Below are 230,686 nucleotides of genomic sequence, written 5' to 3'. Positions count from 1 at the left end.
TCTTAAAAATAATATCTTCTAATTTTCCTTCAACTTTAATATTACCAACATAACAATAAAAGTATGTACCTTTAATAAGTTTTCTTTGTAGAGTTTTAGAAGGTATGAAAATAACAACCATGTCTCTTATAATTGTATAAAATAATAAAAAAATGGCCCTAATAAGCCCACCGTATTCATCAATAAATGCTTTTGTAAGATCGCCTGAGTGCTGTTCAACTTTAGTTTTAGTCTTTTCGAATACCGTTAAATAATTAACTCTACCTTTTAATAAACAATAATATTTAGCCATTAACTTCCCTAAATCCATCTAGTTAATTGTTCCATACTCCATACAGTGTATGATTATTTATATGAGTTATATTACTATATTATTTGCTATCTTATCACTTAAAGCGAAATAAAATAATTTTATAAATTATACAATTAGGTAGTTTATTGAGGAAGAAAAGAGATAAGTAAGTTAATACAACTTTGACCCCAGTAGGAATCGAACCTACAACTAGCCCTTAGGAGGGGCTTGTTATATCCATTTAACTATGAGGTCATCAAGGCTATTTATTCTAATAAATTTATCAAGGCAATATCAATCAAATAATGAAAAATTTTCTATTTCAAGCAAACATGATACAATCGCTGCATCCAACACTTTATCATTTGTATTCGGTAGCATTATGAGAAAAAAAATTATAGGTATGATGTTCTCGGTTTTAGCGTTGACAGGTTGTGCGACCTATCAGGCTGAAACAAATAGTTATAGTGACCCATTATCGGGTTTTAATAAAACAATGTTTAATGTTAACTACTATGCGCTTGATCCTTATATTTTGCGCCCAGCTGCCGTAGCGTGGAAAGATTATGTTCCAACACCAGTACGTAAAGGAGTAGTTAATTTTTCTTCTAACCTTTCTGAACCTGCATCGATGGTAAATAGTGCTTTACAAGGTGAAGGACATGAAGCAGGTAAACATTTAGCAAGGTTCTTTATTAACACTGTTTTTGGTGTTGCCGGTTTATTTGATGTTGCAAGTGTGGCAGACCCTCAATTGCAAAAAGGTTCTAAACGTGGTTTTGGTGACACATTAGGCCATTACGATGTCCCTTATGGCCCTTATGTTGTATTACCTTTCTATGGTTCAGCAACACTTCGTCAAGAAGGTGGTAATCTGGTTGATACTTTATATCCACCACTTGTTTGGATAGATTGGCAATGGGCACTGGTTCGCGGTGTATTTGATGGCATTGAAGCTCGAGCTGTGGCCATTGAGTATGAAGATTTAATTAAAAATAGTGATGATCCATACAACTTTATGCGTAATGCTTACTTCCAGCGCAATGATTTTAATGCTTCTGGCGGTAAAGTTGATGAACAAAAAGAACAACAACGTCAACAAAGCATTAATGGCATTCTTGATGAAATTGATGCCCAATAAATAGTAAGATTTATTAATAATTAACGCCGATTTATTCGGCGTTTTTTATTTGCCTTGCATTTCGGGTAAATGGTGCCAGAACCGTCTAGGCATATTTTGCCTTTGTAATCTTGGATTAATTCGTTCTTTTATGGTTAAGGCCTGACAATAACGATTCCACATGGTTTGAAACAATTTTTCATCATCAGTTAGATAATCTTGGTTAATTTGCTTATTAACGATCAGAGGATCGTTATCGTTTAACCAGATTTGCTCAATCTTATCTAAATCATAAAAATAACCATATTGGCGTTTTTCATCATAAATTGCCCATTTTTGATCAGCATAACGATCTTTAAAAAATCGTGTGGTTAACGGTAAAGCGTTATATATAGGCTCTATAACCGCAAAGTAAATTTTGTCATTATTATCACAACTGTTTGCTGGATTTTGGATACTATTGAAGCGAACAAATTGCTGAATATGATGTTTTTCTTTATTTACCTTTTTAGCTATATCATAAACAGCTAACACATCCGCATCAGCAAAATCAGTTTCAATCGAATTGGTTGACTTGAATACTTTACAAATATAGCGAAAGATAATTAAATCACTTTCAGGTAATTCTGATAGCCAAGTAAACAAGAGTTGATTTAGCGCAATCTGTGATAATTTTTTTTGCAGTGCAGTATAAACACGCTCATATTTACTGTTGCGATACTCAACTTGATGAAAATCAGTAACCAAAAGTGGCACATCTTCTCCCTCAGCTAATAAACATTCAGGCATTTTTTTTAGTTTAAATGCATCAAACACCGCACACATTAGTCCTTCGAAAGACTTATCATAATAGAACGCCAGCATAAATTACCATCCCATAACTAGTTGCTGTGGAAGGGCTTGTTGTTTTACTTCAAGACGAGGCAAATCTTGTAAACTAAGACGGATATATTCGGCGGATGAATCAAGTACTTTAAATGTATTCATTTCATGGCAAATAATAAAAAACTGCGCTCGTTTTAGCACCACACCAATACGTTTGAGCGCCTCTTTATTTAGTTTTCGATGTCGCCTTGCCATAACAATTAATTTTGCTGATTTAACGCCAATTCCTGGCACCCGTAGAATTTTTTGATAACTATCCCGATTGATATCAACCGGAAAAAATTGTGGATTACGAATCGCCCAAGATAATTTGGGATCGACAGTCAAATCAAGATCTGGATGTTCATCATTTACAATTTCATCGACACTAAAATCATAAAAACGAAGTAACCAATCGGCCTGATATAAACGATTTTCTCGCACTCTTGGTACTTCTTGCAAAACAGGTAATCGCTTATCATAACTATTCACAGGAATAAATCCCGAATAATAAACCCGTTTCATACTTGGTCGCTTATATAGTTTGGCGGTGAGCTGTAAGATTTGATTATCAGTTTCATCTGTCGCGCCAATAATCACCTGAGTACTTTGCCCAGCAGGGACAAATTTGGGTGTTGATTTAATTTTTTTACGATCTTCAATATTTTCTAGCAAATTTTGCTGAATATGTCGCATTGGTTGATAAATGGTTTGATGATCTTTATCTGGTGCCAATAATTTTAAATTACGCTCGGTAGGGATCTCTAAATTGACACTCATTCGATCAACGAGTAAACCTGCTTCACGAATTAATTCATTACTTGCACCTGGAATCGCCTTCATATGAATATAACCATTAAAGTTATATTCTTGCCGTAATATTTTGACCACCCGAATCATTTTTTCCATCGTGTGATCAGCACTACGTACAATACCCGAGCTTAAAAACAGCCCTTCAATATAATTGCGACGATAAAATTCAATCGTCAGTTCCGCTAACTCTTTTGGTGTAAATCCTGCACGAGGAATATCATTACTCTGGCGATTGATACAATAAGCACAGTCAAACATGCAATAATTCGTTAACATGATTTTCAACAGTGAAACACAGCGACCATCAGCAGTAAATGAATGGCAAATACCACAGCGAGAAGCACTACCAATACCTTTATTTTTATTACTGCGTGAAGTACCACTAGAGGCACATGAAATGTCATATTTTGCAGATTCGGCTAAAATCTCAAGCTTTGAGATCATTTTTTCTTGAATCATAATTATCACCAATAACTGTATATATTTACAGTATTATAATTATTTTATTGCCGTTAGCAAGTTAATAATCAGATCGAATTTAAAAATTTTTGTTCAATAAACTTGCGATTAAGACTGATTTAATCAAAATTTCATTAATAGAATGTAAATATATTCATATTGATTGATTTATTGACCGGTTATCCCAATTTTATTTATTAACTTAACAAATAAAATCAATCTGGGGGTATTGTTCAGCTTACAAGTGTACGCTATAATCAGACCAATTTTTCATATGAAGCCAGTTAACTTAGGAGTAGAGCATTAGATGAAACGTGTAGTAATTACAGGATTAGGTATTCTTTCAAGCATTGGGAATAATACCAAAGAAGTTTTAGAATCGTTAAGAGTAGGCCGAAGTGGTATTACTTTTTCGCAAGAAATGAAAGATAGCGGAATGCGTAGTCATGTTTGTGGTAATGTCAAATTAGATACAACTGGATTAATCGATCGAAAAGTCGTCCGTTTTATGAACGATGCTTCTATTTATGGATATCTTGCGCTACAACAAGCAATCGAAGATGCAAAATTAACCCCAGAGCAAGTATCTAATCCACGCACAGGTCTTATCGCTGGTTATGGTGGCTCAACCAAAACTCAATATAATGTTGTTGCCGGCATGAAAGAAAAAGGTTTAAGAGGTGTTGGGCCTTATGCAGTAACAAAATCTATGTCATCGGCAATTTCTGCATGTTTAGCGACACCATTTAAAATTAAAGGAGTTAGCTACTCAATGACTTCAGCTTGTGCAACATCAGTACACTGTATTGGCCATGCAGCTGAACTTATTCAACTTGGTAAACAAGATATCGTGTTTGCTGGTGGTGGTGAAGAACTATGTTGGGAAATGTCATGCGAATTTGATGCTATGGGTGCATTATCAACTAAATATAACGACACACCAGAAAAAGCATCACGTGCTTATGATAAAAACCGTGATGGTTTTGTAATCGCAGGCGGTGCCGGAATGGTAGTAGTTGAAGAACTTGAGCATGCTCTTGCCCGTGGTGCACATATCTATGGTGAACTCGTTGGTTATGGGGCAACATCTGATGGTTATGACATGGTTGCGCCATCTGGTGAAGGGGCAATGCGTTGTATGCAGCTTGCTATTCAAGATCTTGATGGACCAGTTGATTATATCAATACTCATGGTACCTCAACTCCAGTTGGTGATGTCAAAGAATTATGGGCAATCAAACAAGTATTTGGTGATAACATCCCTGCTATCTCTTCAACTAAATCCATGACTGGTCACTCATTAAGTGCTACCGGAGCACAAGAATTGATTTATTCATTACTTATGCTTGAACACGGCTTTATTACACCAAGTATCAATATTGACGAACTTGCAGATGAAGCAGTAGGCATGAACATTATTACCGAGCCAACTGAACGTGAATTAACCACAGTAATGTCTAATAGTTTTGGTTTCGGCGGTACTAATGCGTCAATTGTCATGAAAAAATACCAAGCATAATTGTAAAATTATCTAACCAATAATAAAAAACCGTTCCTAACTAGAACGGTTTTTCTATTTGACAACGCTATAACTAATTTGGATTTTTAGCTTTTTAAAAAATTTTTCCTAATCTTTTTAGAAATAATTAATATTTTAATCTAGCTATACGGCAGTGAACAAGATTGTAAAGTATCTTGAATTTCTTCAATCTTTCTAAACTACCTATACGGCAGTGAACTTAATCTATGAACGAACATTGATAGAGGATGATTTCTAAACTGCCTATACGGCAGTGAACCGTTTGCCCTCTTTGCGAGGGCTTTTTTACAATTTCTAAACTGCCTATACGGCAGTGAACTAGAATCCCATATACTATAAATGTTGTTGGCAAAAAGGCAAAGTCTATTTTTGCCAGTAAAAACCCTTTTTTTAGGCTATTTCTTAACATATTGATTTTTTAGAGATTTTATTTTAAGTAAAAAAAGGGTTAATAAAGGGGGGTCTTTAGATTTCAAAAAACCCGTTCCTCAAATTTTTTATAATCGACCTTTATTATTTACTCTATGGTCAATCATTTCTTCATAATGAAATATATTATTAAATTAATTTACCTAGAAATCTCAATTAATTAATCGTATGCTTTTTTAGAATAATTGAATACTTTGCTCTTTTATCCAATAAGCAAAAAACAACTATCTTTTTGAATAAAAAATCTTTATAAAATATCGACTAAATATTAAAGAAAACAACAAATTCATCCCAGAAAAACTGTACAAAAAGTAAGAAGAATAAAATTGGATTTTATTTTTCAAATTCAGATGTGTAGGCATATAAAGCATTAATATTATAAAAACAACAATAGTGCTTATCAAAGCACTTAAAAAAATTGTTCCAAGAAGAGTTAATATTAATTTTTTAAATTTAACTTGTGAATCAAATTCTCCAAAACAATTTATAAGAATTATATTGAAAAGCTTATATAAAATTCCCCATCCTAAAAAGGTTAACAATACAAATAGTAGCATTACGGTAATACTTGAATCAAATAATTCGTTGATTGCATAAACATTTAGCAAAATAGTTTTAAGTGAAATATAAGACAAGAAAAAGCTATATATTTGAATGTGAATTCTTTTTATTACTATAGAATTAAACTCGATTACTGAAGAATAAAAAGGTATTATTTTAAATAATATAATTAAAATAATTAATATTGATATTATATCAAACCATTCTAAAAATCTAAGACATAAGGGAATATAATCATGATCGAAAAAACGAAAAATTATATTGCTTAAAATATAGTGTTCTAATATATAAAAAACATATCTAATTAAGGTATAAACGGTAATTAATAAACATATTCTTACCAAATTTTTTGACAAGTCATATATACGATATTTTTGAAAAAAATACAAAGCAATCATATAAACTAACAAATAATAAGTTAAACTTCCCAATGTTATATGATAGACAAAAATATTATCATATCTATAACGTATAGTAATGTTGGCAAAATCGAAAAAATTAATCATTGGAACTATCAACCAAATGAAATAACAAGCAAAAGTAAAAAATAAAGGCAGTTTAAAGTAAGACTGATTTTGATTATCCATTATATCCCTATATTATATCCTAATTATGATCTGACAAAATCATAACTACGTTTAACAATAGTTGCAAAGAACCATTTAAAAAAATTTCAATTAGTTAAATACTAGGTATTATATTGGTTTTTTATCTTTTTTATGCAATATATTAATAAAAAACCAATACTCTAATAACTGTTAAAATACATCAAAAACTAACAGTGACTATAACTTGCGTTTATTATATTTTAGGATTAACACAATTAACACTTAAGGTGTAACACAAGCAGCACGAATTTTCCACAAAATAGATTGAAGTATATCGATATCTCCTTCAGGATCATATAAAAGTGGTCTTCCTTCATCCTTAGGTCGCGCAGTATTTGTTGCTACATTATTCGTCCAATAATCATATTCGTTCCAGTCTGTACTTCTATAAGATTGGCAACTAGCGTCACTACCATCCTCACTCATAGGCATACATCCCCATTCATTGGCAATTCCACCAATCCATTTTCCATTCTCCTGATAACTTAATTGTCGACGAGCATACATTCTATACTCATTAATATTGGTAAAATCATTCACATCTGGCAATCGATAACCACTACCTAAACTTTTACAATAATCCCTTGCCTTAGATTGATAACTTAACATTTCTTCATTTTCATCAGATGATGGAAATCCATGTTCCTTATTAAAAAAAATCTCAGGATTAGCAATAAACCAACGCATTAATTTAAATTCGTAAATTAGCGTACTTTTATTACTATCAGCATATAATCTGAAAGTCATAGGTCTAAAACTCTTATCCGCTGAATTATAGCGTGGACCAACTAATGTTACTTTTATAGCTGGTTCAGCCAATCCATATGGACTGGGTCCATGCTCACCATGCTCCCATTCAGTGGTTTTACTTACACTTAATGATAAACTAACATTTCCCCCCTCTATAGATTGTATAGTACTGCCATTGGCAGCTAATACCGCTTCAGGTGTTATACCGCCAAATAGTAAATAAAAATACAATCCATGTGACCCGGTCGTTGGAAAGTTATTTTTAGTTATTGAAGTTTCACCTTGATAATTACCACTATTGGTTGCTCGTAATACCTTAATACCTTTACTTGGATACCCTCGATAAACACCATAATCATGGTCACTCTCGATTTGTGCGGCATCCCATAAAATGCCATCTATCTCATAATCACGACCAGCTAAACTAGCGTTATCAGGATACAAATTTGGCTGGGCATAACACACTTTTGGATCTAATTTTGGCGTTAAATAATAACTATGTGAACCACCTTTAAAACGATTAGTATTAGGCTCACCATAAGGTGTAGTTAACTCACTATCACTAGCGCTAATGGTTATTTTATGTACCCCATCACATAAATCTGGAATGGTATCAGGATGACTTTTCACCTTCGATGTAATATCTATAAATGCGTTTTTAGCATTAATATCTGCTACGGCAGGATTACGGGCTTCCCATTTTATCTTAATGTCACCTGTTGCGGTTGCGGTAATAAGGTCACTATCATCAAATCCATCACCATCATCATCAGCAAAATAATTATACGGTGTAGCAAGTAAATCAGTCATATTTATGACAGGAAACTGATTATTGCCTGATATAGGTAATGGAACAATCGTTTGTACACTGGCATAAGTATTGTTCTTATCAGGTAACTCGATCGGATTGGATATACTTGATACATCATTTTGCGGGGTTATCACAGTACCATTAGGTAATTTAATTGCCAGTAGCTCTTCTGTACTCGTTATTTTACTAACACCATCATCTAGCGTTAAATATGGTGCACTACCTTTTATACTTTCTGTGGTAAATGAACTTAACGCGTATACAGGGCTAAATATAGTTGAAAAAGCCATAGAACATAAACACATCTTTTTCAAGAATTTCACTATTGTTTGGCAAAATGAGGATGAATATTTAAGTAGTGTTTTATTAAACGTTGAATTTCGCTTTATTGGCTGATTAATGAATAATTGCTGTATTGAAGGGCCGTGACTCAATATATTTTTTTTACTGGTCAATGTTGTATTAACAATTAATTTAGAAATAGCGCCTAAATAAGGGTATCTCAACATGCTCTTAATCCTTTAATTTATAATTTTTATCTAAAAATATGCAATCCTTGCAGAAAAAAGTATAGATATATTAGGTAATTATAGCAAATTCAGATTGGTAAATAATTGTTAAGACTTTTGTCATACCTACAAGGTAGTGAACGCTGTACAGTTGCCATTTTGACGTCTTTAGCATTTCTAAACTACCTACACGGTAGTGAACCCCATGGCGTGCCCTCAATTCGTCGACTTGTTTTTCTAAACTACCTACACGGTAGTGAACAAAAACCTCCAATTGTTCCTCCTGAGAGTAACTTTCTAAACTACCTACACGGTAGTGAACATACCCCAACAGACACAGCTGTCTCGCCTGCTCTTTCTAAACTACCTACACGGTAGTGAACTGTTGAACTTTGACGAGACCACATATTCTCAGTTTCTAAACTACCTACACGGTAGTGAACATCTGGCGCCAACAGAACCTCTTGCAACCATTTTTCTAAACTACCTACACGGTAGTGAACACCACGTTAAATTGTGTGTTGTCGCCCGCTGTTTTCTAAACTACCTACACGGTAGTGAACAGTCATCTCGATTTTGATATTCTGTTAACTCATTTCTAAACTACCTACACGGTAGTGAACTAGAACACAACATACTATAAATGCAGTTGGCAAAAAGACAAAGCGTAATTTTACTATTAAAAACCCTTTTTTTGAGTAACTTCTTAATGTTTTGATTTTTAATTATTTTATTTTAAGTCAAAAAAAAGGGTTAGAAATGGGTACAAATTTAAGTTTCAAAAAACCCCTTTCCTCAACTTTTTTGTTCTTTTAATTTCGGACGTTTTGTTGTTTGGTAGCTAGTTCTATATGGCGTTTACGTCCGAGTAAAGAGGGTTTGCGCGAACCCTCTTTACCAACTCTCGCGGCGACTACGCAAATGGTCACTGCGTGACTGCCTTCCGCCTTCGTTCGCTCTCAACGCACCGGCTGTGATTTGTTCCTGACAAAACACAGCCTTGCCAAACAACCCTGTTTGCCATGCTAACCTCACTCAGTTGTCAGCACATTGCTCATGTCGCTAAATGAAGCACTCCAATCTGATTTTCTAGAAATAAACTTTTATATTTAGAGCTAACTTATTTTAGTTTTAAAGCCAATTTCAGTGAAATTGTGGCTAGATTTAGGCTTTTAAAAACCCTCTCCTCAACTTTTTTGTTTTTTTAGTTTCGGACGTTTTGTTGTTTGGTGATTAGTTCTATACGGTGATTACGTTCGAGTAAAGAGGGTTTGTGCGAACCCTCTTTACCAACTCTCGCAGCGACTACGCAAATGGTCACTGCGTGACTGCCTTCCGCCTTCGTTCGCTGTTAACGCACCGGCTGTGATTTGTTCCTGACAAAACACAGCCTTGCCAAACATCCCTGTTTGCCATGCTAACCTCACTCAGTTGTCAGCACATTGCTAATGTCGCTTAGATGAAGTATTCCAGTCTGATTTGCTAGAAATAAACTTTTACATTTAGAGCGAACTGATTTTAGTTTTAAAGCCAATTTCAGTGAAATTGTGGCTAGATTTAGGCTTTAAAAAACCCTCTCCTCAACTTTTTTGTTTTTTTAGTTTCGGACGTTTGCTGTTTTGCGGTTGTTTCTATACGGCGATTACGTCCGAGTAAAGAGGGTTTGTGCGAACCTTCTTTACCAACTCCCGCGGCGACCACGCAAGTGGTCACTGCATGACTGCCTTCCGTCTTCGTTCGCTTTTAACGCACCGGCTGTGATTTGTTCCTGACAAAACACAGCCTTGCCAAACATCCCTGTTTGCCATGCTAACCTCTCTCAGTTGTCAGCACATTGCTCATGTCGCGAAATGAAATACTCCAATCTGATTTGCCAGAAATAAACTTTTATATTTAGAGCGAACTGATTTTAGTTTTAAAGCCAATTTCAGTGAAATTGTGGCTAGATTTAGGCTTTAAAAAACCCCGTTCCTCAACTTTTTTGTTATTTTAGTTTCGGACGTTTTGTTGTTTAGTGATTAGTTCTATATGGTGATTACGCCCGAGTAAAGAGCATTTGAGCGAACTCTCTTTACCAACTCTCGCGGCGACTACGCAAATGGTCACTGCGTGACTGCCTTCCGCCATCGTTCGCTCTTAACTCACCGGCTGTGATTTGTTCCTGACAAAACACAGCCTTGCCAAACATCCCTGTTTGCCATGCTAACCTCTCTCAGTTGTCAGCACATTGCTCATGTCGCGAAATGAAATACTCCAATCTGATTTGCCAGAAATAAACTTTTATATTTAGAGCGAACTGATTTTAGTTTTAAAGCCAATTTCAGTGAAATTGTGGCTAGATTTAGGCTTTAAAAAACCCCGTTCCTCAACTTTTTTGTTATTTTAGTTTCGGACGTTTTGTTGTTTAGTGATTAGTTCTATATGGTGATTACGCCCGAGTAAAGAGCATTTGAGCGAACTCTCTTTACCAACTCTCGCGGCGACTACGCAAATGGTCACTGCGTGACTGCCTTCCGCCATCGTTCGCTCTTAACTCACCGGCTGTGATTTGTTCCTGACAAAACACAGCCTTGCCAAACATCCCTGTTTGCCATGCTAACCTCTCTCAGTTGTCAGCACATTGCTCATGTCGCTAAATGAAGCACTCCAATCTGATTTTCTAGAAATAAACTTTTATATTTAGAGCGAACTGATTTTAGTTTTAAAGCCAATTTCAGTGAAATTGTGGCTAGATTTAGGCTTTAAAAAACCCCGTTCCTCAACTTTTTTTAGAATAAACTATTTTCTCAATGTAAAAAAATACTCAAACTTAGTTTGAGTATTTTTATGATTTGTTAGATCAAAAATCTATTTCTATGCTTAAATATTCATTTTTTTGATGAAAAAAGTCAAAATTGCCGAGCTAATTAGCGCTATTACCATAAATATAAAAGCATGATTATAACCACCGTTAGCGTTATCGATTAAGAATCCAATAATAAATGGAGATAATACCCCTGCAACTTGACCTCCAAAATTAACAATGCTTGAAGCTTTACCCATAATCACCGGAGGGATCATATGCATTAACATTCCCCAGAAGATCGCAAAAGCAATAAACATAAATAGTGCTGATAGACATTGGAAAATAATAGCCGCTTGCAGATTATCAACTTGGAACATAAAGAAGAGAAATATGCCAGATATAAAAGCAGTTAAGCCATAAACATATTTTAATTTATGTTCAAATTTATCAGCAAAATATCCACCTACTAATGTGCCTAATGCACCAAATAGGAAAGGAATTGCCGCCAAAATCCCTGTTTTTGAAAGGGATAATCCTCTTGCTTCGAGTAAATAACTTGGTAACCAAGTTGTGAAGCCCCAAAATGTGATATCAAACAAAAACCAGATAAGCGATAACTTCCATAGTATGGGCATCTTCAATACGTTTATTAACGAATATGAGCTGTTATCTACTACTGAATTATTGTTATCTTGGCTATTGCTAACTTCCAACTCTTGCAATTCATTAGCATCAAGCAAACTATTTTCTGTCGGATTGTTGCGGATAAATTTATAAATAAATAATCCTAATATGAATCCAGGAATACTTAATATAATAAATACATCACGCCAACCCAACCATTCAATTATAGCCACAGCAACAATAACTGAAATTGCTGGCCCTAAAGTATTAACTGATGATTGAATTGCTGTTGCTCTGCCTCGTTCTTTAGCAGGAAAATAAGTTGCAATTGTTTTCCAAGATGATGCAGGGAAACATCCTTCACCGGCACCAAATAAAAATCGAGTCAATAACATCAGAGGTAATACATAAATTAATCCAGTAAACAGAGTAAATATTGACCACCATACAATAGCAAAAGCCATCACTTTACGAGGACCAAATTTATCTGATAAATATCCCCCTGGAATTTGAAATAACGCATAACCAACAAAGAAAGCACTGATAATCGAACCTTGTACTGTTTTGTCGATACCGAGATCTTGACCTATAAAGGGTAGCGATACATTCATTACCATTCGGTCAAGAAATGAGAGTAACCAACCTGACCATAAAAGTAATAGTATTGTATATCGTCCTTTCCATTTTTTTTGTTTATATCCAGAGTTAGGAATTTTATTGTGTAACTGATTCATTAAATTTCCTTTTGTTTAAATAGTGTTATCTTGATTAACTTGAAACAAAAGTTAATATTTGTAGCAATAGTAATCTATTGTTGATTTTTATCATTTAATCAATAGATTACTATTTATTAATTTAAATCAAACGCTCAATATCCAATGGATATAATTTATTTCACTTAAGTGAATTTTTTATAATTATCAAATATCTACTACTTATTTATTGTAGACATTCCAAGCGGCTTCTAGACCAGCTCCTTGGGTTGTTTTAAAGCCAACACGATTTAATACTGCTTCAAACGCAGTAAGGGTTTGCATTACACAAGATTTTCTTGCATTGTATCCCATAGTACCGATACGCCATACATTACCTTTAAGTGGACCAAAAGAGGCGCCAATTTCAATACCAAAATCATTGAGCATTAAATTGCGAACTTCAAGATCATTAATATGATCAGGTCGTACAACACCAACAACATTATTCATCTTATGAGATAAATCACCAAATAAGTTCAGACCCATTGCTTGTAAACCAGCAACCATCGCTGCACCATTGATACGGTGACGCTCAATAACATTATCTAAACCTTCTTGTAACACGATTCGAGCACATTCTCGTGCAGCATAAAGCATTGATGTGGCTTCGGTGTGATGATTAATACGCTCAGATCCCCAGTAACGAATAATCATATCGATATCGAAATAGTTAGAATAGATCATCTCATCATTGCCACTGGTGTCATTATCAGATCTTATACCTAATTCAACACATTTACGTGCTTGGATAATTTCGACCATTTTCGGACTTAATGTGAGAGGAGCAACACCTGGAGGCCCACTTAAACATTTTTGTAAACTGACTGAAACACCATCAAGTTGCCATTTATCAACTTCAAGCGGGTTACCAACAATTGAAGCTGTAGCATCAACATAAGATAATACGCCATGTCGACGGCAAATTTCACCAATATTATCTAATGGTTGTAACAATGTTGTTGAAGTATCACCCTGAACACAAAGCAATAATTTTGGTTTAACTTTTTTAATCGCATCTTCGATAACATTAGGATCAAAAACTTCACCCCATGGCACTTCAATAGTATGAACATCAGCACGACAACGATGAGCAATTTCACATAGTAATAAGCCAAAGCGACCAAACACGGGTATTAAGACTTTATCACCAGGTTTAATCGTTGATACTAATACTGCTTCAATACCAGCCCTTGCTGTTCCATCGATAACAAAAGTTTGTTCATTTTTGGTTTTGAAAATATCCCGATAAAGTGACATGGTTTGATTCATATAATCAGTCATAATCGGGTCAAATTGACCAATTAAAGGGGCAGCCATCGCTCTAGTTACACGAGGATCTGCATTAATTGGACCGGGACCCATTAATAGCCGTGAAGGCGGATTAATTTGATCATATTTATTTAGATCTAACATTATTTTTTCCTTTATTAATATCGAGTTAATTAGTTAATGATCACACTAATTGGTAATTCATCTTCTTTTATCTATATTTTTTAAAAAATTATTGGCAATGGGATGATGAAATCTAAATAGATTTACAATTTCATTCATCACTTTACCCATATGCGTTTTTTTCCATGCTAAGGACAATGGCGATGGTTTACGTTCATTAATAACTCGGCAAGCAATCAATTCACCTGAATCCAAATAAGATTGACAGATTGATTTTGGCAAGAAACCGATCCCGAGTCCCCTTAAGTGGCAAGCCAACTTGGTTGAAATATTGGGAACAATAATCTCTGATTGACTCGGTAATAACCATGCCACTCGTTTATTCATATGAACAGATGTATCTTCAACATTAATTGCTGGGTATTTGCGTAATGTTTCATTCGATAACGCCCCCTCAATTTGAGAAATAGGATGATGTTTTGCCGCAACGAATACCCAACTAACTTCACCAAGCGGAAGTATATTTATCATAGTATCAAGCGATTCAGAACCTGTTGCTCCGATGGCTAAATGGCATTCACCATGCAATAACGAGTCCCATACCCCCATATACACTTGTCGATTCACATTAAAATGGGTAAAAGGAAATTTTTCTTTCAGAAAAGCCAATAAATCGGCAACAGCTTCAACATCATACAATAAATTATTGATAGTAATGTTAATTTTACGTTCAACACCATCACGGATTTGTTGAAGCTCATCGGGCATAGTCGATAACCAAAGCAACCATTGGCTACACTGTTCATAAAGGTGTTGCCCTGCTAATGTAAGTGTCACGGTTCGAGTGGTTCGTTCAAAAAGTTGGGTATTGAGATCGGCTTCCAATGATTTAATGCGATAACTAATTGCGGCAGGTGTTTTGTAAAGTAGTTTTGCGGCTTTTGAAAAGCTATTACTTTCTACTACTTTGATAAAGGTTCGCATGGTTTCTGTATCTAACATGATTTAATCCCTTAAAACAAAACGATCAATACCTAACCATATACCAAGTAAAAGATCTGATCCAGAGGTGTGGCCATAATTCATTAAGTTTTTTATCGATGAATGATGATAGTGACCTTTTACAAATGAGTTAATGACTTGTAATACCAGTAACGAAAATTTGCTTTGTAATGCATAATTTAAGAAGGCAACACTAACTGTTGTAGTTAATAAATCTAATGATAACTTTGCAAAGGCTGTTTTAAATCGTTGCATTCGATCTACAAAACAAGGATCACTTGAGGTGACAGCTAAAATACCAACAATAATGTCATCAAAGCTTGGTGTTAAACCGGGACCTAAACCAATAAATGGCGAGATATCATCAACATTGCCTTCCATTAAATTCATCATAATATTGCATAACTGATTTAATTGCTGTGGATAATGACCATTTACATTATTGCTTAATTGGCCAAATAATCCCGTAGGATTGTGAATTTGCTTTAACTGATTAGCAACTTGCAATTTACTCATGTTATTTAGTGAATACTTTTTTGAATTAAGTTGGCAAATATGTGTATCAAAGGAAATGAGAAACGTGCCGATTTGTAAATCACCTGTCGACAATTGATAAAGCGATATCTTATTATTATCCAATAATAGCGACATAAGGAAATCAAAATCAGACGATTTAAACACGACACCCATTGGTGATAAACCACTGTTAAAGCGATGTAATGTGATTAATTGCCGATTTGCTGTGATTAAATTAATGGTATGTTGATAACAGCTAAATAGCGATAATTCGCCCTCTTTTATTGGAATATCGGCACTAATTAATAATGGTTTGATGATATGCGATGATTGAGCTATAAATAGACCACGCTGTTGACAATAATCAACAACATTTGTACTTAACTGAGATCGGTTAATCGGTTTATTTAAGCATTCATCATCTGCATATATCAATTTCATAATCTACACTTCTAATTTTTCAGCTAATGCTTCGAGTGCTTTTTCAAAACATGCTAATGGAGCTCTTACCGTTCCTGCACCAATTTGGCCCACACCTGCTTGTTTATGAGCTATACCAGTATTAATTAATGGTGTAATACCGGTTTCGACCACTAAGCGAAGATCTAAACCTAAACAACAGCCTTGGAAATTCCAAGTTGGAATTTGGAATAGCATATTATGTTCTAAATAAATTTCACTCATCTCTTCTGATACTTCATAAGCAACATCTGTGCCTCCTGCACCAACAAAACGAGTTACGCCTGGTGCGGCAACCATGGCGGCGCCACCAATACCAAAGGTTTCAGTGATAGCACTATCACCAATATCTGGGTTAGCATCTTGTTGGGAATACCCAGTAAAGAAAAGACCTTGAGGGGTATTAACGGGTGCAGTAAACCACTGATCACCAAGTCCACTGACTTTAATTCCAAACTCTTTGCCATTACGAGTCATTGCAGTAACAATGGTACCTTCTTTGATTTGCGCTGCACTATCCATAATGGACTTACAAAATGCCATAGCAACATTTAAAAAGAACTGATCTGTCACACTTAAAAAGCTGAAGATTTTTTCCATTTCTGCTTTACTACGGTCAAGTAAAATTAATTTTGGTGAAAGCGTTCGTAACAACAATGCTGAAGCAGCAATATTACGTTGATGGAATTCATCACCCATGGTTATGGCTTGCGCCATAAGAGCCGTTAAATCGATACCATTATCAAATAGTTTTAATGCTTCATTTAATGCTGGCCCTAATGACTCTTTCATCCAACGATGACGGTCTAAAACTTCTTGTCCATAAGCACCAAAACGCATTACTTTACCAATGCCCTCATTTAAATTGCAGTAAGCTCGATTACCATGAGTAACATTTTCAACAACAATCATTGGCATATTGGCTGAGGTTATCCCCCCCATTGGACCAACGGCATTGACTGAGTGACATGGAATAAATTCTACTTGTCCAGATTCTAACAGATGCAAAGCTTGCTTTTCATCTTGTGCCCAACCTTCAAACAAGCATGCACCAATACAGGCACCTTGCATTGGTCCAGTCATATCATGCCAAACAATTGGAGGACCAGCATGTAATAATTTTTTACCTTGCGCCAATGTTGGTACGGCTTCTTTAGCAGCAATAACACCGACCCAATGTGGTCTAGCCGCTTTAATTCGTTCAATAATTTTTTGGTTTGCTTCATTTATTGCGGTACTTAACATATCAAAACCTCTTAATTTAATTTTTGCAAAATAGCCGCTAATCTTTTATTGCCGCCGGCTATTGGCGCCCATTGATAATGCACAACAGGAATATTCGATACCTGAAGATCTTCAGCAAAACCTCTTAAACCAGCATTAATAACACTAATATGACTTAATAAAGGATAAGGTTTAACTAAATTGGCAGATTTATTTGTTGTAATGAGTTTTTTAGCTAGCAAGATAGCTTCGGGTAAATTATTCATCACAACAATATTTGCTGATTTTAATGCTTCAATTTGCTTACTACGGCACTGAGGATCTTGTTCAGAACCAGTCACAGTTGCGATAGCAATTAATGGATGATTATCATCACGTTTAGCGCAAGCTTTTTGATAACCAGAAATCACTGATTCGGCAGGATCAGCATTTGCACCATAACCGATTACTAAATCAATAAGTAATACACCAACATCAGGTTTATTGCCGAGTTGAGCGATTTCATCTTCGCGGATTGAAGGATCGATCATCGGATGAGGTTTACCTACTGTATAGAAATCATCACCTAAATCGATAATTTTATGTCCATTTTGCTCTAACATAACCCCTTTATCATGATGATGACTTGTTGTTAGATTCAGTTCCTCTGCCAACAGCATTGCTGCTTCTGAGGCTAACGTTCCGCCAGTATACAATCCTGTAATAGTTTTGTTAGCTAAATTAGGTAAATTACTTGCTATTGCTTCGACTGGGCTTAATAAACAGGCTAATCGAGCAGCTTCATCTAATGTTCTGGCAAAATAGATATTATCATCTTTAGGTTTATCAATTTTAGAGCCCAAAAATAGTGCTACTACAGGTTTATCAATTAACTTCATAGCCGAAATAACTTTTTCCCTGACACTTTCCGCAGGCGGTTTCGAGATAAAGGTAATAACTTGAGTTTCGGAATCAGCCGCTAACATTTTTAAGGCAGTGAGTGCACTAATTCCTCCAACTTCTAGGGATAAATCACGTCCTCCAAGACCAATAGCTTGGGTAATTCCCTGATTTAATAAAGCGATTTGCGAAACCACCTCTTGAATACCGGTGCCAGATGCACCGATTACCCCAATGTTTCCTTTTGGAATAACATTGGAAAACGCCAATGGAGCACCAGCAATAAATGCAGTCCCACAATCTGGCCCCATGACAATTAAATCTTTTTCAGCTGCTTTTGTTTTTAAACGGATTTCATCTTCAATTGATACATTATCAGAAAAGATCATAACGTTTTTATTATCATCTAAAGCACGATCGGCTAACTCGGCAGCATATTCACCCGCTATCGAGATTAAAACCAAATTGGCATCAGCTAATTTTTTTGTCGCACTGGCTAGGCGTCTTGCTTTGAGCAGCTTTGCGCCACCTTGCTGAGCTTGAGCTATATTTTTTAAGGCATCTTCAAGTTGTTGACTGATTAACTCGACAACATCGGCAGAATCGTCGTTAGTTTTAATCGCCACACAAATATCATTTGGTGTAGCATCATTAAAATGATCACTCCAAAAACCAGTTGCGGTTAATAAAGACTTATTGGCAGGAGTACCCATCATGACAGATACTTCATCAACCTCATCAAGATTACTGAGTTTTTTGGATATCAACATCAAACTAACGGAATCTTGAAAGCTTCCCTTTTTTATAAAAGATTGAATCATGAAAACAGGCCTCTCAAATATGATAAATGCTGTTAATTTTGAACCTCATTAAGCTCATTATAAAAATTTAACAATGAGATTGTATTTATATATTACGGAAAAAATCAGTAATAAGCAGTTTATACATCACAAAACAATTACAATAACAAAAATATAATATTATTTAAAATCAGTATTATAAAAGATTATTAAAAAATTTTTTATAATAGTAACTAATTAATTTAATTAAATTTCACAAACATAAAAAAGCTAGTTTGATCACATTATTATTTGCTATTAATAGTATGGTAAACAAATATAAAAAAACGTTTAAAATGCTCCTGAGTATCGAAACAATACGATATGTGTAGTTAATATTAATCATGATTGATGTTAATAATGGATGGCGAGTTTTAAAAAATAGGTAAATATTAATGAATATTTTATATGATGATGTTGCTGATGCAGTTAAATGGATATCCAGTTTTGGTAGTTTAGAACAAGGTGGCACAACACGATTACTTTATACTACCGAGTGGCTGGCGGCCCAAAATGCGCTTAAAGAAAAACTTACGCAAATCGGCATGGATACCTATTTTGATGATGTAGGGAACTTATATGGCCGATTTGAAGGTAGCAAATACAAAGAACAGGTGATTATGTCTGGCTCCCATGTTGATACGGTCGTAAATGGCGGAAAACTTGACGGACAATTAGGCATTATTGCAGCTATGCTTGCCATGAAATATTTAAAAGAAAACTATGGCCAACCATTACGCAGTTTAGAACTTATCTCAATGGCCGAAGAAGAAGGTAGCCGTTTTCCTTATGTCTTTTGGGGAAGTAAAAACGTCTTTGCCATAGCGAACAATGACGATGTAGCCACAATTCAAGATAATAATGGAATCAAGTTTGTTGATGCTATGAGCAGCTGTGGTTTTAAATTTAACAGCCAAAAAGCACGAACTGATATCAAAGCCTTTTTAGAACTTCATATCGAACAAGGTGGTGTGCTTGAAAGAGAACAAAAAAGCATTGGTGTTGTTACCAGCATCGTAGGCCAACGCCGTTATAATGTTCGCCTAGTTGGTGAAGCCAATCATGCAGGCACCACACCAATGAGTTACCGTAAAGATGCTATCTATGCCTTTAGCCGAATTTGCCACGAATCTATCAATAAAGCGATCAAGATAGGCGATCCATTAGTATTAACCTTTGGTCATGTTGATCCTAAACCCAATGTAGTTAATGTGGTGCCTGGTGAAGTGATGTTTACGATAGACTGTCGTCATACTGATCAAGCTGAACTTAAAAAATTCACTGAAGAATTGGAAGCCGATATGCTCGGTATCGCTAAACAACTCGGTCTTGAGATCGAAATAAATCGTTGGATGGATGAAGTGCCAATCCCAATGGATGATCAATTAATCAAAATGTTGAAAGATATCTGTCAACAAGAAAACCTTAGCTATCGTGTTATGCACAGCGGTGCTGGTCACGACTCACAGATTTTTGCACCACGAGTACCTACCGCCATGTTATTTGTTCCAAGTATCAAAGGTATAAGCCACAATCCAGCAGAAGATACTAAAACTGAAGACTTAGTCGAAGGCATAAAAGCATTAACCTATGCGCTTTACCAATTGGCTTATCAGGAATAATAAGGAAGTAAAATGACAACAATAGAAACAAAAGGTGGCATTCAGTACTGGCATAAAATCGTTGCTTTATTATTCCTTGGTTGGTTAGTAATGTGGATATATCGCCCTGTTTTAGCGGCGCTTTTTCCGGAAATTCAACAAACTGTAGGTCCACAATCAAATACTGAACTAGGTTTAATTGCTAGTTGTTACTTTTTTTCTTATACCCTGATGCAAATCCCAGCAGGGATCTTAGTCGATAAATATGGTAAAAAAGCCGTGGTTATACCAGGCTTTATTTTGTTCACTATTGCAGCGGTAATAATTGGTAATGCTCATTCGATGATGATGATTTATATCGGCAGCTTACTTGCTGGTTTAGGTTGTGGTTCTTATTATGGTTCTGCATGGTCACTATCAGCAGAAAATATTCCTGCTGAACATCGTAGCTTTGCCTCGGCAATTATCAATACTGGTGCAGCATTAGGTATGGGGATTTGTTTACTATCCACCAGCTTTTTAGTTAAATCATTAGATATGCCATGGCAATATATGCTCTTCATTATTGCAGCATTAACTCTCGCTTTAATAGCTGGATTTGCCATAATCATTAAAGAGCCATCGATTAAAACAGTTATAGCACGCAACAAACAGCAAAAACATAAAACCGTAACCGAAACGACAACAAAACAAAAACACAGCTTTTTTACAAGCCCAATGGTTGCTTGTTATATCATGTACTTTGCCACTTGTTATGGCTATTACATGGTAGTAAGTTGGTTACCCAACTTTCTTGAAACTGAACGGGGTTTTTCCGGCGGTAGTGTTGGTTCAGCATCCTCATTGGTTGCCTTTGCTGCTATTCCTGGTGCATTAGTTATCAGCAAAATTTCTGATAAATTTAGATCTAAACGACTGATGTTTATTATCGTATTAGAGCTGCTTTCAGCGTTAACACTGTTAATGGCAGTCCAATCAGCTACCATCACATTGTTGCTAATCGGCTTAATCTTATATGGATTGTTTGGCAAATTTGTAGTTGAACCGATTTTAATTTCTCACGTTGCTGACATTGCCCCAAAAAACAGTTATGGCACTGCATTTGGTGTATTTAACTTTTTTGGTATGAGTTCATCCGTTATTGCACCACCGTTGACAGGCTTACTAGCGGATATAACCGGTACCAAAATTACTGGTTTTTACGTTGCTATAGCAATACTAATCATTGCAACGGCGTTATTCTTTTTAATTAATTTGCGTAAACATATAACTTACTGATTGCGCAAAATGTCGACTATTTATCGATCTATAGCCCGAGTAAATGGTCGACCAATTAAAAATTAGTACACCAAGTTATGCTTTTAGGTTCACGCTCGTTGCACCTAAAAACCATAGCAGACCGAACATTATATGTTCCAAGGAGATCATTATGGGATATATCAATAATAATACCGGTTACCCAAAAGACCTATTAGCATCACGCGCAGTTATCAAACGTCAAAACTTCGCTTTAATTCCTCCAGATGGTTTAGTTAAAAATATTATTCCTGGTTTTGAAAATTGTGACATAACTATCTTAGCTACCCCTAAATTAGGCGCTTCGTTTGTTGATTATCTGGTTACCATGTATCAAGGTGGTCATAACTTACAAGGATTTGGTGATGATGGTATTGAGGTATTTGCTTATGTGATTGAAGGTGAAGTCAAGGTTAAAGCAAATGAACAATCATATGATCTCCATGCTGGCGGATATATCTATTGCCCTGCTGGCGTTAAACTTTACTTACAAAATTTAGTTTCTTCATCACGCTTATTTTTATATAAGCGTCGCTACAATCCTATTTTAGGTTACCAAACACGAGTTATTGTCAATCATGTTGAGCAATTAGAACGTGTTAATTATGAAAATATGAATAACGTATTTATTCAAGACCTACTGCCTAAAGAGCTCGGTTTTGATATGAACTTTCACATTCTCACCTTTTTACCCGGTGCCAGCCATGGCTATATTGAGACTCATGTACAAGAGCATGGCGCCTACCTACTCAACGGTGAAGGAATGTACCTACTTGATAATCAATGGATTCCAGTAAAAAAGGATGATTATATCTTTATGGGTGCTTATGCATTGCAAGCTTGTTATGCGGTAGGCCAACAACCTTTGAGTTATATCTATTCCAAAGATTGTCATCGCGATGTAAATATCTAAACAATAAACTATATTAGCTAAATATCTCAAAGGACAGCATATGGAACTGATAGTTATTGCACTAGGTGGTAATGCAATTTCAAAACGAAACGAATTACTTTCTATTGATAACCAATATCAAAATATCAACAGCACCACCAAATTTATTGCAAAATTAGCCAATAAATATCGACTGGTAATTGTCCATGGCAATGGCCCCCAAGTAGGACTACTTGCCTTACAAAATGCCAGTTATCCAAGCGTGCCAGCCTATCCTCTCGATGTCCTAGTTGCACAAACCCAAGGCATGTTAGGTTATATGATACAACGCAGCTTACAACAATATGAAAATATCAACCAAGTCGCCTGCGTATTAACCCAAGTTGAGGTCGACAATAACGATCCGTCATTTAAAGATCCAACCAAATATATTGGTCCTGTATATAAACCAGAAGAACAACAGAATCTACAAAATCAATATGGTTGGCAATTCAAGCAAGATGGTAAATATGTTCGTCGAGTTGTGGCATCGCCAAAACCGAAAAAAATAATCGAGCTTGATACTATTAAAGAATTGCTAAGCCAGAATACTATCGTTATCTGTAACGGTGGTGGTGGTATACCTGTAATAAAAGATAATACTGGTTATAAAGGTGTTGAAGCTGTCATTGACAAAGATCATAGTGCCGCACAGCTCGCTATTGAATTAAAAGCTGACCATCTAATGATATTAACCGATACAGATGCAGTGTATGAAAATTGGGGTACGCCACAACAAAAAGCTTTAGGGAAAGTCGATACCAAACGTTTACAACCAATGGCTATTGATGATGGCGCCATGGGACCAAAAATAAAATCAGTGATTGAATTTGTTGAGCAAACAGGTAACACCGCTTATATCGGTAACTTAACTGATATTGAATCGCTATTAGCAAAAACCAAAGGTACCATTATCAGCCAATAGCACCTATAAAACTCAGCAGTAACGGATAGATACATTGGACAGGAGTTTAATATGAGATTAGACAGACAAACACTACATAACTTGATTGCCAAAAAGTTACATAAAGCTGGATTAACTCAAGAGCATGCCGATATCGCCGCAGATACACTGGCATTTGCCGATGCCAGAGGTATTCACTCACACGGTGCCGTACGAGTTGAATATTACGCTGAACGGATTGCCAAAGGTGGCATGACTCCTTATCCTAATGTCACCTATAAGGAGACAGGCCCATCGTCAGCAATCTTAGATTTTGATAATGGTTGTGGATTAGTTGCTGCAAAGGTCGGTATGGATAAAGCGATAGCAATGGCGAAGAAAAATGGTGTTGCAGTAGTAGGGATTCGTCGAATGTCACACAGTGGTTCACTGTGCTATTTTACCGAGATGGCTGCCAAACAAAACTTAGTCGCCATATCCATGTGCCAATCTGATCCAATGGCTGTCCCATATGGCGGCGCTGAAGAATTTTTTGGTACCAATCCTATTGCATTTGCTGCTCCCACCAATGACGAGCGAATTGTCTCATTCGATATGGCAACCACTGTTCAAGCTTGGGGAAAAGTATTATATGCTAGATCCAAAGGTGCCCAAATTCCAGCTACATGGGCGGTTGATGAATTAGGTGAGCCAACTACTGATCCTTATAAAGTAAATGCTCTATTACCGATTGCCGGTGCTAAAGGTTATGGATTAATGATGATGGTTGATGTACTTTCTGGCATATTGCTTGGCTTACCATTTGGTAAAAATGTTTCATCCATGTATGCTGATTTATCCAAAGGGCGTGACCTTGGCCATCTGCATATTGTTATCAATCCTGAATATTTTATTGGCCTTGATATATTTAAACAAAGTATGTCTGCTATGCTTGACCAACTAAAACAAACTAAACCAGCCAAAGGTAATAGTGAAGTCTTCTTCCCGGGAGAACGAAGCAGAAAACGTGAAGCCGATTATCAAAAAAATGGTATAGAAATTGTCGATGATATTTATAACTATTTAATTAGCGATGATATTCACTATAATCGATATGATCATAAAAATAAATTTGCGGAATAGTATCGAGGTTTAAAAACCCCTCTCCTCAAATTTTTTATTCGGTGAGTTTCGGACGTTTTGTTGTTTGGTGGCTATTTCTAAATGGCAATTACGTCCGAGTAAAGAGGGTTTACGCAACTATTCTTTACCAACTCTCGCAGCGACCACGCAAGTGGTCACGATGTGACTGCTTTCCGCCTGCATTCGCTATTAACGCACCGGGGGTGATTTGTTCCTGACAAAACACAGCCTTGCCAAACATCCTTGTTTGCCATGCTAACCTCTCTCAGTTGTCAGCACTTTGCTAATATCTCTTAAATAAAACTCACCAAACTTACTTTGCAAGCAATAAACTATTATTATTCGAACTAGCTAATTTGTTGATCACTTTAAGAGTTAATTGGCTAGATTTTGGCTTTAAAACCCCGCTCCTCAAATTTTTTTATTCGCTGAGTTTCGGACGTTTTGTTGTTTGGTAGCTAGTTCTATACGGCGATTACGTCCGAGCAAAGCGGGTTGGCGCAACCCGCTTTACCATCTCCCGCGGCGACCTCGCAAGTGGTCACGATGTGACTGCCTTCCGCCTTCGTTCGCTCTTAACGCTCCTTGCCAAACATCCCTGTTTGCCATGCTAACCTCTCTCAGTTGTCAGCACATTGCTAAGGTCGCTAAATAAAACACACCAAACTGATTGGCAAACAATAAACTTTTATGTTTAGTGTGAGCTGATTTTATAACTAAATGATCCTGACACTAATTATCAGCAATAGTTAAAAAAGATAATTAGATTGTAAAAACATCATAAATAGTTATTAGTAAAAATGTGTTTTATAAGTAATTGAGATAGTTTTTGATCTTTAATCTAAGCAGTTAACTAAACTTGCATATTTCTGCTTTCTAGTTTAATTTAACAACACAAATTTTTTTATATTTCGAGACTAAACATGACAATATCATTTAAAGAGCAGCAACAACGAATCAATTTTGTTAAACAATTTTTTGCCGAGCAATTAGCAAATAATCTATCATTAATTGAAGTTCAAGCACCAATATTGAGTCAAATTGGTGATGGCGTTCAAGATAATTTGTCAGGTACCGAAAAAGCCGTTCAAGTTAATATTAAAAGTATTCCTAATGCACAATTCGAAGTTGTTCATTCACTAGCTAAATGGAAACGTAAAACGTTAAGTCAGCACAATTTTCCTGTTGGTGAAGGCATTTATACGAATATGAAGGCTCTGCGCCCAGATGAAGATAAACTTTCGCCTATTCACTCTGTTTATGTTGATCAATGGGATTGGGAAAAAGTGATTCGTCCCGAAGATCGCAATTTAGCTTATTTAAAACAAACGGTTGAAAAAATTTATAGTGCAATTAAAGCGACTGAAAAAGCAGTCTCTGAAAAATATCATCTATCACGTTTTTTACCCGAAACAATTACCTTTATGGATAGTGAACAACTGTTAAAACGTTATCCAAATTTATCACCGAAAGAGCGTGAAAATGCAATTACCAAAGAGTTAGGCGCCGTATTTTTAATTGGTATTGGTGGTGAATTATCAAATAACGAAAAACATGATGTACGTGCTCCTGATTATGATGATTGGAGTAGTGATAATGAAATGGGTTCAAAAGGCTTAAATGGTGACATTTTAGTTTGGAATCCTGTTTTAAATAGTGGTTTTGAAATCTCGTCTATGGGAATCCGTGTCGATCCAGAAACCTTAAAACGACAATTAAAACTGACGAATAATGAAGATCGCCTCCAATATGCGTGGCATAAAGCATTAGCTAATGGTGATTTTTTACAAACAATTGGTGGTGGAATTGGCCAATCACGATTAACCATGTTACTTTTACAGCAACAACATATTGGCCAAGTACAAGCAAGCGTTTGGGACGATGCCACCAAACGAGATTATTCAAAACTACTTTAGTTTAAACATTGTTTAAATTCAGCATACTTTACCCAGAGTGGTAAAGTATGTTTGTTATTTAAAAACTTTTATCTAATCCCATTTGCCAGAAACCAGTTTCAAGTTTAGTTGCTTGCCTGAATAATTTTGTTAAATGTTCAATGCGACTAGCATCTAAATTTACTAAGCGCTGATCAATCCACGCAATTTCATTTTGCATTGTTTGTTGGAATTCCTTACTTGCATACATGTTAACCCAACTGTTATATCTATTGTTGTTAGCATCATACCAATGTTGTTTGGTTAGCCAATCAGCAATCATACCGTAACCAATTAAACAAGGCACTAATACAATATGCAAATCTAATATATCCCCATGTAATCCGACATCCAATACATAACCCGTATATTCACTATTTGCTTTGGCTTCAGTTAATAGGTTAAGTTCGTTCTCAGTTATTTGCCACTTTTTACAATATTCAATATGTAAGTCTAGTTCAACTTCAACAATTGCTTTCAAGCTATTTAAAGATTGTTTGATTTCAATCAGATCATGACTTTTATACACTGCTAATCCCCATGCTCGGGAAAAATTGATAAGGAAAAGATAATCTTGTTTTAAGTAGTGTTGAAAGCAGGCAATATCTAATGTACCTTTACCTAATTGTTGAATAAACTCATGTTGAATATAGTTATCCCAATCACTTTGGCATGATTGAATAAGTGAATAAAATGATGACATGATGACTCCTTTTTATAAAAATTAGTAATTAAGGAGTACAACAGACTTGCAGAAAAGCGTGTTTTATACTCCCTTCGTCGGTACTAACCGAATCAGGTTCAACGGGTATAATCTCAGCCTAAGGCACCCCGGATAAATACAGATGAATAATAGCTCAGAAAATAACTAACAATTTTTGTAAAAATAATAGTTTATTAACCGTTACTATTTATTCAAATGTTCTTCATTAACTAACCGATAGATCTTCTATAACTGTAGCTAATAATCAGTAATTATTCTGTCTTCGAGTCAATTTGCTGATTATCTTCTGAAGATGGCGCTACTATTTCTTGTTGAGAAGATTTCTCTAATTCAGCTTTTTCGGCTTGCTGATTAGAATTTGAAGGTTCTTGTTGTTTTGCTTCAGTTGTTACTGAATTATCTTGTGAACGAACATATACTATCTTTTGTTGACCTCGGTCACACGATCCGACAATTTTACCAGCAACGCCTTGCTCAGCTTGTTCTGATGGAACTAAATTTAATTGAAAACTGTTTTCATCAACACCATTGTTTTTGATTTTCTCAGCGATACTGGCACTAATTTCTTCACAATTAGAGGCAGCGGCAACCATTGGAAGACCTAACAATAAAACGACGACTAACTTTTTCATACCCTTTCCTATAAATTATAAATAATAAGTCTTGTTGCATTGTAAAACGATTGATAAAACTGTCCATATCGTTATAAGCAATATGATAAATAAATTTTATCAGTTTATTAATGAAGTTAGCGCAAGATTTTAATCGATTAATCTTGCTTATGCTGGCTTTCAAGTACTTTCAATTTATCTAAAACCCAACAGCGAATATCGGCTAGTTCAGTTTCAGACAATCGATTAACAAAATCTCTTTTTTCATGAAGTTGTTTACGATCTTCATCAGTCAAAACAACCCCTTTTAAATTTAATAATACTTCTTTACGGTACATAGAATAGATAAAATCTTTTATCAAATCGTCAGAAAGATTAATGTTAGTCATTTTGATTTCCTTATTTTATATCTTTAACGCTCATACGATTAAGTCGACATCTAAATTAATAACATCACCACTCAATATAAAAGAGTATTAAAAAATAAACTCTGTTTAATAAACAGCCGGATCTCCAATATAATCGAATCGCAAATAGATGACAATGATTGAATCAAATAACACAAACAAAACTTTTTCATTTATTCAAAACTAACTTGTGAATTATTCACTTAATTATTTGATAAGTATTTAACAAACCTGTTGATAACTCTATAACAAATTGATATTTATGAATTTAATTTCAAGGTTAAAATTTAATCTGCAATATAAAAACCTATTTTTGAAAATAAATACTCTATATTTGTCAACAGAAATCATCTAATAATTTGATAAAATTTTGATAAAAAAATACAGCATAAGGTTTAAATTATGCTGTATTGAAATAATACAAAGAAGTATAACAATATATTTACAATGCCGTAAAAAACGCAATTAAACCAAACAAAACACCAGGGGAATTAGCTATAGCAATCGGCCAATCTTTTTTAGGTTGTAATAATCCATAACAAACCCATAATGAACAGTTAATTGCTGCTGCTAATGGTTGAGTTGGATTGGTTTTAAAACCATGAAGATTGTCGATAATTTGTGGGATATATGACACATACATGCCTAATGATGCAATCGTTGCAACGACGCCTAAATAATGGAAAGCTTTAGGGGAAAGATTCAAGATCAACCTACCTGCTTAAATGTGAATGGAGAAATTAATCTATCATAGATAATCAGCGAATTAAACCTTGTGCTACCTAGCTTTTAGACAATTTTATGTAAATAAAATGATAAAAAATAACTGGCAAAATTAGTAATATTTTGAAAATAAAAAATAAAAAATTTACTTTGATTTGCCAAATTGCTTTGCTGAATTTTTTTGCTTTTATATTACCGTTAAGCTTAAGAAGCAATGTACAAAAACTGATTACGACATTAGCAGTATTAACAACTGAGTAAGGTTAGCATGACAAACATGGATGTTTGACAAGGCTGTGTTTTGTCAGGAATAAATAACAGTACAGCAGGAAATTTGCGCCTAAAACAGGGAAATGACGATAAATAGTCACTTATCTAGAGGTATTTAGGTCTAAATATAAACCCAAATGCCTCAAAAAAGCGCGGTTAGGAATTTAGTCTAAGTAAAGCTTTACCGTACAAAGGCCACAATAAAAATCAAAGTGTTTTATACATATGGTAATTTATCAGTACCTGATTTTTTCTGTATATTTTATTAGCTCGCTTTATTATAAAACCCCATTTTTGGAAAATTGGCATGGCCACTTTTGATGCATCTACACTTAATTGTGAAAAATTTTTCTGGTGGGCCAAATCAAGCACATGGTTATAGAGTTTTCTAGCTACGCCTCGTTTTTGAAAGTCAGGATGCACGTAAAAACAGTCTATGTAACCATCATCTTTAAGTTCAATAAATCCCGCAAGGCGTGAGCCAAAGATAGCTATCCAAGGCTGAGTGTTATCTAAACGTTTTAGCCACATCTGATAATCTGGTGGTGTTGGGCACCATGCTTCTTGCTCTGCTTTGCTATAAATATCGGTATCAATAGCATGAATAGTCGAATGAAACAAATCGCATATTTCAATGGCATAGAGTGAAGAGTATGCTTTTATTTCAATTTTAGATGTAGAATTATCCAATGTGTTTCCTATTTTCATTATGATTTACTTCAACAACTTCATTATCGCCAACATTGACAAGACTGGCTGTAGTTGGTAAAGAGGGTTTGCGCAAACCCTCTTTGCTCGGACGTAATCGCCATACAGAACTAGTCATAAAATAATAAAACGTCCGCAACTAAAACAACTAAGGTGGTTAATTAGTTATAAAAGACGAGTTTGTTTGGTCTCTTTGCCAAGCAATAATATTGCTAAAATAGCAACCAGAATTGATAAACTAAATAGCGCAAATATCATGCTTACACCAACTTGGTTAGCCATTAAGAATCCAACCATTAATGGACCTAATATGCCACCAATTCGACCAATAGATGCAGCCATACCAGCACCGGTAGCACGAATATTGGTGCTATATTGTTCGGGTGTATAAGCATACATTGCTCCCCATGCTCCTAAATTGAAAAATGATAATAATGCTCCACTGATAAGCAATTGGTTAATTGAGTCAGCAATACCAAATAAATAAGCACTGATTAAAGTACCCAATAAATATGCTATTAATACCCATTTACGCCCTACTCGTTCAATCAACCACGCAACTGTGAAATAGCCAGGTAATTGGGCTAAGGTCATCATGAGAATATAACCAAAGCTTTTTACCATATCAAAGCCTTTAAGCATCATTACGCTTGGTAACCATAAGAACATGCCATAGTATGAAAATACTACACAAAACCATACTATCCATAACATTATCGTTTGACGTCGGAATGAGTTTGATAATAGTGATTGTATTTTTTTGATAACTGGCTCTGTTTGAGCATGGCTATTTTGATGTTGATACGATTGTGAGTCCGGTAAATTAAAGCGTAAGTAAAGCGCGTAAAAAGCTGGTATTGCACATAATATCATTGCGCCACGCCAACCAACTGCAGGCAGAGGAATTAGAAAATAAGCAATTAGCGCAGCTAAAATCCAACCTACAGCCCAAAAGCTTTCAAGTAATACCACAATGCGCCCGCGTACTTCAGGCTCAACACTTTCACTAACTAGCGTCGATGCAACAGGTAATTCACCACCTAGCCCCATACCAATGAAGAATCGTAAAACGAATAAACTACCTAATCCCCAAGCAAAAGCACTTAAGCCACTGGCAATACTAAACATTAATAAAGTGAATAGAAAAGCTGATTTGCGACCTTTTTTATCAGCATAAATACCAAATAAAAAGGCACCAACAGCCATACCAATTGAATTAACACTGCCAATCCAACCAAGTTGTGATGGTGTTAATCCCCAATCTTGCTTTAAAGCAGCTAATATAAAAGATAATAATCCAACATCCATTGCATCAAAAAGCCAGCCAGTGCCGGCAATAAGCAATAATTTATTGGTAGATAATAATGCGGTTTTAGAACTTTCCATAATCAATAATTTAACGCAGATTTTAGTATGTGTGATCAAAGCAAATTTTTTTCAAAATGTCCATAACTTAATCGGATAGAACCCACATTATCGCCAAAGTCAGTACCTTGCGAAACAATAATATGTTTTGACAACAATTGATTTAATATTGTCAGTTCTTGTGCAGCATTATTAACTGGTAAATGAGCATATAAATGAAAACCTCCGGTTGGGACTCGGTAAATAACATCGCCATTAAAATAATCATCAAGCCAATCCATCAATTGATTAGCTTTATTCTGCAATTGTTGGCGGAGCCATTTTTGATGTGTTTGATAATGGTGACTTAAATATTCCTCAGCTAATAGTTGCGGTAAAATACTTAAGCCAGAGTCAATATGATGCCGGATATTGGCTAATTTTTCGATAATTTCACTTGGTGCTATCATCCAACCAATACGTATATTACGGCCGATATATTTGGATAAAGATCCTAAATAGACCACTTGATTACTTACATCAAATTTTTTAATCGGTAAAATATTGGTCTTTTCATCAAAAGCTAATCCACTATAGGCATCATCTTCAACAATACCAATACATTGTTTTCGACAAAATGCCAGTACCTGCTTCTTGCGCTGATTACTCATCACACAACCAATTGGATTTTGAAAGATAGGATTTAGAAATAACCATTTTATTTGTCGCTCTAAGGTAACTTTTTGTAAACTCTCTAAAGTAATACCCTCTTCATCACATTCAATACCGTATAAACGCAATCCTGCAGCTTGAAATAATGGTAATGAATAAAAATATGATGGTGATTCAATACCTATCGCATCGCCAGGTTTTAATAATCCTTGGGTAATCAAAAAAAGAGATTGTTGAGTGCCTGAGGTAATAAGAATTTGTTCGGTATCAACCACCATAGCAAATTGTTTCTTCATATAATGCGCAATTTGCTGCTTAAGCGAAGGAAGCCCTAATTGCAACATGTCGCTTTTCTTTTCGTAAGCAACCATTTCATGGGAAGTAATATTTGGTAATATTAATTTTGGGATCATATTAGTGGGCAAGTCACCATTAGCTAAATCACAAATATGATCCATTTGATGCCGAACCTGTGTCACTTTTTGGTGATATACATTTTGACGATGATGATAAAAATTGGCTGGCAATCGCCAATTAATAGTCGAATAAGCTTGCAGCCCCCACTTTTGTTCATTAACAAAAGTCCCACAGCCCTGCTTTCGCACTAATATACCTCGTTCAGTCAAAATATCTAGCGCATGCACAATAGTTGAACGGTTAACTTGTAGATCTTTGGCTAAATTACGCTCAGATGGTAATCGTTCACCGGCTATTAATACTCCTTGTTCGATATAGTTCTCAATCAATTGCGTGACTTTTTTAAATAATGCGCCATTAAAAAGGCTCAATTTTTGTTTATTCCACATCTTTTATTTTTTAAGTTTTCTAGAACTTATTACCTTAAAAGCAAAATTGGATGGGTTAATTATAGTCCAATTGGCTGTTTATTGCAGTGATTTAATTTTGAATAATAGTCCTGACATTAGACAACTAACATTAATTAATCAGGAGTAGCAATGAAACAACATACCGGTACACAAACTGTAAAACGTGGAATGGCACAAATGCAAAAAGGCGGCGTGATAATGGATGTCGTCAATGCCGAACAAGCAAAAATCGCTGAACAAGCTGGTGCCGTAGCTGTTATGGCTTTAGAACGTGTTCCTTCCGATATTCGTGCTGCTGGTGGCGTCGCAAGAATGGCCGATCCGACCATTGTTGAAGAAGTAATGAAAGCAGTAACGATTCCTGTTATGGCTAAAGCAAGAATTGGCCATATTGTTGAAGCACGTATTTTAGAATCAATGGGTGTGGATTATATTGATGAAAGCGAAGTGCTGACTCCAGCTGATGAACAATATCACTTATTGAAAGATGAATTCACTGTGCCTTTTGTCTGTGGCTGTCGAGATTTGGGAGAAGCATTACGCCGAATTGGTGAAGGTGCATCTATGTTACGAACCAAAGGTGAGCCAGGAACAGGCAACATTGTTGAAGCAGTTAGACACATGCGTCGTGTCAATGAACAAATTCGTTTAGTCGTTGGCAAATCTAAGGATGAACTTATGACATTTGCTAAAGAAATTGGCGCACCATATGAATTAGTATTACAAATTAAACAACTTGGTAAATTACCTGTCGTTAACTTTGCTGCCGGTGGTGTAGCCACGCCAGCTGATGCTGCATTAATGATGCAACTTGGTGCTGATGGTGTATTTGTCGGTTCAGGTATTTTTAAATCACAAAATCCAGAAAAATTTGCCAAAGCGATTGTTCAAGCAACAACTTATTTTGATGATTATCCAAGATTAGCTGAATTATCCAAAGGATTGGGTGAAGCAATGAAAGGGATCGAAATCAGTAAATTAACTGAATCAGAAAGAATGCAAGATCGAGGCTGGTAATGACAACAATTGCCAACGTAAAAGCTAATAAAATCATTGGGGTGCTTAATTTACAAGGTGCCGTAACCGAACATTTAAACATGCTTGCTAGCATTGATTTTGTGAGTCCTATTGCAGTTAAAAAAAACGAACAATTGCTTCAACTTGATGGCTTAATTATTCCGGGAGGAGAATCAACAGCAATAAGTCGTTTAATTAGACAAAATGATTTATTTGAACCAATCCAAGCGTTTGCTAAACAAGGTAAAGGTATTTTTGGCACCTGCGCTGGATTAGTACTTTGTGGCACTGAAACGAGTCATAATGAGGTTGAACAACTGGGACTAATAGATATTATTGTTGAAAGAAATGGCTTTGGGCGGCAAATAAATAGCTTCGAAACACTGTTAGATATTGCACCTATCGGTCAGCAAATTCCAGCGGTATTTATTCGTGCCCCCTATATTGCCAAAGCAGGTAAACAAGTAAAACAACTCGCTTTTGTTGATAATCATTGTGTAATGGCGGAGCAAGATAATATTTTGGTATGTTCATTCCACCCAGAACTAACTACTGATAACCGCATAATGCGCTATTTTGTTGAAAAATGTTAATGCTTAAAATATAGTCCATTTTTAAACTATAAAAATGGCAAATTTTAGTAATATTTGATTATTGGCACTAATTATTAGTGCCATTTTTTTGTCTTAAAAACCCCGTTCCTCAAATTTTTTATTCGGTGAATTTCGGACGTTTTGTTGTTTGGTAGCTAGTTCTATATGGCGATTACGTCCGAGTAAAGAGGGTTTGCGCGAACCCTCTTTACCAACTCTCGCGGCGACCACGCAAGTGGTCACGATGTGACTGCCTTCCACCTTCGTTCGCTGTTAACGCACCGGCTGTGATTTCTTCCTGACAAAACACAGCCTTGCCAAACATCCCTGTTTGCCATGCTAACCTCTCTCAGTTGTCAGCACATTGCTCATGTCGCGAAATGAAATACTCCAATCTGATTTGCTAGAAATAAACTTTTATATTCAGAGCTAACTGATTTTAGTTTTATAACCAATGTCAGTGAAATTGTGGCTAGATTTAGGCTTTAAAAACCCCGTTCCTCAAATTTTTGTGCTTTTGTTGAATTATGCTGATCATTTAGCTATCTATAGCTTATTTTAAATTTGCATGTAAAATGCGGTAATAATACGACTATAAATAATACAAGGAAATTAATCATGATGACAGGTAACTGCTTATGTGGCGAAATTGTCTATCAACTAAATAGTGATATCAAAGCGATTGTTTTTTGTCACTGTTCACGTTGTCGCAAACAAACCGGTTCAGCGTTTAATTCTGCCACACTCATTAACAAGGAAGATTTAACTTTTATCAAAGGGGAAGAAAATATAAAAGTTTTTTCTAACTTAGGTGTCAACCGTCATTTTTGTGGTAATTGTGGTTCACATCTATTTTCTAGTCGAGATAATGACGATAGTACTTACCGATTACGTATTGGGTTGATTAATGAACCAATTAATGCTGAAAAGCGTATACACATTTATACTGGTTCAAAAGCCAATTGGGATACTATTTGTGATGGTGATGCTGAATATGAGGAAAATATCCCATCCAAGTTGTGATAACTCATTTTTGATTTAAGTTATTAGTGGGTTTTAGTTTGTGATTAGATAATGATTATGCTAAAACCTAACATACCATTTATCAAATTAATGATTTTTCAGATCTTCGTCTCGTTGCCAATAGCTTTTGTGCGCAAAACCAATTAGATTATTGGTCATCTTAATTTCTTGCAATCGTAGTGACCAAATCGGTGCTTTCATAACTCTTGCAAAAGGAAAGGCGGAATAATAAAGCTTATAAGCATTGCTAGCTTCATTATCAATGAGTTGTTCAGCTATAGCGCTAAATTGAATACCTTGAATTTTAGTTATCGATTTTGGATTAATACTTATAGTACCAGCAACATTTGGATTCTGTAGCATTGCTTGTGCATGCTTAGTTTTCAATTCCGATAAGAAATATAAACACCAATTCTCTTTGTCAAATACATAGAAGACATTACATGCCCATGGCTGGCTTTTAGCTAATATCACACATAAATTTAATACATGTTGTTGCTGGATAAATTGCGCTATTTTAAACTCGTTTGTCTTCATGATATTACTGCTTATTCAGGCTTTTGATTAAGATTCCTATCTTCACCCCAGCGAGGTAAACAAGGTACATCAATATCAAACAGATCGAGCGCTCTAGCAACACTATGAGTAATAATATCATCAACACTTTCAATGTGTTGATATAGGGCAGGAACAGGTGGAAAAATAATCCCCCCCATTAAAGTCACCGCCTCCATGTTTTTAATATGACCTAAATGTAATGGCGCTTCTCGCGTCATTAACACTAATCGACGACGCTCTTTCAATACCACATCTGCTGCTCGAGTAAGTAAATTATCTGACAAACTATTCGCTATAGCTGAAAGTGTTCGCATTGAACATGGTGCAATTAACATTCCCATTGTTTTAAATGAGCCACTCGCTATCGCTGCACCAATATTATCGATCGCATATACAACATCAGCTAACCCTTGCAATTGCGTTAATTGTGATTTCGAATGCTCATAATGACCGGTAATTTTTGCCGCTTTTGAGATCACTAAATGTGTCTGAATATCCATTGGTTTTAATAGTTCTAAAGCTTTGATACCATAAGCAAAGCCTGAAGCACCACTTATTCCAATTACTATCCTTTTCGCAGCCATATTTATTCCTGTTATTTAATTGAATCCGAAAATTTGTTGATTAGTGTAGCTTAGAATAACATATTATAGATAATAATATTTTGAATCGGCAGGATGATTAAAACTTTCTTTGAACAGGAAAAGATACCGCCAACAAAATTGTTAGCGGTATTTGCGAATGACTTATTCTTTTGCCATAGGTTCTTCAACTACTTTGGTCTGTTTGTTTCCTTGAATAGCCTTTATTTTAGCATCATAGTTTGCCACTTCTTCTTTATTTGACAATAGGCTATAAGTTAAAATAAATTCTGTACTTTTGCCCGCACCCAATTGAGGCACACGTTTTTGCTCACGCTCAATTGTAACTGGATAAGCAAAACTTGTTCCTGGTTCAATACCAGTCACATAACCTTGTTTAAGCGTATCAGTATTTTTCCATAATGTCAGTACAGGTAATTGTTGAGTATTAAAAGCAATTCCAACCCCTTTATCACTTGCATTATTCGTCAACATAACTTGAGTCTGATTATTTGCATCTGAATAAGGGAAAATGTTATAAACCATTTCATCAAAGCCTTTGGTTGGCCCTTGATAAGTTTGCCAATTTTTCAAACCAGTTGCTGCATATTCATTGAAAGGTGAAATTTCTTTAACTGGTGCAACAAATTTAGCCCCTTGTTCTAAAATTGGCGTACCGAAATTACTGTGATAAATAATTTGATAATCACGATCATAATCACTTAAATTAGTCAGGATATCATGTACGGTAAATTCTTTGCTGCCAGGAACATGTCGGATAGCAACCCAAGTTTCAAAATTGCTCTTCTTAAAAGTATTTTCTTTGATTAATCCCCTTATAGTAATCGTAAAAGGAGCTTGATCTTCAACCTCAACAAATAATTTTGACACAGGAGTATTTTGTGCACGACCATGAAGTGTATACATCATACCATCAGCTTGCACAGCATGCCCTGTCCATTCGAAACCACAACGAACCATCATTTCGTTAAAGCCATCTAGCCAACCTGCACCACCACGACTTTCTAAATTCATATATTTAGGATTAACAATCTCTTTAACTGGAGAGTCCCAACCTAAGCGAATCCCATTACCTTCAACGTTTACGATACCTAAACCACGAGTTGGGCTTAAATTAATTGTTAAGCCTTCACTCTTAATCGTTAATAGTTCAGATCCCTCTTGCTTACCACCTTTGAGAATTACATTTTCAATAGTAAAAGAAGGTGCATCTGGACTAATATTTTTGTTTGATATTTGCCAATCACCTTTTTGAATTACTCTATCTCCATCGGTAATTACATAATCTTTTGCACTGGCGGAAGATGAAACTAAACCTAGTAAAATAGCTAATGATGTATTTTTAATTTTCATGAGATTAATTCCTTATAATAATTTAATATTTTTGCACATCAAAATATGAGCATTATTTTCTGATGGTAGAATATTTATCCAAATGCACAAGTAAATTTAATGATTTGGTCTTACCTGTCCAGCTTTCCAGTGTTTTCGACAAACTGAATGATACTCGCTATCACCAAGATGTATCGAATTTCCAAATTTCACTATTTGTCCATTTTCTCCCTCTAAAAGGATCATGGTGGCTTTTTTACCACACCAGCAAACCGTTTTAAGTTCTCTATAATTATCAGCAATTTCTAATAGGGTTTTCGAACCTTCAAATAAATGCCCCATGTAATCTGTTTTTAAACCAAAAAACATCATAGGAACACCGTATTCATCACAAACATCAGATAATTTCCAGATGGTATTAGATGATAAGAACTGACTTTCATCAATTAAAATACAAGCGTAATTATTTTGTTTGATGTGCTCAATTATGCCATCCACTGTACTATCGTCAAGTTGTAATGCTTTTTTACGTAAGCCAAGCCGAGATACAATTTCAACAGCGGAATCTCGAGTATCAACCGAAGATTTAAGCAATAATGTTTGCATATTATTACTTAAGTAGTTATGGTCGATTTGGAGTAATTCGGTAGATTTTCCAGCGTTCATTACGCCATAAATATAATAAATTTTCGACAAAATTAGCGTCTCAAAAAGTTAAATATTTATTCCCTGTGTTAGGAAATAAAAGGTAAGTTATACAACTTACCCTTTAGATTAATTAATACTATTTTGCTTTACCTTGGTTCGCTACCGCTGCTTGTTTAGCGGCGATTTCATCAGCATTACCTAAGTAGTAGTGTTTAACAACTTTCATGTTGTCATCAAATTCATAAACTAGTGGCACACCAGTTGGGATATTTAGATCGATAATATCATCATCACTGATGTTATCTAAATGCTTAACTAGCGCACGAAGTGAGTTACCGTGAGCAGCAATAATTACACGTTCACCTTTAGCAACACGTGGAGCAATAGTTGATTCCCAATAAGGAAGAACACGTTTAATCGTTAAAGCTAAACTTTCAGTTAAAGGTAATTCAGATTCTGGTAATTTGCTATAACGTGAGTCATGCCCAGGGAAACGCTCATCAGATTTTTCAAGTGCTGGAGGAGTAATCGCAAAACCACGACGCCATAATTTAACTTGCTCATCACCATATTTAGCAGCAGTTTCAGCTTTATTTAGACCTTGTAGTGCACCATAATGGCGTTCATTTAATTTCCAGCTTTTTTCAACCGGTAACCATGCTTGATCAACTGCATCTAAAACGTGCCATAATGTGTGAATTGCACGTTTTAAAACAGAAGTATAAGCATAATCAAATTCGAAACCTTCTTGTTTTAATAATTGACCCGCTTCTGCTGCTTCTTTGTTACCTTTGTCAGATAAATCAACATCAGTCCAACCACAAAAACGGTTTTCTTGATTCCAAACGCTTTCTCCGTGACGAATAAGAACTAATTTTTTTACTGCCATGAATATAACTCCTTAAGTTACGTAAAATAAAATGGTTAAATCAAATTGGTTTGCAATAAAACACCTGATTAATTGGTCATAAGCCTCTATATTAATATAAAATACCGATTATTTTGTCGGTAAGTATTTTAACGGATCGACTGATTGTGCTTTATAACGAATTTCAAAATGTAATCTTACTGATGAAGTTCCTGTAGCCCCCATGGTAGCAATTTGTTCACCAGCACGAACATTTTGTTGTTCTTTAACTAAAATGGTTTGGTTATGTGCATACGCTGTTAAATAGTCATCGTTATGTTTTATAATAATTAAATTACCATAACCTGGTAATGCATTACCTGAATAAACCACTCGGCCATTAGCCGCAGCAACGACTTTAGCACCTAAATTACCTGAGATATCAATTCCTTTGCTAGCATTAGAAAATTTTTCAATAATTTTACCTTGTGCAGGCCATTGCCATACAATATTAGCTACGTTAGATGTAGTTGGTAGTTTAGTTGGCACTGCAGTATCAACTGGTTCAGTTACCGTTTCCGTAGTTTGAATCGTATTGGTTGGTTTATTTTTACCAGAAGTTGTAGTTGTAGTTGTTGTAACTGTCGTTACAACCGGTTTAGTTTTAGTCGTGGTATTGGTTACTGAACCGTTATTGTTATTATTTGTTGTGACAACAGGCATAGTAGAGGTGGTTTTTTTAGTTTCAACCACTGTTGTACCACCACTAACATCCAATACTTGCCCCACATTTACAGCAAATGGTTCTTTAATGTTATTTTTGGCTGCCAATGCTCTATAATCATTACCTGTTACCCAAGCGATATAAAAAAGTGTATCACCTCGTTTAACTGTATAAGTATCACCTTGATAACCACCTTTAGGTATATCATTGTAGTCACGATTATAAACAATACGTTCATTGGAGGTAACAACACTTTGGCTATCTCTAGTGCTATTGTTATTGGCTGTAACTGGCGAGCGAGATGTTGTTGGTGTTGATGATGAATAAATTTGTGACGAAGAACGAGTCCCAGTAGAAATATTCGCCGGTGGTTTTGAATATACCGACGAAGTAGAACAACTGGAAGAGTCAGAAATATCTTCAATTTGAGCTGGATTAGTTTGTGTACATGCGGCGATCATCAAACTTAAACAACTTAATGTGAGAATTTTTTTCACAATAACACCTTTCATTAATTTATATTATATTATTTTGTTATGCACATTTTAACTTTTTTACAACAAAAAGCTATTATATTAATTACTTGTAAAGTAAATCAATAAAATCACTGGCAAAAATGTACAATTCTTGATTTAAAAGTTATTAATACATCTCATTTGATGGCTAATTGTTCACAGAATATATAAATAATTTCCGCATTCTAAATAAACTACTAACTATAGAACGAAAAAATATCATCAGTACAAAAAAGCACTCAAGCCATATTTTTATCCAATAGTTATTAAAACTAATTTCACGGTAATGAGTATATACAATAAAACAAGGTTTGGTATAGTATATTTAATGCCTTACCATAAAATTTACAGTGATCAAAATAGAATGACTTTATATATTGTTGCAACACCCATCGGTAATTTAGATGATATTACACTAAGAGCCATTAATACACTTAAAAGTGTTGATCTTATTGCGGCTGAAGACACTAGACATAGTGGACTACTATTACAACACCTAGGTATTAAAGCTAAACTTTTTGCTTTACACGATCACAATGAACAAGAAAAAGCACAAGTTTTGATCGAAAAACTAAAATCAGGTTTATCAATTGCATTAATTTCAGATGCAGGCACACCGCTAATTAATGATCCTGGTTATCACCTAGTGAAAGCCTGTCGAGAAAATAATATTAATGTGGTACCAATTCCGGGCGCTTGTGCGGCTATTGCCGCATTATCGGTTGCTGGATTACCTTCTGACAAATTCAGTTATGAAGGTTTTTTACCGGCAAAAACCAAAGCTCGTCAAGATTATCTAACTACTTTATGCGAAGAGAGTCGAACAATGATTTTTTATGAATCAACTCATCGACTGTTAGAAACCCTAAATGATATGCAAACAATTTGGGGGTGCGATAAACATATTGTTTTAGCAAAAGAACTCACTAAAACATGGGAAACGATTGTCAACTATCCAGTAAATGAGTTAATTGACTGGTTACAAGAAGATAGTAATCGCCAAAAAGGCGAATTTGTTCTAATTGTTGAAGGACATAGCAAAACTGATAATGCTATTGATGCCAAAGTCATGACTACCTTAAAGTTATTAGTTAAAGAGTTACCATTGAAAAAAGCAGCGGCAATTACCGCAGAGATGTATGGGCTGAAGAAAAATCAATTATATCAGATCGGTTTATCACTGGAAAATTAATCAAAAAGGTAATTAATAGTTAATTATGATGATAGGAACAACAATTTTTAGTTCCTAAACTTAATACCCTAGTTTTGCTCAATATTTTATATCAGTATCAACATTAGCATAATTAGCCTAATTTAGTATATAATTGCTGCCTATTTTTAAGATTTTTATAATACAAGGTAATAAACAGTATGGGATTTAAATGTGGAATTGTCGGACTACCTAATGTAGGTAAATCAACGCTTTTTAATGCACTAACCAAAGCAGGAATCGAAGCTGCTAACTTTCCGTTTTGTACGATTGAACCGAATACAGGTGTAGTGCCAATGCCAGATCCGCGTTTAGATCAACTTGCGGAAATTGTTAAACCACAGCGAACCTTACCTACTACAATGGAATTTGTTGATATTGCTGGATTAGTTAAAGGTGCATCGAAAGGTGAAGGCCTCGGTAATCAATTTTTAGCCAATATTCGTGAAACAGAAGCGATTGGCCACGTTGTTCGTTGTTTCGAAAATGAAAATATCGTTCATGTTGCAGGTAAAATCGATCCGGCTGAAGATATTGAAATCATTAATACTGAACTTGCGTTAGCTGATCTTGAGGCTTGCGAAAGAGCCATTACCCGTTTACAAAAACGTGCTAAAGGTGGTGATAAAGACGCAAAGTACGAACTTGAAATCTTAGATAAATGTTTACCTCATCTTGAACAAGGCAAAAAACTATTATTACTCGATTTTAGTAAAGAAGAATTAGATGCAATTAAATATTTAAGCTTTTTAACCCTAAAACCAACAATGTATATTGCTAATGTTAATGAAGATGGTTTTGAAAACAACCCATATTTAGAAAAAGTCAAAGCTATTGCGGAGCAAGAAAAAGCCGTCGTTGTACCTGTCTGTGCTGCTATTGAAGCTGAATTAGCTGAACTTGATGACGCTGATCGCGATGAATTTATGCAAGACCTTGGTTTAACTGAACCTGGCTTAAATAGAGTAATTCGCGCAGGTTATAGTTTACTTAATCTGCAAACTTACTTTACTGCTGGTGTTAAAGAAGTTCGGGCATGGACAATTTCTGTTGGAGATACTGCGCCACAAGCTGCCGGTAAAATTCATACCGATTTTGAAAAAGGCTTTATTCGAGCACAAACCATTGCTTTTGATGACTTCATTAAATATGGTGGTGAACAAGGCGCTAAAGAAGCAGGCAAAATGCGCTCTGAAGGGAAAGATTATATCGTACAAGATGGTGATATTATGAATTTCTTATTTAATGTTTAATCTTTGTTGATGCCGTATATTGCGGCATCATTATCATATATTTATATAACTCAATAGATTATCTGCTATCAATTAACTACTTGTCTAACACCACGGAAAATCGATTATAAGGAGCTTCATATATGTTATTAACCTTTGAACAAGCCAAAAAAAATATACTTGAAGCAACATATAATCATAAACCGTTAATGGAAAAAGTTGCATTATTTGATGCCTTAGATCGAATCACTGCTGAACCGGTTATTTCGCCAATTAATGTACCTAGCTTTAATAATTCGGCGATGGATGGCTATGCTGTAAGATTATCTGATATCAATCAATCAAGGTTATTACCGTTAGCAGGAGTAATTTACGCAGGTGACGATATTTCATCACTAAATTGGCCTAAAGGTAGTTGCTTACGAATTATGACTGGTGCACCAGTTCCTAACGAAGCTAGTGCAGTTGTAATGCAAGAAGAGACAGAACAAACTGAATCAGGAATTAAATTTTTACATGAGATAAAACCAGCTAGTAATATTCGTTATATAGGTGAAGATGCTAAACAAGGTGCGGTTATTGTCGAAAAAGGTACTCGATTAACTATTCCGACCTTATCTAGTTTAGCAACACTTGGTATTGCTGAGTTAACAGTATATCGAAGGTTAAAAGTTGCAATATTTTCCACCGGTAATGAATTAACTGAGATTGGCAGCCCATTAGCAAATAATAGTGCAATTTATGATAGTAACCGATTTACCCTCAAATTATTATTAAATAAATTAAATTGTGAAATTATTGATTTAGGGATTATTGTCGATGATCCGAGCAAAATTATGCAAACACTCGAAACCGCATCTAAACAAGCTGATTTAGTGATTAGTAGTGGCGGTGTTTCAGTCGGGGATGCTGATTATACTAAAATGGCACTAGAGGAACTGGGTAAAGTTAACTTCTGGAAAATTGCCATAAAACCAGGAAAACCGTTTGCCTTTGGCAATATAGGTAATGCGTTATTTTGCGGATTGCCGGGTAATCCTGTTTCAACTCTCGTCACTTTTTATCAATTGGTTCAGCCATTAATTTTAGCGCTTGCTGGACAAAATTTAACAGAAGTTGCGTTATCACTTAAAGCAAAAACAGCAACAAATCTGAAAAAAAGTATCGGTAGATTGGATTTTCAACGAGGTGTATTGCAAATTTCAGCTAATGGCGAGTTAGAGGTTGTCTCAACTGGTCAACAAGGCTCCCATCTCACGCAATCGTTTAATCATGCTAATTGCTTTATCTTACTTGAAAAAGATAGAGGCAATGTAACCAAAGGTGAGATAGTAACTGTTGAGCTGTTTAATACACTATTAAAATAGTGCAACTAATATCGCTCCAGCAGCTATCATGGCAACGCCTATAGCCGAAAGGAATGAAATTTTTTCGCCAAATATGATGGCTGCAAAAATAACCGCAAAAACGACACTAAGTTTATCAATGGGGGCGACTTGCGATACTTTCCCTTCTTTTATTGCCATAAAGTAAAATAACCACGATAACGCCCCAGCAACGCCACTCAATGCAATAATAAGCAGTGCTTTTTTATCATTAAAAAAAGTATTAATTAAATTCAGTTTTCCCTGTACAACAACAACACCAACTAAAAATACTGCCATCACTATAGATCTAATTGCTGTCGCAGTATTAGCATCAAGATGTTGTAAACCAATTTTACCGAGAATTGCTACGCAAGCCGCAGTAATCGCCGATAATAATGCATAAATAAGCCAAGCACTCATTAAATTAATACCTATCAATTTGGAATAAATATTGTTGATTATTAGAATTTCTTTGACATTGCTCTGATTTATTCATTACACCACGGCAATCTTCGAGAACGCCATGAGCTTTTGACCAATGATATTGTTTACCTTCATCATTTTTGCCACCGCAAGCAGTTAAACCTAAACTAAGCGTTAAACAAGTCAATGCAATAATTACTGATTTCATCATATTTCCCTCTCAGATATCAAAATGTAGTTTAAATTATTATTGCTAATTATTTTAGTTCATTATTGCGCTGATTGATAGCTAAGCTATCACCTATTTTTAATATATAAAAAGCTCTATCTTTTTTTAATGAATTTAATAATGTTGGTGGTTCATCTAATGGCTCATCAGCCAATTCAAAAGCCCCCCAGTGGATCGCAATGGCTGATTGGCAATTTAATTCATCATAAAGTTGTACAGCTTGTTGTGGTTCTATATGCTGCGATTGCATAAACCAACGTGGTGCATAAGCACCAATTGGTATCAAAGCAAGGTCTATTTGCTTAAATCTATCAGCTATTTTCTTTAAGCTTGCGCAATAACCTGTATCCCCCATAAAGTAGACCGTTTTAGTTGATAATGGTTTATCAATACTTGTCTGCATAACCCATCCACACCATAATGCTTTATTTACATCAAATACACCTCGATTACTCCAATGTTTTGCTGGCGTAGCAGTAAACGTAATTCCATTAACATTGGTCGATTGCCACCAATCTAACTCAATAACTTGCTTGGCCCCCCATTTTAATAGTTTTCTTTTAAGTCCCAAAGGCACCAGAATAGTAAGTTGTGGAAACTGAGTTATAAGTAGGCGGATACTATTAAAATCAAGATGATCATAATGACTATGAGATATTACCACCACATTAATTGACGGTAATTTATCAATGGTAATTGCTGGTTTTGTTCGTCGTTTCGGCCCAATAAATTGAACAGGCGAAACTCGATTAGAAAAAACTGGGTCGGTTAATATCCATTGTTCATTAAGCTTTATCAAGGTAGTAGAATGTCCGATCCACCAAACTCTATCACCGCTTAAGCTAATATCAATTGAGCTAACCCAATTTTGGATGAATGCTTGATATCCGCCTTTCGGCGGTAACACTTTACGCTGCAGTCGCCAACGCAAAGCATCAGTTAATTTAATTGAAAAAGGTTCAGTATTATCAAAACCTTTCTTTTTATGATGTGACTGATCACATATTATTTTGTTCGCTTTACTCATTAAGGGATATCTAGTTGTAGTTATTTAGCGCTGCGTTCTATTAATACCGCAACGTTACCAGCATTAGCAATGGCATCAGGTTTTGACACTTTTATTTTCAACCATTGTACCGAGAATTGCTCAATGACTAACATTGCGACACGTTCAGCTACAGTTTCAATCAACTCAAATTTATTTCTTTCAATAAACGACGTTATTGATTGCGACACAACAAAATAGTCTAAACAAAACTTCACATCATCACTTTGCCCAGCAGGTTGATTATCCCATGCCATTTCAAGATCAAGAACTAACTTTTGTTTAATCGTTTTTTCCCAATCATAAACACCAATTGTGGTATAAGCCGTTAGTGATTCAATGAATACTCTATCTTTAATTGTTAAGGTCATATTCTATTCCAAATATAGATATTGTTTAAAATAGAGATTACCGAATCTTAATAAATTACGCTATAATTTATTTTAAATAACAGTAAATAATAGTTTATATGACGCGAATTTTTCAGCCTTACACAATCAATCAAAATAGTTTGATCACTTTGGATGATAATGCTTTTAATCACCTTATTCGAGTATTAAGAATGAAAACGGGGGAATCAATTACTCTTTTTGATGGTTCCAACCAAATTACGCCTGCCGTAATACATGAAGTTAATAAAAAAACGGTTATTGTTAAAACAGCAAACAGTATGTTAGATAATCGAGAATCACCATTGAACATTCATTTAGGACAAGTGATTTCTCGGGGTGATAAAATGGAGTTTACTATTCAAAAATCGGTAGAATTAGGTGTTAATACCATTACTCCCCTACTTTCAGAACGTTGTGGCGTCAAACTCGATCAAGAAAGACTCGAAAAGAAAGTTCAGCAATGGCAAAAAATTGTTATTTCGGCTTGTGAACAATGTGGACGAAATATCATCCCAAGCATCAATCCAGTAATGAAATTAGAAAATTGGTGTGCAAATTTAACCGATAGTTTAAAACTTAACTTACACCCTAAAGCCGAACAAGGAATAAATCAATTACCGAATGATAACAAAAATATTAGTTTATTAATTGGGCCGGAAGGCGGTCTATCTAATGAAGAAATTAGCATGACTCATCAATATCAATTTACTGATATTTTGCTTGGACCGAGAGTATTACGTACTGAAACAGCGGCGTTAACTGCAATAACAGCCCTTCAAGTTCGTTTAGGTGATTTAGGTTAGTCGCAAGAAATAAATAAGTTAACAAATGATTGCTTTGCTTATTAATCGGTAACGGGTATGATAGTTGAAAACTTGATTATTATTGCTAATACCTCTTTCTACCTTGATTTTATATAAATTATTAAATAGGTAGAGCAGCATGCAAATCATCAACACCGAATTCAGTAAAATCAAATATAATCAGTAAGGAGTTACCATGATCAAACTTGGTATTGTTATGGACCCCATTAGCCATATCAAATTAAAAAAAGATACTAGTTTTGCGATGCTACTTGAAGCACAAAAACGCGGCTATCAACTTTATTATATGGAAATGAATGATCTGTTTTTACGCAATGGAGAAGCTAGTGCAACAACACGTACAGTAACAGTTCATAACAATAGTGAGCATTGGTTTGATTTTGGAGACGAACAGACTATAGCATTAAGTGAACTTGATGTAATATTAATGCGCAAAGATCCGCCTTTTGATACTGAATTTATCTATGCAACCTATATATTAGAGCGTGCAGAAGAGAAAGGAGTATTGGTAGTAAACAAACCCCAAAGTCTGCGTGATTGTAACGAAAAATTATTTACGTCTTGGTTTGCTAATTTTACACCTGAAACCCTAGTTACTCGCCAGACATCACAAATTAAGGCTTTTCATCAACAATATCATGATATCATTTTAAAACCACTAGATGGCATGGGTGGTTCGTCAATTTTTAGAGTAAAACAAGATGATCCCAATGTTTCGGTGATTATTGAAACGCTTACTGAACATAATACCCGTTATTGCATGGCGCAAACATTTATTCCTGCAATCAAAGATGGAGATAAACGGGTTTTAGTTGTCGACGGTGTACCCGTGCCTTACTGCTTAGCAAGAATCCCACAGAAAGGGGAAACACGAGGAAACTTAGCAGCTGGTGGACATGGTGAAGTCAGACCATTAAGTGATAGTGATTCGCAAATCGCTAACAGTATCGGCCCAGTTTTAAAACAAAAAGGACTACTATTTGTGGGACTTGATATTATTGGTGACAAACTAACCGAAATTAACGTTACTAGCCCGACTTGTGTTCGAGAAATTGAAGCTGCTAACCCAGATTTATCAATCACTGGTTTATTAATGGATGCTATTGAATCAAGATTAAATATAAAGAGTTAAAAATGATTAGAGAATATCAAACAAAAGATTTAGATGCCATAATGACAATTTGGCTTCAAGGTAATGAACAAGCACATAATTTTATCGATCCTGAGTTTTTTAAACAAAACTTTGAATTAGTGAAGATGTTGATCCCAATGTCAACCATATATGTTCAAGACATCAACGGCGTTATTGTTGGTTTTATTGGCCTAACTGAAAATTATATCTCAGGTTTATATGTTGAAAAAAATTCTCGTCACCAAGGTACGGGGTCAGCATTAGTTGAAAAGGCCAAACAACGTCATAACGAATTAATGGTACATGTTTACAAACAAAATAGTGATGCAATTAACTTTTATTTATCACAAAATTTTGAAATTGTTGGTGAATCAATTAATGAAGAAACCAATCATCCTGAAATATTAATGCGCTGTAATGTTGAACATAAAGTCAAAATAGGTAAATGTGCATTATAAATTTAACGACAATGTGAGCATATGAATTTAAAAAATCATTTTATTATAGCCATGCCTACTGTTAATGACTCAATTTTTAGTCGTTCAGTAATATATATTTGTGAACATAATCGTGATGGTGCAATGGGGATTATTATTAATAAACCCATTGTTGATCTCAACGTAGAAACGGTATTATCCCGTTTAGAAATAACCGCATCAAAAAGTTGTGCTGAACTTGAACACCCCGTGTTTTGTGGCGGCCCGCTTGCAGAAGAGCAAGGATTTATTCTCCATACTCCTCATCAAGGGTTTGCTTCAAGTATAAAAATTTCTGATGATATCATGATTACCACATCTCTTGATGCATTAAAGTCTATTGGCTCACCAGAACAACCAAAAGATCTTTTCTTAGCATTAGGTTATTCAAGTTGGCAATCATTACAACTTGAAAGTGAAGTAGCAAAAAATGATTGGTTAGTTACCGATGTAGATCCTGCAATTATCTTCGAGGTAGCTATTGAAGATCGTTGGCAGAAAGCAGCTGAATCATTGGGCATCAATATTAAAATGATTTCACCTCAAATGGGTAACGCATAAATTATGGCTACCATCATTGCATTTGATTTTGGTACAGCGAGCATCGGCGCAGCTATCGGTCAAGATATAACCAAGACTGCGAATCCACTTTGTTCATTCAAAGCTCGAGATGGCATCCCTAATTGGCAGGCAATAGAGAAAGTACTTAATGAATGGAAACCTGATTATTTAGTGGTAGGATTGCCACTAAATATGGATGGCACAGAGCAACCGTTAACCGCAAGAGCACGCAAATTTGCTAACCGTCTGCATGGAATGTTTGGCTATCAAGTTCATTTACAAGATGAACGATTATCAACCGTTGAAGCAAAATCACATATCTTTGCTTCACGTGGCTACCGAGCCCTTGAAAAAGGCCATGTTGATGCGACTTCGGCAATTATTATTTTAGAAAGTTGGTTCGAAAATAGCGAATCTTGATAATCAAGAAATTATTTTAACAATAATTAGTCGCCAATAAATTTCATCCTTGCTAAAATAACAAGCAATTTTTTCTATTGAAAGGACTGCTCCCCGTGTCAAATAATAAATCTCTTAGCTATAAAGATGCTGGTGTCGATATCGATGCTGGCAATGAATTGGTTGATCGTATTAAATCTGTCGTAAAAGAGACCAAACGTCCTGAAGTTATGGGTGGACTTGGTGGTTTTGGTGCATTATGTGCAATTCCGGAAAAATATAAACAACCTATTTTAGTTTCAGGTACTGATGGTGTTGGCACTAAATTACGCCTTGCAATGGATTTAAATCGCCATGAATCAATTGGTATTGATTTGGTTGCTATGTGCGTTAATGATTTGATTGTTCAAGGAGCTGAGCCTTTATTTTTCCTCGACTATTATGCTACAGGTAAATTAAATGTCGATGTTGCCGCAACAGTTGTTACGGGTATTGCGGAAGGTTGTAAACAATCTGGGTGTGCATTGGTTGGCGGTGAAACTGCAGAAATGCCTGGTATGTATCATGGCGATGATTATGACTTAGCGGGCTTTTGTGTCGGTGTAGTTGAAAAATCAGAAATGATTGATGGTAGTAAAGTTCAAGATGGCGATGCACTAATTGCCCTTGCATCAAGTGGTGCGCATTCAAATGGTTATTCATTAGTACGTAAAATTATCGAAGTTAGTGGTGTTAATCCAGCAACAGAACAATTAGACGGAAAACCATTAGCAGATCACTTACTTGCGCCAACTAAGATTTATGTAAAATCAGTACTTGATTTGATTTCAAAAATCGATGTTCATGCTATTGCACACATTACTGGCGGTGGTTTTTGGGAAAACATTCCACGAGTTTTACCTGATAACACTCAAGCTGTTATTGATGAATCTAGTTGGCAATGGCCGGCCATCTTTAATTGGTTACAACAAGCAGGTAATGTAAGCCGTCATGAAATGTACCGTACTTTCAATTGTGGAGTAGGTTTAATCATCGCTTTACCAAAACAGTTAGCCGAACAAGCAATTAATCTACTTAATCAGCATGGTGAAAAAGCTTGGTTACTTGGCGAAATAAAACACTCTTCATCAACTGAACGCGTTGTTATTCGGTAATATATACAATATCAATTTTTGTCTAGTAATTGTAACTAATCAGCTAATATTACTGGACAAAAATTATCGATATAAAAATCTTCAAAAAAATTCCTTGTAGTATCAACCTAATATTTACATTTTATGTTTTTCAATACCAAAACCCTTCCTTATTTATTTTTACTAAAAACGTATAGTTAGCCAAAAATTTAACTTAAAAATAACTAAAAGCTATCTTAGTTTCTGGTACAATAAGCAAAATTATTATAACTAAGTAATGTCATAATACTCTAAGATACAAGGTTTTTTAATGATCATATCAGATGCTAATAGTGCGGTGTCATCTGTCGCATATCGTGCAAACGAAGTCATTGCTATTTATCCAATAACGCCAAGTTCATCTATGGCTGAACAAGCCAGCACGTGGGCGGAGTTCAACAAACCCAATGTTTTTGGTGATACGCCGAAAGTCGTTGAAATGCAATCCGAAGCAGGAGCAATATCAACCGTACATGGCGCATTAATGACTGGGGCATTAGCAACATCATTTACTTCATCGCAAGGTCTGTTATTAATGATTCCTTCGCTATATAAAATAGCTGGGGAATTAACACCATTTGTATTACATGTTGCTGCCCGTACTGTTGCAACTCATGCTTTGTCTATTTTTGGTGATCATTCTGATGTTATGTCTGTCAGGCAAACTGGTTTTGCCATGTTGTGTTCTAGCTCGGTACAAGAAGCACAAGATTTAGCCTTAATCTCGCAAATTGCAACACTCAATAGTAGAGTACCATTTATTCATTTTTTTGATGGTTTTAGAACTTCACACGAGGTAAATAAAATTTATCCAATCAGTGATGAACAGATTCGTAATTTGCTTCCCCATCAAGCTATTGATGCTTTTCGCCACCGCGCCTTAACGCCTGATAACCCAGTCATTCGTGGAACATCAGCTAATCCTGATACCTATTTCCAGTGCCGTGAAGCAGTTAATCCATATTATGAGAATACCTTCAATCATGTTGCAGATGCTATGCAAGCCTTTGAAAAAGAGACAGGTAGGAAGTATCAACCTTTCGAATACTATGGCGCAAAAGATGCTGAACGTATCATTGTCATTATGGGCTCCGGCGTCAGCACCACGAAGGAAGTTGTCGATCATCTGATTAAAAATGACGAAAAAGTTGGCGTCGTTATCGTAAGATTATTCCGACCATTTTCAGCAACTCATCTACTTGACGTTATTCCGCAAACTGTGAAAAAAATCGCAGTGCTAGATCGTACCAAAGAACCAGGTGCACAAGCTGAACCTCTTTATCTAGATGTAATGACAGCCTTTGCTGAGAGTTTTTCACGTGGCGAACGAAACCATTTACCGCAAATTATTGGTGGTCGTTATGGTTTATCATCGAAAGAGTTCGATCCTCGCTGTGTATTAGCTATTTTTAATGAACTAACAACAGAGAAACCTAAACCTCGCTTTACCGTTGGGATTTATGACGATATAACCGGCTTGTCACTACCATTACCAGAAAAATCCATCCCACAAAAATCAGCACTTGAAGCACTATTTTATGGTTTAGGCAGTGATGGTACGGTTTCAGCGACCAAAAATAATATCAAAATCATTGGTGATAGTTCGCCATTTTATGTACAAGGTTATTTTGTTTACGATTCGAAAAAAGCAGGTGGTTTAACTACTTCTCATCTTCGAGTTAACCTTGAACCAATAGATTCACCATATTTGATAACCAGTGCCCATTTTATCGGTTGTCATCAAGATCAGTTTATCGACAAATATCAAATAGTTGAAAGATTAAAAGATGATGGTATTTTCTTACTAAATACACCTTATAGTAAGGATGAAGTTTGGCATAGATTACCTAAAGAAGTGCAAATTCAATTAATTAAGAAAAAAGCACATTTTTATATTATTAATGCAGCTAAAATTGCTCGAGAATGTAATTTAGGTGCAAGAATTAATACGGTCATGCAAGCTGCATTCTTCCATTTATCAGAAATATTTAAAAATGACTTTAGCATTTCACAGCTAAAAGAAGTTATTGCCAAAAGTTACAGCAGTAAAGGACAAGATATTGTTGAAAATAACTGGAAAGCACTCGATTTAGCCATTGCATCTCTTGAGCAAATTCCATTAAGTTGCGTGGATGAAAGTAGTTCATCACGTCCGCCAGTTGTGCCAAGCAACGCCCCTGATTTTGTTAAAATGGTCACTGCAACTATGTTAGCTGGCTTAGGTGATAGTTTACCTGTTTCAGCCTTTCCACCCGATGGAACATGGCCAGTTGGCACCACCAAATGGGAAAAACGTAATATTGCTGAAGAAATACCAATCTGGCAACCTGAACTTTGTACTCAATGTAACCATTGTGCAGTTGCTTGTCCGCATGCAGCCATTCGAGCAAAAGTTGTTGAACCAGAAGATATGATCAATGCACCAGAATCACTAAGCTCACTTGAAGTAAAAGCTCGAGATATGAAAGGTCAACGTTATGTTTTACAAGTTGCGCCTGAAGATTGTACCGGATGTAATTTATGTGTTGAAGTTTGTCCTTCACGTGACCGTAATAACTTTGATGTTAAAGCCATTAACATGCGTTCACGAATTGACAATTTAGAAACTCAGCGTGCTAACTATAATTATTTCACCGACCTTCCTGATCGGGAAATCAAAACGCTAGAACGAATTGATGTACGTACATCACAACTATTAACACCTTTATTTGAATATTCTGGTGCTTGTGCCGGTTGTGGTGAAACACCATACATCAAACTACTAACCCAATTATATGGTGATCATCTCGCTATTGCTAATGCAACGGGTTGCTCGTCAATTTATGGTGGTAATTTACCATCTTCACCATATACAACCGATCGCAATGGCCGTGGACCGGCTTGGGCAAATTCACTATTTGAAGATAATGCCGAATTTGCACTTGGTTATCGTATTACTTATGATCAACATAAAAAACGAGCATTACGTTTGCTTGAACATGTTGCCGGTGAGATTTCGCCAGAGATTGTTATTAATTTACAATCACCAGATTTATCAATTGATGAAAAACGAACTCAAGTTAATTTATTACGTCAACAATTAGCGCATTTAACTTCAGCTGAAGCTAAGGAGTTAATGCAAGATGCTAATTATCTGATTGATAAATCAGTATGGGCTATTGGTGGTGATGGTTGGGCTTATGATATTGGCTTCGGTGGACTCGATCATGTAATGAGTTTAACCGAAAACGTTAACATCTTAGTGCTCGATACCCAATGCTACTCGAATACAGGAGGACAGCAATCTAAAGCAACACCGATGGGAGCTGTATCCAAATTTGCAGATTTAGGTAAACATAAAGCTCGTAAAGATCTTGGGGTCAGTGTAATGATGTATGGCCACGTTTATGTCGCTCAAGTTGCTTTAGGTTCGCAATTGAACCAAACACTTAAAGCATTACAAGAAGCCGAAGCTTATGATGGCCCTTCTCTGGTTATTGCTTATAGCCCTTGTGAAGAACATGGTTACGACTTATCTAAATCTCATGAACAGATGAAAGATTTAGTTAAATCTGGTTTCTGGCCGCTATATCGTTATGATCCACGCCGCATGCAAGAAGGAAAACCAGGTTTAGTGTTAGACTCTAAAGCACCAAACAGTCAATCATTAACGGATATTTTACTTAAAGAGCAACGTTTCCGTCGTTTAGAAACACTTGAACCAGTTATTGCCAATACTTTACATGAGCAATCAACTAAAATGGTAAATTCTAAATATAAATTCTTGCAAATGCTGGCAACCTATTCTGATATTGAAACACCAGCAGATAGTTAATAACAAAGTAACTATCTGGCAAAAATAGTCTTAGTTATGAGGTCTTAAGATCATTGTTCGTATATTCATTAATAGTAGCAATGATCTTAAACATTGACATAATGCAGTGCAAATCCGAACTAAATTAGTGCGCTTTTCAATCTAGCTAATTAGTATTCAAACATCATAAATTCACCAATCTTTAATTTTATCAATTTGATATCAGTTATTTCTATTTGTTTATTAAATTGGTATGAATCTTGCTGTATTTTATATTTGTAAAAGCGGACTGAACGTGAGGTGAATTATGGTAACAAATTTAAACATTAGTCGTAGAACATTATTGGGTTTTTCTACTGCAGCTATTGCTGGGTTATCTGTAAATCAATTATTATCTAAAGCCTATGCTAGCGAGTTACAAAAAACGATTTCATTCTCACTTCCGGTAATGGATACAGCTGTTACACCTAGTCTAGATAATCCAGTTAGACTCAACTTTAATGAAAATGCCATAGGTATGTCGGGAACAGCCAAACAAGCAGCTATAGATGCAGTTCCGAAAGCTAATCGATATGCTAAAGCTGAAATACTGCTATTGAGTAAAAGATTAGCACAGTATCATAATGTTAGCGAGGAACATATTTTATTAACAGCAGGATCATCTGAGGGTATTCGTAGTGCCATTGCTGCTCATATAAATCCTAACACTCAACTAGTTATTCCAGAATTGACTTATGGTGATGGGGAGCATTTCGCTAAAACTTTTAATTTGAAAATAACTAAAGTTCCTTCATTAAAAGATTGGCAAATTGATATTAACGGTTTGCGCAAAGCGGTTGAAAATCATCAAGGATTTTCGATTGTTTATCTAGTAAATCCGAACAATCCTACATCTACGGTAATTGGTTACAAAGAAGTTGAATCGTGGATAACAAGTAAGCCTAAAAATACATTATTTATTATTGATGAAGCTTATGCCGAGTTTGTCAATGATCCGGTATTCCGTTCTGTTGATAGTTTAATTTTTCAAGGTTATAGCAATATTATTTTACTGAAAACTTTTTCAAAAATTCATGCTATGGCAGGTTTGCGAGTCGGTTATGTTGTCAGTTCGCCAGATAATATCAAAAATATTGGTCAGTATGTAGCAGGTGAAAAACTGAATTACTGTGGAGTTTGTGCAGCTCTTGCATCAATCGATGATAATCAATTTTTGACCTACTCAAAGAAAGCAACTGATGTATCACGTAATATTATGGAAAAAGTATTGTCAGAATTAGGATTACACTATCTTAAATCAGAAACAAACTTTATCTTTCATAAGAGCCCTATTGAGTTGGGACAATATCGTGAATTAATGAAGAAAAATTTTATATTAATAGGACGTGATTTTAATCCAGCTACCAACTGGTGCCGAATATCATTGGGAACACCTGGCGAAATGTTGTATGTTGCCAATGTGTTATATGGTTTAAGAGAAAAATCACTGATATAAAATTGGAAAAACTAAGGAAAGGAAACAAAGACTCACTGAATATATTTCATATCAGTGAGTCAAAATTTTATTTAACTTTAGTATCAATTACCCGACGAGTCATCCAATAATGTTTTTTCCAGTAATCTTCTTTTAAATTAGAGAAAATAACACCTTTTGATGTCGAAGCATGTAGGAATTTACCATCAGCATAATAGATGCCAACATGCAAACCACTTCGACTACGGCCAGTTTTAAAAAATACTAAATCACCAGCTTTAGGGGTGGTAACTTTATAACCTAATTTAGCTTGTTCAGCAGCACTTCGTGGTAACGTTTTTGCCAATCTATTTTTGTAGAAATTCATGACTAAAGCAGAACAATCACTACCGGCTAAAGTCGTCCCACCATAACGATATGGGGTTTTTTTCCATTTTTTATAATGTTGATCGATTTTTGCCAAAATAACTGGATCTGATTTATTTACAGCTACTTGCCCCTGACTACTACTACAACCAAACAATACAAACAGAGAAAAAATAAGTGAAACCACTAAACATCGTTTTTTAACACTGCTGCAATTGTTGCGCAACTTGATTAATAACCGACTGTCTTTTTTTATCATTTCTTTTTGATCCTTTATTTAAAGTCGACCACTGCGAATAACGTCTCGCTACCTTTAGACTTTTAGGTAACACACCTTTTTGCCACTCGTTTTTATCTAATCTAGATAACCTAATCGGGCTGGTGTTCGCGTGGCTGCGATAATTTAGACTCTCTTTTAGTTGAACTAATCGTAAAGAAAGAAAACAAATAATCACATCATCAACACTTAATTTACTATATCCAGAAAACTGATAGCGCATTCTAGATCCATAATGCTTTGCAGTTTGCATCAAACTACCCACCGCAGCGCCAATTAACGCAGCTGAACCAAAGGATAATCCACCGGTAGCTAAATCAATACTAGCTCCGATAGTTGCGCCAGACACAAATCCTTTGGTCAAATGCATACCCATCAATTTCAACGCATCTAAGTTAAACAAATCAGCATTATATCTACCTTTAATTAAAGGTAGATTCTCTTCACTCTCTTGAGTTGAATCAAATTGATATAGTTGCAATAAATCGTTAATTACTTTTTGTTCACGTAACCTGACTTTATTTTGCATATCAGTTACAGCTTGATTATCATCCGATTTTGCCATTTTATAAAAAGCAGTCACATCAACCAATGCTTCGGCAATAAGCTTATTTGCTGTATGATTACGCGATTCACGAATCCTCGTAATATTATCTAACCAATTATCCAATATTTTTTTAGCTGGTTCAATTAATAAAGCTAAACTTTTGTATAATTTTTCCTCACCATCTATGGGTGGAAACATAGCATTGAACCCAATGATAGCATGGATCCCCATTCTTGAAAGCAATCTTTTCCATTCCTTTTCGTTTTGTTTTTTAGTTGAAGTGAAGTTAAGGACAGCAAGAATGGGTTTATCACTATTCGCTAAGATGGCTAATTCATCGTGATATTTAGGTAGCACAGGCTCTCTCACATCGATGACATAAATAGCTGCATCACAATTTAACACTTGTCTAATGACTTTTGCTTCTTGATTAAAAAGGTTTTCAGCCTCTGGACTTTGTAAAAAATTCGTTAATTTATCGATACCATCAAGCTTAGTATTTGCTGGTAAAAGTTGTGTTATATAATCATAAAGCGCCAAACTATCTTCAAAACCAGGAGTATCATAAAAAGTGATGTCAGTATCATTAGCCAACGGCAACTTAATCGACTCGACGTGTCTTGTGGTGCCTGGTTTATCTGAAACATCACCAAAATGACTATTGTACGATAATGCTCGTAAAAGCGAAGTTTTACCAAAATTTGCATGGCCAACTATCGCTAATTTCAATGAAGTTATCATATTAATTATCCTGCTCTAACCAATTAGGATTAGCTAATGGTAAAGATAACGATTGCCAATTATGAAATTGCTTTCCTTGATTAATAAACCATATCCGAGATTGCTGTGATTTATTAATTAACTGTTGAATAAAGTTCAATAATCCTCGATCAGGTGCTCGATCAGTATCAATGGCAATTAATAATTTTTTCGCCGGTATTAGTTGCAAATGATCTAATATAGCAATCCGTTGTTCACGGGTATTGAGAAATCCATAGAACGGAACAATAGTTGCCGGTTTCCAACTGTCAACGATGTCCACTGCAACCAAATAGATACCATGTCCTTCTTCAATTTGCGAAATCGGCAATTGCCATCTAATTTCACCTAATTTATCTTCATCTTCTACATTAGTGACTAATGGCTGCAATTGTCGTGCTAGTATTTGATAATCTGGATCATCTAAATTTAATTTAATTTTACGACTACTTAGCATCCAGATGACACCACAAGAAATCATTAGAAATAAACGGACAATTAAGCCATAAAAAATAAAAACGCCAATCAGCCATATCGCCCATGAAGAACGAATATCACCAGCACTTAATGCATGTTCACTAAGTTTAATCACTTCATCTTTTGGAATAGAAAATCCAAACCAAGAAGGTAAATAACCTAAATAATGAGTCAATTGGATAATTGAATCCGCACTTAATAAAGTTGTTTTCCATTCAAAACTATAATGTTGTGTAGAAAAAAGTACTAACAAAACGATTAAAGCGCTAGTCAAAATAACTGTCCAAAACAGATTAAGAACAAAACCTAATAACCAACGAATTCGATAACCAACTAATGAAACAAAAGCGGGAACAAGTTGTTGCACGGTCTTTTTTTGGTAAAGTTTTTCTGCTATCCATAACCAACAGTGAATTAATAGGCTACCACCAAACCGAGAAAAAAATAACAATGAGCAAAGCCAGATAATTAGCGTAATAAAATGAACACCCAATAAACTGAATAACGCCCAATATAAATTGATTGGATTTTGACTTAATGCGCCAAATGTCAACGAGCTACCGATAAAAAGCGAAAAAAACAATAATAGCAAAAATGAGAGCTTAATTGAGCGCAACATGACTTTTTGTGCCAAATATAAACCATTTTGTTTAGATAATAAGGTAGCTCGCATAACAATACGATTAACCAAAGATGTTGGCATAGCTTTAACTTGCCGATTAATATCTTGATCAGCAAAGCGTCCAGATTGTGACTCAATTAAATGAATAGTTTCAGTAAGCCATAAAGATTTTAGCTTTTCACGCATTTTAATTTAATTTTCACATATTGGTTCGTCATAAAAGAAACGCGACATAAGTCGCGTTTAAAATCGATTAAATCGCTTACTGGGTAATTTCACCAATTTTATTTAAAAGAGTTTGAATCCGTTGCTGCCAAATTTGTTGGTCTTGTTTTAATTTTTCATTTTCATCACGTAATGCTTTCATTTCATCAGAACTATCATTAATTAATTGTTCAAGTTCTTGATTGCCTTGTTTTAATCTAGCGATCTCTTGTTGCAATGTATTAATGGTGTTGACAGTGTTTTGAATTCTAGTTTCTAATTGATTCAATATTTCTAATGACATATTTTTCCTCAAGCTCAATTTATTTGGTGTATAATAAGTAGTATTATAACCAATTCATTCTGAAATCAACACCTTTTTAAATTTTAAGTTGGAGAAAAATATGCGAAAACCTCTCGTTATGGGTAACTGGAAACTCAATGGTAGTATCGGTATGGCAAAAGACTTAGTCACAGGATTAAGAAATGAGCTATCAACAGATGCCAACTGTGGCATTGCAATTGCACCGCCTAGCGTTTATTTAGATTTTGTAGCACACCAATTAGGTGGCTCAAACATTCTTTTAGGTGCTCAAGATGTCGGTATTCATCTTTCTGGTGCTTATACTGGTGAAGTATCAGCAACTATGTTAAAAGAAATCGGCGTAACTCACGTTATTATTGGACATTCTGAACGTCGTACTTATCACAAAGAATCTGATGAATTTATTGCGCAAAAATTTGGTGTATTAAAAGAAGCAGGTTTAGTACCAGTACTTTGTATTGGTGAAACTGAAGCTGAGAACGAAGCTGGCCAAACTCAAGCAGTATGTGCTCGTCAAATCGATGCTGTCATTAATGCATTAGGTGTACAAGCATTTAACGGTGCGGTAATTGCTTATGAACCAGTTTGGGCAATCGGTACAGGAAAATCTGCAACTCCTGCTCAAGCACAAGCTGTTCACAAATTTATCCGTGATCATATTGCTAAACAAGATGCAGCTGTAGCTGAACAAGTAATCATTCAATATGGTGGTTCAGTTAATGATAAAAATGCAGCTGAACTATTTACACAACCAGATATTGATGGTGCTTTGGTTGGTGGTGCTTCATTAAAAGTTGATGCATTTGCAGCAATCGTTAAAGCAGCAGAACAAGCTAAGAAATAAAACGTAAGACGCCTATCTTAGGCGTCTTTTTCTACTCAGTAATACAATTGTAACTTATTTTTTAACCTTCTTTTCGTATCTAGATGGCCAAATTTGCTCAACAGGTACTTGTAAATATTCAGAGATAATACGTTCATATTTAGGACAATGTCGATATAATGCATTACGTAAAGTATCAGCCTGTAAACCACTTGAACGTGAAAGAGCTCTTAAATTTCCACCTCGAATTTTAATCTCACCTACTACTCTTGATGGTGTCCAGTCTTGATCTTGTTCTCTCATTATGAGATCCTCTATTGGTTAAATTTTTTGCTATTGTAAAGATTATCGGTATTACGCGACTAAAGCGATAACAAGTTACCAACAAAGAATAACATATAAAAAAACGAATTAAAATAATAAAAACAAAAAAATATCTAGAAATGGAATAAAAAACAATGGAAAATAAAGTAAAAAAACAGTCAGATCAAGAAAAAACACGAGCACTAACCAGTACGGGAGTAATAAACTTTAAAAATCGATTAACTATTGTTTTAGAAGGTCTCTCAGGAAACGCTTTTGCAAAAAAAGTAGGAATGTCTGAAGCAGTAATACGAGATTATTTATGTGGTAAAACCTATCCATCGCTAAATAGATTGGCAACAATAGCTCAGAAATGCGATGTACCAATCGAGTGGCTTGTGACAGGAAAGGGAGAATGTCGTTTACTTCCAGAAAGCCAAGGTAAAGGTTCTATTGATATTCCATTTCATCATCTCAATGAAACAAATAGTGCATTTTCAGTTTTGGAAACAATTCCATTTGATATCACCTTAATCAAACATCATGGTTGTGAAGTTGATAATCTAGTCGCTGTTTGGGCTAAGGGTGATAGTATGGAACCAACTATATCAAATCATGATATCCTTATTATCAATAAAGCTTATGCTAAACCTATTGATGGTTTTCTTTATGCGGTACAGTATGATGAGCATATAAGTATCAAGCGTATTCAAAATCAAGGTGCTAACTTAGTTTTAATTTCAGATAACCCTAAATATCCAGCTATGGTGGTTGACAGAAAAGAACAGGACGATTTTAAAATAATCGGTCATGTAGTCTATTTACTAAAAGATCTTAATTAATATCACCATGATAAAGCTATTTCTAATTTTAACTCCATTGATATTATCAATGGAGTTTTAAACTATAATTATTTTTTTCTGCGAATAAACATCAGCAGACAACTATTAATCAAAATTTGTTAATCTAATCCATATCCCTCTTTTGCATAGCCTTATACATTTCATCATAATTATGCTAAAATTATCACAAAATTTTTGCCCATTGATTTAGTTATTATGCCAAATATAAACACTCGAAAAAAAGTCGTTGTCGGCATGTCTGGCGGCGTAGACTCTTCCGTTTCTGCTTATTTATTACAACAACAAGGTTACGATGTTGTTGGTTTATTTATGAAAAATTGGGAAGAAGATGACACTGAAGAATATTGTTCAGCGGCGATCGATTTAGCCGATGCGCAAGCAGTTTGTGATAAATTAAACATCAAATTACACACAATCAATTTTGCTGCCGAATACTGGGATAACGTATTTGAACATTTTTTATCCGAATATAAAGCGGGTAGAACGCCTAATCCTGATATCCTGTGCAATAAAGAGATCAAATTTAAAGCTTTTCTTGAATATGCAGCCGAAGATCTTGGCGCTGATTATATCGCGACTGGTCATTATGTTCGCAAGCGAGAAAATGGAAATAAAGTCGAATTACTGCGCGGTATAGATAACAATAAAGACCAAAGTTATTTTTTATATACGCTTAGTGAAGATCAAATTAGACAAAGTTTATTTCCTGTTGGTGAACTGGAAAAACCACAAGTACGAAAAATCGCCGAAAAGCTGGGCTTAGCAACCGCAGCAAAAAAAGACTCAACAGGGATCTGTTTTATTGGTGAACGAAAATTCAGTGACTTTTTAGCTCGATATTTACCCGCACAATCAGGTGTGATTCGTACTGTAGACGGTGAAGTTATTGGTCAACATCAAGGTCTAATGTATCACACATTAGGACAACGCAAAGGACTTGGTATAGGTGGCCTAAAACAAGCCGATGATACGCCATGGTATGTTGTTGACAAAGACATAAAAAATAATGAATTAATTGTAGCCCAAGGTCATGATCATCCTGCTTTGTTTTCGGATGGATTAATTGCTCAACAACTACACTGGGTTGATCGTAAAGTTGTGACAAAACCTTTCCAATGCACAGTAAAAACTCGTTATCGTCAACAAGATATTGTTTGTAGTGTCACACCATTAGAACAAGATAAAATTCAAGTAATGTTTGAACAACCTGTTGCAGCAGTAACACCAGGGCAATCAGCGGTATTCTATCAAGATGAAGTCTGCCTTGGTGGCGGTATTATTGAGGAACGAATTGTAAGCAGTAAGGAGCATTAAAGTGAATAGTAAATACCATCATATTGCAATAGCCCTTGCCGGCGTAACACAAAGTGCGTCACTTATTCCCCAACTTGCTAATACAGGGGTTTGTAACAATACGCTTTATCAAGTAGCAATTAAAAGCATATTTAATACATCGCCAAAAACCACTGATGATGTTTATGATGGTATTATCAATATTAAAACTGGTCTTGAAACACTTATCTCACTACTATCATCCAATCAAAAGCAACAAGTTGAAATCATCCGTTATTTGTTTGGTGCATTAAGTGTCACTAGCAAACTTTTAAAAAATAATGATGCACTAGGTAAAATAGATCAACGTTTACAACGGATATCTGGACTTTATTCAGATATGAATCAGGAGACAATTGGTAATCATGTTGATGATCTCTCTTATTCATTAGCGGGAATCTATTCGGATATTATCAGTCCTCTATCAACCAAAATCAAAGTAGTAGGTAAAGCTGAGTATTTACAAAATTCATTAGTGCAAGCCAAAGTTAGAGCTTCACTACTAGGTTGTGTTCGTTCCGCCATTTTATGGTACCAAGTTGGTGGTAGTCGCTGGCAAATTTTGCTGGGTCGTAAACGAATATGTAATGCAGCACAAGAATTATTAAAAGATATTAATCAACAAAGTTATTAAATTTAAAAAAATAGCAACGGAGTAAAACCGATGGAATTATCTGCTCTTACCGCCCTATCACCAATTGATGGTCGTTATGGTGACAAAACAACAGAATTACGCACCATTTTTAGTGAATATGGTTTGTTAAAATATCGTGTGCAAGTTGAAGTTCGATGGCTACAAAAACTCGCTAAACAAGCAGATATTCTTGAAGTACCAACGCTAAGTGAGCAAGCTACTAAGCACCTTAATGAAATTGTTGAGAACTTTAATGAACAAGATGCAATACGCATCAAAACAATCGAAAAGACAACAAATCATGATGTTAAAGCTGTTGAGTATTTCTTAAAAGAAAAAGTTAACACTAACGAAGAACTGCAAGCTATTAATGAATTTATCCACTTTGCCTGTACATCAGAAGATATCAACAATCTATCTTATGCTTTAATGTTAAAAACAGCCAGAGACACAGTTCTTATCCCTTACTGGAACAAATTAATTACTATCATCACTACGCAAGCTAAGACTTATCGTGACTTACCATTATTATCAAGAACACACGGACAACCAGCTACGCCTTCTACCATCGGTAAAGAATTTGCCAATGTTGCTTATCGATTAAAAAGACAGTTAAAACAATTAGAGTCAATTGAAATCCTAGGTAAAATTAATGGTGCTACAGGTAATTATAATGCGCATATGGTTGCTTACCCACAAATCAATTGGCATAAATTTAGTGAGGAATTTGTAACTTCATTAGGATTACAGTGGAATCCATATACAACCCAGATTGAACCACATGATTATATTGCTGAATATTTTGATTGTATTGCCCGTTTTAATACAATTATGATCGATTTTGATCGTGATGTTTGGGGGTATATCGCTCTAAATCATTTTAAACAGAAAACCGTTGCAGGTGAAATTGGTTCTTCAACTATGCCACATAAAGTTAACCCAATTGATTTTGAGAATTCAGAAGGCAATTTGGGCCTTGCTAATGCAATCATGAGTCATCTTGGTAGTAAATTACCTATTTCTCGTTGGCAACGAGATTTAACCGATTCAACAGTATTACGTAATCTCGGAGTAGGTATTGGTTATGCGATTATTGCTTATCAGTCAACTCTCAAAGGCCTAAATAAACTTGAATTAAATCAAGAACATCTACTTGATGAACTTAATCAAAATTGGGAAGTATTAGCTGAACCTATTCAAACCGTGATGCGTCGTTATGGTATCGAAAAACCATACGAAAAATTAAAAGAATTAACGCGAGGTAAACGTGTTGATGCACAAGGAATGCAACAATTTATCGATTCGTTAGCGTTACCTGAACATGAAAAAGCTCGTTTAAAACAGCTAACCCCAGCAAATTACATTGGTTTTGCCATTAATTTTGTTGATGAATTATAAATGACATAATGAGTGTCGCAGCCTAAATCTCAAACATAATGAGTTTTAGGCTAATCAATTTATGTTGAATGACTTATAACAACAAAAATATTTAAAATTCGGTAGATAGGGAGCATCATTGAAAATCCGCATCGCAACAAGAAAAAGTCCCTTAGCCCTTTGGCAAGCTAACTTTGTTAAACAACAATTAATGACTATCCACCAAAATTTAACCGTTGAACTAATCCCAATGGTAACTAAGGGTGATGTACTATTGGATAGTCCGCTATCGAAAATCGGTGGTAAAGGGTTATTTGTCAAACAATTAGAACAAGCCATAATAGATAATAAAGCTGATATTGCCGTTCATTCTATTAAAGACATTCCAGCTCAATTTCCTACAGGATTAACACTTGCTACAATCTGTCAACGAGATGATGTTCGTGATGCATTTATATCAAATCAATATCAATGTTTAGATGATTTACCTAATGGCGCTATCATTGGCACCTCAAGTTTAAGACGTCAATGTCAATTACGGGCTAAATATCCACATCTCATAATCAAGGATTTACGTGGTAATGTTGGTTCGCGCTTATCAAAATTGGATAATCAAGAATATGATGGCATAATTCTAGCTGCGGTTGGTTTAAAACGACTAGGATTACAGGAACGAATCAAGCAATACATTGATACTGACTTAATTTTACCCGCGGTAGGCCAAGGTGCAGTTGGTATCGAAACTCGAATCAATGATGAAACAATCTTGCAATTACTTGCGCCACTTGATGATAAACATAGCCGAATTTGTATTCAAGCCGAAAGAGCAATGAATCAGGCATTGCAAGGTGGCTGTCAAGTGCCTATTGCCTGTCAAAGTCTTTTAAATAACAATTTATTAACCTTAAATGGTTTAGTTGGCAGTCTAGATGGTTCAACAATTATTAAAGTTAGTATAACAGGAGCTGCCAAAGAAGCCGAGAGCTTAGGTGAAAAATTGGCTGCAAAATTATTAGCTAAAGGCGCTGATAAAATATTAGCGGAACTAATTAACTAATGATTTATATTACTCGCCCTTCCCCCGAAGGGGATAATTTAACCCGATTATTAAATCAAGCCAATGTATCAGCAATACATCTACCTTTTTTTAATATCTTAGCTGGTCAAGATCTGAGGCATTTACAGCAACAATTGGATAATCTCAATCTAGGTGATATGGTTATTATTGTTTCACCACAAGTTACTTATATGATTGAACAACATCTGCCCGATCTCAGGTTACCTAATCACCTTCGTTATTTTGCTATTGGCAAAAAATCTGCCGAATTATTTAGTCAGCAAAATAACGTTCATGTTGATTACCCTAATGAAGAAAATAGTGCCGGATTATTATCATTATTAAATCAACAAGCAATAAGTGGTCATAATGCATTAATTCTTTGTGGGGATAATGGTGGTCAACAATTATCTCAGCAGTTAAAATTGCAAACAGTTAATGTGAAAACAATTGCATGCTATACTCGTCAAACTATTACTTATAAACCAAACATATTAGCCGAAAATATTGCCCAACAAATCATATTAATTACAAGTGTTGATCACCTATTACAACTAGATATTTACTGCCAAAATAAACATAAGAATGAAGCGCAACTAATCGTAACCAGTGAGAGAATTTTTACAAAAGCTAAACAGTTAAATTGGCAAAAAGTTTTAAAAATTGTTAGTGCAAATAATCAATTTTTATTTAAAACAATGATAACTCTATGTCATAATGCCAAAAATATTTAAAAAATCTAAATGAGGTTAATTTATGCCAGCAAAATATTATGGTGCCAATGCAACACTTTCAAACATCAGCACCACTTCATTTAGTCAACCGCCTATACCTAATGCAAACAAAGAAGCGAAAAAGACGATGAACGTAGATAAAAAAGAACCAATCAAAAAAACTTCTAGTCCAAAAATCGAACAACCAACCAATTCATCGGTTAATAGCAGTAAATCCCATACACCTGTATCAAAACTGTCGGTACTTGCCATAGCATTAACAGTTTGTCTAAGTGGATTTGTTTATTTCCAAGGATATAAACAAATTGAAAATCAAAAGCGAAAGATTGCCACCTTACAAACAGAAGTTGCAAACTTAAAGCAAAATACTAAAGCTAGCATAATTAATGATTTGCAAAGTAATATTAATGATGCCGTCAATCAACAAAACCAACAGTTTACATCTTTATCACAACGTGTTGATCGCCAATTAAATGAAAACCAAAAGATTCAACAACAATTAACCATACAAATTAACGATACAACTAAGTTAAACGAACAAAACTTAAATACTATTAATGAACGTTTATCAGCCCTATCCACACTTGATAATAATATTTGGTTAATCTCACAGGCTAACTATTTAGTCCATCTTGCTGGTAGAAAAATTTGGAATGACCAAGATTATACCAGTGCTCGTCTATTATTAAAAAGTGCTGATGAAAGTTTGGCCAAAACCAATGATCCAAGTCTATTAGCCGCAAGACAAGCCATTAGCAAAGATATTAATGCCTTATCACAAATCAGTTTTATTGATGAGGATGGAATTATTATTAAGCTATTAGGTTTATCTGAATCATTAACAGACCTACCTTTAGTCGGTAATTATAAAGAAGCTGCGCAGGCAGTTAAGCAAAATGAAATTAAAACCGCAGATGAGGTTTCAACAAGTAATAAACCGTCATCGAACTTAGCTGAAAATGATAATGTTAGCTCATCAATAGATGATTGGTCAGATAATTTACTTGTCAATGCCGAAAAATTTATGGACAAATTTATCAAAATTGAAAAACTTGACGCAAAAGATAACCATTTTGCCACTTGTTTAGATAAGGCTGGTAATGATGAAAAGCAAATTGTTAGATGTCAAATTTTAAAAACACCTTTAAGTTTAGAACAGACTCTGTATCTTCGTGAAAATATTCGTTTCCGGTTATTAATTGCGGCACAGGCAGTACCAAGACATCAAGAACTCATATATCAACGTGCTTTACATGATGCTTCGACTTGGATTAATGCTTATTTCGATGGTAATGCATCAGCAGTTAAATTGTTCTTAAATGATCTTGATAGTTTACAAAAACAATCGATTAGTAATCAAAATATCCCCGATAAACTCGACAGCATTATTGAGCTTGAAAAATTAATGCAAACCCGAGTCAAATCAGCATTAGGTAAATAGGAGAATAATAATGTTAAAAATACTCATTATTTTCTTAGTATTAGTCGGTGGATTTTTCCTTGGCCCTATTTTTGAAGGCCATCAAGGGTCAGCGGTATTTGAAGTTGCTAAATATAGAATAAGTATGTCTTTTAACTCATTTGTCATATTACAATTGTTAGGATTACTTGTCCTGTATTTAGTTTATGAAATATGTAAAAAAATCTTCAACTCAAAAACTGCTCTAGGTGAATGGTTAAGATTAAAATCACCGAAAAAATCGGTTAAACGTGTTGAACAAGCGCAATTTTACCTTTTACAAGGTGATTATCAACAAGCCGCTAAACTATTTATGAAAAGTGCCAAAGGTGCAAAAAGCTCAACTTTATCTTATTTACTTGCAGCTCAAGCACAAATTGATGCAGACCAATTAATCGCCGCCAATCAATCTTTAGTCGAGGCGGCAAAATGTTGCCAACCAAAAGAGTTATTTGCTTTTCAACTGGTACAAATTCGTCTACAACTCAAAAATCATGAATATAGTGCAGCTAAAATCACAATTGAAAAATTATTAAACGAAAAACCGCGTAATGTTGAAATATTGAGATTGGCAGATCAACTCTATTATGAAACGGAAGATTATCAATCGGTTATTGATTTACTACCAATCATGTATAAAACTAAAGCTTATCCAGACTCTCAACTTGATCAATTTAGACAAGCAGCCTATATTGGCCGTATCAAACAATTATCAACCAATAGTGATCCACTTGCTCTAATAAAATGGTGGAAACAACAACCAAAAGTTATCGTCAATAACTTAGCTAATCAGAAAGCAATGGCCAATTATTTAAATCAATTAGGCCAAACAGCCGAAGCGGAAAAGCTGACTAAAAGCATTATAAGATTAGAACAAAAAGAAAGAACCTAAAAAAAATTAAATAGTAAAACAGGGCAATAGCCCTGTTTTTGTTGGAATAAGAAAATCAACTTAGATAATAAAATAGCGAATTAATGCCATACTACTCATTCCAACAATAACGACCATCATTAGGTTACGAGTCAAAACAGCAATACCAATAGTTGGCACTGCAGCTAAGCAATATTCAACATTAAAACTAGGAAATTCGCCTTGTTTAACTATAAAAAGATTTTCAACAAATAGTGCCGTTAAAATACAAATAGGTACATAGGATAAAAAACGAATGACTACTTCAGGCAATTGCAATTTTCTGACTAATAAGAAAGGGATAACCCGAGGTAACCAAGTCACCAAACCACTACCCAAAATGATTAATATACTATAAATACTCATGCTTTACGCTCCACAATAATCCCCATAAAGCAACCGGCAAAAGTACTAAATAATATCGCCATTTCTGATGAGACAAAACGTAATAAAAAGATCAATATCACACTGACCGTCAACATTGCTATAACACGATTTAGAACTGTTTTAGATTTATCACCTGTTAACTGTAAATAAAGTAAACCAATAAACATCGCCACTAATGCATAATCTAATCCAAATTGTGCTGGATTGGGTAACCATTCACCAATCAATGCCCCAACTAAGCATGATAATATCCACGCAGAATAAGCGGTTATATTTAGTCCATGCATCCAGGCTGGATTTACGGGTTGTTTATTAGCAATAGCATTCATGGCTACTGCAAAACTTTCATCAGTTAATAGACTGCCAATACCAATATTATTCAATAATGAGAAACGACGAAATGCCGGTGCGGTAGCCATACTCATCAAAAAATGCCGTGAATTAACTAAAAACACCGTAAAAATAATCGCTGTTATTGGTGTTGCTACCATCATTAAACCGGTGATGATAAATTGTGATGCACCAGCATAAATAATAATTGCCATGAGAGTCACTTCTAATACCGATAAGTTAGATGCTTTACCCACAACACCTGCGGCAATACCTATTCCAATATAACCCAATAAAGTTGGAATACACGCTTGTACACCATCTTTAAATGTTAAAGACATTTTCCTTTCCTTAATGAAATAAATTGCTATCTAATATATTTAGTAATTGTAATAATATTGATTCAATTTCTATACTACATTATTCGTTATATAATTGATTGCTAATAATAAAATCTAGATGTAACAATAAGCCACATACAATAAGCAAATTTTGTTATAATAGCGCCTATCGGCTCTTTGTGACAATAAAAATCACTCATTATCTTATTAAAAAACGGTAATATTATTTATGTATACGGGTACTTTATTCATTATCTCGGCACCAAGTGGTGCTGGTAAATCAAGTCTTATTCGTGCCTATTTAGCACAAGAAAATCACCATCCAGCAAAAGTTTCTATTTCTCATACGACAAGAAAACCAAGACCTGGAGAACAACAAGGTGAACATTACTATTTTGTTGATAATCAAAAATTTGAATCATTAATTAAGCAGAATGCTTTCGTGGAATATGCGCATGTATTCGATCACTATTATGGAACATCTAAAGCCGAAATTGAGCAATCTTTAATGCAAGGTATTAATGTTTTTTTAGATATCGACTGGCAAGGGGCGAAACAAGTTAGGCAGCAAATGCCCGAATCAAAAAGTATTTTTATCTTACCACCATCATTGAAAGAACTTGAAAATCGACTCATCAAACGAGGTCAAGACGATGCTCAAGTGATCAGCAAAAGAATGCATAAAGCTCAATCTGAAATTTCACATTACAATGAATATGATTATGTGATTATCAATGATGATTTTGATGAATCACTAAGGTCATTAAATGCCATTATGACTAGTGCTAGTCTTGAACAAAGCAAACAAGCTATAGCACATCAACAGCTATTAGCCGCTCTATTAGCTGCGAAATATTAACTCAATTTAACGAACCAATATCGCCGATAATTCGGCGATAGTTAAAATTAGCATAACTGAATTAATTGCCTAATGCTTTAGTCGCTTGGCTATTTTGAATTAACTCTATTTTATAACCATCGGGATCTTCAACAAAAGCAATAATCGTTTTTCCCCCTTTCACTGGACCAGCTTCACGAGTAACTCGACCGCCAGCTTGACGAACATCCTCACACATTTTAGCGACATTATCTACACCAATAGCAATATGACCGAAAGCTGTACCGTGATCATATTTTTCTGTTCCCCAATTATAAGTTAATTCAATTACTGAACTGGTTGATTCATCACCATAACCGACAAAAGCGAGTGAATATTGATATTCCGGATTTTCACTGGTTCTTAGCAGTGTCATTCCCATAACTCGAGTATAGAAATCAATTGAACGTTTTAAATCTCCGACTCGGATCATTGTATGTAATACACGCATTGCTATATAGTTCCTTATTACTATTAAAACATTTAGTTTGAGTTTAGCGATTTGTGATTAGACAGGCAAATTTTTATGTCGACTAAATAATCAATTAGCTGATGGGGATTAAATAGCTAATAAGATAATTAAAATTAAAAGAAGCTTTCACTTATAATAACTATAAGCGAAAGCAAATTCAGATAAAACTAGCCAGATTTAAATGATAAATTTGAAATAAATAAGATATTATTTACCACTATATCTTGGAGCTGCATTGATACGTTGACCATTAGTAATTAATTTAACATTTTGTCCAGCATAAAACTGTTTAGCATCACCTTTTTGTACGATAACAAAATTAGAACCATTTTCAGGTTTAATTTCTAATTCAACTGCATCAGCTTGACTAGATTTGTTTTCAATCGCATCACCTAATATTGCACCACCAATAGCGCCCGTTGCTGTAGCTAAAATTCTACCGGTACCATCACCAATCGTATTACCTAAAACACCACCAATTACAGCCCCACCTACAGTACCAGCTAAATTACCATTATTTTTACCATCAGAATTCGCTTGAATCTTAACTGCTCTTACCGATACAACTGTACCATAACTTACTTGTTGGACTTGTTTTGCTTGGTCGGCTGTATAAACATCGCCAGAGTAAATATCACTATTACTACATCCAGATAAAATAGCTGCTAGAATAGTTAATGTGACGATTTTTTTCATAATTTATTCCTCATATAATTTGAGTATACTTTTTTATACCATGTTTAGCATAATATTCTTTTTGAAAAACAACAATATCATTTTCATTTTTTTATCATTAGATAATATAATTTTTGGTTAACTTGAGTTATACTCAGCTCAATTGTTAATCTACCATACAACAAGTACATGAAACGGTTATTTTTTCCTTTACTATTATCAGTTATGATAACGGCCTGTCATGATGAAAATCAACAACCGACGACAAAAAACGAAACCGTCTCTCATCAATCTAAACTAGATTGTTTACAAGACAAACCAACTAAAAGTTTAAATTTTGACGCCATTCCCGTTGATGGTTGTCCGGTAAAATAATTTAATAGGCAAAGTAACAGAATGAAAACTATCGAAATCGACGAAGAACTTTATCAATTTATTGCAGGTCAAACTAAACATATTGGTGAAGATGCATCAAGTATTTTGCGACGTTTATTAAACTTTAATCAACCTCTATTAGCTAAAGCTGATCCTATATTAGCCAAAGAAAATCACTACCCTATTTTTAATGATCTACTTACTAGCGATACATTTAAAAATGAAAAATCGATCATTAGCCGTTTTTTATTACTACTTGGTGCCCTCTATAACTATAACCCGGCACTATTTTCAATTGCTGCAACATCACTACATGGTAGTAAACGACAATACTTAGCTAAAGATAAACAATCTTTAGAAACCTCAGGAAAAAACACTAAACCAAGAGAAATTGTTGGTACCCCATATTGGGTAATTAGTAATACAAATACAGCTAGAAAACTTCATATTATTGAATCAATTATGAGTGACATGGGTATCTCAGAAAGCATGATTAATCAAGTTATCCATGCTTTTTTACCGTAAACTATATAATAATTCACTAACATAATGATTATAAAAGTGAATATTAAAATAAAGTTATGAAAGAGGAGTAAAAAATGGCTAAGTCAAGCCGTGCAGGATTATTAGCTCAACCATCTGACCTAATTAATATCCAAGAATTACAAAATAACTATTATCAAATTCAACCAGATGTTGATAATGTTAGCCAATTAGTTATTTTTGGGACATCAGGTCATCGTGGTAGCTCAAATAAAGCAACCTTCAATGAAGTACACATATTAGCAATTGCCCAAGCAGTAGCCGAATATCGCAAAGCAAACAATATTACTGGACCATGTTTTATTGGTCAAGATACCCATGCTTTATCTGAACTTGCTTTAAAATCAGTGCTTGAAGTCTTTGTGGCGAATGAACAAACTGTAGTTATAGCGCAAAATTGGGGCTATACTCCCACACCAGTGATCTCTCATGCAATATTGACTTATAATCAGGATAAACAATCTCAATTAGCTGATGGCATAGTTATTACGCCATCACATAATCCACCTGAAGATGGCGGTATTAAATATAATCCGACTAATGGTGGTCCAGCTGATACTGATATAACAAAACAAATCGAAAATCGTGCTAATGAATTATTAAAAAATAACCTTAGTGGTGTTAAACGTGTTAGCTTAGAGAAAGCAATAAAATCAGACTACGTTCATACTAAAGAATATGAAACTGATTATGTTAACGATCTTGAAAATATTTTAGATCTGTCATTAATTAAAGCATCATCGCTAAAAATTGGTGTTGATCCACTTGGCGGTGCATGTATTACTTATTGGCCCCGCATTGCTGAAAAATACGGCATAAACCTTGAAATCGTCAACAATAAAATTGACCCAACATTTAGCTTTATGCACCTTGATCATGATGAAGTGATCCGTATGGATTGTTCAAGTCGCTGGGCAATGGCCGGTTTATTAAACCTCAAAGATAAATTTGATTTAGCTTTTGGTAACGATACTGATGCTGACCGTCACGGTATTGTTACACCAAAAGGGTTAATGAATCCGAATGCTTACCTTTCAACTTGCGTAAACTATTTATTTCAAAATCGTCCACAGTGGCATCAAAATATCGCTATTGGTAAAACGCTGGTCACTAGCTCAATGATCGATCGTGTTGCTAATAGCTTAAACAAAAAATACCTTGAATATCCAGTTGGCTTTAAATGGTATGCTGATGGACTTTATCATGGTAAACTCGGTTTTGCCGGTGAAGAAAGTGCAGGTGGTTCATTCTTAAGAACTAATGGCAAAGTTTGGGCAACGGATAAAGATGGCATCATTTTATGCTTATTAGCGGCGGAAATGACGGCTAAAACAGGCAAAAATCCACAGGAGCAATACCAAGAACTTGAAGCTAAATTTGGTGTTTCTTATTATGGTCGAATTCAAGCACCTGCATCATTTACTGAAAAACAAAAATTAGCCAAACTCGATGCCAGCCAATTAACCACAGATAAATTAGCTGGTGAGGAAATTACTCAATGCTTAACCACTGCTCCGGCGAATAATGCGCCAATTGGTGGTTTAAAAGTGATCACGCAAAATGGTTGGTTTGCTGCTCGTCCTTCTGGTACAGAAGATGCTTATAAGATTTATGCAGAAAGTTTTATCGGTAATGAGCATCTATTAACTCTTCAACAAGAAGCACAGCAAATAGTCGCTAAAGCAATTCAATAAACTAAACTTAGGTAGGTTAATCAAAATTAACCTACTTTTTATTTATAATCGTAATTAACACTTAAGGTGTAACACAAGCAGCACGAATTTCAAATGCATATATACGAAGTACCCGAGTTTTTCCTTCAACCTGATATAAAAATGGTTTTCCTTCATTTTCAGGTAGCTCAGTATTTGTTGCTACATTATTCGTCCAATAATTATATGCATTCCAATCTGTTTCTGTATAAGTTTGGCAATACACATTTTGACCCAGCTTACCAACTTCAGATAAGCAACCCCATTCATTCGCAATTCCACCAATCCACTTTCCATTCTCCTGATAACTTAATTGTCGACGAGCATTCGTATCATATCTATTAATATAACCGCCAATCCAACCATCGTCAGGATTGGTATTGGAAAAATCATTCACATCTGGCAATCGATAACCACTACCTAAACTTTTACAATAATCCCTTGCCTTAGATTGATAACTTAAAGCATCATCATTTGAACCAATAGGTGGTTCAAATGGACTTTCATTATTAAAAACAATCTCAGGATTAGCAATAAACCAACGCATTAATTTAAATTCATAAATTAGCGTACTTTTATTACTATCTGCATATAATCTAAATGTCATAGGTCTAAAACTCTTATCCGTAGAATTAAAACGTGGGCCGATTAAGGTTATTTTTATAGCTGGTTGAGCCAATCCATATGGATCCGGTCCATGACCACTATGATCCTCCCATTCAGTGGTTTTACTCACACTTAATGATAAACTGACATTACCCCCCTCTATAGATTGTACAGTACTGCCATTGGCAGCTAATACCGCTTCAGGTGTTATACCGCCAAATAGTAAATAAAAATATAATCCATGTGACCCGGTCGTTGGAAAGTTATTTTTAGTTATTGAAGTTTCACCTTGATAATTACCACTATTGGTTGCTCGCAATACCTTAATACCTTTACTTGGATACCCTCGATAATCACCATAATCACTGCCATCGTCAACTTGTGCGGCATCCCATAAAATGCCATCTACCTCATAATCACGACCGCCTAAACTAGCGTTATCAGGATACAAATTTGGCTGGGCATAACACACTTTTGGATCTAATTTTGGTGTTAAATAATAACTATGTGAACCACCTTTAAAACGATTAGTATTAGGCTCACCATAAGGTGTAGTTAACTCACTATCACTAGCGCTAATGGTTATTTTATGTACCCCATCACATAAATCTACAATGGTATCAGGATGACTTTTCACCTTCGATGTAATATCTATAAATGCGTTTTTAGCATTAATATCTGCTACGGCAGGATTACGGGCTTCCCATTTTATCTTAATGTCACCTGTCGCGGTTGCGGTAATAAGGTCACTATCATCAAATCCATCACCATCATCATCTGCAAAATAATTATACGGTGTAGCAAGTAAATCAGTCATATTTATGACAGGAAACTGGTTATTGCCTGATATAGGTAATGGAACAATCGTTTGTACACTGGCATAAGTATTTTTTTTATCAGGTAACTCGATGGGATTGGATATACTTGATACATCATTTTGCGGGGTTATCACAGTACCATTAGGTAATTTAATTGCTAGTAACTCTTCTGTACTCGTTATTTTACTAACACCATCATCTAGCGTTAAATATGGTGCACTACCTTTTATACTTTCTGTGGTAAATGAACTTAACGCGTATACAGGGCTAAATATAGTTGAAAAAGCCATAGAACATAAACAAATCTTTTTCAAGAATTTCACTATTGTTTGGCCAAATGAGGATGAATATTTGAGTAGTGTTTTATTAAACGTTGAATTTCGCTTTATTGGCTGATTAATGAATAATTGCTGTATTGAAGGGCCGTGACTCGATATATTTTCTTTATTGGTCAATGTTGCATTAACAATTAAATTAGAAATAGCGCCTAAATAAGGGTATCTCAACATGCTCTTAATCCTTTAATTTATAATTTTTATCTAAAAATATGCAATCCTTGCAGAAAAAAGTATAGATATATTAGGTAATTATAGCAAATTCAGATTGGTAAATAATTGTTAAGACTTTTGTCATACCTACAAGGTAGTGAACGTTGGGTTGAATTTTGTACTGGAGTTGTTTATTTTCTAAACTACCTACACGGTAGTGAACTAGAACACAACATACTATAAATGCAGTTGGCAAAAAGACAAAGCGTAATTTTACTATTAAAAACCCTTTTTTTGAGTAACTTTTTAATATTTTGATTTTTAATCATTTTATTTTAAGTCAAAAAAAAGGGTTAGAAATGGATACAAATTTAAGTTTCAAAAAACCCCGTTCCTCAACTTTTTTAGTTCTTTTAGTTTCGGACGTTTTGTTGTTTGGTAGCTAGTTCTATATGGCGTTTACGTCCGAGTAAAGAGGGTTTGCGCGAACCCTCTTTACCAACTCTCGCGGCGACTACGCAAATGGTCACTACGTGACTGCCTTCCGCCTTCGTTCGCTCTCAACGCACCGGCTGTGATTTGTTCCTGACAAAACACAGCCTTGCCAAACATCCCTGTTTGCCATGCTAACCTCTCTCAGTTGTCAGCACATTGCTCATGTCGCTAAATGAAGCACTCCAATCTGATTTTCTAGAAATAAACTTTTATATTTAGAGCGAACTGATTTTAGTTTTAAAGCCAATTTCGGTGAATTGTGGCTAGATTTAGGCTTTTAAAAACCCTCTCCTCAACTTTTTTAGTTCTTTTAGTTTCGGACGTTTTGTTGTTTGGTAGCTAGTTATATATGCCGATTACGTCCGAGCAAAGAGGGTTTGCGCGAACCCTCTTTACCAACTCTCGCGGCGACCACCAAGTGGTCACTGCGTGACTGCCTTCCGTCTTCGTTCGCTTTTAACGCACCGGCTGTATTTGTTCCTGACAAAACACAGCCTTGCCAAACATCCCTGTTTGCCATGCTAACCTCTCTCAGTTGTCAGTAGGTTGTTGATGTCGCTAAACGATGATAAAAACAATACCGCATTATCTTTATTTAATAACAACAATTATTGCCCCAACTATATAAATAATTATTATTACTTAATTTTATTGATTAAGTTAAATTAAAATAGGAAAGATGATGAAAAACTTAAAAGTGATAGGACTTATATTAATAGCTGGATTAGGTTTGACAGGATGTGAAGAAAAGAATCAAGAGTATTATTTAAAACATATTGATTCTGCTAAAGAGAAATTAGAAGAATGCCGTAATGATTTAAATAAAGCTTTTAGACAAAATGCTGAGAAATTATTCGAAAAAATAAAAAATGATACTGAATGTCAAGCTGCAGAGAATGCTATCAAAGAAGATCGAATCCTACAAGATAAATTAGAACAAGAACGTAAAGCAGCTGAGGAAAAACTAGCTTTAGAAACAGAAATGACAGCAATTAGAAACCAAATAGCGGACAAATCATGGCAAAAGTTAATCAATGAATATCTGAAAGTTGAAGGGTGTAATGTATTATTCTCCGCACCGTCTCCTAAATGTAAAGCTTGGGAAATTGTTTATAATGAGAAAGTTGATGAGGGTAAAAAAGAATTAAAACAACTTTCATTCGAAGCTATTAAAGAGCAAATGATGTCTCTATGTAAATTAGAGCAACGTCGAGGTTCAAATTGTGCCGTTGCTCAATCGGCTTTAGAAGAAAACGCCACTGAAGATCTGGCTAACGCCGATATTAAAACAATTGAATCCCAAAAACCACTTTATTGTGCTGAAGATATCTACTCTTTAAAGGCCTGTAGAAAAAGTTGGGAAAAAGCTTTTGATAGAGAAAACGCAAAACATATAAAATTCTTTACCAATAATGATGATGAATTTATTAAAACATTTAACTCATGTGCTGATAAAATCGCAGACATTGAAGCACAAAATTTAAAATGGAACGAAAAAAATAATTTAGAACGTAAAATAACAGGAACCTATCCTTGCTATCAAGCAAAGGAAGCTTATATTAAAAGAGGAATGGGTTATTCTGTCAATTTTGAAAAGAAAATTGCAAAATAATTAAAATTAGATGCACATTTTAAGATGTAGTGCTTGTCAGTAAAACTCATGATAAGTTAATCTGATTACAAGACCGAGACAACTAACAACTCGGTCTTGTTTATAAGTTGAAAATAAAACTTGCCACACCGAATAGTTAAAATAAAGCTCTCTGATATATAAACAATTTACTGTCTTGATTTCAGTATCATTCCTATTGAGATATGGGTTATTAGATGTATTTTGATAAGATTCAATATTTTCTTTTAAACTATAAGCCATCTATGTCATCATAAAAAACAATAAATCAAAGCTTAAAAATACTTCACCCAAAATTGCAGATAAACGCATTCTGTTTTTTACTGCGTAGCATTAGTCTATTATTTAACAAATGATATTTCATTTTATAATATCATAGCTTTGTTATTTCTTACGCTTCTTGTCAATGTAAATAACATCTATTTTGAGTTAACGGATTTGATCAAGCATTGGTATCAATAATCCATAACATAGTTTAATAAAATGTTATTTTCTACAAGCTATAAACGCAAAATCATTACCTGCGAAATCACCCGGCGTACGAGGAGAAGGCAATAGTCCACCATCATGTAGGTAAATAATGAAGTATTGTGTATCAGAATTAGGATCTTTAGTAAAATAAGTCGTTTCATCCCACTCCCATTTAGAATTTGGATAAGTACGACGATTTATATATCCCCATTCAGGATAAAGTCCTTGATTAATAGCACGAGTAGAAAAATTCCATTTTCCATGACGTTGCCAATTAGGACCAACATTAACTACAGGTGAGTTAGAATAATCTTTGCGAGATGGGAATCCATCAATTCCACCACAAAATCGGTTAAATGCAGTACGCCAATCATAACTACCCACATTTTGAGGTTCTATCCAAACAGAAGTTGGATTAAATTTATAATCAAAATGTTTGTTAGGAGATGATTTTAATGTAGCTCGAATAACAATATCACCATTACCTTCTGGTGGTTTAGCTTTTAAAAGAACATTACCTGTTTGATCAACTGTTGCCACATTACCAGGATTAACTGCTACATTATAAGTATAACTATCTTGAGAATAATTCATTATTAATTGAAATTCTGCACCCGGGAAGCCTGTAGTTGGAAAGGGTTTATCTGAAACAATTGGTCTGGCTCTAAATCCTTTATCAACAATAAAATCTTCATTATAACCTCCTCCACTTTCGGGATCTGGTTTTATTGGGCCTGTATTCCATGGGTACATAGTCCCTTGAGCATCACTACCACGCCATTGATTTAAAGGTAAAACTTTAGTTGAATTTGGTTTCAGATAACATACATCACCTGTAGGTGCAATTTTATATATTTTAGTTATCTCTACTGACTCACTTTCATTTGGGTTACCATATTCAGAATAGGTTTTTACTGAAGTTTTTAATGTCAATGACAAAGGCATTGCATAATTGCTTCCACAACCTATGATATTACCTATATCACTATCAGGAATTTTTTCACCATTATTATCAAACCAATTGTAAACCGTTTGTTCAACGATAAATGGCTTATTATTACGAATATTATCACCATCAGAATCATCATAATTAGATGAATTATCTAAATCATTTTCAGTATAGTTCTTAATAATAAAATCACTAAATTTTGTTAAACCATCAAATTCGTTAATATCCGTATCGTTTAAATTATGAGAGCTTGAACTATAAAAAACACCATTTAAGATAAAACCATGTTTGTTTGAAGCAGCTTCTATATTAACAATTTTTGGTTTACTACCAATAATGGTATTTACGGTATTAGCTAAGATTGCTTGGCTTTTTTGACTAATGGTTAAAAAACATAACATTAACAAAAGTAAACAGTTTAGTTTATTACTAAAATTAACCAAATTTAAATAATTACTTAGGCAGGTTTCAAATTTAAATTTATTATACATCGTGACTACCATGTCAATTAACCTGATGTTTGATATAATTTTTTACTCATAAAAGGATAAATACCAATCTGATTTCGTATTAGGAATCGTCAGCAAGTATAGTGAGAGAAGAAAATCTATGCAATAAATTTTAATATTTAACTATTAACTTTCATTAATATTATTAAATTAAGCATTTAAAATAAAGCTTTGGATTTTTACAAAAACTTGTCTAAACTTTTTGGATAACAAATGATACAAATAAAAAAGGGATTGTATTCAATCCCTTTTAAATCATACTTATTAGCCAGCTCGATAGTTAGGTGGCTCTTTGGTGATAAGAACATCATGAACATGACTTTCTTTCATACCCGCACCAGTTATACGATAAAACTTCGATTTTGTGCGAAGTTCATCGATAGTTCCACAGCCAGTTAATCCCATACATGAACGTAAACCACCCATTTGTTGGTGGATAATTTCTTTTAACAAGCCTTTATATGCGATTCGACCTTCAATACCTTCTGGTACTAACTTATCAGCAGCATTGTCAGATTGGAAATAACGATCAGATGACCCTTTTGCCATTGCCCCTAACGATCCCATACCACGATAAGATTTATAAGCACGACCTTGGAATAATTCAATCTCGCCGGGTGCTTCTTCTGTACCGGCAAACATCGAACCAACCATAACACAAGATGCACCAGCAGCAATTGCTTTAGCGATATCACCTGAAAAACGAATACCTCCATCAGCAATAACAGGAATATTATGTTGTTTAGCTACCTCAACAGCATCCATAATCGCACTAATTTGTGGTACCCCTACCCCAGTAACAATACGTGTAGTACAAATTGAACCTGGTCCAATACCGACTTTGACTGCGCTTACTCCGGCATCAATAAGAGCTTTAGCGCCTTCACCGGTTGCCACATTACCACCAACAATTTGCAAGTTTGGATAAGCTTGTCTTGTTTGGCGAATACGTTCAAGTACACCTTCTGAATGGCCATGTGATGAATCGATAAGTAACACATCAACACCAGCTTCTACCAATGCAGCAATACGTTCTTCATTACCTGCTCCTGCGCCAACAGCAGCGCCCACTCGTAAACGACCTTTTTCATCTTTACAAGCATTTGGTTTTTGCTCGGCTTTATTGTAGTCTTTGACTGTTATCATGCCTTTTAAGTGAAAACGATCATCAACAACTAATACTTTTTCAACACGGTGTTCATGCATTTTTTTCAAAACACTTTCCCGAGATTCTCCTTCTTTAACAGTAACTAAGCGTTCTTTAGGCGTCATTACTGCTGTAACAGATAGTGACAAATCAGTAGCAAATCGAACATCACGAGCAGTAATAATGCCAACTAATTCTTGCGATTCTGTTATAACAGGGAAACCAGCAAAACCATATTCTTTGGCTAGTTCAATCACTTCTTTAATCGTTGCTGTAGGTAATACTGATACGGGATCTTGTACAATTCCGCTTTCATGTTTTTTTACCCGTTTGACATGTTCAGCCTGAACTTCAATTGGCATATTTTTATGAATAAAACCAATACCACCTTCTTGAGCAAGTGCAATAGCAAGTTCGGCTTCGGTAACGGTATCCATTGCCGCAGATAACATTGGAATATTTAATTGGATGGTTTGCGTCAGTTGAGTTGTAATATCAGCAGTATTAGGTAAAACAGTTGAATGGGCTGGAACTAATAAAACATCATCGAACGTGAGGGCTTCTTTAACTATACGAGACATGACAATATTCACCATTGAGTTGAATTGTTGATAAAATATTGCCGATGTATTCTACTCACTTTCAATATAAAAGACCAGTAAAATTTTATATTTATATTTCAGCAGATAAGTATAGCGCAAACTAATCTCTGTTACTTCCCATCGATTTTTTGTGCCATTAAGATGTAATTGACATCAACATTTTTACCTAAGCGAAATTGATTACTAAGCAAATGATACTCCATACCAATTATTCCTTTTACAATCAAATTAGCTTGTTCAACCCAAGTCATTAATTCAGAAGGACGAATAAAACGATTAAAATCATGAGTACCTTTCGGTACTAAGCGTGCAATATATTCCGCACCATAAATCAACATTAATTTTGCTTTATGATTGCGGTTAATAGTCGATAAATAGAGTTGTCCATTAGGCTTAAGCAATTTTGCACAAGCATGAATAATTGAAAACGGATCGGGAACATGTTCTAACATTTCCATACAAGTAATAACATCATAGTGCGCAGGGAATTGTTCAGCATGCTGCTCTACTGTTTGATTCTGGTAGTTTATTTCTAAACTATTTTGCTCGGCATGTAATTTTGCCACTGCTAATGACTCTTCAGCAAGATCAATTGCAGTTACATTAGCCGCGAGTTTTGCAAGACTCTCTGACAAAATCCCACCACCACAGCCAACATCTAATACATGTTTTCCATTTAGATCACCAGACAATTGTTTTATATAATCTACTCGTAATGGATTAATAATATGTAATGGTTTGCATTGGCCGTTGGGATCCCACCATTGCGAAGCAAGTTTAGCAAACTTATCTATTTCGTTCAAATCGATGTTTTGTGTCATAACTATTCTTTTTAGAGAAGTAAATATTCTATGTAATATATGCGATGGGCTGATGATTAGCAATATCAAAGATTTCATGCTCCCTTTTTCTCAATTTTTTGTCATATTGAATTGTTTTAGCTCACTAACGTTTAGAGGTTTAAATAATTTCTGAGGGGATTTTAGTACAAAGGATATTTTGAATAAGGGGTTACACACACTAATTTTTACCATCGACAGCGAAACTAGTTAGTCATTACATGAATAGTTCATTCACGTTAAGTATTTATACATTATCTATTATATGTATTAGAACAATACATAGCCTTGTCAAAAAGGCATATTTGACATGATTTTTAATCTCTTTCGTCAAAATAATGTAACGACTAAAAAATTTAAATCTACCTAGACGGCAGTGAACTAGAACATTATACACAATAAACTTTGTTCAGAAAAAGAATAATAACCAATTATAACTAAAAACTCTTTTTTCACACCTATTTATAATTATTTGATTTTAAATCAATTATAAGCATCGGCAAAAAAGGGTTAATTAACTAGTGATTCTAACTTATCAACTGTACATCACAAACATCAATCTCACTACGAACGAAATTTAATGATAACCCCACATTAATTTGAATTTTATTCAGCGCTGTTGAAAAATTATAGTGAAGATGCGGACTATTTTTTTCTAAAAACATGGCTAACGTATCATTATACAAATCAAATACTCGGTAATAATATTCCTGTATAGTTTCCAAGTAAGTACATTCACGATTCAAATTATCTAAATTAACAGCTCTGAAATCTCTACTATGCACACCACCTAATCATTAAATAGCCTCGTCAAACTTAGATGCAGGCAAATCTTGATAGCGTGGTACTTTGAATTGCTGATAGAGTTTAGAATAGATGGCTTGGTGATGTTCACCTGTGCGGTATGAACGCACATTGACCGCTTGTTTGATCGCTTGTTTTTGTTCGATTGAAATAATATTAGGATACTGGCTTGCTATTTTCGGCATAAAGTGGTTATAGAGAACGTCAAAACACTCTAACTGGTATTGTTATAATTTTTGCCTAATTTCTGGTTTTACTCGATTAGTATCAATGTTAAATAGCCAGCCATTTAACATTGAAATTGGTAAGCATACATATTCTTGTAAACCTTGTTTTGAAGGTGTGGTCATCATGACCATAACTGTTATCAATACTTGATGTTGCTTGATTCTTTTAAGTTATGCAACCCAATCTAGACCTATATTTTCAAATACAGGCTTCATTGCAATATAAGGTTTGTTTTCGTGATTGAGTACGACTAAAGATGGATTGTGAAACTGAATTGTTTCTAATTGTGTGCTAGACATTTCTACATCCTCTTTGATTTTATTATTAACCCTATTTTGAGTAGGACTATCAGGAGCTCAAAACTGCAAAGAGACAGCGGACTTATTTCCCGAGGGTGTTTTATTAGTCGCACTCCCGATCATAAAATCTGGATATAAAAAAGCCGCATTTCTATCGGGCGCGGTTTCCGCTCTTTGAAGGTGTTTTGAGCACCTTTTTAGAATATATATTAAATCATTATATCAAGCCAACAGTAAATTGGTGCCAAGAGGTTCGAAAGCCTATTTTTATAATTGAGTCTAAATTTTACAAACGATTTTCTAAAGGAACGCTTGGATCACTTTCTTCTATTGTTTTTGGTATTTCTATATCAACTTTAGGTAAAGAGCTTAAACCATATTTGACAGTAAGATATTTTTGTTGCAACGCAGCTAATGATTGTTCTTTAGTAGCTATAGTCACTAACTTCATAGATAAAATCAGTCCGCCGCTATATTTTGAAGCTTCATTTTTTTCAATTTCAATTTCTTGCTTCATTGATTGTATTTCGCTTTGTAAATGCTCAGCGAGTTCAGGGTTTGGATTTGTAACCAACGTTTCGACTTTAACCCCTGCACCAGACTCAATGGCATTTATCCTTTGCTCAACTAAATTTTTGTTTGTCTTTAAGACTTCAAGTCTCGCAGCAATTAACGATTTTATTAGTCCGCCACTATATTGCTCATAATTTTCTGTAGTCGCTTTTATATCATCGTTTGTTTGTTTTAACTCCACATTCAATGCTGCCACTTTAGCTTTATCTTCTTCTGATAATTGTTTATTGCATCCGCTTATAAATAAAAGCAATAAAAAAATAAAAATTATATGTTTTAACATTTCACCACCAACTATAATCCGTTTTTAATTTTATTTTCATTCTCAATTTTTTTATTTGCTTGATATTTTTCAAATAGTTCTGATTCATAGGTAATGTTTAAATTACCTTTACCTCTTTCTCTCCCCTCTAATTGTAAAGTTATATGATCTTCAAAGATTGAGGCATAACAACCACATCCATCATACCTTAAGCACTGATAAAATTCATCACTGTCTTTGTAAATCTTTAACCCAGTAATTTCAAAAGAATTTTTAGGTTTGCCAAATTTATTTGTTAATGCTTCTTTATATTTAAAATATTCTTTTTTACCTTTAGTACCATATACATCTGATTTTATTTCTTGATTCATACTAATTTTTATCGCACCTAAATCTTTATGAACTAACACAAAATATTCAGTAAATCCAGGCAATGTCATTGGTGGGGATTTTAAAGAGTAAACTGATATGTTTTTATCATCTGTTGGTGTTTGCAATACGGCGCCAGCTTGAGACTCCAATTCTTCTGCTGTCATGCCCCATTTTAACCCAAGTGGTGCATCTGGATGTTGTGTTTCAGCTAAAACAGATGAGCATATAAAAAACGAAGCTGCAATAAAAATTAATTTCTTCATACCATTCTCCTTAATTTTTGGTAATGGTATGTTGTTTAACGATTAATAGCAATAAAAAAACGTCTTGTTGGCGGTTTGTTAAAATTTTAAATCTACACGGCAGTGAACGGACGATAAAAGTCCTGCTGTTTTTGAGTTTTTTTCTAAACTACCTACACGGCAGTGAACAGAGCCAGATATACTATAAATGTTGTTGGCAAAAAGGCAAAGTCTATTTTTACTAATAAAAACCCTTTTTTGGAGCCATTTTTCAACATATTGATTTTTAAATCATTTTATTTTAAGTAAAAAAAAGGGTTGCAATAGTCTAAATGTAATCGCCAAAAACGTCACTCCTCAACTTTTTATTGCTCGTTTTTTAATCTGACCACTTCAAAACACGATTAAACTTAAGGTTAACGATTTAATTTTTTATTGGTTATCGTCATAAATGATAATGTTTTCTTGTTTATAAATTTATTTCATGGCATGATTTAGCATTTTATTTATCTAATAAAAAAATAGTTAGGCTTTTGCTAAAACTAAAATTATATATTTAATCAAAACTCTAGGGAAAATAGATTCATGAGTACAGGTACTATGAAGAAAAGTCATTCACAGTGGAGCTCTCGCATGGGATTTATGCTTGCAGCTGCCGGTTCTGCTGTGGGTTTAGGTAATATATGGAAATTTCCATATATGGCTGGTGAAATGGGTGGTTCAGCATTTGTTCTGACCTATTTACTATTTATGTTTGTCATTGGCTTGCCAATTTTAGTTTTAGAATGGTTAATCGGCCGTCGCGGACAAAAAAACCCAATCCATACCATGGAAGATGTTGCCGCATCAGAAGGACGCTCAAAATTATGGCGCTGGGTTGGTATTATTGGAGTACTTGGCTCGTTTTTAATTCTTTCTTTTTATAGTGTAATTGGTGGCTGGGCGACTGATTACATCTTTTTAGCTATCAATGGCACCTTCAATGGTGTTGATGGTGCTGCTACTGGGCAAATTTTTAGCGGTTTCCTTAGCGATGTCGGTAGCCTTTTAACTTGGCATACCGTGTTTATGGCTGCGAATACTATTATTGTGGCTATGGGCGTTGGTGGTGGTTTAGAGCGTGCTTGTAAAGTGATGATGCCTGGTTTAGGGCTACTGCTTTTAATTCTAGTTGGTTATGCAGCTATTGTTAGTGGCCCATCATTTGGCGTAGCGTTTAACTTTTTATTCACCCCTAATTGGTCAGCATTGAGTGGTACCGCTATTTTAGCTGCTTTAGGCCATGCGTTTTTCAGCTTATCATTAGGTATGGGGATTATGATGGCTTATGGTTCATATCTTGGTAAAGATGTGAATTTACTATCTACTGCCCGCACCGTGGTTATTTTAGACGTTATTGTGGCCATGCTATCTGGTATGGCAATCTTTCCGTTAGTATTTGCTAATGGTTTAGAAGCTGGAGCGGGTCCAGGTCTTATTTTTGTTACCTTACCAATTGCCTTTGGTAATATGGCTGCTGGCTCAATTTTAGGTTGTTTATTCTTTATCTTCCTAACTTTTGCTGCCTTAACTTCATCAATTTCATTACTTGAACCAACTGTAGAGCTTTTAGAAGAGAAAACGCCTATGGGTCGTAAAACTGCGACAGTGGTTAGTAGTGTATTAATTTGGGCATTAGGTATTGCTTGTATTTTATCCTTTAATGAATGGTCAGATGTCACGTTATTTGGTAAAAATATTTTCGATTTACTCGACTATCTAACGAGTAAGATTATGTTACCTGTGACTGGCTTAGGAACTGTAATCTTCGGTGCTTGGATGATGAACCAAAAAATCATTCGTAAAGAATTGAACTTAGGCAATTTCTGGTTTGGTGTATGGTCAATCTTGACTCGCGTCATCATTCCTGTGGCCGTAGTAGTTATTTTAGTTTGTGGATTCTTACCAGAAACTCGATAACTAACTGGTTAGTAAATTTAAAAGCCTTGATTAATATCAGGGCTTTTTTATTGCCCAAATAACTAAAAAATCAGCAATTAATTAGTTATCTTAATACTCTCTCTTGAAATTGTCTTTTTTATTCCCATATAACGATACAACAATTAATCAAATCATTATGTCAATGTTAATCAATTAATATTAACGAGATAACATCTTATTCATCGCACTAGTAAGATGAACATTTTGTGGTTAATATTAATTGAATTTGCAAATATAGCTGAGGTATTAGTCAATGAGTAAGCAAGGAACTGAAACACGTGGATTTCAATCCGAAGTTAAACAAATTCTTCATTTAATGATTCACTCTTTATATTCTAATAAAGAGATTTTTTTAAGAGAATTAATTTCAAATGCTTCAGATGCAGCTGATAAGCTTCGTTTTAAAGCACTTGAAAATCCTGATTTATACGCTGGTGATGCCGAGCTTGGGGTTCGTATTTCAACCAACAAAGAAGCTGGCACCTTAACCATTGCCGATAATGGTATTGGTATGACTCGTGATGAAGTCATTGAGAATTTAGGAACAATTGCTAAATCAGGCACCAAAGCATTTTTAGAATCAATTGGTAGTGATCAAGCTAAAGATAGCCAACTTATTGGCCAATTTGGTGTCGGTTTTTACTCAGCATTTATTGTTGCTGATAATGTTACCGTGACAACTCGTGCGGCAACAGCCAAAGCAGATGAAGCAGTGATGTGGCAATCTGCTGGTGAAGGTGAATACACCATTTCTGATACTAACAAAGAAACACGTGGTACAGAAATCGTCTTACATTTAAAAGATGATGAAAAAGAGTTTTTAGATGATTGGCGCTTACGTTCAATTATTAGCAAATATTCAGATCACATCTCATTACCAGTTGAAGTACAAACTACTGATGAAGAAAGTAAAGAAGTTAAATGGGAAAAAGTTAATAAGGCGCAAGCACTTTGGACGCGTAGCAAATCAGAAGTAACTGATGAAGAATATAAAGAGTTCTATAAACATATTTCACACGATTTTGCCGATCCGCTAAGCTGGAGCCACAACCGTGTCGAAGGTAAACAAGAATATACTAGCTTGCTCTATATTCCATCTAAAGCGCCATGGGATATGTGGAATCGTGACAATAAACACGGTTTAAAATTGTATGTGCAACGTGTTTTTATTATGGATGATGCAGAACAATTTATGCCAAACTACTTACGCTTTGTAAAAGGTTTAATTGATTCTAATGATTTACCATTAAATGTTTCGCGCGAAATCCTGCAAGATAACAAAGTAACCCAGAATTTACGCAATGCATGTACTAAACGTGTTTTACAAATGCTTGATAAACTTGCTAAAGATGACAAAGAACAATATCAACAATTCTGGAGTGAATTTGGTCTCGTTTTAAAAGAAGGGACTGGTGAAGATTTTAGCAATCGTGAGTCTATTGCTAAGTTATTACGCTTTACTACCACTAACAGTGATAGCGAAGTACAGAGCGTATCATTAGATGATTACATCAGCCGTATGCAAGAAGGTCAAGAGAAGATCTACTTTATTACTGCCGATAGTTATGGCGCAGCCAAAAATAGTCCTCACCTTGAATTATTCCGTAAAAAAGGTATTGAGGTATTATTACTTTCTGATCGTATTGACGAATGGATGATGAGCAATTTAACTGAATTTGCTGGTAAACAATTCCAATCTATCAGTAAATCTGACGAATCAATCGAAAAGTTAGCCGATCAAAATAGCGATGAACAAAAACAAGTTGAAAAAGAACTTGAGCCATTTATTGAACGAGTGAAAAAAGTTTTAGCAGACAAAGTTAAAGAGGTTAAATTAACCCATCGTTTAACTGATACACCGGCAATTGTAACAACAGCTGCTGACGAAATGTCTACCCAAATGGCTAAATTATTTGCTGCAGCAGGACAAAAAGCACCAGAGATTAAATACACATTTGAGATTAATCCTGATCATCAATTAGTTAAACGCATCGCTAATACTCAAGACGAAACAACATTTAGTGATTGGGTTGAGTTATTGTTAGATCAAGCACTTCTTGCTGAAAAAGGATCATTGAGTGATCCGAGTAAATTTATTCAAACCATGAATAAATTACTTGCTCAATAATTAATTAACTATTTTGAATATTCAACCCGACAAGGCTTGCCTGTCGGGTTTATTGCTATTTTTTACCGCAAAAAATCAACAATTTTTAAGCCAAATTTTGATACTTATCACACTTTTTCATTTTATCACTTTCTATTTTTGTTAAGCTAGACATAATAACTTAACCTTTAATTTAGACTGTAACAGATGAAAGTTCATAAAATATTAAATAATAATGTTGTCGTAACGTTAGATGCAAAGGGAAATGAATTAATTGTTACTGGACGTGGGGTAGGATTCAAAAAAAAGGAAGGAGATGAAATTGACCCCAAACTTATTGAAAAGCAGTTTTCATTGAATAATCAAGAAATACTGCCAAAGTTTGCTGAGTTGCTTTCGGAAATACCTATCGAAATTCATACAACTTCAGATATTATAATCAATTATGCAAAAAAACAGTTAGGTGGCAAATTACAAGATAGTATCTATATTTCATTAACCGATCATATCTATTTTGCTATTGAAAGACATAAGCAGGGATTTGATATTCCGAATAACTTCATTTGGGAAATAAAAAAATTCTATCCAAATGAATATCAAATTGGTTTGCATGCTTTATCGGTGATTAAACAGCGCTTAGGTGTAGAACTGCACGAAGACGAAGCTGGTTTTATTACCTTCCATATAATCAATGCACAACTAAATGATACCATGCCGAATATCGTTAATATGACGAAGATCATGCGTGAAATTTTGAATATTGTTAAATACCATTTTAAATTTGAATATGATGAAAATAGCCTTTCCTATCAACGATTCGTCACGCACTTAAAGTTTTTTGCGCATCGTATCTTAAGTCAAGGCAAACAAGCTCAACAAGACACATCATTGTATGAAATTATTCGGCAAAAATATGAACAAGCCTATTTGTGTACTAAACAGATAGACTTACATTTAATCCAACAATATCAGCATCCATTATCCGATGATGAAAGTTTGTATTTGACTATTCATATTGAACGACTAAGAGCCGAGCTAAAAAATAATAGTGTGATCGAAATCACAAAATAATTAACTATTAGCAACAATATTATTAAATTTATGTTAATTTAATTAACACTGAAATTTTGGATTGTTATTGCATCAACTATTTTTTGATGCAAGCAAAACCTAAACTCCCAATGGAATGGGAGTTTAGGTTTTTTTTTGCGCTTAAATAAGGATAAGCTATGAAAAACAAACAACTTGCCGAAGTAATTATTGAGCATGTAGGTGGTAAAGATAATATTATCAGTCTAGTGCATTGTGCAACTAGACTTAGATTTGCGTTGAAAGATGAATCAAAAGCAAATGCTGAATTTTTAAAAAAACAAGCCGGTATCATTACAGTTGTACAAAGTGGTGGACAGTTCCAAGTCGTAATCGGTAACAGTGTTGCAGATGTATTTAATGTCATCATGCAATTAACCAATCTCAATGAAAAACCAACCAACGATGCGCCACCGGCTACCCCTAAAGGTATTGTATCAAAACTGATTGATTTAGTTTCTAGTATCTTTATCCCTGCACTAGTCGTACTTGTTGCTGGTGGTATTTTTAAAGGAATAGTAGCAATATTGCAAGTCATGGAACTTGTTCAAGCTGACTCACCAACCCTTAACTTCTTAAATGCGATTGCTGACGCCCCATTCTATTATTTACCAATCATTCTAGGATTTTCAGCGGTTAAAAAATTCGGTGGTAATCCTTATGTAGGTATGGCATTAGGTGGTGCATTGGTTCATCCTAGTGTGGTTGGCATGTTAGGTAATAGGTTTGAATTACAGACAGAATTTTTTAGCATTCCTATTAAATTAATCCCTTATCCTTCATCGGTTTTCCCAATAATCTTAGCTGCATGGTTCTATTCATTATTAGAACGCAACCTAAACAAAATCATGCATGACTCATTCAAAAAGTTTATTGCTCCGTTATTTGGTTTGATAATTACCGTACCACTAACCTTTGCTGTTATTGGTCCAGTTGTGTCATTCTTAAGTGATACAGTTGCTAGTGGTATCATCTATGTTTATCAACTTAACTCTGTCATTGCTTCTATGATTTTAGCTGCTCTTTGGCAAGTGATGGTGGTGTTTGGTATCCATTGGGGATTAGTACCATTTGCGATGAATAATATCTCGGTTTATCAAGAAGATTTTATGATTCCAATCTTATTCCCTGCGGTATTCGCTCAAGTTGGCGCAGTATTAGCGGTTATGTTACGCAGCAAAGATCCACAAGTTAAAACATTAGCAAGTTCATCGGTATTATCTGGAATTTTTGGGGTAACCGAACCAGCCATTTATGGCATTAACTTACCATTAAAACGTCCATTTATTATCGGCTGTATTTCGGCAATGATTGGTGGAGGTATTGTTGGTTATTATCATTCGGTCATCTATTCATTCAGCTTTATTAGTATCTTCTCATTTTTACAATTAATTCCACCTACAGGCATTAATGAAAAATTTTATGCGGTAGTATTTGGTTCACTTATTTCATTTGCAGTAGCCACATTAGTCACTTATCTATTTGGTATTCCAAAAGATAAAAAACAAAATAATGAAAATGAAATAGAAAATTCTGATTCAAACAACAATAAAACTGATAGTGATGAACTAGTAAAAACAATCACTATTGCCAGCCCATTAACTGGTCAACTTATTGACTTAAAGGAAGTTAATGATGTTACTTTTGCGAGCGGTTTAATGGGTAAAGGTGCTGCAATTATTCCAACTATTGGCGAAGCTGTCGCACCAGAAGATGGTGAAGTAGTGTCACTATTTAGAACGAAACATGCTATCGGTTTCCAAACTAAATTAGGTGCAGAAATACTTATCCACATTGGTATTGATACAGTGAAGTTAGATGGCCAACATTTTGAAGCTCATGTAGAAAGTGGTCAAAAAGTGAAAAAAGGTGATCGACTAGTAAGCTTTGATATTGAAGCAATAAAACAAGCCGGTTTTGAAGTAACTACACCAATCATAATCACTAACAGTGATGACTATATCGATGTGCAGTGCATATTTAATCAAGATAATATTCAACATGGTGACGCACTATTAGCGTTAAGTGCAAACAAGGAGTAAAACATGGCTAATACTTTTCCTAATGATTTTTTATGGGGCGGCGCAATTGCCGCTAACCAAGTCGAAGGTGCTTATAATGAAGATGGTAAAGGTCTTTCAACATCAGACTGTACTCCTAATGGTCTATTTGGCGATATAGTTGATCGTAATAATGTCCAAATTAACAGTATCAAAGATCGGGCTATCGACTTTTATCATCGCTATCCAGAAGATGTAGCCCTGTTTGCGGAAATGGGATTTACTTGTTTAAGAACATCTATCGCATGGACACGTATTTTTCCTAATGGTGATGAAGAACAACCAAATGAAAAAGGTTTAGCATTTTACGATAAACTGTTTGATGAAATGTTAAAACACAACATTACGCCTTTAGTCACCTTATCACACTACGAAATGCCCTATTACCTCGTTACTCAATATGGTGGTTGGGGAAACCGTAAAGTGATTGAGTTTTTTACTCGCTATGCCAAAACTGTATTTGAACGCTATAAAGATAAAGTGAAATATTGGTTAACATTTAATGAAATTAATATGTCACTACATGAACCATTCACCGGTGTCGGTTTAGCTAGAAATAGCAGTAAAGCAGAAATCTATCAAGCTATCCACCACCAATTAGTAGCCAGTGGACGGGCTGTTAAACTTTGTCATCAAATTATACCTGATGCAAAAATTGGTAATATGTTACTTGGCGCTATCGCTTACCCTCTTAGTCCAAAACCAGAAGATGTTTGGGCAACGCATTTAGAAAATCATGGTTGGTTGTTCTTTGGTGATGTGCAAGCACGTGGCTATTACCCAACGTATATGAATCGTTATTTTAAAGAAAACAATATTGAATTAACGATTACCGATCAAGACCGTGAAGATTTAAAAGAAACTATCGATTTTATCTCGTTTAGTTATTACATGAGTTGTTGTGGAACAGCTGACGACTCACTTCGTCAAAAAGGTAACATTCTTGATATGGTACCTAATCCACATCTCAAAGCGTCTGAATGGGGCTGGCAGATCGACCCAATCGGTATCCGTTACTTATTAAACTTGCTTTATGAGCGTTTCCAAAAACCACTATTTATTGTTGAAAATGGTTTAGGCGCTAAAGACAAACTCGAAGCTGATGGCACCATTAATGACGACTATCGTATTAATTATATGAACGATCATTTAGTGCAAATTCGTGAAGCGATTAATGATGGTGTTGAAGTGATGGGATATACCAGTTGGGGACCAATTGACCTAATTAGTGCATCTAAAGCAGAAGTGACCAAACGATATGGTTTTATCTATGTGGATTTAAATCAAGACGGTTCTGGTACCCTACAACGTTATAAGAAGAAAAGCTTTTATTGGTATCAATCAGTCATTTCATCGAAAGGTGCTAATTTAAAATAATGATGATTCCGGTAGGTCTTCATTTTCCCTACCGGTAATTTCACTCATCATAATAATGGCTATGCCATATGAGGCTAAAGATGAAAAATAAAAAAATTAAAGCAGTATTCGTTACTAGTGCACTGTTATTAACAACGCTAGCTACTGGTTGTAGCAATCAAGCAAATAATGCAACAAACAATAATAGTGATGATGCCATTAATATTTATTTTGCTCGACACGGTAAAACTTTATTTAATACCTATGATCTTGTACAAGGTTGGGCTGATTCACCATTGACTGACAAAGGTATTGAAGTTGCACGTTATTTAGGTGAAGGTTTTAAAAAGCAACACATTCAATTTGATGCTTATTACACCAGTGATGCTGGACGTCAACGTGAAACAATGCAAGTTTTGTTACAACAAAAAGGTGTTAAAGATTACCAGATCCAAGAATTAAAAGGTTTACGAGAAGTCTTTTATGGCGGATTTGAAGGTGGAAGCAATGCTAAAATGGTATCTGCATCCATGAAATCTCTTGGTTTTAAATCTGTTGATAGCTTTTATAAAAGTTATGTGCAAGGACAAATTCCCGTGGCAACTCTAACTGATGCCATCGCTAAAAGTGATCCTAAACAGCAAGCGGAGAACTTTGACCAGGTTAAAGAGCGAACCCAAAATGCGCTGTATAGCATTGTAAAAACAGCCCAAGATAAACATCAAAAAAATATTTTGGCTATTTCATCTGGTATGTCAATGCAAGCTATGATTTCTGATTTAACCGATAACCCAAATAAAAACAAACCATTGTCAAATGCTACCGTGGTTAAAATTGTGTATCAAAATGGTAAATATAGTGTAGTTGAAATTGGCAATATGGAGTATGTCAATCAAGGTAAATTATCACTAAATAAATAAACGACTGGAGGCAAACAAATAACTATAATCCGAATAAAATTAGATAATTAGTAATTAAATTAGCAAAATAGGATTGTTACTGCCTAGGCAGGCAAAACCTAAATATCAGCTCAACCGATAGGTTTTTGGGCGGTATTTAGGTTTTTTTTTGGAAAAATAAAGATAGGATATAACAATGAAAATAAAGTACCTTTCGCTTGCGCTACTTAATATTATGTGTTTTTCAGCTATTGCGGCTGAATCAAATTCGCTGAATACTGATAACAGTTTTTTCAAAGATAGCAAATTTGAATTTTCCACACGTAATCATTGGAAGTATTTAAAAGAAAATGCATCGCAACCCAAAGAAGTTCATAGTGCGTGGGGACAAGCATTAACATTTAACTATAAATCAGGTTATTGGTTAGATATCTTGGGATTCGATGTTACTTATGACAATGTCATCAAACTTGGAGCCAGTGATTACTTTGCTACTCGTAACTTACTTTATAACGATGGCAAAAAAGCGGATAAACACAATGCTCATGGTTTTAACAAATTTACGCAACGTTATGCTAAAGTCAAACTTGGTAATAAAGAGATTAATTTTAATGGTAAAGCAGGTTGGCATAGTTTAAAAGACATGGGGGTAATTAGTTCATCGCAACATTTAACCCGTAACAGTTATCTCGGGTATAGTGGAACACTTAAATACTCTAATTTAGCGTTATCGCTAGCTTATATAGATAGTACTTTACCTCGTGAATCGGCTAAAAAAGTGCATTTTTATAGTTTAGATAGAAAACACGTAATTGATAATATCAAAACTGCTGAAATCGCCTATAAAGATGAAGTAATTAAACTTGATTACTCTTATGGTGTTGCCAAAGATTATATCAATCGTCATGCAATTGAGTTTTCATATAAACCAATAGAAAAACTGACCTTTGGTTCACAAATCTATGGCAGTACCGCACTTAAAAATCATGACAAAATGAAAGCCAATGTGCGTGATTTTGATGATTCAGCGTGGCATTATGCAGCCGATGTTGAATGGAAAGAAGCAGACTGGAGTGCCAAATTCGGTATCGCTTATACCGATGCCAATCGAAAAGGCGCTATCGGTTATTATGGTCGTCACATAGGTAAAAATAACCGTGGCCGTTATAATGGTATGGCAGCTGCAGGTGCGGACTATATGCGTGATGGCGAAGTTGTATTATCCAGCGTATTAGGTTATGACTTCTTTAAAGATAATACCACTGGTTTATATCTAAACTATGGTGAATTTAACTATAAACATGAAACCCTAAAAAATGGTGAAATTAACGTGTTTAACATCTGGAAACCAACCAGTGGAACATTTAAAAATCTATCTATTTTGTCAAAATTTGGTTATGGTTGGTCTTATAAAACCATGAGTAGCAAAGACATTACCCCTAAATTGAGAGACGGCCATGCACAACGTTCACCAACATTATCAGCTGAAACCGTTATTGATTATCGATTTAACTTGTTATAAAAGGACGAAACTATGAAAAAACTTATTAAACTTATTGGATTAACGGCAATTCTTACTGCATCAATAGCACAAACTGTTGCTGCTGATGTGAATATCTATTTTACTCGTCATGGTAAAACTATGTTTAATAACGTGCATCGTGCACAAGGATGGTCAGACACGCCTCTTACTAAACCAGGCATTGAAGTTGCCGAGCAACTTGGCCGAGGTTTAAAAGATGTTGATTTTATTTCGGTATATTCAAGTGACTCTGGTCGTGCCAGACAAACAGCAAGAATCGTACTTGAATCTAAAGGTGAAACTAAATTAAGCATTAATGAAATGGAAGGTCTGCGTGAAACTTGCTTTGGTGATTTTGAAGGTGATCTTGATCCAAACATGTGGAACCCAGCTGCACAGCATCTAGGTTATGAATCAGACAAAGCCCTAATGGCTGATTTAGCTAAAGGTAAAGTTACCCTTAAAAAAATGATGGATGCGATCAAAGCTGTTGAGAAATCAGGTCAAGCTGAAGACTACAATGCCGTTAAAACTCGTATGCAAGCCTCATTAAAGGCTATTGCTAAATCTGCTCAAGAACAAGGTGGTGGTAATGTATTGGTGGTCTCTCACGGTATGGCTATTATGGCAATGGTTGAAGAGATGTTAGATAAACCTATCACGAGTGGACTTGGTAACGCTAGCGTAACTAAAATCCGTTATACCGATGATGGTAAATTTATCGTTGAATCCTTAGGTGATATGAGCTATGTAGAAAAAGGCAAAGCTAGCAAATAATCTTTATAAAAAGACTCACTTACGTGAGTCTTTTTTTATTATTGTTGAATCATATTCTATTCACTCGACCATGCTTAATCACTTTGTTTGCGGTATTAATACATAAAAATAATAAGCTAGTTTATTCGAATTCATTATTCACGACTGTCTTACAATATCTTATTAATCAATATATTAATAAAAAAGTTTTAATAAATTTTTTATTTTAAATTATTCATTGCAGATAATATAAAAAAAGAAAAAATTTTTATAACTACTGAATTGAACAATCTAGAATAAACAACTATTTTTACTACTTAAATTACATTAACTGGTTATAATAAAATATCGCTTAATCGGTAATATCAGGATTTTTCATGTTTTATATTTGTCATTATTCGTCACCAATGGGATTGATAACTTTAGCTAGCCAGAACAATAAATTAGTTGGCGCCTGGATTGAAGGGCAAAAATATTTTGGTCAAATTGTTAATGCGACCAAACAAGAAAAATCTAATTTGACAATATTTAATCAAACTAAAAAATGGTTAGATGACTATTTTCTTGAAAAAAAACCATCTATAAAGCAATTATCACTTGCTCCTCAGGGTAGCGCATTTAGGCATATGGTATGGGATATATTAACCCAAATTCCTTACGGCGAAGTCATTACCTATGGTTATATCGCAAAACAAGTGGCATTGAAATGTAATAAGCCGCATATGTCCAGTCAAGCCATTGGAGGAGCGGTTGGTCACAATCCTTTATCAATTATTATTCCTTGCCATCGGGTTATTGGAGCCAATGGTAACTTAACTGGTTATGCTGGTGGAATTGACAAAAAAATTTGGCTTTTGCAACATGAACAAGTTGATATACAAAATTTTTTCATCCCTAAAAAAGGCACAGCGATTTAACAAAAGTTTACTTGTTAACTTTTTATTGCATTAAAAAAGCGTTTTTCGTAATTTTTTTAAAGATTTTAATGTTCACTTTTTGAGCAAAAAATTACGCCAGTCGCTAAGCGCGACTGGATGCAATTTTTTGGGACAGTTTTTCGATAAAGCTTAAGTCAATTGATAACGGATATTTCCCTTTTTTCCAATCTTTCAAATAATTATATTCTCTTTCGCTTAGCATTAGATGCCAAGCATCCTGTGAATGCTTGCCGGCTAATGCTAATCGGGCTTTATCCTTTCTATTTGAGAGGTGGCTTGAATTAGGTTCTGTAATATTAGGGAGCGCTGACATCATTCTTAATTGCTCTATTGCAGTAAATTGCAATTTCTGCCATTCAATAACTTGTGTTAAATCAATCTGCCAATTTCCTCTTAATTGATAACCATAAGATTGAACAATAAGTTGGTCTGAGAAAAGTCCAATTAACTTTGGTATTGATATTCCAGCTTTTAATACTTTTTTATTATTCAATTTTTTATATTGTTGACAATAAACTTTCAAATCTAAATTTAATTTCGTAGCGGCTAAATAGAGTGATACTCCATAAACTTGTGCAAACATCCGTTCTCGAAAAAAATAGATACAATCAGACTGCTGACTTAATTTAAGTTTTTCTTCTATATTCATTAAATATAATTCATTTTAAATTAAAAATCCTAACCGTATCAATTTTGAAATTAACACAATTAGGTTTACAAAAAAGTACTTTATGTTTGTATATTTTTGTTCAATACCTTACTTACCAATCATTATGGTGTTATACAAGCAGTTAAATACATATGTTCAAAATCAGCTCGAGTGCCAACAATACCCTGTCGAGAATCGACTACATATAATGTTTTAGCATCACCTCTAAAGATATTACTTGACCAATAAATCGAAGTACCAAAATAAGGATCATTATAATCGTCCCAATCACTACTCTTATAGTAAAAATTAGTAGTATTACCCCATTCAGCAAATAGACCTCCCATCCATGTACCACGATCATTCTTATAACTAATCATTCTTCGATATTCTGGGCCAACACCAGGTATACCATAAGTCCAACCTATATAAATATTATTCTCATTGTATTCACGATTAGAATTAGTTAATTCCAATACATTAGGTATCCGATATCCACCATTTAAGCTGTTACATTTATTTTTTGAGTTAGCATAACTGCCAGAAGGCCCTATAAAGGCAATATACCATCGCTGTAACGTAAAGGTATAAAAAACATTTGTCTTACTATAATCCGCATAAAGTCTAAATGTAGAAGGTTGAAATTGACCGCCATTAGTTGAGGCTGATGGGCCTTTTAAAGTTACTCGCAAAAAGCCTTGATGGTCACTTAAAGCTAAACTTACACCACTACCTGATATTTGAGAAACACTTTCGCCATTAATTTTAATTAGTTCTTTTGCTGATAAACCAGCTATTTTTAAATCAAAAAATAAATTATTTGATCCAGTAGTAGGAAAATTCTTATAAACATTATCAGGATCATAAAAGATAAAACCTTTGCCCTTTTTCCACTCACCATTTATATCATTTTCATATTCTACATTAGGTTTTGCATAACAAAATTTGGCGGTAGACATGACTTTTGGATAAATATAGTAGCTATGTTGAATAGCAGAAAATGATCTTGTTTTAGGAATCCCATAAGTAGTAGAAATAGTGCCTTGTGTTGCTGATACTGTTAATTTATATGGTGCCAAGCAACCATCTAGTAATGTATCAACTTGATTCTTCACTAAATTAGTTATATCGTTTCCCTCATCATCCTGCCATGTCACTTTTAAATTTCCGGTCACTGTCGGTGATTTATCGCTACCATCACCATCCATATCCCACCAATAATTTGAACCAACAACAATATCACTCAAAGGTTTTGTAGGATAATTTATATTGTCAACCGGAAAAGGAACAAAAGTTTGAATGTCGGCAAACTTTGTATTATTAGTATTAAGTCTAATAGGTTGTGTTGCACTTGATGTGTCAGTTAATGGGCTTATTTTTTCACCATTGGGTAAAGCAATTGATAATAAAGGTGAAAGATCCGATTGTGTTTTGTATTCATCAAAAGTTATATATGGTGCGCTACCATGAATAACATTGACAGTTGACGCAGATAATGCACTTACATTGTGAGTTATAATTGAGAAAACAAAAAAAACTAAAAAGGGCTTTTTTTTATCAAAAAAACGTTTTTGATTTAATAAATTATGGCTGGCTGGCTGGCTGGCTGGCTGGCTGGCTGGCTGGCTGGCTGGCTGGCTGGCTGGCTGGCTGGCTGGCTGGCTGGCTGGCTGGCTGGCTGGCCCCTAAACAACTGTATTTTAACATTTTTTCAATCCTTTGTCACGACATCCGGCTATTTTAATTGAATAAAAATATAATTTATTGTTGGTAAAAAGTATAATTAAATTGAGTGATTTTGGCAATTCCTGCCTGTCTAAAAATTGTAAAGATAAGTAAGTAAAATCAGGTCACTACTGTTATCAGTTGATCTTGATATCTTTCGGTCGTTCACAAAGATCATGATTATTTAATCATCATCCCAACAATCTTAAAATTCAATAAAATCATGGTAACAAGCAGCCTCGTTATGCAAATATCTTTATTAAAATAAATTAATAACTCAATCTTCAATCTTTTATAATGGTGTTTTGAGATTTTTGATAAAGGCTAAATCAACTTCAACAAGATAGCTAATTGATTAACAACTACTAAAATAAAATTAAAACTAAAACACTGCATATTTTATCCTAATGTTGTATATTTTTTAGTCGATAGCTCCGACGCCTGCCTTTCGCGCGTCTTCAAACGCGCTCGGCTGGCTTTTGCCGTTACTTTCGCTACGCTCTCTTCACGGCAACGTCGCTGATATCACTGTTCATAAATATGGATTACTTAGGACTCCCTGTGATACAAATAATTGAATACGTCCCGATTGCAGAAACACCAAGTACACCTTTATAAACTGTCTCTGCCGATGATTGTACTTTATTTTCCACGTTCCATAAACCAATATATTCGCCCCATTCACCAAATAGTGTATTTAATGATACCTTTTCTCCTTCAAAAAATTGCCCCTTGGATCTATATTTTGATAAGTGGCGTGGATCTGGTGTAATATAAATGTCAGGCTCTTTCGGAAGTTTGCGGCAGTTTTCCATCGAGGGAGATGATATTATTCTGTTGCCATTGTTTACTATAGATCCTACGCCATGTCTAATAAACCATTTATTGATTCTAAACTGGTAAAGTACTTTACTGTGATTTCTATCTGCATAGAGAACAAATGTTGACCATGTAAATTTCTTATCCACCGTTGTTATAACCGTTACCGGCTTCCCATTTACAACTATAAGCTTTTCCTGAACTTTAGGGCCATTTAATGTTATTTTTACTACAAATTTTCTCTCCGGTGATAAAGTTAGATATACGCCTTCCCCCTTTACTGCATTAACATTTGTGCCATTAACTGCAATCACCTCTTCTGAACTAATATCACTTAAATATAAATAATAACTCAATCCATCACCACCTGTTGTAGGAAAATTTTTATTTATATCTGATGTAACATCAAATGAGTGTCCTCCATTTAAGCCTTGTGTTCTTAACGCCCTAGCTTGAGATGCGGGTAATATGTAATAAGTATGGCTTGCTCCCTGAAAATTGCTTATATCACTTGATTGTGGAAGTCCATAACGCGTTGATAAACGTCCACTTGTAGACGAAATGGTAACTTTATAGGGCGAATCGGTAGTTGACAAAGATGCATCTTGATTATTTTTAACCCAATTAGTTATATCGTTATTATTAACGTCACTCCACTTCACATTTAAGGTGCCCGATGAACTAATTCCTATATCTCCATCAATATCATTAAAATAATTATTGCTTGCGATAACGCTACTTAAACTAATACTAGGATAATTATTAAACGGTATAATTGTTTGGATATCCTTTACTTTAGTAATCGACTCAGGTAACGCTATCGGATTGTTGCTGCTTGAACGGTCTTGATAAGGCTCATAAACCGTACCATTTGATAATCTAAGCCAAAGCAGTGGCTCTGCAGTAGAAGCGCGATTTATTCCATCAAAAGAGAGATACGGGCCATTTCCATGAATTGCATTGGCCGTACTGGCATTTAATGCATATGCCGAATTAATTGAAAGGATTAATAAACTAGATATAGCTAATATGGTTAAAAATGTTGGTTTTAAACACAAAAAGTTAAGACTTAACTGTAAGTTAAGTGAATAAGTTTTAGCGGTAATGATTTCTTTAACGGAAATAAAGAATCGTTGACTTGCAATTGGATGATTTATGCAAGCTTGACTTAATAATCCCTTTAATAACCCTAATTTATGGCTGGCTGGCTGGCTGGCTGGCTGGCTGGCTGGCTGGCTGGCTGGCTGGCTGGCTGGCTGGCTGGCTGGCTGGCTGGCTGGCTGGCTGGCTGGCTGGCTGGCTGGCTGGCTGGCTGGCTGGCTGGCCTCTAAACAACTGTATTTTAACATTTTTTCAATCCTTTGTCACGAAATCCGATTGTTTCATTTCAATAAAAATTTAATTTTTTGACTGTTTAAGTATAAGTAAATTGCGTAATTTCCGCAATTGCTAGCTTTTTAAAAATTGTAAAGATTAGTAAGGAAAATCAGGGCATTACTGTTATTAATTGATCTTGATATTTTTCGGGCCATTCATAAAGATCATTATTATTTAATGATGATCTTATAAAATCTTAAAATTCAATAAAATCATGGTAACAAGCAGCCTCGTTATGCAAATATTTTTATTAAAATAGATTAATAACTCAATCTTCAATCTTCAATCTTTAATCTTTAATCTTTAATCTTTAATCTTTAATAATGGTGTTTTGAGATTTTTGATAAAGGCTAAATCAACTTCAACAAGATAGCTAATTGATTAACAACTACTTAAATAATTAATTTGTTGACCTACTAAAATAAAATTAAAACTAAAACACTGCATATTTTATCCTAATGTTGTATATTTTTTAGTCGATAGCTCCGACGCCTGCCTTTCGCGCGTCTTCAAACGCGCTCGGCTGGATTTTGCCGTTACTTTCGCTACGCTCTCTTCACGGCAACGTCGCTGATAGACCCTAAATAAATCCTTATGATAATCGCACTCTAACTCTGCACAAAATGACGTTAATAACCCATTTGGCTGGCGCTTAATCAACTTATTGTAATAGGAATCCACAATTTGCTATCCAATCATTAACATACTTTTGGTTGTAAAAATCTTACTTTTAATTTATGGCCTATAATGCAGTTACAATAAAGCTACCCTCATTGTAAACGTGTAAAAATACAATTTATTTATTATTACAATATTTCCTTATATTGAGATTGTAAGACTAATATTTTACTAATAGCTATTTAAAATCTCACATATAAATCCCAATACATTGGATAATATTTTAATTTAATTGTTAAACTTCTTATTATTAAGGTGAAACACAAGCTAAATAAGAAAATGTAGGGTCTGTGTTGCCAACACCACCTGAATACATACTAACCGACGGAATTCGTATATATTTACCATCATTTTTCGATATTGGTTCTGCAATCCCATAAGCTTCATGTAACCAATCACTATCAGGATAATTACGAGTGTGCGAGAAACTATTGTTATATAAAGATCCCCACTCATTGATTATTCCTCTGACCCATTCACCATCTTTACGGTAACTTAACTGACGAAGAGCATTATTGTTTGTTGGAGGTATAGCATGCCATTTTTCTTTAAAAACATCATAGGTCAAATCATACATTCCCGTTAACCGATAACCTTTACCTAATCGACGACACTCTTCTTCAGCTTTCGCTTGAGTGGTCGATAAATCTCCATCTATAAGAATATTTTGATAGACAATATCGGTAGGAATATACCAACGCATCAATTTAAATTCATAAAGTATTTTACTTTTTCCACTATCGGCATATAACCTAAATGTAGAAGGACTAAAACTCTTATCATTAGACGTTGCTCGAGGACCATTTAAGGTTATTTTTAATGCTTTTTGTGGTACACCATATAATGGGGCTTGATAAGGGTACATTATTGCATTATTAAATAGAAAAGAGCTATCATGCTCCCATAGAGTTATACCTGTACTTAAGCTTAATCTGACATTGCCACCTTCTACAGCGCTTATGCTACTGCCATTGGCCGCGATCACCGCTTCTGGACTTATTCCTGCCAATAACAAATAAAAATATAATCCATTAGACCCTGTACTTGGAAAATTATTTTTATAAATCGAACTTTCACCATCATAATTACCACTATTACGTGCGCCATTAATCTTAAATCCTTTACTTGGATAACCTCTATAATTCCAAGAAATAATGGCCGAATCCCAGCCAGATCCATCAAAAAACATACCCACTCCAGTAGTGCCATCATCATATAATGGGCTAGGTTGAGCATAACAGACATGAGGTTCAACTTTAGGATTTATATAATAATTATGGCTACCGCCCATAAAACTACTTTTATTTGGCTCTCCATATAGGGTATTTAATTCAACGTTACTTGCTGTTAAGGTTAATTTATATGGACTATCACATTCAATAAATTTACTATAGGCATTGTTTTTAACTGTGTCGGTAACATCAATACCATTAATATTTTCCCATTTAACGCCTATATCACCACTCGCTGTTGCGATAACTTCACCGGTTACATCATCATAACCATCGCCATCATCATCACCAAAATAGTTATACGGTGCTTTCAGTAAATCAATAATATTTACTCTAGGATAACTACTATTACCTGCTGCCGGTAACGGAACGATAGTTTGGATACTCGCATAAGTATCGTCTTGACTCGGTAACTCGATTGGAGTTACTAGACTGGATTCATCATTTGAAGCATTGATGACTGTTCCATCGGATAAAGTTATACCCAACAAACTTTCCGTACTATCTGCTTTTGTCATACCTCCATCATTGGTAAGATAAGGAGCACTACCATTAATTACATTAACCGTACTGGTATTTAATGCATATGTCGAATTAATTGAAAGGGTTAATAAACTATTTATAACCAATACATTTATTAGCATCGGTTTTAAACAAAAAAAAGGGTTTATAAAATTGACTCTAAAAAACAAGAGGTTAACAGTAAATAAATCTTTAAAAGAAAAAAATGAATGTTGATGCTGAGGCAAATATATTGCTAACATTGCAGCAATTAATCGGTTAAATAATCCCAATTTATGGTTAGTTACTAAACAACTACTTGATAACATATATCAATCCTTTGTAAAAGTATTGTGTTTTTATTGCGAAAAATCAATTTTATAAGAAAAGTGTAAATAATATCATTAACCATATCAAATTTTGTAATATTAAATTTTGTCAAATAATGTAAAGAAAAGTTGAACTAAAACGCTTTGATTTTATGTTACAAATTTGAAAAAATTTTTAGCTGACTTTTATAAATACTAAAATATTGTTAATTTTAGTTACTGTCGCGAAAAAAATTTTTATCATACTTAATTAATAAGTTAATATTAAACTACAAAAAATACTTTTTTAGTCTTTTAATACAGGACAAATCGATGCTAATTCTGAAAATTAACCATTTAGTCGCTAATAAGATTATTGATTGAGAAATAAAGTTCAGGTGGAAACTTGAGCAAAATATAGTTAACAAACCTTATTTGGCAATTACTCGCTTAATTGTTCTGTGACCACCTTGTAGCACAAATCATACGTAATCTTTCGCCTGAAAAACTACCTCGTATAACGCCCTCTTGAATAACCTCACCACCAGAAGTCATCACTCGATCCGTAATTTGCCAACTACCAACATGTTGTCCCCATTCAGAATATAGTCGACCTAATTCTCTAAATGTTTGTGATGTCGTTGGTCGATTTAAATAAAAATTACTAAATAGTCTAGGCGATGGCAAGTTATAGCCTTCATAATTACAATACTTAGGAGGTGTAGGATTATGAGTTTTTTTGGTTTCAAAACGATTTGTATTAATAAACCAAGTACCTATTCTAAATTTATACAGAACTGTTTTACGTTCTTTATCAGCATAAAGTACAAAACTTGAAATACCAAATTTCTTATCCACTTTACCCGAACCAATTATCGCCACACCTTTTTTTGTTGACCTTCCTCCACCAATTATTTTAGGTCCATTTAGTCTTATCCCTACTTCATTAATTGAATCTCTCCACAAAGATAAATTTACACCTTCGCCTGATTCGGGATATATAGTACTACCATTGATAGCTATCACTTCTTCTGGGCTGATTTTATCAAGCACTAATGTATAATTAAGTCCATCACCTCCAGTAGTTGGAAAATTATTCCATTGATTACGATTTACAGGATATTCCCATGAATCAGAGCGTGTCTTTATGGCTCGCCCATTAGCTTCAGGGGAAAAATAATAAGTATGACTAGCCCCCTGAAAATTGCTTATATCACTTGATTGTGGAAGTCCATAACGCGTTGATAAACGTCCACTTGTAGACGAAATGGTAAGTTTATAGGGTGCGTTAACAATTGATAAATATGCCTCCCGATTATTTTTAACCCAATTAGTGATGTCATTATTATTAACATCTCGCCACGTAACATTTAAGGTTCCAGATGAACTAATTCCGCTATCGCCATCAATATCATTAAAATAATTATTAGTGGCTATAATGTTACTTAAGCTAATACTAGGATAATTATTAAATGGTACAATAGTTTGGATATCCTTCACTTTCGCAACTGACTCAGGTAGCTTTATTGGATTGTTGTAATTTGAACGATCTTGATATGGCTGATAAACCAAACCGTTTGATAATCTAAGCCAAAGCAGTGGTTCGGTATTTAAGGCTCGATTTCTACCATCAAACGATAAATACGGAGCATTGCCAGTAATCACATTTACTGTTTTTACAGTTAAACACTCGGCATTTGAAAAAAGAAATAGCAACATAACCCCCAAAAGCCATGTTTTAAAAGCAAAATAAGGTTTGTAATTGTCATAACTATTAACAAAATTATTAGATCTTATTTTTAATAATTCCGATGTTATAGAATTTAATGATGTACAACACGCTATAGTGAAGATAGGATATCTTTGATGATAAAATCGCAAAAACATGACTCCTTTTGATGAAACATTCCAATTTAGTAGAAACCAATTACAATCAAAATTGATAAAAATTTGATTACTATTCTTTAAAATTACATAGTTAATTTCTATGTGCTGCAGATCAATTTTTAGAAGGTAGTAGTAAAAATATTAAATGCAAGACTATCAGTGGTTACTTTTAACTAGACAAATCCTACAACTTTATTATCAGGTCGCTTAGCGTTATTAATTGAGCAATCATACCCAACATACTTATAAATATTGTTTATAAAACAATCACTTTAACGACTTGTTTTTTATGGATAAAAATTTAGTAATAAATAAATCTAAAAATAAATGTTGATAAAGAGGTGTTGATAACGTTTGATTGCTTAATTATGTAATTTTAGCTGTCTTGCCTATAAACAACTACGTCTAGCATCTTCAAACACCCGCTTATCCATTTGTTTTATTTAAATAGAAATATCTAAATTTGATAAAATCATAATTAAAGTATTTAACTATATCAAACTTTATAATGTTAAATTTTGTCAAGTTATGTAAAGTAAAGTTAACAATTGTTGGTTTATTAATGGAGGTCTGAGTAAAAATTTTTGCTAATTTAGAAAAAACAAATATATGGCAAATTTTAACCACTGATTCGCAAAAACTTTTCATTAAAATGGATTAATAATACAATGTTCAATCTTTAATAATGTCATTTTTAGACTTTTAATAAAGGCTAAATCAACTTCAGCAGGCTCGCTATCCGGTTGCCAAATACTTGATTAATTGATTTGTTGATGATGTAAGGTAAGATTAAAACACTGCATATCTTGTTCTAACATTGTATGTTTTTTTATTGTGAAAATCTTACTTTTAATTCATGCCTATAATGTTGTAACAATAAAACTACCCTCATTATAAACGCGTAAAAAAATAAACCTCCTTTATATAACAATATCCCCTTATATTAAGATTGTAAGATTAATGTTTTAAGAGTATCTATTTAAAATCTCACATATAAATCTCAATACAATGGATAATATTTTAATTTAATTGTTAAACTTCTTATAGCTGTTAAGGAGAAACACAAGCTATATAATAAGGTGTTAAGCTACCGAGGGACTCAGCCTCCCCACCTTCCACCAATACATTCCATGAAGGTACTTTACGCTTCTCTTTCCAAGATTTAACTTCCTTAATTACTGTAGTGGCAATCAAATAATTAGAATGTAACCAATCACTATCAGGATAATTGCGACACCTCGAACGACTATTGTTATATAAACATCCCCACTCATTAATTATTCCACTGACCCATTCGCCATCTTTACGGTAACTTAACTGACGAAGAGCAGAGCCTACTATAGGACCAAAAGTTGCTTTCATCTCCCAATAGACATCATAGGTCAAATCATACATTTCGGTTAACCGATAACCTTTACCTAAACGACGACACTCTTCTTGACCTTTTGCTTGATACATCGGTACATTTTCTTCAGTAATAACATTTTGATAGACTATATCGGTAGGAATATACCAACGCATCAACTTAAATTCATAAAGTATTTTACTTTTTCCACTATCGGCATACAGCCTAAATGTCGAAGGACTAAAACTCTTATCATTAGACGTTGCACGAGGACCATTTAAGGTTATCTTTAATCCTTTTTGTGGGACACCATATAATGGGGATAGATAAGGGAACATTGTTGAAAAATCATCCAGCACACCGCTTCGATGATCCCAGAGAGTTATTCCCGTACTTAAGCTTAAGCTGACATTGCCACCTTCTACAGCACTTATGTTACTGCCATTGGCTGTAATCACTGCTTCTGGACTTATTCCTGCCAATAACAAATAAAAATATAATCCATTAGACCCTGTACTTGGAAAATTATTTTTATAAACCGAACTTTTACCATCATAATTACCACTATTACGTGCGCCATTAATCTTAAATCCTTTACTTGGATAACCTCTATAATCCCAGTCAATCGTACTCGAATCCCAGCCAGGCCCATCAAGCAAATCCATATTACCTGCGTATAATTGAGAACCATCATCAAATAATGGACTTGGTTGGGCATAACAGACATGGGGTTCGACTTTAGGATTTATATAATAACTATGGCTACCGCCCATAAAACTACTTTTGTTCGGCGCACCATATAGGGTATTTAATTCTCCATTACTTGCGGTTATGGTTAATTTATAAGGACTATCACATTCAATAAACTTACTATGGGCATTGTTTTTAACTGTATCGGTCACATCAATACCATTAATGTTTTCCCATTTAACACCTATATCACCACTCGCTGTTGCGATAACTTCACCGGTTACATCATCGTAACCATCGCCATCATCATCACCAAAATAGTTATATGGAGCGGTGAGTAAATCGGTCATTTTCACTTTAGGGTAATTACTATTACCTGACTGTGGTAACGGAACGATAGTTTGAATACTCGCATAAGTATCGCCTTGATTAGGTAACTCGATTGGAGTTACTAAACTGGATTCATCATTTGAAGGATTAATTACTGTACCATCAGATAAAGTGATCCCCAATAAACTTTCCGTACTATCCGCTTTAGTTATGCCTCCGTCATAAGTAAGATATGGTGCTCCTCCATGAATTGCATTAGCTGTAGTTATATTTAAAGCATATGTGAAATTAACGGGAATGGTTAATAAACTATTTATGACCAATACACTTATTAGCATCGGTTTTAAACAAAAAAATGGGTTTATCAAATTGACTCCAAAAGACAAGAATTTAACAGTAAATAAAACTTTAAAAGAAAAAAATGAATGTTGATGCTGAGATAAATATATTCCTAACACTTGAAAAATTAATCAGTTAAATAATCTTCATTTATGGTTAATTACAGAACAACTAGCCAGTAAGACACATCAATTTATTTAAAATTAAAGTATTGTTTTATATTAAAAAATAAATAATTTTTTGATAAAAGTATAGTTTAAACCGTTAGTTATATCAAATTTTGTAATGTTAAATTTTGTCAAGATATGTAAAGTAAAATTAACAATTGTTGGTTTATTGATGAAAGTCTGAGTAAAAGTTTTTGCTAATTTATAAAAAAATATATATGGCAAGTTTTAACCACTGATTCGCATAGATTTTTTATTATAACTAATCAATTACTGTTATAAATTTACATAATCATATAGTTACAATGGTAGTCTACAATAAACTATTTATTATTTATTAACTTAGTCAGTTAAATTTAGATAGAAAATTTAAAATAAGCCAGAATTAAATAGAGTCATAAATATTGGCATTATTAACGTTAATAAAAAACCTTGAACGATTGCTGGTGGTACAATACTAACCCCTGCTCCTTTTTGTAGCATAGGTAAGGTAAAATCCATTGAGGTTGCACCACATAAACCTAGTGCTGTAAGTTTATATCGTTTGATTAAGGTAGGAATTAAGATAATGGCACATAATTCTCGTAGAATGTCATTTAAGAAAGTAGCACTACCAATGATTGGACCATGAGCTTCGGTCATTAATATTCCCGATAAGGAATACCAACCAAATCCTGATGACATTGCCAACCCTACTCGCACTGGTTGTGCCAATATGAAGGCGGCAATAATACCACCTAAAAAGGTACTTAGAATGACAATAATGGTATTAGCAATACCCACTTTATTCAATAAAATCTGTTTTAACGAAATATTATTACTACGCAACTGAATACCAATAAGTAATAGTAAAAATACTAAAACCACTTTGGTAATATCTTCACTATATTGCCAAATAAACAGTGGAAAAAGTCCTGCAACAAATCCTGCTATCAATGCAATACAGACCCGCAAAGATTCCAAGATCATTTTAAATCGTGATTGATAAGTTGCATTACTATGTGAAGTACGCCATGGTAAAAAAAGATCAACAATAGCTAAAAAAATAAAATTACCGCCAAAAGTACAGATAAAAATAATACCAGTATAAAATAAGATAATTTTTAAATTTGCAGCGAGATTATCTAAATGAGCTAGTTCGGTTCCCATTATAAATAATATAAAATAGACCATCCAACTTAAGATCTGATTAATCTTGGTTATCCACTTTTGCTCTTTGAATTTAATCAAATAACCTAAACATAACGGTACTAAAGCAATAAGAATACCAAAATACATATTTCATTCCTTAATTATCATTTTTATATTAAAAGTATCAGATAGATTTGGGTCTTGTTTAAGATCGCTTGCAATATAATGCAAGCGATAGATTAAAAGATTATGTTAATGATGCTAATTGTGTTTCAATATTGTTCTTGAGCTCATCTAATAATGCATAACGATTGCGATACTCAGAACGCTTTTTACTGGCAACCTCTTCCAGTGATTTGCGGTTAATCTGGTTTGGCAATATAAATAACGATCTTGAATCTTGCTTACCATCAATAGTTAACCAAAAATCATCATAATCCGATAAGATCCTTTCTTGTCGGCTATTATAACGCCAGTTGTTGTAGACATGAGTTTTATTGCCCACCGCAATAATTTGTTCAAGTTGAAAATAACCAGCAATAATTAACGCAGCCTCAACTGCAATACGTTTAGGAAAAAGCCCATAGCACTGTTTTGTTGCCTGTTGTACTCGGGTTCGAGCTTCATGATGCCCTGTTCCTTGTAAGCCGGAAATAAAAAGTGTCGACTTTTGTTGATATTGCGCGATAGTAAAAGTTAACGTCGCTAAGTCAATGCCATCATTGTCATAAAAATAGAGGCTGAGTTCCCCTTCCCGAGCATATTTATTACGTGCTTGAATCGCAATTTTTATATTGGCGTCATTTTTTGCCCTAATACTGGCTAATTCAAAGGGAATATCTAAGTTATAGAAGGCTTTTGTCATGCTATCAGGACGATTAGCTAAAAAATCATAATGATAAGCTAATGCCTCGTACCGTTCTTGTTGGCTCAAACATGAAGCTAAATAAGGTCGTTGTAGTTTACAAGGTAAATTAGTTTGGCATGATAAATAGTAACCAAGTAACTTGTATTGTCTTAATTTGTCTAATAGTTTAAGCGTAATAGGACTTAAAAATAGAGTTCGAAAAAAAAATTTATAACGATAAGTCGGTTTAAGCCATAATTCGTTAAGTGGTAATTTACCTGAACAAAGCCAGTTAAAAAGTTGCCATTTACTTTTAGGCTGGGACATATTCGTAATATTATTCATAAGCAGAAAAAGTATTCGTATTGGTTAATATAAAAGAGTTATATGTGGTTAAATTATAAATTATCAATTAGATATTTATGATTATTTTCAAATTTAAGGCACCATTTCAACGTAAGTGCCTAAGAGTACAACACAACCCAAAGCAACGCAACCCTTATGGTGTTATGTCATCGCTTAAGCAATAAAAAACGGTGAACTAAGTCACCGTTTTATTAAATAACATCGTTTATAAAAACGAATTATTGACCTTTAACTTCCTTTAAACCGTTAAATGGTGCTTTTGAACCTAAAGCTTCTTCAATACGGATTAATTGGTTGTATTTAGCAACACGGTCAGAACGGCTCATTGAACCAGTTTTGATTTGACCAGCAGCTAAACCAACAGCTAAATCAGCAATAGTTGAATCTTCAGTTTCACCTGAACGGTGAGAGATAACCGCAGTATAACCCGCATCTTTGGCCATTTTAACAGCTGCGATAGATTCAGTTAAAGTACCAATTTGGTTAACTTTAACTAGGATTGAGTTAGCGATACCTTTCTCGATACCTTGTTTGAAGATTTTAGTGTTAGTTACAAATAGATCATCACCAACTAATTGAATTTTGTCACCTAATGCTTTAGTTTGGTATGCCCAACCTTCCCAATCGCTTTCGTCTAAACCATCTTCGATAGATACGATTGGATATTGTTCAGTTAAACCTTCTAGATAGTGAGTAAATTCTTGAGCAGTGAACTCTTTATTACCTTCACCTTTTAATACGTATTTACCTGTTTCTTTGTTATAGAATTCAGAAGCTGCACAGTCCATCGCTAAAGTAATGTCTTTACCTAATACATAACCAGCTTTTTCAACTGCTTCTTTGATGCAAGCTAATGCTTCAGCATTTGAACCTAAGTTAGGAGCAAAACCACCTTCATCACCAACAGCAGTGTTCATACCTTTATCATGAAGAACTTTTGCTAAGTTGTGGAATACTTCAGAACCCATACGGATTGCTTCACGAACAGTTTTAGCACCAACTGGTTGAATCATAAATTCTTGTAAGTCGATGTTATTATCAGCGTGTTCACCACCATTGATGATGTTCATCATTGGTAATGGCATAGAGTATTGACCTGGAGTACCATTAAGATCAGCGATATGTTGATAAAGTGGTACGCCTTTAGCTGCAGCTGCAGCTTTAGCTGTAGCTAAAGATACAGCTAGAATTGAGTTAGCACCTAAGTTTGATTTGAAATCAGTACCGTCTAAGTCAAGCATGACTTGGTCGATAGCTGCTTGATCTAACGCATCTTTACCAACAACTGCTTTAGCAATTGGGCCATTTACGTTTTCAACAGCTTTAAGTACGCCTTTACCTAAAAAGCGAGATTTGTCACCATCACGAAGTTCTAATGCTTCACGTGAACCTGTTGATGCTCCTGATGGAACGATTGCAAGACCAACGAAACCACCTTCTAAATGAACTTCAGCTTCAACAGTTGGGTTACCACGAGAGTCGATGACTTCACGACCATGTACTTTAACGATTTTTGCCATGTTATTTTCCTCTATATGACAGATATGTAACTATAATGTAAATATAAACTATTTTTGCTGCTGATCTTGATGATCTTTGGCAGCTTTAATAAAACTACTAAATAATGGATGTCCATCACGTGGTGTTGAAGTGAATTCCGGATGGAATTGACACGCAACAAACCATGGATGATCAGGAATTTCAATGATTTCTACTAGTTTTTTATCAGTTGATAATCCTGTTACTTTTAATCCAGCTTTAACCACTTCTGGTAATAAATTGTTGTTAACTTCATAACGATGGCGATGACGTTCGGTAATCGATTCTTTTTTGTACATACCTGCAACTAATGAATTAGGCTCTAAATGACAAATTTGTGAACCTAAACGCATAGTACCACCTAGATCACTATCTTCACTGCGCTGAACCACTTTTCCTGATTCATCGCTCCATTCAGTAATTAATGCGATTACTGGGTTTGCGCAATCTTTAACAAACTCTGTTGAATTAGCATCTTTGATGCCGGCAACATTACGAGCATATTCAATTAATGCTACTTGTAAACCAAGACAAATACCTAAGTAAGGGATCTTGTTTTCACGAGCATAACGTGCAGCCATAATTTTACCTTCAACTCCACGATAGCCAAAGCCACCAGGAATTAATATTGCATCTAAATCTTGTAATAATTCAGTGCCTCGTGATTCAAGATCTTCTGAATCAATATAACGAATATGTACAGTTAAACGATTCTTTAAACCACCATGTTTTAATGCTTCATTAACTGATTTATAAGCATCAGGTAACGCAATATATTTACCAACCATACCAATGGTCACTTCACCAACTGGGTTGGCTTCTTCATAAATCACTTGTTCCCATTCAGATAGATCCGCTTCTTTACATTCAAGATGGAAGCGATTGCAAACAAAAGTATCTAAATTTTGTGATTTTAATAATGCAGGGATCTTATAAATAGAATCAACATCTTTAAGTGAAATCACCGCACGCTCAGGCACATTACAAAATAGCGCAATTTTAGCTCTTTCATTGGCTGGAATAATGCGATCTGAACGACAAATTAAGACATCCGGTTGAATACCAATTGATAATAACTCTTTCACTGAGTGTTGCGTTGGTTTAGTTTTAACTTCACCAGATGATGCAAGATAAGGAACTAAAGTTAAATGCATAAACAAAGTATGTTCACGACCAACATCTACCGCTAATTGACGAATAGCTTCCAAAAATGGTAATGATTCAATATCACCAACAGTACCACCAACTTCAACGATAGCGACATCGTAACCTTTTGCACCATCAATAACACGATCTTTAATCGCATTAGTAATATGAGGGATAACTTGAACTGTTGCGCCTAAATAATCACCACGACGTTCTTTTCGCAAAACATCAGAATAAATACGTCCAGTGGTAAAATTGTTTTTTCGGCTCATTTTGGTGCGAATAAAACGCTCATAATGCCCCAAATCAAGATCGGTTTCGGCACCGTCTTCAGTCACAAAAACTTCACCATGTTGAATTGGACTCATTGTTCCCGGATCGACATTGATGTAGGGATCAAGTTTTAGCATGGTGACTTTTAAATTGCGGGCTTCTAAAATTGCAGCTAAAGATGCTGCGGCAATGCCTTTACCTAAAGAAGAAACGACACCGCCTGTTACAAAAATATAATTCGTGACCATTAATACCAGACCATTATTAATTTAGTTGAACAATATAACATAAGTTTAAACCATAAAAACTAATGCAATATATGATGAATCAGACGGGAAAATAGTATAACAGAATATGGCTTAGCTCACAATTGAATAATTATGTTTAATCGATAAGTTACTCTCTTCGCCTACTAATTTGGTATCTATTATTTCAGTAACCTATCTAATATTAATCCCCAACCATTGAATGGTTTTTTAAAATTTTATCACTATAATTAGAAATAATTTTTTCAAGTCGTAATTGATTGGCAGCTTTTTTCCAAATAAACAAAGTACAATTAATTAAGGTGATTAAGATAACAAATAGAAACACAAAATTGTTGATCAAAATCGGTGATAAAAATGAAAACAACTGATTTTTATCAATACTATAGATAGGATCTGTTGAAATAGTTAGTTTTGAAACTGTTCCATTATGGTAACTCACATTAGTGACTACACCTGTAATTTTTAAGTTAGCATTATTTCCCATTAAAATACCATTATAATAATCAAGTTGTTCTTTGAAAATTTCATTATTATATTTGTAATTATAATTTTTATCATAGAGTGGGATCAATTTAGTAAATTGTAAACTAAGGTTATTTTCATCATTTTGCAGCATTGCTACTTTTTCTTTAGCATCAAAGATAAAATGTTTAAGAATATTTTTTCGATATTGAGCAATTAGTTGGACAATATTTTGCGCCGAGTTTAAATTTACTATTTTTTGAATGTTGTAATGCGATTTCGCATAAGCCACCACGTCAGACCAATTGTTTAAATCAACACCACTTATCTCTGACAGTAAATTGGCTAGACTGTTTTTAATTTGGTCACAAGGTTCAAGGTTTAGATGTTTACAACTGTCATCAAAGGTTGGAATAGCTGTCTCAATATTATAGATTTTTATCAATTCAACTATATTTTTGTTTTTCGTGTATTGTTTGTATTTTGGATTATTCCTATATTTGGAGTCATTCTCTAAACGCTGATTTAAATATTTGTTGGCTAACGCAGTCATTACAATAACTTCTGAATCTTTTGTCATTCTTAAAATATTGCTATCATAAATCGCTTGTGTTGATTGAGGCCATGAAGAAAAAAGATTAAGTTTTGTACTGCCTATTGGATTGGTATTAACAAATATTTTATTACATTGAGAATGATCTTCATTTTCATTTTGAATATCACACGAGACACTTGATAAATCGAGATTAACCCGATCCATAAATTGAATGGCTATTTTCTTTAAGTTAGTTTTATCATCAATGTTCCAAATAGTGGCTTGTGAGGTTAATTGCTGATAGCTAAAATCAAATTTTTCACCGGCATTGGTAAAATAGTAAATTAATACAACCAATATTAATCCTGTAATAGCCAATTTAACATTATGCTTGATAAATTTTGGTGCACCATAATTTTCCACTTCTTCACTTATTGATAAATAGCCGCCATAACTGAGTAATTTTCGAGAATTAATGTCAACCTCCATATCAATTGGAGTTTCACTTTTATTTGATATGAACATTCTCCAGTGTTCGGGAGTGTTAACATAAAAGTATGATTCAATACCCAATTTTTGCGCTTTGATATGGTTGACATATTCAGTAGGTATTTCTCGTTTTATATGCGATACTATCATAGCTAATATAAAGCATATGATTGAGAAAAATGCCAACAATAGCGATTGAAAATGCTCTAAAACCAATAACCCCATCACACCTAATACAAACAAAAAAATCATTAATTTTCCGGAGTTACTTTGGTCTTCCATTGCAATTTCAAATTGATTTTTTTCTCTTTTGTTAACAATCTCAAAAGGCGGTGTCTTTTCTGATTCTTCTGTTAGAAGTTGGGTAATGGTTTCATTTGACTTTTCAGCGCTACTCAAACCAATAGGTTTCAAATTGCCGGTCTGCCAATAATCTTCAATTTGCCCCTCTTTTCGACCAGATAGATTTAGACCTGCTTCCAATAACTCACAAGTGTTTATTTTAACGACAATGGCATAACTTTTAGTAAACACAACTTCAGCGGTATTGATATAGTCAGACTTATTTTTAGGTAGTTCGCTATCAAAACTATCACGAAGACCTAAAATACGGTAAGACATATTGTAAGGAAAGAATAACCGTATATAACCCATCTTGTAATAGTAATTATTATTTTGTTTATCTGGATAATCTTTTTCAATATACGCTTTAATTCTCATGACATCATAATTGATTAATGAACTTTGCCATTGATAAGGAGGAGGAATATGATCTTCATTATCAAGATAAGGTTGAAGAAGAAGAATTTCTTCTTCAGTTAACTGTCGAATAGCATTTTCACGAATAAAAGGATCAATTTCGGCTTGCTTTTTTTGGGAAAGTTTATCTAGTTCTTTTTGGGTCAAGATACCTATGCGTAGCACCAAGAAAGCAAGAGCTGGAATAACGATAAAACAGATAATATTTGCTAACATACTCTTGATATCTTCTTAATTTAAGACCTTTTAATAAAGATTAATACCTAAATTAACCTATCTTGATAATATTTAATAATTTCTTTAGAACGATTTCGATTAATTCTCGTTTTCTGAACTAGTTTTACAGCATTAATCGTAGCAATTAAAGTCATCATGACAAACATAATAACATTAATAATAATCAATAAATTTGATGATAACTGTTGATTTTCGTCCAAATTATAATGATGATTTGCGTTCACTTTCAGACCAGAAATACTCTGTGTTTCAAGATTATGTCTATCAGAATTTTCAACCTTGTGATAAAGAATATCACTAACCGAACCAACGATATTAATATTCGCAGGGATATTATTGTTTAAAATAGCAAAATAATAATTAATATAACCATTTTCATCGAATCTCATCGATTTACTCATTACTAATGGAGCCATGTCAACATAGCTTTGATTGGTTAATGTAATTTTTACACCGTTGTCAGATTGATATTTAGAAATGACATTCACCAATTCACTTTGAAGTTCTGATTTAAATGGTTCAAGCGCCTGTTTGAGGCTATGCATTCTGCGGGTTTCGACTATTTCACTAAAATCAGGATTTTTTGTAGACTCAGTCAATAAATCATCCCATGTAATATTTGCCTTGCTCCTACTGGTATCAAACAAATGAGTCAGATTGTATTTGACATTGTCACATTCTTTAACCGGTAAAATCTTACAAACCTTATCAATATCAATTACCATTTGACCAATACTTTCTATTTTAGAAAATGAATTTTTAACATAACGTCCATCATTTGAACTGCGGTTAAGCATATCAACATATAGGCTTTGTACATTTTGAAAACGCAACATTTCTGTATCGACCACGTCATCAACAAATTTTGTATCAAAAATATGTTTTAATGAACCTTCGATGGCCATGACATTATTTTCCTTCAAAGCCATTGGTTCATTATTGATAAAGAAGTTATGACATTGATAGTCTTCGTTTAAATCATTGACATCACATGACGTATTATTGATGGTGATATTCACCATGTCACCCGGCTTGATATCACTATTTTTTAAAGTGGTGAAATCTTTAATTTGCAGATTTTCAGATTGTTGACTGTAATATTGATAAGCAAAATAACCATTATTAACTGGATCAGTATAATAATAGAGAATAGCAGATAGAATTCCGCCAATCACGAATAAAATCTTATTTCTTGAAACTAGCTTTGGTGGTCCAAATTGCTCTACTTCATTATTAATGGATAAAGTCTGACCATAGCGAAGTAATTTTTTATTATCATTACTGATAACCATTTCAGTCGCGAGATCTGAAGTCTCAGGAATAAAATTTAACCAATACTTGGGATATTCTAAAACCATGAGATTTCCTACCTCTATGGAACAAGTGTTAGGATCTTTATCATAAATTTTTGCTTTAACGACGGATACTTGCTGTGGGTTTAAATAATCTTTAGGTTTATACCAAGCAAAAAAGGCAGCTGCGCCGAGACAAATTAATATTAAAATAGATATCTGATCATTTTCTCCCAACCATGAGCGTATCAAGAGAACCGTAGCTAAAATTAAGCAAAGCGATGTCAACCAACCAAGGCTATGTTTACGACGTATAGCAGCTTCAAATTGAGTTTCTTCTCGTTGATAGAGGAGTTTATAGTAATTTTTTGATGCTTCTAAATAAGCCTGATTATTATCTAGATTTTTACTATCATTATAAATGCTGAGTGATTCAACATCAGAAGAATTAATACCATCTTGACGATGGGTAGTATTGTGTTCTTCAAAGAATTCATTGTCAAAAATCTTTTCTTTAGATTTAGTTTGCTTTACATCTCTAAATAAATATTCCTCATTTGGATCATAATTTTCAAATGCTGTTTTGATATCATAATCATTTACTTTAATAACGATCCCATAATGTTTGGTAAATACAACTTCAAAAATATTTGATCCATCAATATACATATCCATATTATATGGAAAGAATATTTCAATATTATCGACATCATAATAATAGGCGATTTCTTCTGTGTTGCTATAAAGACTTTTACGAGTACAAGTACCAAGTAAATACGATACTTTGTTATCAATCAAGGATGATTGAAAATTATAAGGATAAACTGCTAATTTACTAGTTAGAAAGGGTTGTAACAGTTCTAGTTCTTCATCGGTTAAATCTCTTATTCGTTCACGTTGTCTTATATGATCATTTAAAACGTTCTTATTGATACTACGATCACTTTTATAAAGAAACCAACTAATTAATCCAAAAATTAAAATACCTATTTTAAAAACTAAATACAAATCCATTGTTATTCCACAAGCTGAAATTATTGATTATTTTTATAACAAAAAATGAAAATTTAATCCTGTCGTTATTAATGTCTAGCCATAGTAATGTACTACTCTATCCGAATAATATTTGGTGATTAGTTTAATACGATGTTGATTAAATATAATTTTATAAAGTAGTGTGGTCCCATTAATTAATGCTACTGCTGCCATAATAATGAACATAATAATATCAATAATAACTGGCGACGTTAATGAAAATAGTTTTTCTGAATCAACCTTATAATAATCTTTAACATTAAGCTTAAGTTGTGAAATGCTACCATCTTCGCGATAGCTAATATCGCCTACTAGTCCAATCAAATTAATTGCATCATTTGCATTAGCTTCATTAGTTAAAATTTTATAGTAATAATCTAATGATAATTTCAAATCTTCCTTAGAAGATGCATTTTCAATACTATCTGATTGAGCTATTTGAATATAACTATTTTCTATTAATACAATTTCAACTCCTAAGCCATTAAATTGATAATTATAAACAACATTTTTCAATTCATATAAAATATCTTTTTTAATCTTATCAATATAAGGGATAAATTCTTTAATTTTTGATATTTCTATTGATTTTGAAAAATTTGGATTAAGTTCAGCTTCAGTAACTAATTTAGTCCATTCTGTTTCATCATAATTTCCTTTATTAGTATATAATTGAATTAATTTATATTTAACCGTTTCACATTCAATTTCAAGGATGTTACAAATTTTATCAATATCAATAACCATCTGTCCCATATTTTTCAAACTTAAATAAGATTCACCTTTATAAACTAGCATTCGGAGCGTATTTGGATCTATCACTGCATCAATGAATTTTTCATCAAATACTTTGTTTATAGTATTAAACAAAAGCATAAATTGATTATCCTCATTTCCCAGTGGCTTATCCTTGATAGCCAAGTGATGACATTTAGTGTCAATATTTTTATTTCTCTCTTTAATATCACATGAAGTACCGTTGATAGAGATGTTAATAAGATCCCCTCGCTTAATATCACTATTATTTAAGCTGGTTAAATCATTGATTTGCCAATTTTGTAATTGATGGCTGTAATATCGATAAGCTAAAAAACTATTGTTAATTGGATTAGAAAAAATATAGAAGACGATTGCCAATATTAACCCTAGAAAAAATAAAGCGTTATTGCGAAAAACAAATTTTGGTGGTCCGAATTGTTGTACTTCCCGATGAATTGATAAAATATTCCCACAACGCAGTAATGTATTAATATTACCTCTGATGTCCATTTCGGTGGTTGTTTTTGATACTTCAGGTAGAAAACGTGACCAATACTTTGGATAACCTATATTCGTTTTATGATCGACAATTAAGGTGTGAGATTTAGAATTTTTATTGAAAGTATTAACCTTAATGGTTTTCACTTGTTGTGGTTTTGATTTTAGCTTAGATTTATGCAAAGCAAAAAATACAGCTACAACAAAACATATTATAATTTTGATCAGAGTAGATAATATTTGATCATTTTCAGCTAACCATTCACGAATAAAAAGAATAGTTGCAAATAATAAACAAAATGAAGTTAATATGCCATAGTTGCTTAGATTGCGAGATTTTAATTCCAATGGTGTTTCTTCACGTGTAGACAAAGTTTTATAATCAACTTTTACGTCATTATTTACTGAAGCGAAATCAGCATTCTTAGGAGCTGTCTCTGATTTTGGAACATTAGTCGTTTTTATTCTATTAGGATCATAATTGTCAAAAGCAAACTGAATACCACAATTGTTGACATTAACTACATATGCATATGTGTTCGTAAAAACAACTTCAACAACATTATATTTTGAAAGATACATATCTAAATCATACGGAAAGAAAAGATTGATATTATTAATTTCATAGTAATAACGATTTTTGTTGTCTTCGGTGATTACCATATTACGAATACAAGCACCTTTTATTATCGATACTTTGCAATCAATTAACGGTTGGAGTTTATAAGGTCGAACAGATATTTTATGGCTTGTAAAAGGTTCTAATAGTTTTAATTCTTCATTAGTTAAATCTCTATATGACTCACGTTTTGCAATAAAATCTTTTATTTTTTTCTTATTTTTTTTAAGATTTTTGCGATCACGTCTTACAGCAAAGTAACCAAAAATGAAAATGAGTATAAATGCAAACACAATTACACCGGAGAAGATATTAAATATCATCACGATCCAAAATAATGCATCCAACATTCTTTATTTCCCTATAATATCGCGAATGTTAAAAAATCGACAACTATATCATTTGTTTGATATTTATCCAATATTTTTTCAAAATTTATTTAATATTATTATATATTTAAAAAAAGGCGCTTAATGCGCCTTTTATTTTATTTAGAAGATCATTTATTTAACCGTTTTTTCGCTGCGAGATAAACCAATGATCCCTGAACGAACAATTTCAACTATATTGCAGGTTTCACGAATTGAAGCTAAGAATGACTCTAATTTTTCACTAGTACCTGATAATTGGACAATATAATGAGTTGCTGTCACATCAACAATCGAACCTCTAAAGATATCAGCACAACGTTTAACTTCATCACGTGCATCAGAATTTTTAGCTACAACTTTAACTAGCATGATTTCTCGTTCAACGTGTGGACCTTCAGTGAGATCATTAACACGATAAACATTAACTAATTTATGTAGTTGCTTTTGGATCTGTTCGAGCACATGTTCATCACCAGATGTTTGAATTGTCATTCGACTCATTGTTGGATCTTCAGTTTGTGCTGTAGTAATGGATTCAATATTAAACCCACGCTGTGAAAATAAACCAATAATTCGTGACAATGCACCTGGTTCATTTTCAGTTAAAATTGATAATATATAACGCATTAGGTTCTCTCCGTTTTACTAAGCCACATCTCATTCATTGCACCACCGCGAATTTGCATTGGATAAACATGTTCTGTCGCATCAGTCATGACATCAATAAAAACTAAACGATCTTTTATCGAAAGCGCTTTTTTCAGTTTAGGTTCCAGATCTTCTCGTTTATTAATCACCATACCAACATGACCATAAGCTTCGGCAATTTTGGCAAAATCAGGTAATGATTCCATATAAGATGATGAATGACGGCCAGCATATATCATATCTTGCCATTGTTTAACCATGCCTAAAAAACGGTTGTTAAGATTTAAAACGATAACAGGTAAACCATATTGCAAAGCAGTTGAAAGCTCTTGAATATTCATCTGAATACTACCATCACCGGTTACGCAAACTACATGTTTTTTAGGAAATGCTAATTTAACTCCCAATGCAGCAGGTAAACCAAAGCCCATAGTGCCAAGACCGCCAGAAGTAATAAAGTGACGAGGTTTATCAAATGGGTAGTAAAGTGCAGTAAACATTTGATGTTGTCCGACATCGGTTGCAATATAAGCATCACCTTTAGTTAATTTATATAAAACCTCAATGGCTTCTTGTGGCTTAATACTTTCACCTTCATGACTATAAGCAAGGCATTTACGAGCTCGCCAATGTTCAATCTGTTTCCACCAATCAACTAATGCATCTAGATCACGTTGAACACTAAGATCTTTAAGTTGTGTTAACATTGTTTCAACAACTTGTTTTGCATCACCAACCACTGGAATAGTTGCCGATACGGTTTTCGATATAGACGTTGGATCAATATCAATATGAATAATTTTGGCTTTTGGACAATATTTTTCAATATTGTTGGTCGTTCTATCGTCAAAACGAGCACCAATAGCAAAAATAACATCAGCATTATGCATTGCCATATTGGCTTCATAGACACCATGCATACCAATCATGCCTAAATATTTTTTATCGGTTCCGGGAAAAGCACTAATGCCCATTAATGTTGAAGTCACCGGTAGATTGAGTTTATCAGCTAGTGATTTAACCACATTACTAGCGTCAGCACTAATTACCCCACCACCAATATATAACACAGGTTTTTTAGCTGCTAATAAAGTAGTTAAGGCTTTTTTAATTTGCCCTTTATGCCCTTGTGTCGTTGGATTATAAGATCGCATTGTCACTGATTTTGGATAATTATAATTATATTTGTTAGCTGGATTAACAATATCCTTCGGCAAATCAATAACAACTGGTCCAGGGCGCCCAGTAGAGGCAATATAAAACGCTTTTTTGATTGTTTCTGGAATATCTTTACTATCTTTAATTAAAAAACTATGTTTGACAATTGGGCGCGAAATTCCAACCATATCACACTCTTGGAAGGCATCATTACCAATTAAATTACTCGCTACTTGGCCAGATAAAATTACCATTGGCACGGAATCCATATAGGCCGTTGCGATACCTGTAATAGTATTAGTTGCCCCTGGACCTGAAGTAACAAGTACCACACCAACATCACCAGTTGCTCTGGCATAACCATCAGCCATATGTACTGCAGCTTGCTCGTGACGAACTAAAATATGTTCAATACCACCTAAGGTATGAATTGCATCATAGATATCCAAAACACTACCACCTGGATAACCAAATATCTGCTTAACTCCCTGATCAATCAGTGACTGAATGACCATTTCTGCGCCTGACAGTTTTGCCATGGTTGTTGCCTCCATTTATAACTAATTTGTCATTTTTAATTTATTTTGCATGAACTAATACAGAAAATCAATAAAGTCAATAATATGTGCGGTATACTTATTATTTTTGGATACTAGGCCTCATTTTTGAAAGAAATAACTTGTAAATATTCTATTAATCGATTTTAATTGGATTAATGTCAATTTTTAATTGATGATAAATGATATCCTTATGATTATTAAGAGTTATTTATTATTATTTTTTGTTTGTTTTTTTATGCATGACTTATGCTAGTCATTTTGTACTAGAGTCCTTTATATTAAAAAGGTGTTTTTAATGAACAATTCTTATTGTAAACCAACTTCCCTATCTGATTGGCAATTAGTCAAAGTATCAGGTACTGACAATCGTACATTTTTACAAGGACAAGTGACTGCTGATATTAATCATCTTAATGAACATACAGCATTATTTGCAGCACATTGTGATGCAAAAGGACGGATGTGGAGTAATTTAATATTATTTCAACGAGGAGCAGATATTTTTTATATTGTGCGTAAGACGGTTGCTGAAAAACAAATTGCTGCTCTAAAAAAATATGCCGTTTTTTCAAAAGTGACAATTGAACCCGTTGTAGATCTTAATCTAATTGGCTTAGAAAATAATGCCATTGAACAATCAATTATTGCGGAGCTTGGTGACAATAGTTGCATTACCAAAGATGATATAACTTATATCAAAATCCCATTACCTGAAATGCGGCTGATAAAAGTCTCGAATGAACCATTACCAACCGACTCACAAACTGCAGATCATTGGTTAAAACTTGATTTAGAAGCTGGTTATGCGATTATTGATGAACCAAATATTGAAAGTCTTTTACCACAAGCTTGTAACTTACAGCATTATAATGCTATCAGTTTTGATAAAGGCTGTTATTGTGGACAAGAGATGGTAGCTAGAGCACAATTTCGAGGCGCAAATAATCGTGGACTTTATCTGTTAGTTGGAAAAAGCAAGGCTTTGCCAATAATTGGTGACAAACTTGAATATGAACTTGACGGTAATTGGCGAGAAGGTGGCCAAGTATTAGCTGCATTAAAACTTGACGAAGATGATGAAATCTATGTACAAGTAGTGTTAGCCAATGGCATTGATATTGAAACAAACTTCCGTGTTAAGGGCCAATCAGATAGTCTGTTAAATTTCTAATGGTTCTGAACCAATAATATTAATTAAGCTGGAATAAATCTATTCCAGCTGATTGAAATTCACTGTCCTAATTCTTGCTGAACAATTTCGATAAAATAGTGCGCACCGGTTGTTAGAATTTCATCATTAAAATTATATGAAGGATTATGAACATTTGTGCCTTCACCTGCACCAATTTTAATATAAGATCCAGGTATTTTTTGCAACATGAAGGCAAAATCTTCTGATCCCATTGTTGGCGGTGAATCCACAATAATCTTATCATCACCGACAATTTTTTGTGCAGCTTTAATGGCAATATCAGCTTGTTTAGCATGATTAATGGTTGCTGGATAACGTCGCTGATAATCAATCTCCGCTTTGGTATTGAAGGTTAAAGCAATACCTGTCGAAATATGTTTAATTCGCTCTTCTGCTAAATCTTGATCTGCAGCACTTAATGCTCTAACTGTACCACGAATTACTGCGTGTTGTGGCAGTACATTCCAAGTATCGCCGCTGTGAATCTGTGTCACACTGATAACCAATGAATCAATCGGATTGAGATTACGACTAACAATCGTCTGTAAACTATTCACAATTGTGGTGGCAGTTAAAATCGTTTCTTTGCCTAAATGTGGTGCGGCAGCATGAGCACCCACCCCTGTTATTTTGATTTCAAAAACATCATAAGATGCCATCACAGCACCATGATTAATTAAAAAATGGTTTAATGCTAGATTAGGTTGATTATGCATACCATAAACAGCTTCAATAGGAAATTTATTAAATAAACCATTTTCAACCATAACTCTGCCACCACCTTCGTTTTCTTCAGCAGGCTGGAAAATAACCACAACTGTACCAGAAAAATCTCGATGGATGCTTAAGTATTTTGCTACACCTAATAAAGTTGCCGTATGGCCATCATGACCGCAGGCATGCATTTTGCCTGGAATAGTTGAACAGTAATCAATATCATTTTCTTCAATAATATCTAATGCATCTATATCGGCACGTAATGCAATAGTTCGACCTTCATTATTACCATGAATAATGCCTACTACTCCTGTTGGCGCAAAATCTGTATATAGTTCAGTAATACCAAATGATTTTAATTTTTCGATAATAAACTCGGTAGTTTGTTTTTCTTCAAAAGCAGTTTCTGGATGAGCATGAATATAATGACGCCATTCAGTCATTTCATCTTTTAATGCGTTAATTCTATTAGCAATAATATTCGTCATTGATCATTCCTTAATTAATCACTTAACTACAAATCTGAAAGAGTTAATTGCACTATAACGTTTATTGAAAGTGAATATAAATAACCATTTTTACTAACCTTATCGTTTTTAGTTATAAGTAAAGTTTGACAACAAAATCACAAACCAATAAGAAAATAACTATTTAAAATCATTTAAGATAGAAACAAAAAAAATTGTTCAATTTAAGTAGAGAATAAAATACCCTGAGATTAATAAAAAGGGACCAAAAGCGATTAATTCATCACTTTTTTTAAATAGATATTTTGAGAAAGCGTAATAGATGATAGCCAGCGTCGATGCGATGATTAACATTAATGGTAATAACTGATAAGGCAACCACGCACCTAAAGCAGCAATTAACTTTATATCACCACCACCTAATCCTCGTTTACTTGTAATACAAAAAAAGATGATTGCCGGTAATTTAAGCATTAAATAACCAAACAAAATACCTACTAGAGCATCGTTGATATTAAGTGAAGATAGATTAAAGTAAGCTATTATCAATCCACTCCACATTAATGGTTGAGTTAAAAAATCTGGCAATAATAAGTAGTTAATATCAATTAGTGCTAACAACAAAAAAATAACGACAAGTAACATAAGTAAAGCACATCTAAAATTTAGCCCCTTATCCAAATAAATCAGCAAAAATAATATTGCTATAGTTAGTTCAAAAATAGCATAGCTATTGGTTATTTTATGGTAACAATAATAACAACGTCTTTTTAACATCAACCATGACAATACAGGAATTAGCTGCCAAGCACTAAGTTTGTGATGACAATTCGGGCATGAGGAGCGAGGAATAGTAATAGCGAACAGATATTCATATACAGACTGCATAGGTGAATAACGATAATAAGCAACTCGCAAAAAACTACCAATAGCAAGTCCGACGAAAAAAAAGAGTATAGCCATTAACTGATCACGTCCGCCATTTGGAATATCGGCAAATATATCGCAATAATCAAACTGCCGATTATTGTAGCTAAAATTAGCATTAATGAAGGTTCAAATGCTTTGACTAGATTGTCAGTTAAGGTTTGGTTTTGTTGTTGATAGTAAAGAGTAATATTATCCAACATAATATCTAATGAACCAGACTCTTCACCGGCATGAACTAGTTGCACACAAAGCTTCGGTAAAGCGGGATAGCTAGCTAACATTTGACTAAAGCTATTCCCCTGTTCAATCCCCGTCATAATTTGCTTGATGATATTACGGTAATAAAAATTACTTATAGTTTTAGACGAGGCGGTTAATCCTGTCAAAAGTGGGATACCTGCTTGCTGAGTTATTGCTAATGTATGAAAAATTTGCATTAGACATTGAGATTGGATTATTGGACCAATTAAAGGAAGCTTAAGTTTATACTTATCCATAATAAGCCGATAACGTACTATAACAACATAATAAAAAAACAAATAACATAACGTAATAGCTAATAGTATAAATAATCCCTCTTGTTTAATATTATTAGCTACATCAATCACTAGTTGTGTAAAATAAGGTAACTCGGCATCAAAACTTTGATAAATATCGGCAAATTTTGGTAGTACAATAAATATCATAACCATAATCACTAGTACCGATACAAATAATAAAAACAATGGATAACGCAGCGCTTTCTTAATCTGATCTTGTATTGATAATGATCTTTCAAGATGACAGGTTAATTGTTCAAAACTCTGTTCTAATCTTCCCGTCAATTCACCAATGGCAATAATTTCACAATAAAGTTCCGAAAATACTGAATGGTGCTGTTTTAAAGCAATCGATAGTGATTCACCTTTGGTTATTTGTTGAGTAATATCAGTTAACAGATATTGCCATTGTACTTTAGGTTGCTCATCAATCAGTAATCGTAAGCTCTCAACAATTGATAATCCTGCTTTTAACATTGTGGCTAACTGTTTAGTTATAATGAGCAGTTCGCTAAGTTTAAAACTTTTTGAGGTAATTAAGTTACCGGAACCAATTTTAATCGCAAGTTGGCCTTGTAATAACAATTTTCTTCGCACATCTTGCTTAGATATGGCAATAATCTTATTTTGATGAAAGTTAATATCATACCAATAATAGAGTCGCTTCATGCATTATCTCCAAACTATCACTCAATTATTACCTAAAACACGATTTAATTCCGCCAGTGTAGTAATGCCTTGTCGAACAAGCTTATTACCTACTTGCCTAAGTGTTACCATATTTTTTGAAACAATCGGTTGGTTGGTTAAAATCTGCTGTTGTACTTGTGGTGTGATAATTAACAGTTCATATAAGCCTATCCGCCCTAAATAACCACCCACACATTTTTCACAGCCCATGGCGATAAAATGTGGTGAAGGTTCGTTATTTATCAATGTAAGCTCACTAGCTACCACTTTACAATATTGGCACAATTTACGAACTAATCGTTGAGCAATGACTAGTTTTAAACTGGATGATAACAGGTAATTTTTAATACCCATTTGATTTAAACGGATGATAGCCTCAATACTAGAATTAGTGTGTAGGGTTGATAACACTAAATGCCCAGTTTGCGCTGCTTGAATTGCAATCTCAGCTGTTTCAGGATCACGAATTTCACCAATCATCATCACATCAGGATCTTGACGCAAAAAGGCTCGTAATATCACAGAAAAACTTAAACCAGCCTTAAGATTAACTGCAGTTTGATTAATACCATCTAATGGAATTTCGATCGGATCTTCAACACTACAAATATTACATTTAGGTTTATTTAACCGTTTTAAAGCACTATATAACGTCATAGTTTTGCCACTGCCTGTCGGCCCTGTTACCAAAATCAAGCCTTGCGGATAATCCAATATTTGCTTGAAGGTTAATAGATCTTCCCCTGTTAATCCTAAATCATCGATACTCAGTTCGGAGTCATGATTATCCATAACTCGTAATACAATCTTTTCACCATTGAGGACAGGCAAAGTAGCTATACGCATTGCATAATTATTGATCACTAGTTGACCATCTTGCGGAAGCCGTTGTTGAGCAATATTTAAATTGGCCATAATCTTTAGTCTAGCTGCAATCTGTTTAGCTAACATTAACGACGGTGTTAGCATATTTTGCAAAACGCCATCAATTCTCATGCGAATTCGATAATAATGTTGATAAGGCTCAAAATGAATATCAGATGCCCGCTTATCCAATGCTGAAAGCAATAATTTGTCGAGGCTTTCGACGAGATTCTCTTCTTGCATAGCGGTTATCCTATTAGCAATATTAATCACAATTAAAATTTAAAAATATCTTCACAAGCTGTAGTTAAAGTTGGATCTGGTGGATTGGTTTGACATGTTCTTGACCAATCTAAATTACCTAATTTAGCATTTAAAATAGGTGTTAAAGTTACTGTTAAACTTGATAAAGCGCTTTTACCTACTAAAGTTATCACCCCATTAGAGACATTAATTGACGTCACATAATTGGTCGTTCTCGTCGTTGGTACACCGTTATTACCACTGCTACATTTGCTTAAAGCGCCTTGCTCTATAGTGCAAATTTCAATTGCTGTTTTATATGCAGTCATTGATTGCAGCATATCGGTTAAGGCTGCTTTTTTTATATAACCTTGATAAGCAGGTAAACCGATAGCAGTTAAAATTGCTATCACGACAATAGCGATCATTAATTCAAATAGAGTAAATCCAGATTGGCATTGCATAATAGCCTCACAAATCAAATAATTGTTTGATAGTGTGACTTTATAGCTAATTCAAAAAATGAAATAATATACAGAGAGAATTTTAGAACTTGAAATACAAAATGATCACCACAATCATCATGGTGGTAATCAAAATTGTGAAACAGATCGAAATATAGAGCAAATCTAAATGTATCGGAGCTATTATGCCTTTAAAAATAGTTGATGGTTGGATTAAAAATATTAAGCAAATAAAATCGCCTTATTATAATGACCGTCCAGAAGATCAACCCATCTCATTACTGGTTATTCATAATATTAGCCTACCACCTAAGCAATATGGCGGTCCTTATGTTGAACAACTCTTTACAGGTAAATTAGACCCAAACGCGCACCCCTATTTTGCTGAAATTTATCAATTACAGGTATCAAGCCATTTGTTTATAAGACGTGATGGTGAAATTATTCAATTTGTCCCTTTTGATAAACGGGCCTGGCATGCAGGCAAATCTATTTTTGCAGGCAAGGAAAATTGTAATGATTTCTCAATTGGTATTGAAATGGAAGGTTGCGATACTGAAAACTTTACCGAAATACAATATCAACAACTAGCCATAGTAACCAAATTACTACAACAAACCTATCCAATTAAACATATTACTGGCCATAGTGATATTGCCCCAACAAGGAAAACAGATCCAGGACCTTATTTTGATTGGCAGTATTATCGATCACTAATTAATCATCATAAACAAATAGATTTAATGACTACTCAATTAAGATTGATTAGAGATGAATTACAAAGATTGACACTTTGGCAACCTTCGCCACCAGTAGCAGAGGCGTTCTTGAGTGAACAACCATTTGCGCTTGATACCATGCAACCTTATGAATGGTTACAGTGGATATTTATCCCTCGAATGCAAGCGTTGATTGATGCTAATGCTGAATTACCAAAATTTGCCCTTCATCCTTATTTTGAAGAAGCATTTAAACAGCAAGAAATAGATGTTAATGACTTATTAGCATTGATAAAACAACTTGATGAATTATCAACTAACCAAAGAGTGAGTGATTGAGGGTATTTTAGTTAAAAAAACAGCCACAAAAATGTGGCTGTAGTATAAAATAAATTAATTATTATTCATAAGTCGGCGATATTCATTCACTGCTTGTTGATGATTACTATAGGTGCTACTGAACGTATGCCCACCGGTTCCATTAGCAACAAAAAACAGATATTTGGTTTTTGCCGGATGAGCTGCCGCTTCAAGCGATGCCAAACTAGGCATAGCAATCGGTGTCGGTGGCAAGCCTTCAATTACATAGGTATTATAAGGATTATTAGTATCAGTCAAATCAATACGCCTAATCGTTCCTGTATAATTCTCACCCAAACCGTAAATAATGGTTGGATCCGTTTGTAACTTCATATTAGCTTTTAAGCGGTTAACAAAAACAGAGGCAACGTTTGCTCGTTCTGAACTGATTCCAGTCTCTTTTTCAATAATTGAAGCAATAATCAACAATTCATAAGGGGATTTATAAGGTAGATCACTATCACGATTGTCCCATACTTTTTGTAGATTCGTCTTCATAGTTAAATATGCACGTTTCAAAATATTGATATCAAGACTATCAGCTGTATATTGATAAGTATCAGGTGATAACCAACCTTCTAATGGGCCATCAATGCCTAACAACTTGGCAATTTCATCATGAGACTTACCCGTTAATGTTTGCTGAATATAAGGCGTGTTACTAAGCACATTTAACCAATCTTTTGCTCGCTTTCCTTCAACAAATTGCACATAAAAACTACTTTCTTTACCAGAGACAAGTAATTTTAAAAACTCTTCAACTGTCATATGAGGATGCAATTGATAAGTACCAGCTTTAATAGAGCTTAACGAAGGATCGAGTTTATATAAATACGGGAGCAAGTAAGCTTGTTGCATCAAATTACTACTCTTTACTTGCTCAACTAATTGATGTAATGAGGTTCCTTTTTTTAATACAAACATTTGATTATCCGTAGTGATATTCATATGTTGTTGAGAAAACTGCTGTAAAAAATAGTAACCAATACCTAGTGAACCACCACCAATTAAAACTAACGCCAGAAATGTGTATATAAATAATTTTTTAATCATAACTTAATCTTTATAACGAATTTTTGCGCGTGCAGTTAAGCGCGTTAATAACTCATAAGCACTAATTCCTGTGTGCTTGGCAATTTGTTCAATAGGTAACTCTTTGCCCCAAAAAATAACTTCATCTCCCGGTTTGTCTTGGCTATTTTGACCTAAATCTACCACAATCATATCCATTGAAACACGACCAACAATAGGTAAAATTCGCCCGTTAACACTTACCAGTGTATTTGCTGGAATACCTCGAGGATACCCATCACCATATCCCATTGCCACAACCCCTAAAATGGTATCACTTTTACTAGTCCAAGTTTGTCCATAACCAACTGATTGCCCTTTCAGATGTTTACGAACCGTGATTAATTCCGATTTAAGTGTCATAGCTGGTTCAAGATCTATCACTTGCTCAGTAAAAGGTGAAACTCCATATAAAGCAATACCAAGTCGAATCATATTACGATGAGAATTAGGCCAGGCGAGTATACCACCTGATGCAGCTATTGATTGCTGGCTACCCACTAAATTCGCATCAAGAGAATGAATAAACTCATCAAACAGGGTCATTTGTTTATTGGTTTGTGTTGAACTTAATTCATCAGCACTACTAAAATGGCTAATTATATTGATTGGTTGACGAATAACATTACAGTTGGCTAATCGATTAAATTCTGCCACAGCCTCATCAAGATGAAAACCTAAGCGGTGCATACCTGTATCGATTTTGAACCAAGCTGTGATTTCATTTGCAAACGGAATGGTATTTAATGCATCAATTTGCCAACTAGAATGAATGACTGGTTGTAGATTGAAATCCAGTAAATCATTAATATCATCGTGAGGAAAAAAGCCTTCTAACAGTACAATGGAACTGCGAATACCGGATTGACGTAACGCAATCGCTTCAGAAATACGTGCAACGCCAAAACAGTCAACCCTATCCTCAACTAACTTAGCTACACCTTCCATACCGTGACCATAAGCATTTGCTTTAACCACAGCCATTAATGTGCTATCGGGAGATTTTTCCCTAAAAAATTCAATATTATGTAGAATCGATTTACAATTCACTTCTACAACAGCAATAGACATTTTATATAACCTAACATATAAATGAAGCTTCTATTGTAAAATTTGTTACCAATAATCACAATTAAAAAATCGGTAATTTACAAGATTTTGTTTGAATAAATTAAATGATAATAAAAAATTGATTTCGTGATAATAATAAGTAATATATTGTTAAATATTGATAATTTTCAACAAAAAAGTCTTTATTCCACAAATTTTGATAAAAGTTATAAACTAATTTTTTTGTAATTGTTGTTTGATACTTTCTATAAAATTTTCCATGATAATAGGCAAACAATTCCCTCTTTGCCATTTGTGTAAAAATTTCAATTGTTGTTGGGTTAGTTGAATATTATAAAATATAGGGCTTGCCAAACTATCATTCATCGCGCTAGTTAACTGTCGTGGTAATATTTTTTCTTGTTTTTTTAAAGAATTTGCATCGTGATTAACATTTTTCTTGTTAATATTTTTTATATATTTTGAATCTGAATCTAAACTTAATATCTGCTCAAACCAATCTTGATAATTAGATAATTCAAAATTTCCCTTTAATTCATAACCCCATTCTGTTTTAACTGCACACGGTAATCGTTGCTTTATTTGCATTTTAGGAAACGCACAAAAAACTATCAGTTGATTATTAAGCTTTTTAACCATATTGCTCATAACTTTTAATTCTTGATGATAATATTGACTTAAAATATACGCTGATTGATTATAAGCTCTAAAAAAAATACCTTCTTCAATTAAACTTAAATAATTATGTCGTTGGGATATACTTAATTTTTCTTCTATAAACATGTCTGTTTTTTACTCAAATTTTTCGGCGGTGTATCGCTATGCGCTACTTCGCCGGTACTAAAAATTACTGTTCGCGGGCGCTTTGCGCTTGCGAACAGAATTCATAAAACATTTTATTTTTAATAAATAAACTTATTTTATATGTTTATTAATGGTTAATATTTCAAACATAACATTTTTCAATTTATATTTTTATTACCAATATTTATCACCATACTTTGATGCTTCAAATAAAAAACTATTTAACACAACCTATCATATTAGAACTTTTACCAATTACTTAAATCATAATTCCATTCATATTCTTGTATTATCTCAATATCCAATTTCATCAAATTAATAAACTCTAAGATCTTTCAGCAAATCAACCTTTACAAATAACATAATGTGCATTTGTATCAACTCCAACTCCTACGTCGCCAAGATATAAACCTATTCTAAAATGAGCTGAGTTATCTCCAGAAAGAGCCCCCCAATATTCTGAAGTCCAATATAATTGATCTGCCCAATTTGATTGAGGATAATTTTTTGGGCTTATTGGTCCCCATTCACCTAATATTGTTCCATCAATGGCTCGAGTAAATGCATTATATTCGTATAACCAATTTTGTGGAGCTTGATTTCTAGGAGAATTGGTAAATTCTTTTCGAGTTAGTAATCTACAATAGTTAGACGCATTGGTCCAATTATATGACCAATTATAAGGTATAACCCAATTACTTCTTGGATCAAAACTATAGTCAAGTTTAATTGAAGTATTTTTCTTATATGTTGCTCTAACCGTAACTTTTCCCAATGGTTTATCTTTTAATGTAATAAAACCCATTCCATCAATTGAAACATTATTTCCAGGATTAGCCACTATACTATAACTATAATCACGCTGCGCTCCGCTCATAAGTAACTGAAATTTTGCACCGGGAAATCCACTAGTTGGAAATAATTTTCCAGTTAAAGTGTTAGTGACCTTATATCCATAATCAGGTACATAATCACTAGTATATCCTCCACCATTTCTTACATGAGGTTTAGAATCTTTTTTTATATTCCACCAATTCTTATTGCTATCAAAACTAAAATCATTATCTTGGTTATTGGTTAACCATTGCATTTCTGGTGATATAATAGTTGAGTTAGGTTTGGCATAACAAATTTGCGGTTTTGCAGCAATTTGGTATACTTTCTTTATTGTCACGAAATCACTTTCTCGTGGTATTCCATATTGTGAAATGGCTTGTGCTTGATTGCTTATCTCTAATCTTAACGGCATTGGATAACCACTTCCACAACCAATTATCTTATTTTTATCTTTATCGGGTATTTTAACCCCATTCGCATCAAACCATTGCCAATAAGTTGTTGTCATCAAAAACGGTTGAATAGGATCGATATTATCTCCATCTACATCTTGATAATTCTTTTGATTGTCTAATGACTGATAACTAAATAGCTTTACAACAAAATGATTAAAGGTTAAATTGCCATCAAACTCTTTTATTTCGCCTTCTCTTATATTGCCTGTTGATTCACTATAAAATACACCATTTACTGTAAAACCATGTTTATCTGCAGCTATTTTAGCATTAACCAATTCGGGAGCATTACCTCGGATAATATTAGTTGTATGTGCCGACAAAGCATATGCTTGACTAAGGGGTAGTGAGATAAAATACATTGAAAAAATAAGCAAACACCTAGCGATTTGCGATTGTAAACTGATTAAATTTGAAGAAAAATAATTAGTTAAATTTAGAAATAGTCGAGGATAGATAAGACTTAATAAGTGTAATTTTTCTACTAAGCTAAGTAGAAAATTATGGCTGGCTGGCTGGCTGGCTGGCTGGCTGGCTGGCTGGCTGGCTGGCTGGCTGGCTGGCTGGCTGGCTGGCTGGCTGGCTGGCCTCTAAACAACTGTATTTTAACATATTTTCAATCCTTTGTAATATATCTTTTTGTTTTATTTAAAAAACAAAATAATAACTTTAAAATTATAAAGAAGTTCCCTTAATTTGGCAAACACTGTCTAAGTACATTTTGTTAAGATATGTAAGTTGAAAATGGCAATACTACATCTAGTCGATTAAAGAAAAAGCTTTAAATTAAATGAAAACATCTTCAAAAAGATAGAAAATTGGCAATTATTCGTCCATAAAAACCCCTTTCCTCAACTTTTTTGATTAAAAAGTTAACCGTTTTTAAATTAAACTCTCGCGTCTCTTGTTTGCTGTCTTTTGTGATTAACTGTTATAATCGATTTTTACTATTTCTTATTTGGGAATAAAGCTATGTATATTATTTATGGCATTAAAAATTGTAATACCATGAAAAAAGCATTTACTTGGCTTGATGAGCATCAAATTAATTATCAATTTCATAATTATAAAACTGATGGTTTATCAGCAGAACTATTAAACGATTTATTAAAATTAGTTGATTGGCAAAGTTTACTAAATACTCGAGGTACAACTTGGCGTAAACTGGATGAAGCACTGCGCGATCAAATTGATAATCAAGATGCTGCAATTAAAATTATGTTAGCCAACCCATCAATTTTAAAACGACCATTGCTTATTGATGGTAAACAAGCATTATTAGGCTTTTCTGAAGAAAGCTATTCACAATTTGTTAAACCTCAACAATAAAATAGAGATCACCATGACTGAACCCGTTATTGCCCTAACCAAAGCATTGATTGCTGAAAAATCAATAAGCCCTGATGACAAAAATTGCCAACAGATAATTATCGATCGTTTAAAACCACTCGGTTTTGTTATTGAAGAAGTCAATATCGGCAATACCAAAAACCTCTGGGCCTATCATGGTGACTCAACAGGAAAAACCTTGATGTTTGCCGGTCATACTGATGTTGTACCGGCTGGAGATGAAAGTAAATGGAACTGCCCTCCTTTTGAGCCAACTATTGATAAAAATGGCATATTGTATGGTCGTGGAGCTGCAGATATGAAAAGTGGTGTAGCTGCTATGGTTTGTGCTGCTGAATCATTTGTCAAAAAATACCCTGAACATGCTGGACGAGTCGCTTTCTTAATTACTTCAGACGAAGAAGCTGATGCCAGCGATGGTACGGTTAAAGTAGTTGATTTATTGATAAAACGCCAAGAACATATTGACTATTGTATTGTAGGTGAACCATCAAGTGATAGTGTGTTCGGCGATCAAATTAAAAATGGTCGACGAGGCTCTTTAACGGCAAATTTAGTCGTGCATGGTATTCAAGGCCATGTTGCTTATCCTCACCTTGCAGATAATCCTGTACATAAATTTGCACCAGCACTAAATGAGTTAGTCGCAACAATATGGGATAATGGTAATCAATATTTTCCTCAAACCACTATGCAAGTGGCTAACATTAATGGTGGAACTGGTGCTGAAAATGTCGTACCTGGTGAGTTATCCGTTCAATTCAACTTCCGTTATAGTTGTGAATTGACCGATGAAATGATTAAATCTAAAGTCGATGCTATTTTACAAAAACACAACTTAAATTATACCTTAAATTGGCGATTGTCTGGACAACCATTCTTAACTCCTCAAGGTGAACTGACCGACGCTACAGCTAGTGCCATCAAAGCATTTACACAGATTGATACCAAACTATCAACCAGTGGCGGCACATCTGACGGCCGTTTTATTGCTAAATTGGGATGTCAAGTCATTGAATTTGGAGTAATTAACAAAACCATTCATAAAGTAAATGAAAATGTTAATTGCCAAGATATCATTACATTACAAGCTATTTATATCGATATTTTAGAAAAATTGTTACTTGCTTAAATATTTGCTCAGTTAATTGATATTTGTGTGTTGTGTGAACCTGAATGACAATACACACATATTAGCTAAATAGTAGCAAACCTATAATGCTAAGGAGATAGTAATGGAGTGGCTTAAAGATTACTGGTGGCTAATTATTATCGTGTTGATTGGAATTTTTATTAATACCATTAAAGCGCTAAATAAACTGAGTTATAAGGACTATTTAGAAAAAAAGAAAGGGATAAAACCTATCCCTTATAGTGATAATGAAGATGACGACTGGCCATCTCAACCTAAGCAAAACTAATTTATTTATTGCCGAAAATCATGACCTTGACTAGCAAAGAGAGCTTGGTGACGATAACGATCTACCCACATTGCTGTCGCACCACAAACCGCAATGGGCATAATAATTAAATTTAATAATGGCACCATGGTAAAGAAACTAATTAAAATGCCAAATAACAAATTATCCCCTCGATGTTGTTTTAATAATTGCCGCATATGCACAAAAGATACCTTATGATTATCAAATGCATAATCAGCATATTGAATATTGATCTGCCACGCGGTAAATAAAAACCAAACTATTGGGGTAACTGATTGGCCTATGACCGGAATAAAATAACTCAGTAAAATCGGAATCGCCCACAACAAATAATTAGCTAACTTTTGTAGTTCCCGTTTTAAAATTCGAGGCAGATCTTTAATCAAACTGATCCATGAAGTATCTGGTGCCGGAATTCCAGTTAATTGTGCTTCAACCTGCTCAGCCAGCAAGCCATTGAAAGGGGCAGCAATAATATTAGTGATAGTACTAAAAAAATAACAAAATAAGATCACCAAGGTTAAAATCACAATAAAACTGATAATATAACCTAACCAATGTAGCCAACTAGGTAAAAATGATAAACCCCAGTCCACCATGCCGGTAATTGAGACAAAGAACCAGTAAAAAAGTGCCGACATAATAATGATATTAGCAAGTAACGGTAAGAAAACAAACTTTTTTAGGCCAGAGCTAAATGCTAATGTCCATCCTTCAAGAAAATATTCAATACCGCTTTTCGGTTTTCGATTTTGGTTAGGATTCGAATATTGATGATGCGATGGTTGTTCTAACATAGGTGTTGTCAAAATTTATTCCTTTTACTTTAATTTGGCGACATTTTAAACGTAGATTAAATTAGACAGCAATACACTTTACGCTTTTTAGTATTAAATTATTTTGTTTACATACAGTCAGGTTGGTTATTTGTGAACCAAGATTTGACTTCATGTTTAATTGACTTAATTAATTGATTACGGCCGGTTAATTGATATTGTTTTATTAATTCTGATTCACTAGTCTTTTGTTGCACTAATGCTTTAAGTAGTGGCATTGGTGTTTTACTATGGTTAACATTTGTATAAGCCAAACGACACAATGAAGCATAACAAGCTTCAAATGGTCGATGATAATCACAAAATCCTTGTAAAACTTGATAATCATCTAAAGATAAGTTTTGTTGATCATTGATTGTTAACAATTGATTAAACGGCAAATCGATAATATTCGCAAGCCAATAGGCATTACGTTGTAAACACTGTACTAAACGTTGTGTTAGCAGATGACCTTGCTGAGTAATTGGCTTTATTGCCATCATAGAATAACTACCAGAATTCGCTTGTTTATGGCTAGCAATGTGTACCAATACAAATCCACAAGCAAGCCAAAACCGATAATTTGCTTCACTATAAGCAAAACTAACCGAAATAAAATCATTATTATTTATGGATGCATGTTGATAAATATGTTGTACTAAATATTTAGCTATCTTTTGACGTCGATAAGGTTCAATAACCGCAATACGGTTAATTCTAACCGACTTAAGTTTAGCTGCCAGTTTATCACCAGCATGAGCTACCAGTGATTGTGCAACCAAATTACCTTTAGGTCGGCGAGTACCTCTCCATACTTCATCAATTAGCTTATTTGGCAAATTTCCTTCATTAATTGTTACTGCTGCTGCAATAAGTTGTTCGGTATGATTGACTTGCCACACCGATAAATTTTCTGCATCAAATAACCTTCTTAAATCAACCAATGTTGTTTGATAATGCGCCATTTTCAATAAATAAAAAATTGATTTTAGCGCATCAATATCTTGCCTTTCAGTGATAGAATAGCTAATTGTATGTTCATCAATTTCCGATTTTATATCGCTAGTTGATACGCCATTGAGTAACAATTTATCAGTTAACCGTTCTAAATCATCGTTATCTTGCCAACGGATTGGTTTATCTAAATAAAATTGCCTAGTGGATTGTGTTTTTAATAACTTTAGTAAAAAACCTTGCCCAGTACCTTCATAACCTTCTACTGTGGTGGTCAGTAAAATTTTGCTTTGTTTAGACAATGCTAATTGCAATATTTTTTCTAGCATTGGTAATGGTATCATGGCAGCTTCATCAATAATTAACCAGTCAGGAAATTGATGTTCATTCATGACCATTAATTGATCAGGTGCGTAGAATGATATATCAGCCTCAGCAAACTGGAAAAAAGTAACTAATGCATTTTTATTAGGTGCTGTTACCCAACATCTCCGATGATGAGTAAACAGCCCTGCCAATGCTGATTTACCTCGGCCTCGTTTTGCTATTAATATATTTAGTAAACTATCACTTTGCAATAATTGTGTTAGCACTATTTGCTGTTGAGTTACATCGCCATCTTGATTTTCCAAGGATTGGATAATTGGCATATCAACATGTGCAAATTCCAGCAATGTTTGCTGTAAATGACGAATAAAATTAGGTACCATAATTGGCGTGGTTGATTCATTCCAACGTAAACTATCTTGATCAAGCCAATTAGAATAACTTTCAGGTAGAAGTAAAATAAGGACACTATTTTTAATTAAGGTACCAGTTAACATAGCAAAAGCATCAAGATTAAAACCGTCAGTGGCATCAAAAATAGCATGCTTAAACTCTTGTCCAAGTAAAGATTTAGCTTGATTTGGATTAATATAATGGTGAATAACATTTGGTACATCAGTCTGCGTAGTGACCGTTACCCAATCACCAGGAAACTGATTAATTATAGCGTTAATTTGATTAAATAATTGGGTACGACAACCTTGTAACACCCATAGTTTTCTGGTGCTAGTAGGATTAATCATCAATTAACTTTTTCCAATTAATAGTGACAATATACCAGCTGCAATTAATGGTCCAACTGGCACACCTTTGAAAAAAGCAACCCCAATCAAGGTACCAATAATTAAACCATTAACAATAGTAGGATGAGCGCCAATTAATGATATCCCTCGAGTACCTAACCATGACACTAAAATACCAACTAAAATGGCTAAAATTGATTGCCAAGAGGTAAATGATTTTAAAATTTCGTTGATTTTTAATGAACCATCAGCCAAAGGAACCATCATTGCTGCAGTTAAGATAACAATACCAATGGTTAAGCCATATTGATTTAAGAACGGAAAATAGCTTGCTAGTGGTGTTAATTTAAATAACAACAGCAACAATACCGCAAAGGTCACTGTGTTATTATGCGTAACATAACACAGTGCAGCTAAACCTAATAAAAGAAAAAAAGAGATATCAAATTGGGCAAACATTAAAGTGGAACACCAATACGTTTGGCAACCTCTTCATAAGCCTCAATGACACCGCCAAGTCCTTGACGGAAGCGATCTTTATCCATTTTTTTCAAGGTTTCTTTTTCCCATAAGCGACAACCATCTGGAGAGAACTCATCACCTAAAGTAATTTCACCCTTGAATAAACCAAACTCTAACTTGTAATCAACCAGAATCAAGCCGGCTTTATCGAACAAGTCGGTTAAAACAGCGTTGATTTTAAAGCTAAGTTCCTTCATGGTAGCTAACTGTTCGTCAGTTGCCCAGCCAAATGATTTACAGTGTGACTCATTAACCATTGGGTCATGTAGTGCATCATTTTTTAAGAATAGTTCAAATGTTGGTGGATTAAGGATTTTGCCCTCTTCAACCCCTAAACGCTTAACTAATGAACCAGCTGCACGGTTACGCACCACACATTCAACTGGAACCATATCAAGTTTTTTAACCAGTACTTCATTGTCTGATATTAGGGCTTCAACCTGAGTTGGTATACCTGCTTCACGTAACTTTGTCATAATAAAATAGTTAAATTTATTATTTACCATCCCTTTACGATCTAACTGCTCAATGCGCAGTCCATCAAAGGCCGACGTATCATTACGGAATTCAAGAATCAATAGATCAGGGTTGTCAGTGGTGTAAACAGTTTTTGCTTTACCACGATAAAGCTCAGCCAACTTCTTCATGTTTATAACCTTATATCAAATTGCCAATAAATAATTAAGGAGCTATTCGCCCCTTAATTTCAAATCAAGTATCGTTACCTTATTGTATAATCTTTCATTATAGTATCAATAAAGGTAACCAAAAGTTACTCCACTATTGGGTTAAAATAGCCTTTGTACCGTTTTAACTCGTGTAGATGATAGATTCTCGGAACGTTAAATTAGCGATCATTTCTGATGCCATCGCGAATATCATCTTTAAGGTCTTCTTTCAGCGCTTTATTTGGATCTGATTCTTTATCATCTTTTTTATCTTCATCTGTTTTTTCTTTAACCGGTACAGTTCGTAGCGACTCAGGGGCGACATCATCCATTATTTGATTAAATAATCCAACAGCATAACGCTGAACTTCGATCGGTTGTGACATAAGATCTTCATTACCGCGCGTTAATGTATGTAACACAATAGTAATTGTTTCTGTTTCACCTAATATTTGACGTTTAAAAATATATGATACATCGACCGGTTGTTGTTCGTCCCCTCGAGCAATAACAGCATTACCTGTTTTAATGGTATTATTGTCACTTGCAACGATTGAAATATTTTGCTTAGCCAATGTGTTTGGGATACTGTTCCAAACACCACTACTAATCGGTGCGTTAAATGTTACTGTAGCATTATTATAAATAGCAAATGCTTCATCAACTGTTGTAATCGGCACCGTTGGTGGACGAATGTCAAGATGTTTACCTAATGCACCTTCAATATCACTATTATCAATATAGAAGTCACCGGCTTCAATTGGTACAGAAACCCCTTCTGGAATAACTAACGCTTTTAAGGATGGTGAATTAAGGTAGTCTTCATTACCATCAATCTCTCGTTTATAATTTTGATCACTACTACAGCCAACAAGAAATATAGAAGCAAATGCAGATATAATAGCTATTCTTTTAAAGGCATTGCTTTTTAATACAGTTTTATTCAACATAAATTCCTGCTTATAAATTAAGGGTTATAGTCAATATTACAGTAAATTAGCATCTTTTAATGCTTGCTCAACTACCGGAATGGCTGAATCACTTAATGGTACTAATGGTAAACGAATTGTTCCATTTGCCATTAAACCTAATCTGGTGCAAGCCCATTTTGCTGGAGTTGGATTAGGTTCAATGAATAAATTTGTATGTAATGCCATTAAAGTATCATTTAAAGCTCGAGCCTGTTGAATTTGATTATTAATTGCCAACTCATAAACCGTCGCTACTTGTTTAGCTGCCACATTAGCAGTAACTGAAATAACACCATTACCCCCTAAAATAATGAAGTCTAAGAAAGTTGCATCATCGCCACTTAATAACTTAAATTCATCACCAACCAATTTACGAGTTTTGTATACACGTGAAAGATCGCCTGTTGCATCCTTCAACGCCACAATATTTTTAATTTCCGCTAATCGACCTACAGTTTCCGGCTTAATATCACTACAGGTTCGACCTGGTACATTATAAAGAATTTGTGGTAATTCGGTATTTTCTGCGATAGCTTTGAAATGTTGGTATAGGCCTTCTTGGGTTGGTTTATTATAATAAGGAGCTACTGTTAAACAGCCTACCACACCAATATTTTCAACTTGACGAGTTAATTCGATCGCTTCTTTAGTAGCATTTGAACCAGTTCCAGCAATAATATCAATACGCCCATCAGAATAATCAATTGTGCGTTTAATAACATCAATATGTTCATGATGATTGAGTGTAGCTGATTCGCCAGTAGTTCCTACTGATACAATAGCAGATGTGCCATTTTCAATATGATATTCGACCAATTTTTTTAAGCTTACATGGTCGACATTTCCTTTCGTATCCATTGGAGTAACAAGTGCGACCAGACTTCCTGTAAACATAAAGCGACCTCTCATATTTTTTGTTTGTCAAAACAACTTAAAGATTAAAAAAACTGCGAATAAGTATGCGATATTTCTTATTTAAATTCAACATTTGTTATGCAGGATTATCAATATCGACAAAAATAATTTCTAAGTCATAGTGATTAGATAACCATTCACCTAATTTTTTGATACCACAACGCTCAGTTGCATGATGACCAGCGGCATAAAAATTAATACCATATTCACGAGCGATATGAATAGTACGTTCCGATACTTCACCGGTAAAAAAGGCATCAATGCCTTGTTGAGCTGCCGATTCAATAAAATCTTGACCACCACCACTACACCATGCCACTCGATTAATTACAGTTGGCGCATTATCACCACAAAACAGCACTGAACGTTGACCATTATGTAATTTTTGTTCAAGTTTTTGTTTAAACTCTAGCGCTGTAAGTGGATTGTTTAAAGTGCCTGTGAATAATAGATCGGTTATGTCTTCACGCATATCAACTGTAATATCCAACATTTGCCCTAGCAATACATTATTACCTAAAACAGGATGACCATCTAATGGCAGATGATAACTATATAAATTAATATCATGTTTGAGTAAGGTTTTCATTCGATGATATTTAATCCCAGTAATAGTTTGTGGTTCATTCTTCCAAAAATAACCATGATGAACCAACACAGCATCAGCATTAAGTTCCACTGCTTTATCTAACAATAATTGACAAGCTGTAACTCCTGTCACAATTTTTTTAACTTCCGATCGTCCTTGAACCTGTAATCCATTTGGTGCATAGTCACGATATCTTGTCACTTGCAATTCATTATTGATGATTTGTTGAAGTTCAAATTGATGCAAAATAACCTCACTTTTTAAATTTAACCCGCTCTATGTATGAAAAACGCAGATAGAATCAAACAATTTGAATTAATTAAACTTTTTTCACACAAAAAACTAACTAACGACTTTCTAATTATAGTCGCTTTCTCAAAATATCTCACGTATATTATCGAAAAATAGATTTCGATTTAACTACTGAAATTTATATTATACAGACATTGATATAAAGGATTTATGAAACAATGAAAACTCTCGGTGAATTTATTATTGAAAAGCAATCGGAATTCCCTCATGCCACTGGGGAATTAACTGCACTTATTTCGGCGATTAAATTAGGTGCTAAGGTTATTAATCGAGATATTAACAAAGCAGGATTAATAGATATTTTAGGCGAAAATGGTTCAGCGAATATTCAAGGTGAAAAACAGATGAAACTTGATGTTTTTGCTAATGAAACGTTAAAAAATGCACTTGAAGCAAGAGGAGTCGTAGCCGGTATAGCATCGGAAGAAGAAAATAATTTGGTTATTTTTGGTAAAGACCGCGCAACGGAAGGAAAATATGTCGTATTAATGGATCCGCTTGATGGTTCATCAAATATTGATGTAAACGTATCAGTCGGGACAATTTTTTCAATTTATCATAGAATTACCAAAATAGGATCCCCTATTTCAGAACAAGATTTTTTGCAACCTGGTTATAAACAAGTAGCTGCTGGTTATATTATTTACGGCTCATCGACTATGTTAGTTTATACTACAGGTTGTGGTGTACATGCTTTTACTTATGACCCTTCATTGGGCGTTTTTTGCTTATCCCATGAAAATGTCCGTTTCCCAAAACAAGCAACTACTTATTCGATTAATGAAGGTTACTATTCTAAATTTCCTACCGGAGTCAAAAAATATATCAAGTATTGCCAAGAAGATGATGATAAAACACATCGCCCTTACACTTCACGTTATATCGGTTCATTAGTATCTGATTTTCATCGAAACTTATTAAAAGGTGGTATTTATATCTATCCTAATACAGCTCAGTATCCTAAAGGTAAAATCCGTTTGTTATATGAAGCAAATCCAATGGCATTTTTAGCAGAACAAGCTGGAGGAAAAGCAACTAACGGATACCAACGAATTTTAGATATAGAACCAGAGCAATTACATCAACGCACACCTTTTTTTGTAGGTATGAAATCAATGGTGGATGACGCCGATCGTTTTATGGCCGAATATAAAGATTGATATATAGATGAATGATAAATTAATTTATTATTCATCATATTATTTAATTCATTTAGCTAACATTTTGAAATTTATGGTTAAATTTTTATAGGTTTAATTATTTCAGTTACTCGTGATTATTATTTATGAAACAATAGTTTTAAAAAACTTGAACTTTACTCGATTTCATAAAAAATTAATATTTTTAACATGATGATTAATTATGATTTAAAGCTAAAAAATCTTACCAGCTAAGTTGCAACATATTTAATGGATATAAACTCAAAAAAGTTCATTAATATCTAGCAATTATTATCCATTACTTAACCTACTAAACGAGGCATTTTATTAGCCCATAAATAAAAAATAACATAAGCAATCTAGGCAAAACTTTCTTCCAAAGACGTATTAAGTTTCTTATGATTCAATGTTTAATCTAAGTAAACAGTTAAAAATTACGGTTAATCTAGTCGAAATAAGCAAAAACTGGCATAATAGCCAACAATTTTTGCCAAAATAAGATAATGCATTGTGCCAAACGCTAAATTATGTGAACGCTTTCGTGGTTTCTATCCTGTTGTAATTGATATTGAAACATCAGGGTTTGATCCTAATCAAAATGCAATTTTAGAAATTGCAGCTATTACATTGAAAATGGATGATGAGGGCTTTTTAGCACCAGATGAAACGCTACAATTCAATGTAAAACCATTTGAAAATGCAATTTTGGAGCCGACAGCTTTAGCATTTAATGGTATTGATCCTGATAATCCGTTACGTGATGCAGTTGATGAAAAAATCGCATTAGAAGCGATATTTAAACTTGTGAGGAATGGTATTAAGGCCAATGACTGTACCCGAGCAGTTATTGTGGCTCATAATGCTCATTTCGACCATAGTTTTTTAATGGCTGCATCTGAACGTGCAGGCATCAAGCGCAATCCTTTTCATCCTTTTGCTACCTTTGACACTGCTTCGCTTAGTGGATTAGTGTTTGGTCAGACCGTCCTGGCTAAAGCGTGTGAAGCAGCTGAAATGCCATTCGATCATAAACAAGCCCATAGTGCCTTATATGATACCGAAAAAACAGCCATTTTATTTTGTGAAATTGTTAATCGCTTTAAACGACTTGGTGGTTGGCCATTACCACATAATGATCAACAAGCGAAAGAAGCAATTGAGCAGCAATTAGATTGAAAAAAACGAAGTCAAAACTATAAATAAAAAAGAGAGTCACAAACTCTCTTTTTTACATCCTGCTTTTTTTACATACTAAATATTAAGATTTATGTTTTTCGGCAGTTTGTTTGATCAAAGTCTGTAATTCACCAGTTTGAAACATTTCTAACATAATGTCACAACCACCCACTAATTCACCTTCAACCCAAAGTTGCGGAAAGGTTGGCCAGTTAGCATATTTTGGTAATTCAGCTCGAACATCGGGATTTTGTAAAATATCCACATAGGCAAAAGGTACACCACATTGTGATAATACTTGTACCGCTTGTGCCGAAAATCCACAACTTGGCAATTTTGGTGATCCTTTCATATAAAGAATAATCGGATTTTCAGCGATTTGCTTTTTAATCTTATCAAGTGTGGTTAATTCAGTTGTCATTGGGTTAATTCCTTAATATGTCCATAACAATAAAGTTGCTATTTTAACGTAGAAAAAGTTCAAGTTATACAGATTTATTTGTTTACTTAAAGAGAAAAATATAAATCGAATAACATTCTTTTAAGTTATTAAGCCACTCTAAATTATTTGGATTGTGTATTTTAATTACTTATGTCAACAAAACGATTATGCTTATGAAGTATTTTGACATAAATTTTTATTAATAAACATTCATATTAATAAATTAACCTCATTTATACTATATTTATTATCTTGCTCAAAAGTAAGACTAAGATGCAATACAGTCTCCCTTCCGATTGTGGTAATCTCTAAAATAACCATGTATATGCTCATCAAGTGCATTTACATTAAACAAATATTATTCAAAATAACCATAGAAGATAGACTATTTTTCCATCATCTATTTTTTTATGGCGAAACGCAAACTGCTCGGTTATCTCCGCTATAATGTCCATAGTAAAAAACTCGGCCATATGCAGAATTGGTTACTAAGGGACGTCCATTATACCTTGAGCTTCTATTCTCCATATTATTGGCTGTTAAATACCAATAACTATCCCAATCACTTTCTGAATAACCATGGCAAGCACCAATAAAGCTATCAATTACGTTACTTCCGTTCACCAAACAGCCCCATTCATTAAAGATTCCCCCCATCCAACGATCTCCATCTTGATAGCTTAATTGACGCTTATAAGAACGATAGTAAGACTCTAAACCACCATCTGAAATTCCTCCAGTCCAACCTTCCGCTCTATCATTGGCAGTGGTTAATTCGTTCACTTCAGGTAAATGATAATTACCTAAACTACGACAATAATTTTTTGCTTGCTCCTGATATGATAATATTACAGAGTTATCTCTTATTCTTTCGTTGCCATACGTTACTCCTGGTTGGACAATATACCAACGCATTAACTTAAACTCATATAATAAATTACGTTTACTTCTATCTGCATACAATCTAAATGTTACAGGTCTAAAACTTTTATCAGCTGAATTATAACGTGGTCCAACAAGTTGAACCTTCAAAGCGGGCTCTACCACACCATAAGGCCTTGTTGACGCTGGTCCTCTAAAAGTATGCTCCCATTTTTCAGTCGTGCCAGCACTCAGTAATAAACTAACATTTCCCCCTTCTACCGCACTTACCGTTCTACCATTAACCGCTAACGCTTCTTCTGGAGTAATACCTGAAAGTACCATATAAAAATACAATCCATGAGAACCTGTACTCGGGAAATTATTTCGCATCATTGAATCTTGACCTTGATAATCACCATCGTTATTTAACTTCATTACCTGATAACCTCTAGCGGCTCGAGGACCATTAAGTGGCCCTACTACCTCCCATAAATCACCAAACTCAAAGACAGCTGATGACGCTGATAGAGCGTCAGGGACTAAATTAGGTTGTACATTACATACTGATGCTGCGGAAGCACTAGGTTGGAAATAATAAGTATGACTATCACTACTAATAAAACTAGCTTTAGGTTCACCATAGGTTGTATTTAATTCATTATCACTGACACTGATTGTTAATCGATATGGTCCATGGCAAGCATTAATCACAGAATCTGGATCACTACGAACTGCTTCAGTAATATTGGTATAAGAATTAAAAGAATTCTCTCTCTCAACTGTTCTATTTCGAACAGCCCAAACAACACTAATTTCACCTGTTGCGGTTACTGTAATATCACCATTGCTATCATCAAAACCATCGCCATCATCATCATAAAAGTAATTAAAAGGTGGCCTTGCTAAATCATTAAAATCTATTTTGGGATAATAAACGTTTCCTTGCGAAGGTAGAGGAACATGGGTTTTAATATTAGAGTAACGCTCATCTAAATTTGGTAAAATTATTGGATTGGTGGAGCTTGAAGTATCTTGAGTCGGCTTAATTACCGTTCCATCTGATAAGGTTATGCTTAATAGATCTTCGGCTCCTTCAACTTTTGTTTGTCCTCCATCTATGCTTAAATAAGGAGCGGAGCCATGAATAACACTATTAGTAACAACCGACAAAGCCTGACTAGATAAAGGAAATGAAAAAATAATTACAGGCGTTAAAGTCACAAAAGACTTCATCTGAAAAAACAGGCTTGATAAATCCCTTAAAAAAGAAATGAAAGATAAACTACAACGAAATGATAAACTTTGCCTGCAATAACTATAAGAATTAAAATTATAGGTTAGGCATGTTTGGTGTTTGGTGTTTGGTGTTGTAAATTATAATGCATTTCGACAATCCTGTCAATTAAATTTATGATTAATTTAATTTTTATCTAAATTTATTCGTTTAAATAACTAATAAATGATCAATAATCCCACCTAAAATTATAGAGATAAAAAAAAACCATACAACACTTTTTTGTTGTTTAATATGTTAATATTTTGTAAATATTATTAATAAGTTACACTAAAAAAAACATTCGATACTATAACCTTCTTTTCCTTAATTTTTTCACTTAAAAAATTGCTTTTCTCAAAAATATTAAAAGATCTAATATTTTCCCTCTATTTAGTTATAAGAAAAAAATATAACTATATATAAATATATTATTTAACAGCTAAATTAAGTTTTTATATTATAATCACTTGCTTCATAATTTTAATAAATAAAAAAACAATGCATAAATTAGCCAATCGACTCGATCACTTTTCTGATTCAGTTATCCGTCGGATGACTCGGATCGCTAATCAATATCAAGCAATCAATTTATCTCAAGGGTTTCCTGATTTTGACCCACCTAAACCTTTAATTGATGCATTAAAACAAGCTGCGGATGATGGTCCTCATCAATATGAAATTACGTGGGGTTCAGCTGAATTTCGACGTTTGTTAGCTAAAAAACAACAAAAATTAATGAATATTGATATCAATCCAGATGAAAATGTGCTGGTAACATGTGGTAGTACCGAAGCAATGATGTGTGCGGTAATGACGGTCTGTAATCCGAAAGATAAAGTTATTATCTTTTCACCTTTTTACGAAAACTACGGGGCAGACGCGATTCTATCCGATGCTACCCCAATTTATGTACCGCTAATTCCACCAACATTCGAATTTGATAAGCAACAACTTCGACAAGCTTTTGAACAAGGAGCTAAAGCTTTAATTTTATGTAATCCTAGCAATCCTTGTGGCAAGGTATTTACCAAAGCAGAACTTGACTATATTAGCCAACTAGCTATTGAGTTTGATGCTTACATTATTACCGATGAAGTTTATGAGCATATGGTTTATGCACCGCATCAACATCTCTATTTGGCTAGTTTTCCTAATATGAAAGAGCGAACAATTTGCTGTAGCTCACTATCGAAAACCTATTCGATAACAGGTTGGCGACTTGGCTATATTATTGCTGATAAGAAAATTATTGATGGTTGTAAGATGATTCATGATTTTCTTACCGTTGGTGCTGCAGCACCATTACAAAAAGCTGCTTGTGCTGGATTAGCTTTAGGTGAAGATTATTACCAACAATTAACCCAAATCTATACTGATAAACGTCATTTATTTTTAAGTGGCTTAGATGACATAGGACTTACATACTATGAACCTCAAGGTGCTTATTATGTCTTAGTTGATATTTCAGAGATTAATCCTTTCAATACTGATTTTGAATTTTGTGAATGGTTAATCAGAGAGGTGGGTGTAGCTGCCGTACCAGGCTCCGCCTTTTTTAAGCACCCTGAATATCGCTATATTCGCTTCCATTTTGCAAAACAAGAACCAACGCTAATTGCAGCTTTAGAAAGATTATCCAAACTCAAGGAAAAATTATCATGTTTAAAAAACTAATTGTGGCTAGTTTAGCTATTTTATCGTCTTTAATTGTCTTAACTGGTTGTGACAATGCTAAAAAAGAAAATCAAATTACGGTAGGTGTTGCCGCTGGGCCATATGGTGATATGTTTAAACAAGCTATTGCACCAGGTCTTGAAAAGAAAGGTTATCAAGTAGAAATTCGTGAATTTAGCGATTATGTTCAACCAAACTTAGCACTAGCCAATAAAGAAATTGATGTTAATTTGTTTCAACATTTAACTTACCTTAATAACTTTAAACAAGCACGCAATTTAGATATCACTGCTGTTGGCTTTGTACCAACTGCTGGCGCTGGAATTTATTCAAATAAAATTACTGATTTTTCACAATTAAAACAGGGTGATCAAGTCACGATAGCTAACGACGTAACTAATGAAGCTCGGGCATTACGCATTTTAGAAGCCGCTGGATTAATTAAGCTCGATCCAAATGTAGATAAAAATAATCTCACCCCTAACAACGTAATCGAAAATCGTTATGGATTAAATATTGTACCAATTGAAGCACCACAAACACCACGTTCTTTAGATAGCGCTGTATTATCAGTAGTTAATGGCAATTATGCGATTGGTGCAGGGTTAGATCTTTCAAAAGCGCTTTATCAAGAAGTATTAGATAAAGATCTCAAAAATGTTATTGCGATTCGCAGTGAATCTAAAGATAAATTAGGCAAAGACATTATCGACGTACTTAAATCACCAGAATTTGCTCAAGTGATTAATGATAAAAATGGTATTTTCTATACCTTCCAAAAACCAGATTATCAGTTATTTTAATTATGCAAACTAGCCCATTAATTCAGGTAAAAGATGTTTCGGTACGATTCGAAGCAAATCAGCAAGTGATTGAAGCCGTAAAAAAGGTCTCATTTGATGTTAATCAAGGCGAGATCTTCGGTATTATAGGATCGAGCGGCGCAGGCAAAAGTACATTAGTAAGAACGCTTAATCGGCTTGCAGATCCCTCTTCCGGACAAATCATTATCAATGGTGTTGACATAAAAACCTTGCGCGGTCGTCAACTGCAAGCATTTCGTTTTCAAGTTGGGATGATTTTTCAAAACTTTAATTTGGCGTCATCGAAAACTGTCTATGAAAATATTGCATTTGTGCTTAAAGCTGCCGGAAAAAAAGGAGATGCAGTAAAAAATAGAGTCACCGAATTACTTAATTTAGTTGGGTTAAGCGATAAGGCTAATGCCTACCCTGCCGAACTCAGTGGTGGGCAAAAACAACGAGTTGGCATTGCTAGAGCGCTTGCCAATGATGCTAAAATTCTATTATGTGACGAAGCGACGAGTGCATTAGATCCAACTACCACTAGCGCAATACTTGATTTATTAAAAGAGCTCAATCAAAAATTTGCATTGACCATAGTACTAATTACCCATGAAATTGATGTGGTTAAAAAGATCTGTCATCGAATTGCGGTAATGTCACAAGGCGAAATAGTGGAAATGAACACTACATTTAACCTTTTTTCCGGACCTAAACAGCCCTTCACGCAAAAATTTCTCAATATTGATGAAAACACTCATTTACCAGATATCATCAAACAAAATGCCAAAGGTAAATTAGTACGTTTACGTTATATTAACGAAAATACTACCCAACCAATACTATATCAATCAGCAATTGAAACTCAGGTGGCATTCAATATTTTGCATGGTTTTATAGAGTATTTTGATAATCAAGCGTTAGGGAATTTGGTGATCGAAATTATTGGGGAACCAGATAATATTCAAAATTTGATAACAAAATTAGCACAGCAAGAAGTTATTATTGAGGAAATAAATTAATGATAAAGCTCACCATTGCCGAAATGGCGCAAATGTTATGGCAAGCAGCTTACGAAACATTTATCATGGTAAGTTGGTCATTGTTAGCCGGTTTGGTATTCGGCACACTCATAGGTTTATTGCTGTTTTTAATGTCAAATCAGTTCTTCTTCAAAAACAGAATTATTAATAGTATCGCTAATTTTATCATCAATGCCACTCGTTCAATTCCTTTTTTGATTTTAATGGTTACTGTACTACCTTTGGGTGCGTTACTAGTCGGTACGACTGTAGGCCCCAAAGCGGTAATTTTCCCTCTTTCACTTGCAGCTATCGCATTTTATGCTAGGTTAGCTGAAAATGCATTTAGTCAAATAGATAAAGGGGTGATAGAAGCAGCGGTAGCTAGTGGTGCATCGCATATCCGCATTATATTCGGTATTTTATTTCCAGAAGCGATGGCACAATTGATTCGACACGCAACGGTTACCACCATTTCGCTTATTAGTTTTAGCTCTATGGCTGGGGTTGTTGGCGGTGGTGGTATTGGTGATTTAGCCATTCGTTATGGGTATCAACGCTATGTAACCGAAATCCTCATTTTATGTATTATTATTCTTATTTTTATTGTGATGGTGATTCAATACCTTGGTGACAAGTTAGCCAACCACTTCGATAAAAGTTATAAATAGTCGGAAATTCAGCATGAACAAACTCACAGACATTATTACAGATCCTAAACGTATCATTGCAAAAAATGCGATCCCACCATCACATTTAACTGATGGTTTAAAATTAAAATATGGCTATGCCGATATATTAGTCTACCCCAAAACCACAGTAGAAGTAGCTGCGATTGTTAAATACGCTAATACCAATAATCTTAATATTACCACTCGTGGTGCTGGTACTAACTTAGTCGGCTCGACTATTCCTAATGGCGGTATTATTCTTGATTTATCCTTAATGAATCATATTGTGGAACTGGACAAGCAAACATTCACCGTTACCGTACAATCAGGTATTTTACTGCAAGACCTACAACAGTTTGTTGAAAAACATGACCTTTTTTATCCGCCTGATCCGGGCGCTAAAAATGCCACCATTGGCGGAAATATTAGTACTAATGCTGGTGGTATGCGGGCGGTAAAATATGGTGTGACTCGAGATTATGTGCAAGCAATTGAAGTTGTAATGGCTGATGGTAGTGTGTTAAATATTGGTAGTAAAAATGTTAAAGACAACACTGGACTAGCTTTAAAACATCTCTTTATTGGCAGTGAAGGTACCTTAGGTATCATCACGCAATGTACTTTAAAACTGATAGCCAAACCAAAAGTATCACAAACATTTATTGTTGGTTTTAATACTATTGAACAAGCCATTAGTAGTATTACCACCGTGCTACATACCCTTACGCCGACTGCATTGGAGTTTGTTGAACGTAAAGTCGCACAATGGGGCGAACGGTACTCTGGTTTTAAATTCCCGCTACCAAATAGCCAAGCTTATCTAATTATTATGCTTGATGGTTCCGATCTACAAACCATTGAACAACAACGCAAACTGCTATTAACTAATTTAGGCGATTGTGACTATTTTGTTGCCGAAAATAATAATCAAACTAATCAAATCTGGACGATTCGAGGTTCGTTAGTACGTGCAGTTGAAGCAATAACAGAACAAGATCCAATCGATATAGTGGTACCAATAAATCGCATTAGCGATTTCATTAATTTCACCAAACAACTAGAAACACAAACCCACATGCGTATGTTAGCCTTTGGTCATGCTGGCGATGGTAACATTCATCTATGCATTTTACGTGATAGTCGTGATGACAAACAATGGCAATCTGATCTGGAAAATGTTCACCAAGCGCTTTATCAAAAATGTCTTGAATTGGGAGGATTGCCTTCTGCAGAACATGGCATCGGAACGGCGAAAGTAAGTTATTACAATGCTGCAATTCCTGAAGCAAATCGCCACTTAATGCGTACAATTAAACAACAGTTTGATCCTAAAAATTTACTGAATAATCAGGTTTATATGACTGTAGTTTAAGTTTACTAATATTAATATTCTGACAATTTATATTAGATGTAATGATCTAAAGCAGAGTTAAAACGCTTTATAACCGTTTTAATTATTTCATAGACAAATTTGAGAACAGGTTTTTTTTAAATTCTAAAAATCCCTTTTAATTAATGATTAAAAAGACTAAGTAACTATTCACTAATAAGTTACTTATCTTTTATATAAAAATTTGATATCTAACCTAATGTCTGTTGCTGACAGAAATTTTTATATAATCATTAAAAACACATCTACTTCTTATCAGTTAGGTAATTATCTATCCAATACGTTGACAAAAGTTAATTCTTTTTGTTCGTTGAACTGAGTGGAACTTATTAGTCTACACTATGTTTTAATCATAAAAATAATTAGAAATAATTCTATTTGATTGAATCCTTAAGAGGATAAATTTGTTGCCAGTTTTTTCACTGGCAACAGTGGTGAGTAATTACTGATGGAAAGTAGCTTTACGGGCTAACACAAGCTGCCCGATACTGATAGTCATAAGAATCATAAACCATAGGTTCGCCTACATTCATAGGATTAATTAATGGTTTTGCTTCATCCTCAGAGTCAGTAACATCTTTAGCTAAATTGTCAGTCCAATATGCATATGAATCCCAATCACTACCAGAATAACCACTGCAACGGTACTGATCACTACCTGCAGCATTCCAATCATTAACTAAACATCCCCATTCATTATTTATACCACCTACCCAGTTACCAGCCGAAAGGTAGCTTAACTGACGACGATACGCTTTAGAACCTCTACCAGCAATACCGCTATTCCAGCCATAGCGATATCGATTAGCATTAGTAAAATCGCTAATATTTGCCAAACGATAATTAGCACCTAAACTTGAACAATAAGCACGAGCTTTTGCTTGATAAGACTGCGCATCGCTCTTTGACCATTTTCTCGCATCACCTTCACCATAAGTAACTTTAGGTTGCGGAATATACCAACGCATTATTTTAAATTCATATAATGTGTGTGTCTCAGCACTATCGGTATAGAGTTTAAAAGTAGCGGGATTAAACGTTTTAGTGTTAGAACCACTATGTGGTCCAGATAATGTAACCTTTAATGCTGGCTCACTATTCCAATAAGGGATGGGAGCAGGTAATCTGTCATCATGCCTCCATTTTGGTGTAGATTCAACAGATAGTGATAACTTCACCCTACCACCTTCTTTAGCGATTATCGTACTACCATTGGCGGCTAACATCTCTTCTGGTGTTGCTCCTTTAAGTAGTAAATAAAAATATAAGCCATTTGAGCCAGTACTTGGAAAGTTATTATTGTAGACTGAATTTTCGCCTTCATATTCACCACTAGTATGCGCATTTCTTACTTTAAAACCTTTACTTGGAAAACCTCTATATTCATTATCTGAAAGCTTGGCTGAATCCCAAAGAGGGCCATCATAATCTACATTGATTATATTGTTGCCATAAGAAGCGTTATCATAAAGTAAATTCGGCTGAGCATAACAGACTGTTGGCAACATTTTAGCACTTATATAGTAAGTATGACTTTTTTGAGTAAAAATATTGTTATTAGGTTCACCGTATTCAGTTTTTAATTCACCATTACTAGTACTTATCGTTAAGCGATATGGACTATCACATAAACTAATCATTTCTCTAGGATTATTTTTTACTGTTGAAGTAATGTCAATATAGGCATTTTGAGCATTAATATCGGGCACTTTCGGATTCCTAGCCTCCCATTTCAAACTGATATTACCGCTAGCTGTTGCAGTAACATTACCATTTTCATCAAAACCATCACCATCATCATCAGCATAAAAGTTAAACGGCGAGCCCAGTAAATCAGAAATTTTCACTTGCGGATAATTAGGATTTCCTTGTTCAGTGAATGGAATAATGGTTCTAATCCTTGTAAAAGACTGTTTTGAATGAGGTAAATATATTGGATTAGTTATACTTGAAACATCATCACTAGGAGTGATAACTTTGCCATTAGAAAGAGTAATGCTTAATAAAGAATCACTATTATCAGCTTTAATGCTGCCATTACCTAAAGTTAAATAAGGTTGAGAACCTTGTATACTTTCAGCTGTAGTGACATTCAAAGCATAAACAGAATTAACCGTGATAATTATGAAAAAAAAACTGATTTTTTGTATCTTGTTAATTAGCCTTACTACTATAGTAGGATTGAAAGTTAACAAAAAAAGCTGCATATAACGTCCAGATAATAATTTATCTTTAGCAAAATTGCATGGTAGTAAATATTTAAATACTGAAAATATAAAACGATTTTCAATTACAAATTTAGAATAAATTCCCAACAATAATATTGAAAATAATTTCAAGTTATGACTGTTTTTTAAATAATTGTATTTAAACATACTCCGAATCCCATTTATTCACACTTCATTGTTTTATTGTTATAAAATTACTTTTCTGACAAAAATATAATCAAAACAAATTTAGTTATCTGTTTTGCTTTATATTTAATTTGGTAATACATGCATAAATTAATTTATGCTTACTAATTTTGAAGAACGACTGTTATTGATTTTTATCTATAGTGATACAAACTTTATCGTACAAAGGTTGATCGAAAACACACTTGTACTATTCAATTGAGAGAACTACAGTTTTGAAAATTAAATGTCTGCAATTCAATGAATTATCTATATTAATATTGCTATGGGGGGAAGTGGTTCACTTTAAGAATAAAAACAATTTTCAATTAAATAATTTGAATATATTTTGCGATTAATTTTATAAATAATTTCAAGTAATATTTAACTTCCAACTGACTGCAGCTTGACTAACATCCAGGTAAATTAAACCCATCCCATTGTTTTATATTGAATAATAAACTATTTTTTGACTAAATCAGTATAATAAAAATAGCACATTTTATCAAATAGTAATTAGAGTTAATTTGTCAAGATATGTAAATTAGAGTTCCGACTATAATACTTTTGCTCTATTTAAAATGACCGAAATTGCTAACATACATTTGTCCATTTTTGTAGATATTAGGAACCTTATCATTAACAACTTTTTGCTAAAAACAGTCATTACATGACTTTTAAAAATATTTTGTGTTATGTAGTGACTATTAAGTTGATAAAAGTAATAATAATGCAATGGATGTAAAATAAACTGACTGCTTATTATAATAGATACTAAAACTAAGAATTTTGATAATTGAAAAATTCTTTTCTTAAATTTTGCTAACTCGTAAAAAGCAATCAGTTTGAATGATTATTAATATGAAAAATATATTGTTTTTAATTTGTCTTTGTCTTTCGTTCTCAGGTAAATGTGCAATTTATGCATTTACTGACAATAGTTCTAATAAAGATATTACTTTATATTTCAATAGTAGCATTACTTCGTTACATTTCTTAATTGATAAGCGTAATCCTGACCAACTTTGGCAGTCTTTGGTACTAGATCAAAGTTCATTTAATGTAGATAACAAAAGTGTCGTTTTTTATAATACAAACTCTTCAAATACTAATAATAACCAACTCTCTTATATTAAATTAGATAATATTAAATTTGATCAAACTGATGACTATGGCGGTGACTATATAATTTTAAATCATGAGTTAACTGGAGTTTGGTTTGATGAACATCAACAACGCTTAAAGCCAATCAAATTGCAAAGAGATTTTTTCATCAATGAAGAAGATATTAGCAGCGAATTTAATAATATTGAATTATTACAATACGATAGTTTAGAAAATATCTACTTTACCGCTGTATTACGAAAACAAAAAAATGAAAAGATTAAGTTATATGGAATTAATATTTATGAGCAAGCATCCAACAAATTATTACAAAAAATCGAAAATTTGAATTATAGCTACAATTCAATTTATAGCATTCATCTACAAGATATTAATTTTGATGGCGTTGCAGATTTAGCAATTGAACGTTACAAATTTAATGCTAGACGAGGTTCCAATTATGATTATTATATCAACCATCATAATAAATTTATCGCAACTCATCTTTGGGGCAGTGATATAATCTTTAATCCAAAAGATAGATCGGCTGAAGGCAGTAAAGACTGTTATGATTTTGATGATCAAAATCACAGAGTCTTAACCAAAATAACTGCGATTTACGATTATCATAATTATCGATATGTTAATAAAAGCAATAGCTGCCATTATTATAATTTCGATAGTAAGCAAAATCGTCAATGCACTGATTTAGAATATAATAATTGTTTACTTAATCGTAATAATATTTATACTGAAAATCCTAGTGTAATAGGTGAAGATAATATTCTTTATAATGATAAAGTATGGTACAAAGGTAAATTAATACCTGGTTATATATACGACTAAGTACGATCTTTGATATTAAATTATAGAAAAATAAGAAGTCCACCTAAAGTCTAGGTCTTCTTTGTTAAATTAAGTTATTTTCAATTTTATATTTAATCACAAAGATTACATAATTTAGTTTTGATAAACTAAAAACCCCTTTCCTCAATTTTTTATCTAATTAAATGAGTTTGATTTTTTCATAAATAGGAATACTAATGCTATAAATAAAAAAGCCTGAAAATTAATTTTCAGGCTTTTTGGCTTTATTAATATTGTTGTAATTTCGACAACCAATCAATAAGTAGCTTTACTGTTTGGCAACAATATTACCATCATCCAAATCTAGATGAATCGTTTTACCCGGAACTAATTTGCCAGATAGAATCTGTTGTGCTAATGGATTTTCAATCTCTTGTTGTATTGCACGTTTTAATGGTCTTGCACCATAAATTGGGTCAAAACCAACTTTAGCTAATTGTTCCAGTGCGGCATCAGAGATATCCATTTCATATCCACGCTCATCAAGACGTTTTTCAACATGAGCTAATTGAATTTTCGCAATTGCTTTGATGTTTTCTTGTCCTAATGGATGGAATACCACAGTTTCATCAATACGATTGATAAACTCCGGTCTAAAGTGTTTAGTTACCACAGTCATGACTAACGCTTTCATCTCATCATAACTCAGTTCAACTTGACCTTGAATCAAATCAGAACCTAAGTTAGATGTCATGATGATTACTGTATTACGAAAATCGACAGTACGACCTTGTCCATCAGTTAATCGTCCATCATCTAATACTTGTAATAAGATGTTAAAAACATCTGGATGTGCTTTCTCGACTTCGTCGAGTAAGATAACAGAGTATGGTCGTCGTCTCACTGCTTCAGTTAGATAGCCTCCTTCTTCATAACCAACATAACCAGGAGGTGCACCGATTAATCGAGCTACAGAATGTTTTTCCATAAACTCAGACATGTCGATACGTACCATAGCATCTTCACTGTCAAACATAAAGTTAGCCAATGCTTTGCAAAGTTCTGTTTTACCAACACCTGTCGGTCCTAAGAATAAGAAGGAACCAATCGGTTTATTCGGATCAGAAAGCCCTGCTCGACTACGACGAATAGCATTGGCCACAGCAACAACCGCCTCATTTTGACCAATAACACGTTTATGTAGGGCGTCTTCCATATGTAACAGTTTTTCTTTTTCACTCTCTAGCATTCTCGATACAGGAATACCTGTTGCTTTCGATAAAACTTCAGCAATTTCGTTATCGGTGACTTTGTTACGCAATAACTTCATAGTTTTACCTTCTAGCTGTGTGGCTGCTGCTAGTTTCTTCTCTAATTCTGGGATTTTGCCATACTGTAGTTCGGACATCTTGTTTAAGTCGCCCATTCGGCGAGCCTGTTCTATTTCAGTACGTGCTTTTTCCAACTCGGCCTTGATATTTTGAGTACCCGAAAGCGCAGCCTTCTCTGATTTCCACTCTTCTTCAAGTGATGCATAAGCCTTTTCTTTTTCAGCAAGTTCATCATTTAACATCTCAAGTCGTTTTTTACTTGCATCATCAGACTCTTTCTTGAGTGCTTGTTGTTCAAGTTTGAGCTGAATAATACGTCGTTCAAGCCGATCCAATGACTCTGGTTTTGAGTCCATTTGCATACGGATACTTGATGCTGCTTCATCGATTAAGTCGATCGCTTTATCTGGTAACATACGATCAGAGATATAACGATGCGATAAAGTTGCAGCTGCAACAATTGCCGGATCGGTAATTTGCACATGATGATGCAGTTCATAACGTTCTTTTAAACCACGCAATATTGCGATGGTATCTTCAACTGACGGTTCTGCTACATATACTTTTTGGAAACGACGTTCTAATGCCGGATCTTTTTCGATATATTGACGATATTCATCAAGTGTGGTGGCACCAACACAGTGTAACTCACCTCGAGCTAATGCCGGTTTTAACATATTACCAGCATCCATTGCTCCATCACTTTTACCAGCACCGACCATAGTATGTATTTCATCAATAAAGAGAATAATACTACCTTCGGCTTTGGCGATATCTTTAAGTACCGCTTTTAAGCGTTCTTCAAATTCACCACGATATTTAGCACCGGCAATTAATGCCCCCATATCTAATGATAATACTCGTTTGTTACGTAAACCTTCTGGCACTTCACGATTAACAATACGTTGTGCTAAACCTTCTACGATAGCTGTTTTACCAACTCCTGGCTCACCAATTAATACTGGATTGTTTTTAGTTCGACGTTGCAATACTTGAATGGTTCGGCGAATCTCTTCATCACGACCAATGACTGGATCAAGCTTGCCTTGTTCGGCTCTTTCGGTTAAATCAATGGTATATTTTTTCAATGCACCACGTTGATCTTCAGCATTAGGATCGTTCACGTTATCACTCCCTCTTACTTGGTTAACTGCTTGGCTAAATTTGTCTTTGCTGACACCTGCTCTTTTTAAAATATCGGTTAAATTACCTTTTTCATCTAATGCAGCTAGTATGAATAATTCAGATGAAATATAGCTATCGCCATTTTTTTGCGCTAATTTGTCACATAGATTCAAAATTCTTACTAATTCTTGTGATGGAATAACTTCACCACCAATGCCTTGAACTTGGGGTAAACGTTCAATTGCTTGATTTAATTCTTGTTGTAATGTCGCAATATTTGCACCTGAAGCCACCAGTAATGGATTAATCCCACTGCCTTCTTGATTAAGCATGGCAGATAATACATGAATGGGCTCTATATATTGATTGTCTTTACCTAATGCGATTGATTGCGCATCAGCTAAAGCTTGTTGAAATTTGTTAGTGAGTTTATCTAACCTCATATTATTTATCTCCTAAGCAATAAATTTGGTTTAAATGTGTAACACATCTAATCCATTTGCATAATCACTAAATGAGTGTGGAAGAATAAATTTCAAGAGCTGATTAACAATATTTTTGACGAATTTTTGCAATAAAATCGATTATATTTTACTCGCGTCTTTATAAAAGATAAAGTAGTTTGAAAAACCGGCACTTAAACAAAAATGTTTAGTAAATTTGGATGACACTCAAGCTTTTATCCTTTATATTAGCCGCTTTATTTTGTTAGGTTAGCTAACCGTGGTTCGTAATCCATCCCACGAAAAAAAACTAGGAAAGAAATATGTTTAAAATTGCTAAAGAGTTCCAGTTTGATGCTTGTCATATGTTAGATGGGCACAATGGAAAATGTCATAACCTACATGGCCATACCTACCGTTTGTTAGTCGAGATCAGCAATGAACTTATTACCAGCGGTTCAAGTGCTGATATGGTAATGGATTATGCTGACATAAAATCAGTTGTAAAACAGCAAATTATCGACCAACTCGACCATGCTTATCTTTATAATCAAAATAATACTAATGAAAGGAAAATAGCTGAGCTTTTGCAGCAAATGCAACGTAAAATTTTTGCATTTCCTTGTCGCACTACTGCAGAAGGAATGAGTAAATTTATTTTTGACCACTTATCACAATTTCTACCAGTGTCGATGATTAAGCTTTGGGAAACCCCTACTTCTTACTGTGAGTATCATCGGAGCGAAAAATGATCGAATATCGTATTGTTGAAATCTTCGAATCTTTACAAGGCGAAGGTTATAACACGGGTATGCCAGCTATTTTTATTCGTTTTGCTGGCTGTAATTTAAATTGTAGTTGGTGTGATACTAATTTCCGCAAATTTCAACGTTTTACGTTAGAGCAAATAGTTGCAAAAGTTAAGCAATATAAAAGTAGCAATATTATCATTACCGGTGGTGAGCCCACAATGGTTAAAGAGTTATCTTCATTATTAACGCATTTAAAACAAGCTGGCTATTATATCGCTATTGAGAGTAATGGACTAGGTAAAGTAGATCCGCTGATTGATTATATTGCACTGAGTCCTAAATTTTGTTATCACCATCGTTATCAAAAAATTTTGCAACCAACAGCTAGTGAAATAAGAATTGTCGCAGAGAAACAGACGGGATTTATCGATTTTTGTTACTATATTGAGCAGCATATTCAAGCTAAGCGTTACTATTTGTCACCTTGCGAAGTCAATGGTGAGATGAATATGTTTGATACCATTGAGTTGTTAGGTAAGATTAATCATAAACGTATTGATAATAAATGGATGTTAAGCCTACAAACACATAAATTTGCCAATATTGAGTAATCTTTTACGATTAACAACTAAACATAAAAAATCAATCTTATCCATAAGTTAGGCTTTAATCTTTAATAAGATAGCGTTATTATTGACCAATATTTTTTTATTGATGATGGTGATGTTTTATCGTATTTTCGTCGGTTTATTATTCATATATGTTTATTCAGCGCATGGCAATGCTTAGGTTGAGTTTCATCATATTGATTGGGAAATGAGTTAACCAGCATATCAATTTTACCACTCTTCATTAGTCATTACGAAGAAGATAATGAATAGATATCTTAGTTAAATTTACAACAAGAGGCATGATAATTGTCACCGCTGGTTTAATTTTTCTCAAACCAGATCATTGTTGCCATTCTTCCGGTCTTGTTTTCTCGACGATATGAATAAAACAGATCTCGCTCAGTATAGGTACAATAGTTACCACCATAAATTTGCTTAATTCCGATTGAGTTTAATCGCTGTTTGGCAATCATATAAAGATCTGCTAAATATTTTTGTTGTTTGGCATCAATTAGTTTAAATGCATGATGCGCATTTGCATCGTAAGCTTCAAACTGCTTTTTCACTTCACCACCTACTTCAAATTTTGTAGCGCCAATTGCTGGACCAAGCCAAACGATGATATCACTAGCCTTACAATAAAATTTCTTTGCCGTTTCTTCTAAAATACCATGACAAAGCCCACGCCAACCAGCATGAGCGGCGGCGACCTCATTGCCTTCAATTGAACAAAATAGTACAGGCATACAATCAGCCGTTAAGACAACACTAACTTGATTAACTTGCCGAGTATATGATCCATCAGCTTCAAATCGCTCACTACTACCAATTAATCCAGTTGCCGGCTGTAATTGAATTTCTGAAATATCAAGTACGGTTGTGCTATGGGTTTGATTTAGCCAATAAGGTTCACTAGGAATTTTTTCAGCATTAATTATAAGACGACGATTTTCGACGATATCATTCAAATCATCACCAGTACGGCTACCTAAATTTAGGCTATCAAACGGCGTAGAACTCACACCACCGATGCGAGTTGTAGTAAAAGCACGAATATTTGTCGGTGCTGGCCAATAGGGATATATTGATTTAATCATAACTATTACCAATCAAGTTCATCTTTATGAAGTTCTGTATCTAATTGTAACTCTTGTATTAATTTTTGCATATCCTCAGGTATTGGTGCATGCCATTCCATTAGTTCGCCAGTAATTGGATGATATAAACGTAACATAGTGGCATGTAAGGCTTGGCGATCAAAATCTCGCAGAGTTTGGATAAATGATTCGCTAGCGCCTTTCGGTGGCCGTGGTCGACCACCATAAAGGGGATCACCGACCAATGGATGCGCAATATGTGCCATATGTACACGAATTTGATGGGTACGCCCCGTTTCCAGTCTTAAACGTAATCGAGTATGTAGACGATATTTTTCCATTACTCGATAATGGGTTACTGCAGGCTTTCCAGTTGGAAAAACCGCCATATGGGTCCGTTTAGTTGGATGGCGAGTAATTGGTTGATCTACGGTTCCACCAGCAGTGATGATCCCCATAGCAACCGCTTCATACTCTCGAGTTATCTCACGAAGTTGTAATGATTCAACTAAATGAGTTTGTGCTTCAATGGTTTTAGCAACAACCATTAAACCTGTTGTATCTTTATCTAGACGGTGAACAATACCTGCTCTTGGCACCCTTGAGATATCTGGATAGTGATAAAGTAGTGCGTTCAATACAGTACCATTTGGATTCCCTGCTCCAGGATGAACAACTAGATCTCGTGGTTTATTGATAACCAAAATATGATCATCTTCATAAACAATATTAAGTTTTATATCTTCTGGTTGATGATAGGTTTCTTCTTCAATTTCAACTTCGATGGATATTTTTTCACCACCAAGTACTTTATCTTTGGGTTTATTTACAATATTATTGTTCACTAATACTTTATTATTTATAATCCATTCTTTAATTCTTGACCTAGAATAATCAGGAAAAAGCTCGGACAACGCCTGATCCAATCGCATTCCAAGCTGAGTTTGTTCGATTTCAGATGATAGTTTTAACTTGTGCATGTGTAATTTATCTATTTTAAGCTGTTATGTTTTAGAGTATTATATACCAATCATCGCCTTTAATGTTTAATTATATTTTGGATTGAAAACTGAATGAAATTGCGTCTACAAACTTTGTTAGCTATCGCTTTAAGTAGCATGCTAATTGGCTGTACAAGTACAAAGCATGATGTTGAAAATGTGCCAGAGATTGAGCTCCACAATAAAGCTAAAACAGAGCTTGAGAGTGGAAATATCAAATCCAGTATTAGCGTTTTAGAGGCTATCGATAAAAATTATCCATTTGGACCTTATTCACAACAAGTTCAATTAGATTTAATTTATGCCTACTATAAAACAGCGGATTATCCACTAGCCATTGCATCAATTGACCGCTTTTTGAAATTGAACCCAACGCACCCAAATATCGATTGGGTAATTTACATGCGCGGAATTTCTAATATGGCGCAAAATGACAATACAATTCAGGGGTGGTTTAATGTCGATCGTTCAGATCGTGATCCTGAGTTTGCCATGGCTGCATTTAAAGATTTTACTTATTTGGTAACTGGTTTTCCAAATAGTAGTTATGCCGCTGACGCCAAAAAGCGTTTAATATTTTTGAAAAACCGTATCGCACGTCATGAGTTAAAAGTATCACAATATTACACTAAACGTGGAGCCTATGTTGCTGTGATTAATCGGGTTACCCAAATGTTAGCCTTATTCCCTGATACCGATTCAACTAAGAGCGCATTGTTATTGATGCGTAATGCATACAATGAATTAGGTTTAGTTGATGAAAGCCAAAAAGTTGATCAACTTATTCAGGCCAATTTGGAAAACATACCAAAAGAAGAACAAAAATCATTCTTCTCTAAATTTACCAGTGTCTTCAATGGTGGCTAATTTATTTACTAAGCGGGCCTAGCCCGCTTTTTTATGCTTTTTACTAGTGCACAATATCCAAATTACATCTTTTAATTCCTAATAAATCAATCTTACAATTCACATAACGTTTGTAAAACACCTCAATAACCAATACAATTAGCAAATTATTTTTATTAGCAATAATAGATAGGACATTAATTCGTCATGCAAGAACAATATCGCCCAGATGAAATTGAAGCCAAAGTACAAAAACATTGGCAAGAAGACAAAACATTCCACGTTACTGAAGATCCATCTAAAGAGAAGTATTACTGTCTGTCGATGCTTCCATACCCTTCAGGTCGTTTACATCTTGGCCATGTCCGAAATTATACTATCGGTGACACTATTTCACGCTATCAACGTTTGAATGGTAAGAATGTATTACAACCAATCGGTTGGGATGCATTTGGTTTACCAGCCGAAGGCGCAGCAGTTAAAAATAATACAGCTCCAGCCAAATGGACTTATGAAAATATTGCTTACATGAAGAAGCAATTACAGCTACTTGGTTTTGGTTATGATTGGGATCGTGAAGTAACAACTTGCCGTCCTGAGTATTACAAATGGGAACAATGGTTTTTTACCAAACTATTTGAAAAAGGTTTAGTTTATAAAAAAACTTCAGCTGTTAACTGGTGTCCAAACGACCAGACTGTATTGGCTAACGAACAAGTGGTTGAGGGGTGTTGTTGGCGTTGTAATACACCGGTTGAGCGTAAAGAAATTCCACAATGGTTTATCAAAATCACTGAATATGCAGATGAGTTATTGAATGATTTAGATACCCTTGAAAGCTGGCCAGAACAAGTCAAAACAATGCAACGAAACTGGATTGGTCGTTCTGAAGGAGTAGAGTTTGATTTCGCCGTTGAAAACTATAGCGATAAGTTACGTGTTTATACTACTCGCCCTGATACCTTAATGGGTGTAAGTTTTGTTTCGGTAGCTGCGGAACATCCACTTGCTCAATTAGCTGCACAAAATAATCCCAAAATTGCTGACTTTATTGCTGAATGCAAAACAACTAAAACCGCTGAGGCCGACATGGCAACAATGGAAAAGAAAGGTATGGCAACAGGATTTTTTGCTATCCATCCATTAACCGGTGCAAAAGTTCCGGTTTGGATTGCTAACTTTGTATTAATTGAATACGGCACAGGGGCGGTGATGGCGGTGCCTGGTCACGATGAACGTGATTATGAGTTTGCATCAAAATATAATCTACCAATTAAACCTGTTATTTTAACACAAGATGATCAAGTACCTGATCTATCACAGCAAGCTTATACTGAACATGGTAAATTATTTAATTCTGGTGAGTTTGACGGTCTTAATTTTGAACAAGCCTTTAATGCTATTGCAGATAAACTTATTGCATTAGGTATTGGTAATCGTAAAGTAAATTATCGTTTACGTGATTGGGGAGTCTCTCGTCAACGTTATTGGGGTGCACCAATTCCTATGGTGACACTTGAAGATGGCACTACAATCCCGACACCAGAAGATCAACTGCCAGTCATTTTACCAGAAAATGTTGAAATGAATGGTATTACTAGTCCGATTAAAGCAGATCCAAATTGGGCAAAAACGATGGTTAATGGTCAACCGGCACTGCGTGAAACCGATACTTTTGATACCTTTATGGAATCGTCTTGGTATTATGCACGCTACACCTGCCCTCATTATGACAAAGGTATGTTAGATGAAAATGCGGCAAATTATTGGTTGCCTGTTGATCAATATGTTGGTGGCATTGAACATGCAATCATGCATTTACTCTATTTTAGATTCTTCCATAAATTAATGCGTGATTTTGGTTTAGTAAAATCAGACGAACCAGCCAAACGCTTGTTATGCCAAGGTATGGTTTTAGCTGATGCGTTCTATTACACCAGCCCTACCAATGAACGTATTTGGGTTTCACCAACTGAAGTCACTATTGAACGTGATGACAAAGGTCGTATTGCTAAAGCCACAGATAATAAAGGTAATGAACTTGTTCATGCTGGTATGACTAAGATGTCTAAATCAAAAAATAATGGTATCGATCCACAAGAGATGGTTGAAAAATATGGTGCAGATACCGTTAGATTATTTATGATGTTTGCCTCTCCAGCCGATATGACGCTTGAATGGCAAGAATCTGGTGTGGAAGGTGCGAATCGATTTATTAAACGTGTATGGCGTTTAGTATATGAACATGCTCAACTAGGTAAAACAACAGCTCTTGATCTATCTAAATTAACTGCCGATCAAAAAGCTTTACGTCGTGAACTACATAAAACGATTGCTAAAGTCAGTGATGATATTGGTCGCCGTCAAACCTTTAATACGGCAATTGCAGCAGTAATGGAATTTATGAATCGCTTACAAAAAGCGCCACAAGATACCGATCAAGACCGTGCATTGATGGATGAATCATTAAATGCAGTTGTCAGATTACTTTATCCTATGATGCCTCACGCTTGTTTCGTTATGTGGCAAGCATTAGGTCATAGTGAAACCATTGATAATGCATCTTGGCCTACTGCTGATGAATCGGCAATGGTTGAGGATGAAAAATTAATTGTTGTACAAATCAATGGTAAAGTACGTGGTAAATTTACCGTTCCGGCAGATGCCGAACAAGATTTTGTAGTAAAACAAGCTAAACAAGAGCCAAACATTCAAAAATATTTAACTGATACGACAATTCGTAAGGTTATTTATGTGCCAGGCAAATTATTGAATCTAGTTGTTGGTTAATAATGTTAGATAACTAAGAGATAGGTGATGATACCAATGAAAAAATATTTAGCTTTGATGTTATTGACAATATCGTTGTCTGGATGCGGTTTTCATTTGCAATATGAACCAGAGGTTCCTACTCGCTTTAAGACACTGTCCTATGAAAGTGGTGATCCATACGGTCGATTGTCAAGGGAAGTTAAAGAGTTACTACGCGATAATAAAGTTACATTAGTTAATGGCAATAATAAAGCTAAATATCCGTCATTGCGCATAGTCAGAAATTCATTGGATAAAAACACTATATCTATCTATCAAGATGGTAAAGCAGCAGAATATCAGTTAGTATTGACAGTTCAAGCGCAAGTAGTCATTGCAGGTGAACAAATTCATCCAATTAACGTTCGTATATTCCGTACCTTCTTTGATAATCCAGCAGCAGCATTAGCTAAGACAGTAGAACAAAATTTGATTGAGGATGAAATGTATAAGCAAGCAGCTAAAGAGATCATTCGTAAATTGAAATCAGTTGATGCAGCAAACTAACAACTAGTTATGATTAAAATTAGTGCTGAAAAAATAACCCAGCAATTAGGATCGCCTTATTATTTGATTTTAGGTAGCGATCCTTATCTGCAACATTATGCACAAACTGAATTACGTAATGCTTTTAAACAAGCTCAATATGACGAACAACTTTCTTTCACAATCAATAGCCAAACAGACTGGTCGGCAATGTATGATAGTTGCCAAGCAATGAATCTATTTTCAAGCAAAACTTTACTCTGTATAGATATTGGTGAAGGTGTGTTAAATGTTTCAGTGGCAGCAAAATTAAACACATTATGTGAAATGTTAACCCCTGAGATTGGCTTGATAGTTAGTCTAGTGAAGATTACTAAGACCCAAGAAAATGCATTATGGTACAAAGCTTTATCTGACAAGTTAGTGGTAGTGAATTGTTCAACACCTGAAGCAGCACAATTACCACAATGGATCAAAAGCTATTTACAACAAATGCAAATAGCTATTGAATCTCCAGCGATCGAGTTACTTAGTTATTACTATGAAGGTAATTTGTTGGCATTAACGCAAATTATTGAGCAATTAAATTTACTCTATCCAAATCAAACTATTTCTTATGAACAAGTTGAGTTAAATATTAATGATTCAGCGATATTTACGCCTTTTCATTGGATTGATGCAATGCTTTCCAATAAAGCAAAACGTGCAACACATGTTTTACAACAGCTTAAAATGAATGATTTTGAGCCGTTAATATTGATGCGGATTATTCAACGTGAATTGATTTTGTTGATCAATTTAAAATTAGCTTTAAGCGAGAAATCACCTCGGCAAATTTTTGATGAATATAGAGTCTGGCAAAATAGGAGAACCATGTATAGCGCTTATTTGAATCGTTTTGATATCAAATCGTTATTTGCTCTACTGGCGACATTAACCGATATTGAAATTAGCCTAAAACATAATAATGATTTACCTATTTGGGATGCACTGCTAAGTTTAACTATGCAGTTTATGGGGTTAAATAAGTGTTAACAGCGTTATTTGGTGGAACCTTTGATCCAATCCATTATGGGCATTTACGCCCAGCTTTAGCCTTAGCCAAAGAGTTGGGATTAACTAAAATTAATCTATTACCTAACCGTATTCCGCCTCATAAACCACAACCAGAGGCCAATACAGAGCAACGTTTAGCTATGTTGCAGTTGGCTATAGCGGATTATTCTCTATTTTCAGTTGATACTCGAGAATTAGAACCAAAGCTAATTAATCAGCCCTCTTTTACCATTGATACTCTCAAATCATGGCGTCAACAAAATGGTACTCAGCAAAGTTTAGCTTTTATAATGGGACAAGATTCTTTGCTTAGTTTACCAACATGGAAAGAGTGGCAAAAATTACTCGATTATTGTCATTTGCTAATATGTAAACGGCCAGGTTATGCTCAAACACCCTGTGATAGCAAGCTACAACAATGGATTAATCAACACCTAACTCAAGATAGTCAAACATTACATCAATGTCCTAATGGCTATATTTACTTTGCTAATACACCACTTGAAGCAATTTCAGCAACAGAAATCCGGCAAAATATTAATAATCAACAAAGCTGTGAAAAGTTATTATCGCCTAAAGTTTGGCAATATATACATGAAAATAGGCTCTATAATGCAAAGAAATGTTAGAAATGACTTTACATCTGAGAGTTTTTTCGGCATTATTTCGCCGCTATATTTAGATAATTTGAATATAGTTGTTCTATGTTTATACTCAAATCAATCACTTTGTCTAGATCCAAAAATATTTTGGTAATTTAGTTGAGTTTGATTAATTCGCTTTTCTAGTTAATCGTAAAGAAAATGAGAATGATATTTATTAATTTGAGTGTATTTAATTTGTATTTAATATTAAGAGGCCCCAATGGCAAAAGAAGATAACATTGAAATGCAAGGTACTATTCTTGATACTCTTCCAAACACGATGTTTCGTGTTGAACTTGAAAACGGTCATGTTGTTACTGCACACATTTCTGGAAAGATGAGAAAGAACTATATTCGAATTCTAACTGGCGATAAAGTAACGGTAGAAATGACACCTTACGATCTTTCAAAAGCACGTATCATATTCCGTAGTCGTTAATATCGTTATCACGCTTGTTGTTTTACATTATTAACTAATGAGTTGATTAGTTATTTTCTCTTTTTTAATACAATTCCGTCGACTAAAGTCGACGGATGTACAAGTCATAATTTAGGTTACTTCCTAATTAATCCATTTGAGAAAAATCCATTTGCTCATACTTTATCCATTTCGTCTTTTTAACGATTTTATAACCGAAGTAAATCGAAAGAAATAATGGAATACCGATGTAAGTCGCAATTACACCGTTCCAATCAATGGTTTCTTGTAAAAATGCTTCATAATTTTGCCCTAATGTTATCGTCAAACAAAGTATAAAGGCAAAAATAGGACCAAATGGGAAACAACTCGAACGATATGGTAATTTATTTAGATCACGGCCTTGTGTTATGTAGCCTTTTCTAAAACGATAATGGCTAATAGCAATACCAAGCCAAGCAATAAATCCTGTCATACCTGACATATTAAGTAGCCATAAATAAACTTCCTGATCTTTGTATAGTGAGGTCAAGAAGCAAAGCATAGCAACCAATGTTGTCGCAAATAATGCCATATCAGGTACACCTGATGAAGATAATCGTCCAAAGATCTTTGGTGCTTTACCTTCTTTAGCTAAAGCATATAGCATTCGAGTTGAAGCATATAAGCCTGAGTTACCAGCAGAAAGTACTGAAGTTAAAATAACCGCATTCATAATAGCTGCTGCCGATAATAATCCAGCATGCTGAAAAACTAAAGTAAATGGACTAACACTGATATCAGTTTCATCATTACGTAGTAAGTTAGGATCAGTATATGGAATGATTAAACTAATAACTAAAATTGCAAAAATATAAAATAATAGTATTCGCCAAAAGACTTGTTTCATTGCTTTTGGAATGTTTTTTTCTGGATCTCTTGATTCTCCTGCAGCGATACCAATTAGTTCAGTACCTTGGAATGAGAAACCAACGACCATCGCAACACCAATCATTGAAGCAAAACCTCCAACAAATGGAGCATCACCAACTTGCCAGTTTTGCCAACCAGCAGTTTCAGCGCCTTTTAAAATACCAATAATCATTAATAAACCAACTACTATAAATAAAATCACAGTGACGACTTTAATTAATGAAAACCAAAATTCTGCTTCACCAAACCCTTTCACAGAAACATAGTTTAAGCAAAAGATAATACTTAGGAATAACAGGCTCCATAACCAACTATAAGCCCCAGCATCGAACCAATAGGAGATCACCAATTGAGCTGCAACTAAGTCAACAGCAACCGTTATTGCCCAGTTATACCAATAGTTCCAGCCAATAGCGAAACCAAATGCTTCATCTACATAGCGTGCCCCATAGGTCGCAAAAGTGCCAGAAACCGGAAGATAAGCAGCAAGCTCCCCCAAACTAGTCATTAAAAAGTAGACCATTATGCCGATAATGGCATAAGAAAGCAGTGCACCACCAGGACCAGCTTGTGCAACAGTAGCGCCTGAAGCGACAAATAACCCAGTTCCGATGGAGCCACCAATGGCTATCATCGCTAAATGACGGGCTTTTAAATCACGCTTTAATTTATCATTCATATTAATTTTCTTCTTGTTAAACAGATTCTAAATATATTTAGTTACTACCTTATGCTTAATATCTAGGTTAGTAACTGATTTAAAATAATTTATTACGATATTTATCATTAGCTGATAAATTGTGATGAAGTGTATCAAAAAAAATTATATGCGAGATAAATAATTCTAATAATCCGTCTGATATGTTAAATATTAGCAATACTTAGCTGCTAGTTAACTGTTCTAATTGAGTTAAATAATCCATCGCTTGATCACGATTTGTTCCACACATTTCAAAACAAGGTTTTAAACGACCGCAGACTAGAGGTCTATTAGTATTACCAAATAATTTACACTGAAAATTCTCGTCTAAATGAAAACAGGCAATTCCGGCTGGTTTTCCATTCGGCATACTAGGTATAGCAGATGAAATTGATGGCGCAATACAACATGCACCACAGTTTTTACGGCATTTGAATGAATCAGTCATTAGTTTAGAGGAATTTGTCGTTGTTTTATAAAATTTATTGGTGACAATAGCAAGTTAAGGGTAAAATAGCGAGCTAAATTTTTAACTCTATTAAACATGAAGAAAGTATTATGGCTAAAGCAAATGAAATAAAACGTGGTGATGCAGTCACCTACAATGGCAAATTATTATTAGTGAAAGAGATTGATGTTCAAAGTCCTAGTGCGCGTGGAGCAAGCACCCTTTATAAAATGCGTTTTACCGATGTGAAATCTGGTGGCAAAGTTGAGGAACGTTTTAAAGGAGATGATATTTTAGATACTATCGAACTATTTCGACGTCCGGTAAGCTTTTCTTATATTGATGGTGACGAATATGTATTTATGGATAATGAAGACTATACGCCATTTATTTTTAAGAAAGATCAAATTGAAGAAGAACTACTATTTATTCCTGATGGTGGAATGGATGGTATTCAGGTGTTAATGGCTGAAAGTGAAGTTGTTGCTTTAGAACTGCCACAAACAGTTGAACTAGAAATTATTGAAACTTCACCAAGTATCAAAGGTGCTTCAGCAAGTGCACGAACAAAGCCTGCAACACTATCAACCGGTCTTGTCATTCAAGTACCAGAATATATTGATAACCACGAAAGAGTTAAAATTCATATCGCAGAACGCCGATATATGAGTCGAGCGGAATAATCTATTAAATCGTGATGAATACATATAACCAAAATAAATTACATAAACGATTGCGACGTCTTACTGGTGAAGCTATCGCTGACTTTAACATGATCGAGGAAGGCGATCGTATAATGGTCTGCTTATCAGGCGGTAAAGACAGCTATACATTGCTGGATATTCTTATTAATTTAAAAATCAGCGCACCAGTACAATTTGAATTAGTCGCAGTTAATTTAGATCAAAAACAACCTGGTTTTCCTGAGCATGTCTTACCTGAATATCTTGAGTCGTTAGGTATTGAATATAAAATTGTCCAAGAAAATACTTATGGAATTGTCAAAGAAAAAATTCCAGAAGGTAAAACAACCTGTTCTCTCTGTTCTAGACTTCGACGTGGTATTTTATATCGTACTGCAACTGAACTTGGTGCAACAAAAATAGCTCTAGGACATCACCGAGATGACATTTTAGAAACACTATTTTTAAACATGTTTTATGGAGGCAAACTTAAAGCCATGCCACCTAAATTGATGAATGATTCAGGTGAACACATTATTATTCGACCTCTTGCATATTGTAAAGAAAAAGACATTGCAAAATATGCTGAAATAAAACAATTTCCTATCATTCCATGTAATCTTTGTGGCTCACAACCTAATTTGCAACGGCAAGTAATCAAAGAAATGCTAAATGATTGGGATAAAAAATTTCCTGGTCGTATCGAAACCATGTTTCGCGCTACACAAAATATTACTCTTTCTCATTTATGCGATACCAATCTTTACGATTTTAAAGGGATTAAGAAAGGTGATATTGATATCAATGGTGGCGATTTAGCCTTTGACCGTGAAGAATTACCCCCTACAGTCGGATTTGATGCGTCAGAACTCGACGAACAGGATCTAATTCTATGGAAAGAGGCTAACTAAAATTACCCTCCAGCATCTAAACTCTTTTATTATCGGCGATAAACAATATCGTCGATAATTATTTAATATTAAAACAATAACCTATTTTATAGAAACTTTGATCCTGCTCACGAATTAACAAAAAAAAATACCATTTTTGTTGTGGTTATTATGACATTAAAATAAAATTGAAACGTTCCAATTTTTGCTAACATAATGCTAAAACTAGCATAAAAACAATCTAATTATAGATAGGAGAACAATGTGAAACTACAGTTTTTGGGTACTGCCGCCTCTGAAGGTATCCCAAATCCTTTTTGTAAATGTGAAATTTGTGAAAAATCTCGCCAACAAAAAGGTAAAAATATAAGAACTCGAAGTTCGATTCTTATTGATGATATTATGCAAATTGATTTTGCCCCTGAATATAGCTATCAAGTAATGAGAGAAAACATTGACGTTACTAAAATAAAGGACTTATTGTTTACTCATACTCACCCTGACCATTTTAATGTTGGCGATCTGTTTAGTCGTATGGTGGACTATGGATTTAATATCGACCATCCGCTGTATATTTATGGCAATGATATTGCAATAAATGGTTGCTTAAATGTTTTACCTGGATATAGTCCTGAGCGTTTTGTATTTAATTTAGTGGTTCCATTTCAAACTGTTGTGACATCAGCTGGTTATACCGTTACTGCATTGTTGGCTAATCATGCTAAATGGGAATTTTGTTTTATTTATTTAATCGAGAAAGATGGTAAAACCTTACTCCACGGACATGATTCGGGTTATTTTCCTGAGCTAACTTGGCAATGGTTGAAAAATAGCGGTAAAAAAATTGATATGGCAATTTTCGAGTGTACTTACGGCTATAAACAAAATGATAAAACCAATAATCACATGAGTATTGAAACTGTTATTGCAGCTCAAAAACGCATGTTAGAAGAAGGTATTTTTGATTCCAATACTCAACTTATCACTTCTCATCACTCCCATAGTAGTGGCTTCATGCATGATGAATTAGTTGAAATATTTAAACCTTATAATATTCAAGTAGCCTATGATGGCTTAACGAAGATGATTTAATACGGAGCAATATATGTTTAAAATACCACGTTTACTGGTAATGATGTTTTTACAATATTTTGTGCAAGGCGCATGGAATATGGTTATCGGTGCAGTACTTGCTGCTTATGGATTAAAAGAAATTGTTGGTTCTACTTATTCAGTTTTAGGAATTGCAACCATCATTTCGCCACTTTTTATTGGTATGATTGCCGATAGATTCATCGCATCTCAAAAAGTGATGGGGATATTACACATTCTTAATGCCGGTGTTTTATTTATCATTCCTAACTTTGTTGAAAGTGGCAATATTGTCGGCTTTTTAATAATGATATTTATTGTTGGTTTATTATTCTATCCAACAACAGCTTTAGCAAATAGCGTAAGCTTTAGGCATATAGATGGTGTGCGTTGGTTCCCAATTATTCGTGTATTTGGTACTATCGGCTTTATGATAGTAGGATTAATTCTTGGTTACACTGGTTTTTCAAGTTCTATCAATTCATTTTTACTTGCTTCTGGTGCTTCTGTGGTTTACGGCATTTATTGTTTTACTTTACCAAATACGCCACCAACCAGTCGAAATAAAAAATTCTCAATTCGAGATGCTATGTGTTTAGATGCCTTATCTCTTTTTAAAGATAAATATTTCACTATATTCATGCTTTCTACCTTTATCTTAATGATAACTAAAACTGCATATAGTGCTTATTTACCCGTTTATTTGCCTGTATTAGGATTAGAACCAGCATCAATGATGCAAATTGCTATTGCTACAGAAGTGCTATTTATGTTCCTTTTATCTTTCCTATTAGGTCGCTTTGGGTTTAAAAAGATCATCTTATTCGGTGCAATTTGTTGGATAATTCGTAGTATGATGCTATCGTTAGCCGCAACGTCAGACGGTAATATGTTCTTCTATATTATTGGCACTTTATTGTTACAAGGTATTTGTTGGGATTTCTTCTTTACCGCTGGCGATATTTATGTTGATAAAAAAGCTGGCCCAGAAATCAAAGCTCAGGCTCAAGGCTTACGTTTTATTGTTTCTAATGGCTTTGGTGTATTTATGGCGGCATCGGTATGTGGATTTATCAATAATCGTGTTGTTACTGAAAAAACATTACCTAATGCTGGACCTCAATGGCAAGAGTTTTGGATCTATCCAGCTGTAGTTGCAGCAATTGTTGCGGTAGGTTTCTGGTACTTCTTTAGAGACAAAGATGTCATCATGACACCTAAAAAAGTAGAATCAGAATAATCCATTCACAGTTAACGATAAAAAGTTACGTAAACTATGGCTAATAATTATTTATTAGCCATAGTTTTTTCTATCTCAACATTAATCAACTCTATGATTTGCATTGAACTATATTGATTAGTTATCCACTGTGTTAAATATTTGCCAATAATGTTTTCAATCAATCTTAAATTAATCGCATTACCAGTCATACTATTTTCCCGAATACCATTAGTGTATTGTTGTTGTACCACAGGTAACCATGGATAACTCTTAATAATTCTATGATTTTGAAAAATAGATTTTTGTGCCGTGGCGCCACCAAGTAATGCTATTTGTTCACTGATTTCATTAGAATAAAGCCAATCAAAAAAGATTTTAACTTGTTTATCTTTTTGACTATATTTCGACATACCAAGTGATCCACCACCAAATAAAGATTTTCGACCAGGTACTTTTGCATATCCAACTAAAGGTAAAATATTACGATGATTGATATAACTAAATAAATTCATATAAACAATTAACATTGCAAGTTGGCCTTGTTCAAATAAATTTACTGATTCTTGCCACCAAGGTGATTGTATATTTCTTGCTACCTTTATAAATGATTGCAACTGATTTAAAGTATTAAGAGCAATAGTCTTGTTTAAGCCTAATTTATTGCCATTAATTAATTTACCACCTTGAGCATAATAACGAACTAAAAACTCTGATGCAATGAGTTCATAATTGCCTAAAGTAATGCAACTGCCAAATTCTACTTGTGATTCAGGATTGTGTTGTCGACTAAAAAATTGTGCAATTTGATCAAATTCAGTAAAATTTTTAGGAACATTTAGTTGTTGTCGATACCTTTCAAAATAAGCTCGTTTACTTAATGGGTCATTAAATAAATCTTTACGATAAAAAAGCATCTGTACACTTGGGTCAAAAGGAATCGCATAAGCAATATTATTTACATAACTAAAGCGTTCGATGAGTTCTAGTGGGTATTTTGCCAATAAATGATCGAAGTCGATTGCTAATTTTGATAAAGGTTTAAATACTGACGGTGCAAACCAAGGTAATCCAGCCATATCTATTCGAATAATATCGATCTCTTGATGCTGATTAAGTTGATTCAAAATATGATATATTTCGTCGAAGGGCTTAATAATTAAATTAACATTAATACCATACATTTTCTTAAAATGAGGGAGTAATTTTTTGACCGCTTGTGTTGATGGACTTGGTAAGATTAGAAAATTAATGGTTTCATTATGTTTAGTTTTATTTGCTGAATTTGAATCAGGTAATAATGAAAAGCCTTTATTATCGATATTGGTTACAGTTTCTCCCTCTACCAATTTCATAATTTGTTCACTTAATATGCCATAGTTCATATGGTATTGATAGATATTGTCTTCATAATAAAAACTATTGTTCGTTAAAGTATAAATTGGTGGGCAGTCTTGTTGACTACCAAAATAATTCGCATTACGGACGAAATGAGCCCGCTCCATATCCATGGTAATAATGGCATCATACTTTGTCTGCTCATCGGCAAAAAAACTAAATGCTAAATTATAAGTACCGTTAGATGGCTTGGAAGCTATATTATTCAATAGGACTGAATAATTATGTTTTTTAAACTGGCTTTGTAAACCTTTTTTAAAGGATTGAGAATGAGTATGATGTTCTGAATTACTAAATAATCCAATTCGATGATACGATTCGTTGATCAACTCATTAGCAATGTCTTGCCCAGCTTTCTCATAATCTAGTGAAATAAATTGTAATGCAGATAAAGGCTTTCTATAAACAAAAATTATTTTCTCTTTTGGCAACTTAATTTTTTGATAATATTCACTAGCGTCAGATAATGAGCTAACAACTATAACAGCATAATCTCGTTTAACAGCCACCTTTTGAATTAATTGTAACTCAAGATCTTTTGAATCATAGGTTAGATAAAGTGACAACTCATAACCAAGCCGATTAGCTTGATTAAACAAACCATCATATAAATTACTATATTGTTCAGACGTAATATTGGGTAGTATCACCGAAATAGATTTAGTTGTACCTTCTTTTAAATTTTTAGCAGATAGATTAATTTGATAACCTAACCGTTGAATGGCTTGTTCAACCAATTTAATTTTTTTTACACTAACATTACCTCGATCATTAAGTACGTTTGAAACAGTTCCATGAGATACGCCGGCAAGTTTTGCAATATCTTTGATTGTCGCCATTAAGTTATAGACTCCATTAAATTTATTCAGCAATCAAATCGAAATTATTGATCAATAATAAAAATATTTTAGTGATTGGCTAAATACTATTTAAGCCAATTTAACCAACTTTGATTCACAATCTGTTTTTCTAATTTGAAGTATGAATCATCAACTGTACTCGGTAAAAGTTGTAATGATAATTGATGGATTTCATTGCGCATATCAATATAAGCTTTAGTTAACTGTTCAGCTTCTTGGCTATCCATGATTTGATAATTTGCCGCTAATTCTAAAATCCTTACGTTATCACTCCATGTTGTCATTTTAGGATATTGATGAGCATAGTTAAGTACCAGATATTGGGATAAGAATTCAATATCACCAATGCCACCTTCATCAATTTTCAAATTAAATCGATGTTGCTCAGTTGTACCTAAATGGGTCCGCATCTTTTCGCGCATCTCTCTAACTTCGGTTTTTAATACCTTTTCTTCACGAGGTTTACATAAAACATCATGCCTAATTTGGTTGAAGCGTTTAATCAGTTCTATCTCACCATATACAGCTCTAGCTCGGACTAATGCTTGGTGTTCCCATGTCCAAGCTTCATGCATTTGATAGTCATAAAAAGCATTTAAACTACAAGCTAATAAACCTGCATCACCTTGTGGACGTAAACGAACATCAACTTCATAAAGAATTCCAAAGCTGGTGCGAACATTGAAGAGATGAATGATCCTTTGTACTAATCGTAAATAAAATTGGCGACTATCAATTTGTTTATCACCATTAGTCATGCTATCTACAGGGCAATCATGAAGGAATACCAGATCTAAATCTGAACCATAACCCAATTCCCAACCACCTAATTTGCCATAAGCGATAATAACCAATCCTTTTTGATTGTCAGTTAAATGAGTAGGTTTACCATAACGTGCGACCATTTGATTCCATGCTATTTGTACAACAAAATCAATTAGTGATTCTGCAACATAGGTCAAATGATCGCTTACCTTCATAGTATTTAATACCTGTTCAACATCGGCAGCTGCTATATGCAATAATTGCATTTGCTTAAATTGTCTCAGTGCTTCAAGTTGTTGTTCTTCATCATCAACCTCAATACGAAGTAAGTATTGATACAGTTCACTCTTATATTCATTTGGTGAAACAGTTTGATAAAGGGAGTTAATATCTATTAGTTCATCTAACAAAATTGGATAATGAGCTAGTTGCTCACTAATCATTGGCGAGGCACTACATAAACGAATTAACTGCTTCAATGCTGTTGGATATTCAAGGAGTAATTCTAAATAAGTTGTTCGGCTAACAATATTAACTAATAAATGTAAGATTCGTGATAATAGTACTAATGTGTTTTTATCAGTACAAACCAACTCCAATAATCGTGGCATCAATTGGTCAAGTATTTCACGACCTCGTACTCCAATTGTCCGTTTACCAATATCATCACGAAACTGACAAATCATTTGATATAATTTTTCAGCATCATCATGTGAGTAAGAAGTCAGTACTGATGTAACATCACTTAATTGCAAATCTGGCACCCAAAGATCATCAAATTGTTCATTGTATTGCTTAGAATTAGATACTGATTCAGATGTATCTTCACCGATAAGTTGATTAAATACTTGTCGATTAAATTGCATTCTTTTAGCAAGATCAAATTCAAATTCATACCAATCATTAAAGTTCATACTAGTGGCAATACGAATTCGATCCAGCTCATCGTCTGGCAATGCTTGTGTTTGCTCGTCATGTATAGCTTGAAGTAAATTCTCACAACGACGTAAAAACAAATAATTTTCTCGCAAAGTGTCTACTTCATTCACGCTAAGTAACGATTCTTGTTCTATTACTTGTAAGGCGGTTAATAAAGAGCGAGTTTGTAGGCCCACGACGCGCCCACCACGTATAAGTTGAAAAACTTGTACAATAAATTCAATTTCACGAATACCACCAGCACCAAGTTTGATATTGTTAGTCAAGCCGCGACGCCGAACTTCACGCTCTATCATACTTTTCATATTTCGTAATGACTGCAATACACTGAAATCAATATAACGGCGGTAAACAAATGGTTTTAACATTTGGTAAAGCTCTTTGGTGTAGGGATCTTGCTGATCACCAAGTATTTTTGCTTTTACCATAGCATAACGTTCCCAGTCTCTTCCCTGCTCTTGATAATAATCTTCCATAGCAGAAAAACTTAAAACCAACGGACCGCCATCACCAAGCGGACGTAAACGCATATCAACGCGGTAGACAAAACCATCTTCAGTAATTTGGTCTAGTGTTTTAATTAATCGTTGCCCTAAACGAGTAAAAAACACAGCATTATCTAATTCTCGTCTCCCACCTTGAGTTTGTCCATGTTCAGGGTAGGTAAAGATAAGATCAATATCTGATGAAAAATTCAGTTCACCACCACCTAATTTTCCCATGCCTAAAATAAGTAAAGGTTGTGCTTGCCCTTGTAAATTACATGGAGTTCCCCATTCTTTACAACTAAGCTCATAAAGCCAATCACGTGCGGTGATAATAATCACTTCAGCTAGCTGCGTAAGTTGTAATAAAATTTGCTCATCATTACTTGTTTGGGTTAATTGTGACCATTCAAGCCTTACCAGAATATAGCGCCTAAATAATCTTAATACCTTCATTAGCGCTAATTCATCAAATACTGATGCTAGTCTTTCATTTAACCATTGTTGATAGAAACATCTTTCATCAGCTTGAGGGGGATGAATAATAATATCTGTCAGCCACTCGGGAAATCGATAAAAAGCATCAATCAGAAAATCACTTTGTAGCAAAATATTAAGGTTATCAAGTACTTCTTTTGAATCACATTGTGACAATTGAGATATAATCTTTTCTTTTTGCTGAGCAATTAATGGTGAAACTAACGAGCTTGGCTGGGACATAATAAGCACTCACTTAAAATATTTATATATTGATAAAATCACCTATTTAAATATTATAAATGACTTTTTACATACCGATATCTTTTTATTGAACTATATTGTAAAAAATCATATCAATTGTTTTTATGCAATGAGTTAATTAGTTAATAAGCATGGTTAATATGAATAGGGTACAATCAATTTAGAGTAATAATATTTATTCTAAAAAAATAATTTAACCAATTAATTAAAATAAAAAAAGTGACTGTATTTGCAAGTCACTTTATATTAGTAAATAATTTTTGTGTTAACAAATAAACAACAATTCATTATGAGAAGCTATATCGGTACCCCATGTTAACTTGTTTTTGATCAAATTTATTGCCCAGAGAATAAACCACATCAGCATAAATATTATGATGATTATTAAATTGCATATTAACACCAATCCCGTTATCCCACCAATTGCCAGCAAAATCATATTTTTCTTTTGCTGTATGGTTAAATACATAAGATGTTTGGCCAGCAAACTCTTTCACATAGCCTGTTTTTAGATATACATCAATAATGTTATTATCTTGTGAAAAGTTGTTACCTAAGATAATGCTTGCTCGACTATGTAATGAATTGTAACTGTTTAATTCGGTTCTTAAACCATTAGTTGCTTTAATTACCGTGCTACCCTGACGGGAATAGGTTAGTTGTGTTTGTGGTTCAATATACCAACCTTGATTTGAATTCAATGCTGGAGAAAGGTAGAATCGTTGCCCAACTTCTATTCCTATTGAAACACCATTAGTATTGCCATCACCTTTTACTAAATATCCACCTCCAGTAGTTGTATTAAATTTATTCTTCATTATCATATACTTGGCTAAAGCATCGATATACAATCCAGATTGATCTAGAATGGTACCATAGATTGCTGCATAATAGCCTGTTGTGTTTCCATCACCTACATGATGATCGATATTTCCTCGACTGTAACCGCCCATAAATCCATAATATACATCCTGTCTGTTATCTTCTATTCTTCGATCTATACCGAGCTGTAAACCATAATAATTCATAGCAAAATCAGACAAACGATTATCATTAAACGAGCTTAATTTGCCACTATAAATATGCCCCCAAGCATCTCCAGCAACTGTTTCATTTCTGCGAAGTTTTCCCATTCGTTGATGTAAAGTTTGCGTTTCTATGTAACTGAGCAAATAATTTGAATTAAGAATATTAGCTGCATTTTGAGCAGTATTTGTTAAATGAGGCTTACTTGGTTTTATAGGATTAGCTGATTCCGAATTTGTTGCTGACAATACCCAATCTTCTGAGCCATTATTACGTTCGTTAGTAACTTTAGTTAATTTATTAAATTGATACGGACCAATATCAATTGATGGGGAAATTAAGTTAAACTTAGCGCCACCACCTTCAGTTTCAACTAAAGTCATTTTTTCATTACCATTAACCATTGCGGAACCAGTATAATCATCTTTAATTGAAATATTATGCTCCCCTGTCGCTTGCAAAGATCCGGTAATTTTAATTAAATCATTAGCAAAATTATTGCCTAATGATGTCCGTAATTCAAATAATCCATTGCCAGATAATGAGTTTGCGGTTAAAAGCATGCTGTTTGAACCGTTAAGATTGTTGATCCTACTTGGTGTTTCATAATCGTAACCAAAACTAATTTTAGCATTATTATTTAATATTAAAGAATCAATATATGAACTATCTGTCATTCGCCATTGGCTTTGACTACCTGTCATTGTAACATTGATATTACCTTTTTCTTCAGGAGTTTCATTGAGCGCATTATTGATCGCTGTCAATAAAAGCGAACCATCAGTTAAATCAAGATCTATTTGCCCTTTATCTTTAGCATAAATATCCCCTTTTATATACGATTTTCCTTGAACAGTTACTTGTCCTGTATTCGCATATATGGCTTTATGGCTGTTATGATTAACCGAGACAATGTTATTAGTATTTGTACCACTATTGATAGATATTTTACCGGCACTTTGTTCCATTTCAATCGCGTTTCCATTGGCGGTTATTACATCTAATCCATTATTAAAATTAATAACACTGTCAGCATTTGGATTTGCTCCAACTTGTTCTTGTGCTGAAACTCCAACGGAGTTAGCCCCAGTCATATTAATCGTTACTTTATCATTAAAGTTTAAATTTATACCAATCGCATTAGGATTATTATTGAGTAGAGATAAAATACCATAACTACTATCTCCTATGGACTGAATAATTACTTCACCATCAAAGTTCCCATCAGTCTTAATTGTGTTTGAACCATTGTAGGCTCGAATTCCAATAAAACTATGATTTGCTACACCGGTACCATCTATTATTACTTTTTTTGCAAAATTACCTTTACCACCACTGGCTAAATAAATTCCAGTACCATCTTGAACATTTAAGCGAATATCACTTAAAACATCAACTTTTCCACCAGAATGAGCATGGATATTAAATGCGCTATTATAGTTACCCGTTCCATTAGTTTGGATAACAAACTCATCTAATCCACTATCAATAGTTATTTTTTTACCAGCAACTTGCGACTTAATAGCTGATATTTTATTTTTTGCCAAATTGATATGTGGTAGTGAACTATCTGTTAAATTCTGAATAACAATATCATCAGTTGTAACTGCAATACCTTTTTCAGTGTATTCCCCAATATTATTAGCATCAATGATGGTTAAGGCATTTGAAAAATTAGAGGTGATTAGACAAGTCCCGAATGTTAATTTGACCAATAGGTTAATTTTATTTGAATTACTATTAAGCACAAAACCTCCATATTTATTATAATTTCTATTCATTAGATTATTAAACTCAATGTGCACAATAAAAAACTAATTAATTGTTATACTTGAATTTTAAGATAATGATAAAATAACAAAAATAGATCATGAATGTCTATGCTAATTGCTTGATTATATGAGTGAATAGCGTTTTTTTGTACTAAAACGAAAAAAATGGCGAATCTTAATGAAATATAACCTAAATTTTGGTTATTTATCATCAGATTGATATAGGTTTACTTTGAGAGGGAAAAAGTCAAACAAATTTATTCTATTATAGAATCTTAATTTTCCTTTTTTGAATCAAAAAAAAGTTTTGCCATAGTTCTAACCATTAGGCTACTTACAATAAATAACATCACTATTATTACCCAACAACAGGTAATCAATGTTGGAGTATTAGGTAAACTATAATATATTTGTAAAAGTTCAAACATTCGGATACAAATAAAAATAATAAATACAAGCAATATACAGTTTAAGATAAAGGTACTTAGTGAACTAATAATTAGCCTTGTTAGGTTTAAACTTTCTGTTACCCCTTTAAAGCATCTTCTTAACAAAAAATAACCCAGCAAATTAGTAATTAATAAAAATATAATCAAAATACCTAATTCTATAATAATGCTATATGAACTGTAATCAATATATCTATCAAGCACAAAAAATGAAATAAATAAAGTGATAAAGTAACAATTATAAAGTGAAATAAATACGCCAAGATGTAACTTTTGACTTTCAATTTGCGTTAATCCACTATCATTATGTATATATTTGTAATTAAGAAATTTAACACTAAAAAAAGTTAAAATTGTTATGAAAAGATAACTCATCACTACTTTTGTACAGTTAAATATGTCAATTATAGAAATAAAATATATATCTATACCTGCATATTGCTGATCAATAAACATCCACTTATTAATATAAGTCCGATAAAACCATCTTCCTACTATTTCACTCAAGACAATTAATATGGCTATAATGAAAGTATTAATAATATTTTTTCGATTGATTATATTAATAGAATATTTATTCAATAAAACGATGGCAACAATAAAAAGTATAATTGAATTCGGTAACTGTAAATAGAAGTTAACTGAAAGTCGTTGAATAATTCCTTTACTTATCTGAAAAAATGTCAAATCAGATGCAGTAAAATAATTATTAATTACAATGAAATAGGCTGTAAACAAAACAATATTTACAAGCCAATAAAATAAAACAAATAATAAAGGTAATTTGAATAACGTTTTTTTCATTTTTATAACTATTTTTTATCCGCTTTATTTATTTCAGTAATTAACATGAGTTTTACTTTTGTATTGATTTCACTATAAGCAAAATTTTCGACCGAGTCGATATATGGAATGGCTGTTTGCCAATGATGAAATTCAGGTCCTATTGACAAGTTTTGGCTAATTAGCATTTCATTTATTTGAGTTACTAGCTGTTGATAATAGGTTAAATCATTATTTTCTAACGCATATTCTTCATGCTGTTGCCAAAAATCTAACACGCTTGATAAATCATTTAGCTTTGTCACAGAAATCATAGTTGGCGTAAAAGATAAGTTGTTTAATAAACGATAACCACGAGAAGCTTTACTTTGCGAAAATAAATGTAAATGGAATCGGCTTAATTCAATAGCAAAATTAATTAAATCCAATTTATTACCCTGTTTTATTTCGAGCTCAATCTCTTGAATAGGTATCAATTTTCCGTTTGAGGTAATTTGGCCTTGATCTAATGCCACTTCTATTTCACTATTCGCAAATGAAATTAACCAAGTTTGACGTTTAAAGTTAGTAGTAAACAGAGGGATTATTTCTTGTTGTAACAGTTTTATATCACAATTAGCGGGTAATGCTCCTTTTGGTAACACACTCAAATCAAGTTTATCATCAGGAAGCGATTCATTAAACTCAATTCGTTCGTGTAATCCTCCGACAGATTTCCCTTTTGATTTTAATGTCATTTCAAAATGCTTACCGTTAGCATCTTCGCTTATTCTAACTCGTAAACCACAACCATTGTGACGTAGAAAATAATCTTCGCTATCATAATAAGTATTAATCAAATTTAATTGATTAACTAGTGTTCTTGATCCTTGCGAAGAAAATTCTGCTTCATCACAACATACCCATTGATTTAAATAAAGTTGCAGCTCTGCTATATCAGCTTGATTAATCTGAAACTTTAATTCAATTTCATTACTCATTCGTCTGTTTTTTATCAGTTATTTTGTTATATGATATACTGATTATTTTCAGAAATATAGCCAATCATTAATTAATAGACAATGTCTGTTTTTGTAGGCTATAAAGCTTAGTAAATAAGCCATTTTTAGCCATTAATTGCTGATAATTGCCTTGTTCTACAATTGAACCTTGATCTAAGACAATAATATTATCAGCACCAACGATAGTTTTTAAGCGATGAGCAATAACAATGACAGTTCTATCTTTTACTAGATTAGCAATGGCTTCTTGAATATAAACTTCATTTTCAGGATCCAAAGAAGCGGTAGCTTCATCAAGCAAAATAATAGGTGCATTTTTTAATAATGCTCTCGCAATTGAGATACGTTGCCGTTCACCGCCAGAAAGTTTACTACCGTTTTCACCAATTAATGTATTCCAACCATCTGGTAATCGAGCTACTAGCTCATCACATCTAGCGATTTTAGCCACATGTTTTACCTCTTCATCAGTAGCATTATGCCTACCAATTCGAATATTATTCATAATAGTATCATCAAACAATACCACCTTCTGAAAAACAAAAGCCATTGAATGCATTAATGTTTCCGGATCTATTTGCTTAATATCTTGATTATCTATAGTGATTTTTCCTGAATTTACATCCCAGAAACGAGCAATCAACTGTAATAAGGTACTTTTACCACTACCAGATGGCCCAACTAGTGCTGTCATTTTTCCTTCAGGTATAGCGCAACTTACATTATTAATAACACTTGTCTGATTATAGGAAAAATTAATCTGATCAATATTGATATTATAATTAGTAAAAGTCACATCATCTCTACCTTCCATAATAGGTTCATTTTGCAGACTCTTCATTCTATCGATTGAAACCAGCATATAGAACAGTTCAGGTAATAATGTTAAAACTGAAATTAATGGACTATAAATTCGCGAACTAATAATCACAAAAGCAATAAAAGTAATTGGATCCAAACTTCCAGAAACCATTAAGGTTACCCCGAGTAAAACAACAATACCTAAACCCACTTGTAATGTCATAGTAGACAAAGTAACAATAATTCCACCTATTCCTTCAAACTTAATCGATGCCCACATCATATTTTTCAGTGCTTTATCTAAACGTTTGAATTTTTTACCACTTAATCCAAAACCTTTTATGATTTTTATACCATCAAGATATTCTTGAACCTCATCGGAAACAGCTAATTTCGCTTGAACATGTTTTTCCCCCAATTTTTGTTCGAGTCTTTTACCAGCAACAACAATAATAATAGCTATGGGCAAAGTACAAAAAATTGCTGCAGCCATCCGCCAATCATAGAATGCTAATAAACAACAAGTTATTAGACTACTAACAGAATATCCTATTAATTGCGGTATAACATGGCTAAGCATATTTTCAATAACCGCACAATCGCCCATAATGTTTGCGGTAAGTTCAGAAAGATCTTTTCGATTAAAAAAGCTCAGAGGTAATTTGCGAAGTTTTTCAGCGACCGCAATTCGAGTATTGGCAGCTTGACTAAAAGCATTAGTGTAAGTCTTTTTATATTCTCTTTTATAACATACTAAAAACAAAATCGCAGATAACACACCGAAGCCTGCCATTATCCAAAGATAATAAACATTCACTGGTATTTGGTTAGTTAAAGGCTCAATTAACAACATAATTACCTGTAATAAAATTATGAAAGGCAACATTAATGTTAAATTGGACAATGTACAAGCAATAATCGCTTGATTAAGATTTTTACTTTCTATATCGGACAACATCAATATTTTTTTAAACATGTGCTACCTCATCATTATGACAAGAGTGATCTGAATGACAATTATTAGCAGAATTTGGTTGATCCATTTGCCAATCTAATGTTTGCTTGTAATATTGCCACATTTTGTAATAGGTATTTTGTTTATAAATAAGTTGCTGGAGGGTTCCTTTTTCAACAATACTTCCTTTATCTAATACCACAATTTGATCGGCATCTTTTATTGTTGATAGACGATGGGCAATCATAATAACGGTTTTACCTTCCATTAATACTTTTAAGGCAAGTTGAATTTTGTATTCATTTTCAGGATCAGCAAAAGATGTAGCTTCATCAAGAATCAGTATAGGTGAGTTTTTTAGTAATGCTCGAGCAATTGCTAATCGTTGCATTTCTCCGCCAGACAGATGCAATCCTTTAGAGCCTATTACAGACTGATAGCCATCTGGTAATTTTTCAATAAAATCATAACACTGAGCAGCTTTAGATGCAGCAATAACTTCGTCTAGATCGGCATCTGGTTTGCCTATTTTAATATTATCTAAAATTGTTTGTTTAAAAAGAAAAACATCTTGAAACACAAAACTAACTAATGACAATAAATATTCACTACTCATTTGTTTGATATCTACACCACCAATGGTTATTGCTCCTTCCTCAGGATCAAAAAAGCGCGGAATAAGTAGTGAAATGGTACTTTTGCCACTACCAGAAAGCCCAACTAATGCGGTGGTTGTTCCCTGTTTGGCAGTAAAAGAGATATGATTGAGGGCATTACTCTCTAAAGAATCATTATCTTTATTCTCATTATAAGAGAATGTAACATCATTAAAACAAATATCATAATTATCAACTTCTAGGCCTGATTCCGGTTCAGCCAATGATTTTATATTGAGAACATTATCCATATTTTCAACACTTTTAACTGCTCTTTGAAAACTTTGTGATACATATAAAAGTTTGAAAAAAGGTGCCGGCAAAGCCAGTGAGAAAATTAAATAGAAAATAGATGACAAAATAAAATTGGCATAATTTTCTGTTGTACCTAATAATAAAATCATTACGGGAATAATAAAAAGATAGATATTATTTAATATGAGCAAAAACAGTGCCATATGATATTTAAAACAATCTATAAACTTAAGACAATATTGTTGATAAGCTTTGATAGATTCATAAAAGCGTTTAAAAGAAAAGAAAGTTTGATTAAAAGCTTTAACCACTGTTATACCACGAATATATTCAACTGAAGCATTACTCATATCAATTAATCGGGTTTGAAACTCTTGCATATTGTTTTTAATTTCTTTACGACGATAACCACTTTTTAAAACAATATAAGCTAAGATGATTGGTACCAATGTTGCCAAGCCTAAACGCCAATCGAAAATGGCTAAAATAATAAAAATAATAATTGGAGTAGCAAATGAACCGATCATATCAGGCAATTGGTGTGCAATAAAAATCTCTATTTTTTCAATATCATCATCAACAATTTTTCGTAATTCGCCACTTGAATGATTAGTATAAAATCCGAGAGGTAAACATGATAAATATCTAATAAAATTGTACTTTAAATGATAAAGCGTTTTAAATGCAGCAATATGCGAAAGACAAAGTGCAACAAAATTTAAAAATATTGAAGATGCCGCAGAAATAAAAGCTAACCAACCATAATTGATAATAAGTTCATTATTTAATGTAGTGTTGTTGGCTAAACTGATAATTATTTCATAAACAATGTAATATACTGAAATAAAAGGAACAAAAGCAGTAGCAACACTTAAGATTGAAAGTAAACAAGATAAAATTATTAGTACTTTATATCGAAAAGCAAGTTGCCAAAGGCGAGAAGTAGGATTGTTATTACACGTTTTCATAAAACAAACACTCCATTATGGTAATAATAATCATTATCAATTATAAAATTTAAAATAACAATTATTTTTGCCCCTACTTTGATTTATATTGGCTATTACTATTATAGATATTACAGACAAAAAAGGACCATCCTATTTATGACCATAATATTAAGATTATAAATAAGATAGTAAAATTTTTGATTATTCAAATAATTATTTGACAACTCGGAAAGGATTAGCTGGTTTTGGTTTAATATTTTCTACAGGTTGGTTCACTCCTTCTCTAAGAGCTTTATAATGTGGCTCATCCTCAAATCCCATACCAACACCATTTTCACGAGCATAAATAGCTTCAATAGCCGCCATTGGTACAACAATATGTTGAGGAGCACCAGAAAACCTAGCATTAAATTCGATTTGTTCATTATTAGCTAAATACTGCCCGACCGATTGCGGGGCAATATTAAGTACTATTTGATTATCTTTTATAAACTCTTGCGGTACTAATACACCATATACAGAAGTATCAACCACAATATACGGAGTTAATTCATTATCTAAGATCCAGTCATAAAAAGCCCTGAAGATATAAGGGCGACGAGGAGTCATGTTATCAATTTCCATAACGGCTACCTTGTTTAATTGCTAATCTGTCGTTAGATAAAAAATAAACTATTACGCTCTAATTTTCTTTTCATCTTCAGTTAAAGAGCTTATAAAAGCTGGTCGTTCAAAAATTCGAGCCATATAAGCAAGATAATTTTTCTCGGCAACTTTTGGCAACTCAATACCAATCATAGGTAAACGCCAAAGCAAAGGAGCAAAATAACAATCACATAATGTAAAATCATCACTCATAAAGTAATCTTTTTCTTTAAACATTATGGAGATTGATACTAAATCATCAAGTAAATTTTTACGAGCTTGTTTAGCTGCTTCACTATCCGGATTAGCTAAAATTGTTTCGTAAGCGCTATACCATTCTTTCTTAATGCGATACATGGTTAATCGAGAATTCGCTCTTACAATTGGGTAAACAGGCATTAGCGGTGGATGAGGAAAACGTTCATCCAAATATTCTAATGCAATATGAGGTTCATATAAGGTAAGGTCACGATCAATTAGTGTTGGAATTGAACCGTAGGGATTTAAATCCAATAATTCTTGAGGTAGATTATCTGCTGTAACAAACTCGATTTCAGCTGTTACCCCTTTTTCTGCCAACACAAAACGAATCTGATGGCCATAAATATCTGTTGTATCACAAAATAATGTCATTACAGAACGTTTATTAACAGCAACAACCATGGTCACTCCAAATATGCAAAAAGTTAAAATAAGTTTATATTAATAACTATTCTAACAAATTGGATAACAAATTTGTTAAAAAAAATGAATTTTCTTTTTGTTTTTTTCTCAGATTTGTACTTTTTTCATCTTATAAACAGATTATATTTTTTGAGGAGAATAAAAGATTTATAATATATTATATTGAATAATAATAAGTTATTTTTGATTTGGGTGATTATTATCTATAATTTATATCGTAATAAATAAAACTGAAAAAAAACCCAGCTTGTGCTGGGTTTTGAAACAAATTTGTAACGTAGCAATTAACGTTTACTGAATTGTGGACGACGACGAGCTTTGCGTAGACCCACTTTTTTACGTTCAACTTGACGTGCATCACGAGTAACAAAGCCCGCTTGACGTAATGAAGAGCGTAAAGTTTCATCATATTCCATTAATGCACGAGTAATACCGTGACGAATCGCACCAGCTTGACCTGAAATACCACCACCTTTAACTGTGATGTAAAGATCAAGTTTGTCAGTCATTTCAACTAACTCAAGTGGTTGCATAACAACCATACGAGCTGTATCACGACCGAAATATTGCTCTAATGAACGTTTATTAATAACGATATTTCCACTACCTGGTTTGATAAACACTCGAGCAGCGGAACTTTTGCGGCGACCTGTACCGTAATATTGATTATCAGCCATCTTCTATCCCCTTAAATATCTAATACTTGCGGTTGTTGTGCCGCATGATTGTGCTCACTACCAGCATAAACTTTTAGTTTACGGTACATTGCACGACCAAGAGGACCTTTCGGTAACATGCCTTTTACAGCAATTTCGATGACTTGTTCAGGATGACGTTCAATCATTTCTTTAAAAGTCGCTTCTTTAAGTCCACCGATGTAACCAGTATGACGATAATAGATCTTATCAGTGCGTTTTTTGCCTGTTACAGCAACTTTTTCTGCATTGATAACGATAATATAGTCACCTGTATCAACATGTGGTGTATATTCTGCTTTGTGTTTACCACGCAAACGGCTTGCGATTTCAGTAGCTAAACGACCTAACGTTTTACCTGCTGCATCAACAACATACCAGTCGCGTTTAACTGTTTCTGGTTTAGCTGAAAAAGTACTCATTCGTATTTATCCAAATTTTAATTAATCTCACGTTAATAAATCATTTGATTTATTTACACTTTTTGATTGCTACTATTAACTAACTAACCCCTTCGAGTTGCTATACTAATTTTGACAATCGAAAACAGCGTTGGGAAGAACACTGTTGTAACGTGGGTGGCAATATTATACAGAAATATTATAAAAGCGCTAGAACTTATAACAAAAAAACATAGCGATAAAAAACACTAACTGCTACACTTTCAGTTAACCTTTAATTACACGATATCAATTGATGAAAAATTTAATTCAACTTACCGAAAAAGATTATATAAGCAAAGGATTACATAGAAAATGCTATCATCATCCAGATGATCAGAATAAATGTATCAAAATAAATTATAATGATGGCGCCGAAGAAGAAACAAACCGTGAAATTGCTTATTATAAACATCTTATAAAACGCAAAATATCGTGGGATGTTTTGGCAAATTATTATGGCCCAGTAACAACAAATTTTGGACAAGGACATGTTTTTGAATTAATTCGGGACTATGATGGGAAAATTGCTACACCGTTAGAAAAATATCTCTATGACGAACAATTAACTCAACAATATTATAGTGCGTTAGTTGTATCACTTAAAGCACTAAAAACAGCGTTATTAAAAGATCGAATTATTACCATGACAATCAAAAGTAAAAATATTTTATTTCAGCATTTGTCATCTGAAAAAAATCGCTTAATCATTATTGATAATATAGGTAATTCGACCTTTATTCCGATTGCTAATTATGTCGGATTTTTTGCCAAAGCAAAAATAGAACGCACTTGGCAACGTTTTTTATCATCACTTATAAAAGAAAATCAACATAACAGTTTAATAACTAAGTTAATTGATGAAGTGAATCATTAAGTCTAACTTCGGCAATGGTACCTGTTTGACGGTCCTGCCGATTTCTTAATGTAAATTGCCCATGATGCAATTTAGTGATGCGATTAACAATACTTAGGCCAAGCCCTATTCCATTATGTTTACGATCCATTCGGAAAAAGGCTTGCGTTAAATTTTCAGTCTTTGATTCATCAATACCACAGCCCTCATCTTTAACCGCAATAATAATATCTTGAATGTCTTGATAAAAACATATCGTAATTTTACTTTTATTTGGACTATATCGATAACTGTTTTCAACCAGATTGCGAATCAGTAAACGAATCAGAGTTGCATCGCCACTAAAAGTAATCTTATTAGTAATTTGCCATTCAATCGTTTGTTGTTTTTGTTCTGTTAGTTCGGTTAATTCATCAAAAAGTGGTATTTGAATATCATCATAAAAATTAATTTTTTGATACTGACCTAACGTAAATTTTTGACTAGCCCTAGCGAGCATCAAAAGTTGCTCTACCGTATTGACTAAACGATCTATACGTTCAATTAGTTCACGACAATCGATTTTATTTTTCGCTTCAAGTAATTCTAAATGCAGACGAATACCTGCCAATGGTGTTCGCATTTCATGTGCAACATCAGCAGTAAAAAGACGTTCTTGTGAAAGAGTATTATTGAGTCTTTCAAATAAATTATTTAATACCTGTGTAATCGATTTGATTTCGCGCATATTACTAATTGGTTTTATCGGCTTAAGATTATCGGCTGTTCTTTGACTCAGATCTTTTTCAAGAATCTCTAAAGGTTTAGTAATCCATTTAATAGCTTTATACGCTAAAAATAATGTCACAGTCATCATTGAAAAGGCAGAACAAAACAGAGCAAAAATGGCCTCTAACTCCTCGTGCTCAACTACTTCGTCAATTTTATTTTTACTTAATGTTAAATTAACTAGAACATCAATTTGCTCTTTACTTTCATGCCATAACCAAAATACCGTAATAATTTGGCAAATTAACATAATAGCGCCTAAAGTAAAAAAAAGATTCCAGCGAATACTATGACGTATCTTGGTCAAGGATTTTTCAATCATAAGTTTATCATTCACTAAATTTAGAATAATAGCTAATTATCAATATTGAGTTGATAACCATATCCACGTACAGTTTTGATTAAATGTTTACCTAATTTATTTCGTAGCGCATGAATATAAACTTCAAGCACATTTGAACTAGGATCACTTTGCCAATCATATAAATCATTTTGCAATAAATTACGATGTACTTTTTCTCCAGCTTTTAACATTAATCTAGACAATAAAATAAACTCTTTAGGTGTTAATATAACTTCTTGTTCATTTAATGTCGCTGTTTGTCTTTTAATATCAATGCTAATCGGGCCATAATTAATAATATTATCAGCTGTTCCTTGATTTCGACGAATCAATGCCCTCACTCTTGCTAGTAATTCAGTTAAAGCAAAAGGCTTAATTAAATAATCATCAGCACCAAGATCTAAACCTTCTACTCTATCTTCAATAGTATCGCGGGCAGTTAAAATAAGGACAGGAATATCAATTTGTTTTTTACGCCAACGAGTGAGTAATTCTAAACCATCACAATCTGGCAATCCCAAATCAAGAATAATTAAACTGAATTGCGAAAACTCTATATGTTCTTCCGCTTGCTTACCATTAGATGCCACTTCACAAACATAACCATCAGATGTTATACCATCGTATAACCCTTTTTGTAATAAACTATCGTCTTCGACTATAAGTATTTTCATTATAGTTCAACCTTAATTAGATTTGAAAAATACCCTAGCTAGCATAGTTAACTAGTATATGCCTAACCTTAAACAACTTAAATTTTTATTCATTTATAAATTTTGTAATATAGAAACCAAAATTTTTTAATTAGAAAAACTGATATAAAACTTAATAACATACCAACTAAAATATCTAGTGGCCAATGAATCCCTAAGTAGATACGGCTCCAGCAAACAAGCAAAGCAACTACAGTAGATAAATATGCAAACGATTTAAATTGCTTTTTATAATTTAAATAAATAGAAAAGCAGATAGTCCAAATAAAAACAGCATGCTGACTTGGTAACGAACTCGTTTTATCATGGGTTAAAAAATTAGTACCAACATTAAGTACAAATGGCCGTGGCGAATAAAATAGATGCCTTATAATAAAAGTAACAGTTAGCACTAATGCTAAACTTATTAAAATTTTTATCACCAATGTTCTATATAGTGGTTTGTATATACAGCATATTCCTAATAAGCCAATAGGTAGTAATATTAAGTAATTAGCACAAAATACAGCAAAAAGAATAAACAACTTCGAAGCATGTTCTTGCGCATTGATTAATAAAAAAAGATGAGAGTTCATATTAAGTAACATATCAAAACCAATACTGACAATATTTACTTATAATTTAGCAAACGAAGCTTAAAAGAACCTTAATAACCTTTTTGAGTTTTTTAGAGATGTTTTGCTCAATAATATTGAAATAAACAATCTAGCTATTTTTTGCGAGAAAATAAATGATATTTAGGTAATACTGATACTGTAAAATCAAGTGTGGCACAAATAATAAAATAAACCACAATAACAAACAAAAAAATCTCTGTAGGATAAACCATACTGCGATTATTAATTTGGGTAGCAATAAAGGTAAACTCTGCAACACCAACGATATAAGCTAAAGAGGTATCTTTAATTAATGATACCCACTGATTAACAAAGGAAGGTAACATCATTTTTAATGCTTGTGGCAAGATAATAAAAATAATGACTTGGCTTTTTGTAAAACCCAATGAAAAAGCTGCTTGCCATTGTTCTTTGCCAATAGCTACCATTCCTGCATGAACAGAATGACCAATGTATGCACCACCAATTAATGATAAAGCAAAAATCACAGTAGTGATAGCTGGCACATCAATATTTAATAAAACTGGCAATAAAAAATAAGTCCAAAATATGAGCATAATAACGGGAATCGCTCTTAAAAAACCTAATACAATAACTAAAAGTTTACGTAAAAATCCGTCACAAACCGTTAAACCGACACCCGCGAAAACACCCAAAATGGTCGAAAAAACAATAGCAGCAAAACTCATTAACAATGTTAATACTATGCCACCAGGGAAATTTCCAAAAATAAGATAATCGAGATTATGCCAAATAATTTCAAAACCCTTAAAATCCATAACGTATTAGACCTTTCCAATTTGTAAATATTTTGATTGATAAATATTGCCTAGGGTACCCACAATAACAATAGCGAAAATATATAAAAAAGTTGCTACTGCAAAATCCTGAAATGTTTTTAACGATTCGGTTTCTACTTGACGAGAAACATAAGATAGTTCTAACACACCTATTGCCATGGTTAGTGATGAGTTTTTGATAATATTCATATATTGACCGATCAAAGGAGGAAAAGCGATACGAAAACTTTGCGGTAAAATAATAAATCGCATACTCTGCCAACGAGTGAGACCTAACGCTAATGAGGCTTGTTCTTGTCCACTACTCACCCCCATAATTCCGGCCCGGAATTCTTCAGCAATAAAAGCACTGGAATAACATGTTAAACCAATTAAACCAATAATAAATTCAAAAGATGGCATTCTTAGAGTGAACAAAAACAGTTGAATTTCTGGTTCATCAAATAACCATAATTTCAACTCAATCGGTAACAAATTACCAATACCAAAATACCAGAAAAAAAGTTGTGGTAATAATGGCGAATAACGAAAAATGGCGTTATATCCAATAACAACGCCTTTGATGATTTTAATATGACTTTGCTGAGCAATAACTAACAAAAATCCTAATGTAGTAGAAAATATAATTGTTAAAAAAGAGATAGCCATAGTGACTAAAAAACCATCCCATAACCACCAAAAATAACGTGGCTCTAGTAATTGCTCATACATATAATTTATTGACCTTTACCTATTTTGAAATCGCCACGAGGCATCGCAGAATTTGTATCTGGACCAAACCAACGGTTATAAATAGTCAATGCTTCACCATCATTTTCAAGTTTTAATAATATTTGATTAACTTTTTCTTTTAACCGAGTTTCCCCTTTTGGAATACCAACAGCTTGATATTCTTCAGTAATACTAAATGGTGAAATTTCAAAAACAGCACGTTGTTCTTCTGGGACATTTGCGAGTAAACCAATTAACTTAGCATCATCTTGAGTAATAGCTTGTACCACTCCATTACGTAATGCTGCAAAAGCAAAAGGGGTATCATCGTATGAAATCACTTTAGCTGTTGGAAACTTTTCACGAAGAGTAATTTCCATTACGGTACCTTTATCAGCTCCTATACGAAGTTTCTTAAGATCATCAGCTGTTTTTAACAATCCTTTTTTAGCCACAAACTTCTGACCTGTGGCAAAATAAGGCAAACTAAAATCAACTGTTTTAGCTCGCTCATCAGTAACCGTAAAGTTGGCAACGATCAAATCCGCTTTTTGCGAGGTAAGTAATGGAATACGATTAGCTGGATTAGTTGGAACAAGTTCCACTTTTACATTTAATGCTTTAGCTATTTCATTAGCATAATCAACATCTAGCCCTGTTATTTTATTGGTTTTTTCATCAATAAATCCAAACGGAGGATTGCTATCAAATACAGCAATTTTGATCTCGCCCCGTTTTTCAATATCGTCTAAACGATCTGCATAAGCAGAGTTCACGCCTAATAGTGTGCTAATCAAAGCTACAGCTGTTAATGATTTAGTTAGAAATTTCATGACAACATCCTTAATAAGATAGGTATTTACATAAAAAGTCTAACAATAAATAGTCTTTACGATAAATAACAAATATTTACATAGATATAACTATTAGTTATATGTTTAGAGTTAAATTATATTAAAAATAATAAAAACGCCCAAAATTGGCATTTTTATTATTTCAATATTGAATTTTAAAAAATCATTTTTCTTTTAACTTATTTATACTTGTAACGATATCTTTTTTAGTCCCGAATGCCCCCGCTTTTGTTACAATTTTAATATTACCATAACGTTCGTGAATTAATGTTGACATCACAATTCCGGAGGATATTTCTTGCTTAATACAACATCCTGCTGCTTGAATTTTATTAACAATATTAACGGCAGTATCACCACCGGTTAAAAACAATCCAGAAATAGAGACATTTTTTAATACAATATCTACAATAGATCCTAAACATTCTTTAACTTTAGTTATTGCATCATGAAAAAGAATACCATTTTTTTCTGAAAATGCTAAAGTCTTATCATAATCAGATTTATTCTTACAGGTTGTTAATATTACATCCTTTTTTTGAGACAATTTTAAGCAAATTTCTTCAGCATATTTATTATATGTTTCATTGTTAAATATATCAGCAGGTTCAATTTTTACAATATTAATTCCTTCTGACTCTGCATAATTTATTTGTTCAATTGATACTTGACTAATACTTGCAACAACACCTAGAACAGGATCTGTGGGATATAATGAGTTGAAAAGGCCTTCAGCTAATCCAGCGCTTCCAACATATAGAATTTTTTTATTAAGCTTCAATAGAATTTTTGATAAATCTGATATCTGTTTATCTGATACTATATCTATAACATGTAAATATTCATCAGAAATATTGAAACAATTATTATCTAACTCAGATACCTCATGATATCTGATTGATTCTTTAAATGCTTGATTAAGAATTTCTGCTAAATTATCAGTTTTAATAGGACTTAAAGGATCTTTTGTCAATTCAGTATTCATTAATGGTTCATCATTTAAATACTGTTTTCCATTTTTAGTAATGCGATTCATTTTGGGAAATGCGGGAGCAAACACAATTAAATCAGGGTGATAAACATCTGCAATAGCTTTGATCTCATGAGCTATATTCCCTCTTAAAGTTGAATCTACTTTTTTATAAATAATATCAAAATAACTTAATGAACAAACTTCTGAAACCATTTTAAATACTTTATAATATGAATCGTTAGCATTAAGGTTTCTTGATTCAGTATCAAGCACTATTGAACTTGAATGAAATGATGGAGACAATAATACATCTACATTTATCCCTCTTTTTTTCATCTGTATTCCTGTATCATTTGCCCCTGTAAAATCATCTGCAACAATCAAATATCGGGTTGTCATCATATTTACTCCTATTTAGCTTTTATTTCTAGTTTTGCTTTTTTCTTATTTTCTAACTTATTTAAAAAGCTAACTAAGATTGGACATAAAACTGCAGTAACAATAACAGCAGCAGCTACCTGTGCAGTTGCCTGAGGCATTATTTCAGCGAAAGTAGGATCAACAGCTGCTACAGCTGCTGGAGTAGCAACTGCATTTCCTGCGGTTGCACCTACAGCAGCCCCTACTTGCGGAAATTTAAAACGAAATAGTTTAAAAGCAAAATATCCTGCAAAACCTGTAATAAAAACACAGCTAATACCTAGTAAAATACCTGACATACCAGCATTAATAAGTTGATTGAAATTGAGAGCAGCACCTAAAGGAAAAGCAAAAAGAGGAATCAAAATACTTGTACCTGGAGCTAAAAATTTCCGAATATTATCATCTAAATTTCCAAGAATTAATCCCAGTAAAATAGGAATTAAGGCTGCTAATAAGACGGTAAATGAAATTTGAGCTAGACCTGTTGCTCCAAAAGCCAACATAGTAAAAAAAGGACCATCAGATAACGCTATGACTGATACAGCCCCTACATCAGTTGAATCTCCATACTCTCCAGCAAGTGCTGCATACAACCCACCATTTTTATTAGTTAATGAAGCAATTATTGCTAAAGGTGTAATTCCTAACACACCATATATACCCCAAAAATAATTTACGATGATACCTAAAATTGCACCAATTAAAATTTTAACTAATAATAAAATAACTCCTTTTAGAACAGGTAAACCTGCTTGTTTTATCTGTATTTGTGCACCATTACATAATAAAAACGCAGCTAATAAAGCTGGAGCTCCTGTTTTTAATAATGCTTCAGTGAATCCTCCAATTGAAAAAACTTGTGGAGCAAAAGTATTAGTAATAGCTCCAAGAACCAACGGAACAACCATCAATCCACCTGGTATTCTTTTTACCGTATTTAAAATATTCATAATAATTCCTTTGAAATAGTAATTTGTATTTCTTTATAAATCACCCAACATGATTCAAATAAATCATTTTGATTCATTTGAATCACATATTATCAACAAAAAAGATTAAAAATAGTTTAAATGATCAATTATATGATTTAGATCACATAAATAGGATTAATGATTAATTTCAATCAAATTATATGGATTTTTTAAATTAAAAAATATATAGTTCAGAAAGATTAATATTTAATTTTACAATTTCTTATAAGGAGATAAATTGTGTCAAAAATCGTAGCGATAACTATGGGAGATCCAGCTGGAATTGGCCCAGAAATTATTATCAAAGCATTACAATCAGATATTTTAAAAAACATAAAATCTGTGGTAATTGGTTCGGCTGATTTATTAAAAAAACAATTAAAAATGGGATTATTTAGCGATGTTAATTTTAATGTTATTAATAGCGTGAACGAGGCTGATTTCTCAAAAAATGTGATTAATATAATTGATATAAAATTGGAAGATATCGATTCATTACAACCTGGAAAAATTCAACCACAAGCTGGTGATCTAGCTTATCGATGTGTAAAAAAAGCAACTGAATTAGCACTTGCAGGCGAAGTTACAGCTATTGCAACAGCACCGCTAAACAAAGAGGCACTACACTCAGCAGGACACATGTATCCAGGACATACTGAGTTGTTAGCGAAGCTCACTAATAGTAAAGATGTCGCTATGGTACTTTATACTGATTCACTAAAAGTGATTCATGTTACCACTCACGTTTCATTAAGAAACTTTTTGGATAAATTAAGTAGTGATAGAATTGAAAAAGTTATTAAAATTGCTGATGATTTTCTTAAAAAAGTAGGAATTTCTGCGCCAAAAATTGCTGTAGCTGGCGTTAACCCTCACGCAGGAGAACATGGGCTGTTTGGTGATGAAGAAATAAAATTTGTTACACCAGCTATTGAAAAAATGCAACTTTGTGGCATTGATGCCATTGGTCCATGTGCACCCGATACAGTATTTTTACAAGCCCATCAAGGTAAATTTGATATGGTTGTTGCAATGTACCACGATCAAGGTCATATTCCCCTTAAATTATTAGGTTTTTATGATGGGGTAAATATCGCAGCCGGACTACCATTTATTAGAACATCAGCCGATCATGGCACAGCATTTGATATTGCATGGCAAGGTATTGCAAAAGCCGATAGTATGATAGAATCAATCCGATTAGCGGAACTGTTATCTTAGTTAACAATATTAATAAACTTAGAAAAATAGAAAGGGGAATTTTCAGTGGGAAAATACAATCGACTCGATCAAATCATGGATTATCTTAAGATTCATAACTTAGTCACAGTCGAAGAGTTAGTTATAGCTACTGAAGCCTCTCCTGCTACTATTCGCCGAGATTTAATTAAATTAGATCAACAAGGCGTAATCAGTCGGACACATGGCGGTGTTACTTTAAATCGTTTTATTCCTAGCCAACCAACTACATCTGAAAAAATTCATAAAAATTTTAGTGAAAAACAGCTTATTGCAGATGTTGCAGCCGATCTTATTAAAGCTGGCGACTCAATAGCGCTTGATGCAGGGACAACAACTTTGGAAATAGCTAAAAGAATTACCCAAATGCCTATCAGAGTCATTACATCAGATTTGCATATTGCACTTTTTTTATCTGAGTTTAAACAGATTGAAGTAACCATCATTGGCGGTAAAATTGATGATAGTAGCCAATCATGCATTGGTGAACATGGACGTTCATTACTTCTACAAATTAATCCCGATATTGCATTTGTAAGTTGTAATTCCTGGAGTTTAAGTAAAGGGGTAACCGCACCAACAGAAGACAAAGCATTAATTAAAGCAGGATTTGCTCAAAAGGCTGATAAAGTAGTGCTTGTTGCGGATAGCAGTAAATACAATTCTTATTCTTTATTTACTTCCATACCACTTAATCGTTTTACCGATATTATTACCGATAACCATTTAGATATCGAAACAGTACAACATCTTCAAAGCCAACCATTTAAGTTACATATTGCCAGTTAATATAAGTCACAGATAAATTTGAAAAATCATAAAATTTATTTATCTGTGATATTTGCCTTATTCAGCAATTATCCAACTATTTCACTATCTACAAAAAAGTAGGCAATCTCTCTTTCCGCTGATGAAATAGAGTCTGAACCATGTACGGCATTTTCAGTAGTGTTATCGGCAAAATCAGCTCTCAACGTTCCTTGTTCGGCTTTACTTAAATCCGTAACACCCATCAATTGGCGATATTGGTTAATAGCATCTTCACCTTCCAGCACTTGCACAACTATTGGCCCTGAAATCATAAAATTAACTAATTTATCAAAAAAAAGTTTATCTTGATGTTCAGCATAAAAGCCTTCAGCTTGAGACTTTGTCAACTTGATCATTTTCATAGCAATGATTTTGAGTTTTGCTTTTGATATTCGAGTTTCAATCTCACCTATAACTTGTTTTTTAACAGCATTGGGTTTAATGATTGATAAAGTGCGTTGTATAGCCATGCGAGAATTCCTTTATTAATCTGATATAAAAGTTAATCGAACAATTTGACCGCTTTCATCTAATAATAATAAACGATGTTTCCCTTTTTTGGTCACTGTTAAAGCTATTTTTTCATTATTTTGAGAATTAGCCACTAATTCGCCATCTAAAAACCACCATTTCTCTCCATAACCACCTTCCGGAGTGAGATCAACAGTCACTTGATTAATGCCCGGCAATGCTCTAATTAATTGTTTATCACGTAGCCCAACAATATTAAGTGAAGTAAAAATATCTTTACCCATTATAGGACACGTTTTATCGATAGGCGGTAATATCGATTGTCTTCGTTCTTTAGTTAATAGCCAGTTTTCTAACGAAACAGGCCATAATGCTACCTGTTTTTTTTGCGCGCCTAAACAATCAGCTGCGACACGTTCCCCTCGCGCATTAACCCAAATATTTATCCAACCAGAACGGTAAATATTGTTTTTCAATTCGCTATAAGTACTTAATGTTGGTGGTACCATTTTATCCAATATCCATGCTGTTTTTTGTCGATGACAATTCGCATCTGATTCAGGAAGGGGTTGTCCTAATGGCCAACAAATTTTCATAGAAGAGACTGATTCTGGTTTTTTATTAGAAGTAATAAATCGATTTAAACGATTTTCTCTATTTAAAAGTATCGAATTAACTTGTTGCAAAATTGGCATTGCAGATATTGAACCATATTGTCCAGCAACAGGTGTACCGTCCGGTCGCCCAACCCAAACACCAATTAAGTATCTTGAATTAACTCCAACCGCCCAAGCATCCCGATAGCCATAACTGGTACCCGTTTTATAAGCTAACAGATTACTATTTATTAGCATTTGCCTTGTTATCCAAGCACTACCATCAGAAATAAGTGGTTTATTTATTAATGGTTCCTTTTTAGTGAAACGTAACGGACTCACCTCACCATGCCTAGCAAATGCACTATAAGCACTAACAAGATTATCCATTCTTAATGAAGCGCCGCCTAATATATAAGAAATGTTCGGTTCATTAGCTATAGAAGATAAAGGCAAACCAATACCTGCCAGTTTGGCGCTGAAGCGCTTTGGACCATATAATTCGATTAATTGAACTGCGGGTAAGTTCAGTGATTTACTTAGTGCCTCTGATGCACTAACTGGACCATAAAAACCTTCATCGAAATTAGTGGGTCGATAATCTGAGGTAATACGAGGAACATCTTGCAGTAAAGATTCAGAATGAATCATACCATCATCAATAGCAAAAGCATAAATAAACGGTTTTAATGTAGAACCCGGAGAACGTAATGCCCTAATCATATCAATCTGGCCAAAACGTTCTTTATCATTAAAATCAGCCGAACCTACATAGCCTTTTACAGTCATATCAGTATGATCAACAACTAAAATAGCCAATGATGATTTAGGTGGTAATTGATTTTTACGATTAACAGCTAAATCTTCTAAATTATATTGGAGAGACACATCAATGGTTGAATGAATAATATCCTCATTAGGATATTGTTGTTTTAAGCGATAAGCTAATAATGGAGCCAACTGAGGGGCCTTTCGTGGATAAACCCAAACCTCATCACGGCGTACTTGTTCAATCAAGTCATTTGACCACACTTGATATTCAGCTAATCTATCTAGAACTTTGTCACGAGCTTGCTTAGCTCTTTCAGGAAACCTATCTGGTCGTAACCTACTAGGCGCTTGCGGTAACACAGCTAATAAAACTGCCTCACTACGGGTTAATGCTTTGGGCTGTTTACCAAAATAAGACCAGCTTGCAGCACCTATACCTTCAATTGTGCCACCATAAGGTGCGTGATTAATATATAAAGTGAGTATTTCTTTTTTGCTATAATGCAATTCTAGTTGAAAAGTGCGAAAGATCTGTTTTAACTTGCCAAACAATGTTCGATCATGAGGATATAATAACCGAGCCACTTGCATTGAAATGGTACTACCTCCAGACACAATTCTATCATTAGATATATTTTGCCAAGCAGCACGCAGTAAAGAAATGGGATTAATACCGATATGATCGTAAAAATAACGATCCTCATAATTTAATAAAACGTCAAGATAATAATCTGGGACTTCATCAAGGCTCACCGAATAACGCCAAATACCATTTTTATCGGCAAATCGCCATAATGGAGTTTCATCGTCGGCAACGACAGTTTGCGTAGTTTTATTTTGTGAAACAGATAATGGAAAAAGATAATCAGCAACAAAAAAGCCACCAACAAATAAAACTAGTAATACCAACAAAAATTTAAATAGTTTACAAAAGAACTTTTTCATTATCGTTATTATATTACCCAGCTAAATTTATTCGAAAATAAAAAATTCCGCCAACTATATTGGCGGAATAATCATTTTTATAAAATGTTACAGTGAAATTACTTATCACCTTCTTCACTATTATCTTTTTTGCTAGGACTAGATATTTTCATCAAATCAAGTGATTGTCCTATAGCAAATCGCTCTGGTCGATACATTGACTCAACATAAGGATAAGGAATCATGTAATCACCAGTAGTCACTGCTCTTACTAAATAAGCAACGCGTTTACGATATTTATTTTCATTGATATAGGTATTGATATTCACCGCAGCAACATATCTATCATCTCTAAATTCCTGATATTTAATCTCATTAATATCATCACTTTTTAATAAATCAGCAACCCATGGAATTGTTGATAAATGTACACTGCTATTGGTAAGATTTTGATTTTCAAGCTCCAAACCTGCAGGTAAGAAATCAACAATCAAAGCATCATGAACAGCTTTTTTGGCTGTTACATCCAAAACGACAACCATCATGGAACCTACTTCTATATCCGATGGTATTATTTCTTTACCATGTAAATCATAATAGGTTCGATTAATAGTTAAGAAACCATCTTGCGATGTTGGTGCAGGAGGCGTTTTTGCATAACCTGTAACTGAAAATTTAATATAAAGTGGCTGATCATGAGCGGAGTTATTAATAGACAATCCTTGTGCTAATCCCTCAAAATCATAGGAATGTGAAACAATTGAATCAACATCATCAATTTTGCCATTTATTGACACTTTGAATTTATTACCATTTTTATGTTGATCTAATGTCCAACCAGCAATAAATAACGCATTTAATTCCTGAGTTGAGAAATAACGTTGATCATTTAATAATTCTGACAAACTATATAGATAACTTGCCTGATTATTCTTAGCCATATTATTTTCTATCAATAAAGAAAGAATTAATGACTGATCACGAACTGTACTACCATAATTGCCTAACCACCTATCATTATATGCATATGGAGTAGTAAAAACTAACGGCAGTAATTTGTCATAGGTCGACTGATAACCATTCAATTTTGCTGTTACCGCTAAATGAGCTAATGGTAACGGTGAATAGATAAATGATGTATCACTGCTCATTATTTTATCGGTTAAATAATTAATTTCATTACGCATTGCAGCAGTGATTTTCTCTTGTTTAGAAAGTATCATCAAAGCATAAGCTTTAATAGATAATTTATTAAACTCAAGCACGTTTAAATCACCGTAATAACTAAGATTATTAAATGCAGAGGCATCATAAATATATTGACCAATACGCGTCATTGCAGCATCAAGCGCTTTATCATTAACCTGATATCCACGTTCTTTAGCTTGCAATAAAAAGTCTGTCGCATAGACTGTTAGCCAATGTTCTTCTTCACTATAGTTACTCCATAAACCAAAGCTTCCATTACTACGTTGCATTGATAAGATGCGTGAAATACCTGTTTGAACTTTTTCTCGACGCTTTTCATCAGAATCAGTTTTAATGCCTAACTGCGCCAGTTGATCACTGTTAGCATATAAAGATGGGAATAACCCACTCGTAGTTTGTTCTAAACAGCCATACGGGTAAGCAAATAAACTTTTGATATATTGTGCAATATTTAAAGGAGGTTGATTAGAGACCACTAACTGCCCTTCAACAGTATTTTCGATTAAACCAGTTAAAGCTTGGTCTGATAATTGCCAACTTTCATTTGCATCTAATGCTGCGACATAAGATCTTGAAGTTGCGGCATATGCGGGTCTTATGCCAATTGTCCAAGAACGACTTATATTGAAATCAGAATTATCTTCAAGCAAAATGCCTTTTACATCTATCTTTATTGTTCCTTTACCATAACCATAGTCGGCAGCAACAGGAATCTTAATAATATCTTTCTGTTTACTATCTAGTTTTACAGCAACCGATTTTGTTTCATTTTGATGAAGCAAACCACTAGTTGATACCTCAACTTGCATGTTTTGCGTACTACCAGTCAAATTATGCAAATCTAACGCTAAAATCGCCTGATCACCACCAGATAAGAATCGAGGTGTTGTTAATTCAGCAATAACAGGAGCAGCAACTTTCATCGTTTTTTCAGCTCTACCAAAACGATTGTTATCCCAAGCTTGCGCCATTATTCGTAGTTCACCATTAAAATCAGGCAATGGTAAGTTAATGATCCCTTCGCCTTCATCATTTAACTGAATAGTTTCAAGTTGTTGTGCTACAATTAGGACTTCATTTGATGGTTTTTTACCACCAGCACCCATCGCATCACCACCAAAGCTCATACTAACATTACGCCCTGAAGCTTCAATCAATTTACCATAAACATCGTAAATATTGACATCATAGCGTTTACGCCCTAAAAATCCTGTATAAGGATCAGGAGTAACAAAATCAGTAATGTTTAATACACCGGAATCAACTGCAGAAACTAAAACAGTGACTTTTTTACCCTGTTGGATAAATTGTTTATCCATTTTGATTTTTATCGGTACAGTAGTTTCAGGTTCAACTTGTACTGGAGCATTAATTGCAACATTTAATTGTCGGTCTGCTGTATCAATTGGTAAATATAATAATCCAATCGCTCGTTTAACTGTTTGTACAGTAGCATCTGTCGATGGACGAATTATCATGGTGCTAATATAGATATCATGTCGTCCCCAATTTTCAATTGGTATATCAACATCTAAACCATTTTCATCAATAGTGATTGATTTTTTCCAAATGGTACCTTCATTGCTTTCTAAAGAGATATAACCGGAGCCAGCAACTGGTGCTTGCACATTCACTCTAGCTATATCGCCAACTTTATAAGATGGTTTATCAATAGTTAACTTAACTTGATCTGGCCGTACAGATTTTGTGCCACGAGTATTATCTTCCCAATCATAACCAGCCCAAAAACGGAAACTTGTCATAACGTTAGTTTGAGGATCAACAACTTCAACTCGATAAGAGCCATAATCTGTTGGTTGAAAACTTATTTTGGTTGTACTATTTGCATCAATAGATAGTTGATTTTCTGAAACCACATATTCACTAGAATTATAGTTTAATCGCCAACCATCCTCATCTGACCAAGTCCAATAATAACTACGACGTTCGCGAATCAACCGAGCTTTTAATGAATTTGTAGCTAACTTTTCACCTTCAAGATTGACATAAGCAATTTCAAATTCGGCATTATGGTCAATGTCAACGGTAGGTCGATCATAATATTGATCCTTATTCCAATCATAATATGGTGAATCTTCAAATAATGCTCGAATTGCAGGTAATTTATCTGCCGGCCATATGGTTTGTGTCGCATAACGTGTAACCGGTCGACCTCCTGAATCAAGTAGACTTGCTTGTAAAACCAATTTAGCAGGAGACTGTAATCCAGACCAATTATCTTTGCTAACCTCAATTTGAGTTAAACCATCATCATCCAACTCAACTTCAAGAGGATCAAGCTCACGATATAGGCTTTCGTCTGTCACTTTTCCAATTTTGAAGTCAGCTAGGCCAGTAACTGAATCAACGCTCTTTAAATAGAGATTAGCTTCTAAACTGTTACCTGTTGCTGGTTCACCATATAAATACCAACCTTTAACATTAAAGTTAATATCTTCGTCATTAAGAATCGCACTGTTTGCTGAGCTTTTGATTTCCATTGCCATACGCTCAGGCAAAAACTCTTCAACTTTAAAGTTCCAAAAGCGATAATTATCATCGCCTAAATTAAAACGAATTGACCACTTACCAGTTGCTGCATCATCAGGAATATCAAAAGTTTGCTGATATAAACCATTTAAATCAGCATTACTTTTTAATTGGTAATTCTTAATCACTCGACCATCAGGAGAAATAATATCAGCAATGATTGGTTGATCCGGTAATGATTGCCCATCAGCATTACGTAATAATGCATTAAAATAGACAGTTTCTTCTGGACGATAAAGATCACGAGGTCCAAAAACAAACAATTGTTTTTGATAAAAAGGACTGCCTGACAAATTGAAATCAGTCAGATTAAGCGCATTACTATCAATATTTACAAATGAAGTTTGCAGGCCATCACTGGCTGTTAATACCGAATAGTCATAATCTTTATCTAGGTTAAATTCAGCATAACCATTCTGATCGGTCACTACTGAAATTGTATGGCAGTTTTTATTATTTTCATTTTTACGGCACATTAATGACAAGTTAATATTTGCTAATGGTTTACCATTATCTAAACCATGAGCCATTACGACTAGCTTAGCATTTTTATAACGATGAACTGACACACCAATATTACTAATTGAAAATAAAGTTGCTGGATTCGATTCGTTATAAATACCTGCCTCATTCATCACAGCAATATAAACACCTTCTTGATTAACTTCAGATATATTAGAAAGGTTTACTAAAATGGTTTCTTGCGCATTAGGTTTTGGATGAAGATCAAACCTTGATGAGTAAACTAAATCAGCATATCTAGTAAACTCTTTTTTGTTCCAAATTGAGAGTAAATCAATAAAACCAAAATAAGAAACAAATTCAGGTAATTTTTCTGGTTTAATTTTAAAAAAGTTAATATCAATTTTATTTACATTCAATGTTGTGACAGGTAATCCGCTCATAGATTTACTTGGTAGTAATATACCCGAACTTGCAAAACCTACTGTAGGTTGGCGGTCTTGAGTAGTAATTTCTTTTTGATAAACAGATTCTAAATGGCTATCGTTGATGGCTGATAATAATTTATCAATGGTTAAAACCAGTTGCCGATCTGGTTGAAGATAACGATGTCTTAGCTCTAAACCATTATCCGATAACTCCCATGCACCATCAACATTACCTGTTTTTCTATCAACTAATCTGAGTAAATTAGAAAAATTCAATTTAGGATTTAGTGGTACAGAAAAAGTCACCACTAAAGTACTTGAACCATCGAGAATAACCTCTGAGCTATCAATGACAGTTAATTGTTTACCTTTATACTTTTCAATTAACTCTGGCGTTGGATTAAAGGCATTATGAGATTGAGATACAGCTTCACTTTCAGTTAAAGTTTCTGTTGCAACAGCATCGGTTTTGTTGTCAATGACATCTGTTGTAAACTCAGTTTTATCAACTTTCTGCGACTCTACAGTTTTATCTTCTTGATTATCACAAGCACATAGCATAAAAAATAAACTTAACACCGCTAAGTGTTTACTCAATCTCATTATTTCACCTAATCCCTTACTGTTACAATGAATGTATTGGTTGTTTTTTTAGCTATATTATGCACTTTCAGGCAAGGTTTGGCAAAACTTCTTTAATCAAATTTTTAAATTTTTTTATAATTAAATTATGAATTTTGTTGAAATTTTGAGGAACGGCATTTTTTAAGAGATAAAAATTGGCAGTTGGAATTTATTATATTGCCAATAAACCTTAACTGCCGGATAAATAATGAACCATAGGTAAACTTAAAGTCAAGTTACTAGGATTTGATAACTAATTTGTTTAAGATAAAATTTAAAATAATTCCGTATAATGGTAAAAAGAATAAACCACAGATGATTATTTTAAAGCTATAATCAATAGTGGCAATTTCACCCCAATGCGCTGCCATAAATTCGTCATTAGTTTTATAAAAAGCTATAGCAAAAAAGACAATAGTATCAATACCATTCCCTAATATTGCCGAAGCAGAAGGTGCCACCCACCATGCTCTGTTTTTTCTTAAATAATTAAATACGGTAATATCCATTAACTGCCCAACTAAATAAGCGGCAAAGCTAGCTAACGCAATCCGGAAAACAAAGCTATTAAATTCAGATAAAGCAGCCAATCCCATCCAATGAGTATCAAAAAATAACACTGAAACCCCGTAAGAAAGTAGCAAAGCAGGTATCATTACTACAAAAATTATTTTTCTGGCTAGACTAGCGCCAAAGACCCGAATAGTTAAATCCGTAGAAAGAAAGATAAATGGGAAAGTAAAAGCGCCCCAGGTAGTATGAAAACCAAAAATATCAAATGGGATTTGTACTAGATAATTGCTTGAAGCAATAACTAAAATATGAAAGAACGAAAGCCATCCGAGTGCTTTCATTTGTTCTACATGAGTAAATGGTTTGGTTTGTTCTGAATTAGCGTTCAGATACATAAGTTTTTCCTTTTTTAATGGGATAAGTGAATCCAGTGTTACAATTAATTTGAATAACTAAGGTAATCGGTTAAACCTTTATCTCGAAGAATACAGCTAGGACATTTACCACAACCACCATCAACGCCATAATAACATGTATGGGTATATTTTCGGACATAATCCAAATAACCAAGCTTATCGGCCATTTCCCACGTTTGAGCTTTAGTAAGATACATCAATGGTGTAATGAGATTAAAGTTATAGTCCATAGCCAAATTCATCGATACATTCATTGATTTAATAAAGATATCTCGACAATCAGGATAGCCACTAAAATCAGTTTCACAAACTCCGATAATAATATCGCAAATATCTTGTTGTTTGGCATAACATCCAGCTAGAAGTAAAAACAGCATATTACGGCCATCAACAAATGTATTAGGATAATCAGCTTCCTTAGTGGCAGTAATTTCTTGAGAGTCATCAATTAAAGCATTATTGGTTGTCTGTTTAATCACCGACGTATCAATAACAGTTTGTTTGACACCAAGATCTTCAGCAATCCATTTAGCTTTTTCCAGTTCAATTGCATGACGTTGGCCATATTGAAAACTAATGGTTTCGACATTTCCACGACCATAATCAGCAATAGCTTGCAATAAACATGTGGTAGAATCTTGTCCACCAGAAAAGATAACAAGTGCTTTACGATTTTGCATTTTTAACTATTCCTGTAAAAAGATTAACGATTATCGATTTTTTCAGGATAAAGGTCATGATTAGCTAAGCGATTCACGGCTATTTGTTGCCAATCAGTACCTGATTTACCATAATTAGCATAAGGATCAATAGATATTCCACCTCGGGGAGTAAATTTACCCCACACTTCTATATATTTTGGATCCATCAATTTAATCAGATCTTTCATGATGATATTAATACAATCTTCATGATAATCACCATGATTGCGGAAGCTGAATAAGTAAAGCTTGAGTGATTTACTTTCTACCATTTTAATATTTGGCACGTACGAAATATAAATAGTAGCAAAATCAGGTTGCCCAGTTATTGGACAAAGACTGGTAAATTCGGGACAATTAAATTTTACAAAATAATCGTTGTCTGGATGTTTATTATCGAATGTTTCTAAGATTTCTGGACAATAGTCAGTAGGATAGCGAACGGATTGATCGCCTAGTAGTGTTATATTACTCATTTTTTTCCTTAGTTTTTTAGCGTGGGAGGTTCACGAACCACGTAATCAGGCGCACACCATACTCTTTTTAAATAAAAAAGTCCAGTTTAAGCAAAGTTGAGTGTATTAATAAAAAGCACCATTAATACTAGATCAATGGTGCTTATTTAGTTATAACTTAGTAAAAAAATGTGAGAAAAGCACTTTTTAAGCCGAATATAACTTATTTGCTGGTCAATTGTTTGTAATAATCAGCAAGCTTCTCTTTAGCATCAGCTAATTCTTTTTCGGCATCATTTAATTTCGCTTTTAATGCATCGATTGTATCTTGATGGGCATTAACCTTGTCTTTTGCATACTCTTTAGTTTTTTCAGCTAATTCTTTGGTTTTATCTGTAACATCTTTAGTTTTTTCAACTATTAATCTTTTATATTTTTGTTCTAAAGTTTCATCAGTACAATTGGTATTAACTTCTTGCAACGCTTTTTCAAGACCAGTCACTTCATTACTATTATTTGCTTTTTTAGCTTGTTCAATTTTTGTTTCAATTGCTTGCTTTTTAGCATCGCAATTTAATCCTTGGTTTTCGTCATTACTTGATGCATAACTATTTACCGAAAATGCAGTAACTAAAGTGATAATGCTTAACTTACTTAATAACCTTATTGCTGATTTCATATTGACTCCCCTTAAGTTTATTTTCTTAATTGAACACAATCAACTTTATGATCTTTACCTTTGGTTAAAATTAAACTTGCTCGTTCCCGTGTTGGTAGGATATTTTCAATCAAATTTAATTCATTTATATCTCGCCAAAGGCGGTTAGCAATATTCACGGCTTCTTCCTCTGGAAGCTTTGAATAATGGTTAAAGTAAGAGTTAGGATCGCTAAATGCCCCAGCTCTAAATTTTAAAAAACGATTAACATACCAATCGTGTAATAGCGGTAATTGTGCGTCTACATAGATCGAAAAATCGACATAATCAGAAACAAATACACGATTATTAGCTTGAGTATAGTTTATGCTGCCTTGTAAAACATTTAATCCTTCAAGAATTAAAATATCAGGACTATCAACAATAATATGTTCATCTTCAACAATATCGTAGACTAAATGAGAATAAACGGGCGCCTTAACTTCTGCTTGTCCTGACTTTACATCAGCAACAAAATTAAGTAATTTCTTGATATCATAGGATTGTGGAAATCCCTTTTTATTCATGATACCACGTTCTTCAAGATAACGATTAGGATATAAAAAACCATCAGTTGTCACCAATGCAACTTTCCGATGTTCTGGCCAACGAGTCAACAATGCTTGTAGGACACGGGCGGTAGTGCTTTTACCAACAGCTACACTACCTGCGATACCAATAATATAAGGTATTTTTTGGCTTTTACCTAAAAATTTTGATAACACTGCCTGACGGCTAAAACTGTTGCTTATATAATAATTGAGTAATCGAGATAAAGGCAAGTAAATTTCACTTACCTCATCCATGGATAAATCTTCATTAATACCTTGTAATGAAGTCAATTCTTCTGGCGTTAAAGTCATTGGTACCGCATTACGCAAGCTCGCCCATTCTTGTCGGGTAAATTGCATGTAAGGGCTCAAATGATTTGTCATATTTTATTCTCTATTGCTCGCTGATATAAATAATTTGGCTCAGATTATACTAAATCTATTTTTTTACAATCATAAATTGGTATTATCTCATGCTCATAGCTATATTGATGACTTACTGGTAAAATACATTTAGTGAGTTAATAATCAGATATTAAATTGAGATTGTATGTTAAAAAATAAATCAAAACAAAAACCTAAAAAAACCCGCCAAGAGATTAATGAAGAATCTCGTGAGTTAAAGCGCAAACGTAAGCATAAAGGTTTACCTAGTGGTTCACGTTTCAATGGTCAAGATAACAATCAAAGTAACAAAACAACTAAAGCAATAAAAGATCCTCGTATTGGCAGTAAAAAACCAATTTCATTGGTAGTAGATGATAATTCATCTATTAGAAAGGTAGATAAAATTAATCAGTCCAAAATAACTAAAGCTAAATTAACACCACAACAAGAATTAGAACAACTTGAAAATGATACTAAATTGGATCAATTACTAGATTTGGTTGAACAAGGCAAAATCTTAACTGACGAACAACAGACTTATCTTGATAATAAACTAAATCGTATAGACAAACTTATGCAACTATTAGGTTATGAAGATGAAGATTTCGAAGATGAACAAGAAGAAATAAAAGAAGATATCGTCAGTCTATTGAAACGTAATTAATTTAGTTTTAATTAAATATGTGTTAAAAACATCAATAATCTTATATACAAAATAATCACGATAAAGAGTCGTATACCATGCCACTATTGATTATGCTATGTTTATATTTAGGATTATCTATTTGCACTTTATTATATTTAAAAAAAACAAATTACATTAAATTAAAAACACAAATAAGAGCAAAACAACGTAATACAGCAAAACGTTATGGAAATGACAATGTCAAACGCAGGACTAAATAAAAATGTGATTCAACCCCTATTATGGGATCAAGCGTTAATTGAAAAATATAATTATTCAGGTCCAAGATATACCTCTTATCCAACAGCACTTGAATTTAACGAACAGTTTACTGAACAAGATTTCATTTTAGCGACCAACCTTTATCCTGAACGACCATTATCGCTGTATGTACATATTCCGTTTTGCCATAAACTTTGTTATTTTTGTGGTTGTAACAAACTGATTACACGACAAACCCATAAAGTCACTAAATATCTTGATGTATTAGATATCGAGATTGCTAAACAGTCCGAATTATTTAAAAACCGGACTGTGACACAAATGCATTGGGGAGGAGGAACTCCTACTTTTTTAACTGATGCTGAAATTAGCCGCTTGCTCTCTTCAATAAAAAAACACTTTAACTTTGCTCAAAATGCCGAACTATCCATTGAAATAGATCCAAGAGAAATAAGTCCACAAACGATTGATCATCTAGCTAATGTTGGCTTTAATCGGTTAAGTATGGGGATCCAAGATTTCAATCATGAAATTCAAAATTTAATTAATCGTGAGCAAGATGAAAACTTGATCCGTTCACTAATTATCCAAGCAAGAAAAAATAACTTTCGTTCTATTAGTCTAGATTTAATTTATGGATTACCTAAGCAAACTGTTGAAAGTTTCACGGAAACATTAAATAAAGTAATTGATATTTCGCCAGATAGATTAAGTGTTTTTAATTACGCACATTTACCTAGCCGATTTGCTGCACAACGTAAGATCAAAGATAATGATTTACCTAATGCAAGTCAAAAATTGAAAATCTTACAAACCAGTATTGAAAAATTGACTCTCGCTGGTTACCAATTTATAGGTATGGATCATTTTGCAAAACCAACTGATGAGTTAGCTATCGCACAACAACAGAATAAGTTACATCGCAACTTTCAAGGTTATACCACTAAAGGAGATGCTGACTTACTTGGCCTCGGTGTATCAGCAATAAGTATGTTGGGAGACAGCTATGCCCAAAACCAAAAAGACTTAAAAAGTTATCAAAATCAAGTTGAACAAAAAGGACATGGTTTATGGAAAGGATTTACCTTAAATCGTGATGATAAAATACGTCGAGATGTTATTAAACAACTTATCTGCCATTTCCAGCTTGATAAAAAGCAGATTGAACAATATTACCATATCCAATTTGATGACTATTTTGCTGAAGATTTAAAACTGCTTGCACCACTAGAACAAGATGGATTGGTTGTCGTTAATCAAGATAGCATCAACGTTCAATCTAAAGGCCAGCTGCTAATTCGTAATATTTGCATGTGCTTTGATATTTATATGCGTCGATTGGTGCGACAACAACAGTTTTCACGCGTGATTTAATTGAATAAATTCACGCATGACTATTTATAATGATACTGGTTTAAGTGTTAATGACTGGCTAAATAAACCTTAAATTTAGTCGTTTGGGCAATAATTTCAACACTTTTAAATGTTTCATCCAAGATCGATTGATATGGCAAAAATGAATTTGCCACAATACAAAGATAGCCATTTAGTTTTAAGTGTTTTTTTGCTTCCTTAATCAACTTATTAACTGCAGTGTAACTTGTTTCTTTGCCATCGTGAAAAGGTGGATTAGAGATGATTAAATGATATTTATCGCTTATATCTGAAAACACATCACTAGCAATAACACTTGCCACAATGTTATTAGCAGCTAAAGTCGCTTTACTTGATTCTAATGCAGCACTACTTACATCAGTTAATGTTAAGCTTATATCTTGATTTAATTTACCTATTACTGTTGATAATATGCCCGAGCCACAACCAACATCAAGAATATTTCCTTTGATAATATCACTATGATCCATAAGTGCATTTAATAACAGCTCACTTCCTGCATCTAAGGCTTTTTGGCTGAAGACGCCTGGTAAGCTTTTAATTTCGATATCCTGTTTTTCAATCGTTAAGTGATAACTCAACCACCAGTCTTTTACTTCAAAAGCCAAACGACTATCAGCTCGAAAATGATATAAACCACATCGTCTTGCACTATCTATTTTTTGGATAGAACCAAAGTCACTTAACAGCCCTTCCACACTTTTTACCCCTGAACGATTTTCACCAATGATAAAAATATCACTATCTTTAGGCATATTGTTCAATAAATATGATAACTGAAATTGTGCTTCACTCTTGGTTTTAGGCCAATAATAAATGAGGGTATTTATATCAGTATAAAAAGATGTATCAGGATAGAGCGAAAATATAGCGCTATTGGCTCGTTTACTATTTTTAAAGCTTAAAAAAGTATGATATTGGGAACAATGAATCTTAACTATATTGGCTGAAATAACCGCAGGATAATTATCTTGAATATCACCAGCAATAAGGATATTTTTATCATCAAAAAATGACTGATGACGTTCAAGTACTTGGCTAGCTGGAGTAAAAACAGATGTTGCCATAATGCCTCAATGAAAAAACTTTATAAATTGAAGCGAAGATTATACAATTAACTTCCTTTAATCCCTAATAAAACCGTAATCTGACAATGACACAAACTGATTGGTATCTTAAACAGTGTAATATTACTCAATATGTTTTACGCAATTCAACCGTTTTTCAGGGTGAACTTGCGACTCATATAGACGATAAAATTTGTTTAATTGTTGTTGCTAAACAAAAACCAACACAAAAAATATATTACGATATTTTAAAAGCCATCCGTTTAACAGAAGAACAAGTGTTATTTCTTACCCCTTCGCAATTAATTATTTCGGCGGATGAAGTAAAAATAGTGACATGGTTTATAGATGTGCTTAGCAATGAACCATGGCAAAATAGTTTAACCATTAATACCTGTGATTTAGATTCGCTAGCTAAAGATCCACACCAAAAACGTAAACTTTGGCAGCAGTTATGTGAATATGAAAACAATTTCCATCCTGAATGAACATGATTTAACGGAAGCATATGAGTTAGAACTCATATGCCACCCTATCCCTTGGTCCAAAGAAACTTTTTTTTCAAATCAAGGGGAACGTTATATCAATCTTAAAATAACTGTTGGTAATAAGCTAGTCGGCTTTTGTATTTGCCAACAAGTTGCCGACGAAGCAACTTTATTTAATATTGCTATACATCCTGCATACAGACAACAGGGATTAGCTAAAGCATTATTAAATCATTTAATTAATAACTTAATAGCCATTAGCTCACCGCAGGCTATTTCAACTTTATGGTTGGAAGTTAGAAAATCTAACACGCCAGCAATTGAGTTATATCATTCAATTGGCTTTAACCAAATAACAGTGAGAAAAAATTATTATCCAACAGTTGATGGTCATCAAGAAGATGCAATTATTATGGCTTATACATTAACGCTATAAATTAATTTAATGGGAATAATCATGCAAAAAAAAACAGCACTACTATTTGTCAATGGTGAACCACCAAAAGATATTCCCAGTAATATAAAAGATTATACTTATATTGCCTGTACTGATGGAGCCTATCATAGCTATTTATTTACATCAGCCATTGAACCTGATTTTATTATCGGTGATTTAGATAGCATAGACTCAACTAGGGCAATTCCGTCAAAAACACAAATTATTCATACGCCAGATCAATCTAAACCTGATTTTGAAAAAGCATTATTATTTTTGAATAGTAAAGGTGTTACATCATTTACAATATATGGTGCATCAGGAGGAGCCAGTGATCATTTCTTAGGTAACTTATCTATAGCAATGCAATACTATCATCAGTTCAAAATGATGTTTTATGACAATTATTGCCATTTTTTCTTCGCTGATCATCATCAGATTATCCACCACGTGAAAAATCATATTGTTTCGTTAATGCCATTGTCTACAGTAACTAATTTGACTATAACAGGCTTTGAATATCCTTTAACTGACCAAAAATTAGTTCTTGGTGGCCACATTAGTTTGCGTAACAAAGCTATCGATGATAAAGTAGAAATCTCTTTTAAAAACGGTGATTTACTAATTTTTATCCAAAACGATTTCAATTAGATTGACATAAATATTTACATTACTTTACAATACTATTACAAACAATTAGCGTGATTTTGGTGAAAGGAACCGCTCTATGATAATAAAAAAACTTACTGTGCTTGCTTGTTCTTCTCTCGTTTCTTGCATGGCTTTTGCGCAGAACGATAGTGTAAGCATTACAGATAAGATAGTAGATAGTTTTCTCGCTTGTGATAACCAATTTTTTAAGCAATTGGCTGAAAATAAAAAATTATTCAGCGAATATGTTGATTTAACCACAACAGATAATGTTACTTATATTCCTGTAGAATCAATTTATCAACAAAACAAAGATAAAGTTAATTTCAAAAAACCTCTTAAATACCACGGATTAACAATAACTGGGTATCAAAACATCTATATTCCAACCAATTTATCTGGACAATATTACTATTGGGGCTTTATTTTTGATAATAGCCAAGAAGAAATTACTAATACACTTAATAATTTAAAATGGTTAAAATATAATAACGCTGTTTATATTGCCAATGCCAAAATCTATGATCGCAATGCAAAATCACCGGTATGGCAAGATAATCCCTACTCAATTGATGGTGTTGTACCAAAACTTGGTACCATTGAAAAATCACTTTATCTAGAAGCCTTTACTGATAATCAAAACCGTGTGCTTTGTTCCATCCAAGGTGATATAAAGAAAGACATTCTTTATAAAGATCGTCCAGATATGAAACCACTTGACGACAAAATGGATAAAGAGCGCCAAGAAAAGATCAAAGCTTATAAATTGAAAAAACAACAAGAAAAAGAACAAAAAGAAGCTCAAGAAAAGCAATCTCAACCCCAACAAGATAAACCAGTTGAAAATAGCTCAAAAGAGGGAGATAAAATTTAAATGAAAAAATTATGTTTATTTTTAATGCTCTTTTCTTTTACAGCTATCACTCATGCAGAAGAAAAGAAACCACTTACTCAAGATGAATTAGCAGCTCAAGCTAAAGAAGTAGAAGTAATGCTAAGTAATCCTAAAATAGGTGAACAATTTACGCCTCTATCTAAAACTGATGAGGATAACACCATTGGTTATGCCTATCTTGATAAAAAATCCATAAAATTACATCCTTATAACGATAAAATTCGAATTTTTAAGGAAGTTACCAATTACATTCCAGCATTAGTTCAAGATATTGATAATGTAAAAACACCATATCACACAGTAGTTGTTAATCATTATGCTAATTGTGATAAAAAAGAAATTGCTAAAGGTAAAATTGAACTTATCGAGAACTATTTTGCCGAAGGTAAACTAGTAAATACTATTGATATTCCAAATCGTTGGACGAGAGCAGATAAAGGCGATGAAAAGCATAAATTACTCGTTATTGCCTGTTCATTACCATTAAACAATTAATTCGATTTTCATTCGTTTTTACTCTTGCCACCTAGCGGTGGCGGAGTATTTTTTTTTATGTTAATATCAATTTATTAACTGTATAATTTTAATTACATCAAAATGAATATCACGCAATTCCATGCCTTAACCGATCAACTTTTTTACCAAATCGAATTATATCTAGATAAATACGCTGACGAACACGATATAGACTTAGATTATGAAACTAATGGCAACGTTATTACCATTAGTTTTCCAAACAATAGTAAAATTATTGTTAATACTCAAGAACCACTTTTTCAAGTTTGGTTAGCAACACAAAAACAAGGTTATCATTTTGATTTAATTAATGAACAATGGATATGTAATCGAACTGATCAACCATTTGAAGAGATATTTGCTTCGTCAGTGCAAGAGCAATCTGAGCAATAATTATAATGATCAAAAAAGGATACTGAGTTAAAAGTTAGTATCCTTTGATTGTTTAGTATTTTATTATTTACATTAAGGTAAGATTTGCCAGTTTCACAACTAGCCATTTAACCCCTTCGTTAACAAAAGCAATTTGCACTCGTCTATGTTCACCTTCGCCATCTAAATTAACAATGGTACCTTCACCAAAACGATTATGCTTAACTTTCCTACCTAATGTGTATCCATCACTTTCTTTTTTCTTCTTAATATATGACTTTTTACGATCTTGATAGAATTGCTCATCTTTAGTGAAAGTATCATCATCATTATTATTAAATGATGTTAAATTAGCTCGGTAACTGATTTCTTGTAAATTATCAACTGGTAATTCTGCTAAAAAACGTGATGGCAAATTACGCTCTTCACGCCCATAAAGTCGCCTTAGTTCAGACAAAGAGAGCGTTAAAAACTTACGTGCCCGGGTAATTCCGACATAAGCTAAGCGTCTTTCTTCTTCCATTTTGTCTCGTTCTTGAGAGGAACGTTGTGCCGGAAAAATACCCTCTTCCAATCCAACAATAAAAACATTGTCAAATTCTAATCCTTTTGCTGAATGTAAAGTCATTAATTGCACCGAATCTTGTTGATTTACTACGTCACGGCTTTCAAGAGAGGTAAATGCTAAAAATGATTCTAAAACAGTTAAGGTTTTGCCTGTTTCATTGTCCTGAATTACATTATCTTGGTTAACTCTAAAAAATTGCTCTGCAGATGAAACAAGCTCCTCTAGATTATCCAATCGTGCTTGTCCTTTGATGCCTGGTTCTTGTTCATACATTTGCAATACGCCAGATAATTTAATAATTGCATCTAGTTGTTTATAAAATGGTAATTCATTAACTTCGACATGAATAGATTCCATTAATTCTAAAAAACGACTAATACCTGAACGTTGCCTTTCAGTTAAAGCATTTTTTTGGATCAGCATTAAACATGCATTCCATAACGAAATATTATTTTGCTTAGCACATAATCTAACTTTGTCTAAAGTGACATTACCTATTCCACGAGTTGGAGTATTTACCGTAGTTTCAAATGCCATATCATTATCATGGTCATGCAATAATCGGAGATAGGCTAAAGCTAATTTAACCTCTTGCCTTTCATAGAATCTTATCGAACCATAAATTTGGTAAGGTACGCCAGCTTGTAATAAAGTATCTTCAAAAATACGTGATTGCACATTATTACGATATAAAATGGCACAGCTAGCATAATTATGACCATCGTCATGATATTTTTTTATTTGTCCTACAACAAACCTTGCTTCATCAATATCGTTGAAACCGACATATAGTGAAATTTTTTCTCCGTCACCACTGTCGGTCCATAAATTTTTACCTAACCGATTTTGGTTGTTAGCAATCAATTTATTTGCAGTATCTAAAATAATGCCTGTCGATCGATAGTTTTGCTCTAGGCGAATAATTTCAGTTTCTGGATAATCATTGATAAACATTTGTAAATTATCAGCATTAGCTCCACGCCAACTATAAATTGACTGATCATCATCACCAACAATCATTACATTCGCGGTGTCTCCAGCTAATTTTTTCACCAGCCAATATTGGATTTTATTAGTATCTTGAAATTCATCTATTAATATATTTGAAAAACGATGGCGACAATAATTTAAAACATTTTCATTACTACAAAGCAACTCATATGCTCTCAAAATTAATTCTGAGAAATCAACATACCCAACTCTGTCGCAAATTGCTTGATAATCACGATAAATTGTTTGCCACATTACTTGTTTCGGATCTTCTGGTTTTAGATTATCTGCCCTAAAACCTTTTTCTTTTTGTGTAGAAATAAAATTAGCACACTCTTTTGGTGACCATTGCTTTTCATCAATTTTCAGTTCACGAAAAATTCGTTTAATAAGACGAATCTGATCTTCACTATCAATAAGTTGAAAATTTTCGGGTAATTTAGCTTGTTGAGAAAACATACGCAATAAACGGTGGGTTAAACCATGAAAAGTTCCTACCCACATACCATTTAGGTATCCTTCACCGACTAAAGTTTGTATTCGATCTTGCATTTCAGCAGCCGCTTTATTGGTAAAGGTGACTGCAAAAATAGAGTTAGGAGAATAATTTTTTTCAACACACAACCAAGCAATTCTATGAACTAATACACGTGTTTTACCACTTCCCGCACCAGCAAGAACAATAGTATATTGACTATCAGTTGTAACAGCATTTTTTTGTTCTGTGTTTAAGTCGGTTAATAACGACTGTTTATTTTCCATTATGTGTTAACCCATCGCAATTATAGCAACCATCAATTAGTATTAATGTTGTAAATGTTTTTAAATTTTTCATTATATTTATAATTATTATAAGTAGGGGTATAAAAGAATAAAGACAGGTATTAAATGCAAAATACATTTAACTTCACTGTCTTTTTATACATGTATGAACTGAATTATAACAGATTATCTAATTCTGGCAATTGCGTTATTTCAATATGCGGTAAACATCTAGCATCGGAGAGATGATAAATATCCTGTCCAAAAATATTAATCCAACAAGCTAAAAAACCATTATTAATCGCACCATTGACATCAGTCTCCAAATTATCACCAACGTGCAGAATATAATTATTAGGAATAGCCAATTTTTGCGCGGCTAAAGCAAAAATTTCGGGAAATGGTTTTGAACGACCGTCAGGACCACCTCTTAGCGAAAATTGAAAATAATCGCCTAAACCTATTCTATTTATATCAACATTACCATTAGTAATTACCCCTAATGGATACTTATTGGCTAATTTAGTTAATAACATATGCGTTGATTTAGGAACAACCATTTTATGACGCCAAAAATTAAAACAATCAATAGCTTCATCAATAATCTTGCTATATTGAGATGAAGGGATATTGGTTTTATTTAATAACGATTTAATTGTCTCAACTCGCCAATCAATAACATCATGATATATTTCTGGATTTATAGCGAGCACCAATTTTTTTTCTTGATAGTACAAATCCAAAGTCAAATAATGTAATGGCTCATATTGTTGTAAATTTTTTATCACTTCCTCTTCAGCTTTATCTACAATCATACTATTGTCATATAAAGTGTCGTCGAGATCGAATGTGATTGCTTTAATGCAGTTAATTGAACGATAAAAATGCATTATTTTCTTCCTCTTTTAGCTCTCGGATGAGCCGAATCATAAACTTCTGATAAATGTGAAAAATCTAAATGGGTATAAACTTGAGTAGTAGATAAATCGGCATGACCTAATAATTCTTGTACTGCCCGTAAATCACCGCTCGATTCAAGCATATGAGTAGCAAATGAATGACGCAGTTTATGTGGATGAATATGTGAACTTAATCCTTGTTTTATTCCCCATTGTGCAAAGCGTTTTTCAACATTTCGTGGTGAAATTCGCTTACCCAGTTTAGAGATAAAAACAGCATCATCTTGCGGTTTTAAATCATTTCGCATAGTTAACCATTGCTCAATCCATCTAATTGACTCTCGGCCTAAAGGCAATTTCCGCTCTTTATTACCCTTTCCTGTTACCCGGACTTCACCTTCAGTTAAATTCAATTCCCGACAATTGAGACTTACTAATTCAGAAAGGCGTAATCCTGAACCATACATCACCTCCAACATTGCCCTATCACGTACAGAAAGCGGATCACTATACTCAATATCAAGCAGCTGATTGATCTCATCGATATCAATATTTTTTGGAAGATGTTGACCCAATTTAGGGTTTAATACACCACGGGCTGGATTGGCTGAGATCAGATCGTTTTTAACCATCCAATCAAAAAAACTGCGTAATGCAGATAATCTTAATGATAAACTACGAGCTTGTAAGCCGGTTTGTCGACTGCGACTAATAAGTAACCTCACAGCAGATGAATCAATGTCCTGCCATTTAGTAATATCTAAGCCGTCAGTTAAATCAATAAGCGCATAAAGTTGACGACGATAGTTAATTTGAGTATTAAGACTAAGTTGTTTTTCAGATTTTAAATAATTTAAAAAATGATCTACAGGCTCGGTTAAAAAAGAAGAAAGATTAGAATTCATTTTAACCATCATATTTCCTTACTTTTTGCGCATGATCCATTTTTCAACAAGAATTGGCAATATTTCACCGATTTTTTCTAACAATAAGGTACCTTGTCCTGTCTGATAATGCTGTGGATCTGCACTCGTAAACATTAACAAACCAAGATCGCCAAATTGCCCTAACAATGATAAAGCCACAGAGCCAACGTAACCATGTTTGGGTAATAGAAAATCTAATTCAGTTGTATTTAATGAACCTAAATAAAATTGGCTATACTGTAAATGTCTTACCCGAATAAAATCAAACTGCGATGAATTTAAAGCTAAGTAATGATAGTTGGATGGTGCACTAAGTAACCATTTGTCATCAAATAAATATAAATAGGCACCATTAAGTCCTAAATCTTTAGCCCAAACTTTTAAAGAATCTAATAATTCGTTTATATCTTTTGCTTTAATTAATTGAAACTGCAATTTTATTAGCTGATTAAAAAGCAATTCATTAGCACTTGCGTGCTCCATCAGCATCGTGATTTCTGACTCAAGTTGACTGATTTTATTACGTTGCCTTGCCATATGCCATTCAG

The 230,686-nt window shown here is 33.9% G+C and carries 198 protein-coding genes, 1 tRNA gene, 3 pseudogenes, 1 CRISPR repeat array and 3 riboswitches (2 of these 206 running past the window's edge); of the genes and pseudogenes, 83 read left to right on the top strand and 119 right to left on the bottom strand.

Annotated elements, in window-relative coordinates; translation table 11 throughout:
- Positions 1 to 292: the beginning of a hypothetical protein gene (locus AC5LWZ_RS06085; RefSeq protein WP_493463257.1), read on the bottom strand. The gene continues 530 nt to the left of window position 1, outside the view; only the first 292 of its 822 coding nucleotides appear in the window; it begins with the start codon at positions 290 to 292; the stop codon falls past the left edge of the window.
- 183 nt (positions 293 to 475) lie between these two features.
- Positions 476 to 547, bottom strand: a tRNA-Arg gene (locus tag AC5LWZ_RS06080).
- Positions 548 to 674: 127 nt separating this feature from the next.
- On the opposite strand from AC5LWZ_RS06080, the gene AC5LWZ_RS06075 reads away from it, so the two are divergent.
- A complete protein-coding gene (locus AC5LWZ_RS06075) occupies positions 675 to 1,433 on the top strand; it encodes an MlaA family lipoprotein (protein WP_198199677.1) in 759 nt (252 codons plus the stop codon).
- Positions 1,434 to 1,478: 45 nt separating this feature from the next.
- Here AC5LWZ_RS06075 and AC5LWZ_RS06070 read toward each other — a convergent pair whose 3' ends face one another.
- Both AC5LWZ_RS06070 and AC5LWZ_RS06065 read right to left on the bottom strand, forming a co-directional pair.
- Positions 1,479 to 2,276, bottom strand: coding sequence for a TIGR03915 family putative DNA repair protein (locus tag AC5LWZ_RS06070; RefSeq protein ID WP_110448007.1), 798 nt, complete (start codon positions 2,274 to 2,276; stop codon positions 1,479 to 1,481).
- Positions 2,277 to 2,279: 3 nt separating this feature from the next.
- Positions 2,280 to 3,545 carry a putative DNA modification/repair radical SAM protein gene (locus AC5LWZ_RS06065; protein WP_493464178.1) on the bottom strand — a complete coding sequence of 422 codons (1,266 nt, stop codon included), beginning with the start codon at positions 3,543 to 3,545 and terminating at the stop codon, positions 2,280 to 2,282.
- A gap of 310 nt (positions 3,546 to 3,855) precedes the next feature.
- Between AC5LWZ_RS06065 and fabB the strand changes: the two genes are divergently transcribed.
- Positions 3,856 to 5,067, top strand: a complete 1,212-nt coding sequence (gene fabB, locus AC5LWZ_RS06060) for a beta-ketoacyl-ACP synthase I (protein ID WP_110448008.1) — start codon at positions 3,856 to 3,858, stop codon at positions 5,065 to 5,067.
- Positions 5,068 to 5,741: 674 nt separating this feature from the next.
- Here the strand turns inward: fabB and AC5LWZ_RS06055 are convergent.
- The 8 genes from AC5LWZ_RS06055 to fdrA form a co-directional block, all read right to left on the bottom strand.
- Positions 5,742 to 6,665 (bottom strand): hypothetical protein, encoded by a 924-nt coding sequence (locus AC5LWZ_RS06055; protein WP_493463256.1) that lies wholly within the window; start codon positions 6,663 to 6,665, stop codon positions 5,742 to 5,744.
- A 243-nt stretch (positions 6,666 to 6,908) separates the two neighbouring features.
- Positions 6,909 to 8,756, bottom strand: coding sequence for a hypothetical protein (locus tag AC5LWZ_RS06050; RefSeq protein ID WP_493463255.1), 1,848 nt, complete (start codon positions 8,754 to 8,756; stop codon positions 6,909 to 6,911).
- 174 nt (positions 8,757 to 8,930) lie between these two features.
- A CRISPR array of direct repeats spans positions 8,931 to 9,379; the repeat unit is 28 nt; unit sequence TTTCTAAACTACCTACACGGTAGTGAAC.
- Positions 9,380 to 11,615: 2,236 nt separating this feature from the next.
- On the bottom strand, positions 11,616 to 12,899 hold the full coding sequence (locus tag AC5LWZ_RS06045) for an MFS transporter (protein ID WP_493464166.1): 1,284 nt from the start codon (positions 12,897 to 12,899) through the stop codon (positions 11,616 to 11,618).
- A 201-nt stretch (positions 12,900 to 13,100) separates the two neighbouring features.
- Positions 13,101 to 14,333, bottom strand: coding sequence for a pyridoxal-phosphate-dependent aminotransferase family protein (locus AC5LWZ_RS06040; RefSeq protein WP_086363307.1), 1,233 nt, complete (start codon positions 14,331 to 14,333; stop codon positions 13,101 to 13,103).
- A gap of 57 nt (positions 14,334 to 14,390) precedes the next feature.
- On the bottom strand, positions 14,391 to 15,314 hold the full coding sequence (gene allS / locus AC5LWZ_RS06035; RefSeq protein WP_493464165.1) for an HTH-type transcriptional activator AllS: 924 nt from the start codon (positions 15,312 to 15,314) through the stop codon (positions 14,391 to 14,393).
- Positions 15,315 to 15,317: 3 nt separating this feature from the next.
- The gene (locus tag AC5LWZ_RS06030) at positions 15,318 to 16,271 is read right to left on the bottom strand and encodes an oxamate carbamoyltransferase subunit AllH family protein (protein ID WP_493464164.1); all 954 of its coding nucleotides are present in this window, start codon (positions 16,269 to 16,271) and stop codon (positions 15,318 to 15,320) included.
- Between the two features lie 3 nt (positions 16,272 to 16,274).
- Positions 16,275 to 17,534: a YlbE family protein gene (locus tag AC5LWZ_RS06025; protein ID WP_086363310.1), complete on the bottom strand. Its 1,260-nt coding sequence runs from the start codon at positions 17,532 to 17,534 to the stop codon at positions 16,275 to 16,277.
- An 11-nt stretch (positions 17,535 to 17,545) separates the two neighbouring features.
- Positions 17,546 to 19,213: an acyl-CoA synthetase FdrA gene (gene fdrA / locus AC5LWZ_RS06020; RefSeq protein WP_493464163.1), complete on the bottom strand. Its 1,668-nt coding sequence runs from the start codon at positions 19,211 to 19,213 to the stop codon at positions 17,546 to 17,548.
- Positions 19,214 to 19,626: 413 nt separating this feature from the next.
- On the opposite strand from fdrA, the gene allC reads away from it, so the two are divergent.
- The 6 genes from allC (at position 19,627) to asnA (ending at position 27,001) form a co-directional block, all read left to right on the top strand.
- Positions 19,627 to 20,853: an allantoate deiminase gene (gene allC / locus AC5LWZ_RS06015; protein WP_493457232.1), complete on the top strand. Its 1,227-nt coding sequence runs from the start codon at positions 19,627 to 19,629 to the stop codon at positions 20,851 to 20,853.
- Between the two features lie 12 nt (positions 20,854 to 20,865).
- Positions 20,866 to 22,110, top strand: coding sequence for an MFS transporter (locus AC5LWZ_RS06010; protein WP_493464162.1), 1,245 nt, complete (start codon positions 20,866 to 20,868; stop codon positions 22,108 to 22,110).
- 151 nt (positions 22,111 to 22,261) lie between these two features.
- Positions 22,262 to 23,041 carry a (S)-ureidoglycine aminohydrolase gene (gene allE, locus AC5LWZ_RS06005; RefSeq protein WP_110448078.1) on the top strand — a complete coding sequence of 260 codons (780 nt, stop codon included), beginning with the start codon at positions 22,262 to 22,264 and terminating at the stop codon, positions 23,039 to 23,041.
- Between the two features lie 40 nt (positions 23,042 to 23,081).
- Positions 23,082 to 23,984 (top strand): carbamate kinase, encoded by a 903-nt coding sequence (locus AC5LWZ_RS06000; protein WP_493464161.1) that lies wholly within the window; start codon positions 23,082 to 23,084, stop codon positions 23,982 to 23,984.
- A gap of 51 nt (positions 23,985 to 24,035) precedes the next feature.
- Positions 24,036 to 25,085 (top strand): ureidoglycolate dehydrogenase, encoded by a 1,050-nt coding sequence (gene allD / locus AC5LWZ_RS05995; RefSeq protein ID WP_493464160.1) that lies wholly within the window; start codon positions 24,036 to 24,038, stop codon positions 25,083 to 25,085.
- 923 nt (positions 25,086 to 26,008) lie between these two features.
- Positions 26,009 to 27,001 (top strand): aspartate--ammonia ligase, encoded by a 993-nt coding sequence (gene asnA / locus AC5LWZ_RS05990; RefSeq protein WP_110448081.1) that lies wholly within the window; start codon positions 26,009 to 26,011, stop codon positions 26,999 to 27,001.
- A gap of 58 nt (positions 27,002 to 27,059) precedes the next feature.
- Here the strand turns inward: asnA and tenA are convergent, their stop codons facing one another.
- From tenA to AC5LWZ_RS05950, 8 genes are all read right to left on the bottom strand, one after another.
- Positions 27,060 to 27,722 (bottom strand): thiaminase II, encoded by a 663-nt coding sequence (gene tenA / locus AC5LWZ_RS05985; protein WP_493464159.1) that lies wholly within the window; start codon positions 27,720 to 27,722, stop codon positions 27,060 to 27,062.
- Positions 27,723 to 27,773: 51 nt separating this feature from the next.
- Positions 27,774 to 27,863: riboswitch (TPP riboswitch) on the bottom strand.
- Positions 27,864 to 27,994: 131 nt separating this feature from the next.
- Positions 27,995 to 28,375 (bottom strand): DUF1161 domain-containing protein, encoded by a 381-nt coding sequence (locus tag AC5LWZ_RS05980; protein ID WP_493464158.1) that lies wholly within the window; start codon positions 28,373 to 28,375, stop codon positions 27,995 to 27,997.
- Positions 28,376 to 28,512: 137 nt separating this feature from the next.
- Positions 28,513 to 28,743 (bottom strand): hypothetical protein, encoded by a 231-nt coding sequence (locus tag AC5LWZ_RS05975; protein WP_110448084.1) that lies wholly within the window; start codon positions 28,741 to 28,743, stop codon positions 28,513 to 28,515.
- A 460-nt stretch (positions 28,744 to 29,203) separates the two neighbouring features.
- On the bottom strand, positions 29,204 to 29,404 hold the full coding sequence (locus tag AC5LWZ_RS05970) for a SemiSWEET family transporter (RefSeq protein WP_065579012.1): 201 nt from the start codon (positions 29,402 to 29,404) through the stop codon (positions 29,204 to 29,206).
- A 557-nt stretch (positions 29,405 to 29,961) separates the two neighbouring features.
- Positions 29,962 to 30,444: a GNAT family N-acetyltransferase gene (locus tag AC5LWZ_RS05965; RefSeq protein ID WP_198199656.1), complete on the bottom strand. Its 483-nt coding sequence runs from the start codon at positions 30,442 to 30,444 to the stop codon at positions 29,962 to 29,964.
- Positions 30,437 to 30,580 carry a hypothetical protein gene (locus tag AC5LWZ_RS05960; protein ID WP_181414678.1) on the bottom strand — a complete coding sequence of 48 codons (144 nt, stop codon included), beginning with the start codon at positions 30,578 to 30,580 and terminating at the stop codon, positions 30,437 to 30,439. Before AC5LWZ_RS05960 ends, AC5LWZ_RS05965 begins: the two co-directional genes overlap by 8 nt.
- A gap of 47 nt (positions 30,581 to 30,627) precedes the next feature.
- Positions 30,628 to 31,848 (bottom strand): MFS transporter, encoded by a 1,221-nt coding sequence (locus AC5LWZ_RS05955; RefSeq protein ID WP_198199654.1) that lies wholly within the window; start codon positions 31,846 to 31,848, stop codon positions 30,628 to 30,630.
- A gap of 35 nt (positions 31,849 to 31,883) precedes the next feature.
- Positions 31,884 to 33,284, bottom strand: coding sequence for an aminotransferase-like domain-containing protein (locus AC5LWZ_RS05950; RefSeq protein WP_493464157.1), 1,401 nt, complete (start codon positions 33,282 to 33,284; stop codon positions 31,884 to 31,886).
- Between the two features lie 150 nt (positions 33,285 to 33,434).
- On the opposite strand from AC5LWZ_RS05950, the gene pdxS reads away from it, so the two are divergent.
- The 3 genes from pdxS (at position 33,435) to AC5LWZ_RS05935 (ending at position 35,938) form a co-directional block, all read left to right on the top strand.
- On the top strand, positions 33,435 to 34,322 hold the full coding sequence (gene pdxS / locus AC5LWZ_RS05945) for a pyridoxal 5'-phosphate synthase lyase subunit PdxS (protein WP_086363324.1): 888 nt from the start codon (positions 33,435 to 33,437) through the stop codon (positions 34,320 to 34,322).
- Entirely contained in the window at positions 34,322 to 34,915 is a 594-nt protein-coding gene (gene pdxT / locus AC5LWZ_RS05940; protein WP_493464156.1) for a pyridoxal 5'-phosphate synthase glutaminase subunit PdxT, read from the top strand. The genes pdxS and pdxT overlap by 1 nt, the downstream gene beginning before the upstream one ends.
- 618 nt (positions 34,916 to 35,533) lie before the next feature.
- A complete protein-coding gene (locus tag AC5LWZ_RS05935; RefSeq protein ID WP_493464155.1) occupies positions 35,534 to 35,938 on the top strand; it encodes a GFA family protein in 405 nt (134 codons plus the stop codon).
- An 87-nt stretch (positions 35,939 to 36,025) separates the two neighbouring features.
- On the opposite strand, the gene AC5LWZ_RS05930 is transcribed toward AC5LWZ_RS05935, so the two are convergent.
- The 6 genes from AC5LWZ_RS05930 to nlpD all read right to left on the bottom strand — a co-directional run bounded on the left by AC5LWZ_RS05930 (position 36,026) and on the right by nlpD (position 41,161).
- Positions 36,026 to 36,475, bottom strand: a complete 450-nt coding sequence (locus AC5LWZ_RS05930) for a PNPOx family protein (RefSeq protein WP_198247109.1) — start codon at positions 36,473 to 36,475, stop codon at positions 36,026 to 36,028.
- Positions 36,476 to 36,486: 11 nt separating this feature from the next.
- Positions 36,487 to 37,080, bottom strand: coding sequence for a UbiX family flavin prenyltransferase (locus tag AC5LWZ_RS05925; protein ID WP_198199643.1), 594 nt, complete (start codon positions 37,078 to 37,080; stop codon positions 36,487 to 36,489).
- A 162-nt stretch (positions 37,081 to 37,242) separates the two neighbouring features.
- Positions 37,243 to 38,451, bottom strand: coding sequence for an aldose 1-epimerase family protein (locus AC5LWZ_RS05920; protein WP_110448092.1), 1,209 nt, complete (start codon positions 38,449 to 38,451; stop codon positions 37,243 to 37,245).
- 96 nt (positions 38,452 to 38,547) lie between these two features.
- Positions 38,548 to 39,126, bottom strand: a complete 579-nt coding sequence (locus AC5LWZ_RS05915) for a thymidine kinase (protein WP_198247106.1) — start codon at positions 39,124 to 39,126, stop codon at positions 38,548 to 38,550.
- 88 nt (positions 39,127 to 39,214) lie between these two features.
- Complete coding sequence (gpmA, locus tag AC5LWZ_RS05910) at positions 39,215 to 39,967, bottom strand: 2,3-diphosphoglycerate-dependent phosphoglycerate mutase (protein ID WP_034902210.1); 753 nt, start codon at positions 39,965 to 39,967, stop codon at positions 39,215 to 39,217.
- Between the two features lie 108 nt (positions 39,968 to 40,075).
- Positions 40,076 to 41,161 (bottom strand): murein hydrolase activator NlpD, encoded by a 1,086-nt coding sequence (gene nlpD / locus AC5LWZ_RS05905; RefSeq protein ID WP_110448094.1) that lies wholly within the window; start codon positions 41,159 to 41,161, stop codon positions 40,076 to 40,078.
- A 331-nt stretch (positions 41,162 to 41,492) separates the two neighbouring features.
- Here nlpD and rsmI point away from each other — a divergent pair, with 331 nt between their 5' ends.
- The 3 genes from rsmI (at position 41,493) to moeA (ending at position 44,973) form a co-directional block, all read left to right on the top strand.
- On the top strand, positions 41,493 to 42,356 hold the full coding sequence (gene rsmI, locus AC5LWZ_RS05900) for a 16S rRNA (cytidine(1402)-2'-O)-methyltransferase (protein ID WP_294911083.1): 864 nt from the start codon (positions 41,493 to 41,495) through the stop codon (positions 42,354 to 42,356).
- 179 nt (positions 42,357 to 42,535) lie between these two features.
- Positions 42,536 to 43,627: a redox-regulated ATPase YchF gene (gene ychF, locus AC5LWZ_RS05895; RefSeq protein ID WP_034902214.1), complete on the top strand. Its 1,092-nt coding sequence runs from the start codon at positions 42,536 to 42,538 to the stop codon at positions 43,625 to 43,627.
- Between the two features lie 122 nt (positions 43,628 to 43,749).
- The gene (gene moeA / locus AC5LWZ_RS05890) at positions 43,750 to 44,973 is read left to right on the top strand and encodes a molybdopterin molybdotransferase MoeA (protein ID WP_493464154.1); all 1,224 of its coding nucleotides are present in this window, start codon (positions 43,750 to 43,752) and stop codon (positions 44,971 to 44,973) included.
- Here the strand turns inward: moeA and AC5LWZ_RS05885 are convergent.
- Genes AC5LWZ_RS05885 through folB form a run of 4 tightly spaced genes read right to left on the bottom strand, consistent with a single transcriptional unit; the run spans position 44,965 to position 47,041 of the window.
- Entirely contained in the window at positions 44,965 to 45,393 is a 429-nt protein-coding gene (locus tag AC5LWZ_RS05885; RefSeq protein WP_086359021.1) for an EamA family transporter, read from the bottom strand. The two genes, moeA and AC5LWZ_RS05885, sit on opposite strands and share 9 nt — an antisense overlap.
- 4 nt (positions 45,394 to 45,397) lie before the next feature.
- Positions 45,398 to 45,607 carry a hypothetical protein gene (locus AC5LWZ_RS05880; RefSeq protein ID WP_294883933.1) on the bottom strand — a complete coding sequence of 70 codons (210 nt, stop codon included), beginning with the start codon at positions 45,605 to 45,607 and terminating at the stop codon, positions 45,398 to 45,400.
- Positions 45,608 to 45,653: 46 nt separating this feature from the next.
- Positions 45,654 to 46,652 carry an MBL fold metallo-hydrolase gene (locus AC5LWZ_RS05875; RefSeq protein ID WP_493464153.1) on the bottom strand — a complete coding sequence of 333 codons (999 nt, stop codon included), beginning with the start codon at positions 46,650 to 46,652 and terminating at the stop codon, positions 45,654 to 45,656.
- A 20-nt stretch (positions 46,653 to 46,672) separates the two neighbouring features.
- On the bottom strand, positions 46,673 to 47,041 hold the full coding sequence (gene folB / locus AC5LWZ_RS05870; protein ID WP_110448099.1) for a dihydroneopterin aldolase: 369 nt from the start codon (positions 47,039 to 47,041) through the stop codon (positions 46,673 to 46,675).
- Between the two features lie 98 nt (positions 47,042 to 47,139).
- Here folB and rsmE point away from each other — a divergent pair, with 98 nt between their 5' ends.
- The 8 genes from rsmE (at position 47,140) to AC5LWZ_RS05830 (ending at position 56,914) form a co-directional block, all read left to right on the top strand.
- Complete coding sequence (rsmE, locus tag AC5LWZ_RS05865; protein ID WP_198247100.1) at positions 47,140 to 47,865, top strand: 16S rRNA (uracil(1498)-N(3))-methyltransferase; 726 nt, start codon at positions 47,140 to 47,142, stop codon at positions 47,863 to 47,865.
- 196 nt (positions 47,866 to 48,061) lie between these two features.
- Positions 48,062 to 49,018, top strand: a complete 957-nt coding sequence (gene gshB / locus AC5LWZ_RS05860) for a glutathione synthase (RefSeq protein WP_493464152.1) — start codon at positions 48,062 to 48,064, stop codon at positions 49,016 to 49,018.
- Between the two features lie 2 nt (positions 49,019 to 49,020).
- Positions 49,021 to 49,476 carry a GNAT family N-acetyltransferase gene (locus AC5LWZ_RS05855; RefSeq protein ID WP_493464151.1) on the top strand — a complete coding sequence of 152 codons (456 nt, stop codon included), beginning with the start codon at positions 49,021 to 49,023 and terminating at the stop codon, positions 49,474 to 49,476.
- Between the two features lie 21 nt (positions 49,477 to 49,497).
- Positions 49,498 to 50,055 (top strand): YqgE/AlgH family protein, encoded by a 558-nt coding sequence (locus AC5LWZ_RS05850; protein ID WP_110448103.1) that lies wholly within the window; start codon positions 49,498 to 49,500, stop codon positions 50,053 to 50,055.
- A 3-nt stretch (positions 50,056 to 50,058) separates the two neighbouring features.
- Positions 50,059 to 50,475: a Holliday junction resolvase RuvX gene (gene ruvX, locus AC5LWZ_RS05845; RefSeq protein WP_232350072.1), complete on the top strand. Its 417-nt coding sequence runs from the start codon at positions 50,059 to 50,061 to the stop codon at positions 50,473 to 50,475.
- Between the two features lie 95 nt (positions 50,476 to 50,570).
- Positions 50,571 to 51,608 carry a phosphoribosylformylglycinamidine cyclo-ligase gene (gene purM / locus AC5LWZ_RS05840; protein WP_086320304.1) on the top strand — a complete coding sequence of 346 codons (1,038 nt, stop codon included), beginning with the start codon at positions 50,571 to 50,573 and terminating at the stop codon, positions 51,606 to 51,608.
- Positions 51,609 to 51,897: 289 nt separating this feature from the next.
- Complete coding sequence (nifJ, locus tag AC5LWZ_RS05835) at positions 51,898 to 55,440, top strand: pyruvate:ferredoxin (flavodoxin) oxidoreductase (protein WP_198199611.1); 3,543 nt, start codon at positions 51,898 to 51,900, stop codon at positions 55,438 to 55,440.
- A gap of 286 nt (positions 55,441 to 55,726) precedes the next feature.
- Entirely contained in the window at positions 55,727 to 56,914 is a 1,188-nt protein-coding gene (locus AC5LWZ_RS05830) for a pyridoxal phosphate-dependent aminotransferase (protein WP_198247096.1), read from the top strand.
- 67 nt (positions 56,915 to 56,981) lie between these two features.
- Here AC5LWZ_RS05830 and AC5LWZ_RS05825 read toward each other — a convergent pair whose 3' ends face one another.
- From AC5LWZ_RS05825 to zapB, 4 genes are all read right to left on the bottom strand, one after another.
- Entirely contained in the window at positions 56,982 to 57,446 is a 465-nt protein-coding gene (locus AC5LWZ_RS05825) for an NlpC/P60 family protein (protein WP_493464150.1), read from the bottom strand.
- Between the two features lie 13 nt (positions 57,447 to 57,459).
- On the bottom strand, positions 57,460 to 58,824 hold the full coding sequence (locus tag AC5LWZ_RS05820; RefSeq protein WP_493464149.1) for a DUF3482 domain-containing protein: 1,365 nt from the start codon (positions 58,822 to 58,824) through the stop codon (positions 57,460 to 57,462).
- A gap of 1 nt (position 58,825) precedes the next feature.
- On the bottom strand, positions 58,826 to 60,127 hold the full coding sequence (locus AC5LWZ_RS05815) for a DUF2868 domain-containing protein (RefSeq protein ID WP_493464148.1): 1,302 nt from the start codon (positions 60,125 to 60,127) through the stop codon (positions 58,826 to 58,828).
- A gap of 76 nt (positions 60,128 to 60,203) precedes the next feature.
- A complete protein-coding gene (gene zapB, locus AC5LWZ_RS05810) occupies positions 60,204 to 60,449 on the bottom strand; it encodes a cell division protein ZapB (protein WP_110448111.1) in 246 nt (81 codons plus the stop codon).
- 100 nt (positions 60,450 to 60,549) lie between these two features.
- On the opposite strand from zapB, the gene tpiA reads away from it, so the two are divergent.
- Positions 60,550 to 61,314 (top strand): triose-phosphate isomerase, encoded by a 765-nt coding sequence (gene tpiA, locus AC5LWZ_RS05805; RefSeq protein ID WP_110448112.1) that lies wholly within the window; start codon positions 60,550 to 60,552, stop codon positions 61,312 to 61,314.
- A 54-nt stretch (positions 61,315 to 61,368) separates the two neighbouring features.
- On the opposite strand, the gene AC5LWZ_RS05800 is transcribed toward tpiA, so the two are convergent.
- Positions 61,369 to 61,596, bottom strand: a complete 228-nt coding sequence (locus AC5LWZ_RS05800; RefSeq protein ID WP_110448113.1) for a helix-turn-helix domain-containing protein — start codon at positions 61,594 to 61,596, stop codon at positions 61,369 to 61,371.
- Between the two features lie 155 nt (positions 61,597 to 61,751).
- On the opposite strand from AC5LWZ_RS05800, the gene AC5LWZ_RS05795 reads away from it, so the two are divergent.
- The 8 genes from AC5LWZ_RS05795 (at position 61,752) to AC5LWZ_RS05760 (ending at position 69,944) form a co-directional block, all read left to right on the top strand.
- Entirely contained in the window at positions 61,752 to 62,438 is a 687-nt protein-coding gene (locus tag AC5LWZ_RS05795; RefSeq protein WP_110448114.1) for a LexA family transcriptional regulator, read from the top strand.
- A gap of 216 nt (positions 62,439 to 62,654) precedes the next feature.
- On the top strand, positions 62,655 to 63,773 hold the full coding sequence (mnmA, locus tag AC5LWZ_RS05790; protein WP_493464147.1) for a tRNA 2-thiouridine(34) synthase MnmA: 1,119 nt from the start codon (positions 62,655 to 62,657) through the stop codon (positions 63,771 to 63,773).
- A gap of 1 nt (position 63,774) precedes the next feature.
- Positions 63,775 to 64,425, top strand: a complete 651-nt coding sequence (gene hflD / locus AC5LWZ_RS05785; RefSeq protein ID WP_493464146.1) for a high frequency lysogenization protein HflD — start codon at positions 63,775 to 63,777, stop codon at positions 64,423 to 64,425.
- Between the two features lie 30 nt (positions 64,426 to 64,455).
- Positions 64,456 to 65,823 carry an adenylosuccinate lyase gene (purB, locus tag AC5LWZ_RS05780; RefSeq protein ID WP_493464145.1) on the top strand — a complete coding sequence of 456 codons (1,368 nt, stop codon included), beginning with the start codon at positions 64,456 to 64,458 and terminating at the stop codon, positions 65,821 to 65,823.
- Between the two features lie 118 nt (positions 65,824 to 65,941).
- The gene (hemC, locus tag AC5LWZ_RS05775) at positions 65,942 to 66,859 is read left to right on the top strand and encodes a hydroxymethylbilane synthase (RefSeq protein WP_493464144.1); all 918 of its coding nucleotides are present in this window, start codon (positions 65,942 to 65,944) and stop codon (positions 66,857 to 66,859) included.
- Positions 66,859 to 67,593: a uroporphyrinogen-III synthase gene (locus AC5LWZ_RS05770; RefSeq protein WP_198199593.1), complete on the top strand. Its 735-nt coding sequence runs from the start codon at positions 66,859 to 66,861 to the stop codon at positions 67,591 to 67,593. The genes hemC and AC5LWZ_RS05770 overlap by 1 nt, the downstream gene beginning before the upstream one ends.
- A 22-nt stretch (positions 67,594 to 67,615) precedes the next feature.
- On the top strand, positions 67,616 to 69,034 hold the full coding sequence (locus AC5LWZ_RS05765) for a uroporphyrinogen-III C-methyltransferase (RefSeq protein WP_493464143.1): 1,419 nt from the start codon (positions 67,616 to 67,618) through the stop codon (positions 69,032 to 69,034).
- A gap of 10 nt (positions 69,035 to 69,044) precedes the next feature.
- Positions 69,045 to 69,944, top strand: a complete 900-nt coding sequence (locus AC5LWZ_RS05760) for a heme biosynthesis HemY N-terminal domain-containing protein (protein ID WP_110448121.1) — start codon at positions 69,045 to 69,047, stop codon at positions 69,942 to 69,944.
- A gap of 60 nt (positions 69,945 to 70,004) precedes the next feature.
- Here the strand turns inward: AC5LWZ_RS05760 and AC5LWZ_RS05755 are convergent, their stop codons facing one another.
- Positions 70,005 to 70,328 (bottom strand): AzlD domain-containing protein, encoded by a 324-nt coding sequence (locus tag AC5LWZ_RS05755; protein WP_493464142.1) that lies wholly within the window; start codon positions 70,326 to 70,328, stop codon positions 70,005 to 70,007.
- Complete coding sequence (locus AC5LWZ_RS05750; RefSeq protein ID WP_198199587.1) at positions 70,325 to 71,020, bottom strand: AzlC family ABC transporter permease; 696 nt, start codon at positions 71,018 to 71,020, stop codon at positions 70,325 to 70,327. Before AC5LWZ_RS05750 ends, AC5LWZ_RS05755 begins: the two co-directional genes overlap by 4 nt.
- A 229-nt stretch (positions 71,021 to 71,249) precedes the next feature.
- Between AC5LWZ_RS05750 and gmk the strand changes: the two genes are divergently transcribed.
- On the top strand, positions 71,250 to 71,879 hold the full coding sequence (gene gmk / locus AC5LWZ_RS05745; protein WP_294884563.1) for a guanylate kinase: 630 nt from the start codon (positions 71,250 to 71,252) through the stop codon (positions 71,877 to 71,879).
- A 61-nt stretch (positions 71,880 to 71,940) separates the two neighbouring features.
- Here gmk and gloA read toward each other — a convergent pair whose 3' ends face one another.
- Both gloA and AC5LWZ_RS05735 read right to left on the bottom strand, forming a co-directional pair.
- Positions 71,941 to 72,348 (bottom strand): lactoylglutathione lyase, encoded by a 408-nt coding sequence (gloA, locus tag AC5LWZ_RS05740; protein ID WP_110448125.1) that lies wholly within the window; start codon positions 72,346 to 72,348, stop codon positions 71,941 to 71,943.
- 228 nt (positions 72,349 to 72,576) lie between these two features.
- Positions 72,577 to 73,068 (bottom strand): outer membrane lipoprotein, encoded by a 492-nt coding sequence (locus AC5LWZ_RS05735; protein ID WP_110448126.1) that lies wholly within the window; start codon positions 73,066 to 73,068, stop codon positions 72,577 to 72,579.
- Positions 73,069 to 73,233: 165 nt separating this feature from the next.
- Between AC5LWZ_RS05735 and AC5LWZ_RS05730 the strand changes: the two genes are divergently transcribed.
- The 3 genes from AC5LWZ_RS05730 (at position 73,234) to pgm (ending at position 75,656) form a co-directional block, all read left to right on the top strand.
- Entirely contained in the window at positions 73,234 to 73,419 is a 186-nt protein-coding gene (locus AC5LWZ_RS05730; protein ID WP_146208331.1) for a hypothetical protein, read from the top strand.
- Between the two features lie 21 nt (positions 73,420 to 73,440).
- Positions 73,441 to 73,944: a hypothetical protein gene (locus AC5LWZ_RS05725; protein ID WP_294893098.1), complete on the top strand. Its 504-nt coding sequence runs from the start codon at positions 73,441 to 73,443 to the stop codon at positions 73,942 to 73,944.
- A gap of 74 nt (positions 73,945 to 74,018) precedes the next feature.
- A complete protein-coding gene (gene pgm, locus AC5LWZ_RS05720) occupies positions 74,019 to 75,656 on the top strand; it encodes a phosphoglucomutase (alpha-D-glucose-1,6-bisphosphate-dependent) (protein WP_198247086.1) in 1,638 nt (545 codons plus the stop codon).
- A gap of 61 nt (positions 75,657 to 75,717) precedes the next feature.
- Here the strand turns inward: pgm and AC5LWZ_RS05715 are convergent, their stop codons facing one another.
- On the bottom strand, positions 75,718 to 77,607 hold the full coding sequence (locus AC5LWZ_RS05715) for a hypothetical protein (RefSeq protein WP_493464141.1): 1,890 nt from the start codon (positions 77,605 to 77,607) through the stop codon (positions 75,718 to 75,720).
- 1,153 nt (positions 77,608 to 78,760) lie between these two features.
- On the opposite strand from AC5LWZ_RS05715, the gene AC5LWZ_RS05710 reads away from it, so the two are divergent.
- Entirely contained in the window at positions 78,761 to 79,693 is a 933-nt protein-coding gene (locus AC5LWZ_RS05710) for an EexN family lipoprotein (RefSeq protein WP_493464140.1), read from the top strand.
- 504 nt (positions 79,694 to 80,197) lie between these two features.
- On the opposite strand, the gene AC5LWZ_RS05705 is transcribed toward AC5LWZ_RS05710, so the two are convergent.
- From AC5LWZ_RS05705 to AC5LWZ_RS05675, 7 genes and pseudogenes are all read right to left on the bottom strand, one after another.
- Positions 80,198 to 81,622 carry a hypothetical protein gene (locus AC5LWZ_RS05705; protein WP_493464139.1) on the bottom strand — a complete coding sequence of 475 codons (1,425 nt, stop codon included), beginning with the start codon at positions 81,620 to 81,622 and terminating at the stop codon, positions 80,198 to 80,200.
- A 282-nt stretch (positions 81,623 to 81,904) separates the two neighbouring features.
- Entirely contained in the window at positions 81,905 to 83,368 is a 1,464-nt protein-coding gene (guaB, locus tag AC5LWZ_RS05700; RefSeq protein WP_294893092.1) for an IMP dehydrogenase, read from the bottom strand.
- 131 nt (positions 83,369 to 83,499) lie between these two features.
- Entirely contained in the window at positions 83,500 to 84,210 is a 711-nt protein-coding gene (gene ubiG, locus AC5LWZ_RS05695; RefSeq protein WP_493464138.1) for a bifunctional 2-polyprenyl-6-hydroxyphenol methylase/3-demethylubiquinol 3-O-methyltransferase UbiG, read from the bottom strand.
- A gap of 815 nt (positions 84,211 to 85,025) precedes the next feature.
- Positions 85,026 to 85,217: a hypothetical protein gene (locus AC5LWZ_RS05690; protein ID WP_493464137.1), complete on the bottom strand. Its 192-nt coding sequence runs from the start codon at positions 85,215 to 85,217 to the stop codon at positions 85,026 to 85,028.
- 42 nt (positions 85,218 to 85,259) lie between these two features.
- Positions 85,260 to 85,559, bottom strand: a pseudogene (locus tag AC5LWZ_RS05685) (phage antirepressor N-terminal domain-containing protein).
- Positions 85,560 to 85,845: 286 nt separating this feature from the next.
- The gene (locus tag AC5LWZ_RS05680; RefSeq protein WP_493457211.1) at positions 85,846 to 86,415 is read right to left on the bottom strand and encodes a hypothetical protein; all 570 of its coding nucleotides are present in this window, start codon (positions 86,413 to 86,415) and stop codon (positions 85,846 to 85,848) included.
- 11 nt (positions 86,416 to 86,426) lie between these two features.
- On the bottom strand, positions 86,427 to 87,029 hold the full coding sequence (locus tag AC5LWZ_RS05675) for a hypothetical protein (RefSeq protein WP_493457210.1): 603 nt from the start codon (positions 87,027 to 87,029) through the stop codon (positions 86,427 to 86,429).
- Positions 87,030 to 87,593: 564 nt separating this feature from the next.
- On the opposite strand from AC5LWZ_RS05675, the gene AC5LWZ_RS05670 reads away from it, so the two are divergent.
- From AC5LWZ_RS05670 to AC5LWZ_RS05630, 9 genes are all read left to right on the top strand, one after another.
- Complete coding sequence (locus AC5LWZ_RS05670; protein ID WP_198199572.1) at positions 87,594 to 88,967, top strand: sodium-dependent transporter; 1,374 nt, start codon at positions 87,594 to 87,596, stop codon at positions 88,965 to 88,967.
- Between the two features lie 274 nt (positions 88,968 to 89,241).
- Positions 89,242 to 91,116, top strand: coding sequence for a molecular chaperone HtpG (gene htpG / locus AC5LWZ_RS05665; RefSeq protein ID WP_065578237.1), 1,875 nt, complete (start codon positions 89,242 to 89,244; stop codon positions 91,114 to 91,116).
- Positions 91,117 to 91,302: 186 nt separating this feature from the next.
- On the top strand, positions 91,303 to 92,166 hold the full coding sequence (gene licT, locus AC5LWZ_RS05660; protein ID WP_198199568.1) for a BglG family transcription antiterminator LicT: 864 nt from the start codon (positions 91,303 to 91,305) through the stop codon (positions 92,164 to 92,166).
- A 158-nt stretch (positions 92,167 to 92,324) separates the two neighbouring features.
- Positions 92,325 to 94,226, top strand: coding sequence for a beta-glucoside-specific PTS transporter subunit IIABC (locus tag AC5LWZ_RS05655; RefSeq protein WP_493464136.1), 1,902 nt, complete (start codon positions 92,325 to 92,327; stop codon positions 94,224 to 94,226).
- A 3-nt stretch (positions 94,227 to 94,229) separates the two neighbouring features.
- Positions 94,230 to 95,621: a glycoside hydrolase family 1 protein gene (locus AC5LWZ_RS05650; protein ID WP_198247037.1), complete on the top strand. Its 1,392-nt coding sequence runs from the start codon at positions 94,230 to 94,232 to the stop codon at positions 95,619 to 95,621.
- 80 nt (positions 95,622 to 95,701) lie between these two features.
- Positions 95,702 to 96,520: a histidine phosphatase family protein gene (locus AC5LWZ_RS05645; RefSeq protein WP_294884719.1), complete on the top strand. Its 819-nt coding sequence runs from the start codon at positions 95,702 to 95,704 to the stop codon at positions 96,518 to 96,520.
- Between the two features lie 175 nt (positions 96,521 to 96,695).
- The gene (locus tag AC5LWZ_RS05640) at positions 96,696 to 98,021 is read left to right on the top strand and encodes an OprD family outer membrane porin (protein ID WP_110448139.1); all 1,326 of its coding nucleotides are present in this window, start codon (positions 96,696 to 96,698) and stop codon (positions 98,019 to 98,021) included.
- Between the two features lie 12 nt (positions 98,022 to 98,033).
- The gene (locus AC5LWZ_RS05635; protein ID WP_110448140.1) at positions 98,034 to 98,798 is read left to right on the top strand and encodes a histidine phosphatase family protein; all 765 of its coding nucleotides are present in this window, start codon (positions 98,034 to 98,036) and stop codon (positions 98,796 to 98,798) included.
- Positions 98,799 to 99,154: 356 nt separating this feature from the next.
- Positions 99,155 to 99,694, top strand: coding sequence for a methylated-DNA--[protein]-cysteine S-methyltransferase (locus tag AC5LWZ_RS05630; protein ID WP_294911337.1), 540 nt, complete (start codon positions 99,155 to 99,157; stop codon positions 99,692 to 99,694).
- A gap of 103 nt (positions 99,695 to 99,797) precedes the next feature.
- Here the strand turns inward: AC5LWZ_RS05630 and AC5LWZ_RS05625 are convergent, their stop codons facing one another.
- Both AC5LWZ_RS05625 and AC5LWZ_RS05620 read right to left on the bottom strand, forming a co-directional pair.
- Positions 99,798 to 100,364 carry a hypothetical protein gene (locus AC5LWZ_RS05625; RefSeq protein ID WP_198247035.1) on the bottom strand — a complete coding sequence of 189 codons (567 nt, stop codon included), beginning with the start codon at positions 100,362 to 100,364 and terminating at the stop codon, positions 99,798 to 99,800.
- A 122-nt stretch (positions 100,365 to 100,486) separates the two neighbouring features.
- On the bottom strand, positions 100,487 to 101,611 hold the full coding sequence (locus AC5LWZ_RS05620; RefSeq protein WP_146208333.1) for a hypothetical protein: 1,125 nt from the start codon (positions 101,609 to 101,611) through the stop codon (positions 100,487 to 100,489).
- Between the two features lie 52 nt (positions 101,612 to 101,663).
- Here AC5LWZ_RS05620 and AC5LWZ_RS05615 point away from each other — a divergent pair, with 52 nt between their 5' ends.
- Entirely contained in the window at positions 101,664 to 101,834 is a 171-nt protein-coding gene (locus AC5LWZ_RS05615) for a hypothetical protein (RefSeq protein WP_181414682.1), read from the top strand.
- A 114-nt stretch (positions 101,835 to 101,948) separates the two neighbouring features.
- Here AC5LWZ_RS05615 and AC5LWZ_RS05610 read toward each other — a convergent pair whose 3' ends face one another.
- The 14 genes from AC5LWZ_RS05610 to ilvI form a co-directional block, all read right to left on the bottom strand.
- Complete coding sequence (locus tag AC5LWZ_RS05610) at positions 101,949 to 102,071, bottom strand: hypothetical protein (protein ID WP_493464135.1); 123 nt, start codon at positions 102,069 to 102,071, stop codon at positions 101,949 to 101,951.
- Positions 102,072 to 102,634: 563 nt separating this feature from the next.
- Positions 102,635 to 104,257: a PT domain-containing protein gene (locus AC5LWZ_RS05605; protein WP_493464134.1), complete on the bottom strand. Its 1,623-nt coding sequence runs from the start codon at positions 104,255 to 104,257 to the stop codon at positions 102,635 to 102,637.
- A gap of 956 nt (positions 104,258 to 105,213) precedes the next feature.
- Positions 105,214 to 107,025 (bottom strand): hypothetical protein, encoded by a 1,812-nt coding sequence (locus AC5LWZ_RS05600; protein ID WP_493457389.1) that lies wholly within the window; start codon positions 107,023 to 107,025, stop codon positions 105,214 to 105,216.
- Between the two features lie 429 nt (positions 107,026 to 107,454).
- Positions 107,455 to 108,723: a hypothetical protein gene (locus tag AC5LWZ_RS05595; RefSeq protein WP_294911161.1), complete on the bottom strand. Its 1,269-nt coding sequence runs from the start codon at positions 108,721 to 108,723 to the stop codon at positions 107,455 to 107,457.
- Positions 108,724 to 109,941: 1,218 nt separating this feature from the next.
- Positions 109,942 to 111,624 carry a hypothetical protein gene (locus AC5LWZ_RS05590; protein WP_493464133.1) on the bottom strand — a complete coding sequence of 561 codons (1,683 nt, stop codon included), beginning with the start codon at positions 111,622 to 111,624 and terminating at the stop codon, positions 109,942 to 109,944.
- A 507-nt stretch (positions 111,625 to 112,131) separates the two neighbouring features.
- The gene (locus AC5LWZ_RS05585) at positions 112,132 to 113,040 is read right to left on the bottom strand and encodes a LysO family transporter (protein WP_493464132.1); all 909 of its coding nucleotides are present in this window, start codon (positions 113,038 to 113,040) and stop codon (positions 112,132 to 112,134) included.
- 100 nt (positions 113,041 to 113,140) lie between these two features.
- A complete protein-coding gene (locus AC5LWZ_RS05580) occupies positions 113,141 to 114,085 on the bottom strand; it encodes a VirK/YbjX family protein (RefSeq protein ID WP_493464131.1) in 945 nt (314 codons plus the stop codon).
- 239 nt (positions 114,086 to 114,324) lie between these two features.
- The gene (eno, locus tag AC5LWZ_RS05575) at positions 114,325 to 115,626 is read right to left on the bottom strand and encodes a phosphopyruvate hydratase (RefSeq protein ID WP_110448150.1); all 1,302 of its coding nucleotides are present in this window, start codon (positions 115,624 to 115,626) and stop codon (positions 114,325 to 114,327) included.
- Positions 115,627 to 115,674: 48 nt separating this feature from the next.
- Positions 115,675 to 117,312: a glutamine hydrolyzing CTP synthase gene (gene pyrG / locus AC5LWZ_RS05570; RefSeq protein WP_086364110.1), complete on the bottom strand. Its 1,638-nt coding sequence runs from the start codon at positions 117,310 to 117,312 to the stop codon at positions 115,675 to 115,677.
- 202 nt (positions 117,313 to 117,514) lie between these two features.
- Entirely contained in the window at positions 117,515 to 119,794 is a 2,280-nt protein-coding gene (locus AC5LWZ_RS05565; protein WP_294911155.1) for a hypothetical protein, read from the bottom strand.
- Positions 119,795 to 119,841: 47 nt separating this feature from the next.
- Positions 119,842 to 122,121: an IgaA/UmoB family intracellular growth attenuator gene (locus AC5LWZ_RS05560; RefSeq protein ID WP_110448153.1), complete on the bottom strand. Its 2,280-nt coding sequence runs from the start codon at positions 122,119 to 122,121 to the stop codon at positions 119,842 to 119,844.
- 75 nt (positions 122,122 to 122,196) lie between these two features.
- A complete protein-coding gene (locus AC5LWZ_RS05555; RefSeq protein WP_493464130.1) occupies positions 122,197 to 124,368 on the bottom strand; it encodes an IgaA/UmoB family intracellular growth attenuator in 2,172 nt (723 codons plus the stop codon).
- Between the two features lie 153 nt (positions 124,369 to 124,521).
- The gene (gene ilvN / locus AC5LWZ_RS05550) at positions 124,522 to 125,016 is read right to left on the bottom strand and encodes an acetolactate synthase small subunit (protein WP_198247026.1); all 495 of its coding nucleotides are present in this window, start codon (positions 125,014 to 125,016) and stop codon (positions 124,522 to 124,524) included.
- On the bottom strand, positions 125,016 to 126,734 hold the full coding sequence (gene ilvI / locus AC5LWZ_RS05545) for an acetolactate synthase 3 large subunit (protein ID WP_198221672.1): 1,719 nt from the start codon (positions 126,732 to 126,734) through the stop codon (positions 125,016 to 125,018). Before ilvI ends, ilvN begins: the two co-directional genes overlap by 1 nt.
- Before the next feature lie 316 nt (positions 126,735 to 127,050).
- Here ilvI and ygfZ point away from each other — a divergent pair, with 316 nt between their 5' ends.
- Positions 127,051 to 127,926 (top strand): tRNA-modifying protein YgfZ, encoded by an 876-nt coding sequence (gene ygfZ / locus AC5LWZ_RS05540; RefSeq protein ID WP_198199510.1) that lies wholly within the window; start codon positions 127,051 to 127,053, stop codon positions 127,924 to 127,926.
- Positions 127,927 to 127,985: 59 nt separating this feature from the next.
- Here the strand turns inward: ygfZ and AC5LWZ_RS05535 are convergent, their stop codons facing one another.
- From AC5LWZ_RS05535 to ppdD, 5 genes are all read right to left on the bottom strand, one after another.
- Positions 127,986 to 129,152: a M20 aminoacylase family protein gene (locus AC5LWZ_RS05535; RefSeq protein WP_493464129.1), complete on the bottom strand. Its 1,167-nt coding sequence runs from the start codon at positions 129,150 to 129,152 to the stop codon at positions 127,986 to 127,988.
- 198 nt (positions 129,153 to 129,350) lie between these two features.
- On the bottom strand, positions 129,351 to 130,094 hold the full coding sequence (locus AC5LWZ_RS05530) for a prepilin peptidase (protein WP_493464128.1): 744 nt from the start codon (positions 130,092 to 130,094) through the stop codon (positions 129,351 to 129,353).
- A complete protein-coding gene (locus tag AC5LWZ_RS05525; RefSeq protein ID WP_493464127.1) occupies positions 130,094 to 131,269 on the bottom strand; it encodes a type II secretion system F family protein in 1,176 nt (391 codons plus the stop codon). Before AC5LWZ_RS05525 ends, AC5LWZ_RS05530 begins: the two co-directional genes overlap by 1 nt.
- Before the next feature lie 21 nt (positions 131,270 to 131,290).
- Positions 131,291 to 132,397, bottom strand: a complete 1,107-nt coding sequence (locus AC5LWZ_RS05520; protein WP_198221681.1) for an ATPase, T2SS/T4P/T4SS family — start codon at positions 132,395 to 132,397, stop codon at positions 131,291 to 131,293.
- Between the two features lie 32 nt (positions 132,398 to 132,429).
- Positions 132,430 to 132,861, bottom strand: coding sequence for a prepilin peptidase-dependent pilin (gene ppdD, locus AC5LWZ_RS05515; protein ID WP_198221684.1), 432 nt, complete (start codon positions 132,859 to 132,861; stop codon positions 132,430 to 132,432).
- A gap of 185 nt (positions 132,862 to 133,046) precedes the next feature.
- Between ppdD and ampD the strand changes: the two are divergent.
- Positions 133,047 to 133,580 (top strand): annotated as a pseudogene (gene ampD, locus AC5LWZ_RS05510) (1,6-anhydro-N-acetylmuramyl-L-alanine amidase AmpD); the annotation flags it as partial.
- Positions 133,581 to 133,604: 24 nt separating this feature from the next.
- The gene (locus tag AC5LWZ_RS05505; RefSeq protein ID WP_367275201.1) at positions 133,605 to 133,919 is read left to right on the top strand and encodes a YqcC family protein; all 315 of its coding nucleotides are present in this window, start codon (positions 133,605 to 133,607) and stop codon (positions 133,917 to 133,919) included.
- A gap of 54 nt (positions 133,920 to 133,973) precedes the next feature.
- Here AC5LWZ_RS05505 and mltG read toward each other — a convergent pair whose 3' ends face one another.
- The 4 genes from mltG to AC5LWZ_RS05485 form a co-directional block, all read right to left on the bottom strand.
- A complete protein-coding gene (mltG, locus tag AC5LWZ_RS05500; RefSeq protein ID WP_198199486.1) occupies positions 133,974 to 134,993 on the bottom strand; it encodes an endolytic transglycosylase MltG in 1,020 nt (339 codons plus the stop codon).
- Positions 134,994 to 134,996: 3 nt separating this feature from the next.
- On the bottom strand, positions 134,997 to 136,082 hold the full coding sequence (gene alr / locus AC5LWZ_RS05495; RefSeq protein ID WP_493464126.1) for an alanine racemase: 1,086 nt from the start codon (positions 136,080 to 136,082) through the stop codon (positions 134,997 to 134,999).
- A gap of 213 nt (positions 136,083 to 136,295) precedes the next feature.
- Positions 136,296 to 136,865 (bottom strand): hypothetical protein, encoded by a 570-nt coding sequence (locus tag AC5LWZ_RS05490; RefSeq protein WP_493464125.1) that lies wholly within the window; start codon positions 136,863 to 136,865, stop codon positions 136,296 to 136,298.
- 364 nt (positions 136,866 to 137,229) lie between these two features.
- On the bottom strand, positions 137,230 to 138,501 hold the full coding sequence (locus tag AC5LWZ_RS05485) for a hypothetical protein (RefSeq protein ID WP_493464124.1): 1,272 nt from the start codon (positions 138,499 to 138,501) through the stop codon (positions 137,230 to 137,232).
- 649 nt (positions 138,502 to 139,150) lie between these two features.
- Here AC5LWZ_RS05485 and AC5LWZ_RS05480 point away from each other — a divergent pair.
- The 3 genes from AC5LWZ_RS05480 to AC5LWZ_RS05470 all read left to right on the top strand — a co-directional run bounded on the left by AC5LWZ_RS05480 (position 139,151) and on the right by AC5LWZ_RS05470 (position 140,949).
- A complete protein-coding gene (locus tag AC5LWZ_RS05480) occupies positions 139,151 to 139,507 on the top strand; it encodes an ArsC family reductase (RefSeq protein WP_110448168.1) in 357 nt (118 codons plus the stop codon).
- A 13-nt stretch (positions 139,508 to 139,520) separates the two neighbouring features.
- Positions 139,521 to 140,660 (top strand): succinyl-diaminopimelate desuccinylase, encoded by a 1,140-nt coding sequence (gene dapE / locus AC5LWZ_RS05475; protein WP_493464123.1) that lies wholly within the window; start codon positions 139,521 to 139,523, stop codon positions 140,658 to 140,660.
- Between the two features lie 103 nt (positions 140,661 to 140,763).
- Complete coding sequence (locus AC5LWZ_RS05470; protein WP_198199464.1) at positions 140,764 to 140,949, top strand: YpfN family protein; 186 nt, start codon at positions 140,764 to 140,766, stop codon at positions 140,947 to 140,949.
- 5 nt (positions 140,950 to 140,954) lie between these two features.
- Here the strand turns inward: AC5LWZ_RS05470 and cysZ are convergent, their stop codons facing one another.
- From cysZ to AC5LWZ_RS05435, 7 genes are all read right to left on the bottom strand, one after another.
- Entirely contained in the window at positions 140,955 to 141,767 is an 813-nt protein-coding gene (gene cysZ / locus AC5LWZ_RS05465) for a sulfate transporter CysZ (RefSeq protein WP_493464177.1), read from the bottom strand.
- A gap of 107 nt (positions 141,768 to 141,874) precedes the next feature.
- Positions 141,875 to 143,809, bottom strand: a complete 1,935-nt coding sequence (locus AC5LWZ_RS05460; RefSeq protein ID WP_493464122.1) for a tRNA(Met) cytidine acetyltransferase TmcA — start codon at positions 143,807 to 143,809, stop codon at positions 141,875 to 141,877.
- 3 nt (positions 143,810 to 143,812) lie between these two features.
- Positions 143,813 to 144,268, bottom strand: a complete 456-nt coding sequence (locus tag AC5LWZ_RS05455; protein WP_110448172.1) for a DUF441 domain-containing protein — start codon at positions 144,266 to 144,268, stop codon at positions 143,813 to 143,815.
- The gene (purC, locus tag AC5LWZ_RS05450) at positions 144,268 to 144,978 is read right to left on the bottom strand and encodes a phosphoribosylaminoimidazolesuccinocarboxamide synthase (protein ID WP_493464121.1); all 711 of its coding nucleotides are present in this window, start codon (positions 144,976 to 144,978) and stop codon (positions 144,268 to 144,270) included. The genes AC5LWZ_RS05455 and purC overlap by 1 nt, the downstream gene beginning before the upstream one ends.
- A gap of 200 nt (positions 144,979 to 145,178) precedes the next feature.
- A complete protein-coding gene (locus AC5LWZ_RS05445; protein WP_110448174.1) occupies positions 145,179 to 145,949 on the bottom strand; it encodes an NlpB/DapX family lipoprotein in 771 nt (256 codons plus the stop codon).
- A 36-nt stretch (positions 145,950 to 145,985) separates the two neighbouring features.
- Entirely contained in the window at positions 145,986 to 146,864 is an 879-nt protein-coding gene (gene dapA, locus AC5LWZ_RS05440) for a 4-hydroxy-tetrahydrodipicolinate synthase (protein ID WP_110448175.1), read from the bottom strand.
- 97 nt (positions 146,865 to 146,961) lie between these two features.
- The gene (locus AC5LWZ_RS05435) at positions 146,962 to 147,720 is read right to left on the bottom strand and encodes a Nif3-like dinuclear metal center hexameric protein (protein ID WP_110448176.1); all 759 of its coding nucleotides are present in this window, start codon (positions 147,718 to 147,720) and stop codon (positions 146,962 to 146,964) included.
- A gap of 224 nt (positions 147,721 to 147,944) precedes the next feature.
- Between AC5LWZ_RS05435 and fbp the strand changes: the two genes are divergently transcribed.
- A complete protein-coding gene (gene fbp, locus AC5LWZ_RS05430) occupies positions 147,945 to 148,946 on the top strand; it encodes a class 1 fructose-bisphosphatase (protein ID WP_198199446.1) in 1,002 nt (333 codons plus the stop codon).
- 510 nt (positions 148,947 to 149,456) lie between these two features.
- Entirely contained in the window at positions 149,457 to 150,122 is a 666-nt protein-coding gene (rnt, locus tag AC5LWZ_RS05425; protein WP_294881976.1) for a ribonuclease T, read from the top strand.
- Positions 150,123 to 150,204: 82 nt separating this feature from the next.
- Here rnt and AC5LWZ_RS05420 read toward each other — a convergent pair whose 3' ends face one another.
- Together AC5LWZ_RS05420 and AC5LWZ_RS05415 are read right to left on the bottom strand one after the other, a co-directional pair.
- Positions 150,205 to 150,543 (bottom strand): Grx4 family monothiol glutaredoxin, encoded by a 339-nt coding sequence (locus tag AC5LWZ_RS05420; protein WP_294892301.1) that lies wholly within the window; start codon positions 150,541 to 150,543, stop codon positions 150,205 to 150,207.
- A gap of 429 nt (positions 150,544 to 150,972) precedes the next feature.
- Positions 150,973 to 152,649: a hypothetical protein gene (locus AC5LWZ_RS05415; protein ID WP_198221712.1), complete on the bottom strand. Its 1,677-nt coding sequence runs from the start codon at positions 152,647 to 152,649 to the stop codon at positions 150,973 to 150,975.
- A gap of 553 nt (positions 152,650 to 153,202) precedes the next feature.
- Here AC5LWZ_RS05415 and AC5LWZ_RS05410 point away from each other — a divergent pair.
- The 5 genes from AC5LWZ_RS05410 to AC5LWZ_RS05390 are packed head-to-tail and all read left to right on the top strand — an operon-like array spanning position 153,203 to position 158,246.
- Complete coding sequence (locus AC5LWZ_RS05410) at positions 153,203 to 154,378, top strand: pyridoxal phosphate-dependent aminotransferase (RefSeq protein WP_493464120.1); 1,176 nt, start codon at positions 153,203 to 153,205, stop codon at positions 154,376 to 154,378.
- A complete protein-coding gene (locus tag AC5LWZ_RS05405; protein ID WP_493464119.1) occupies positions 154,363 to 155,181 on the top strand; it encodes a MetQ/NlpA family ABC transporter substrate-binding protein in 819 nt (272 codons plus the stop codon). The genes AC5LWZ_RS05410 and AC5LWZ_RS05405 overlap by 16 nt, the downstream gene beginning before the upstream one ends.
- 2 nt (positions 155,182 to 155,183) lie before the next feature.
- Positions 155,184 to 156,203 (top strand): methionine ABC transporter ATP-binding protein, encoded by a 1,020-nt coding sequence (locus AC5LWZ_RS05400; protein ID WP_493464118.1) that lies wholly within the window; start codon positions 155,184 to 155,186, stop codon positions 156,201 to 156,203.
- Positions 156,203 to 156,874 carry a methionine ABC transporter permease gene (locus AC5LWZ_RS05395; RefSeq protein ID WP_363317440.1) on the top strand — a complete coding sequence of 224 codons (672 nt, stop codon included), beginning with the start codon at positions 156,203 to 156,205 and terminating at the stop codon, positions 156,872 to 156,874. Before AC5LWZ_RS05400 ends, AC5LWZ_RS05395 begins: the two co-directional genes overlap by 1 nt.
- A 13-nt stretch (positions 156,875 to 156,887) precedes the next feature.
- Positions 156,888 to 158,246: an FAD-binding oxidoreductase gene (locus AC5LWZ_RS05390; RefSeq protein ID WP_493464117.1), complete on the top strand. Its 1,359-nt coding sequence runs from the start codon at positions 156,888 to 156,890 to the stop codon at positions 158,244 to 158,246.
- Between the two features lie 479 nt (positions 158,247 to 158,725).
- Here the strand turns inward: AC5LWZ_RS05390 and AC5LWZ_RS05385 are convergent, their stop codons facing one another.
- Positions 158,726 to 160,639 carry a hypothetical protein gene (locus AC5LWZ_RS05385; RefSeq protein WP_493464116.1) on the bottom strand — a complete coding sequence of 638 codons (1,914 nt, stop codon included), beginning with the start codon at positions 160,637 to 160,639 and terminating at the stop codon, positions 158,726 to 158,728.
- Positions 160,640 to 161,518: 879 nt separating this feature from the next.
- Between AC5LWZ_RS05385 and AC5LWZ_RS05380 the strand changes: the two genes are divergently transcribed.
- The gene (locus AC5LWZ_RS05380; RefSeq protein ID WP_110448183.1) at positions 161,519 to 162,607 is read left to right on the top strand and encodes a hypothetical protein; all 1,089 of its coding nucleotides are present in this window, start codon (positions 161,519 to 161,521) and stop codon (positions 162,605 to 162,607) included.
- Positions 162,608 to 162,896: 289 nt separating this feature from the next.
- Here AC5LWZ_RS05380 and clpB read toward each other — a convergent pair whose 3' ends face one another.
- Entirely contained in the window at positions 162,897 to 165,467 is a 2,571-nt protein-coding gene (clpB, locus tag AC5LWZ_RS05375; protein ID WP_086363919.1) for an ATP-dependent chaperone ClpB, read from the bottom strand.
- A gap of 274 nt (positions 165,468 to 165,741) precedes the next feature.
- A riboswitch (PreQ1 riboswitch) is annotated at positions 165,742 to 165,787 on the top strand.
- A 3-nt stretch (positions 165,788 to 165,790) separates the two neighbouring features.
- On the opposite strand from clpB, the gene queD reads away from it, so the two are divergent.
- The gene (queD, locus tag AC5LWZ_RS05370) at positions 165,791 to 166,219 is read left to right on the top strand and encodes a 6-carboxytetrahydropterin synthase QueD (RefSeq protein ID WP_493464115.1); all 429 of its coding nucleotides are present in this window, start codon (positions 165,791 to 165,793) and stop codon (positions 166,217 to 166,219) included.
- Complete coding sequence (locus AC5LWZ_RS05365; RefSeq protein ID WP_110448185.1) at positions 166,216 to 166,830, top strand: 7-carboxy-7-deazaguanine synthase QueE; 615 nt, start codon at positions 166,216 to 166,218, stop codon at positions 166,828 to 166,830. Before queD ends, AC5LWZ_RS05365 begins: the two co-directional genes overlap by 4 nt.
- A gap of 320 nt (positions 166,831 to 167,150) precedes the next feature.
- Here AC5LWZ_RS05365 and pgeF read toward each other — a convergent pair whose 3' ends face one another.
- Positions 167,151 to 167,924, bottom strand: coding sequence for a peptidoglycan editing factor PgeF (pgeF, locus tag AC5LWZ_RS05360; protein ID WP_181414691.1), 774 nt, complete (start codon positions 167,922 to 167,924; stop codon positions 167,151 to 167,153).
- An 8-nt stretch (positions 167,925 to 167,932) separates the two neighbouring features.
- The gene (rluD, locus tag AC5LWZ_RS05355) at positions 167,933 to 168,907 is read right to left on the bottom strand and encodes a 23S rRNA pseudouridine(1911/1915/1917) synthase RluD (protein WP_493464114.1); all 975 of its coding nucleotides are present in this window, start codon (positions 168,905 to 168,907) and stop codon (positions 167,933 to 167,935) included.
- A gap of 93 nt (positions 168,908 to 169,000) precedes the next feature.
- Between rluD and bamD the strand changes: the two are divergent.
- The 6 genes and pseudogenes from bamD to infA form a co-directional block, all read left to right on the top strand.
- Positions 169,001 to 169,732, top strand: a pseudogene (gene bamD, locus AC5LWZ_RS05350) (outer membrane protein assembly factor BamD); the annotation flags it as partial.
- A gap of 249 nt (positions 169,733 to 169,981) precedes the next feature.
- On the top strand, positions 169,982 to 172,564 hold the full coding sequence (gene leuS / locus AC5LWZ_RS05345) for a leucine--tRNA ligase (protein WP_493464113.1): 2,583 nt from the start codon (positions 169,982 to 169,984) through the stop codon (positions 172,562 to 172,564).
- Between the two features lie 36 nt (positions 172,565 to 172,600).
- Positions 172,601 to 173,092 carry an LPS assembly lipoprotein LptE gene (gene lptE / locus AC5LWZ_RS05340; protein ID WP_198247004.1) on the top strand — a complete coding sequence of 164 codons (492 nt, stop codon included), beginning with the start codon at positions 172,601 to 172,603 and terminating at the stop codon, positions 173,090 to 173,092.
- A 9-nt stretch (positions 173,093 to 173,101) separates the two neighbouring features.
- Positions 173,102 to 174,106, top strand: a complete 1,005-nt coding sequence (gene holA / locus AC5LWZ_RS05335; RefSeq protein WP_493464112.1) for a DNA polymerase III subunit delta — start codon at positions 173,102 to 173,104, stop codon at positions 174,104 to 174,106.
- Positions 174,100 to 174,756: a nicotinate-nucleotide adenylyltransferase gene (gene nadD / locus AC5LWZ_RS05330; RefSeq protein ID WP_493464111.1), complete on the top strand. Its 657-nt coding sequence runs from the start codon at positions 174,100 to 174,102 to the stop codon at positions 174,754 to 174,756. The genes holA and nadD overlap by 7 nt, the downstream gene beginning before the upstream one ends.
- Before the next feature lie 235 nt (positions 174,757 to 174,991).
- The gene (gene infA, locus AC5LWZ_RS05325; RefSeq protein ID WP_025315083.1) at positions 174,992 to 175,210 is read left to right on the top strand and encodes a translation initiation factor IF-1; all 219 of its coding nucleotides are present in this window, start codon (positions 174,992 to 174,994) and stop codon (positions 175,208 to 175,210) included.
- Between the two features lie 127 nt (positions 175,211 to 175,337).
- On the opposite strand, the gene AC5LWZ_RS05320 is transcribed toward infA, so the two are convergent.
- The gene (locus tag AC5LWZ_RS05320; RefSeq protein ID WP_493464110.1) at positions 175,338 to 176,780 is read right to left on the bottom strand and encodes an amino acid permease; all 1,443 of its coding nucleotides are present in this window, start codon (positions 176,778 to 176,780) and stop codon (positions 175,338 to 175,340) included.
- A gap of 202 nt (positions 176,781 to 176,982) precedes the next feature.
- Positions 176,983 to 177,249 carry a YkgJ family cysteine cluster protein gene (locus tag AC5LWZ_RS05315; RefSeq protein WP_086359767.1) on the bottom strand — a complete coding sequence of 89 codons (267 nt, stop codon included), beginning with the start codon at positions 177,247 to 177,249 and terminating at the stop codon, positions 176,983 to 176,985.
- Between the two features lie 110 nt (positions 177,250 to 177,359).
- Here AC5LWZ_RS05315 and efpL point away from each other — a divergent pair, with 110 nt between their 5' ends.
- The 4 genes from efpL to AC5LWZ_RS05295 all read left to right on the top strand — a co-directional run bounded on the left by efpL (position 177,360) and on the right by AC5LWZ_RS05295 (position 181,154).
- Positions 177,360 to 177,932: an elongation factor P-like protein EfpL gene (gene efpL / locus AC5LWZ_RS05310; protein WP_086359766.1), complete on the top strand. Its 573-nt coding sequence runs from the start codon at positions 177,360 to 177,362 to the stop codon at positions 177,930 to 177,932.
- A 14-nt stretch (positions 177,933 to 177,946) separates the two neighbouring features.
- A complete protein-coding gene (gene ttcA / locus AC5LWZ_RS05305; RefSeq protein WP_086359765.1) occupies positions 177,947 to 178,843 on the top strand; it encodes a tRNA 2-thiocytidine(32) synthetase TtcA in 897 nt (298 codons plus the stop codon).
- 243 nt (positions 178,844 to 179,086) lie between these two features.
- A complete protein-coding gene (locus AC5LWZ_RS05300) occupies positions 179,087 to 179,914 on the top strand; it encodes an MBL fold metallo-hydrolase (protein WP_493464109.1) in 828 nt (275 codons plus the stop codon).
- A 13-nt stretch (positions 179,915 to 179,927) separates the two neighbouring features.
- Complete coding sequence (locus AC5LWZ_RS05295; RefSeq protein ID WP_086359763.1) at positions 179,928 to 181,154, top strand: MFS transporter; 1,227 nt, start codon at positions 179,928 to 179,930, stop codon at positions 181,152 to 181,154.
- A gap of 47 nt (positions 181,155 to 181,201) precedes the next feature.
- On the opposite strand, the gene AC5LWZ_RS05290 is transcribed toward AC5LWZ_RS05295, so the two are convergent.
- The 11 genes from AC5LWZ_RS05290 to rplM form a co-directional block, all read right to left on the bottom strand.
- A complete protein-coding gene (locus tag AC5LWZ_RS05290; protein WP_198199356.1) occupies positions 181,202 to 183,370 on the bottom strand; it encodes an extracellular solute-binding protein in 2,169 nt (722 codons plus the stop codon).
- 86 nt (positions 183,371 to 183,456) lie between these two features.
- Entirely contained in the window at positions 183,457 to 186,300 is a 2,844-nt protein-coding gene (gene glnE, locus AC5LWZ_RS05285) for a bifunctional [glutamate--ammonia ligase]-adenylyl-L-tyrosine phosphorylase/[glutamate--ammonia-ligase] adenylyltransferase (RefSeq protein ID WP_493464108.1), read from the bottom strand.
- 308 nt (positions 186,301 to 186,608) lie between these two features.
- A complete protein-coding gene (locus tag AC5LWZ_RS05280; RefSeq protein ID WP_493464107.1) occupies positions 186,609 to 189,095 on the bottom strand; it encodes an autotransporter outer membrane beta-barrel domain-containing protein in 2,487 nt (828 codons plus the stop codon).
- Between the two features lie 299 nt (positions 189,096 to 189,394).
- Positions 189,395 to 190,372 (bottom strand): hypothetical protein, encoded by a 978-nt coding sequence (locus AC5LWZ_RS05275; RefSeq protein ID WP_110448200.1) that lies wholly within the window; start codon positions 190,370 to 190,372, stop codon positions 189,395 to 189,397.
- Positions 190,373 to 190,380: 8 nt separating this feature from the next.
- On the bottom strand, positions 190,381 to 191,331 hold the full coding sequence (locus AC5LWZ_RS05270; RefSeq protein WP_198246996.1) for a CYTH domain-containing protein: 951 nt from the start codon (positions 191,329 to 191,331) through the stop codon (positions 190,381 to 190,383).
- Positions 191,332 to 191,398: 67 nt separating this feature from the next.
- Entirely contained in the window at positions 191,399 to 193,129 is a 1,731-nt protein-coding gene (locus AC5LWZ_RS05265) for an ABC transporter ATP-binding protein (RefSeq protein WP_493464106.1), read from the bottom strand.
- The gene (locus AC5LWZ_RS05260) at positions 193,122 to 194,987 is read right to left on the bottom strand and encodes an ABC transporter ATP-binding protein (protein WP_493464105.1); all 1,866 of its coding nucleotides are present in this window, start codon (positions 194,985 to 194,987) and stop codon (positions 193,122 to 193,124) included. Before AC5LWZ_RS05260 ends, AC5LWZ_RS05265 begins: the two co-directional genes overlap by 8 nt.
- A 195-nt stretch (positions 194,988 to 195,182) precedes the next feature.
- Complete coding sequence (locus tag AC5LWZ_RS05255) at positions 195,183 to 195,593, bottom strand: ClpXP protease specificity-enhancing factor (protein ID WP_493464104.1); 411 nt, start codon at positions 195,591 to 195,593, stop codon at positions 195,183 to 195,185.
- 51 nt (positions 195,594 to 195,644) lie between these two features.
- Positions 195,645 to 196,277, bottom strand: a complete 633-nt coding sequence (gene sspA / locus AC5LWZ_RS05250; protein ID WP_086359756.1) for a stringent starvation protein SspA — start codon at positions 196,275 to 196,277, stop codon at positions 195,645 to 195,647.
- Positions 196,278 to 196,582: 305 nt separating this feature from the next.
- Positions 196,583 to 196,975 (bottom strand): 30S ribosomal protein S9, encoded by a 393-nt coding sequence (gene rpsI, locus AC5LWZ_RS05245; RefSeq protein WP_034901366.1) that lies wholly within the window; start codon positions 196,973 to 196,975, stop codon positions 196,583 to 196,585.
- Between the two features lie 11 nt (positions 196,976 to 196,986).
- Positions 196,987 to 197,415, bottom strand: a complete 429-nt coding sequence (gene rplM, locus AC5LWZ_RS05240; protein WP_034901369.1) for a 50S ribosomal protein L13 — start codon at positions 197,413 to 197,415, stop codon at positions 196,987 to 196,989.
- Positions 197,416 to 197,689: 274 nt separating this feature from the next.
- Between rplM and AC5LWZ_RS05235 the strand changes: the two genes are divergently transcribed.
- On the top strand, positions 197,690 to 198,310 hold the full coding sequence (locus AC5LWZ_RS05235; RefSeq protein ID WP_493464103.1) for a YrbL family protein: 621 nt from the start codon (positions 197,690 to 197,692) through the stop codon (positions 198,308 to 198,310).
- On the opposite strand, the gene pmrB is transcribed toward AC5LWZ_RS05235, so the two are convergent.
- The 8 genes from pmrB to AC5LWZ_RS05195 all read right to left on the bottom strand — a co-directional run bounded on the left by pmrB (position 198,282) and on the right by AC5LWZ_RS05195 (position 205,441).
- Positions 198,282 to 199,379, bottom strand: a complete 1,098-nt coding sequence (gene pmrB / locus AC5LWZ_RS05230; RefSeq protein ID WP_493464102.1) for a two-component system sensor histidine kinase PmrB — start codon at positions 199,377 to 199,379, stop codon at positions 198,282 to 198,284. The two genes, AC5LWZ_RS05235 and pmrB, sit on opposite strands and share 29 nt — an antisense overlap.
- Positions 199,380 to 199,411: 32 nt before the next feature.
- Positions 199,412 to 200,074: a two-component system response regulator PmrA gene (pmrA, locus tag AC5LWZ_RS05225; RefSeq protein WP_110448208.1), complete on the bottom strand. Its 663-nt coding sequence runs from the start codon at positions 200,072 to 200,074 to the stop codon at positions 199,412 to 199,414.
- Between the two features lie 89 nt (positions 200,075 to 200,163).
- A complete protein-coding gene (locus AC5LWZ_RS05220) occupies positions 200,164 to 200,688 on the bottom strand; it encodes a phosphatase PAP2 family protein (RefSeq protein ID WP_493464101.1) in 525 nt (174 codons plus the stop codon).
- A 134-nt stretch (positions 200,689 to 200,822) separates the two neighbouring features.
- Positions 200,823 to 201,509 (bottom strand): amino acid ABC transporter permease, encoded by a 687-nt coding sequence (locus tag AC5LWZ_RS05215; RefSeq protein ID WP_086364485.1) that lies wholly within the window; start codon positions 201,507 to 201,509, stop codon positions 200,823 to 200,825.
- Positions 201,510 to 201,515: 6 nt separating this feature from the next.
- Positions 201,516 to 202,241 (bottom strand): amino acid ABC transporter permease, encoded by a 726-nt coding sequence (locus AC5LWZ_RS05210; protein WP_493464100.1) that lies wholly within the window; start codon positions 202,239 to 202,241, stop codon positions 201,516 to 201,518.
- Between the two features lie 5 nt (positions 202,242 to 202,246).
- Entirely contained in the window at positions 202,247 to 203,074 is an 828-nt protein-coding gene (locus AC5LWZ_RS05205; RefSeq protein ID WP_493464099.1) for an ABC transporter substrate-binding protein, read from the bottom strand.
- Positions 203,075 to 203,258: 184 nt separating this feature from the next.
- Positions 203,259 to 204,470 (bottom strand): four-carbon acid sugar kinase family protein, encoded by a 1,212-nt coding sequence (locus AC5LWZ_RS05200; RefSeq protein ID WP_294892329.1) that lies wholly within the window; start codon positions 204,468 to 204,470, stop codon positions 203,259 to 203,261.
- Positions 204,471 to 204,478: 8 nt separating this feature from the next.
- Positions 204,479 to 205,441, bottom strand: coding sequence for a 2-keto-3-deoxygluconate permease (locus AC5LWZ_RS05195; RefSeq protein WP_294892331.1), 963 nt, complete (start codon positions 205,439 to 205,441; stop codon positions 204,479 to 204,481).
- 261 nt (positions 205,442 to 205,702) lie between these two features.
- Here AC5LWZ_RS05195 and pdxA point away from each other — a divergent pair, with 261 nt between their 5' ends.
- Positions 205,703 to 206,683 (top strand): 4-hydroxythreonine-4-phosphate dehydrogenase PdxA, encoded by a 981-nt coding sequence (pdxA, locus tag AC5LWZ_RS05190; RefSeq protein ID WP_493464098.1) that lies wholly within the window; start codon positions 205,703 to 205,705, stop codon positions 206,681 to 206,683.
- Positions 206,684 to 206,728: 45 nt separating this feature from the next.
- On the top strand, positions 206,729 to 207,490 hold the full coding sequence (locus AC5LWZ_RS05185) for a DeoR/GlpR family DNA-binding transcription regulator (protein WP_493464097.1): 762 nt from the start codon (positions 206,729 to 206,731) through the stop codon (positions 207,488 to 207,490).
- Positions 207,491 to 207,558: 68 nt separating this feature from the next.
- Here the strand turns inward: AC5LWZ_RS05185 and ndk are convergent, their stop codons facing one another.
- From ndk to coaA, 8 genes are all read right to left on the bottom strand, one after another.
- On the bottom strand, positions 207,559 to 207,981 hold the full coding sequence (gene ndk / locus AC5LWZ_RS05180) for a nucleoside-diphosphate kinase (protein WP_110448220.1): 423 nt from the start codon (positions 207,979 to 207,981) through the stop codon (positions 207,559 to 207,561).
- A gap of 15 nt (positions 207,982 to 207,996) precedes the next feature.
- Positions 207,997 to 210,294 carry a penicillin-binding protein 1C gene (gene pbpC / locus AC5LWZ_RS05175; RefSeq protein WP_198199311.1) on the bottom strand — a complete coding sequence of 766 codons (2,298 nt, stop codon included), beginning with the start codon at positions 210,292 to 210,294 and terminating at the stop codon, positions 207,997 to 207,999.
- Between the two features lie 98 nt (positions 210,295 to 210,392).
- On the bottom strand, positions 210,393 to 215,525 hold the full coding sequence (locus AC5LWZ_RS05170) for an alpha-2-macroglobulin family protein (RefSeq protein ID WP_493464096.1): 5,133 nt from the start codon (positions 215,523 to 215,525) through the stop codon (positions 210,393 to 210,395).
- A 260-nt stretch (positions 215,526 to 215,785) separates the two neighbouring features.
- Positions 215,786 to 216,454 (bottom strand): 7-cyano-7-deazaguanine/7-aminomethyl-7-deazaguanine transporter, encoded by a 669-nt coding sequence (locus tag AC5LWZ_RS05165; protein ID WP_493464095.1) that lies wholly within the window; start codon positions 216,452 to 216,454, stop codon positions 215,786 to 215,788.
- 44 nt (positions 216,455 to 216,498) lie between these two features.
- Positions 216,499 to 217,155, bottom strand: a complete 657-nt coding sequence (gene queC, locus AC5LWZ_RS05160) for a 7-cyano-7-deazaguanine synthase QueC (protein ID WP_493464094.1) — start codon at positions 217,153 to 217,155, stop codon at positions 216,499 to 216,501.
- Positions 217,156 to 217,178: 23 nt separating this feature from the next.
- Complete coding sequence (gene queF, locus AC5LWZ_RS05155; RefSeq protein ID WP_493464093.1) at positions 217,179 to 217,652, bottom strand: preQ(1) synthase; 474 nt, start codon at positions 217,650 to 217,652, stop codon at positions 217,179 to 217,181.
- Positions 217,653 to 217,654: 2 nt separating this feature from the next.
- A riboswitch (PreQ1 riboswitch) is annotated at positions 217,655 to 217,699 on the bottom strand.
- 155 nt (positions 217,700 to 217,854) lie between these two features.
- The gene (locus tag AC5LWZ_RS05150; protein WP_110448225.1) at positions 217,855 to 218,310 is read right to left on the bottom strand and encodes a DUF1090 domain-containing protein; all 456 of its coding nucleotides are present in this window, start codon (positions 218,308 to 218,310) and stop codon (positions 217,855 to 217,857) included.
- Between the two features lie 17 nt (positions 218,311 to 218,327).
- Entirely contained in the window at positions 218,328 to 219,263 is a 936-nt protein-coding gene (gene coaA / locus AC5LWZ_RS05145; RefSeq protein WP_086357041.1) for a type I pantothenate kinase, read from the bottom strand.
- Between the two features lie 166 nt (positions 219,264 to 219,429).
- Between coaA and yihI the strand changes: the two genes are divergently transcribed.
- A complete protein-coding gene (gene yihI, locus AC5LWZ_RS05140; RefSeq protein ID WP_198199307.1) occupies positions 219,430 to 219,930 on the top strand; it encodes a Der GTPase-activating protein YihI in 501 nt (166 codons plus the stop codon).
- A gap of 219 nt (positions 219,931 to 220,149) precedes the next feature.
- A complete protein-coding gene (gene hemN / locus AC5LWZ_RS05135; RefSeq protein WP_493464092.1) occupies positions 220,150 to 221,547 on the top strand; it encodes an oxygen-independent coproporphyrinogen III oxidase in 1,398 nt (465 codons plus the stop codon).
- A 47-nt stretch (positions 221,548 to 221,594) separates the two neighbouring features.
- Here the strand turns inward: hemN and rsmC are convergent, their stop codons facing one another.
- Positions 221,595 to 222,635 (bottom strand): 16S rRNA (guanine(1207)-N(2))-methyltransferase RsmC, encoded by a 1,041-nt coding sequence (gene rsmC, locus AC5LWZ_RS05130; protein ID WP_493464091.1) that lies wholly within the window; start codon positions 222,633 to 222,635, stop codon positions 221,595 to 221,597.
- 86 nt (positions 222,636 to 222,721) lie between these two features.
- On the opposite strand from rsmC, the gene AC5LWZ_RS05125 reads away from it, so the two are divergent.
- The 6 genes from AC5LWZ_RS05125 to cyaY all read left to right on the top strand — a co-directional run bounded on the left by AC5LWZ_RS05125 (position 222,722) and on the right by cyaY (position 226,014).
- Positions 222,722 to 223,123 (top strand): DNA polymerase III subunit psi, encoded by a 402-nt coding sequence (locus tag AC5LWZ_RS05125; protein ID WP_493464090.1) that lies wholly within the window; start codon positions 222,722 to 222,724, stop codon positions 223,121 to 223,123.
- Complete coding sequence (gene rimI / locus AC5LWZ_RS05120; protein ID WP_493464089.1) at positions 223,098 to 223,559, top strand: ribosomal protein S18-alanine N-acetyltransferase; 462 nt, start codon at positions 223,098 to 223,100, stop codon at positions 223,557 to 223,559. The genes AC5LWZ_RS05125 and rimI overlap by 26 nt, the downstream gene beginning before the upstream one ends.
- Positions 223,560 to 223,580: 21 nt before the next feature.
- Positions 223,581 to 224,210 carry a thiamine diphosphokinase gene (locus AC5LWZ_RS05115; protein WP_306245316.1) on the top strand — a complete coding sequence of 210 codons (630 nt, stop codon included), beginning with the start codon at positions 223,581 to 223,583 and terminating at the stop codon, positions 224,208 to 224,210.
- Between the two features lie 76 nt (positions 224,211 to 224,286).
- Positions 224,287 to 225,084: a hypothetical protein gene (locus tag AC5LWZ_RS05110; RefSeq protein ID WP_198199273.1), complete on the top strand. Its 798-nt coding sequence runs from the start codon at positions 224,287 to 224,289 to the stop codon at positions 225,082 to 225,084.
- A complete protein-coding gene (locus tag AC5LWZ_RS05105) occupies positions 225,085 to 225,600 on the top strand; it encodes a surface-adhesin E family protein (protein WP_110448233.1) in 516 nt (171 codons plus the stop codon).
- Between the two features lie 102 nt (positions 225,601 to 225,702).
- Positions 225,703 to 226,014, top strand: coding sequence for an iron donor protein CyaY (gene cyaY / locus AC5LWZ_RS05100; RefSeq protein WP_198199271.1), 312 nt, complete (start codon positions 225,703 to 225,705; stop codon positions 226,012 to 226,014).
- A gap of 67 nt (positions 226,015 to 226,081) precedes the next feature.
- On the opposite strand, the gene uvrD is transcribed toward cyaY, so the two are convergent.
- From uvrD to AC5LWZ_RS05080, 4 genes are all read right to left on the bottom strand, one after another.
- Positions 226,082 to 228,313 (bottom strand): DNA helicase II, encoded by a 2,232-nt coding sequence (gene uvrD / locus AC5LWZ_RS05095; protein WP_493464088.1) that lies wholly within the window; start codon positions 228,311 to 228,313, stop codon positions 226,082 to 226,084.
- Between the two features lie 176 nt (positions 228,314 to 228,489).
- Positions 228,490 to 229,203 carry a 5-amino-6-(5-phospho-D-ribitylamino)uracil phosphatase YigB gene (gene yigB, locus AC5LWZ_RS05090; protein ID WP_110448235.1) on the bottom strand — a complete coding sequence of 238 codons (714 nt, stop codon included), beginning with the start codon at positions 229,201 to 229,203 and terminating at the stop codon, positions 228,490 to 228,492.
- A complete protein-coding gene (gene xerC, locus AC5LWZ_RS05085) occupies positions 229,203 to 230,129 on the bottom strand; it encodes a tyrosine recombinase XerC (RefSeq protein ID WP_493464087.1) in 927 nt (308 codons plus the stop codon). Before xerC ends, yigB begins: the two co-directional genes overlap by 1 nt.
- A gap of 6 nt (positions 230,130 to 230,135) precedes the next feature.
- Positions 230,136 to 230,686, bottom strand: the 3' portion of a protein-coding gene (locus tag AC5LWZ_RS05080; RefSeq protein ID WP_370527365.1) for a DUF484 family protein. It continues 160 nt past the right edge of the window; the window shows 551 of its 711 coding nt (coding positions 161–711); its start codon lies off the right edge, out of view; the stop codon is at positions 230,136 to 230,138.

This window comes from Gilliamella sp. LMG 34362 (assembly GCF_984569125.1).
Note: the sequence above shows the minus strand (reverse complement) of the source record. Positions and strands in the feature narration are given on the sequence as shown.

Coding starts and splice junctions, on each gene's coding strand:
- AC5LWZ_RS05165 (WP_493464095.1), bottom strand. CDS start 216,454: ATGTATCTGAACGCTAATTCAGAACAAACCAAACCATTTACTCATGTA.
- AC5LWZ_RS06055 (WP_493463256.1), bottom strand. CDS start 6,665: ATGGATAATCAAAATCAGTCTTACTTTAAACTGCCTTTATTTTTTACT.
- AC5LWZ_RS05975 (WP_110448084.1), bottom strand. CDS start 28,743: ATGACTAACATTAATCTTTCTGACGATTTGATAAAAGATTTTATCTAT.
- AC5LWZ_RS05580 (WP_493464131.1), bottom strand. CDS start 114,085: ATGAATAATATTACGAATATGTCCCAGCCTAAAAGTAAATGGCAACTT.
- AC5LWZ_RS05525 (WP_493464127.1), bottom strand. CDS start 131,269: ATGAAGCGACTCTATTATTGGTATGATATTAACTTTCATCAAAATAAG.
- moeA (WP_493464154.1), top strand. CDS start 43,750: ATGTTATTAACCTTTGAACAAGCCAAAAAAAATATACTTGAAGCAACA.
- AC5LWZ_RS05195 (WP_294892331.1), bottom strand. CDS start 205,441: ATGAATATTTTAAATACGGTAAAAAGAATACCAGGTGGATTGATGGTT.
- guaB (WP_294893092.1), bottom strand. CDS start 83,368: ATGTCTCGTATAGTTAAAGAAGCCCTCACGTTCGATGATGTTTTATTA.
- AC5LWZ_RS05445 (WP_110448174.1), bottom strand. CDS start 145,949: ATGTTGAATAAAACTGTATTAAAAAGCAATGCCTTTAAAAGAATAGCT.
- AC5LWZ_RS05710 (WP_493464140.1), top strand. CDS start 78,761: ATGATGAAAAACTTAAAAGTGATAGGACTTATATTAATAGCTGGATTA.
- rplM (WP_034901369.1), bottom strand. CDS start 197,415: ATGAGTACTTTTTCAGCTAAACCAGAAACAGTTAAACGCGACTGGTAT.
- ilvN (WP_198247026.1), bottom strand. CDS start 125,016: ATGCGTTATATATTATCAATTTTAACTGAAAATGAACCAGGTGCATTG.
- AC5LWZ_RS05770 (WP_198199593.1), top strand. CDS start 66,859: ATGATTTATATTACTCGCCCTTCCCCCGAAGGGGATAATTTAACCCGA.
- AC5LWZ_RS05255 (WP_493464104.1), bottom strand. CDS start 195,593: ATGGAAATTGATAACATGACTCCTCGTCGCCCTTATATCTTCAGGGCT.
- AC5LWZ_RS05635 (WP_110448140.1), top strand. CDS start 98,034: ATGAAAAAACTTATTAAACTTATTGGATTAACGGCAATTCTTACTGCA.
- AC5LWZ_RS06045 (WP_493464166.1), bottom strand. CDS start 12,899: ATGAATCAGTTACACAATAAAATTCCTAACTCTGGATATAAACAAAAA.
- AC5LWZ_RS05640 (WP_110448139.1), top strand. CDS start 96,696: ATGAAAATAAAGTACCTTTCGCTTGCGCTACTTAATATTATGTGTTTT.
- uvrD (WP_493464088.1), bottom strand. CDS start 228,313: ATGGAAAATAAACAGTCGTTATTAACCGACTTAAACACAGAACAAAAA.
- holA (WP_493464112.1), top strand. CDS start 173,102: ATGATTAAAATTAGTGCTGAAAAAATAACCCAGCAATTAGGATCGCCT.
- AC5LWZ_RS05115 (WP_306245316.1), top strand. CDS start 223,581: ATGCAAAAAAAAACAGCACTACTATTTGTCAATGGTGAACCACCAAAA.
- AC5LWZ_RS05880 (WP_294883933.1), bottom strand. CDS start 45,607: ATGATGAAATCAGTAATTATTGCATTGACTTGTTTAACGCTTAGTTTA.
- AC5LWZ_RS05555 (WP_493464130.1), bottom strand. CDS start 124,368: ATGTTGGATGCATTATTTTGGATCGTGATGATATTTAATATCTTCTCC.
- gshB (WP_493464152.1), top strand. CDS start 48,062: ATGATCAAACTTGGTATTGTTATGGACCCCATTAGCCATATCAAATTA.
- hemN (WP_493464092.1), top strand. CDS start 220,150: ATGTCAAACGCAGGACTAAATAAAAATGTGATTCAACCCCTATTATGG.
- AC5LWZ_RS05215 (WP_086364485.1), bottom strand. CDS start 201,509: ATGGATTTTAAGGGTTTTGAAATTATTTGGCATAATCTCGATTATCTT.
- AC5LWZ_RS05605 (WP_493464134.1), bottom strand. CDS start 104,257: ATGTTAAAATACAGTTGTTTAGAGGCCAGCCAGCCAGCCAGCCAGCCA.
- AC5LWZ_RS05530 (WP_493464128.1), bottom strand. CDS start 130,094: ATGGCTATACTCTTTTTTTTCGTCGGACTTGCTATTGGTAGTTTTTTG.
- rimI (WP_493464089.1), top strand. CDS start 223,098: ATGAAAACAATTTCCATCCTGAATGAACATGATTTAACGGAAGCATAT.
- yihI (WP_198199307.1), top strand. CDS start 219,430: ATGTTAAAAAATAAATCAAAACAAAAACCTAAAAAAACCCGCCAAGAG.
- dapA (WP_110448175.1), bottom strand. CDS start 146,864: ATGTTTACAGGAAGTCTGGTCGCACTTGTTACTCCAATGGATACGAAA.
- AC5LWZ_RS05320 (WP_493464110.1), bottom strand. CDS start 176,780: ATGAATGATAAATTAAAGCGTGATTTAAAAGCCCGTCATTTAGCGATG.
- cysZ (WP_493464177.1), bottom strand. CDS start 141,767: ATGTTAGAACAACCATCGCATCATCAATATTCGAATCCTAACCAAAAT.
- coaA (WP_086357041.1), bottom strand. CDS start 219,263: ATGACAAATCATTTGAGCCCTTACATGCAATTTACCCGACAAGAATGG.
- AC5LWZ_RS05390 (WP_493464117.1), top strand. CDS start 156,888: ATGAACAAACTCACAGACATTATTACAGATCCTAAACGTATCATTGCA.
- AC5LWZ_RS05565 (WP_294911155.1), bottom strand. CDS start 119,794: ATGTTAGCAAATATTATCTGTTTTATCGTTATTCCAGCTCTTGCTTTC.
- fabB (WP_110448008.1), top strand. CDS start 3,856: ATGAAACGTGTAGTAATTACAGGATTAGGTATTCTTTCAAGCATTGGG.
- AC5LWZ_RS05875 (WP_493464153.1), bottom strand. CDS start 46,652: ATGAGTAAAGCGAACAAAATAATATGTGATCAGTCACATCATAAAAAG.
- pbpC (WP_198199311.1), bottom strand. CDS start 210,294: ATGAAAAAGTTCTTTTGTAAACTATTTAAATTTTTGTTGGTATTACTA.
- AC5LWZ_RS06000 (WP_493464161.1), top strand. CDS start 23,082: ATGGAACTGATAGTTATTGCACTAGGTGGTAATGCAATTTCAAAACGA.
- gpmA (WP_034902210.1), bottom strand. CDS start 39,967: ATGGCAGTAAAAAAATTAGTTCTTATTCGTCACGGAGAAAGCGTTTGG.
- AC5LWZ_RS05630 (WP_294911337.1), top strand. CDS start 99,155: ATGTTTTATATTTGTCATTATTCGTCACCAATGGGATTGATAACTTTA.
- AC5LWZ_RS05110 (WP_198199273.1), top strand. CDS start 224,287: ATGATAATAAAAAAACTTACTGTGCTTGCTTGTTCTTCTCTCGTTTCT.
- AC5LWZ_RS05235 (WP_493464103.1), top strand. CDS start 197,690: ATGAAAAATTTAATTCAACTTACCGAAAAAGATTATATAAGCAAAGGA.
- pdxS (WP_086363324.1), top strand. CDS start 33,435: ATGAAACAACATACCGGTACACAAACTGTAAAACGTGGAATGGCACAA.
- yigB (WP_110448235.1), bottom strand. CDS start 229,203: ATGCATTTTTATCGTTCAATTAACTGCATTAAAGCAATCACATTCGAT.
- queC (WP_493464094.1), bottom strand. CDS start 217,155: ATGCAAAATCGTAAAGCACTTGTTATCTTTTCTGGTGGACAAGATTCT.
- lptE (WP_198247004.1), top strand. CDS start 172,601: ATGAAAAAATATTTAGCTTTGATGTTATTGACAATATCGTTGTCTGGA.
- allS (WP_493464165.1), bottom strand. CDS start 15,314: ATGTTAGATACAGAAACCATGCGAACCTTTATCAAAGTAGTAGAAAGT.
- AC5LWZ_RS06040 (WP_086363307.1), bottom strand. CDS start 14,333: ATGTTAGATCTAAATAAATATGATCAAATTAATCCGCCTTCACGGCTA.
- pdxT (WP_493464156.1), top strand. CDS start 34,322: ATGACAACAATTGCCAACGTAAAAGCTAATAAAATCATTGGGGTGCTT.
- AC5LWZ_RS05645 (WP_294884719.1), top strand. CDS start 95,702: ATGAAAAATAAAAAAATTAAAGCAGTATTCGTTACTAGTGCACTGTTA.
- AC5LWZ_RS05125 (WP_493464090.1), top strand. CDS start 222,722: ATGACACAAACTGATTGGTATCTTAAACAGTGTAATATTACTCAATAT.
- AC5LWZ_RS05400 (WP_493464118.1), top strand. CDS start 155,184: ATGCAAACTAGCCCATTAATTCAGGTAAAAGATGTTTCGGTACGATTC.
- AC5LWZ_RS05760 (WP_110448121.1), top strand. CDS start 69,045: ATGTTAAAAATACTCATTATTTTCTTAGTATTAGTCGGTGGATTTTTC.
- AC5LWZ_RS05200 (WP_294892329.1), bottom strand. CDS start 204,470: ATGATGACAACCCGATATTTGATTGTTGCAGATGATTTTACAGGGGCA.
- AC5LWZ_RS06070 (WP_110448007.1), bottom strand. CDS start 2,276: ATGCTGGCGTTCTATTATGATAAGTCTTTCGAAGGACTAATGTGTGCG.
- nlpD (WP_110448094.1), bottom strand. CDS start 41,161: ATGAAAGGTGTTATTGTGAAAAAAATTCTCACATTAAGTTGTTTAAGT.
- mnmA (WP_493464147.1), top strand. CDS start 62,655: ATGCCAAATATAAACACTCGAAAAAAAGTCGTTGTCGGCATGTCTGGC.
- AC5LWZ_RS05675 (WP_493457210.1), bottom strand. CDS start 87,029: ATGAAGAAATTAATTTTTATTGCAGCTTCGTTTTTTATATGCTCATCT.
- AC5LWZ_RS05980 (WP_493464158.1), bottom strand. CDS start 28,375: ATGAAAAAGTTAGTCGTCGTTTTATTGTTAGGTCTTCCAATGGTTGCC.
- AC5LWZ_RS05800 (WP_110448113.1), bottom strand. CDS start 61,596: ATGAGAGAACAAGATCAAGACTGGACACCATCAAGAGTAGTAGGTGAG.
- ychF (WP_034902214.1), top strand. CDS start 42,536: ATGGGATTTAAATGTGGAATTGTCGGACTACCTAATGTAGGTAAATCA.
- AC5LWZ_RS05830 (WP_198247096.1), top strand. CDS start 55,727: ATGGTAACAAATTTAAACATTAGTCGTAGAACATTATTGGGTTTTTCT.
- asnA (WP_110448081.1), top strand. CDS start 26,009: ATGACAATATCATTTAAAGAGCAGCAACAACGAATCAATTTTGTTAAA.
- AC5LWZ_RS05315 (WP_086359767.1), bottom strand. CDS start 177,249: ATGACTGATTCATTCAAATGCCGTAAAAACTGTGGTGCATGTTGTATT.
- AC5LWZ_RS05610 (WP_493464135.1), bottom strand. CDS start 102,071: ATGTTAAAATACAGTTGTTTAGGGGCCAGCCAGCCAGCCAGCCAGCCA.
- AC5LWZ_RS05385 (WP_493464116.1), bottom strand. CDS start 160,639: ATGTTTAAATACAATTATTTAAAAAACAGTCATAACTTGAAATTATTT.
- AC5LWZ_RS05820 (WP_493464149.1), bottom strand. CDS start 58,824: ATGATAACTTCATTGAAATTAGCGATAGTTGGCCATGCAAATTTTGGT.
- AC5LWZ_RS05410 (WP_493464120.1), top strand. CDS start 153,203: ATGCATAAATTAGCCAATCGACTCGATCACTTTTCTGATTCAGTTATC.
- AC5LWZ_RS05505 (WP_367275201.1), top strand. CDS start 133,605: ATGACTACTCAATTAAGATTGATTAGAGATGAATTACAAAGATTGACA.
- AC5LWZ_RS06030 (WP_493464164.1), bottom strand. CDS start 16,271: ATGAAATTGATATATGCAGATGATGAATGCTTAAATAAACCGATTAAC.
- AC5LWZ_RS05925 (WP_198199643.1), bottom strand. CDS start 37,080: ATGGCTGCGAAAAGGATAGTAATTGGAATAAGTGGTGCTTCAGGCTTT.
- gloA (WP_110448125.1), bottom strand. CDS start 72,348: ATGCGTGTATTACATACAATGATCCGAGTCGGAGATTTAAAACGTTCA.
- AC5LWZ_RS05750 (WP_198199587.1), bottom strand. CDS start 71,020: ATGTCTTTAACATTTAAAGATGGTGTACAAGCGTGTATTCCAACTTTA.
- AC5LWZ_RS05210 (WP_493464100.1), bottom strand. CDS start 202,241: ATGTATGAGCAATTACTAGAGCCACGTTATTTTTGGTGGTTATGGGAT.
- AC5LWZ_RS05815 (WP_493464148.1), bottom strand. CDS start 60,127: ATGCGTGAAAAGCTAAAATCTTTATGGCTTACTGAAACTATTCATTTA.
- AC5LWZ_RS05560 (WP_110448153.1), bottom strand. CDS start 122,121: ATGGATTTGTATTTAGTTTTTAAAATAGGTATTTTAATTTTTGGATTA.
- AC5LWZ_RS05365 (WP_110448185.1), top strand. CDS start 166,216: ATGATCGAATATCGTATTGTTGAAATCTTCGAATCTTTACAAGGCGAA.
- AC5LWZ_RS05455 (WP_110448172.1), bottom strand. CDS start 144,268: ATGTTTGCCCAATTTGATATCTCTTTTTTTCTTTTATTAGGTTTAGCT.
- clpB (WP_086363919.1), bottom strand. CDS start 165,467: ATGAGGTTAGATAAACTCACTAACAAATTTCAACAAGCTTTAGCTGAT.
- cyaY (WP_198199271.1), top strand. CDS start 225,703: ATGAATATCACGCAATTCCATGCCTTAACCGATCAACTTTTTTACCAA.
- mltG (WP_198199486.1), bottom strand. CDS start 134,993: ATGATTAAAAAATTATTTATATACACATTTCTGGCGTTAGTTTTAATT.
- folB (WP_110448099.1), bottom strand. CDS start 47,041: ATGACCTTAACAATTAAAGATAGAGTATTCATTGAATCACTAACGGCT.
- AC5LWZ_RS05970 (WP_065579012.1), bottom strand. CDS start 29,404: ATGTATGTGTCATATATCCCACAAATTATCGACAATCTTCATGGTTTT.
- AC5LWZ_RS05855 (WP_493464151.1), top strand. CDS start 49,021: ATGATTAGAGAATATCAAACAAAAGATTTAGATGCCATAATGACAATT.
- AC5LWZ_RS05275 (WP_110448200.1), bottom strand. CDS start 190,372: ATGAAAAAAACGTTATTCAAATTACCTTTATTATTTGTTTTATTTTAT.
- allC (WP_493457232.1), top strand. CDS start 19,627: ATGAATATTTTATATGATGATGTTGCTGATGCAGTTAAATGGATATCC.
- ttcA (WP_086359765.1), top strand. CDS start 177,947: ATGAATACATATAACCAAAATAAATTACATAAACGATTGCGACGTCTT.
- fdrA (WP_493464163.1), bottom strand. CDS start 19,213: ATGATTCAATCTTTTATAAAAAAGGGAAGCTTTCAAGATTCCGTTAGT.
- AC5LWZ_RS05755 (WP_493464142.1), bottom strand. CDS start 70,328: ATGAGTATTTATAGTATATTAATCATTTTGGGTAGTGGTTTGGTGACT.
- AC5LWZ_RS05170 (WP_493464096.1), bottom strand. CDS start 215,525: ATGAGATTGAGTAAACACTTAGCGGTGTTAAGTTTATTTTTTATGCTA.
- AC5LWZ_RS05920 (WP_110448092.1), bottom strand. CDS start 38,451: ATGAAAATTAAAAATACATCATTAGCTATTTTACTAGGTTTAGTTTCA.
- rluD (WP_493464114.1), bottom strand. CDS start 168,907: ATGCACAAGTTAAAACTATCATCTGAAATCGAACAAACTCAGCTTGGA.
- AC5LWZ_RS05950 (WP_493464157.1), bottom strand. CDS start 33,284: ATGTGGAATAAACAAAAATTGAGCCTTTTTAATGGCGCATTATTTAAA.
- tenA (WP_493464159.1), bottom strand. CDS start 27,722: ATGTCATCATTTTATTCACTTATTCAATCATGCCAAAGTGATTGGGAT.
- xerC (WP_493464087.1), bottom strand. CDS start 230,129: ATGATGGTTAAAATGAATTCTAATCTTTCTTCTTTTTTAACCGAGCCT.
- AC5LWZ_RS05535 (WP_493464129.1), bottom strand. CDS start 129,152: ATGACGAATATTATTGCTAATAGAATTAACGCATTAAAAGATGAAATG.
- AC5LWZ_RS06025 (WP_086363310.1), bottom strand. CDS start 17,534: ATGTTAAGTACCGCAATAAATGAAGCAAACCAAAAAATTATTGAACGA.
- AC5LWZ_RS05105 (WP_110448233.1), top strand. CDS start 225,085: ATGAAAAAATTATGTTTATTTTTAATGCTCTTTTCTTTTACAGCTATC.
- AC5LWZ_RS05150 (WP_110448225.1), bottom strand. CDS start 218,310: ATGAAATCAGCAATAAGGTTATTAAGTAAGTTAAGCATTATCACTTTA.
- pyrG (WP_086364110.1), bottom strand. CDS start 117,312: ATGGTCACGAATTATATTTTTGTAACAGGCGGTGTCGTTTCTTCTTTA.
- AC5LWZ_RS05380 (WP_110448183.1), top strand. CDS start 161,519: ATGAAAAATATATTGTTTTTAATTTGTCTTTGTCTTTCGTTCTCAGGT.
- AC5LWZ_RS05650 (WP_198247037.1), top strand. CDS start 94,230: ATGGCTAATACTTTTCCTAATGATTTTTTATGGGGCGGCGCAATTGCC.
- AC5LWZ_RS05295 (WP_086359763.1), top strand. CDS start 179,928: ATGTTTAAAATACCACGTTTACTGGTAATGATGTTTTTACAATATTTT.
- ubiG (WP_493464138.1), bottom strand. CDS start 84,210: ATGACACAAAACATCGATTTGAACGAAATAGATAAGTTTGCTAAACTT.
- AC5LWZ_RS05405 (WP_493464119.1), top strand. CDS start 154,363: ATGTTTAAAAAACTAATTGTGGCTAGTTTAGCTATTTTATCGTCTTTA.
- allE (WP_110448078.1), top strand. CDS start 22,262: ATGGGATATATCAATAATAATACCGGTTACCCAAAAGACCTATTAGCA.
- AC5LWZ_RS05220 (WP_493464101.1), bottom strand. CDS start 200,688: ATGAACTCTCATCTTTTTTTATTAATCAATGCGCAAGAACATGCTTCG.
- efpL (WP_086359766.1), top strand. CDS start 177,360: ATGGCTAAAGCAAATGAAATAAAACGTGGTGATGCAGTCACCTACAAT.
- AC5LWZ_RS05395 (WP_363317440.1), top strand. CDS start 156,203: ATGATAAAGCTCACCATTGCCGAAATGGCGCAAATGTTATGGCAAGCA.
- AC5LWZ_RS05955 (WP_198199654.1), bottom strand. CDS start 31,848: ATGGAAAGTTCTAAAACCGCATTATTATCTACCAATAAATTATTGCTT.
- sspA (WP_086359756.1), bottom strand. CDS start 196,277: ATGGTTGTTGCTGTTAATAAACGTTCTGTAATGACATTATTTTGTGAT.
- tpiA (WP_110448112.1), top strand. CDS start 60,550: ATGCGAAAACCTCTCGTTATGGGTAACTGGAAACTCAATGGTAGTATC.
- rpsI (WP_034901366.1), bottom strand. CDS start 196,975: ATGGCTGATAATCAATATTACGGTACAGGTCGCCGCAAAAGTTCCGCT.
- AC5LWZ_RS05460 (WP_493464122.1), bottom strand. CDS start 143,809: ATGATTAATCCTACTAGCACCAGAAAACTATGGGTGTTACAAGGTTGT.
- AC5LWZ_RS05730 (WP_146208331.1), top strand. CDS start 73,234: ATGAAACGGTTATTTTTTCCTTTACTATTATCAGTTATGATAACGGCC.
- ygfZ (WP_198199510.1), top strand. CDS start 127,051: ATGAACAATTCTTATTGTAAACCAACTTCCCTATCTGATTGGCAATTA.
- queF (WP_493464093.1), bottom strand. CDS start 217,652: ATGAGTAATATAACACTACTAGGCGATCAATCCGTTCGCTATCCTACT.
- AC5LWZ_RS05725 (WP_294893098.1), top strand. CDS start 73,441: ATGAAAACTATCGAAATCGACGAAGAACTTTATCAATTTATTGCAGGT.
- AC5LWZ_RS05690 (WP_493464137.1), bottom strand. CDS start 85,217: ATGCCGAAAATAGCAAGCCAGTATCCTAATATTATTTCAATCGAACAA.
- AC5LWZ_RS05670 (WP_198199572.1), top strand. CDS start 87,594: ATGAGTACAGGTACTATGAAGAAAAGTCATTCACAGTGGAGCTCTCGC.
- AC5LWZ_RS05470 (WP_198199464.1), top strand. CDS start 140,764: ATGGAGTGGCTTAAAGATTACTGGTGGCTAATTATTATCGTGTTGATT.
- AC5LWZ_RS05655 (WP_493464136.1), top strand. CDS start 92,325: ATGAAAAACAAACAACTTGCCGAAGTAATTATTGAGCATGTAGGTGGT.
- AC5LWZ_RS05765 (WP_493464143.1), top strand. CDS start 67,616: ATGCCAGCAAAATATTATGGTGCCAATGCAACACTTTCAAACATCAGC.
- AC5LWZ_RS05705 (WP_493464139.1), bottom strand. CDS start 81,622: ATGTATAATAAATTTAAATTTGAAACCTGCCTAAGTAATTATTTAAAT.
- ndk (WP_110448220.1), bottom strand. CDS start 207,981: ATGGCTATACAACGCACTTTATCAATCATTAAACCCAATGCTGTTAAA.
- ruvX (WP_232350072.1), top strand. CDS start 50,059: ATGGCTACCATCATTGCATTTGATTTTGGTACAGCGAGCATCGGCGCA.
- AC5LWZ_RS05595 (WP_294911161.1), bottom strand. CDS start 108,723: ATGTTGCTATTTCTTTTTTCAAATGCCGAGTGTTTAACTGTAAAAACA.
- AC5LWZ_RS05715 (WP_493464141.1), bottom strand. CDS start 77,607: ATGTTGAGATACCCTTATTTAGGCGCTATTTCTAATTTAATTGTTAAT.
- pgm (WP_198247086.1), top strand. CDS start 74,019: ATGGCTAAGTCAAGCCGTGCAGGATTATTAGCTCAACCATCTGACCTA.
- AC5LWZ_RS06075 (WP_198199677.1), top strand. CDS start 675: ATGAGAAAAAAAATTATAGGTATGATGTTCTCGGTTTTAGCGTTGACA.
- AC5LWZ_RS05520 (WP_198221681.1), bottom strand. CDS start 132,397: ATGCAAGAAGAGAATCTCGTCGAAAGCCTCGACAAATTATTGCTTTCA.
- AC5LWZ_RS05935 (WP_493464155.1), top strand. CDS start 35,534: ATGATGACAGGTAACTGCTTATGTGGCGAAATTGTCTATCAACTAAAT.
- gmk (WP_294884563.1), top strand. CDS start 71,250: ATGTATACGGGTACTTTATTCATTATCTCGGCACCAAGTGGTGCTGGT.
- dapE (WP_493464123.1), top strand. CDS start 139,521: ATGACTGAACCCGTTATTGCCCTAACCAAAGCATTGATTGCTGAAAAA.
- pmrB (WP_493464102.1), bottom strand. CDS start 199,379: ATGATTGAAAAATCCTTGACCAAGATACGTCATAGTATTCGCTGGAAT.
- AC5LWZ_RS06050 (WP_493463255.1), bottom strand. CDS start 8,756: ATGTTGAGATACCCTTATTTAGGCGCTATTTCTAAATTAATTGTTAAT.
- AC5LWZ_RS05585 (WP_493464132.1), bottom strand. CDS start 113,040: ATGTATTTTGGTATTCTTATTGCTTTAGTACCGTTATGTTTAGGTTAT.
- rsmI (WP_294911083.1), top strand. CDS start 41,493: ATGCCTTACCATAAAATTTACAGTGATCAAAATAGAATGACTTTATAT.
- eno (WP_110448150.1), bottom strand. CDS start 115,626: ATGGCAAAAATCGTTAAAGTACATGGTCGTGAAGTCATCGACTCTCGT.
- AC5LWZ_RS05270 (WP_198246996.1), bottom strand. CDS start 191,331: ATGAGTAATGAAATTGAATTAAAGTTTCAGATTAATCAAGCTGATATA.
- purB (WP_493464145.1), top strand. CDS start 64,456: ATGGAATTATCTGCTCTTACCGCCCTATCACCAATTGATGGTCGTTAT.
- licT (WP_198199568.1), top strand. CDS start 91,303: ATGAAAGTTCATAAAATATTAAATAATAATGTTGTCGTAACGTTAGAT.
- infA (WP_025315083.1), top strand. CDS start 174,992: ATGGCAAAAGAAGATAACATTGAAATGCAAGGTACTATTCTTGATACT.
- AC5LWZ_RS06010 (WP_493464162.1), top strand. CDS start 20,866: ATGACAACAATAGAAACAAAAGGTGGCATTCAGTACTGGCATAAAATC.
- AC5LWZ_RS05260 (WP_493464105.1), bottom strand. CDS start 194,987: ATGAAAACGTGTAATAACAATCCTACTTCTCGCCTTTGGCAACTTGCT.
- rsmC (WP_493464091.1), bottom strand. CDS start 222,635: ATGGCAACATCTGTTTTTACTCCAGCTAGCCAAGTACTTGAACGTCAT.
- AC5LWZ_RS05615 (WP_181414682.1), top strand. CDS start 101,664: ATGTCGGCAAACTTTGTATTATTAGTATTAAGTCTAATAGGTTGTGTT.
- rsmE (WP_198247100.1), top strand. CDS start 47,140: ATGACGCGAATTTTTCAGCCTTACACAATCAATCAAAATAGTTTGATC.
- AC5LWZ_RS05795 (WP_110448114.1), top strand. CDS start 61,752: ATGGAAAATAAAGTAAAAAAACAGTCAGATCAAGAAAAAACACGAGCA.
- AC5LWZ_RS05480 (WP_110448168.1), top strand. CDS start 139,151: ATGTATATTATTTATGGCATTAAAAATTGTAATACCATGAAAAAAGCA.
- alr (WP_493464126.1), bottom strand. CDS start 136,082: ATGTCTATTGCTGTTGTAGAAGTGAATTGTAAATCGATTCTACATAAT.
- AC5LWZ_RS05930 (WP_198247109.1), bottom strand. CDS start 36,475: ATGAAGACAAACGAGTTTAAAATAGCGCAATTTATCCAGCAACAACAT.
- AC5LWZ_RS05490 (WP_493464125.1), bottom strand. CDS start 136,865: ATGTTTATAGAAGAAAAATTAAGTATATCCCAACGACATAATTATTTA.
- purC (WP_493464121.1), bottom strand. CDS start 144,978: ATGAAGAAGTTGGCTGAGCTTTATCGTGGTAAAGCAAAAACTGTTTAC.
- leuS (WP_493464113.1), top strand. CDS start 169,982: ATGCAAGAACAATATCGCCCAGATGAAATTGAAGCCAAAGTACAAAAA.
- allD (WP_493464160.1), top strand. CDS start 24,036: ATGAGATTAGACAGACAAACACTACATAACTTGATTGCCAAAAAGTTA.
- AC5LWZ_RS05850 (WP_110448103.1), top strand. CDS start 49,498: ATGAATTTAAAAAATCATTTTATTATAGCCATGCCTACTGTTAATGAC.
- fbp (WP_198199446.1), top strand. CDS start 147,945: ATGAAAACTCTCGGTGAATTTATTATTGAAAAGCAATCGGAATTCCCT.
- AC5LWZ_RS05205 (WP_493464099.1), bottom strand. CDS start 203,074: ATGAAATTTCTAACTAAATCATTAACAGCTGTAGCTTTGATTAGCACA.
- ilvI (WP_198221672.1), bottom strand. CDS start 126,734: ATGGCAAAACTGTCAGGCGCAGAAATGGTCATTCAGTCACTGATTGAT.
- pmrA (WP_110448208.1), bottom strand. CDS start 200,074: ATGAAAATACTTATAGTCGAAGACGATAGTTTATTACAAAAAGGGTTA.
- ppdD (WP_198221684.1), bottom strand. CDS start 132,861: ATGCAATGCCAATCTGGATTTACTCTATTTGAATTAATGATCGCTATT.
- AC5LWZ_RS05625 (WP_198247035.1), bottom strand. CDS start 100,364: ATGAATATAGAAGAAAAACTTAAATTAAGTCAGCAGTCTGATTGTATC.
- AC5LWZ_RS05600 (WP_493457389.1), bottom strand. CDS start 107,025: ATGTTATCAAGTAGTTGTTTAGTAACTAACCATAAATTGGGATTATTT.
- AC5LWZ_RS05680 (WP_493457211.1), bottom strand. CDS start 86,415: ATGTTAAAACATATAATTTTTATTTTTTTATTGCTTTTATTTATAAGC.
- htpG (WP_065578237.1), top strand. CDS start 89,242: ATGAGTAAGCAAGGAACTGAAACACGTGGATTTCAATCCGAAGTTAAA.
- AC5LWZ_RS05960 (WP_181414678.1), bottom strand. CDS start 30,580: ATGACTAGTTCTGTATGGCGATTACGTCCGAGCAAAGAGGGTTTGCGC.
- zapB (WP_110448111.1), bottom strand. CDS start 60,449: ATGTCATTAGAAATATTGAATCAATTAGAAACTAGAATTCAAAACACT.
- AC5LWZ_RS05420 (WP_294892301.1), bottom strand. CDS start 150,543: ATGACAACTGAATTAACCACACTTGATAAGATTAAAAAGCAAATCGCT.
- AC5LWZ_RS05885 (WP_086359021.1), bottom strand. CDS start 45,393: ATGAGTGCTTGGCTTATTTATGCATTATTATCGGCGATTACTGCGGCT.
- glnE (WP_493464108.1), bottom strand. CDS start 186,300: ATGTCCCAGCCAAGCTCGTTAGTTTCACCATTAATTGCTCAGCAAAAA.
- queD (WP_493464115.1), top strand. CDS start 165,791: ATGTTTAAAATTGCTAAAGAGTTCCAGTTTGATGCTTGTCATATGTTA.
- AC5LWZ_RS05290 (WP_198199356.1), bottom strand. CDS start 183,370: ATGGCGACAATCAAAGATATTGCAAAACTTGCCGGCGTATCTCATGGA.
- nifJ (WP_198199611.1), top strand. CDS start 51,898: ATGATCATATCAGATGCTAATAGTGCGGTGTCATCTGTCGCATATCGT.
- AC5LWZ_RS05265 (WP_493464106.1), bottom strand. CDS start 193,129: ATGTTTAAAAAAATATTGATGTTGTCCGATATAGAAAGTAAAAATCTT.